Genomic DNA, 227,973 nt, shown 5'->3' on the forward strand with positions numbered 1-227,973 from the left:
GTGCTCGGTGCCGACGGCGTGATCCATGGTCAAAAGGTCAGCATTCTGGTCGACCACTCCACCACCGGTCCGAGCCTGGCCCGACGCCTGCAAGCGGCGTTGTCTGAACGCAACATCGCCGCCCTCGATGCACCGCTGGCCGGGGGTGCCGCGGGGGCGCAGAACGGCACGCTGTCGGTGATGGTTGGAGGTGATCGTGCCGCTTATGAGCGTTGCTCATCGGTATTCGCCGCCTTCGGCAAGAAGGTCGAACACATCGGCACCGAGCCAGGGCTAGGTCAAACCTTGAAGCTGGTCAACAACATGATCGTCGCCGCCACTCTGGTGGCCACCAGCGAAGCGATGTTATTCGGGGTCAAGGCCGGGCTCGACCCACGGCAGATGGTGGAGATGCTCAACGCCAGCACCGCGCGCAGTTTTACCAGCGAACAGATCCTGGCGGGCACCGTGATGCGCCGGGAATTCGACTTCGGCTTCCGCCTGGATTTGATGCGCAAGGACGTGCGGCTGTTTCTGGCCGAGGCGGAAAACACCGGAGTGCCGGCCTTCACCTCTTCGGTGGTCAAGCAGTTCTTCGATCAGGCCTTGAGCGAAGGTGACCCGGCGCGGGATATGACCCATGTGGTGCAGGTGCTGGAGCAGATGGCGGGCGTCGAACTCCAAGGCTGAGTTTAATTTCCACCGCAGATCCCCTGTAGGAGTGAGCCTGCTCGCGAAAGCGGTGTGTCAGTCGACATTGTTATCGCCTGACACACCGCTTTCGCGAGCAGGCTCACTCCTACAGTGTTGTATTCCAGGCTGACCGATGGCTTGATTTTTTCTCAACCAAACCGGGTTTTTATATCGTTTGTCGGGCCTTCTGCCCTGCCCGACCATGACCTCCAGAGCTTGTTCGCAAGCCCATAACAACAGGAGGTCATCATGAGTTTTTCCACGTCCATCTGGACGCCGTCCACGCCACCCGGCCTGCATGCCTCGCGCCATCACCACAACGGCGAAATATTCTTTCCGTCCGTGCCGGACGATTCGCCGCTGAGCAACCAGTTCGACGACACCGTGCTAGACGTCGAGGGCCAGGTCTACAGCTTCACCATCATGCACCCGAGCCCGAAAAGCGGCCTCGCCCCGTTCGTGCTCGCCTACGTCGACCTGCCCGGCCCGGTGCGTTTGTTCGGGCGCCTGATCGGTACCCCCGGCGTGCCGGCCATTGGCGAAAAATGCCGAGTGATTGCCGACGACACCTACGGCTACGTTTTCCAGTCCCAGGAGGCCCGTCCATGAGCCAGATGCATGTAATGGGCGGCGCCATGACCGTCTTCGGCCGTCACCCCGGTGTCATGGCCCCGGAACTGGCCCAGCGCGCAATTCTTGACGCTGTGGCCGATGCCGGCTTGCAGCTGGCCGACATTCAGGCCGTGTACTGCGCCAATGTGCTGGGCGGGATGATTCTCGGGCAGGTGATCGTGCGCGATCTGGGCCTGAAAGGGATTCCGGTCTACAACATCGAAAACGCCTGTGCCAGCGGCGCGACGGCGGTGCACCTGGCGCGCCACGCCTTGCTCGCCGGTCAATATGAACGCGTGCTGGTGTTTGGGATCGAGCAGTTGACCGCATTGGGTGGCGGCATGATCCCAATGCAGCGCAACGACCGCATGACCGACCTCTACGCCACGGCAGGCATGGTGTTGCCAGCGGTCTACGCGATGCGCGCCACCCGTTTCATCCACGAGCGTGACGCCAAGCCCGCCGATCTGGCCGCTGTAGCGGTGAAGAATCGTCGTCACGGTTCGCTCAACGAATACGCCCAGCAACGCAACGAAGTCAGCCTCGAAGAGGTGCTCGCCTCGCGCATGATCGCCGACCCGCTGACCCTGTTGCAGTGCTGCCCGTCGCAAGTGGACGGTGCCGCTGCGCTGGTGCTCGGCAACAAACCGGGACCCCACGCCAAAGACGTCAAGGTGCTGGGTTCGATCATTGTCTCGGGCCTTCGCGAGAGCGGTGACGAAGACATTCTCGATGCCGAAATCACCGCACGCGCCGCACGCCTGGCCTATGAACAGGCCGGTGTCGCCCCGGCCGATATCGGTGTGGTCGAGTTGCACGACGCCTTCACCATCGCCGAGCTGCTGTATTACGAAGCCCTCGGGCTGGCCGCACCGGGCGAAGCGGTCTCGCTGTTGCACTCGGGCGCCACCGCCCTCGGTGGTCGGGTGCCGGTCAATCCAAGTGGCGGTCTGTTGGCCAAGGGTCATCCACTGGGCGCCACCGGTGTCGCGCAAATGGTCGAGTTGCTCTGGCAGTTGCAAGGCCGCGCCGGCAGCCGCCAAAGCCGGCACTCCGCGCCTGGGCCTGGCGCAATGCACCGGTGGCGGTATCGCCGGGGTCGACCACGCGGCGTCAGCCGTGCACATCCTGGGAGTCTGAAGCCATGAACAACCAACACTTTGCGGCCGGCCAGGTCGCCGTCGTCACCGGCGCTGCTCGCGGGATCGGCCTGACCATTGCCCAACGACTGGCGCATCAAGGGGGTGTTTGTCTACCTGCTGGATCGCGACGAACAGGCGCTGAACAGCAGTGTCAGCGCGATGAACGCCGAAGACTTGAAGGTCGCCGGAATTGCGCTGGACCTGACCGAAGGCGAGTCGGTCAACGCCGCCTTCACGCAGATCCACGAAGCCCACGGTCGCCTGGATTTTCTGGTGAACAACGCCGGCGTGGTCCGCGACAAACGCTTCCTGAACATGACCGAACAGGACTGGGACCTGGTGGTGGACACCAATCTGCGGGCGCAATTTCTCTGCTGCAAAGCGGCCCTGCCACTGATGCTGGAGAAAGGCTTCGGACGCATCGTCAACATGTCGTCTCGGGCCTGGCTGGGCGGTTTCGGCCAGGCCAATTACTCGGCGGCCAAGGGCGGCGTGGTCAGTCTGACCCGTAGCCTGGCCATCGAGTTCGCGGCCAAAGGCATCACCGTCAACGCCATCGCCCCGGGCATCGTCGATACGCCGCTGTTCCAGAGTTTCACGCCTGAGGTGCAGGCAAAACTCAAGGACACGGTGCCGGTAAAACGCATCGGCACCCCGGACGACATTGCCAATGCCGTGGAGTTTTTCCTCGCCCCGGCCAGCAGCTACGTCACCGGGCAAACCCTGTATGTGTGCGGCGGACGCAGTCTGTCCTCGGCCAGCGTGTGAGGTGGACGCCATGTCAGTCACTTTGGAAGTCCACGGCCCTGTGGCCCTGATTACGATCGACCGCCCGCAAGCCCTGAATGCGCTGGACCTGGATTCCCTCCAGGCCTTGCGCGGCCATCTACGTGAAGTACGCGACCGCCGGGAACTGCGTGTGGCCGTGATCACCGGCAGCGGTGAACGGGCGTTTTGCGTCGGCGCCGACCTGAAAAGTACGCGGGCCTCCTCGGCCTCCTATGCCGAGGCGCTGTTCCTGGCCAACGAACCCGCCGCAGACGCCGGGCTTTACATCCGCCAGATGGACCTTGCCGACCTCGACCTGCACAAGCCGCTGATTGCCGCCATCAATGGCCATTGCCTGGGCGGCGGCCTGGAGCTGGCGTTGCAATGCGACCTGCGCATTGCCAGTGCCAGTGCGACGTTCGGTCTGCCGGAAGCCGCCGTCGGATCGATTCCGGCGGTCAGCGGCCTGCATCGTTTGATGCGCGCGGTGCCGCCCGCCCATGCGATGCAGATGGCGTTAACCGGGTCGCGCATCGATGCGTGGCAGGCCTGCGCTATTGGCTTGATCTCCGAGCGTCTGGACAGCCACGAGGCCCTGTTGCATCGGGCGATGATCCTGGCCGAGCAGATTGCCCGCCAGGCACCGCTGGCGATCCAGGCCTTGCAAACCCTGGCCCGCAGTACCGCGCACTTGAGCGACAGCGACGCCCAGCGTTTGACCGAATTGTATTGGGGCGTGTTGCGCGACACCGAGGATCGTCTCGAAGGCCGGCAGGCGTTTGCCGAAAAACGCGCACCGCATTACACGGGCCGCTGAAGCGCCCGAGGAGGCGAACATGTTACGCACCGCTCTGGACGGTCTGACCGTCCTCGATTTCACCCAGATCGCCGCCGGCCCCACGGCAACCATGCTGATGGCCGACATGGGCGCGCGGGTGATCAAGATCGAATCCCACGAAGGCGAACTGGGCCGTACCCTCGGCCCGGCGTGGGTTGGCGAGGATAGCGCGCTGTATCACGCGTTCAATCGCGGCAAGCTGGGTATGAGCCTGGACCTGAAACACCCGGACAGCGCCGCAGTGATCAAACGACTGGTGCTGCAAGCCGACGTACTGGTCGAAAGCATGCGCCCTGGCGTCATGGCTCGACTGGGACTGGGTTATGAGGACCTGGCTGCACTGAAACCGGACCTGATCTACTGCTCGATTTCCGCCTACGGGCAGGAAGGACCGTATGCCGACCGGGCGGGCGTCGACGGCATTCTGCAAGCCGATTCCGGCCTGATGAGCCTGATCGGCACGCCGAACTCGGCGCCCTCCAAGGTGCAAGCGCCGGTGGTGGATGTGGTCACCGGTTATATGGCATGCATGGCCGTGTTGGCCAAGCTGCATGCCCGAGAAAAGGACGGCCTGGGCGGCCACCTCGACGTCAGCCTGATGAACTCGGCCCTGGCACTGCAACAAGCGTCGCTGGCGAGCTTCCTCTGCGACGGCAAGCTGCCGACCCGCATCGGCAGCGCCGCGCCCTACTCTGCTCCGAACGAAGCCTTTGAGGCGGCGGATGGCTGGTTGATGGTCGCGGCGTACAACGGCAATCGCTGGCCGACCCTGAGCAGGGTGCTCGGGCACCCGGAGTGGATCGACGACCCGCGTTTCGCCAGCTCGGCGCAACGCGTGGTTAACCGTGAAGCCATGTGCGCGGCACTGACCGACGTGTTCCACACCCGGCCGGTGGCCCATTGGCTAGCGGTGCTGCGCGAGGCCGACATCCTTTGCTCCAGGGTCAGCGATTACAACGACGTGCTGGCCCATCCGCAGATCGCCAGCAATGGCATGCTCGTGGAACTGCACCACCCGCAGCATGGCGTGGTTCGGGTACCGGGGTTTCCGGTCAACAGCCTCGAAGCCGCGCAAACACCGTATGCGCCGGCGCCGGAGAATGGCCAGCACTCGCGGTCGGTGTTGCGTGAGTTCGACTTTTCTGAGGATGAGATTGCCGATTTGCTGGCGTCCAATGCGATGCATTGTCCAGAGGTGGAGTTGGCCTGACCGAGTCCCTGTGGCGAGGGAGCTTGCTCCCTCGCCACAGAGTGTTGTGTATGAACACATCCGGCCACTTATCGCGCTCGTCTGTTTAAGCGTGAAACGGTGTTTGTTTAAACACTCTCGAAGATACGTCCTGAAAGCTACAAATCCTTGCGCCGTTGCCTACGGCTGCGCCAGAATCCGCCGGCTTGTGCGCCGTGGGGCCGCTCGGTAACTTGATTCCCGTCACTGCTCATCAGTGATCGGGTTTAGTCGCCCGCGTTAACTCAGTTGTGCGTGCATCTGTCATGCAGGTCTTTCATTCCTGTATCTGATGGTGGCTGTACGCAGGGCGCTTTCGGGCGCGCCGGATTGCTGAGTTTCCCGGTCGACTAACCTGCGTGCAGCTGCCTCCCCTTACGTTTAGTCGCAAGAGGGGTGGCACCCAATTTGGAAACTCAGCATATGTTCAAAGTAACGCCCAACCCACCGGACACCGATCCGGTCTCCCCCTACGAACCCGATTCAAAAAAGCTCAACGAAGCCGCCGAGCGCGCCCTCGACTTCCACTTCCCATCGAACGCCGACATCAAAGCCACCCCACGCACACGCAGCACTCTGTTCTCCGTAGACCCCGAGGCCACGGCCGAAACCCTGGCGGTTTATCTGGTCGAAATACTCGCCTCGGTCGACGTGATGGTCCATCAGTTGGTGGATCACCTGGAGGGAGAGACGCGCTACGCCCTGCTGGGGATTTCCAACAGCATCATGATGGCGGAGATCACGGCGAACCGGGTGTTGGATAAGATCGATCTGCCCATATAAGTGCCGCTCTGCGGTGAGTGAATAACTGACGTTGAATTGTGCAGCGGTCCCATTTTCCTGGGGCCGCTTCGCGGCACAGCGGACAGATAAATAGATCTGTCCCCTTTTTAATGAATAAATACGTTTCCTTTTCTTCAGTTCGAGTTAATGTTTTGTTGTACTAACGCTCTGACTCACAACACGTTACTTGAGGCAATTTCCTAAGGCTGAGCTGGGCGGATCAAAAACGCGATTCCATATAAATAGTCATCGAAGACGGGGCCTGAAGAGTGCCACTGACCAGGCCTGCGATATGATAGAACGGCTGCTTCTTCTTCCCTCCCGAGATAGTTGCCTGCGATGAATGAATCTTCGATATTGCTCTCAAAACTATAGCTATATTTAATGTTGAGTATTGATCTGTGAATGACGTCACTTCTGATGTCGACTACTGGGAGTGCCCCCTGTGAAATTCGCCATGACTCATAGGCGGGTAAGTTTACGAGCGCCGGCGAGATGATGTAGCTCGCAACATTGGAACAGGTGACGAGTATTTCACTTGTTTGGCCTACGGCGTCCGACACGACGATGGTCGCCTTCCCATTCCCCTCACTTCGTATCATTCCGCTGTTGTCAACCGAGGCTATGAGGTGCTGGGTCGAAGTGTAGGTATAAGGAGGCACACCGCCGGTCGCGGAACGTCTCTCGCAAGTACCTATCGGGTCGGCCCCTGTGAGCGTCCATGGGATTGAAGTGCCGGTGATCGATACATTCGGAGCACTCAATCCGACAGGGTCAGTATTCACTATCAATGCTGGGTGTGTGGTAACCGTCAACGTCCTGGCCTCCGAAACCTGACCCGAACCGTACAGCGCCTTGGCGGTAAAACTGTGAGCTGCCACACTCAACCCGGTTACCAACAACGTCCAGATCCCCGTCACCGGATCCGCCGTCGGCTGACCTTTGGAGACCGTACCGTCGAGCACGTCGACTCTCTGTCCTTTTTTGGATCTGCCGGTCAGCGTGATGCTGGTATCAACCGTTCTCCCGCCTTCTGCGATCTCATCCCCATTGGAATCGGTCACACGGGTGATCGCAGGTTTCACATCCTCCACAGCCTTGACCGTGTAGGTACGCACCTGAAACAGCAGCGCATTGTTTTCATCCTGACTGCCACTCAACCCTGCCTTGAACTCAACTTTCAGTTCGCTCCCGTCCTTCAGGTTTTTCAATTCATTGAATGGAATCGGATGCGTGTAAAAGCCCTGGGTAATCCAAGTTTCGTTGGTTTGCGAGAGAGGCGGCTGCCAAAATGTCTGGGCGTAGGGACTGTCGTCATTGTTGGTGCCTTGCACCCGCAACCAGACGAACTGTTTCAGCGCAATGAACGGCCAGGCGTTAACCTGGATCACCGCGTTGGCGGTCAGCTGGCTGACGTCGAATTCGGCCCCTTCACCGTTGTCCGCGGCCTGGAGGATCAATGGTTTGTCGAGCACGTTTTCCGGCAGTGGCAGTACCGATAACGTCAGGGTGTCCGAGGGCATGGGGCTGCTGCCGCGAGTTACCTTGTAGTTCACCGTTATCGCTTTGCCGAGGCTGAAGGCGACCACCTTAGGCTCCAACGGTATCTCCTGCGGCCCGAGCGTGGTCACAGGCCACGGTGCGGTGGTGTGCGAACCCTCGGGCAGCGTGCCGTCGGCACCGGTCCACTTTACAGAGATCTGGTCGCCGACCAGCATGCCGTCGTAGTTGACGACGGCGGTCAGATGGGTCTGGGCATTCAACGGATCAAGGCGGGTGCCGCCGTCCGCTTCTTTCACGGCCGGGGGTAACAGTTGGCCAATCGCCTGGCCAACCCCAAATTCCAGCACATTCGAATAACTCGTCTCGCTCGTCGCCGCCCGCCAGATCCGGTAACTCACCGTCACCTTCTTGCCGCGGTTCGGCTCGATGTGTTCGGCGACAAACGTGGCGTTGAGGGTGAAATTCACATCCTTGTCTTTGGACAGCCCGTTGAGGGTGACGGAGTCTTCCGTGGTACCCGTGACTTCACCCGTCCAGGTGTAGGTCACGATGTCACCGGATTGGGTCGGTTTGACGGTCGGCCTTGGCGCGGTCAGTTTGCCGATGCCGCCGGGCAGGTCCCCGGGCTCCAGCGCTCCGTCCTGTTCACCGAGGACGATGGGTTTGACCAGTTCGAGTTGCGGCTCGCCCACCTGCAGCAGCGCCGCATGCAGCGATTCGCGGCGGATGACTTCACCGTTCGGGCCTTCGCGGAGCAGGTAGTACGACAGCTCCAGCGTGCCGCCTTCCAGGGTTTTCAGGTGCCTGCCGTCCACCGCGATGAAGAAATCTTGCTGGGCTTCGATCTCTTCCCAGGTTGGAAAATACCAATCCAGCTCAGGGGTGTAGCTGCCGGTATCCGGGCGGGTGCCGGCCCAGATGAGGTCGATGGCCATGCCCTGCTGCATGATCGGATCGAACGGAATCCGCACGCGAGGGTGAGGCAGGTCCGGATCAATCGCGCCGTTTTGTTCATCTTCGGCCTTGGGCGCGGCCAGGTGTTTCGGTTCGCCGATGAAGGTGACAAATTGCCCCTTGGACGGCAGGGGGTCGGTCACGCCCGGGCGCTCTACGCGATAGGAAAAGGTCACCTGGGTTTTGGCCAGTTGGCGCACGTCGGCGTTGGACAGGATGACTTTGTAAGTATGCGGCAGGTTGTCGACCGTCTGGGCCGGCGCGATGACTTCCACGGCCTCGTTGTCCACGGTGGTGCCGCGCATCTTCAGGATGATGCGGTCGTCCTGCTCGAACGCCGGCCCTTTGGCCCAGACCTCGCCCGTGATGTCATCTTCGCCCAGCGCATCGAGGTCGAGAACGTTGTTCACGGCCTCCTGGACGACCGGTGCGTCCAGAAAATCGACGCCGGTCATGACCACCAGCCGCGTGGCCTTGCACCAGTCTTGCGAATAATTGTGCACCACATCGCGCACGCGGAAGGTGACCGCCAGCCCGGAGATGTCGGTGTCGCCCGCGTCCAGGATGGTGGCTTCGTCGACGTGGATCACGATCGGGTGAGTGGCCGGGTCGCTGATCTGCTCGGCAGTCAGCGGCGCGGATTCCACGAGCACACCGCCCCAGCTCAGCACCATGACATCGCCCACCGCCGCATCCGGATAAGGCACGCCGGTCCCGGACTCGGCCCGAATGATGATGTCCACCCCGGCCGCGGCGATCTCCTTGTCGACGATGTTCTCGACGATGGCCGGATCGATGAACAGGTACAGGTTCGAGTGGCTGCCTGGGGTGTCGTCCGTGTCCTGGCCCGCAGGAATCTCCAGCTTGGCGTAGAGCTTGAGCGCCGGCGTAAACGTCTCGGCGCCCTGATTGAAACGGGTCACCCGGTACGCCAGCGTGTGCGCCCCGGTCAGCCAATGCCTGGGCTCGACCCACAAGGTCACCCGCTGACCGACTTCGGCGTCGTCGGTGATGATGTGCTGATTGACCACCTGGTCGTCGAACTGCAGCTCGACCTTGTCGCCTTTGCCCATGCTTGACCAGGCCGGGACGTAGACTTTGAGCCCGTTGATGGGGAAGTTGTCCAGGGCGGCGGCGCGGTTGATTGCCCAGACGTCAGTGGAAGAGTCCAGTAGACGGGCACCGGGGATTTCTGGTTCACGCAGCAGCATGGAAAAGGGGTGACGGACGGGTTGCACGAGCATGGGGGAGACTCCTGTCGAGGGGGGCTGGGCGACGGAGTTATTTAAGGTGTTAGAAAGGGCGGTTGGCTACTGTCAGAAATAACAGGTTGGGTATGTTTCCAGATGAATGGCAGTCATCCCCTTGGGCAGTATCTATCCGGATTACGCGGTGCCAAACAGACAAATGACTATACCCCCGCTCCTTACTGTCATCGAGGGTCACCGTCGCATCGCTCGGGTTTGATGCTTTACTGAAAAGACCCTGAACCCCAGCGAGAACGCCGCAATGAACCGCAACGACCTGCGCCGCGTGGACATGAACCTGCTGGTGATTTTCGAAACGTTGATGTTCGAGAAGAACCTGACCCGGGCCGGGGAGAAACTGTTCCTCGGTCAGCCCGCTGTCAGTGCTTCGCTGGCCAAGTTGCGCGATCTGTTCGACGACCCGCTGCTGGTGCGCAACGGTCGGGTGTTGGAGCCGACCCAACGGGCGTTGGCGATTCTCAAGGAGTTGCAGCCGGCGATGGACACCATTTCCGGCGCGGTCAGCCGGGCCAAGGATTTCGACCCGTCCACCAGCCGCGATGTGTTCCGCATCGGCTTGTCCGACGACGCCGAGTTCGGTCTGTTTCCGCCGCTGCTCAAGCAAATACGCGAAGAGGCGCAGAACGTCGTGGTGGTGGTGCGAAGGGTGAATTACTTGCTGATGTCACCGATGCTCGCCTCCGGGGAGATTTCCGTCGGGATCAGTTACACCACGGAGCTGCCGGCCAATGCCAAGCGCAAGAAATTGCGGGACCTGAGCGTGAAGATTCTGCGTGGCGATAACCGTCCCGGCCCCCTGACCCTGGATGAGTATTGCGAACGCCCTCATGCACTGGTGTCTTTTTCCGGAGACTTGACCGGTGCTATCGACAACGATCTGGCGCGCATCGGCCGCTCGCGGCGGGTGGTGCTGGCGGTGCCGCAATTCGCCGGGTTGCGTGCCCTGCTGGCCGGCACCGACCTGCTGGCCACGGTGCCGGATTACGCGGCGTGTGCGCTGATCGAAGGCAGCAACCAGCTGCGGGCCGACGACCCGCCGTTTGACATCGTGCTGTCCGAACTGTCCATGGTCTGGAACGGGGTCAACGATAACGACCCGGCAGAACGTTGGTTGCGTTCGCGAATTGCGCAACACATGTCGGCTGAGTTGCCGGTGCTTTGAGCGCGTTGAAAGCCGGGTCGGTCTCGCGCAGGAAGATCGGCAGGTCGGTCATCGGTGGCATCGCCGGGATGTCGAAATACATCTGGATCACCCAGCCGCGGTGGTAACTGGCGTGATTGACCACGTGCAGCAGCATCGCGCCGGCGCTCATGGTGCCGCTCTCGCCGGAGACGAACGTAAACTCGACCGGTTTATCCAGCGACCTCTCGGTCTGCCTTGCGCTCCAGTTGCAATACCAGTGATCGATGTCCTTTTGCGCCATGCGCAAATCAGCCAGGTCGGGATGGAGCAGATCGTGTGAGGTTTTGAAGCCGTGCCCTCGGCCTTCGAGGTGAGCCTGCCAGATGCAGTCCACGACATAGATGTGATTCAGGGTGCCGATCATGTTCTTGAACACCGACACCCGCTCTTTGTTGACCTCCCCCGGCGGCAGCGCGGCCAGGCTGTCAAAGAGGCGCTGGTCGGCCCATTGCTTGTAATCGGCAAGCATGCGGGCAGTGCGTATGTTGATCATCAGAGTTCTCCCATTACGATGGGCACACTGGCAAGCATAGACCGCTCGGCGGCTGGCAGCGCAGACGCTGATAACCGGCACCTCACCGCAACGCGACAGCTGCTACAGGGAATGCGGTGTCAGGCGTTGTACCACCCGATCAGCCAGCGCCAGGCAGCTGGTGAGGCCCGGTGATTCGATGCCGAACAGATTCACCAACCCCGGCACACCATGCTCGACCGGGCCGCTGATGAGGAAGTCGGCGGCCGGTTCGATCGGGCCGGAAATCTTCGGGCGGATGCCGCTGTAGGCGGGTTGCAGGCTGTTATCGGGTAACGTCGGCCAGTAGCGGCGGATGGCCTGATAGAACCCGTCGACCCGGCGCGGATCGACGCGGTAATCGACATGGTCGACCCATTCGACGTCCGGCCCGAACGCGCCTGCCCGCCAAGGTCGAGGGTCATGTGCACGCCCAGGCCGGCGCTCTCCGGTGCCGGATACACCAGATGCCGGAACGGCGCCCGGCCACTGAAACTGAAATAACTGCCCTTGCACAGGCGTGCCACGGGAACGTGCTGCGACGGCAAGCCTTCGATCCGGCTCGCCACCTCCGGCGCGGACAAACCGGCGCAATTGATCAACTCGCGACAGGTCAAGGTCATCGGCTGTGCGCCGCCCATGTGCAATTCGAAACCTTGTTCGGTGCAACGGGCGGACACCAACGGCGTGTGCAAGGCAATCGAGGTGCCCGAGGCTTCGGCGTCTGCCTGAAGCGCCAGCATCAGCGCATGGGAATCGACGATCCCGGTGGACGGCGACCAGAGCGCGGCGACGCAGGACAGCGCCGGTTCAAGCGACCGCGCCTGCCCGGCGTCCAGCCATTGCAAGTCATCGACGCCATTGCGCCGGCCCTGCTCCAGCAACCTCTGCAAGGCCGCGCACTGGCTGTCATCGGTGGCCACGATCAACTTGCCCAGGCGCTGGTAATCGACACCGCGCTCATCGCAAAAGGCGTACAGGCGATGCTTGCCCTCCACGCACAATTGCGCCTTCAGGCTGCCGCTCGGGTAATAGATGCCGGCGTGGATCACTTCTGAATTGCGCGAACTGATGCCCACACCAATCCCCTCGCCGGCTTCGATCAGGATCACTTCCCGCCCGCTGCGGGCCAGCGCCCTGGTCACCGCCAGGCCAACCACGCCGGCGCCGACCACCACGCATTCGATATCGACGCTCACCTGCCCTCCGCTCATGTCAAGCCAGCCCTCGTTCCCGATAATCGATCAGGCTGGAGAATATCGCCAGCAGCATGGCCATGACCACGAAGAAGATCAGCACCAGGAAATACGAGCCGGTGAACTGCACGATCAATCCGATCAGGATCGGCACGATAACCCCGGCCATGTTGCCGCAGAAGTTCATGGTGCCGGCCAGCACACCGGTTTTCGAGGTGCCGCCGAGGATCGACGGAATGCACCAGTACATGCCGCACCAGCGAATGAAAAACATCGCTACGCAGAGCAGACCGATGGCCTTGTCGGCTTCATTGGTATAGGCCACCGCCAGCATGCACAGGGCCGCGACCAGCGCCGAACCACTGAACATGCTGCGCATCACCAGGTTGGGCGAGGCGCCGCTGGTTTTCCATTTATCCCCCAGATAACCGCCGACCAGCTCGCCGACGAAACCGCACATGAAAATCAGGAAGGTCGCACCGCCCATGCTCGAAATGTTCAGGCCGTGGGTCTGGTGCAGGTAGCTCGGCATCCAGGTCAGCAAACCGTAGAACACGCTGAGAATGCAGCAGTAACCGGCGAACATCGCCAGCACCGAACGGTCCTTGAGCAGCTCTTTGAGGGGGATGCTGGTCACCGTGCCGGGTTGGCTGACTTTGCGATTGCCTTCGGTGATGTGCGCCAGTTCCGCCGCGTTGACACCGGGGTGTTCGCTGGGATGGTTGCGGATGTATTTCCACGCCAGTACACCGGCAAGCATGGTGCCGATGCCGGCGATCACGAAGGCGATGCGCCAGGAATCGAACCAGCCGATCAACCCGGCAATGATGATCGCGCCGAAAGCGCTGCCCAGCGGTGCGCCGCCATCGACCAGCACCGCGCCACGTCCGCGTTCGTTGGGGGTCAGCCAGGCGCCGTTGAGTTTGGCCCCGGCCGGCATGATCGGCGACTCGGCGATGCCCAGCCCCATGCGCGTAATCAACAGCGTGATCCAGTTATGCGCACCGGCAGCCAAGGCCTGGAAGGCGCCCCAGGCGACAGTCGCGATGACGATGACGCGGCGGGTCTGAAAACGGTCCAGCAGCATGCCGCCGGGAATCTGCATCAATGCGTACGACCAGAAAAACGCACTGAGCATCAAGCCTTCCAGCGCGGGAGGGATCTGGAACTCACTGGAAATCAGCGGCAAGGCCACCGACAGCGAAGCGCGGTCGATGTAGTTGATGGCGGTCAGCAGCAACATGATGAGGAAGATCCGCCAGCGCACGCTGGTCGGACGCTCGGTGGCAGACGCGGCGGTGAGCCGCAGGGTTTCGGCACTCGGATTGTTCATGAGGGGCGCTCTTGTTGTTGTGGGTGCAAGCGGCCCAATACCCGCCTATTAACGCAAAACCTGTAGGAGCGAGGCTTGCCCGCGAAGGCGGAGTGTCAGTGGACATCATTGTTAATGACACATCGCCTTCGCGGGCAAGCCTCGCTCCTACTGGGTTTACATCTTGGCTGACGGGTGTTGGGCAAGCACCCCAACTCTAATCACGCGTCCTCGGGCTGAATAATGAGGGGATCTGATTAGGGGATCACCAAACGTCATCCCCCGAAAAGATCAGAACGTCCCGGGGTAACTGCCGCCGTCCAGCAGCAGGTTTTGCCCGGTGAGGAAACCGGCATTGGCGCTGCAGATGAACGCGCAGTAGGCGCCGAACTCATCGGGTTGCCCGAAGCGCTGGGCCGGCACGTGCTTGCGCCGCTGTTCGCTGATGCTTTCGACGCTGGTGCCATTGGCCTCGGCGGCGGCGCTCAGGGTCTTGTGCAAACGCTCGGTCTCGAACGGTCCCGGCAGCAGATTGTTGATCGTCACGTTATGCCCGGCCAGCCGCGACTGGCGTGCAAGCCCGGCGATAAAACCGGTCAGGCCACTGCGTGCGCCGTTGGACAGTCCCAACACATCGATTGGCGCCTTCACCGCGCCGGAGGTGATGTTGACGATACGCCCGAAACCGCGCTCGGCCATGCCATCGACGCAGGCCTTGATCAGCTCGATGGGCGTGAGCATGTTGGCATCCAGCGCCTTCAGCCAGTCGTCGCGCTGCCAGTCACGGAAGTCTCCCGGAGGCGGTCCGCCGGCGTTGTTGATCAGGATGTCCACCTGCGGACATGCCGCCAACACCTGGTCGCGCACTGCGGGCGTGCTGATGTCCCCGGCCACCGTGCGCACGTCGATGCCCGGCGCCAGGCTGCGCAATCCTGTAGCGGCAGCTTGCAAGGTTTCGTCACCCCGGGCGTTGATCACCAGGTTGACGCCCTCCTTCGCCAAGGCCCGCGCACAGGCCAGACCCAGGCCCTTGCTGGCGGCGCAGACGATGGCCCAGCGACCTGAAATACCCAAATCCATGACGATGCTCCTGACGGTTGGAAAACCTCACGTTACCACCAGGACCCGCCTCGCCGTGGGATGACAAAGGGTGATCGGCGGATCAGACCTTTTCATTATCGGCCGCCTCCCACGCTTATTACTGTCTGCGGACCAATAAGAACCGGAGAAACCCATGAACCCGTTCCAGTTTTATTTCCCCACCACTTTGAAAAGCGGCAACGGCCTGGTGCGTCAGGCCGGTGCATTGCTCAAGCCCCATGTTCGGAAAAAACTGCTGGTGGTCACTGACGCAGGGCTGATGGCGTCGGGCGTGATGGAAGGTTTTTTCGCCTCCCTGGCCGAGAGTGACATCGGCTATGAAGTGTTTTCCGGCGTCGAACCGAACCCCACCACCGACGTGCTGGAACGAGCCGTGGCCTTCCTGAAAAACCACGACTGTGACTCGGTGATCGGTGTCGGTGGCGGCAGCAGCATCGACACCGCCAAGGGCGTGGCAGCCATGGCCACCAACCCCGGCAACATCCTCGACTACGAGGGCTACGACAAACTGCTGCACCCACCCCTGCCGATCTTCGCGATCCCGACCACCTCCGGCACTGGCAGCGAATGCACCGCCTCCACCGTGTTCACCAACACCAAGACCCTGTTCAAAACCGTGATCATCAGCCCGGCGCTGTTTCCGAAACTGGCGATTCTCGACGCCGAGCTGACGCTCAAACTTCCACCGTCGATCACCGCTGCGACGGGCATGGACGCCTTGACCCACGCCATCGAATCCTACGTGTCGAAGCAGGCCAACCCGGTCAGCCAGGCCCTGGCGCTGCAAGCGATCAAGATGATCTGCACGCACCTGCCCAAGGCATTTTTCAGCGGCTCCGACCTGCACGCCCGGGAACAGATGCTGCTTGGGTCGTTCCTCGCGGGCGTGGCCTTCGCCCAATCGAAACTGGGCAACGTGCATGCGATCTCCCATACCTTCGGCGGCGTCTTCAACATTCCCCACGGCATCGCCAACGCCACGCTGCTGCCCTACGTCATCGAATACAACCTGGCGGCCTGCCCGGAGCTGTTTCGCGAGATTGCCATCGCCATGGGCGAAGACATCGACGGCCTGAGCCTGGCCCGCGCCGGGCACAAAGTGGTGGACCACGTGGTGGCGCTGAACAAGGCCATCGGCATTCCCGACAACATCAAGGACCTGGGCGTGGACCTGGATTACATGCCGCAAATGGTCAGTGACTCGATGCGCAGCGGCAACGTGCTGGTCAACCCACGCCTGACCACCGCCGCCGACATTGAGCGAATCATCAGCAACGCCTGGCACGGCATTCATTCCTGAAGAGAACACGCCCATGTTTTACGAAATGCGCACCTACACGATTCAAATCGGAAAAATGCAGACCTACCTCAAGCACTTCGAGGAGGCCGGGCTACCCGTGATCTCCCGCTACACCACGCTGGTGGGTTGGTGGTACACCGAAATCGGCGAGCTGAATCAGGTGATCCACATCTGGGCCTACGAGAGCCTTGATGACCGGATCAAGAAACGGGCCGCGCTGTATCAGGACCCTGACTGGCTAGAGGGTTTCGTGCCGAAAGCGTTCCCGATGCTGGAAAAGATGGAATCGAAACTGCTGATCGCCGCCGATTTCTCCCCGATCAAATAAACCCCTGTGGGAGCGAACCTGCTCGCGATAGCGGTATGTCAGACGCATCAAGGTTAACTGGCACTCCCCATCGCGAGCAGGCTCGCTCCCACACGGGGATTTGTACTGGCCTGCCGAATCGGCTCAAACCAAGGACAACCTCATGTGCGACCACAATCCCAACAATACCGCCGCCGACCGATCTCCCGACATCAAGGCCTTGCTCGAAGGCCTGCCCACTAACTGGGGCAAATGGGGGCCGGACGATGAAGTCGGGGCCCTGAATTACCTGCAAAGCGCCGAGATCCTCCGGGGCATCGCCTCGGTGCGCCAAGGCAAGACCTTCACCCTGCAAGTGCAGATCGGCCATCCCAAGGGCGAGCCGTTGTGGCCCGGCCGACGCCCGTCGATGCGTGTCAACGTGCTGGACAAGGGCCACTTCCTGGCGGGCAAGACCCACTTTGACGGTCACGTGGAATACGCCGACGATGTGATCTTCATGCACCTGCAAGGCTCGACCCAATACGATGCGCTCGGCCACGTCTGGCACGACAACAAACTGTGGAACGGCTACGACGCCATGAGCACCATCGGCAGCATGGACAAGGCCAGCATCCTGCCGATTGCCGAACGCGGAATTGTCGGCCGCGCGGTGCTGATCGACATGGCGCGCCATCGCGGCAAAGCGGTGCTGGACAAGGGGGAAACCTTCAACCACCTGGACCTGTTGGCCGCAGCAAAAGCCCAGGGCATCGAGATCCAGAAGCGCGACATCCTGATCATCCGCACGGGTTGGATCGGCTCGTTCTATGAGCGCGAACCGGAAGAGTTCTATAAGGACTTCGCCGAGCCGGGCCTGACCTTCAGCCGCGAACTGGTGGAGTGGTTTCACCAGATGGAAATTCCCAACCTGGTGACCGACACCATGGCCAACGAAGTGGCGGTCGACCCCACCTCGGGCGTGCTGATCCCGCTGCACAATGCCTTAATGCGCAACCTCGGCGTGACCTTCACCGAAGTGGCGCTGCTCGACGACCTGGCCACAGATTGCGCCGAAGACGGCCAGTGGCAGTTCCTCTACACCGCCGCGCCGTTGAAGATTGTCGGCGGGACCGGTGCGCCAGTGAATCCGATTGTGATCAAGTAGTCAGGTCCTGCTTCAGCTCGTTGATCAGCAGGGTCGCTGCCGGAGACAGGTCGGCGCCGGCCCGGCTGATCACACCATAAGGCTCGATCAACGCGCGCATGGACACCGGCAATTTCACCAGCAAATCGTGTTGCTCGCAGAATTGCGCGACTTCCACCGGGATCACCGCCAGCAAGGTCGGGTCCTGCTGCACCAACAGAATGGTGGCGAAGGTCGATGAGGTTTCCAGCGGATAACGCGGAATCTCCAGCCCCGCCTCATTTAACTCACGCTCCAGGGCCTGGCGCATCGGCATGTCCTTGGGGTAGACCACCCAGCGGTAATCGCTCAGTTGCGACAACTGCAACGACTCGGCACGGGCCAACGGATGGTCTTTGCTGGCGACCACCGCCAAGGGCTCTTCGCTGAGTTCGATGCAGTCATAAGCGTCCGAGCGCTGGCCGACGCTGGTGCGACAGATCGCCAGGTCCAGCCGCCCTTGATCCAGCAAACCGAGCAAGGTGGCGCTGGTGTTTTCCACCAGTTCCACGGACAACTCCGGCTGCTTGAGCCTTAATTCGCTCAGGGCCCGGGTCAGCAACGGCACCGCGCCCATGATCACGCCTACCGACAACCGCCCGCCCTGGCCCTGCATGATGCTGAGCATTTCCTCGCGCAAATGTTCGACGTCGCTGTAGATCAGCCGTGCATACCGAATCATGCAACGGCCCATTTCATTAGCAACCAGGCCCTTGGGCTGACGTTCGAACAGCGGCATCCCAAGCAACGACTCGACTTCGTGCAAGGCCTTGGTGGCGCCGGACTGGGAAATCGAAATGTGCTCGGCGGCCTTGTGCAACGAGCCACGATCGTCCAGCGCGATCAGCAACCGCAGTTGTTTGAGTCGAAGCCGCGAAGCGATGCTGCCAAGTGAAGGAACCATATCGGTGTGTGCTCGATTCAATGGACAAATCCGTCAGGCCCACGCCGCCATTTGCCGACGTGGGCAAAGTGGTTAGCTCAGGGGCGCCCTGCTCCACTGGCCATCGACCAGTCGATTGAGGCTCAGCGGGTTAGCGTTTTGCAGCGCCTGGGGCAGGTACTCATCAGGATAGTTCTGGTAGCAGACCGGCCGCAGGAAGCGATCAATGGCCAAGGTGCCGACTGAGGTGCCGCGGGCATCCGAAGTGGCTGGATAGGGTCCGCCATGCACCATCGCATCACTGACCTCGACGCCGGTCGGGTAGCCGTTGAGCAGCAAGCGTCCGACCTTGTCTTCGAGTAGCGGCAACAGCTCGCCGAAGCGATCCAGGTCCGCCGGATCGGCAATCAGCGTGGCGGTCAGTTGACCGTGCAAACTGCCGAGCACGGCGCGCAGTTGGTGCCGGTCTGCGACCTCCACCACCACCGTGGCCGGGCCGAAGATCTCTTCCTGCAACAACGGATCGCCGTCGAGCAACAACTGTACGTCGGCCTTGAACAGCTGCGGTTGCGCCTTGGATTTGCCCTGCGGCTGACCGGCGAGGTGATCGACCCGTTCGTGGGCCACGATGTGTTGAAGACCTGCGCGATAGCTGTTCAGGGCGCCAGTGTTGAGCATGGTCTGGGCCGGTTGGCTGCCCATGTTTTGCGCGAATACGTCCAGGAACTCGCTGAACTGCGGCGAGTGCAGGCCGATGATCAGTCCGGGGCTGGTGCAGAACTGGCCGCAGCCCAGGTTGATCGACGCGGTCAGTTCCTCGGCGACTTGGCTGCCACGGGTGTTCAGCGCCTCAGGCAGCAGGATCACCGGGTTGATGCTCGACATCTCGGCGAACACCGGGATCGGTTGCGGGCGCGCGGCGGCCAGGTCGGACAAGGCTCGACCGCCCTTCAATGAACCGGTGAAACCGACGGCCTTGATGCCATCGGCCTTGACCAACCCCTGGCCGACACCCGCGCCGTAAATCATGTTGAACACGCCCGAAGGCATGCCGGTGCGCTGTGCCGCGCGCACGATGGCGCTGGCCACGCGGTCCGCGGTCGCCATGTGCCCGCTGTGGGCCTTGAACACCACCGGGCAACCGGCGGCCAGCGCAGAAGCGGTATCGCCACCGGCAGTGGAAAACGCCAGTGGGAAATTGCTCGCTCCAAACACGGCGACCGGGCCGACGCCGATGCGGTACTGACGGATGTCCTGGCGCGGCAACGGTGTGCGTTCGGGCTGAGCCTGATCGATCCGCGCACCGAGAAAATCACCCCGGAGCAACACCTGCGCAAACAAGCGTAACTGGCCCGTGGTGCGATTGCGCTCACCGCGAATCCGCCCTTCGGGCAAGGCGGTTTCCTGGCACACCAAGGCGATAAAATCGTCACCCAGCGCATCGATTTCATCAGCTATTGCGCCAAGAAACTCCGCACGTCGTAACGGCAACAGCTGACGAAACGGGGCAAAAGCTCGCGAGGCGGCCGTCACTGCCAGCGCGACTTCCTGATCATTGGCCTGATGAAAAACATAGGGCAGTGCTTGCCCGGTGCTGGCGTCGAAACTCTGCAACGTTTCGCCGCCCAGAGCGCTGCGCTGCCCGTCGATAAACTGCTGGCCCAAAATAGCGGACATCAAAAACTCCCTCGCCGGCGTTCGGCAGGCGATCATTCGAATTGAAGGGGTACGCCGAAGGCGCACGCTTCACTCTATTGGCCGGGCTGATGGGCAACAAATGACAACAACGGGCCAGGGGATGAGTATTCGTCATCCCCCGCCCGTCATCGGTGGCACCAGGTGTCAGTGAATCGCGACCGGGTTGATGTTGACCTGGGTCGAGCCCTTGTACAGCGGCTGTCCGAGGACGAACATGAACTCCCAGGCCTTGTCCTTCACCAGCGCGCGGCTGTCGATCAATTCAAGGTTGTAGATGCCGTTCTTCGCCAGCATGAACTGGTTGACCGGGAACTCCTTGCCGTCTTTCGCCGGGTAGATCTCCGAGGCCCAGGTGTCGCCGCCGAACGCGACGATCTGCTTGTCCGCCAACCATTTGGCCGCCGCCATGCCGATGCCCGGCTCCACGGCGAGGAATTTCTCGTTGTCCTTGCCCAGCAGTTCCAGCCAACCGGTGTTGAACAGCACCACGTCGCCCTTCTGGATGCTGATGCCTTGCAGGTCCAGTGCCTTCTGGATGTCGGCAACGCTGAACTCGGTTTTCTCCGGCACGATGGCGCTGCCGTACACGGCGGTCATGTCCAGCACCACGCCACGGGTGACGATGGGCGGGACTTTTTCGATGCCGAGTTTTTTCACGCCTTCGACGGTGACGAAGTCCGCCGCACGGTTGCCGTTGTAGTAGACATTGTCGATGCCGATATGGCCGATGCCGTTGAGTTGGGTGCCGACACCGGTCCAGCCGACCACCAGTTCATCGTTAAAGGTGAACTTGTTAGGCCCCATGGTGGTGCCACCCGCCTCGCCCGGCTGGATGTTGGTCAGGTGAAAACTGCGGTGACGGAAGGCTGGCAGAGTCTTGTCGATGGGCACGGCCAGCGGATAGGTTTTGCCGCTCTTGATCAATTTGGAGGCGTTGATCACCGACTCGGCGTTTAACAGATTCAGCGCGCCGATTTCATCGTTGGCGCCGTATTTCGAGGGATACCATTTTTCGCTATCCGCCGCATGGGCGGCATGGAAGGTGAACAACAGGGCAAACGGCAGTACCAATCGGGTCAGCATGAGCGGGTCCTTGTGAGGTTGCAGTGGACCCAAGGTACGCAGCCCGTCCTTGCCGAAACAGACAGGGATGGGCAATACAATTGTTCTGGATTATCACGAGTGCCATCGGTGGGATGTGAGCCTGCTCGCGACAGCGGCGGGTCAGCCAGCATCGACGTCGGCTGACAGACCGCTGTCGCGAGCAGGTTCACTCCTACAGGGAATGTTGTAAGCCGGAGGGCCATTAGGGGGCTGGCAGCCATTTCGTATGCAACTAACTGTCAATTAGCTGAACCAGTTCTAACTTCAATATCAAGTTTCGATGTTTTCCCCATTCATCTTGGTATTTGGCGGGTATTGGCAGTTGACTTCACCCACCTCCCTGAGTAAATTGCCCGGGCCTTCGACGAAGGCCTTTTTTCAACTCACAAAAGAATCCAATGGACACAGTATCTAGTCGCTGTCGGGTCACTGCGAATTCGCGGAGCCTGGCACATAACCCAGTAAATGACGGGACTCGATTTTTCGGTCGGGTGAGCTGCGCTAGAGCTTGATGCTCCACCGTAACTTGCCTCACCGGCGTCCGTCCGGTCCAGAGGCATGTTATGAACTTCAAAACCACCGTAATGCCGGGCGTGCGCGCCTTTGCATCGACCATGCGGGTCAAGCTGTGCCGTGAACGCCTGTTGACGACTTGGGTCAGCGCCCCGTTTTCCACCCCTTCTGCCCCTGCCAAGGCACACCCTCGTGCCAACTGGCGCGTCTGCCCGATGACGGGTCGGCTTCAGCAACGCTGGAGCTTCGACGACAGCCAGGAACCACCGAGTCGGCGCATCGCGCGGATGCTCGGCCTTACCCTCGAGCCCCGCGCATTCAGTTGACCTGAAGACACTTTAAAGTTCTTCCCCAGCGTTTTCCTTGATAGGGAATTCGGCAACTTCTTATTGCCTGTTAAAACACAAAGTTATCGGAGTTAATTATGGACGAAGCCAGTAGACGGTTCGCTGCGCATCAACTTTTCATTGATACGCAGCGAACGTTAAAACACAAGAAAACAACACTTTCGAAATTGATCGCCTGTTTGCGACTCGACCTACATTCGCTCGCCTATGAATAGTTGAGCGAGCCGTGTGTCGTGCCGCAAGACGGCGGCAGGAGCACACACAATGACGACTGTAAAAACGCCGAATACTCGCGCCAAAGGCGCCAGCAGCGATAACGCCAAACTGTCGATGCGCGCCGCCCGGGAAGCGCAAAACAACCTGACCGTGACCCTCGCCAATCTCAACGCCACCCCTGACGGTTTGACTGAACTCGAGGCCGAAGGCCGGCTAGCCCGCGCAGGCTATAACGAGGTCGCCCACGACAAGCCGCCTCACGCCATCGTCCAACTGCTCAAGGCCCTGAACAATCCCTTCATCTATGTCCTGCTGACCCTGGCAGGCATCAGTTTCTTCACCGATTACTGGCTGCCGATCAGCCAGGGCGAAGGCGACGAAGCGGACCTGACCAAAGTCATCATTATCATGACCATGGTTACCCTGAGCAGCCTGCTGCGGTTCTGGCAGGAATACCGCTCGGCCAAATCCGCCGAAGCCCTCAAAGCCATGGTGCGCACCACCGCAACCGTGCTGCGACGCGGACAAAACGGCAACACCCCGGTGCTGCGCGAAGTGCCGATGCGCGAACTGGTGGCCGGCGACATCGTTCAGCTCAGCGCCGGGGACATGATCCCGGCGGACATCCGCCTGATCGAATCCCGCGACCTGTTCATCAGCCAGGCGGTGCTGACCGGCGAAGCCTTGCCTGTCGAGAAGTACGACACCCTGGGCGACGTCGCACAGAAGTCGGCGACCCGCAGCGCTGCCGATCAATCCAACCTGCTGGACCTGCCGAACATTTGCTTCATGGGCACCAACGTGGTCAGCGGCACGGCCAAAGCGGTGGTGGTCGCAACCGGCCCGCGTACCTACTTCGGCTCGCTGGCCAAAGCGATTGTCGGTTCGCGGGTGCAAACGGCCTTCGACCGCGGGGTGAACAGCGTCAGTTGGTTGTTGATCCGCTTCATGCTGGTCATGGTGCCGATCGTGTTCCTGCTCAACGGCTTCTCCAAGGGCGACTGGAGTGACGCGTTCCTGTTTGCGCTGGCAGTCGCGGTCGGCCTGACCCCGGAAATGCTGCCGATGATTGTCAGCGCCAACCTGGCCAAAGGCGCGATGGCCATGGCCAAGCGCAAAGTGGTGGTCAAGCGCCTCAATGCGATCCAGAACTTCGGTTCGATGGACGTGCTGTGCACCGACAAGACCGGCACCCTGACCCAGGACAAGATCATCCTTGAGCACCACGTCGACAGCAACGGCCGGCGCGACGACACGCTCCTCGAACTGGCGTGGCTCAACAGCCATCACCAGAGCGGTCTGAAAAACCTGATGGACCAGGCGGTGGTGCAGTTCGCCAACGCCAATCCAAAATTCAGGGTGCCGTTTGCCTACAGCAAGGTCGATGAGTTGCCGTTCGACTTCGTCCGTCGGCGCCTGTCGATCATCGTCAAGGACAGCCGCGACGATCACCTGATGGTGTGCAAAGGCGCGGTCGAGGAAATGCTGAGCATCACCAGCCACATTCACGAAAACGGCACGGTCGTGGCACTCGATGCACAGCGCCGCAAAGACCTGCTGGCCCTGGCCAACGAGTACAACGAGGACGGTTTCCGGGTGCTGCTGGTCGCCACCCGCGAGATCCCGAAAGCGCAAAGCAAAAACCAGTACAACACCGCGGATGAGCGCGAGCTGGTGGTTCGCGGCTTCCTGACCTTTCTCGATCCACCGAAGGAAACCGCGGGCCCGGCGATTGCCGCGCTGCGCGACATGGGCGTGACCGTCAAGGTGCTGACCGGCGACAACGCGGTGGTGACTTGCAAGATCTGCCGGGAAGTCGGGCTGGAACCCGGTACGCCGCTGCTCGGGCCAGACATCGAGAACATGGACGACACCACCCTCAAGCTGCGGGTCGAAGAACGCACGGTGTTCGCCAAGCTGACGCCGCTGCAAAAGTCCCGGGTGCTCAAGGCGTTGCAGGCCAATGGTCACACCGTGGGCTTCCTCGGCGACGGCATCAACGACGCCCCTGCCCTGCGCGATGCCGATGTCGGCATTTCGGTGGACAGCGGCACCGACATCGCCAAGGAATCGGCCGACATCATTCTGCTGGAGAAGAGCCTGATGGTGCTGGAGGAAGGCGTGCTCAAGGGCCGCGAGACCTTCGGCAATATCATGAAGTACCTGAACATGACCGCCAGCTCCAACTTCGGCAACGTGTTCTCGGTGCTGGTGGCCAGTGCGTTCATTCCGTTCCTGCCGATGCTGTCGATCCATCTGCTGCTGCAAAACCTCATGTACGACATCTCTCAGTTGTCGCTGCCGTGGGACAAGATGGACAAGGATTTCCTGCGCAAACCACGCAAGTGGGACGCGAAAAACATTGGCCGTTTCATGCTGTGGATCGGGCCGACCTCATCGGTCTTCGACATCACCACTTTCGCCCTGATGTGGTACGTATTCGCCGCCAACAGCGTGGAAATGCAGGGCCTGTTCCAGTCCGGCTGGTTCATCGAGGGGCTGCTGTCGCAGACGCTGGTGGTGCATATGTTGCGCACGCAGAAGATTCCGTTCTTCCAGAGCACGGCGGCGTTGCCGGTGATCCTGATGACCGGGTTGGTGATGGCGCTGGGTATCTATATTCCGTTCTCGCCACTGGGCACTTTGGTCGGCCTGCAACCGCTGCCGTGGGCGTACTTCCCTTGGCTGGTGGGCACCCTGCTCAGCTACTGCGTGTTCGCGCAGATCATGAAGACGATCTACATCCGCCGCTTCAAGCAGTGGTTCTGATGGCCTGAGCCCCCGGAGTACGGGGGCAAACCCAAATCACCTGAACACCACACTCCCCTGTAGGAGCGAGCCTGCTTGCGAGGCAGTGGATCACTCAACATTGATGTTGGCTGACAGTCCGCTATCGCGAGCAGGCTCACGCCTACAGGGGAATGCGCTTAACCCTATCGAAAAGGGAGAGTCCTGATGTCGGGAACGACTCTACTGATCAACCTCGCAGGCTCCATCGCACTCTTGCTGTGGGGCACTCACATGATTTCTTCGGCGTTGTTGCGCGGCTTCGGCACGCCGCTGCGCCAGTGGCTGGGCCACAACTTGAACAACCGCTGGATGGCGCTGCTGTCGGGTATCGGCATCACCGGCATCCTGCAAAGCAGCACCGCCGTCAGCCTGATGGCGACGTCGTTTACGGCCGCCGGGACCCTGGGGCTGGCGCCGGCGCTGGCGGTAATGCTCGGCGCCAATATCGGTTCGACCCTGGTGGTGCAACTGCTCAGCGTCGACGTTTCAATTCTCACCCCCATCGTGTTGCTCGCGGGTTTGATGGTGTTCCGGCTGCGCGATGATTCACGCTACGAAAGCGTCGGCTGTGCGCTGATCGGCCTGGGGCTGATGTTGTTGGCCCTGCGCATGCTCGGCTCAACCCTGGCGGACGTCGAAGGCACGCCGGTCTTCCAGCTGATCATGCAGAGCCTGGACGGCGATCTGCTGATTGCGTTGCTGGTGGCGCTGATCCTCACCTGGCTGTGCCATTCCAGCGTGGCGGTGGTGTTGCTGATCGTCTCGCTGGCCGCCACCGGCCTGCTGTCGGGAACCACCCTCGTCGCGCTGGTGCTCGGGGTGAACATTGGCGGTGCGCTGCCTTCGGTGATCAATGCCGGTTCGAGCGTCGGCCGGCGCTTGCCGCTGGGTAATCTGCTGGTGCGTGCGGTCGGTGCCCTGGTGGTGTTGCCGTTTGCCGGGCTGCTGGCCGAGCTGAAGCTGGAGCCGTCGGTGTTGGTGGTGTCGCTGCACAGCGGTTTCAATCTGCTGCTGGCGCTGGTGTTCATCGGCCTGACCGATGTGCTCGCCAAAGGGCTGACCCATCTGCTGCCGGCCCCCGAGCGGGATGTCGACCCGGGCATGCCGCACTACCTCGACGAAGCGGGTCTGGAAGTGGCCAACATCGGCCTGTCCAACGCCGCCCGGGAAGCGTTGCGCATGGCCGACATGCTCTCGGCAATGCTCGGCCGCCTGGTGCAGCTGTTCCACACCTCGGTGCCCGCCTGCGCCGATGAAGTGCGACGCGTCGATCAGTCTCTGGACCTGCTGGGCGCGGCCATTCGGGCTTACCTGGCGGACATCGGCAAGGAAGGCATCAGTGACAGCGATGCCGATCGTTCCCAGGAAATCCTGCTGTTCGTGATCAACCTCGAACATGCCGCAGACATTCTTTCCAGCAGCCTGACGCAGTTGGCCATGCGCCGCTTGCGCCGTGGCGAACAGTTCTCGGCGTTCGAGCTGGGCAACATCGCGCCGCTGCACGACGCGCTGCTGGAAAGCCTGAGCCTGGCGATCACCGTGTTTCTGCGTGAAGACATTCCCACCGCGCACCACTTGATCCATCGCAAGGAGACGGTCAGAAGGCTCGAAGCGCACGCCAGCCGCGAGCACTTTCGCAAGTTGCAGGAAGACAAGAACACCTGGGCGGAGTCCGGCGACATCTTCCAGCGGGTCCTGCGCGATTACCGCCGCGTGCATCACCACATCGCCGCCCTGGGCTATCCGCTGCTGGAGCGTGCCGGCGAGCAACCGGTCGAGAGCACCGACCTGACCAAGGAGAATTCCTCATGCGCCTCTTGATCTGCGCGGGCCGCTATTACGCCGACAGCCGTCTGTGCCGACGGGTCCTCGACGCCTTCCAGCGCCTGCACCCCGTGCGTGTGCTGATCCATGGTGGCAATCAATACCTGGGCGGTGACATCGAAGAGTGGGCCCGGGAACACGGCGCCGACATCGTGCGCTACCCGCCCAACTGGCAGCGCCACGGCAAGTTGGCTGAACGACTGCGCAACCACTTCATGTTGCTCGACAGCCGACCTGACGTGGTGATCGCCCTGCCCGGCGGCGAAGACACCGAAGAGTTGGTCGCCCGGGCCCGGACGGCCGGCTTGCAAACCCTATCGGTAGAGGATCGGGGGCTGACCGCCGCCGCCATCAAATAACTTCGAGATAAACTTCATGCAAAACCCCACTCGTCTATTCGCGTCCTTCGTGCGCAGCCTGCCAGCCGCTCAAGGCCGGCGCCTGCGCCGCAATCTGTTGTTCGTCAGCCTCACTCTGAGCCTGATTGCGGTGCTCAGCATCATCTCCAAAGCCAACGCTGCCGGCGGTGCATATACGGTGGATGACGCCGGAATCAATGCGCCCGGCGAATGCAACATCGACGCCTGGTATCAAAACGGTCGGCACGGCTCATCCAGCGGCGTGGTGTCACAGGACTGCACGCTCAAAGGCCTGCCCAACGTGCAACTCGGTGCCGCCGTGCAGCACGACCGCGACGACGGGGACTCGGAAACCCGGTTGAGCCCGCAATTCAAGGCGCAAATTTTCTCCCGGGAAGACCTTGGCCTTGAATTGGCGCTGGCGGGGTCGACTCACTTTGCCTTCAATCGGGCCCACGCCTTCGATGGCGTCGACCTGAACCTGCCCTTCACCTACCAACCTTTCGAAACCCTGCGCCTGAACCTCAATGCCGGCTTGACCCATGCCTATGACGATGGCGAGCAAAACCATCGCTGGACCTGGGGCACCGGCGTCGAATACGACCTGGCCCGTTCCCTGACGCTGATTGCTGAACGCTACGGCCAGCAAGGCGGCGAACAGGCATGGCAGGCCGGGCCAAGGTTGCATGTCGGTGAGCGCATCGACGTCGATCTGGTGGTGGGCCGCAACCTGACGGGGGAACGGGATCAGTGGCTGACCACCGGAGCAACGCTGCGGTTTTGAACGATTAGGTGCGGATAACGCATCCACAGGGAACTCCTGACGTTCGCCAGGCATCCTAAATGATGAAGTACTCCTTTTTTTGCTTCACGCTTCAGAGGACATTGCTATGCGCCGTCTGATTATCATCTCCTCATTCATGTTGTGTTTGCCCTTCGGTTCGGCCTTCGCCAAAGTGGACGCCGGCGATGTCGCCACCTCTGCGGGGGTTTCCGCATCACTGTACTCGACGTTCAAGGACCACAAACTGGCGATTCCTGCCCGTGATGACGCCTCCAGCTTCGTTGCCAGTGGCGGTACGATTCGCGGTGTGTACCTGGAGTCGGTGTTGAATCAGATTCGCCAGGAAAATCCCGGACTCGAAGCCAGCGACGAAGAGCTGGCCAGAGCCATCCTCATCCACGAAGGCGTTGCTGCTGGCCAATGAAGGTTGAAAAGGTAACGGTGGGGCTCGCGACAGCCGGATAGTCTCCAGCCCTGCCCCTTTGCTTCACCCCGCGGACAAGCGCGCCCACCCGGCCACCAGCTGCGCGCTGATGCTGACGCCGCCACACACCACAATCACCACGTCATGGGCTTCGGCGATCGCCGGATGGTCCAGGTATGCCACCGCCAATGAAACGCCGCACGCCGGTTCGACCAACTGGCGCAGGTCGTTGGCGTAACGCACCACGCCCATGATTGCCTCGTCATCACTGAGCACCACGCATTCGTGAGGAAAGTCGAGGATGTGCTGCACCGGCCACGCGGCCACTTTCGCAGCGCCCAGCGATGTCGCGACGGTGTCGATACGCGGCAGCCTGACGGGATGTCCGGCCTCGACAGCGGCGGCAAAGGAGGCTGCTCCTTGGGTTTCGCAGGTGATGATCCGGCAGTCCATGCGATGGTGCCGGATCAAACCTGTCAGCAACCCCGCCAGTAATCCACCGCCCCCTACCGACGTCACCAGCGCATCGACTTGAGGGCAATCCTCGAGGACTTCATCAATCAGGGTGCTGTGCCCTTCCCACAGCACGGGATGATCGAAGGCGGGCACGTACTCGGTATCCGCATCCTGTGAAAGCGCTTTGGCCCGTTGGTTGGCCTCGTCCCAGACCTTGCCGTGAACGATGACCTCGGCGCCGGTTTTCCTGATCCTGGCACGGGTGGTTTCCGGGGTGGTGTGCGGCACAATAATGCAGGCTTTCAGCCCGAGGGCAGCGGCGGCCATGGCGGTGGCAAAACCGGCGTTGCCGCCGGAAGGACAGACGACTTTGCTTTTGCCTTGGTCCTTTGCCTGACTGCACAGAAGGCCCATGCCGCGTAATTTGAACGAGCCGCTGGGTTGCAGGTTTTCCAGCTTGAGCCAGATGCGCCGGGTCGGCGTTGACAAGCCAAGGTGCAGAATCAAAGGCGTTCTGATGTGAAGCATTGTGTGCTCCCTTGGCAGCACCGGCCTGTCGAGGTTTCGGCGAGCCGGTGATGAACGATCCTTCTCCAAGCTTAGTTCACCCTGCCCCAGGGCTATCGGTTTACCGGTAGCGCGGTGCCGACGATGAGTGGCCGAACGAGCCTGACAGCACTTGGCGCCGGGCTTCGTAAGCGTCCCATTTATCAGCCTCGTGCAGGCCCGGGATGGTCACCACTTCACCCTTCGCCAGGCCGACCAGCGCCGCATCGACCATGTCCTCGGCGGACATCACGATCTCTTGTGGCAGGTTTTCCACCGGGTTGCCGGCCTCGCTCCAGAAATCCGTGGCAGTTGCGCCGGGCAACACCGCCTGAACGCGTATGCCTTTGTCGGCCAGTTCGTGGTGCATCGATTGGCTCAAGCCCAGCACGAAAGCCTTGGTCCCGCCGTAAACGCCGTTGAGGATTTCTGGAGCGATTGCGACGATGGAGGAAATGTTGATCACGGTGCCGGTGCCCCGTGCGACGAAGCCGGGCACCACGGCATAGGACAGACGCATCAGCGCGGTGACATTGAGGCTGATCATGGCGTCCATGTCGTCCACCGGGCTGCCGAGCAACGGCATCACGCCACCAACACCGGCATTGTTGACCAGCAAGGTGATGCTCGCGTCGTTGCGCAGAATGCTTTCAACCCGCAGCAGACCGGCCTTGTCTTTGAGGTCGGCAGCAACCACTTCCACAGCACGGCCGGTTTCGTTGCTCAGATGATTGGCCAAAGCGTTGAGTTTGCCCTGGCTGCGGGCGACCAGAATCAGGTCGTAACCCTGCCGGGCGAGACGGTCGGCGTAGACCGCGCCAATGCCCGAAGAAGCGCCAGTGATCAGTGCAGTGCCTTTGGATGAAAGAGCCATGTTCAATTTCCTTCACAGTGAGGCGATAAGGTCGCCGGGTGTGAACTGTTATAAATTGACTCACGCTCGTCTCAAATGACGTTTAAAGTACGTTTTTCGGACATTGGCTTTTGAGGGCACCATCATGACTTCCGTGGCGTTCGTGGTTTTCGAGGGGTTCCAGTCCATGGCGTTGGCGGCGATGCCGGTGTTCGAATACGCCAACTTCAGCGCTGGCGAAGCGCTTTACGAGGTCAGCGTGATCTCTGAGGAGGGTCGCTCCCTGCGGGCTTCCGGCGGCTTGAGTGTCGGCACCCAGGCGTTTGATGAGCGGGTGTTCGACACGGTCATCGTGGTCGGCGGCGATTCGATTCTCGAGCAGGCGCCCGAGGGTGTGTTGGCGTACCTGCGCGACAGCGTGAAAACCGCCCGGCGCACGGCGTCGATCTGCTCGGGGGCATTCGTGCTGGCCCAGGCCGGCCTGCTCGACGGACGGCGGGCCACCACGCATTGGGCCTATGCGCGGGACCTGCAAGCGCGGTTTCCCTCGATCAAAGTGGAAGATGACCGTATTTACGTGGTCGACGGTTCCATCTGGACTTCCGCCGGCATGACCGCGGGCATCGACCTGGCGCTGGCGATGGTTGAAAAGGATCATGGCGCTGACGTGGCCCGTTCGGTGGCGCAGAAACTGGTGATGTACCAGCGCCGCGCGGGTGGTCAGTCGCAGCATTCGGCCTTGCTGGAACTGGAGCCCAAATCCGACCGCATTCAGACCGTCCTCGGCTACGCCCGGGAACACCTGACATCGGCGTTATCGGTGGAGCAACTGGCGGAAGTGGCACGTCTCAGCCCACGACAATTCAGCCGCACCTTCCGCGCCGAGACCGGGCAGTCCCCGGCCAAGGCCATCGAAAATCTGCGCCTGGAGGCGGCGCGGCAAATGCTCGAGCGCGGACGGCTGACCCTCGACCAGATCGCCGCCGAGGCCGGCTTCACCGACCGCCGCCGCATGCGCGAAGCCTTCCTCCGGGCGTTCGGCCAACCGCCGCAGGTCATTCGGCGTAATGCCAGGTTGCAGATGACGGCGTGAGCGTCAGCGTGCGGGAAGCGCCGCCCGCAGATCGACCGTTTTATACAGCAGCATTAATCGCAGGGCCACGCCATCGGCCTGGGCCATTGGCATTGATCGCTGCATGGCGACATTGAACGAATCCATCCAGGGGGGGCATGGGGTGTAACCCTTTTTCCAGCGGTTCGAAAAAATCATCCCAGTGAATCGGAATCACCAGCCCCTTCCAGGGTTTTCTCGCAGACCCGATTCAAACGGTCCATGCACCTCTGCTTTTGCCTGACCGAAACGTTTCCTGACGCCAGCCCAAACCGGCGAATCGGCATGAACATCTACACTGAAGACATCGGTGCAAAGCGGGAATGGGTGCCCATGAAAATCTCGGCCAGGCTGGCGTTTTTCGCCATCGTTTCCACCCTCGCCTACCTCGGTCTCGCGGTGTGGGGTTTGGGCGGGTTTGCGGCGTTCTTCACCCATGCGCCGCTGGTGGTCGTTGTTATCGCCACCTTGGTAATGGTCGTTGCCTCGTTGTTCACCGAGGTTAATCTGAGCCCAGGGGAACGTGAGGACCGGGCCAACCGCTGGGTGCTGCCGGCATTCGGCGTCATAGGACTGTTGAGCGGGTACCTGCCGGCCTACACCGACCGCATCGACTTCTGGACCTTCGGCGGTGAAGGCGTGCGCTGGGTGGGGGCATTACTGTTCATTCTCGGCGGCGCGCTACGGCTGTGGCCGGTGTTTGTGCTGGGCAAGCGGTTTAGCGGGTTGGTGGCGATTCAGCCGGGGCACAGTCTGGTGACCGAAGGGATTTACCGCCGCTTGCGCAACCCCAGTTACCTGGGGATGTTGGTCATCGCCGTGGGCTGGGCGCTGGCGTTTCGCTCGGGGGTCGGGCTGTTGCTTGCGGCACTGACGGTAATTCCGCTGATTGCGCGGATTCATTCGGAAGAGGCGTTATTGAAGGCGCAGTTCGGGAATGAATATGAGGCTTATTGCGCCCGGAGTTGGCGGTTGATCCCCGGGATTTATTGAACCTGCACAGTCCCAATGTGGGAGCGAGCCTGCTCGCGATAGCGTCGGCACATCCAGCATCTGTTTGACTGAAAGACCGCTATCGCGAGCAGGCTCACTCCCACATTAGAGTGGGTGCAGGCGGATATGGTTATCGGGAGCCACTTGCGCCGCAACGGAGTCATAGTCGGCCAATGTCGCATGCACCGTCTGAATCGGATGGTCATGAGTCGAGGTAATGATCACAAGATCCGCCCCTGCCGCCTCCGCCGCCAGAATGCCCACGGCGGCATCTTCAAAGATCAGACAGTCAGTCACCTCGACTTCCAGCCGTTGAGCCGCCAGTCGGTAGCCCGCAGGATCCGGTTTTCCGGCACTGACATCTTCGGCCGTGATCATGACACCAGGCTCAGGAATCCCGGCTGCCGCCATCCGCCGCAACGCCAGCGCCTTCGGTGCAGAGGTGACGATCGCCCATTGCCTGGCTGGCAAAGACCTGAGGAAGTTCGCCGCGCCGGACACCTCGACAATACCTTCCACGTCTTCGATTTCCGCTTGTGTAATCCAGTTGGCTTCTGCCTCGGCATCCACCCCAGGCAACGCCAGACGGTTGATGGTGTCGATGGCGCGGGCGCCGTGAATGGTCGGCAGGAAGGACTCGACATCCACGCCGTGGCGCAGGGCCCAGGTGGTCCAGATCCGCTCGGCGGCGGCGATGGAGTTGAGGACAGTACCGTCCATATCGAACAGGAACGCGCGATACGGCGTACTAAAAACGGATTCGTGTGCAGACAAGGATGAGCTTCCTTCGTGTGTCAGGCAGGTCCGTTAATGTACACGAGCGACACTTACTGTCGCGACTTGAAGGCCCCCGCGACACAATCCAGCAGTTGCCCCAACGCCCAGGGTTTCTTGATGAACGACACCGCATGCCGCACCCCGGAGGATTCGGGGGTTTCAAAACCGGACATGATCATGATCGGCTTTTCGGGCCAGCGATCGCCGAACTGATTGGCCAGGTCCGCACCGTTGAGCTTGCCGGGCATGGTGATGTCCGTGAGCAACAGACCGACCTCGTTGGCGTGTTGTTCCAGGTATTCCGATGCGGCATCCGCGCTGACCTGTGGGTGAACGACAAAGCCTTCGTCCTGAAGAATTTCACAGAGAAATTCCAGTATCAGCGGGTCATCCTCAACCACCAGAATCAACCCGCCAGGAAGTTGCTCGCCCGCCGTCGGTATTGGACACATGACTTTGCCACTCCCTGATCGCATAAATGATTTCGCGGGCTCAAATCCGCGGCCTACAGGTATGAGCAGCGGACTCGGCAGAAATTCATTTTTGATACAGGAAGGTGACGAAATCAGGCGTCCTGCAGAATCAGGTCGGCGCCTACAAAGAATGAGCGCATGTTAAATTTGCGCCTTCTTAATTGGCAGACTCGTTGTCCATGTCCGAAAAAATCGCTTCAAACATCTGGACCTGGTACGGCCAGGATGAGTACCGATGCATCATCCTTGTCGGTGAACTTTGCTCGGCACTGGAGTTTTTAGCCCTTGAGGCGGCGGCACAGGAGCGTGAGATCAGTTGCTGTCTCGAGTGCAGTTTTGACGATGATGTCACCCAGTATATCGACGCTTTTCTTCGGGATTACGCAGGGCCGCTGACGCCCGAATTACGTCAGGGACTGGAAGCCTTGCAAGCTCGCTACTATCACTTGAGTGATGCTGCGCTGCTGTACCGCGAAGGCGAACGGTTCACCCAGGAAGAATGGCAGGCAATGCGGGTTGGCGCGCGCCATGCTCTGGACATGATTGGCTGGGATGACATCAAGGAACACATGGGTTCATTGACCGATGACTGTCACGCTCAGCTTAAAAAATGGGGGTGACTGAAGATGCAAAACGACGACCACTTTAGACGCGGGCACTAAAAAATCCACTGAATCGTTTGCCGCCTCGAAACCCTCCATCAGCTCAATTGTGGTTAAAATGCCGCCCCCTCAAACTGCTGGCCCCTGCCCGATGAACGCTGACGCTCTCTCCACCCTTCACGACCATTTGCTGACCGCCCTGGCCGATGCCCCCGCGGAAACCCGCCGGCTGTTCCATGGTCGGGGCCGGTGCTGGCCCGGGCTGGAGCAATTGACCGTAGACTGGCTGCAAGGGGTGGTGCTGGTGTCGCTGTTCAAGGAGCCTGAAGCGGCGCAGCTGGAAGATTTGAAGCGGTTGCTGATGACGGTCACGGAATCGGCGCAGTGGCAACAATCAGGGGCGCACACCCTGTTGCTGCAACACCGCTACCTGCTGCAAAGCACCACCGAATGGCTGCTTGGGGAAGCGATCGAAGAATTGATCATCACCGAGGGTGGCCTGCGTTATCGGGTGGACCTGGGCCGCAAGCAGAACACCGGGTTGTTCCTCGACATGCGCTACGGCCGCGACTGGGTGCGGGCCAATGCCGCAGGCAAGCGCGTGTTGAATCTGTTCGCCTACACCTGCGGCTTTTCGGTCGCCGCCATCGAGGGAGGCGCCGAACACGTGGTCAACCTGGACATGTCGAGCCCGGCGCTGAACCGTGGTCGCGACAACCATCGGCTCAATGGCCATGACATGAGCAAGGTGAGTTTTCTCGGCCACGACTTGTTCAAGTCCTGGGGCAAGGTGATCGGCAAGGGCCCTTACGACCTGGTCATCATCGATCCACCGTCCTTTCAGAAAGGCAGTTTCCTGCTGACCAAGGATTACCAGCGCGTGCTGCGTCGGCTGCCGGAGTTACTCAGCCCCGAAGGGACGGTGCTGGCGTGCATGAACGATCCGGCGTTCGGCGCGGACTTCCTGATCGATGGCGTGATGCGTGAAGCGCCGGGCTTGCGGTTCGAGCGGCGGCTGGAGAATCCGCCGGAGTTTCCGGATGCTGATGTTGAATGCGGGTTGAAGGCGCTGGTGTTCGCACTGAAGGACTGAGTGCTGCTGACTGTGGGAGCGACGATTCGACTTGCTCGCGATGGCGGTGGGTCAGTCGATACCTGTGTTGAATAATAAATCGCCATCGCGAGCAGGCTCGCTCCCACAGGGGGGCTGGTGTGAGGCTACTGCTTGGGTCAACGCGGCTGCAACACCAGCGCAAACAGCTCGCCGTGACCGTTCACATTGAGTTTGTGATAGAGGTTGCGTCGATGCACTTTCACCGTCTCCGGCGAGATGCCCATTTGCTGGGCAATGGCTTTGCTGGAGAAGCCTTGGAGAATCAGTCGAGCCGTTTCGACTTCGCGTACTGACAATCGCGCATCGAAGCGATCCAGCAAGGTGGCCAGATCGCCGGCCACGGCCTCGGCAGTCGTACCTTGCGGCGGCATCAATTGCTGGTGCCGGCGCATGGCCGACAGCACCCAATCGCGCACGCACAGCAACCGCCCTTGCTCTTCAAGCGTGAACCGCGTCGAGCGACCCAGCGATAAGCCGAGCACGGCGCCGTCGATGTTGACCATGAACTGCAGCTCGTCACCGCCGACCACCGAGCGGAAGTAGCTCAGGTAATACTCGCTCTGCTGAAACTGGTCGGGAGCCACCGAGTCGAGGCTGTGCAGGCCATCGGCAATGCCCGCGCAAGCCGCTTGGTAAAACGGATCGAGCAGGTACATGCCGGCGCTGTAGTCCACCAGTTCTTCGTGTTCGGTGGCACCACCTTTTGAGTCGAAGTCGATCAGCAAACGGGGCACTCGCCCCTCCCGCATCACCGCCACCAGTGCGTTGTCCAGCGGCACCAGCAGCCGCAGCGTGTCGACCAGCGCGCGCCAGAAACCGTCCTGACCCAACGCGTCAAATACCCGCGCCAGCCCTTGGTGCACCGGCAACTCTTTCAACAACGCGTCCACGCACTACCCCTTTCGAGTAACCCATGATGGGAATGGGTGTGTACCCCGCCTGCCTATACGCTGCAAGCACCTGTTCATCACCGGCCTGCAGCAGGCCAGGAGTGCCGCATCATGAGTCGTCGCCGTCAACAGATCAATCTTGGACTGAGCGCCTGTATGTGCGTTTCGCTGTCGGCGGTCGCTGCCGAGGGGCCCACGGTTCATGTCTACAACTGGTATGACTACATCGGCCCCACCACCCTGCACGACTTCAAGCGCGACACCGGAATCGAGCCGGTTTACGACACCTTTGACAGTGCCGAAGTGCTGGAAGGCAAACTGCTCACCAGCCGCAGCGGGTACGACGTGGTGGTGGCGAGTAACTTCAGCCTGCCGACCCTGATCAAGGCCGGCGCCTTGGCACCACTGCCTCGCGCACAGATGCCGGATTTCAAGAACATGGACACCGAGCTGCTGGCGAAACTGGCCAACAACGATCCGGGCAACCAGTACGCCGTGCCGTACCTGTGGGGCACCAACGGCATCGGCTACAACATCGACAAGGTCCGTGCCGCACTGGGTGACAAGGCGCCGGTGGATTCCTGGGACCTGGTGTTCAACGAAGAGAACCTGGCCAAACTCGGCCAGTGCGGGGTGGCGATGCTCGACTCGCCGTCGGAGATGTTGCCGGTCGCCCTGCACTACCTGGGCTTGCCGCCGAACAGCACCAGCCCCGAGGACTACAAAAAGGCCGAAGCACTGCTGCTCAAGCTGCGTCCGCACATCGCCTACTTCAACTCGTCGAAGTTCATCAGCGACCTGGCCAACGGCAACATTTGTGTGGCGGTGGGCTGGTCCGGCGCGATGCTCGAAGCCAAGACCAACGCCGAGCAGGCCAAGAATGGCGTGAAGATCGCTTATAGCCTGCCGAAGGAAGGTGCGCCGGTCTGGTTCGACACGCTGGTGTTGCTCAAGGACGCACCGCATCCAGAGCAAGGCCTGGCCTTCATCGACTACCTCATGCGCCCCGAAGTCATCGCCCCGGTCAGCGATCACCTGTCCTACCCCAACGGCAACCGCAGCGCGACACCGCTGGTGGCTGAATCGACCCGCAACAACCCCGCTGTTTATCCGTCGGCCGAAGCACTGGCGACATTGTTCACCCTTCAACCATTGCCGCCGGCCATCGAGCGGGTGCGCACACGGATCTGGAGCAAGGTGAAGAACGGGCAGTAATTCAGGCTGCTACAGGGATCGCATCAGCCACGCATTTTTTGAATAAATTGAAGATGAGAGAACCGATGAAACCACGTGCCCGCGACTTGAACATCCAGTTCGGCCAACTGCAACCCGGCCCCCTCAACGCCATTACCGATGTGCCCGGCGTGCGCGTCGGCCACAGCGATGTCCGCGGACGGACCGCCAATGGCCGCGACATCTGCACCGGCGTGACCCTGATCGAACCGCGTGCCGGGTCCACCAATCAGCAACCGTGTTTTGCCGGCGTCCATGTGCTCAACGGCAACGGTGACGCCACGGGTCTTGAGTGGATTCGTGAAGCCGGCTTGCTGACCAGCCCGATCGCCTTCACCAACACCCACAGCCTGGGCGTGGTGCGCGATGCGCTGATTGCCCTGGATCGTCAGGCTCAGCCCGATGACGGACGACTTTACTGGAACATGCCGGTGGTGCTGGAGACCTTCGACGGCCTGCTCAGCGACATCAACGGTTTTCATGTGAAGCCTGAACATGTGGCCGAGGCCCAGCGCAATGCCGTCGGCGGACCGGTGACGGAAGGCGCGGTGGGCGGTGGCAGCGGGATGATCTGTCACGAATTCAAGGGGGGCATCGGCACGTCTTCGCGCCAATTGAGCAAGGCGCAGGGAGGCTGGACCGTCGGTGCGATCGTCCAGGCCAACCATGGCATTCGCAGTGAACTGCGCGTCGACGGTTACCCGGTCGGTCGCTATATGGAACAGGCTGACTCACCGTTCCTCAGGGCATCGCTGCCTTATCCGGGCATGGGCTCGATCGTCGTTTGCCTGGCGACCGATGCGCCGCTGCTGCCGCATCAATGCACGCGCCTCGCACAGCGCGCCAGCCTCGGGCTTGCCCGCACTGGCGGCGGCAACGAAGACCACAGCGGCGACATTTTCATCGCCTTCGCCACCGGCAACCAACACGTACCACCGGCCGCTTATGAAGGCAAAGGTGCACCCACCTGCAACAACCTGAGCATGGTCAACAACGACCACATCAGTGAGTTGTTTTTGGCCGCGACTGAAGCGGTGGAGGAAGCGATCATCAACGCCGTGCTGGCGGCTGAAACGACGGAAGGTAACGGCCACACCGTGCCGGGGCTGGACGCGAAAACACTGCTCAAGGCCTTGCGTCAGGCGGGTTGGCCGGGGGAAACAGTCGGGATCTGAATGCGCTTTAACGAAGACGCCCGATGCAGTGCATCGGGCGGCTATCGCTTATTTTTCCAGGATCAACAGCGGCGTGTCTTTTTTCACCAGGTACGTCGCCAGCTCCGAAGCTTTGCCGTCACCGACGTTCTTCGCGACATGCGCAGTGCCTGCGGGGATGTACAAGGAGTCACCGGCCTTGAGCGTGACGGGCGCCCGCCCTTCGAGTTGATACTCAAACGTGCCCGAGATGACGTAGGCGACCTCCACCCCAGGATGAGAATGCTTGGGGGAAGTGACGCCCGGGTCGAAATCGACACGCACCTGAATCACCTCACCCTTGGAAATATCGAGGTCCTGGCGCACCAGGTCCGTGCGGTGCAGGCCTGTCTGCCAGCTTTTTGCCGGAGTGGCTTGCGCCGGCGCTTTGGCTTCTTCAGCCGCGAAAGCGTTGAGTGATACGGCGGCAGCCAGGGCGATGCCGAGCAGGCCTGCGGTGTGACGGGAGTTGATACGGGACATCGCAATTCTCCAATGAATGCCGCGGTTGCGGTGGCTTCATTACGAGGTCGCGGTGTATCGCGCAAGTGTCGAGAACAGCATGGTTTTGTATGCCCAGGTAACTACCGGCGCCGGGGATACGTTCGGATACAACCGCAGATGCGCATCAGTGCGCAACGCCGAATCTGGTCACGATGTCTTCTGGCTTGAGCTGTCGCCCGTCCATTGAAACCAACTGCAATTTCTGGATTGGCTGACGATCCTGTGCGTCGACCATGACGGATCCCGCTTCGCCGGGTTCGTACAAAAACTCGTTGCCCCACTGCGACAAGGCAATCAGGACGGTTTGCAAGGCCCTGCCCTTTTCAGTCAGCACGTACTCCTTGTAGATGCTTCCATCAGCCGCCGGCTCCATCCGCATCACACCTTCTGCCACCAGGCCTTTGAGGCGGGTGCTCAGAATGTTTTTCGCGACATTCAGGCTTTTCTGAAAATCGCTGAAGCGTTTTGTGCCTGAGAGCGCATCACGAATGATCAGCAAGGACCACCAATCGCCAATGAGGTCCAGGGATCGAGCGACCGGACACGGACTGCCCTGCAAGCTTTTGCGCTTCACGTAAACGAACCTCCACCAAAAGGGTGCCAACGCTGACGATAATTTGGTCAGATGGCAGGTGGTTGCATAATACAACCCATGCTGGTAAAAATCACTTCCATTGGTTTCATAATGAAACCGACAACCCGATTTCGAGTGATTCCCTGTGCCAGACGCACAGTGATTTCGCCCTCAATGGTTGCATGATAAAACCGTAGGAGATTCCCAATGAAACTGGCTGGAAAAACTGCATTCATCACCGGCGGCAACAGCGGCCTGGGCCTGGCCACCGCCAGACTGTTTATCGCTGAAGGCGCAAAAGTGGCGATCACCGGTCGCAGTCAAAAAACCCTGGATGAAGCCCGGGAGGCGCTGGGGCCAAACCTGCTGGCGATCCAGGTGGACCTGACCGACGTGAAAGAGATCGAGCGCGCCGTATCAGAAGCCGTCGCAGCATTCGGCAAGCTGGACATCGTGTTCGCCAATGCCGGTATCGCCGGACAGACCCCGGTTGGCGGCACTTCGCTGGAAACCTTCCAGACCATTATCCAGACCAACCTCACCGGCACGTTTTTCACCGTGCAGGCAGCCGAACCGCACCTCAATCCGGGTGCTTCGATCATTTTGAACGGGTCGGTGCACGCGGTGATGGGATGGCCGGGTTACAGCGCCTACGCAGCAAGCAAGGGCGCCGTTCGTTCCATGACACGGGTGATGGCCGCAGAATTTGCGCCGCGCGGCATTCGCGTCAACCAGATTACCCCCGGAGCTGCACGCACACCGGTCTGGAACCCCCACACGGTGAAAGTGGGAATGGATGCGCTGGAGGAAAAACTGAACACCACGATCCCGCTCGGTCGCATTGGCGAAGCGGAAGAAGTGGCCACCGTCGCCTTGTTCCTCGCCTCCAGCGACTCTTCGAATGTCGTCGGTGCGGAGATTGTTGTCGACGGCGGTGCAACCAGTTCGCCATTGGGCGCACCGGCTCACCGAAAAAACTGGCAGGCGTAACGGGTTTGTATCGGCGTGTATGTTCGCTGACGATCTTACACAGCGATACACAACCAGCGGATCAGGACACATAGGCACTACATAAAGGTGGAAAAGTGGGGCTTCTCCCGTTCGTCCGTACGCGGCGACATAAACGGTGAGGCCCCCAACCCTTTAGCAGGAACCCGTCATGATCAATGAAATCGACACCGTGCTGTATACCGGAAAGACCCACACCACTGGCGGCCGCGACGGCGAATCGAAGAGTTCGGATGGACGTCTGGACATCAAGCTTTCCCCGCCAGGCTCTTCAGGGGCTGGGACCAATCCCGAACAGCTATTGGCTGCAGGCTGGTCGGCCTGTTTCATCGGCGCGATCGGTAAAGCGGCTGCCGCGCTGAAGGTGACCTTGCCGAGCGGTGTCGCCGTTGATGCCGAAGTGGATCTGGGCAAGACCGACAACGCCTTTTTCCTCCAGGCACGCCTCAATGTCAGCCTTCCTGGTCTCGATCCTGTTGTCGCACGGGCGTTAGTCGATGCCGCCCATCAAACCTGCCCGTACTCCAAAGCGACCCGTGGCAACATCGACGTCACGCTTAATCTGGTTTAAACCGGGCCCATAATGCGGCCTGCCATCCCGGCAGGCTGTACCGAGTTTTTCCCCATAGCATTTATCCATCCTGCCGCCGTTGATCAAGGACGAAATCGGTCTAAAAAGTCCGGTTTGCGTTTCGCAGCCTTTGCTATTCTAAAACCTGTAGGTGAAGACGCAGACTGATGCGCAAGAGGATAGCGAGGAAGCGTGGGGCGCGCTCCTAAGGGTACACGGTTAGAAAGATTCTCCGAGTTGAGATCCAGCCCTTATGCCGTGTGAAGCAGGACAGCACAAAACTGTTCTGTCAGAAGCCTGATAAACCTTGTAAGCCAGAGACCAGCGCTGGCCACCTACTCTATTTCGAAGCCCGCCTTGTGCGGGCTTTTTCGTTGTGTGCAGGACCGGCAGCCAATGCCACCCCCCACTCAATCCAACCGTTCGTCGCCAAGCAGGCCTTTCCCCTATTGACTTCAATTGGCGACTGCGCGAGTATTATTTGCATCGCATACGATACAAACGTATACGCCATACAAACAAACCTAGTACACCTTTGAGGATTCATCCCATGAGCAAGATCGAAAAAGTCCTGGCCTCCGGCAAAACCCACACCACCATGAGCAGCACCGGTACCACTTCGCGCGGCCATAACGGCAGCCTCGACATCGTGCTTTCGTCACCTGGCAGCGACAAGCCCGTTCATGAATTCAAAGGCACTCAGCCACACCCGAAAGCCGAGCAACTGTTTGCCGGTGCCTGGTCGGCCTGCTACATCGCCGCCGTCGGTCTGGCTGCCAAACAGCGCAACGTTGAGCTTCCCTCCGATGTGTCCGTCGATATCGAAGTCGACCTTGGCCAGACCGGCGACGCTTACTTCCTCCAGGCACGCCTGACGCTGCGCGCTCCAGGTCTGGATCAGGCCGTCGCGACAGAAATCGCCCACGCCGCAGACCAGATCTGCCCGTACTCCAAAGCAACACGCGGCAACATTGACGTGGCCCTGAACGTAGTCACGGCCTGATACACAGCGACGCTTTGACATCATTTGGCTTTCAAGAAATCTCACATATATCGCATGCGATCAAAGCGCACACGAAAACAAACTCATTAAAACATTCAGGTAATCATCCATGAGCAAGATCGAAAAAGTACTGGCCACCGGCAAAACCCACACCACCGCCAGCAGCACCGGTAACACCTCACGCGGCCACAACGGCAGCCTCGACATCGCCCTCTCGTCGCCCGGCAACACCCAGCCTGCGCACGTGTTCGCCGCCACCCAGCCGCACCCGGCCGCCGAGCAATTGTTCGCCGGCGCATGGTCGGCCTGCTACACCGCCGCTGTCGGGCTGGTGGCCAATGACCTGAACGTTGTGCTGCCGGCGGACATGTCTGTCGACATCGAAGTCGACGTCGGCCAGACCGGTGCGGATTACTTCCTTCAAGCTCGATTGACCCTGCGCGTGCCCGGCCTGGCGGACGACGTTGCAAAGACCCTGGCACACACCGCCGACCAGATCTGCCCGTACTCGAAGGCGACCCGTGGCAACATCGACGTGGACTTGAAAGTCCTCACGGCGTGATGCACCGCACGGCGGGTTCGACGTTACCCTGCACGTCGACCCGCCGGAAGGCAGCAACGAAGTTCTCGGACGCGACCTGTCTGATGCAGAATGAGTTCACGCCACTGCAGACCTCGATCGAGCGCCTGCGCAACAACCTGATCACATCAATGAACACTGAGGAGTAAGCGATGACCACGCACACTGAAACCGCAATCCTGGCCGGCGGCTGCTTCTGGGGCATGCAGGATCTGATAAGGAAACAGAAAGGCGTGCTGTCGACTCGAGTCGGCTACTCCGGCGGCGACGTGCCCAATGCAACGTATCGCAACCACGGCACCCATGCCGAAGCAATCGAGATCGAGTTTGACCCGGCCATTACCAGCTACCGCCAGATCCTTGAGTTTTTCTTCCAGATTCACGATCCGTCGACCGCCAATCGTCAGGGTAACGACATCGGTCTCAGCTACCGTTCGGCGATTTTCTATTTGAATGAAGAACAGAAGGCAGTGGCCGAGGACACCGTGGCCGATGTGAATGCATCTGGTCTCTGGCCCGGCAAGGCGGTCACCGAAATCGCCCCCGCCGGCCCGTTCTGGGAGGCAGAGCCGGAGCATCAGGACTACCTCGAACGGCTGCCGACCGGTTACACCTGCCATTTCATTCGGCCGAACTGGAAACTGCCCAAGCGCGCATGACGCGGTACACCCTGGGTTCCGGCAGCGGCGTCCAGGCACCGTGGCATCAGGTATTGGCCTCGCAGGGCAGGCTAAACAGCACGCCGACCGACGTCAGTCTCAATACCCTTGTGGGAGCGAGCTTGCTCCCGCAGGGTTTGCGTTTAAAGGATTCAGGCGTCTTGCTGCACCACGCCGCGTTCTTCCAGCAAGCGCACAAACATGGTCAGGCTTTGCGACACCGTCCCTCTGCGCCACACCAGCCAGGTGCGCAAAAACCGGAAGGCTGGCGACAACGGCCAGACACTCACCGTGGTGCAGCCCGGCATGCTTTCGAGCATGCTGCGCGGCATCAGCGCCAGGCCGGCTCCGGCGCTGACGCAGGCCAGCATGCCGTGATAGGACTCCATTTCGAAGATTTTCCCGGGCACTGCCGAGTCCTTGGCGAACCAGCTTTCGAAGTGGTGACGGTAGGAGCAATTGGAGCGAAACGCATAGATGTTTTCGCCGTTGACCTCCCGCGCGCGGTGGATCGGGGCATGGTTGAGCGGCGCGATCAGCACCATTTCTTCCTCGAATGCCGGCACGCCTTCCAGTGCCGGGTGCAGCACCGGGCCGTCGACAAACGCAGCGGCCAGTCGGCCCGACAGCACACCGTCGATCATGGTCCCGGACGGTCCGGTGGACAGATCGAGCTCGACCTTGGCGTGCTTCTGGTTATACGCGGCCAACAGCTCGGGGATGCGCACCGCCGCCGTGCTTTCCAGCGAACCTAGCGCAAAGGTGCCTTGGGGTTCTTCACCGGCCACCGTCGCCCGGGCCTCCTGCACCAAGTCGAGAATGCGCCGGGCGTAATCGAGAAAACTCCAGCCGGCGGGCGACAGGCGCAGACGGCTTTTCTCGCGGATAAACAGGTCCACGCCCAAGTCCTGCTCCAGTTGCTTGATCCGTGTCGTCAGGTTCGACGGCACTCGATGGATGTGTTGGGCAGCCACGCTGATGCTGCCGTGCTCGGCCACTGCTTTGAAAATTTCCAGCTGAACCAGATCCACAGTCATTCTCCAAACGTGAACGATATGCTCAGCATTATTCAGTTTCCAGAAAACTAACGCCACCGTAACCTGAGCGTATTCCCACCTAGCAGGACGGTGCCATGACCAACGTTTCCAGCCTCACCCACGCCATTTCGATCAACCCCGCCACCGGCGAGCAGATCGGCCACTACCCATTTGAATCCGCTTCGGCGCTGCAAGCCGCACTGTCCCGAGCCGCTGACGGATTCCGTGTCTGGCGCAGCACAGCGGTGGCGCAACGCTCACAGCTTTTGATCGCCCTGGCGCAAGCGTTACGCGGTAACGCCGCAGCGATGGCGAACATGATTACTCTGGAGATGGGCAAGCCGATTACCCAGGCCCGCGGTGAAATCGAAAAATGTGCCCAGCTCTGCGAGTGGTACGCCGAACACGGCCCGGCCATGCTGACCGCCGAGCCGACCCTGGTTGAAGGCGGCAAAGCACGCATCGAATATCGCCCGCTCGGCCCGATTCTCGCGGTGATGCCGTGGAATTTCCCGATCTGGCAGGTCCTGCGTGGCGCCGTACCCGCGCTGATCGCCGGCAACACCTACGTGCTCAAACATGCGCCAAACGTGATGGGCAGCGCTTACCTGCTGCAGGAAGCCTTCAAGCAAGCCGACTTCCCTGAAGGTGTGTTCGAGGTCATCAACGTCACGCCAGAGGGCGTCTCCACGGCGATCGCTGATCCTCGCATCGCAGCGGTGACCCTCACCGGCAGCGTGCGCGCCGGCATGGCCATCGGTGCGCAGGCCGGTGCAGCGTTGAAGAAATGCGTACTGGAACTGGGCGGTTCCGATCCTTTCATCGTGCTCGACGACGCCGACCTCGACGAAGCCGTCAAAGCCGCGGTGATTGGCCGTTATCAGAACACCGGGCAAGTCTGCGCGGCAGCCAAACGCTTGATCGTCGAACAAGGCATCGTCGAGGAATTCACGCGCAAGTTCGTCGAGGCCACGGGCAAACTGGTGGTCGGCGATCCACTGGCCGCCGACTCTTACATCGGCCCGATGGCTCGCTTCGATCTGCGTGATGAACTGGATCAACAGGTGCGCGACACCCTGGAAGAAGGCGCGACATTGTTGCTGGGCGGCAAAAAGGCTGAAGGCCCGGGCAACTTCTACGAGCCTACGGTCTTCAAGGATGTCACCGACCAAATGACTTCGTTCAAGCAGGAACTGTTCGGCCCGGTCGCCTCGATCATCACCGCACGCGATGCCACCCATGCGCTGGAGCTCGCCAATGACAGCGAATTCGGACTCGCCGCGACGATCTACACCGGCAACGTCGAACGTGCCCAGCAGATGGCCGGCGAACTGGAAACCGGTGGCGTGTTCATCAATGGCTACTGCGCAAGCGACCCGCGCGTCACCTTCGGCGGCGTGAAGAAAAGCGGTTTTGGCCGCGAGCTGTCGCACTTCGGCGTGCGCGAGTTTTGCAATGCGCAGACGGTTTGGCTGGATCGCCGCTGATCGTCTCCAGTGGCCCGGGAGTCTTTTCACGCCCGGGCCTCTGCGCTTTATTCGTTCAGAAAATAGACCTTGTCGTTAACCGACGATATCGATCAACTGCTCGCGCTGCGCACCGGTCAGCATCGGCCCGAAACCGGCGCCGGCGTTGTCCGCCATGTAGCGCGGGTTGCCGGTACCGGGAATCACGCAGGTCACCGCCGGATGCGACAGCAAGAACTTCAGCGCCATCTGCGGCCAACTGTTGACCCTCACGTCCGCCGCCCAGCGCGGCAAGGGTTTGTCCTTCAAGCGGCTGAGCAGGTTGCCGCCGCCGAACGGCCGATTGCAGATCACCGCCACGCCACGTTCGCGGCACAGCGGCAGGATGCGTTTCTCGACGCCGCGGTCATCCAGCGCATAGTTGATCTGCAAGAAATCCAACGGCTCGGCCTTGAGTACCGCTTCCACCTCGTCATACGCCGACGCCGTGTAATGGGTGATGCCGATGTAGCGGATGCGCCCTTCTTCCTTCCATTTGCGCAAGGTCGGCAAATGGGTTTGCCAGTCCAGCAGGTTATGGATCTGCATCAGATCGATGCGATCGGTTTGCAGCAGTTTGAAGGACTGCTCCATCTGCGCGATGCCTTCTTCGCGGCCACGGGTCCAGACCTTGGTGGCCAGGAAAGCGGGCGAACGTGGCTCATGAATCGACAGCAACTCACCGGTCGTCTCTTCCGCCCGGCCGTACATCGGCGAGCTGTCGATTACCTTTCCGCCCTTCTCGAACAATGCGCGCAGAACGGCGGGCAACTGCTTGTAGGCGGGGCTCGAAGGCCCGACATCAAACCCGCGATAGGTGCCCAACCCGACAAGGGGCAATGGCTCGGAGCTGGAAGGAATGGCGCGGGTCAGCATGTTCTTGCCTCCTGTGTCCTTCGACGGCGTGGTTGCAGCGAAGGCCGGGCCGAAGGTGAAAACCGCCGAAGCACCGGCAGCCAGCGTGAGTATTTGGCGACGTGTGTATTCATCAGTGTGGCTCATGGAATGACCCTTCCACCTTTTTGCTTTCAACCTGTTTTTCCTGATGCCTGGCCAGCCACAGGCATAACCAGCCCCACAGCCCGGCAAACGGCACGATCACCAGCGCCACCAGACCAAAACCGGCGCCCAATGCCGTCAGACCGACCGACAACCAGCCACTGGCGGCGTCTCCGCCGCGATACACCAGGGTTTCGATCACATTCTTGGCCTTGTACTTTTCCTCGCGGCTGACCACGGTCCACAACACTTCACGCGCCGGTCGCACGATGGCGAACTCGACCGCACGACGCAGCCCCTGCGCCAGGGCGACGGTAGCGGGCACGGGCGCCAGCGCCATGGCGCTAAACGCCACGATGGTCGCCAGCGGCAATGCCACCAGCGCCCCGCCGACACCGACCAGCCGAATCAACGGCGCCGTCAGAAGCAGTTGAAAGATCAAGGTCAGCGCCGACACGATCAAATCGACCACGGCGAAGAATTGCGTCCGGCTGGCCACATCAGCATAGCTACCCGCCACAATCCGTCCCTGCTCGAAATACAACAAGGTTGCGGCGCTGGTGTGCAGCAACATGAACAACACCAGTCCCAGCAGATAAGGCGAACGCGTAATCAACGTGATCCCGGCCAGCATGCTGCCGCCCATGCGCCGATCCTCCATCAAGCGGCTGCCGGACTGCGATTGGGTGCGCGAGAGCAGCGCCCGATAGCAGCGCACCGCGACTTCCAGCAGCAACGCCGCCGCGACGGTCAACGCCACCGGGCCCAAGCGCGTGGCCATGGTCGCGGCCAGCAACGGCCCGATGAACGTGCCCAGGGTGCCCCCCGCGGCGATGAATCCGAACAGCCGCCGCCCTTGTTCACTGGAAAACCGGTCGACCAGCACGCTCCAGAAAATGCTGACGATGAACAGGTTGTAGATGCTGATCCAGACGAAAAACACCCGCCCGACGGCCACCGGCGCAATGCGATTGGCGATCAACACACCAAACACCAGCATCGACGCGGCGATCACGCGATAGATCAACGGCACGAACCGCGTGGCCGGCAGCCGCGACGCCAGCGCTCCGAACACCGGCACCATCAGCAACATCACCACGAACGTCGCCGTGAACAGCCACTGCAATTTGTCGGCACCGCCCTCAAGGCCCAGGGCATCGCGCAACGGTCGCACCAGGTAATAACTGGCCAGCACGCAAAAATGGAACGCGAACCCCAGCATCAGGGCGGTTCTTTCGCCGGGCTGCACGTCGAGCCATTTTGCCGCGATGGGCATGGGCGCCCTCCTCTGTAGCCGGGCTTGGTGTGCCCCGCTACCGATGAACTAAACTCTGGCTCCGATTCAGTGGATTGGGTTTCTCAGCCCAGAGCCGTCAATGTCGCCCACTAAAGTTAGCCGAATGCCACGAACCCTGGTGTTAATCGTCGTCATCCTTGCCGCCTTGTACCTGGCGCTCTGTGCAGCGCTGTTCGTGTTTCAGCGCGCGCTCATCTACTTCCCGCAGCCCAGCGCCATCGAGACGCCCGAAACGCTGCTCAAACTGACGGTGGACGATGCGGACGTGGCGGTGTCGATCAGGCCCCACGACGGGCCGAAGGCGTTGATCTATTTCGGCGGCAATGCCGAGGATGTTTCTCGCAACCTGCCAGGGTTCGCCCAGGCATTCCCGGACCATGCGATCTATTTGCTGCACTATCGAGGTTTCGGGGAAAGCTCCGGCTCGCCTTCGGAGGAGTCAATTCAGCGCGATGCCATGACCTTGTTTGACAAGGTCTACGATACTCATCCGCACATCGCCGTGGTCGGACGCAGCCTCGGTTCGGGGGTCGCCGTGCGCCTCGCCAGCCAGCGGCCGGCCTCGAGCCTGATCCTGATTACGCCCTACAACAGCCTGGAAGACCTCGCCGTGCGCCAGTTCCCGTGGTTTCCGGTGAAGTGGTTGCTGCAGGAGCGCTTTGAATCTTGGAAGTACGCGGCGCACATCAAGATACCGACGCTGCTGATCGCGGCGGAGCACGATGAAGTCATACCGCGCTCAAGCACCGAGCTGCTCTACACGCATTTCGCCAAAGGCGTGGCCACGCTGCGAGTCGTACCGGGGGCGGGCCACAATTCCATTTCCGAAAGTCCCGAATACCTGAAATTACTTGGCGATGCGCTGTGAACAACGCCTGTCTACGACCTGTAGCAGCTGCCCTGCTGGCTTCTCGAACCGGTGGATTTCGTATCGGATTGAAGCGTCAGACTCAGACCTGGTAGAAGTCGCGATACCACGTCACAAACTGCTTCACGCCTGCATCAACCTCAACCTGGGGCGAGAAACCGACCCAGTCTGCCAGCGCCGACACATCGGCCCATGTCTTGACGACATCGCCCGGCTGCATCGGCAAATAATTGCGCTGCGCTGTTATGCCCAGCGCCGCTTCCAGGCATTCGACAAAATCGAGCAACGCGACCGGTTTTCCACGCCCGATGTTGAAAATCCGGTTGACGCCATTTGCCTCCTTGTCCGGGACCGGCGGCTTCGCAAGCAACCGGGCGATGCTTTCGACAATATCGTCGACATAGGTGAAATCACGCGCCATCTGGCCATGGTTGTAGATATCAATCGGCCGGCCCTTGAGCATCGCTTCGGTGAACGTGAACAGCGCCATGTCTGGACGTCCCCAAGGACCGTACACGGTAAAAAAACGCAGGCCGCTGGCACCAATCCCATAGAGATGGCAGTAGCTGTGGGCAAGCAATTCATTGGCGCGCTTGCTGGCAGCGTACAGCGACACCGGTTGATCGACCGGGTCGTCGACGCTGAACGGGAGTTTGCTGTTGGCGCCATACACCGAACTGCTCGACGCATAGATCAAGTGCACAGGCCGGTAGTGCCGGCAGGCTTCGAGCACGTTCAGAAATCCCACCAGATTCGATTGCGCATACACATCCGGGTTATCCAGCGAATAACGAACCCCCGCTTGCGCCGCCAGATGCACGACCTCGGTGAACTTATTGTCTTCGAATAACGCCATCAAGGACGGCTTATCGACAATGTCCATTCTCTGAAAACGGAAACCTTGCAATTCGCTCAGTTGCTTGAGCCGGGCGTGTTTCAATTCCACGCTGTAATACGCGTTGAGGTTGTCGATACCAACAACATCACGCCCTTCCAGGCACAATCGTTTGACCGTGTGATACCCGATGAAACCTGCCGCGCCAGTCACGAGAATAGTCATAATACCGCCCCGCTTGCCTAATCACAGGCAGTTAGTTATAGCGTTGCAATGACCGTGATTCCAAGTTTTATAACTGGCCCCATCAGGGTGGCATCCTTCCGGTTTGCCCGCCCCCCACGACGACTATTTATAGCTAAAAAAGTTTAATCCGTTCGACGGAAACTAAATCAGCTTTAAAAACAATAACTTGAACATTGCCGAATGCACTTTTGGATGAAAGGCATGTTTTTTGACAAGGAACGTTTGACAGCTTGTCGTGAGTGGTCAATAACTACACGGGTCTGATGAAACAGAATTCGAGTGCAGTTTGTTCGTTTATCGCTGCTTCTCAGACAACTTCTGAAGTCTTTGTTTTTTGCGGCCCCTTTGTATGGACCGTGCGGTAGCTTTGTCTCCGAATAATGACTCAAGCTATATATCCAACAGGCTGTCAGATATAGCGGACATTCATTATCACGCTGTTACGCTTATGTAACACCACCTGATTCATTATTGACACACGTCTTCGCCCCCTCACATAAAAACAACAACTCTGCCTGGCTTAATTACTTCTCGGGCCTCTATAGAGCCACTGCCTGCCTAAACTTTCGATATATACGGAGTTTACCAGCATGCCAGCAATCCGTTCCGAACGCTCTAACTGGTACCTTCTGCAGTGCAAGCCTCACCAGGATGAACGAGCCCACCTAAACCTGCTTCAACAAAACTATGTCGTATTTCACCCCCAACTGTTGAGTGAACGCCTGATTCGCGGCAAATATCAGAGGGTGCGCGAGTCCCTTTTTCCCGGGTATCTGTTTATCCATCTTGGCGGTAATGACAACTGGGCGCCCATACGCTCCACTCGGGGCGTCAGTCGTTTCGTCGAATTCAATCATGGTCCTGCGACGGTGGCTGAGAACGTCATCGAGCACCTGCGTGCGCGCTGTTTCGAATCATCGGTATCCCAAGATGCCCCGCCCCTTACGCCCGGCGACCACCTGCAAATTATCCGTGGACCACTGTCGACACTCGAGGGGATTTTCATCACCTCACATGGGGCTGAGCGCGTCATGATCCTGATGCAGTTTCTGAATCGGGACCAGGCGATCTGCATGCCCTTGAGTGACCTCGAACTTCAGCACCCCTCGTTTCAATCCAATATCTGACTGATCGCTTATTCCAGGAGCCAGGACATGGCCTTGAATTCACGCTGCCCTTTTGCACTGATCATGGCCTCCCTCTACCCTGGAATGGCCTGGAGTATTGATCCGGCACCTATTGATGTTTACGGGTTCGATTTCACACCTACCTTTCTGTTTTCAGAAAGCTATGACGATAACTTTCGAGAACTGGAGAACAACAAACAGTCCTCGATGGTCACGAAGCTGGCGCCCTCTTTCGAACTCAAGGCCGAAGATCGCAACAGCGCTACCCGACTGACCTGGCAGCCCATCCGCTACATTTATCACGACGAGTCGGATGCCTCGAACACCGCACAACGGGTGCGGGCGGACAGCATCATGGAGTTCACTGACCGGCACCGTCTGAAGCTCGACGCCGAATACCGCAAGTGGGAGCGCACCGAGGACACGGCGGTCGACGGCATCAACGACAAGCTCAATAACAAAAGAGTCGGTGGCCTCTATACCTATGGCGCCAGGAGCGCTGACAACCAGATCGATTTTGGCGCCAGTTACGCGGAACTTCGCTACGACAACGCCGACGGCATCAATGACGACAAAGAGCGCAATACCGCCGCCCTGACCAGTACCTGGTATCACCGCATCGGTAGCAATACCCGTGGCCTGCTCGAGTACGACCACACCAATTTTGACTACCAGGAACCCAACAGCCCGCGCAGCAGCAAATCCAACGCGGTACTCGCCGGTGCCGTCTGGGACATTACCGCAAAGACCACCGGTAAAGTCCGTGTCGGTTATGAGAAAAAGGACTTCGACAGCAGCGAATCCAAAGACCTCGACAACCCCACCTGGCAAGTGGACCTGCAATGGAAACCACGCACTTATTCGACATTCACCCTTGTGGCCCGCCAGGCTCTCGCCGAGGGCGACGACGGTGCCGATGCCGTCAAGTCCACCTTCACCCAGGTCGGTTGGCGCCATGGCTGGACCGAACGGATCACCACGATTGCACAGGCCGGGTACGGTCGTTATGTCTACGAAGGCGAAAGCCGAACCGACAACTATCAGGACTACAACCTGGCCGTGGTGTATGCGATGCGCCGCTGGCTGGACATCGAGCTCGGCTATCGATTCCGCGACAACGACTCTGATGCCGACGACCAAAGCTACACCCGCAACGTTGTTCAGATCAGCTTCAACGTCAGCCTTTAAGAGGGTTTCGACATGAACTCACGCACCCTGGGCTTATTGCTCGCACTGCTTGTGCTACCCGATACCTACGCCGCAGACCCTGATACCCAGTACAAACTGGCCGCTGGCGATGTCTTGCGCATCATCGTGTTCGGCGAGCCGGAGCTGAGCATTAAAAAAATCCGCCTCAGCGATGCCGGCACATTTTCCTATCCGTTCCTGGGTGAGATTTCCGCCAAGGGACTCACACCCGGCCAGGTCGAAAAGATCATCGTCGACGGACTCAAACAAGGCTATCTGAACGACCCGAAAGTCAGCTTGAGCCAGATCGAATACCGCTCGTTCTACATCAACGGCGAAGTGAAAAAACCCGGCAGCTATCCCTTCATACCCGGACTGACCCTGGAAAAAGCCATCGCTCTGGGCGGTGGGCTGACCGAGCGAGCTTCCATCAAACGCGTGACCATCTTGCGCGGTGATGGCGGCCCGACCCTCACCGATGAGGTCACGCGAAACACCACGATTGCCCCCGGCGACACCATTTCCATTGCACAAGGCTTTTTCTAATCATGGACAACAGCCCTAGCACCTACGTCGAACGTCCTCTGCAAACGCATCTGCATCAGCAGTACAGCGACGACAAGGACACCATTGATCTTCTCAAACTCTGGAGGGTGATCTGGCGCGCCAAATGGAGCATCGGATGGTTTGTCCTGCTGTGCGGTTTGCTGGCGGTCGTTGTGGTCTCGAACATCACCCCGCAATACGTCGGCAGCACCACCTTGCTGTTCAACGATAAAACCCCGCCGCTGATGTCCTTCCAGCAAGTCAAGGACTCAGGCAGCAACGCCACTGATTACTTGCAGACACAACAGGCGCTCCTGCAATCACGGGACCTTGCCGAACGAGCGGTAAAAAAACTCGAGCTGACGACCAACCCGGTCACCGATCCGCGCCAGCAATCGAAGCCATGGTTCACGCCACGCCAATGGCTGGCCGACCTGAACCTTGATCAATGGATCCCGGGGCTGGGCGGCCTGTTGAAGCCGATGAAAGCTGAGCCAAGTGAAGATGATGTCTTCAATCAGGTCACGCAGAACCTCATGCTGCACACCAGCGTCAAGTTCGTAGGAAAGAGCCAACTGCTCGAAATCGAGGTCGAGCTGCCAGACCCTGTCCTGGCGGCAGCGGCGGCCAACGCGTTGGCCCATGGCTTTACCGACAGTCAGCTCGACACCAGCGAAAAGTCCTCGCAGACCACCACCGCGTGGATGAACACACGATTGGTCAAACTGCGCGACAACCTGCGTGTTGCCGAGAAAAAGCTTCAGGGCTACCGGGAGGAACAAGGCCTGGTCGATGTCGGCGGGGTTGCCACCATCAGCGCCAACGAACTGGAAATGACCGGCAATCGCATGGTCGACGCCCGCCGCAACCGCGCTGAAGCCGAGAGTGAATACCGCCAGGCGAAAGCCCTGAGCAACGGCGACCTGAGCCGACTCTCCAGCGTGCCGGCAGTCTTGAGTAACCCGTTGGTCCAGCAATTCCAGGCGGACCGAGCCAAGGCGCAAGCCAAGGTCGACGAGCTGTCAGGACGCTATGGCCCGAAACACCCGAGCCTGATTTCCGCACAATCGGAATTGCGCGCCGCCACCACCAGCCTGCAATTGCAGGTGCAGCAAGTGGTCGCCGGGATCGAACGGCAATACCAGCTGGCCTCAGCCAGTGAAGCTTCGCTGCGCCAATCCTTCAACAGCAACAAGGCGCAGATCCAGGACATCGCCCGCAAGGAATTTCAGTTGCGCGAATTCCAGCGGGAAGTCGACAGCACCCGTGCACTGTATGAAACCTTCGTCACCCGCTTGAAAGAAACCGCGGCCACTGCCGATATGGACTCCACCAAAGTGCGCATCGTCGACCCGGCGATTGTGCCAGTGGAAGCGAGCAAGCCACGTAAAACATTGATTGTCGGGATCGTCGGGTTGGTGGCTGCAGTGATCGGCGTCGCGTTGGCGCTGCTCTTCGACAGCCTGAGTAACACCTTTAAAACCGACGAGACGATTGAAAGCACGCTTAACATTCCTCTGCTCAGCGTGGTGCCGCTGGTGATGAAGAAAAGTCGCCGCCAATTGGCGCGCTTGTTCGAAGACAACGACAACCCGCGCTTTTCCGAGACCATCCGCAATCTGCGCACCTGGCTGATGTTGCAAAGCAGTGAAATGCCGTCGCAGGTGGTACTCGTGACGTCGACCGTTGCCGGTGAGGGTAAAAGTACCATTGCCACCAACCTGGCCAGTTCCCTCACTTCGCTGGAGCGAGTGTTGCTGATCGATGCCGACATGCGCCAACCGACCCTTTCACTGAACTTCGATTTTCCGCCTGACAGCCCGGGACTGGCCAATGTCATTGCGGGCACCGCCAGGCTTGAAGACTGCATCGTTTCGGTGGGCAATCTGGACATGCTGCCGGCTGGCATGGTCATGCCGCCTTCGCGTGATCTGTTCACCGCGCCGCGCCTGCCTTCCCCCGCCGAATCGCTAAACCCGTCACGCCAGCCTCCACCGCAGGATCTGCTCAGTTCGCCGCGCATGGCGCGCATGCTTGAGGCGCTGAAGTCGCGTTACCGCCACATCATTATCGACTCACCGCCTGCGGAAATGATCAGCGATGCACTGTTGCTGGCCAAGCATTCGGATGCGGTGATCTATGTGGTCAAGGCCGACAGCACGCCGATCAGTCAGGTGCAGAAGGGCATTGCCATGTTGCAGCAAAGCCATGTGCCGGTATTTGGCACCGTGCTCAACCAGGTAGACCTGCGCAAGGCGCGCAAGTACGGCTACCACCATTCCAAGACGTTTTATAACTACGACTTCGCCCCCCGCTGACACCATAAAATCTGCGGCGAGGCCGAACGGGGCAAGCCCCCTCACCACAGTCTTTCTGCCATCACCACACATTGCTTCACCTCTGCCGAGCTACGGAAAAGCCTGCGGGAGCCACGCCGTGCGCGCCCATCAGCGCTGATGCATTAATTCTGCCTTGAGGTTAAGCCCATGACTCCTCTCTATACCGCTCACATGACACACCGCCGAGGCCTGACGTTCTGGGGGCAGTGGTTGTGTGCACTGACGCTGGCGACTTCGCTGCTGATGCTGCTCGTGTATTGGCGCGTTGGCAGCCTCACCAGCGAATACCGCATCCTGATAGTTCTGACGGTGCTCGGATCGGTGCCGATCTACAGCGTGATGCAGGTTTACCACAAGCGTCACGGCCTGGTGGTCGGGCTCGGCCGGTTGCTGGCCGGCTGGCTGATCCTGCTGGCCGTGCTGGCGGCCATTGCCTTCATCACCCAGACCAGCGCGATTTACTCGCGCCAGGTCATCATGGTCTGGGCGGTGCTGGGCTTTGTCGCCCAGGCTGCGATGTTTCTGCCCCTGCATTACTTCGCCCGGTTGCACTCGCGGATGGTCTGCAACGAGCGTCGTGCGGTGATCATCGGCACCTGCCCGACCGCCCATGAACTGGCGAAAAAACTCTCCAGACCAAACCGTGCGCTGGTCATGGGTTTCATCGCCGCAACCGACAATAGCGGCCCGGCCCCCAGCATCCTGCCGTTGCTCGGCCACGTCGATTCGATCCGCGAAATCATCACGCGCCTGGATGTGCGCCGCGTTTACATTGTCCTGCCGATGACGCATGCCGCCACCATCGAAGCGCTGTACATCGACCTGCTGGACATGAATGTCGACGTGGTCTGGATCCCGGATTTCGGCAGCATGGTATTGCTCAACCATTCGATCTCGGAAATCGAGCGGATGCCCGCCATTTACCTCAACGAAAGCCTGATCAGCTCCCATCCGGCCAGCCTGTTTTGCAAAGACCTGTTCGAACGCAGCCTGGCCGCCGTGGCCATTATTGTCCTCAGTCCGATGCTCTTGACGGTGGCGATCGCCGTCAAGCTGACTTCCGCCGGTCCCGTGCTGTTCAAGCAAAATCGCCATGGCTGCAACGGCGAAGTGATCAAGGTCTGGAAATTTCGTTCGATGCGCCTCCACGACGATAGCGAAGTGCACCAGGCCACCCGTGACGATGAACGCGTCACGCTGATCGGACGCTTTCTGCGCCGCAGTTCCATTGACGAGTTACCGCAGCTGTTCAACGTGTTGTTCGGGCAAATGGCCCTGGTCGGTCCTCGCCCGCATGCGGTCACCCACAACATTTACTACACCGGCAAAGTGCGCGCCTACATGGCCCGTCACCGCCTCAAACCGGGGATTACCGGATTGGCCCAGATCACCGGGCATCGAGGCGAAACCGAGACGGTGGAAAAGATGCAGCTGCGCGTCGCCCAGGACCTCAACTACATCAACCAATGGTCGCTGTGGCTGGACATCAAGATCCTCATCAAGACCCCCTTCACGCTGTTCTCGAAAAACATCTACTGACCCCCTGCCCCCTCGTTGATCACTGTCACGCCGACCTGAGGTTTGATCATGAATGTGAGCGTATTTGGTATTGGTTACGTGGGCCTTGTCCAAGGCGCCGCGCTGGCGGAAGTGGGCCATAACGTCCTCTGTGTGGATGTCGACGCCGACAAGGTACAGGCGCTGAAGGACGGCACGCTGCCGCTCTACGAGCCGGGGCTGAAAAGCCTGGTCCACAGCAATTACCAAAGTGGCCGGCTGCAGTTCGGCACTGATCTCGCCAGCGCTGTCCACCATGGTGATGTGCTGTTGATTGCCGTGGGGACACCGCCGGATGAAGACGGGTCGGCAGACCTCAAACATGTATTGAGCGTTGCGCAAACCATCGCGCTGAACATGGACCGGCATCACATCATCGTCGATAAATCCACCGTCCCCGTCGGGACCGGTGACCGGGTTCGCGCGCACATCGAGCAGGTGCTGGCCGACACCGGTCGCTGCAATCTGACCTTCGACGTGGTCTCCAACCCCGAGTTTCTCAAGGAAGGCTGCGCGGTCGAGGATTGCATGCGCCCGGACCGGATCATCATCGGCACCGACAGCCAACACGCCGAAGAGGTCATGCGCGAACTGTACGAACCGTTCAATCGCAACCGCGAAAAGATCATCGTCATGGACCTGCGTAGCGCCGAACTGACCAAGTACGCCGCCAACAGCATGTTGGCAACCAAGATCAGTTTCATGAACGAAATGGCCTGCCTCGCCGAAAAACTGGGTGCCGATATCGAGATGGTCAGACACGGCATCGGCTCTGATCCGCGCATCGGTTATCAATTCATCTATCCGGGTGTGGGCTACGGCGGGTCGTGCTTTCCCAAGGACGTGAAGGCGCTGATACAGGCCGCCGCCAGCGTCGACATCGATGCTCGGGTACTCAAGGCCGTCGAGTCGCGCAACCACGAACAGAAGGCCAGCCTGTACACGAAGATTTTCAATCACTTCGACGGCGCCCTTCGCGGCAAGACCTTTGCCCTGTGGGGGTTGAGTTTCAAACCCAACACCGACGACATGCGCGAGGCCCCCAGCCGGGTACTGATGGAAGCCTTGTGGCACGCCGGCGCCAGCGTCCAGGCGTTCGACCCCAAAGCCATGGAGGAGGCCCAGCGCATTTACGGATCGCGCGACGACCTGACCCTGGCCGGCACCAAGGAGGCTGCCCTGAAAAATGCCGACGCCTTGATCATCGTCACCGAGTGGCAATCGTTTCGAGCCCCGGACTTCGACTTGCTCGGCCGGCAGCTCAAGCACCCGCTGATTTTTGACGGACGCAATCTGTTCGATCCGCAGCGGTTGAGCAAACGGGGTTTTACCTACGTCTCCGTGGGCCGACAGACCCGCTCAGTCATCTGAAAGGAGCGGCGCCATGATCAGGCTGGAATTAGTCGGGCAATACTCAACGAAGTTACTGGAGGCCAACCAGGCCTATTCCTTCATCAACTTCGCGTCCATTGGCAGTGTTTTCGAGCAGCACCCGAACACCGTCACCTATTTTTGCGACGGCATGCTGATGTCGACTTTCATGTCGCGTGTGACCGGCAGGAGGATCGGACGGGTCAGCTTTGACTTCACGTCCATCGCCGACCTTGTGCTGCGCAGCGCCGAGCAACAGGGCAAGCGCGTGTATTTCGTCGGGGCCCGGCAAGCGGAACTGGAACTGTTCGTCAGCAAGATCAAGGCCCTTTATCCACGGCTGACCCTCGCCGGTTACCACAACGGTTACTTCAATGCGTCCCAGGCCGAGGGCATTCAGGCCGACATCTGCCGCAGCGAAGCGCACATCCTGATCGTGGGCCTGGGTGCCGGACTGCAAGAGCAGTTCGAGCAGGACGCGTTGCGCGCGGGGTTTCGCGGGGTCGCCTTCACCTGTGGCGGGTTCATTCGTCAGGAAGCCCTGGCCACGCGCAACTATTACCCGGCGCTGATCAATCGCCTGCATATGCGCGCGTTTTATCGCATGTATCGCGAGCCCCATACGATCAAGCGCTACCTCATCGACTACCCGAACAACTTTGTGCACCTGTTGGCGCTCATCGCGTCACGCAAAGTCGCCATCAGCGTTGAGGAATGACCATGCACATCCTGTTTATTCTCAAGGATTTCAAGGTGGGCGGCGGCGTCGAGCGCGTCCAGCAACGGCTGTCCGAGCAGTTTCTCAAGGATGGCCAGCGCGTGAGTTTTTTCGTCATGAACGGCGACACGCCGGACACGGAAGGTGTTCAAACGCTCGGCAGCGCCAGCGGTGGCGGCATCGTCGGCCTGCTCAAGTCCATTGTGCAGTTGCGCCGGCTCATTCGCCGTGAGGGCGTCACCCACGTGATTTCCGCCAAGGAGCAAGCCAACCTCTGCGCCTGGTTCGCCACCTTGGGCACTCCTTGCAAAGTCATTTACAGCCGCCACGCGGCACTGGATTGCACTGAACAGAAAACCGGCCCTTCAAGCCTGCGCCTGCTCTATACGTTGTACCTCTGCGGTAGCGGCAAAGTGGTCACGGTCTCCACCGCCTTGCGCCAGTCCCTGATCGACGTGATGCCCTGGGGTCGGCAACGGATCCGCTATTGCCCCAACGCTGTCGTCACCGAACAACTGCTTCAAGCCGCACAAGCGCCGTTACCCGCTGATTTGCCCCGCGACTATTGGTTGAGCCTGGGCCGCCTGGTGGAACCTAAAGGGTTTCATCTGTTGCTGGATGCCTACGCCCTGGCGTTGCGCAGCGAAACACTGCCGGACCTGGTGATTGTCGGTGACGGTCCGTTGCTCGATGCACTGACCACTCAGGCAGCCCGACTGGGCATCACGCACCGGGTGCATTTCACCGGATTCCTGAGCAACCCCTATCCGCTACTGAGGCACGCACGGCTGTTCATTCTGAGCTCCGTGCAGGAAGGCATGCCGACCGTCCTGATCGAGGCGCTGGCACTGGGCACGCCCGTGCTGGCATGCGACTGCGAGACCGGCCCGAGGGAACTGCTGGACAACGGTCGACTGGGTCAACTGGTCGCCGTCAACGACGTACCGGCGCTGGCGCGGGGAATGCTTCAAAGCCTGACCGCACAAAGCGGCGTTGCACCTAGCGCAAAAATGCTCAGTGACGCCATCCATCCGTACACCAGCCAGCACGCCGCGCAAGCGTACTACCAGGTATGGAGCCAATGAAAAAGCTGCTGATTATCCTGCATGACCTCGGCGCAGGCGGGGCTGAAAAAATGATGGCGCGCCTCGCCGGCGCCCTGGTGGACGCTGGCAATGACGTGACCTTGCTGTTGCTCACCGGCGGCGGCCTCCATGCGGCGAACCTCGACCCGCGTGTCAAGAAAGTTGAACTGCAAAGCCAACGCACCGCACGCGCGGTGCCGGCACTCGCACGATTTCTGCGCGCCAATCGCTTTGACGCGCAACTGGCGGCCCTCACGCACGTCAACGTGGTGGCGATCGCCGCAGCCGTGCTGTCCGGCACGCTGGCACGCCTGCACGTCAGCGAACGCAATGCGTTTTCCCATGACAAACACGTCAACCCCGACTTCATGGTGCGGGTCGCGTATCTGGTGGCGCCACTGCTGTATCGGCTCATTCCCAACCCGGTGATCTGCGTCTCGCGCGGTGTCGCCCAGGACCTGGTCGATACCACCCTTGCGCGTCGCCAGGACGTGACCATTGCCGACAACCCGGTGCTCGATAACGACTTCCGCGACAAGTCGCCTGGGCCGCCAAGCCACCGCTGGCTGCTGGAAAAAACCGGTTCGGTGATTGTCGCCGTGGGTCGCCTGGTGCCGCAAAAAGGCTTCGACACCTTGATTACAGCGTTCGCCGCGTTGCCGGATTCCGACGCCCGCTTGATCATTTTTGGCGAAGGCCCGCTCAGGGCGCAGTTGCTTGACCAGGCCCGGACGCTGGGCGTGGCGGATCGCTTCGACCTGCCGGGTTACACCTGTGAGCCTCTGGCAGAAGTGGCCGCGGCGGATTGCTTTGTGTTGTCGTCACGCTTCGAGGGCAGTCCCAATGCGCTGGTAGAGGCCTTGTCCACGGGTACACCGGTGGTGGCGACTCGCTGCCCCCATGGTCCTCAGGACATCCTCATCGGCGGCCTCGTCGCACCGCTCGTCCCCGTCGACGACCCGATCGCGCTGTCGCAGGCGGTTGCCCTGCAACTCTCCACACCACGGGACCTGCAACGTCATTCCCGCCTGAATGCGGCCACCCGGTTCATGAATGCCAGCGCGGTGCAGACCTACCTCGCCGCGTTGCTCGGGAGTCCGTCATCATGAGCACACTGCAGATCAGGTATTCGACGTTGCGCGATGGCTTCACCTTGTTTGGCGTGCTGTTCTACATCCAGGTGATCACGTTTGCCCTCAGTCTGGGGGGCGCCTCCAGCTTCGGCGACATCGATAAAGACCTCGAAGGCAACGTCGCCAACCAGATCTGCGGCCTGATCACACTGTTGGTGCCCTTGTTCTTCTTCATCCGCAACAAGGTGTTCCTCAGCAAAACCTTTTACCGCAGCAACTTCTTTCTGCTGGTGTTCATGCTCTGCGTCATCGCATCGATCGGCTGGTCCCACGACCCGATGCTGAGCCTCAAGCGGTTCATCGCGATGCTCAGCGTGGTGTTTTTTGCCGGTTTCATAGCCTACAACTACCCCCTTGAAAAAATCACCTTCATGCTCGGCTGTGCCATCGGCGTGGCGGCGTTGATCGGATTGATACTCGCCGTGGTCATGCCGGGCGTCGCGTTCTTGTCCGGTGGTATTCGCGACGGCGCATTCAAGGGTATTTTTGCCGAAAAGAACGCCGGCGCCCGGCTCAACGCGATTGCCATCCTGCTGTTGCTGCCGATGATCCGCCAACGCAACCGCTGGGCCCTCTTCTGCTCGTTTTTTTCGCTGATTGCCATCCTGCTTGCCCAGTCGGCGACCGGCGTGGCATTGATTCTTTCCGGCACGTTGAGCTACTGGTATTTCCTCACCCTGATCCGCCTGCGTATCAACCGCTCGCAGTGGCTGTTCTTCGGTTGCACGCTGGCGTTCCTGCTGGTTTGCCTGCTGCTGTACAACCACCTTGCGTGGCTGCTGGAGATCGCCGGCCGCGATCCGTCACTCACGGACCGCACGCTGATCTGGGAGTTGCTCGCGCCCTTTGTCGACCAACAATGGCTCAAGGGTTACGGCTTTGGCGCCTTCTGGGCCAGTCCCGACGCCAATGCGTTCATCCTTCGCTGGGGCTACATCGGCAACGCCCACAGCGGCTACATGGAGACCCTGCTCAACGGCGGCGTCATCCAGTTGACTGCACTGGCGTTGCTGCTGGGCGAAGCGCTGTTCAAACAATACCGCGCCGTGACGGCGAACCAGGCGGCGCAGTTTCGCGCCAGTGCCCTGGTGATCATCGGCTTGTTCATCGTCACCAATTATGTGGCGTACGTGATTCCCAACTACCGCTCCGCCGAGTTCCTGGTGTTCTGCACCCTGGCCCTGTCCTTTCGGCGTCACCACGCGACCTACCCCGAATTATCACCGACACCCCTGCGCCAGCGTCCGTCTGGCGGGGGATTCCCGCGCGATTCAGCCCAGGCGTAATCAAAGGAGAAACACCCGTGTCAGACCAAACCTCCCCTCTAGCGCATTCAGTGTGCGTCGTAATCCCGATGTACAACGGCGCCGGCAGCATCGAGCAAACGCTGACGTCCCTGGTCGAGCAAACCCGGCTGCCCGATCACGTGATCGTCGTCGACGATGGCTCCACCGATGACGGCCCCCAACGGGTCAAAGACTTCGTGGCGCCGTTTCGCCTGACGCTGTTGCAGCAAGCCAACGAAGGCCAGGCCAGCGCCCGCAACCACGGATTGCGGCACTCGGAAGAGACGTTTGTGGCGATGCTCGATGCCGATGACCAATTTCGTCCACAAAAGCTGGAGCTGCAACTGGCCCTGTATGACGAACTCACTCATCAGGGACGGTCGGTGGGGCTGATCGACTGCTACACGCAGGTCAATTACAGCGACGGCCGGCGGCAACTGGACAACCGGCGCAAGAACGGCCGGCATTTCTACGATTTCATCCACGCCAACGTCGTCAATGGCGTCTCCACTGCGCTGGTCAAGCGCGAGGTGATCATGCAACTCGGCGGCTTCGATGCCAGCCTGCGTTACTCCGAAGACCGCTACATGTGGACCCGGATTGCCGAACACTGGGAGATCCACACGGTGCCGCAGGTGCTGCTGGAGCGCACGGTCAACGGCGGCAACATGACCGCGCAGCCGAAGAAGTATTACCAGAACAAGATCCGGTTCATCGAGGTGTACCTGGCCCGCTATGGCGCGCAGCTCAGCAAGCAGCAACGGATCGATTTCGTGCTGGGCAACCACACAGATTTTCTCAATGCCTTTTCCCGACGCGACGAGCATGCCGAGGTGCTCGACGTGTACCGGCGAATGCTTGAGTGCTCCTGGCAAGCACTGATCTTCGCCAACGGCAAACCGACCTTGCGCTACCTCTATGCCCGCGCCAGAACCTTGCGCAAGGCAACGGCGTCAACCACCGCTCATTGAACCGGTCCCACACCCATGGCCAATCATCGCCTCATTACCCTAGGGTGGATCTTCACCGAGAAATTCGGCCTGATCTTCCTGTCCATGATTACGTTTGTCGTGTATGCCAGGCTGCTGTCGCCGGCGGAACTGGGTGTGGGCACGGTCATCATTGCCATCGTCGAGTTGATCGGCCTGGTGTACTCATCGGTTCTGGAAGACCCGCTGGTACGACTTGAACGACTGGAGGACAAACACATCACCACGGCCTTCTGGGCGGCGGTGCTCGTCAGCCTGGTGTCCATCGTCGTCATCTCGGGCGCAGTGATGCTGTACACGCCCGACCCGGTGCTGCAATGGATGACGGCGGTGGCCTCGGTGAAAATCCTGTTCACCATGATGGCGCGCGTCTACGTGGCGCAGATGCGCCGCAACGGCAACTTCAAGATGCTGGCGTCACGCACGTTACTGGGCAAGGTGTTTGGCGGTGTTGCCGGCATTGCTGTCGCACTCTGGGGGCTGGGGGCATGGGCGGTAATTGCCCAAGCGGTGATCATGGAACTGGTATCCATCATCGTGTTGATGCTCGGAGACCGGCGCCGCATTGCCTTCCATATCGATGGTCCGGTCTTGCGCGAACTGTTGAAGTCCGGCGCACCGGTTGCCATCAACGCACTGAGTTCACAAACACTTCAGCGCGGGGTCAACGTGGTGCTCGGGATGACGGCCGGCGTCAACGCGGTCGGAATGTTCAACATGGCCATGCGCATCATCGAGCTGCCGCGCACTGCGATTTACAACGGCCTGTTGAGCTATGCGCTGCCGGCATTCGCCCGGCGTAGCGCGGAGCCGTCGCGGCTCCTGGGGATCATTGGCGATTCAACCGCCGTCAGCGGCTTTCTGTTGACGCCCCTGTTCATTGGCATCGCGCTCACGGCAAACGACCTCATCCCGTTGATATTCGGCGCCAAGTGGACCGACGCCATTCCCCTGCTGCAAGTGCTGGCCTGCACGGCGGCCATTGGCAACACCGCCATGTACGCCACGACGGCACTGGTGGCAGTCAACCGCAGCCACCTCACGATCAAGGCTGAAGTGGCAACCACCGTTCTCGCGCTGGCGCTGGTCTACACCCTCGGCAACCTGTATGGCGGCATGGCCGCTGCCCTTGCTCTGCTGGCGCGGATGCTGATCATCACGCCGCTGCAAATCCGTGGGCTCATCGCGGCCATCGGTTACGGCTGGCAGCGGTTCTTCGACTCCAATTACCGCAGCGTGATTGCTTCGGTCGTCATGGCCGCAACCGTCCTGTCTGTTTCACCGCAGCTGGGTTTGCACGGCTATCTGCATCTGTTCTGCAACATCGTGGTTGGCGCGCTGAGCTATGCCGTGGCGTATAGCGTCATGCACCCGCGCTGGCCGCAAGAATTCAAATCGGTTTTCACCGCCCGCTGAATTCAATCCCTGAGACAGGAAGACCTCACCATGCGCAAAACTACGTTGATTACTGGCGGGGCCGGCTACATCGGTTCCCATACCGCGCTGGCGCTCATCAACGCCGGGCACAATGTGCTGGTGCTCGACAACCTGTGTAACAGCTGTCGAGAGTGCATCGGGCGTCTTGAGTTGCTGACCCACACCCGTGTCGATTTCGTCAATGGCGATATTCGCGACCCCATCCTGCTCGACGATATCTTCAGCCGCTACGACATTGATGCCGTGGTGCACTTTGCCAGCCTCAAATCCGTAGAAGAAAGCGTGCGCAAACCACTGGACTACTACGCCAACAATGTCGCCGGCACGCTCAACCTGTGCCGGGCGATGGCGCGCAATAACGTGTTCCAGCTGGTGTTCAGCTCATCGGCCACGGTGTACGGCGAGCCCACACGCACGCCGATTGCCGAAGATTTCGGCACCGGCAAGCCGGTCAATCCCTATGGACGCACCAAGCTCATGATCGAGGAGTTGCTCACCGATCTGTGCCACTCCGATCCGCGCTGGAGCATCGGGTTATTGCGCTACTTCAACCCGATTGGCGCGCACGAAAGCGGGATGATCGGCGAAGATCCCAGAGGCCGACCCAACAATCTGTTGCCCTGCCTGACGCAGGTAGCGATCGGACGAATGCCCGAACTCACGGTGTACGGGTGCGACTACCCAACCGTGGACGGGACGTGCGTGCGCGACTACATCCACGTGGTCGACCTTGCCATCGGCCACCTCAAGGCGCTTGAGGTGTTGCACAGCCACAGCGGCATCAATTTCTGGAACCTGGGCACTGGCATTGGCTACAGCGTGCTGCAGATCATCCAGAGTTTCGAGGACATCACCGGCATCACCATTCCCTACCGTTTCGCACCGCGACGCGAAGGTGACATCGCCAAATGCTGGGCCGATCCCAGCAAGGCCGGGCGGGAACTGGGCTGGGCCGCGCAGCGCGATCTTCAACAGATGATTATCGATACCTGGCGGTGGCAGTCGTGTAATCCGCAGGGGTATCAGTCTTCATTCGAAACGCCAGTGCTGAGTGCCGTGAAGTGAAGCCGATGTTTAATGCCTCTGTGCTGGCCCTGCTGCTGTCGGTGTCGATGGTTTGCAACGCCGCACAAGCGCCCCCCGGTGTACCCACCACCGGGCTCGTGCTGTGGCTGGATGCGGCCGATGCATCTTCAATGACCCTGGATGCGCAGAATCGTGTCCAGCACTGGAGCGACAAATCCGGCGAGTCCCATCACGCCACAGTGGACGATGCCGCCTCGCAGCCACAGCGGATGGCAAACGCCCTGAACGGTCATTCGGTCGTGCGCTTCAGTGGCGTGTCGGCGTTTGTGGGTAAAACCATTCGCAGCGCCAAAGGCCCTGTGACGGTATTGATTGTGTCCCGTCGATTGCCCGAGCAAGCCGAGGCCGATCCCTGGCAACGGTTGTTCAGCTCACGCCCACAAACCGCCCACAACGATAACGTGTTGCCGAACTTCGCCATCAGCCTGCAACAGACCACCGCGTATGTGCCGACCGTCTCCGTCCTGGAGCTTTACGATGTGCCGATTGGTCCGTATGCCGTCGGGCGCAATGTGGTCGGCAATGCCGACAACTTTCGCGGCGACATCGCGGAAGTGTTGGTGTACGACCGTGCGTTTGCCTCCCTCGCAGAACGCCAGCGCGCATTTCAGTACCTGGCGGATAAATGGTCAGTTGCCATTCCCAAACAGGCCGATACCTGGACCCGTGTCGGACCGCTGGGCCGATTGCCGGCCCAGACCAACGCCAACCTGCCGCTGTCCGATCAGGTCAATGCCGGCCAGTGGGTGCTCGACACGAAACTGTCCGACGACTTCAATGGCACCACCCTCGATCTCGAACGCTGGCACGTCAACAACGCCATAGGGAACGAGTCGCTCGGACGCAAACCGGCACTTTTCACCCCGGCCAATGCCAGCGTCCACAATGGCAACCTGAACATTGTTTTTCGCAAGGAAACCCTGCCGCAGAAATACGTACAACTCGGTTTCAAGGACTACACCTCAGCGATGGTCCGGACCAACGAGCGCGGGTTCTACGGGTATTACGAGGCACGCGCCAAACCCATGAACTCGGCCGGTTCCAGCGCCTTCTGGCTCGCTTGGACGGGCATGACGGACAACGCCACCGAGATCGACATCTTCGAAATCGGCGGCAAGACGAAAAACGCAGCGTTAGACCGTTCGTACAACATGAACGCCCACCTGTGGGCCACGCCGCATAGCACCGAGCATATCGCCGACGGCAGCGTCTGGATCAGTCCCTGGCGCCTGGCGGATACCTTCCATGTCTACGGCTTCGACTGGCAGCCCGACACCCTGCGTTGGTACGTCGATGGCGTGCTGGTCAGGGAATCGAAAAACAACCATTTCTTCTTCCCGATGCAGGTTGTGTTTGACAGTGAGGCCATGTGGCAGTGGTTCGGCGTGGTCGACGATGCTGACCTGCCCTCTACCTTCCGCGTCGACTACGTCAAGGTGTGGCAACGGCGTCGATAGCCATTCAACCGTCGCCTGGCTGACGTCGCCTCAAGTGATAGATACGACCTGTTTATCCTGACAGCGCCACCCCCCCTGAACTTTCTTTCGACCGCAGGGGTCGACCGCGTTCCAGCCTCCTCCGTGCCACCGACGATTCCCGTACCGGGCGTCTCAACCGGCTCACGGCGACGGTTAAATAACAAAAATGGATGATCACGATGAATTGCCTTATCTGTGTTGGCGTGGCGGAACGCATTCAGTGTCAGGGCCCGTGGGAGGAAAGGGATTGCCCGGATTGCGGGCGCTATCGGGTGTCCGATGAGCTCCTTTTGAACTTGATGGATCAGGGCCAGATCTTCGATATAGACAAAACCAGACGTTGGCTCGACAGCCGACGCAAAGAAGAAGGCATGACACCTTCAATAGAACTCCACGAAGCGCTACTGCTGCTATAGCGTTCAGCCCGGGTCAAATTTCAATCGGCAACGTGGTCAGTTTCCATTCAGCGCTAACACGTCTGGAGCGCATAGACATGATCAAAGGCCGGCTGAAAGAACTGGACTTGCTGCGCTTCCTCGCGGCAATCGCAGTCGTGTTTTTTCACTATGCTTTTCGGGGGTATGCAAAAGGCGACATGTCAGTAATGCCCTACCCGTTGTTGGCCGAGCCTGCCAAATACGGTTATCTGGGCGTCGAACTGTTTTTCATGATCAGCGGATTCGTCATTCTGATGACCGCTTCGGGCAATAACCTCAGGGCATTTTTTATATCCCGTGTCGTTCGTCTCTGCCCTGCTTTCTGGGTGTGCTGCACCCTGACTTTCCTGATCACGCTTGCCATCGGCCGGCCAAGATTCACGGCTGATATTTACCAATACATGATTAACATGACATTCCTTGGCGACTTGATGGGTGTGCCACCGATTGACGGGGTCTACTGGTCGCTGTTTGTCGAAATAAAGTTCTACCTGATGATCTCCATTCTGTTGGGCTTCAAGAAAATAGAAAAAATAGAGACCTTCCTCGTACTGTGGCTGTTGGTCTCCGCCACCGCAGAAGTCCTGGCTTTTGAAAAGCTGCGCTCGATATTAATTACCGATTACGCGGCCTATTTCATCGCGGGCTCGACGTTCTACATTATCTGGGCCAAGGGATTCACAACGACACGGGTGCTCCTGTTGGCAGGGTCATTGGCATTGGCCAACTACACCGCCATTGCCTGGGCCCAACTGCTCGAATCAAAATATTTAACCGAATTCGATCTTCTGATCGTATGCGGCATGGTTACCCTGTTCTTCATGACCTTTCTTTTGATCGCAACGAATAAAACGGCAGCTATCGGTGCATTGAACTGGACGGCATTAGGCGCGCTCACGTATCCCCTTTACCTGCTCCATCAAATGATCGGCTTTATGATCTTTAACCTTGCCTATCCGGCGATGAACCCGCACGTACTACTGTGGGGCACCATCGCCTTGATGATCAGTGCGTCTTACATCATCCACAAAAAGATAGAAACGCCCATGGCCAGGCAGATCAAGAAAATCCTTTCATTGTCCTTCAAGCGTGTCGAAGCTGATTAGCGCCCACCTGGGCGCCAACCGACGCCCTCAAATCATCGGCGAAGTGCTCACGACGCGCAGTGCCAACCCTTCGTAGGCATCCAGCGTAATGGTGAAATCACCCTCAGGCGTGAGATCACCTTCGACTCGCTCGTTGATGATGTCGACCACCGGGCCCGGCGCAATATTGGGCAGGTGCAAGGTTTCGGTGATCGGCGTCGAGCCGAAGTTCAGCGCAGTGATTTGCGTGCCTTTACCGGCCGGCAATTCGTGGACCATGACCAGCAGGCCCGGGTGCTGGACATCGGGAATCAGGATCTGCCGACTGGCGGCGATATCGTAAGCGCGGCGCGCGGCGAGGATCCTCTTGAGTTGCGAGACGAACGAATCCGAGTCCTTCAACTGGCTGGGCAGGCTGCCGTACAAAGTTTTCGGCCGTGGCATTTGCCCTGCGGACAGCGGTGCGTCCGGATTGAGGTCCACCAGGTCGTAGGCGCCACGATGAATCCAGCGCGTGTCGCCGTCACCCATCAAATGCTCAACCTGTTCCGCTGGCAACGGCAACGCGCCGACCAGGTCCCAGCCGGACAGCGCAAACACGCCCGGTTGCATCGCGTTGTACATCACCAACAGCAAATGCACCTGGCGAATCTGTTGGATGTCCGCCTCGGTGATCGCGTCGAGATCACGAATCCCCAGCGCTGCCGTGATGATACTGGCGGTGGTGCAAGACACGCCGTTGGTGACAAATTTCAGGTTGTAGGGCGCGTGCTCGCCCGCCAGACGTTCGTACATCTGCTCGCGAATGTGTTCACGCAGGATGTTGCCCGGGAAGGTCTGGCCTTGGTAGAGGTAGGTGTCATGGGCGTGCAGCGTCCAGAAATGCACCAGCTCCAGGGTCAGTTCGTCGTGGTTTTGCAAGGCATGGATCAGCGATCCCGGGTCGATGCCGAGGGTGTGCATCTGCCGCAGCATCAAGCGCAGGAACTCGGTGTCGCCCATCAGCAACGCGTGCTGGTAGGCCGGTCGGGTGATGAAGTCATAGGAAAGGTCGGCGCCGCCGTGGGACATGTTGGCGATGTCATCGACGGTCAGGTTGAGCTCCTGGAAACTGAAACCGCCGGCCTTGCGGATCGCCCCGGCCAGCAGCTGGTTACCGGTGATCGATAACGGATGGCTTTCAGACCAGGCTGTGCCGTCGAGCTTGCGCTCCACGCCGAGGAATCCGTTGGCGTCCAGGCGCAGGATTTTCGCGCCCATGACGTCAATGGCGTGCAGCGCATCGCCGATGATCATCTGCTGCGCGGCGAAGGTCGGGTCCAGCCAGTTCAACGACGGCTGCCCTTCCTTGAAGTAATGCAGATAGACCCAGCGTCGCGGCTTGCCATCGACGCCGATCACGATTGGCGTCGCGCTCCAGTCGGTCTCCTTGACCCCGGGTTCGAAGAAAATCACCCGTTGCAACTGGCCGACGATGTAGTGCTTGTCCCGGAGCACGTCGACCTGTAGCGGACTGAGATTTTGCGCATCACGGCCATCGGCGATGTCCGGCAGCAACGGCCAGTCCTCTTCGCGGATTTCGACCATGTGGTAGAGGCCCGGATAGTCTTCATAGGCCATCTCGGCCAGGCGGAAGTCTGCGCCTTTGCCGGTGTGCGAAGGGATCACGTCATCGATGATCACCGCATTGTGCGCGGCGGCCATGCGCACCAGCGCCTGGAGCTGCGCCTCGGTGCCCAGTTCCGGGTCGATCTCGAAACTGACGCGGTCAAAATTGCCGTCAATGGTCGGCGTGCGTTGGGTGCCTGTCAGGCCGCCCGACATTTTCAGCGGCCCGTTGTGAATACCCTGGATGCCGATTTTCGACAGGGCATGCCATAAGGTTTCATCGCCCAGGGCTTCCAGCACGCTGCCGTCTTCGCGGGTGACGATGGACGCCGGGTAGGCGGTGAACCACACCGAGGCCAAGGCGGAAGCATCACGGGGCCGGGTATGGGCGTAAGGCTGTTGCCACAGTCGACCTTGCCCCGAATAGAGCTTGGCCCGCTGCCTGGCGGCATGCAGCATCGATTGTTCAACCAGCCAGGTCACATGGTTTTTGTCAGCCGCGGTCATAAAAGCAATCACCTGTTGTCGGGGAAAAAGTGCGCGTGGCCATCCCATGCGTACCTGCACCGATGGACCCGTCCTTTTCATATGAGGCCCTGGGTCGGCATTCGTTGCATCACGCGGTGACGATTCAGAATCCGCTTGCTGTTGCAAGTCATACCTGTGGGTGAATCCTTAACACCTATATATCCCTTCGAAGCAACCTAGGCATAAGTGACGTAATTTCGCCTCTGTTTAAGATACAGACGTCAAATGCCAAGGCTTGACCGGACCCAAAAACGTCCAGGCTCAAGTCAATTCGACGCTGACGTCGGATCGCCGGACTCATGCAAAGCCTCTTGGCGTTTGAACCTCCCCTGATCAAATAGGAAAACAGGATGAAAACGCCAAACGTTGTATTGGGCATCGCCCTCCTTGCCACCACCGGCTTGATATCGGCGATGACCCACGCCGCCGAACCACACGCTGGCGGTGCCGGCGGCAGCCGGGCAGGCGGAGATCGGGATGCAACGGCCCCTTTGGTCCAACACGCCGCTGATAAACCCGCTGACCAACACCTTGCCGAGGGCGGTGCTGACCGCTTGAAAGAACGGCAACTGGCATCCGACGGTTCCGACCACCTCAAGCAGAACAGCCTTGCCGAAGGCGGCGCTGATCGCTTGAGAGAACGGCAGCTGGCGTCCGACGGCTCTGACCACCTCAAGCAGAACAGCCTTGCCGAAGGTGGCGCTGATCGCTTGAGAGAACGGCAACTGGCATCCGACGGCTCCGACCACCTCAAGCAGAACAGCCTTGCCGAAGGTGGCGCTGATCGCTTGAGAGAACGGCAACTGGCATCCGACGGCTCCGACCACCTCAAGCAGAACAGCCTTGCCGAAGGTGGCGCTGATCGCTTGAGAGAACGGCAGCTGGCATCCGACGGCTCCGACCACCTCAAGCAGAATAGCCTTGCCGAAGGCGGCGCTGATCGCTTGAGAGAACGGCAACTGGCATCGGATGGCTCCGATCATCTGAAGCAGAACAGCCTTGCCTACGGTGCCAACAGCAATATGCGCGGTACGCGTGTAGCGGAAGGCGGGTCTGATCGTTTGATGCAGAACCGTGTTGCCGACGGTGGCTTTGACTTCGGTTCCGACACGAACTCGGACTTCTGCTACGCCTGCCGCTGATCGAGCACCCATTCAATGCTCGACAACAAAGCCCCTCACCACAAAAGCTCCACGCTCAGGTGAACAGCAAGACGTCTACAAGGGGCTTTTTCAGTTCCTGAATAACGCTTCCCAAACGCCCGCCAACCCGTTTTTTTGGCGGGCGTTTTTTTCTTCTGCGTTACGCCACCACGGGTTCTCTTTTCAGCGCGGGCAACGCAATGGCGAACGCCAGGCCAATCAGCCCCGCCGCGACCGCAAAGGTGATCGCCATGCCGTGGGCGACCGCTTCCGGGGCTGCATGGGTGATGTCGGGCGTCGAGGACGCCAGCGCAAACACCGCGCCCATGACCGAGGCGCCGGTGATGAGGCCGAGATTGCGTGACAGGCTCAACAGTCCGGCAATGACGCCGCGCTGATCCTGGCTCACATCGGTCATGATCAACGTGTTGTTGGCCGCCTGGAACAGCGCATAACTGGCAGTCATCACTGCAATCGGCGCGAGGTAGCCGATGATGCCGACACGCGCCGGGATCAGCGACAACACGCACGCGCCGAGCGCCATCGCGACGAGCCCCGCCACCGTCATGCGCCGGGCGCCTAAACGATCCACCAGACGACCTGCAGGGACGCCAGCCAATGCAGCCACCAGCGGACCGACGGACAACGCGAGCCCGACCAACGCAGCATTCAAACCGAGTGCGCCCGAGAGATAAAACGGCCCGACCACCAGCGTCGCCATCATCACCGTCGAGACGAGCATGCTCATGGCCAGGCTCGCGCTCAATCCCCGATCACGCAACAGCGCCAGTTTGATCAGCGGCGATGCAACTGTCGCCTCGACGAACAGGAAAACGCCTGCCCCGGCAACAGCGATGAGCAATAACGCAAGGTTCAGCGAACCCCACTCGCCTTCGCCCCATGTCATGGCCAGCGCATACGCACCGAGCGTCAGGGCCAGCACCAGCGTGCCCGCAAAATCAAAACCGCCGCGACGAGCCTTTGGCATTTGGCGATCCGCAGGCAAGTAGCGATACGCCAGCACACCGTTCAAAAGGCCCAGCGGCAGGTTAATCAGAAAAATCGCCTGCCAGCCGAAGCCGGAAATCAACACGCCGCCGAGCGACGGCCCCAGCGTGGTGCCGATCGCCGACACCGTGCCGAGCAGTCCCATGGCGCTGCCGGTCTGCGCCTTGGGCACCGTCTCACCGACCAACGCCACGGTGAGCGCCAACATGATCGCGGCGCCCAGACCTTGCACGGCCCGGGCGGCGACCAGCCACCCCAGCGACGGCGCCAGGCCGCACGCCAGCGAAGCCAACGTAAAAATGGCGATGCCGGCCAGCATCAAGCGGCGACGACCGACGATGTCGCCCAAACGTCCAACACTGACGATCAAGGTGGTTATCGCGAGCAGATAGGCCAAGACGATCCACTGCACTTGCTGGAATGAAGCGTCCAGTGCCTGGGACAAGGTGGGCAAGCCTGCATTGGCGATGCTGGTGTCGAGCGAAGGCATCAGCATCGACAGCGAGAGACTGGCCAACGCCCAGCGGACCGAACCGGAGGATGCGATAAGTTTCATGGTAGGGCTCACTTGTGAACTGTTGACCTTCAGCGTATGCCGGCGCCTGACTAGGCGGAAGACGCACCGTTTGCACTTGATACCTGCATACAACGCCATGTCACCATCCGGCCGTGCTAACGTTAAAGCATGACGACTCCCGACCTGAACCTGCTGATTACCCTCGACGCGCTGCTCACAGAAGGCAGTGTGGCGCGTGCCGCCCAACGACTGCGGCTGAGCCCGTCGGCCATGAGCCGGGCGCTGGCGCGACTGCGTGAAACCACCGGCGATCCCCTGCTGGTCCGCGCCGGTCGCGGCCTGGTGCCGACACCCCGGGCACTGGAACTGCGCGAACACGTCAGCCAACTGGTGCAGCACGCCGAAGCGGTACTGCGCCCCGCCGAGCAGCTGGACCTCAAGCACTTGGTACGAACCTTCACCCTGCGCACCAGCGACGGCTTTGTAGAAAACTTCGGGCCGGCGTTGATTGCTCGCCTCAGCGAAGAAGCACCGGGGGTACGGCTGCACTTTTTGCAGAAACTGAACCAGGACAGCACCCTGCTGCGGGACGGCACGGTCGATCTGGAAACCGGCGTTGTGGCGGACACCACCAGCCCGGAAGTGCGTACCCGCGCGTTGTACCAGGACCGTTTCATCGGCGTGGTACGGCCGGGGCATCCACTGAGCAAGGGCAAGATCACGCCCGCCCGGTATGCGGCCGGCCGGCATGTCCTGGTCTCGCGGCGCGGACGGGACCAAGGGCCAATGGATGATGCGTTGGACACGCTTGGACTGACCCGTGAGATCGTCACCATCGTCGGCGGTTTTTCCGCGGCCCTGGCGTTGGCCCGGGCCTCGGACCTGATCGCGACGGTGCCCGAACGCCACACCCACACGCTGCGCGCCGGCCTCCACAGTTTTCCCCTTCCGGTCGCCACGCCAGTGATCACCGTTTCAATGCTCTGGCACCCGCGAATGGACGCCGATGCCGCGCACCAGTGGTTGCGCGGATGTCTTCGGGCGGTGTGTGCGGGATCGCTGGATTAGCAAACTGATTTTTGTCGCCGCCGGGTCTAGACTCTATGCGTTGCTTCGGGCCACACCGGTCGGGCCAGCGATCTGGATAGAAGGGAACGTCATGAGCGACAAAGACAATTTGCGTAAGTACTCCTCTCAAGTGGTCGACGGCGTGGAGCGCGCGCCCGGCCGTTCCATGCTGCGGGCCGTGGGCTTCACGGATGAAGACTTCAAGAAACCGCAGATCGGCATCGCCTCGACGTGGGCGATGGTCACGCCGTGCAACATGCACATCGACAAGCTGGCCATCGAGGCCGAAAAAGGCGCGAATGCCGCGGGCGCCAAGGGCGTCATTTTCAACACCATCACCATTTCCGACGGCATCGCCAACGGCACCGAAGGCATGAAGTATTCGCTGGTGTCGCGGGAAGTGATCGCCGATTCCATCGAGGTGGTGGCCGGTTGCGAAGGCTTCGACGGGTTGGTGACCGTGGGCGGTTGCGACAAGAACATGCCGGGGTGCCTGATCGGGATGGCGCGGCTGAATCGCCCGTCGATCTTCGTCTATGGTGGCACCATCCGCCCGGGCGCTGGCCACACCGACATCATTTCCGTGTTCGAGGCCGTGGGTCAGCACGCCCGGGGTGACATCAACGAGATTCAGGTCAAGCAGATCGAGGAAGTGGCGATCCCCGGCCCCGGCTCCTGCGGCGGCATGTACACGGCCAACACCATGGCCTCGGCCATTGAGGCTTTGGGCATGAGCCTGCCCGGTTCCAGCTCCCAGGACGCCGTCGGCAGCGATAAAGCCTCGGACAGTTTCCGCGCCGGCCAGCAGGTCATGGAGCTGCTCAAGCTGGACCTCAAGCCGCGCGATATCATGACCCGCAAGGCATTCGAGAACGCCATCCGCGTGGTGATCGCCCTCGCCGGCTCGACCAATGCCGTGCTGCACCTTTTAGCCATGGCGCATGCCGTGGATGTCGAACTGACGCTGGATGATTTTGTCGAGCTGGGCAAGATCTCCCCGGTCGTGGCCGACCTGCGTCCCAGCGGCAAATACATGATGAGCGAGCTGGTGGCCATCGGCGGCATCCAGCCGCTGATGAAACGCATGCTCGCAGCCGGCATGCTGCACGGCGATGTGTTGACGGTGACCGGCAAGACCCTGGCCGAGAACCTGGAAAACGTGCCCGACTACCCCGAAGGCCAGGACGTGATTCTGCCGTTCGATCAGCCGGTCAAAAAGGACTCTCATCTGGTGGTGCTGCGCGGCAACCTCTCGCCGACGGGCGCGGTGGCCAAGATCACTGGCAAGGAAGGTTTGCGCTTTGAAGGCACGGCGCGTGTGTATCACGGTGAAGAAGGCGCGTTGACCGGGATTCTCAATGGCGAAGTCCGGGCCGGCGACGTCATCGTCATTCGCTACGAAGGCCCCAAGGGCGGGCCGGGCATGCGCGAAATGCTCTCGCCGACGTCGGCAGTCATGGGCAAAGGGCTGGGCAAGGATGTCGCGCTGATCACCGACGGCCGCTTCTCCGGTGGTTCCCATGGTTTTGTGGTGGGGCATATCACGCCGGAAGCCTTTGACGGCGGGCCGATTGCGCTGATTGAAGATGGCGACAGGATCACCATCGATGCTGAGACCCGGCAGATTACGGTGGATGTTTCAGACGCGGAATTGGCCGAGCGCAAGACCCGTTGGGTGCGGCCGGAATCCAAATACAAACGCGGGGTGTTGGCCAAGTATGCGAAGACTGTGTCCAGTGCTTCGGAGGGTGCGGTGACGGATAAATATCTTTAAGGGATAGGTTCTGCGCTGTCTGATCTGGCGCATTCGCGAGCAGGCTCGCTCCTGCATGAGATCTTCATTGAACACAGGATCTGTGTTCGAAGCAGACCCCATGCAAGAGCGGGCCTGTTCGCGAAGAGGCCTTCAATAACACCAAGAATCAATGGATCAGTGCACAAGCCTCAAAGCCGAAACCGATCCACCGACTGCGACAGCTTGCCCGCCAAGGTCGACAGCTCATCAGTCGTCGAAGCCGTCTGACCAATAATCTTGCTGTTACCCTCCGACATCCCGGCAATCATGTCCACCTGTTGGGCAATTTCGTTACTGGCCAGGCTCTGCTCGCCGATTGTGCGAGTGATGTCATTCACCAGCTCAGTGGTATTGAGCGTGGCTTCAAGAATTTCACGGATCGCGCGCTCGACGTCGGCGGTCACGGCCATGCCTTTGTCGACCTGCGCAACGCCCGCCTCCATGCTGGTCACCGCCTCGCGGGTGCTTTGCTGGATGCGCGCGACCATGCTGGCAATTTCCTGCGTGGAGGCACTGGTGCGTCCTGCGAGACTGCGGACTTCGTCGGCCACCACGGCAAAACCACGGCCCTGTTCACCGGCGCGAGCAGCTTCGATGGCGGCGTTGAGGGCCAGCAGGTTGGTTTGATCGGCGATGCCCTTGATCACCTGAATGATGCTGAAAATCCCCTCGGACTCCTTGTCCAGCGTGCGGATCACCTGGGCTGACTGCTGCGCCGAACGCGCAATGCCGTCCATGTCATTGACCACCTGATGAATCACCCGACCACCGTCCTTGGCCAATGCTTCGGCCTGGTTGGCCATGTTCAGCGCGCGTTCGGCGTGACGGGTGACTTCCTCGATGCTGGCGGTCATTTCACTGGCGGCAGCGGCCATGGTGCTGGCGGCGACGCTTTGCTGCTGGCTGCTGTCGGCGACCTGATGGCAGCCACTGCTTAACTGCACGCTCATGCCGCTGACGCCATGCGCATTGCTGCGAACCACCTCGATCATGCCGCGCAAGTCACGCTGCATGGTCGCCAGGCTGCGGATCAAGGCGCTCGCTTCGTCATTGTGGGTCGGTTCGACAATCGGCTCGCTGAGGTTGCCATGGGCGATGCTTTGGGCAATGCGGCTGGCGGTCTGCAACGGCCCCATGATGCTCGAAATTACCCAGCGTCCCTGGATCAGCAGTAACAACAGGCTGGCGATCAGCACGATACCCAGCGTGAAGTTGGCGCTGCTGATGGCCTGCTCGGTGTTTTTACTGGTCTGTTGGGTGCTGGTTTCGATCACCTCGCTGAGGGCTGCCATCTGGTCTTCCAGTTGGCTGAACGCGGTATTGAACGTGCCGAGTTCCTTTTGCGCGGAATCCGGATTTTCCAGCGCCAGACCGACAATGCGCTCGGCGGCGCTGATGTAGGTGTCGAGGCTCGGCTTGACCTTGTTCAAGCCCGCCTTGATGGTGTCGTTGACCGGCAACTTGAGGTTTTCACCCAGCACTTCACGAAAATGCGCCGCATGCTCCTCGATGGAACTGTGCACCTCGGCTTTGCTGCTGGTGCTTTTGCCCAGTCCGACCACCATCGCGGACAGCACATCGGCGCGCAGTGCGTCGTGCATCATGTCGGCTTCGAGGTGATTGCGCAGCGCGGTCAAGCTGACCTCGTTGTCCTTCACCGCTTCGGCCATCCGGGTGTTTCCCACGTAACTGACCAGGCTCACGATCAGCGCGGTGAGCAAGCTCGTACCAATCAGCAGCAACAAACGTAATTTTATAGACATGGGGTAGCCCTCTCGGTACGTCGCTTTTATGAACACGTTATCGGCGGCGCCCGCCACTCTTTGATGCCTGACGCCGGACTTTCAGTGTTTTGCGACATGCGGTAGTCACCGCCGGTGTCTCCCGCGCAAATTTCCCCTCCTCGCGCCTGAACCTAGTGCCTGAACGCAAGTCTTAGCCGAGCCGTGAATTCCCATTGCCGCTGTCGTCTCATCAGAGCTGCCGTCCCATGCGCCAACCTCGCCTTGCCTTGCGTTTTGTCTCGCTCTGTTTCATGCCTTTGCTTGCTCTGTTTGCCAGTCCTGCTTATGCCAGTGGTGAACGGCAACTGGTGGAAGCCATCAACGACTACCGCGCTCACCCGCAACGTTGCGACAGGCGCCCGGCCCAACGTTTGGCCCCGCTGTCATTGAAGTCGAACCTGGCGTTGCCGATTGGCTATGGCGGCGGTTTGCGCGATCGATTGAAGGCTTCAGGCTATGCAGCGGTGACGGTGCGCACCCTGCGTGTGGTAGGCGCGCAGGACGCCGACGAAGCGTTTGACCTGTTTCAGGACGAATACTGCGGGGCGCTGCTGGATAACCAGTACGCAGACATTGGCGTCAGTCGAGCCCGAAGCGAGTGGCAGATCGTGCTGGCGCAACCCGTTCTCGATAGCCGTGTGGGTGATTCGCGTGCGGCGAGCAAGGGGCTGTTGGCGCAGGTCAATGCCGCCCGGGCCAAATCACGAATGTGCGGTCGTCAGCGCTACCCCGCCGCACGACCGCTGAGCTGGAACCCCGCCCTCGGCGCGGCAGCGCAAGGGCACAGCAAGGCCATGGCCTATGGCAATTACTTTGCACACCGTGACCCCGACGGTGATGGCCCGGCGGATCGAGCAAGGGCCGCCGGTTACCGAGGCCGGCAGATCGGCGAAAACATCGCCGCCGGGCAGAGCTCACCGGGCAAGGCAATAGCAGGCTGGCTGGCCAGCCCCGGGCATTGCGCCAACTTGATGAACCCGATGTTTACCCAGGTGGGCGCGGCGTATGCAGCAGACGCGCGCAGTGATGAAGGGGTTTACTGGACGATGATGTTTGGTGCGCCGTAATCCTGATTCTGCGCTGTCGCTTCCGATTCGCTACAGGGCTAGCGCTTGCGCGCCAGGCGTTGCTGCCAATTGCCGCCATTGGCGCGCTGGCATTGTTCTTCAGAATCAAACTGCACATGGGCCGCGACCGATCTGAGGTGTACATCCGCTTCGCTTAATGCTGTAGCCGTCAGTTCGACCATGCGTTCGCCCTGCCCGCTCGCCAGCGCCTGATCCTTGTTGGCCTGGGTGTCGAAAACCCAGACAATCCTCAGGCTGGAAGGAAACTCCTCGTAATCGACTTCGTGGGTCAGCCATTCAAAGCCGACGATGTGCGCTTTGGCCGTTTCACACGCCTCAGTCAGGGTGGCAATCAGGCGACGCTCGATGTGTGCCTGATCGCGTTTGCTTAAACCCATGGGGAATCCTTTGATGGTCGAAATATTAAACCGCTGTCAATCGTTCACGTCTTCGGGCAATCGATGCTCCCTGCCAATCAAACCGATTTCGCCGGACTCCAGGGGTTCCTGAGTCAGCCCACAAAAGGCCCCGCCAACCACTGTCTGATGGAAGCGACAAGATCGGCAAAACCCGAAACCCGGTACATCTTCCCCTTGTTGAACAGTCCTCAACAGCTCCAGCCGCAACCCTTCCAGATCCTCTGATCGAGCGCCCATGCGCTTGGCGGTAGCGACCAGGACATCCGGAGGCATCCCGTCGTCCAACAGGGCCCAGATCGTTAGCGCTGATGGTTTTGTTCATGCTATCGAACCCCGACTCACTCGAACGGGATAACCGAAGTGTTCATCATCTAGCCCCGCTCGCCGTTGAGCATGGCCTGATGAAACGTCGGCAATTCTTTCAAAGCATACAACGACGCCTGCTGAAGCACGGACTCCCGACTGCCAGAAAATCGCTGCTTGCGGCTGAATACCGCCATTTCCTGCCCGGCCATGAAGGCCCATGCAAAGCAAACCGTGCCGGCCGGAATACCATCAACATCCTCCGGCCCCAGCAGCCCTGTCGTGGACACCGCCACGTTGGCCGGGCTGTCACGCAGCGCGCCGATGGCCATTTCCCGAGCCACTTCGCAGCTGGTGAGATTAAAGGTCTCGATAGTGATTGCACTGACTGCGAGCAAGCGTTGCTTGGCCTCGGGTGAGTAAACCACGTAGCCGCTTTCAATCAGCTCACCGCTGCCGGGCACCTGGGCCAGCAGCGTGATGATACTGCCCGCCGTGCAGGATTCTGCGGTGCTCAGCCGCAACGACTGTTGACGCAGATAATCGACGACTGTTTCAACGATCGACATCGCACTTAACCCGTTTTCCGTGTTTAACACCGAATCAAACTTCAGCCTCAGCTGTGCACCGGCGAAGCTCATCAACCGCCCCTCTTCCTTAGTGCTCGGTGATAATCCTCGCCCGCGATGGCGCGCAGGTACGCTTGATCGGCCTCAACCCTGAGGTCGCGCCATTCCTGCCAGCTCACGATTCCCAGACGATCCATCTCGTCAGACTGACGAATCAGTTCCTCGTGATACGCATCGGGGCACTCCATGCGCAGCTTCAAGTCCTCAAGGACAAGATGCCAGGTGTTGAGCGCACGCAGCTTTTGCTCTTGCGCCGGAGTCAGCAGATTGGCAAACGAGTGCATGGCAGCGCCCCCCGAGAGTTCTTTCAGAATGGATCAATCCATCGTGAAAGCGGTTCAGGTGCACCGACCAAAGGCAGTTTTTCAAGGCTGCGCCCCAATGGTGAGACGCAGTCCATTGCCATAGCTTATTCCCCCTTAAGAAACTCGACCGTTTGCGCCGTACTCCACAACGCATTGGCGATGTAGCGATAGTTGATCAGCGCTGCCAGGTAGCCATCGCCCTCGGGAGTCGTCGGGCCGGCGGTGGCGTCCCGAACCACGGCCACTTCGAAGCCAAGCTCCAGCAGTTCACGCAAGTGCGACTCGACACAGAGGTTCGCCGCCATGCCCGCCAAAATGATTTGCGACACGCCGTGCTTGCGCAGCTGCAACGCCAGGTCATTGGTTTCCGGGCCGTACACCTTGTGCGGTGACGCGATGATGGTTTTGCCGTCGAGAATGTAGGGCTTGTACTCGGGCATGAAGTCGGCACCGGAGTTCTCGAAACCGTCGAGGGTCAGCGGCCCCTTGCGATCAAACATGCAGATACTGTGCATGACCTTCTCAAGCGGTCCGCCGAAATGCCAGTCGTGGTCACATGGATAGTAGTAGTGCGGCGAAACGGCGACCGTGATGCCCGCGCCCTTGGCGGCCGCAAACAGCTGGCCGATGTGCTTGACGGTATCGTGCTCGACGATGCTTTTTCCAAACACGCCCCAGCTCACGCCTTCGGGGCTGAGGAAGTCGATTTGCGGATCGATCACCACCAGCGCGGCCCGCGAGAGATCAAGCTTCATGCCGGGATCTGGCAGCGCAGGCTCTGCCGGGTCTGCATACTGGGGGGCGATGCGGTTCGAATCGTTGCTCATGACAGTGGACTCCGGTCGATAACAGGAAAATCGCTCTGCGCCATGGCGCCCGGGTGGGGCGTTGTCTACCATCGGCGAGAACTTCATCCTATTGCCCTGCCCTGCGCGGCTTTTGCCTGGACGTGCAGAGTCTTTACCCGGTCGTCTCTATCATGGATATCCTGTCCGAATTCTTCGAACGCACCAACCTTCAGGGCAGGCTGTTCTTCTCTGGCAGGGTCGATGGCACGCTGGTGCTCGACAAGCCTCCTGGCATGGCGTTCATCCATGTCATCAGTGAAGGCGGGATCGACATGGTGCAACCCGGCCTGCCGAAGATTTCCATCACCGAACCCAGCGTGTTGTTTTGCCCGAGCAGCTGCCGCTACCAGTTGCGCGCCAGTTCGGCACACGGCGCCGAGCTAATCTGCGCCTCGTTCCAGTTCGGGCGCAACGCCCTGCAACCCTTCCCTCTGGGCCTCAAGGAAACACTGGTTTTCCCGTTCAGTGAACTGCAGAACATCACGCCCGTGATCGGCTCACTGCTTGCCGAATTCAAGGATCAGGCCCCCGGCAGAACCAAAGCGCTCAACCTGTTGCTTGAGTACATTTTCGTGGTGTTGGTGCGCCGTTCGGTCGTCGAGCAAAAGATTTCCAGCGGCCTGCTTTATGCGCTTCAGGATGGGCGACTTGGGGCGGTTTTCCAACGTGTTCACCAGGAGCCGGAGGCGCTGTGGACTGTCGAGAAACTTGCTGGCCTGGCGAACATGTCCCGGTCGAAATTCTCTGCGTACTTCACGCAGATCATGGGTGCATCACCAATGGGCTACGTGACGGCCTGGCGGATGAAAGTGGCCCAGGACCTGCTACGCGACGGGGTTCAGATCAAAGTGGTTGCCGCATCGGTTGGATACAGCTCGCAAGCTTCTTTCTCCCGTACTTTTCTCAACGTGATTGGCTGTCCACCGGCTGAATGGTTGAAACGTGATGCCGCTGGGGAGGTGCCGCGGGTGACCGCGCGCGTGCAGCGGGTTCGGTCGGATGACGCGGCAAATGAAACTGCGTGAGCTCGCGCTTTTGTGTCTTCTAGCGCCTTGAGTTTTATACTTCTGTCCCGGTGGCCAATACACCGGGGTGCGGTATCACCACCTCCCATGGAAGACGTCCGCGCACGACAAATCAATCGAATGGAATCCATCACAATGAGTTTCACTGCTATACAAAAAGTCTCCACTAAAGCCTGGTTCGCGCTTGCGGCCCTGGTGACAGTTCTAAGCGGCATTGCAACGATTTACGCCACGTTTCACGAAACCAACCCCAACAATCCCCGCTTCATAGGTCGCTGGACGACCGATTACACCTACCCGATCACCAACGGCACGTTCGAATTCAAGGGAATGACGGAGTACTTCCGCAACGGACGGTACAACGTCAATGGCGTTGTCTTTGTGGACGGAACCGTTGAAGCCAAACCTTACCGGCTTGAGTACAGCGTAAACGGAGCCGGCAGCTGGACGGCCGATTCCAGCCTGCTTTCGTTCACATTGGCTGACATGAAATCAATTCCCAAGTCTTACGTAATCAACGGCACAGCCATTTCCCCCTTGCTGGTTGCCAAGTTTGCCGGGCCCTCCTTGCCAAACTTTAGCGACGGCTTAGCGTCCGGCGCTTCCGACGAACTCAAAATCCTGATGATCAAGGACAATGAGATAACGCTTGAGGGTAAAGACCCGGCAGGGAATGCCTTCACCCTACAGACGTACAGACAGCACTAGGTTTCAGCAGAAAAAGCGTTTGTGCCTGTGCTGCTGTCTTCGCGGGCAAACCACGCTTCCACAGAGATAGGGGTCGATCACGTCTTGTGTGAACGACGCAGGTCAACCGTAGGAGCGTGGCTTGCCCGCGAAGAGGCCGGAACAAACAGCACATATTCCGAAGACGTCCCTGTTACCGCCCCAGCCTTTGCGACCAACGGCGTAATTCACCTCAAGCCCGCCACAATCCCTCTGGCCCGACAGTCTCCGGCGCTCAATCAAACTGAACGCGACGACATGGCTGGCCGCTACAAATACCTGCTTACAATTTAGCCAGTCATAAAACCCGATCGTGTACTAACGAGTGTTAGTTTGGCCGCCTTATCGGTCCATGAGATGCCAACGTAGTCATGCGCATCAAACTTCCCAGTTTTCCTGCCTTCTGTGCTTACCTTCTACTGTCCTGCCTGTTTGCGACCGCGTGGATCACCAATCCTGCCAATACGCACTCTTCCTTTGCCCTGATCAGCCCCGTGATGGCAGTGGCCGGCAAAGTGGCCAAGCCCATCTATACCAGCCGTTTCGCCTCCTCCGGGTTGGTGGATTTCGTGCATTCCTCGGCGGTCACCGCACTGCCCGACGGCAGTCTGATGACGGTCTGGTTTGCTGGCTCCCGCGAAGGCGCAGCCGATGTACAGGTGCGCTCCGCCCGGTTCGACTCGAAAACCGGCGAATGGGGTGCTGAACAGGTATTGGCCACTCGGGACTCGACCCAACAGGGCACTCGAAAATACATCCGCAAGCTGGGCAACCCGGTGGTGGCGCTCGCGCCGGATAATCGGGTGTGGTTGTTCTACGTGTCCGTGTCCATGGGTGGCTGGGCCGGTAGCGCGGTCAACGTGATGGTGTCCGATGACTTCGGTGAACATTGGTCCGCTCCGCGCCAACTGATCACCTCGCCCTTTCTGAACATCAGCACCCTGGTCCGGTCGGCACCGGTGTTTCATGCCGACGGTTCCATCGGCCTGCCGGTCTATCATGAGTTCCTGGGCAAGTTTGCCGAGTACCTCTACCTGAGCGCAGACGGCGATGTAATCGACAAATTCCGCATCAGCCACGGCATGAATTCATTGCAACCCGCGGTGGTGCCGCTGGATGGCCAGCGCGGCATCGCCTTGCTGCGTTATGCCGGCAACACCCACCACCGTGTCCTGGCGACCCGCACTGAAGACGCCGGGCAAACCTGGAGCGAACCTTATCCGCTCGACCCCTCGAATCCGAATTCCTCGTTGGCTGCCGTCGCAACACCCGAACATGGGTTGCTGGTGGCGCTCAACGACCTGCAGGAGGGGCGCTTCAAGCTGAGCCTGTATGGGACCGACGCCAAAATGGACGATTGGCGCTCATTACGCGACCTGGACAAATCCCCGGATCCACTGGGCGCGCCATTTTCTCCCGAAGCCTACAAGGAGATCATCGGCAGAGAATTCCGCGGTTCCAGCGGCGCACGCCGCCATTCACTGGAAGCGGAGTTCCTGGATAACCTCGACAAACGTGTCTGTAAAAACCAGGGGTGTGAATTCGAATACGAATACCCGTATTTCATCCGCAGTCCTGACGGTATGTATCACTTGGTTTATTCCTGGAACAACACCTTCATCAAGCACGTCACCTTTAACGATGCATGGCTTAGCGAGCGCCTCAAATGATCAGCCTGTGGCAAGCCCATCTCAGCTTCGCAATGATCATCTTCCTGCTGCTGCCGTCGTTCGGCTTGTCCAGGAACTGGCGGATCGCACTGCTGGCCGCCTTGCTGGCCGTCAGCTTCTTCTCGCCGGACGGCTTGTCGTTGGCCGCGTATTTGCGCAGCTACATTGATGACCTTGCGATCACCACCCTGGTGTTCATGGCGTGGGGCTGCTTGCGTCGACTGGACATGCTGCCACCGGCACGCGGCAAAACCGGCGTATTGATCCTCTTCGCCGCGATGGCCCTGGTGTTGTACCCGGCCACTCTGGGCATGAGTGATGTGGACCCCTATCGGTTAGGCTACAGCCCGCGCCCCATGTTGATTTTCTTCGCAGTGCTGACGCTGGGCCTGTTTTACCTGCGTAACGGCCTGGCCGTCTTGATGCTGGCCAGCGCAACCCTGGCCTTCATCGCCGGGATCAAACCTTCGCAAAACTATTGGGATTACCTGGTTGATCCGCTGCTGGGTCTGTATTGCTGCGGGGCACTGCTGACGCTTGCCCTGCGCTGGACCTATCGCCGCTCAAGCAAGCGGCGCGGTGCAGTGAGCGACGAACTCAAATCCGTTTGAGATTTAACGACTTTTTAACAGGGGAACAAGGATGGGTTGGCTGCACTCGAGACGTTTACATTATTGGCTAGGCGCTACAGCGATTGCGTTTGTGCTGTTTGCACTGCTGAGGATGGCGTTCTTCTTCGGCTTTTCCGGGTTCGAACCCAAAGCCCTGATCGACACAAAGGGCGTCTGGGAAACCCTGAGCATCGGCTTCAGTTTCGATTTGCGCCTGGCCATCCTGACCATGTTGCCGTTGGCGTTGCTGGCCTGGATGCCTCGCTGGAACCTGCTCCGCAGCCGCCTGCTGCGCCGTATCGCACGCGTCTATCTGGTCGCCGCCCTGAGCGTTTTGCTGCTGATCTACATCATCGACTTTGGCCACTACGCCTACCTGGGCGTGAGGATCAACGCCACCGTGCTGCGCTTCATCGAGGATGCGCAGATCTCCCGCGACATGGTTTGGCAGACTTACCCGGTAATCTGGATTTCACTGGGCTGGCTGGTAACGATCGCGCTGGTGACACTGGCCCTGGTGCGTCTGGAACGCGTCACGCTGGACCGCCCTAGCAAAGCCATTCGCAAGCTCTCCGCGACGTGGGGCGGTGCGTTGATGGTCGTCCTGGTGCTGCTGGGCATTTTGGGTCGTGTCGAAAACATGAACCTTGAAAACCCCGTTCCGTTGCGCTGGAGCGATGCGTTCTTCTCGGGTAATAACCAGATCGCCGCACTCGGCCTGAACCCGGTGCTGTTTCTCTACGATACGGGCAAAGTCGGCCAATCGCGTTATGACGAGGCGCAAGTGCGCGAACATTACGCGGTCATGGCCAACTACCTGGGCGTCGACAAACCCGACCCGCAGACCCTTGATTTCGTGCGGCACCAGGGCCCCCAACCGTACAAAATCCCGGGCTCGCGTCCCCCGAACGTGATGTTCATCATGCTTGAATCGCTGGGCACCAGTGCCGTCGGGGCCTACGGCAACCCGATCAATCCGACGCCCAACCTCGATCGATTGGCGACTCAGAGCTGGTTCTTCGAGCACTTCTACGTACCCGTAACGGGGACCGCGAAAACCGTCTGGGCCAGCATCAGCGGGGTGCCTGATGTCACGCGACAGGAAACCGCGACGCGTAATCCGCTGATCACCCAGCAAAACACGCTGATCAATGCGTTTACCGGTTACGAGAAGATCTACACCATCGGCGGCAACTCCGGCTGGGCCAACATGAATGCCCTGATCCGGCAGAGCATCGACGGCGTGCGTCTGTTCGAAGAGCGGGACTGGAAATCGCCGGTGGTGGACGTCTGGGGTATTTCCGATCTGGACCTGTTCAAGGAAACCGACCAGATCCTGCAAGCACTGCCCAAGGACAAACCTTTCTTTGCCTATGTGCAGACGGCCGGCAACCACCGTCCGTTCACGATCCCAAAAAGCAATGACGGCTTCGAGGTCAAGCACCCTACCCTGGCCGAAGTGCAGGCCGCCGGATCGCGCAGTGTCGAGCAGTACAACGCCGTGCGCCTGCTGGACTTCAACCTCGGCCGCTTGATGGAAATCGCCAAGGCCGGTGGCTGGTACGAAAACACCATCTTCGTGATGTTTGGCGACCACAACACCCGTATCGCGCAGATCCCGTTCCTGGCACCGGCCTACGAGCAACTGGGCCTGGAGAGCAACGCGGTGCCGATGATCATCCACGCACCAGGCTTGATCGGGACGCGCCAGGTCAAGGAAGCGGTCGGCCTGGTGGACCTGCTGCCCACCGTGGCGGGGATGGCCGGCCTTGAGTTTCGCAACAGCGGCATGGGCCGTGATATCCAGCAGCCCGCGCGCGAGGGTGAACGCGTGGTGCCTCTGGTATTGCGTGAGGGCACGTTCCCGCTGATTGCCGGCGTGACTCAACACTACATGGTGCAGATGGAGCACGACGGCAGCTCGCCGACCCTTCACGACCTGGCTTCGATGACGCCACGGGACAACGTTGCCGAGAAAAACCCTGAAGAGTTCAAACGCCTGTCGGCGCTGACCCGCGCCATGCATGAAACCTCACGGTTGATGCTGTACCAGAACGTTCGAAAGTAACCGTTCAAGCCCCGCAAACCCGCGTCTATGCTCCAGATAGACGCGGGCCCTCCCCGCGACACCCGTAAAAGACTCTGTCTATTACTCCCCAATACTCCACCTATTAGCTGACTTCCCAAGTGGGGTCTAACCTGTATCCAGCGCTGGCGGAACAAGCTGGCCGGTTTAGTGCTGATAAGGAGACAGGAATGAGTCCGAAGCTTGACTAGGCCACCCGTGGGCCACCGCGCAGGCAACTCGATTGCCGCAGTTCAGAATTCCCGTGTGGTCCAGACAATCAGTTGATCCAACTCTGGGTCCTGCAGCCTATGTCATTGAATTCGCTCGTTGCTATCTAACGCCCACCCCGGGCCGATAGCCGGATGAAACACGACCAAAGGTAGCTCACACATGGCAAATGAATCGAAATGCCCGTTCAATCACGCCGCTGGCGGTGGCACGACGAACCGCGATTGGTGGCCGAACCAACTGAATCTGAAGATCCTGCACCAGCACTCGTCCCTGTCCGACCCCATGGACGAGGGCTTCAACTACGCCGAAGAATTCAAGACCCTGGACTTTGAGGCGGTCAAGCGCGACTTGACGGCGCTGATGACCGATTCCCAAGACTGGTGGCCGGCGGACTTCGGTCACTATGGACCGCTGTTCGTTCGCATGGCCTGGCACGCCGCAGGCACGTACCGCACAGGCGACGGTCGGGGCGGCGCCGGCTCGGGCCAACAGCGTTTTGCACCGCTCAACAGCTGGCCGGACAACGTCAGCCTCGACAAGGCACGCAGGCTGCTCTGGCCGATCAAGCAAAAGTACGGTCGCAAAATTTCCTGGGCCGACCTGATCGTCCTTACCGGCAACGTCGCGCTGGAGTCCATGGGCTTCAAGACCTTTGGTTTTTCCGGTGGTCGTGCGGACGTCTGGGAACCCGATGAAGACGTCTACTGGGGCTCGGAAAACAAATGGCTGGGCGGCGACACCCGCTACGGCAAAGACGACAATGCTCCCGTGGAAGCACCCGGTGACGGTCCACTCGTGGCCGAACCCGGCAAAAACGAGGAGAGCCGTACCGAACACGGTCGCAATCTCGAAAACCCGCTGGCCGCCGTGCAAATGGGCCTGATTTACGTCAACCCCGAAGGCCCGGAAGGCGAGCCAGACCCGGTCAGATCCGCCATAGACATCCGCGAAACCTTCGGCCGCATGGCAATGAATGACGAAGAAACCGTGGCGCTGATTGCCGGCGGCCACGCCTTCGGCAAAACCCACGGCGCCGGCCCCGCCGACAACGTAGGCGCCGAACCTGAGGCGGCGGGCCTCGAAGCACAAGGCCTTGGCTGGAAGAACAGCTTCGGCACCGGCAAAGGCCCGGACACCATCACCAGCGGCCTGGAAGTGACTTGGACCACCACACCCACCCGCTGGAGCAACAACTACCTGGAAAACCTGTTCGGCTTCGACTGGGAACTGAGCAAAAGCCCGGCCGGTGCGCACCAGTGGGTTGCGAAAAACAACGCGGGCGCCGGCACCATCCCGGATGCTTTCGACCCGTCCAAACGGCGTAATCCCACCATGCTGACCTCAGACCTGGCCCTGCGATTCGACCCGATCTACGAACCGATCTCGCGGCGCTTCCTGGCCAATCCGGATCAGTTGGCCGACGCCTTCGCCCGTGCCTGGTTCAAACTGATCCACCGTGACATGGGCCCCCTCTCCCGCTACCTCGGCCCGGAAATGCCCGGCGAAGAACTGCTGTGGCAAGACCCGATCCCGGAAGTCGACCATGCTTTGGTCAACGACAGCGACGTCGCAGCGCTCAAGAGCAAAGTGCTTGCCTCGGGCCTGAGCGTCTCGCAATTGGTATCAACAGCTTGGGCAGCGGCTTCCACCTTCCGTGGCTCCGATAAACGTGGCGGCGCCAACGGCGGTCGTCTGCGTCTGGCGCCGCAGAAATCCTGGCAAGCCAACCAGCCTGAGCAACTGGCGAACGTGCTGGCGAAACTGGAGAGCATCCAGAGCGAGTTCAACAACAGCGGCAAGAAAATCTCGCTGGCGGATTTGATCGTTCTGGCGGGTAATGCAGGTGTCGAACAGGCCGCAAAAAATGCCGGCCACAGCGTCACCGTGCCGTTCACACCCGGGCGGATGGACGCCTCGCAAGAGCAGACGGATGTCGAGTCTTTCGGCTTCCTCGAACCCATCGCCGATGGCTTTCGCAACTACCTCAAATCCCGTTACAGCGTGTCGGCCGAGCATCTGTTGATCGACAAGGCGCAACAGCTGACGCTCACCGCGCCAGAAATGACCGCGCTCGTGGGTGGTCTTCGCGTGTTGAACACCAACGTCGGGCAAACAAAACACGGCGTGTTCACCCAGCAGCCAGAGGCATTGACCAATGACTTCTTCAAGAACCTGCTGGACATGGGCGTGGAATGGAAACCGACCTCAGAGGCCAACGAGGAGTTTGAAGCACGCGATCGCAAAACCGGCGAATTGAAGTGGACCGGCACGCGGGTTGATCTGGTCTTCGGCTCTCATGCGCAATTGAGGGCGCTGGCTGAGGTGTACGCGAGCAGTGATGCGAAAGAGAAGTTTGTGAAGGACTTCGTAGCGGCGTGGACCAAGGTGATGAACCTGGATCGCTTTGATGTGAAGTGATGCCGTTGTTGAATCTGTGAGCCTGAAAGGGGCCACCTCGATCCAGTGATACGGAGAGGCGTGGCCCTTTTGTCATTTGCGGGTGCCTGTCACCCCGCACCGGTCGCAATCATCACAGTATTCAGTAACCCACCCCACGAACACCACCCGATGCCCGAATGGATTCGCCGGTGACCCAATGCGAGTCGTCGGATGCCAGGAAAACGGCCAGCGGCGCAATGTCTTCGGGCTCACCGAAACGGCCGAGCGGCGTACCGGCGATCAGCTGTTCACCAAACGCTCCGGCGAAGTTGCCCTCCGTCGCCGGCGTATTGGTGTGACCGGGCAAGATCGAGTTGACCCTGATCCCTCGCGGCCCGAGCTCTCTGGCCAAGGCAAACGTCAATGTATCAACCGCGCCCTTGGTGGCCGAATAAACGCTGGAAGCCAAATAGGGATCGGTGCTGAGAATCGAGCTGATGTTGATGATGCTGCCCGAGGGGCCAAACAGCTTGACGGCTTCTCGGACCGCCAGGAGATACCCGAGCACATTCAGATTGAATTGCTGGTGGAACGCGTCCTCGGTGAGGTCTTCGATCATTTGAAATACCGCGACGCCCGCATTGTTCACCAGAATATCCAGCGCCCCGAAGTCCGCCTTGACCGTGTCGAACAGGCGGACCACATCGGCTGATTGGCTGATATCCGCCTGAATGGCAACGGCTTTACCGCCCTGCCCCTGAATCTGCGCGACCACCGCATCGGCGTCGGCTTTGCTCGACGCGTAGTTCACAACGACCGTTGCTCCTGCCGCGCCCAATGCTTTGGCAATACCTGCGCCGATGCCTTTCGATGCGCCCGTGACAACAGCAATTTTTCCTTCAAGTTTCATGAGGCTGACCTTTACCTGAGTTGATTGATCCATCGCAGGTCTGCCTGCCATCAGGTTTTGAAGGCCTGAACGCAACCTGCCGCTTGCCACCAGTATCCGGGCAGGCGAAGGACAAACGGTTGCCAGTTGTTATCGAATGCTTGCCTATTCTTCTCGCATGGCTTGCCCTGCTCGCGGCGATGGCTCATGTTCAGCGCATGAATACTGCGATCGAAGAACTGCGCCGCCTCGTGATGCGCGCGGAAAACAAGTGGACGGACACCGGGCTGCCGCGTGTGACGATGGTCCAGGCGGAGGCGTGTGCGAGCCAGGTGTATCAACCGATGCTGCACCTGGTGCTCCAGGGTGCAAAAACCTTGTCTATCGGCGATCAGGTTTATCAGTATCTGCCGATGACCTACTTCCTCGTGCCGGTGGACGTGCCCGCCACCGGTGAGATACACCCCGGCGGACCAGGCTTGCCCTATCTTGCGATCAGCCTGACCCTGGACCCGAACGTCATCGCGACGCTGCTGGCAACCGACATCAAGACGACCGCGCCGCCACCCGCAAGCCGCTTTGCGGCGGTGCCGGCACAGGCTGAAATGATCGACGCCTGGTTGCGCATGATGCGGCTGATGGACCGCCCAAACGAAGCCGCGGTACTGGCGCCGATGCTTGAGCGGGAGATTCTGTTTCGAGCCTTGCAAGGACCGCTAGGGCCGATGTTGCGTGAAATCGCTCGCCCGGATGGTCGTCTGGCGCAGATACGCCGCGCCACCCAATGGATCCGTGAGCACTACACCGAACCCTTTCGCGTCGAGCCACTGGCGACCATGACCGACATGAGCGTTGCGGCGTTTTATCGGCATTTCAAATCCATCACAGGCATGACGCCCATTCAATATCAAAAACGCCTGCGCCTGCTCAGGGCTCGCTGGTTATTGCTGTTCGACCCTCGCGATGCCGCTTCAATTGCCTTCACCGTGGGGTATGAAAGCGCATCACAATTCAGCCGTGAATATGCACGCCTGTTCGGGATGCCTCCGGCGCGTGATGCTGCAAGGTTCAGGGCGCCCGTTGTCCCGGGTGATACTGACATGACAACGCTTGATTTGCGGCCTGGGCTTAGTCCTGCCTGACAATATCGACCGAGGGGTTGGTCGAACCCTATCTTCAATCGAACCCCTCCACGCCTGAAAGGTCTGCTCCTGTAGTACTTCTCTGGAATGAGCTCTCATGTCTGCGCACCAAAGCCTTGTTGTACTCGCTCGGGGAGGCTATGCCGCTCGCGGCGTTCTTTACCTGATCATTGGCATCTTCGCGCTGCTGGCGGCTCAAGATTCGACAAAACCCAAAGACAGTCACAGGAGCCTGGAGGCCGTGTTAAGCCAGCCTTTCGGTTACGTTTTAGTCGGATTGGTGGTGGCAGGCCTGCTCGCCTTCGCCTGTTGGCGAGTGCTGCAAGCCCTGCGCGACGTTGATCATCACGGTCACGAAATGAAGGGGTTGGTCATCCGGGCAGGACTGTTGGCAGGAGGTTTGGTCAACGGCGCGCTGGCGTTTTTTGCGTTGGGCTTGCTCATCAGCGGCATCAGCAGCTCGGGCGATTCCGGCGGTGGACAGACCAAGGATCTACTGGCGCGCCTGTTGTCCTGGGAACACTCGAATGTCGTGGTCTACCTCGTCGCGATCATCCCTCTGGGTGTAGGCGTTGCTCACATCATCAAGGGCTGGAAGTCGTCGTTCGAGAAATATTTCGAAGCGGACGAAGACGTCATGCGCTACGTCCGTCCGGTGTCTCGATTCGGTCTGATCGCCCGTGGCGTCGTGTTCATCGAGATCGCCCTGTTGCTGATCATCAGTGGCTCCCGCTATAAAGCCATGGACCCGCCCGGCATGAAGGAGGCCCTCGATGCGCTGCAGAACCTGCCGGCCGGCGGCGTCATCTTGATGGTGATGGCCCTGGGATTGATCGCCTTTTCGGTGTACAGCTTGTCCGAAGCCGCCTGGCGCAAGATCAACATGGATGTGCCTGGCGTACCGGGCGCCTAGCGGCATGAATGGCCGACCGGTTTTTGCAACCCCCACACAGCTGACTTCAACGAAGGACTGATGATGACCTTTCTGATTTTTCTTTTAGCCTGCGGCGCGGCGGCCAGTACTGGCCTTCTTTTCAAACCGGGCCAGTGGTACGAATCACTCGTCAAACCGAGCTTCACGCCACCCAACTGGCTGTTTCCCGTCGCCTGGTCGATTATCTATCTGTTGCTCGCCTGGGCCGGTTACCGGTTGTCCCTGATACCTGGAAGTCAGGTGGTGCTGGCGTTATGGGCGGCGCAGATTGCCTTGAATACGCTGTGGACACCGGTGTTTTTCGGCGCGCACCGCATTTTCGCCGCGATGGTGATCCTGACGCTGCTTTGGCTGGTGGTCGCCGCGATGGTGGTGATGGCGATGCGGCTAGATGTGATCACAGGCTTGATCCTGTTCCCCTACCTTGTGTGGCTTTGTGTGGCGGCTGCGTTGAATTTTTCCATCCTGCGCAATAACCGCGGATAGCGAACTTCGAGCAGCTAACTCGACTGCTGTTGTTTCACGACTCGCCGTCGACAAGTCTCACCCTGTGGCAGTCAGAAGGCCCCAGTTTTTGCCCGCTTGATGAACGAACATCCATCGGCATCAGAGCCTGTCCGGTCGCGTTGTCCAACAGCACAGAACGCGTTTCCTGCGGCTGGAACAGGAAACGTTCGCCCCACTGCCTCATGCTGACCACCACCGGAAAGATCTCACGTCCTTTGTCCGTCAGGACGTACTCCTTGTAGGCGCTTCCATCTGACGCCGGTCGAACGTCGAAGACCCCGACCTCAACCAATGCCTTCAGTCGCGAGGCCAGAATATTTTTGGCCACCCCCAGGCTCTTCTGAAATTCGCTGAATCGGCGAATATCGTCAAAGGCGTCGCGAAGGATCATGAGCGACCAGCGATCCCCAATCACCTCCAGTGTTCTTGCTACCGGGCATTCGCTGCTTTGCGGTGAAGTGCCTTCGACCATCGTATTTACCTTTTGGATAACGGTTGCCAAGTCTGCCGACCAAGCTGGTTGCAATTTGAAACTTGATTCAGCAATAATCGAATCCGGTTTTTAATTGCAACCAGCTTAACGCCATGGAGGCGCTTATGACAGCAGATGCCGACGCAATAGCCAAACGTAGCACCGGGCAGCCTGTGGGATTGCCGCCTGCGGAAACCGGAGAATGCAGTAGGACTGGCCAATCCTCGGGGCTTTCTCCGTCACTCACGTTATTGTTTTCTGTCACCTGCGCGCTGGCCGTCGCCAATGTTTACTTCGCCCAACCCTTGCTCGCCTCGATGGCTGAAAGCCTGGGGGTCACTTCAGGAGTGATCGGGTTCGTGGTGACGGCCACTCAGGCCGGATACGCGCTGGGGTTGTTGTTCATCGTACCGCTGGGCGACAGGGTCAACCGTAAACGGATGATTTTGACTCAAGTGATGCTGTCTGCCCTCGCGCTGGCGGCCGTCGGCGCTTCACAGCAGTGGCTGGCTCTCTTGGGCGCCATGATTGTGATGGGATTACTCGCAGTGGTGGTTCAGGTGCTTGTAGCCTATGCCGCCGCGCTCGCAACGCCCTCACAACGCGGGCAGGCCGTGGGGACCCTAACAAGCGGGGTTGTCCTGGGCATTCTTCTGGCGCGGTTTATCTCTGGGCTGATCGCCGATCTGGCGGGCTGGCGCGCCGTCTATTTCGTGTCCTCAGGATTGATGCTGACCCTCGCGGCGGTCCTGTGGAAAGTGGTGCCCGCCACGGCGTTGCCACGCAATCATGACACCTACCCCGCGCTGATCCGGTCGCTCTTCAAGCTGTTCATGACCGAACCGGTTTTGTGGGCCAGGGGCCTGTTGGCCTTGCTGATCTTTGCCGCTTTTTCAGTGCTGTGGACCTCTATGGTGCTGCCGTTAAGCGCTCCGCCGCTGTCGCTTTCACACACGGCCATCGGCCTGTTTGGCCTGGCGGGCGTTGCCGGTGCCCTGGCTGCCAGAAGAGCCGGCCAGTGGGCCGATAGAGGTTGGGGTCAACGCGTGACCGGCCTTTCGCTGGGGCTCCTGACGCTTTCCTGGTTGCCCATCAGTTTTGCCCAGACGTCCCTGATCGCGCTGGTTTTCGGCGTGGTCGTGCTCGACTTCGCGGTGCAAGCCGTGCACGTCACCAATCAGAGCTTCATTTTTGCGGCACGACCCGACGCGCAAAGTCGGATGGTCGGCGCCTACATGTGCTTCTACTCGGTCGGCAGTGCGCTGGGGGCGGTCGCCGCAACCCAGGTTTATGCGCGCTGGGGCTGGATGGCAACAAGCGTGCTTGGCGCCTTGATCAGCGCTGCGGCTTTGGCGCTTTGGGTTTTTACGAGTCATCTATCACCGACCAATCAAGGAAGATCAGCATGAAAGCCAGGCACCTGCTACTCGCCATCTCGATTACGGCCATCTGGGGTGTGAATTTTTCAGTGATCAAAATGGGCCTCACCACCGTTGACCCGCTGATTCTTGCCGGCATTCGCTTTACGCTTTGCGCACTTCCAGCGATCTTTTTCATTCCGAAACCCGATGTACAGTGGCGCTACATCATGGGTTACGGTCTGGTCTTCGGCATAGGACTCTGGGGCGTCGTCAACCTTGGTATCAAGTCGGGCCTCTCCGCTGGCATCGCTTCGCTGGTGCTTCAGTTCAGCGCTTTTTTCACGATTCTGCTGGGCTCATGGGTATTCAAGGAGACCATTTCCCGCTACCAACTGGCGGGCATGGGCATCGCCTTCTGTGGCTTGTTGAGCATCATCTCGATTGTTGACGGGACAGTGACGACGGCAGGGCTGATGCTGGTGCTGCTGGGCGCGGTGGCCTGGAGTGCGGCCAACGTAATCAACAAAAAAGCCAGAACAACTCAGGTCTTCGCTTTCCTGGTGTGGTCCAGTGCGTTTTCGCCCATCCCTCTTTTCGCGCTTGATTACGCCGTTAACGGCTCAACGGGTTACAACGCGTTGATGAATCAACTCGACTACCGTGCCGTCCTGTCGATTCTCTTCCAGGTCTACCCCAACACCCTGTTCGGCTACTGGGTGTGGAATTCACTTCTGAAACGATACCCGGTGTCTACCGTCGCGCCGTTATCGTTATTGGTGCCGGTATTCGGACTGCTGGGTTCAGTCATGATTTTCAATGAGCCCCTGTCATTCAACAAAATCGTTGCTGTCGTTCTCATCGTATCGGGGCTTGGCGTCGGTTTATACGGACAGCGTTTGCTCAGTGCCGTGCTCAGGCGAGCAGACCGACGCCATAGTGCAGCAGAAGCAAGTGCATCGCTGCCTCATGGACGGGCAACCAAGGCCACACGAAAATTCTTCTAATGCCGAGGCGGCGGTCGTTACCATGGACACGGGTTCAACCGGAGGAATGCAATGGAGCTGAAGTTCAGTCACGTCGATGTGCTGGTCAAGAACCTCGAAGAAGCCTGTGCTTACTACGCACAGATACTGCAAGCCAGGATCTCTAAAACGCTTGTCTGGGAACGCGGTGGTCTGCACGTGCGCTACGCGATTGCGTTGATCGGTGCGGAGCGATTCATGCTGGTACAACCGCTGGCGGGGAACCTGAAGGCGCTCCTGGATTGCGCGGGCGAAGGCATGATTTACCGCCACTGCTACTCCACACCGGACATCGAGAAGGCCTATGACGAATTGATCGCCGCGGGTGTTCAGCCAGAAGACGAGAACGGAAAACCACTCGCCCGCGCGAACCTGCAATCTCCGTCCGGGACCCGCATCATCTGGCTGCCCAAGCGCTTCGGGCACTTCTCCATCGAGATATTGGAAGACAAGGCGTTGGAGGCCTTTATCGAGGATGCGTTTGCTGAATGGGGCTGCGGTGAATGCCCGCTTTCGCCGGTTGGCGATCGATTGTCCCATCCGAGTTGACAGTCAAACCGTTTTCACCCTCTTTTTCCCTTTCCTGTAGATCATTAATCTGAGCCCATGTTGAACGAAGCCACTTACCCCTACAGAGAAAGGATTTCATCATGAGCAACGCCACATACAACCGCCTGAACAAAGACGACGCCGTAGTCCTGATGATCGACCACCAGACCGGTCTGATCTCCCTGGTGCAGGACTTCTCGCCGAACGAGTTCAAGAACAATGTGCTGGCTCTGGCTGACGTGGCCAAGTTCTTCGAACTGCCGACCATCCTGACCACCAGTTTCGAACAAGGCCCAAATGGTCCGCTGGTCCCGGAGCTCAAGGAAATGTTTCCGGACGCGCCCTACATTGCCCGTCCTGGCCAGATCAACGCCTGGGACAACGAAGACTTCGTCAAGGCGATCAAGGCGACCGGCCGCAAACAACTGATCATTGCCGGTGTCGTGACCGATGTGTGCGTGACCTTCCCGACGCTGTCGGCCCTGGCTGAAGGGTTTGAAGTGTTCGTGGTCACGGATTCTTCCGGCACCTTCAATACCACCGTGCAACAGGCAGCGTGGAACCGCATGACGCAAGCCGGTGCGCAAATGATGAACTGGTTCTCGGTCGCCTGCGAGTTGCAGGGCGACTGGCGCAACGACATCGAAGGCCTGGGCAACTTGCTGTCCCAGCGCATTCCGAACTACCGCAACCTGATGAACAGCTACTCGGCCATGGCAGCGCGCCAGGCATAAAGAAAACGGGCGATGATGACCTCATCGCCCGTTATCTTGTCAGCTTCATGGGACAGTCAGACACGCTGCCTTCTATGAATTGGCAGGAGTGGAGCATGACCGTTGTCGAGATCGAAGAGCGGCATTGACGAGGCTGCGGTTGTGTAAGCAGTGAGAATGAAAACAAGGCCGCCTTCGCGGCCTTGTGTGTTTTCAGGTGTTCAAGGCTGTCGCGTGCTGACTCGCTGCCCGCCTTGCTCGAACATCGCTTCGAAACGCGGTTTGTTGGCCGCGTAATAAGCGGCCACGGCCTGGTCAGAGGAGGTTTGGCGTGCCTGCATCATCAGCGCTTCCAGGTCCGCCTGGGGGATCGTGTAATGAGCGAAGAAATACGCCACTTCCGGGTACTGCTGGCTAAAACCCTTGCGCGCCATGGCGTGAATCTGCTCGGCGCCACCGAAGATATGCTTGGGATCATCCAGGTAACGCAATGACCACTTGGAGAACATCCAGTGTGGGCTCCAGGCATTGACCAGGGACCATTTGTCACGCTTGAGGTTGCGGTCCAGCTCATTGAGCATGCCGGTTTCCGAGGAGGCCACCAGCTTGTACCCGTCGAGCTTGTATTCTTCCATGGCCTTGACCGTGAGCTTGTATTGGCCATTGCCGACTTCAGAGGTGAGGATCTTGCCGTCAAGTTTTTCCCGGACCTGCGGTTTGTTCAGATCCTCGACGCTCGCCACTTCACTGATGGGCACCGAGGTGGGCACGGCCATGCCGATCCGCCCTTCATACAGCACGCCGAGGTCTTCCAGCCGGTCCTTGTACTTGTCGTAAAACGCCTTGTGGGTACTCGGTAGCCACACCATCGGGATCAGGTCGATATTACCGTTGGCCAGCGCCTGGAATTGAATGCCAATGTCGGCCATCACCAGTTTGACCGGTTGCTTGAGATGTTCCTGCAACGCGGTGCTGGCCAGTTTGACGGTGATTTCGGTGTCGGACCAATTGACCCAGCCAATGCGCACGGGCTCGGGTTCAGCAGCCTGTGCCAGTGCTGCACTTGCTCCAAGCGCAAAGCCGAAAAGGCAGGCACAGGCTTTTTTTCGATACGGCGAACGAGCGTTCATCAGGCGTCTTCCTATTGATGTGGGATAGGCAGGTTGTCTTCATTTGAACGGCCTTACGGTCGTGAACAGTGCAGTCTTCGCTGCTTTAAGCCCGGGCAGCGCAGCCCTCTTCTTCTGCCCCTCGCAATCCCATGCATGTCATCCATCCAGAACACTGACGACGGGGTCTCTGCACCCTTTCGAGCTTGATCTTATCGACGAGTTTTGCGGCGCGCAAGAAAAATGTACACCTGTGTCAACGATGATTGACACAGGTGTACAGTTATCCTAATTTCAACTCGCCAAGCCCGATGAAGCCCCACTACGGAGCGCACCACGATGTCCAGCGATCCCTTGCTGCAACCCTACAAGATCAAGCACCTGACCCTGAAAAACCGGATCATGACCACCGCGCACGAACCGGCCTACCCGGTCGATGGCATGCCGCAGGCGTTGTATCGCGCTTACCATGTCGAACGCGCCAAAGCCGGCGTGGCCCTGACCATGACCGCCGGCTCCGCAGCCGTGTCCCGAGACAGCCCTCCGGTGTTCAACAACGTGCTCGCCTACAAGGACGAAGTGGTCAAATGGATGAAGGACCTGACCGACGAATGCCATGAACACGGCGCGGCCGTGATGATCCAGCTGACACACCTGGGCCGCCGTACCCGCTGGGACAAAGCCGACTGGTTGCCCGTGGTATCGCCCTCGCACCGACGCGAGGCTTCGCACCGGTCCTTCCCGAAGAAGATGGAAGACTGGGACATCGAGCGGATCATCAAGGACTACGTGGATGCCGCCGAGCGCATGAAGGCCGCCGGGCTTGATGGCCTGGAATTACAGGCTTACGGGCACCTGATGGATCAGTTCTGGTCACCGCTGACCAATGACCTCGAAGGCCCTTACGGCGGCTCGCTGGAAAACCGCATGCGCTTTACGTTCGACATCCTCAGGGGCATCCGCCAGCGGGTCGGCGAAGATTTCCTGCTGGGTGTGCGCTATACGGGTGACGAACAACTGCCGGGCGGCTTCAATGCCAGCGAGGGCATGCAGGTCTCACACATGCTCAAGGACAGCGGGCTGGTGGACTTCCTGAACGTCGTGCGCGGCCACATCGACACCGACGCGGGCCTGACCGACGTCATCCCGATCCAGGGCATGCGCAATTCCCCGCACCTGGACTTCGCCGGCGAGATTCGCTCCGCCACGGGTTTTCCGACCTTCCACGCCGCGAAGATTCCCGACGTTGCCACCGCGCGTTACGCCATTGCGTCAGGCAAGGTGGACATGGTCGGCATGACCCGCGCGCACATGACCGACCCGCACATCGTGCGCAAAATCATCGAGAAGCGTGAAGAGGATATCCGCCCGTGCGTGGGTGCGAATTACTGCCTGGACCGGATCTATCAGGGTGGCGCCGCCTATTGCATCCACAACCCGGCGACCGGCCGGGAAACCACGATGCCCCATGACATTCCCAAAGCAGCGGTGAAGCGCAAGGTCCTGGTCATCGGTAGCGGCCCCGCAGGTCTGGAGGCGGCGCGCGTGGCCGGCGAGCGCGGCCACGATGTCACCGTGCTGGAAGCGGCCGACCGCCCTGGCGGCCAAATCCGGCTGACGGCACTGAGCGAGCGCCGACGCGAAATGATCGGCATCATCGATTGGCGAATGAGCCAGTGCGAGCGCCTGGGCGTCAAATTCCACTTCAACACCTGGGCCGAGGCCGACACGGTATTGGCCCATGAACCGGACGTGGTAATCGTTGCCACCGGCGGCCTGCCCCATACCGAGGTGCTGTCGCAGGGCAATGACCTGGTGGTCTCGACCTGGGACATCATCTCCGGCGATGTAAAGCCTGGCCGCAATGTCCTGATCTTCGATGATGCCGGCGACCACGCCGCCCTGCAGGCGGCCGAAGTCATCGCGCAAAGCGGTGCGACCGTCGAGATCGTCACCCCGGACCGTTCCTTCGCACCCGAAGTCATGGCGATGAACCTGGTGCCCTATATGCGCAGCCTGCAGGACCTGGCCGTCACCTTCACCGTCACCTATCGGGTCGAGTCAGTCGAGAAGCGCGATGGCAGGCTCATTGCGACGTTCGGCAGCGATTACGGAAAGGTCCACAAGCAACGCGTGGTCGATCAGGTCGTCGTCAACCACGGCACGATTCCCCTGGATGACCTGTATTTCGACCTTCGTCCTCATTCGAGCAATGAAGGCGCAGTCGAACAGCACGACCTCATCGCGGGCAACGCACAGCACATCGTCACCAACCCGCAAGGGCGTTTCCAGTTGTTCAGGATTGGTGATGCGGTGTCCGCTCGAAATACCCACGCGGCGATCTATGACGCGTTGCGACTGGTGAAAGATATTTGACTCGACAGCCTCCTTCCCTGAGCGGAAGGAGGCGCCTCGGGCGCAAAGTGTGTGCCCGGACCGATCGACTACATGCCTCGCCGGGCCACTTGCGCGCCCTCCTGCACGGCACGCCCCACCATGGCTTCGATGCCCTGATCAGCCATCGACTGCAGCACGGCCGCCGTCACCCCGCGATAAGCCATCAAGTTTTCAATCATTTGCCGGGGATCATGGCTGGCGAGTAATTGACCGCCGCCCACCACCACACCCTGTGCGGCTCGTTGTGCGATGGCGGCCGGGATGCCCGCCGCCACCGCCTGACTCATCAACGCCTGGTGCAACATCGCCGCCAAGGCAGGCCCGGTGCCGGACAGCGCGCTGAGGTAATCGATACAGTCCTCATCCGGCACTTCATCCGCCGTGCCCACGCATTCGAACAACCGTTGCACCAGCGCTCGGTTCTGCTCGCACAGGCTGGCAGGACAGCACCAAGGCGTGAACGATTGCCTGATTTCCACCGCCGCATTCGGCATCGCCCGTACCACCACTTCGGCGCCCGTTGCCGCGCGAATAGCCGCCGCCGGAACCCCGGCCATCAGGGAAATCACGAGCTTGCCCTGGGCGTTTATCTGGAGTTGGCGAAATTGTTCTGGCCGGATCGACAGCACAACGATATCGCTGAGATCCACCAGCTGCTGGTTGTCAGCCAGCAGCCGCACCGGTGGTTCGAACGTGTGGGTGCCGGACCGGTTCGAGACCAGCAAACGATCAGGACAGATGAAGCCGGTATCGAGCAGCGCCTGCGCAATCGCGCGGCCCAGCCAGCCGGTGCCACCGATGATGCCCAGGGTTCTATTCTGCATCGGGGGTGGCCTCCTCAAAGCTGTCGACCCGTGACACGAAAACCCCCGGCTCTTTTTCTGCGTAGCCGAATTTCCCATAAAACCGGTCGAGCTCGCGCCGCTTCGGTGCTTTGCCGGTAAATACGGTGACGTACTCAGGGATTCGCCGGAAACGCACGACGATATCCTCAGTGGTTTTCATGGAAATGTAGCCGATCTGGGTGAGATAGATCGTTCTGGCCCGAGCGTCGGCGGCCGCAACCTCATAACCGAACCGTCGGAACATCGCGGCCAGGGCATTGATTCGCGCTTCATCAGCCAGCGCGATTTCGGCGGACACCTCAGCCGATTGCAGCGCCCAGCTGCGCACGGCAAATTCAAACTGCGAGTCAAACAAATCAGGGTTTAACCAGCATTCGAAAACGTTGAGGATCGCTTCGGAAATACTTTCTGAATAACTCTCGCACTGGCCAATCAGGCCGCCGGTGTTCTTGTCCCGCCACCGCGCCAGCAGCGCCGCGAGCAACTGCTCCCGGTCTTCATAAAACCAGTAGAAACTGGTGCGCGACAAATTCAGCCGCTTGGCCAACGGCATCACCCGCACGGCGTCCACACCGGATTCCTTCAGCGCATCGTAAGCCGCGTCCAGCCAGCCATTGACGGAGCCACGCCAACCCGCTTCCTGCGCCTTGATTCGCGTCTTTCCTGCCTGCGGCATTTTGGCTTCCTCTTTGATATCTGATGTCCCGGCAACTGTACGCGGCTGCGTGCAAGGCGTACATAAAATGTACATCAACGTACATTTTTTAGACGGCGGTGGACACTGGAATTATTTTCAAGAGGCGGCATCGGCCTGACTCCACTGCTCACCAGGACTTCACCCTGACAATCGTCGAATCTTGACGTCCGAATTTCACGTAGGAAACCGCCCCCTGTGGCGAGGGAGCTTGCTCCCGCTGGGCGGCGAAGCAGCCCCAAAATCCGACAACATTTTAAACATGCCCACATCCCGTAGCCGCCGGCGAAGCCTGCGTTCGGCTGCACAGCAGCCGCAAATCCGGCACGCACGGTTCAGCTGGCATTAAACACGTTCTGATTTTCCGACTGTTATTCAGCTGAATGCAGGATCCGCCATCAGCCACAAAGTAACGATTTTGGTCCTACACACCCGTTTGCAGGCACCAAAATCGCCGCCTATATTCGACCCGTCGCTGACCAAAGTTAGCGATTGGGTTTCGCGGCCCTACAGAATAGAATCAGCCGGCACCGTCATAAGACACCCAGGCGAGCTTCGCCTGTGTCGCAGTTTATGGCGGCTGTGCGTGGGAGACTTTCGAGTCTGCCGGGTTTGATTCTTCCTGGTCTGCGAACCCGCGCACAGTTGCCACCCATTTTGTTTCGCAGCAAAAAAGGTGGCGGTTCATTCCTTTAATAAAGAATCTTATCCAATGCCAACAAACAATCCGCCTCGCCGCTTCACCCCCATGTCCCAACTCGCCACCGACTACCCCGTCCTGCTCATCGACTACGACGCCCCGCTGCGCGAACTCCATAACTGCCTCAGCGAACGCCTCAACGCCGTCCTCAAATACCTCAACCTCATGGCCTGCACCAGCCTCCCCGACTATGCCGAACACGACATCAACACCGTCACCAACATCGCCCGGATCATGGTCCAGGATGTGCGCGATGTGTTTCGGGTGATTGAGCAGCGTGGGTTTGATGCACCCAAGAGTCAGTGATCAAAGTTGAGTCGTAAAAAAACCCGCACTGAGTTGCGGGTTTTTTGTGTTGTTCAGGCCTGTCGAGTTGGCGAGTGAATTGTCTTCTCTATCAGCGCCGCGACATCCTTCGCACCAAAACACCGGAATTTAACGCTGCCAGCGCCGGTATCCAGACGGATGATCTTCGTCATGAACCCGCCTTCAATAGTGACCTTTCGGATGAATGCCAGTGGGAGCTCAATATCCAGCGTCCCGTCCTGAACAAGACGGTTCATGGCATTGGCACTCAAACGAACCATTTTTTGCGTCAGCTCCATCTTCCCGCCAACCCAAAGTCCTCCGTATGCTTCCTTGAAGGCCTCCAGCACATCGCCCAACGCGTCCACATTGCCAGCCTCAGCCACGGAATATAAATCGTCCACGTTGTCGTAATTCACCTCGGCATCGGCCACCAGAAAATTGACCAACTTCGACTTCAAAACCTGTCCAGTCAACTTTGTCTCTCCATAATTTGAGTCGCAGCCCTGAAATCCAGATGCCTTAGTCGGTACAAGCGACGTCCTATTGGGCGGCCAGTGCTCATGTTAATATGCCATCACTCTTTCAATGAAGTACACCCGCATGGATGCCACGTCCCGCCCTTCCAGCTTTTTTTCACTGCTGACCGTTGCCCTGATCCTCTCTGGATGCCAAGCAACAAAACCCGCTCAAGTTACAACACCTGAGGCCCAGCCGGGTTTTGCGGTTTTCAACAGTGTGCTGTTCGAAACACCCGAGCCGAACTCGATCGTGCGCGAGGGTGATCGGATCACCTATCTAGTGACTTCGTCCCCAAGTCCGGAACTCCATTATCTGGCCCGTTTCGACGCCCACTGCAGCCAGCCCGATGCGCAGATGGCTTACCGCAGCAAAGCGGGAATGTCGCTATTCGCCGCGAACCCGCGAGGGCGTTCGGAAGACTCCCGACAATTGCCTGCTGAACAAAAAAGCCGGTACCTGCAAAGTGCGCAGTTGAAGCAGGTGTGTGCCCAGACAGCACCTCCTCAATGGCGCGTGTTCTCCGCACCCGAGCATCAGGATTGGCAGATGATCGACCGCAGCAGCCTGAAAGTAACAGGTGATGAGGTGACTTTCTGGACGGCCCGCGTACTGCCCGGCGAGATGTTGATGCCCGGCAAAAACGCCTTGTATGGGCAGGTACGCCAGCGGTGGACGGCCAACTGCGCCCTGCAACAACTGACCGCGTTAAGCCATTTCTACCTTGATACTCACAGTCGTGTACTCGCTGGAAGCATGCAGACAGATCTTAAAGCCATCGGCTCGCAAAGCCTCAGCGCCGATGAGCGTCAGCTGGTTCAAGTGGCCTGCGGCAAACCGCAATTGCTAGACCAATACACTCAATTTGAAGGGCGTGAGCAGTCGCCTTTCGAATTACCGGCCCCCGTCGTTGCCGCCCCGGTGTTGAAAGCCATCGAGGCATTGAATATGCCCAAACCGGAGAAAAGCATTCAGCACCTACGCCGGGTGTTCAAGGATAACTCCCAGCCAAGGCAGTATTCAGATGAAGGCGTGCGGCTCAACGGGCGTGACTCGACATACCTTTCAGGCAAGACGGGTAATCAACTGACGGAGCGTTATGAAGACCGACGCGGTCAGTGGGCCAAAGCCACGTTCCGAGGCCTGATTGTCCTGGCTGAAAGTCAATTCAGCAGTCGTGCAGGTGAGATAACGATTGAGGATAAGGCGCTGACGAACCTCAACTTCGAGGGCGATTGGGCGCACATGCCGGTCGGCGCACTCCTGCGATACACGGCGCAAGAAATGCGGCTTCAATACACCAACGGCGGGAAAGGTCCCAGAGCCCTGGTGCCCGTCGACGACAGATACAGCTGTGAGGTGCAGTCGCAGAAACCTGCGAGCACGTATCACCCGAGTTTGACCGGGACTGCCAAGGTACTCAGCTGCATAAAAGATACTTACCAATACAGCACCGACATTTACGTCTACCTCGAGGCGTATGGAATGTTTGTGCCGTTCCAATACGTCACGAAGAACGTGCAGGCCGAGTGGACGATTGATGTGGTGGAATTTTGAGTTGGCTGGCCATTCGGAAAACTGTGGCAGATCTAATTATTTAAATGGATATGTCACCTTTTTCGGTCACCTTTTTCGAGAACTAAAAAGTCCCGTTCATTTCTGGCGGGGCCTCGGATAACTACGTCAAATCCTAAGGGCGAAAATAAATGCGTTCCCTTTTTATTCAACAAATAGCATTAGAGTGCCCATCTCCAACCGCTAAGGACAGAAATGCCCATGAAACCGTTGTACTCAGGCTCGCTCCTGCTTCTGATTACCGCTTGCTCGCCGATACCGCAATACGAAACCCCTGCCAATGCTCCCCAAGCGCAGATTCGCAGTGAGATGGACGCACTCTTCAACCGCCGCAACTACCTGACCCTGAGCGCAGCGCCGACCATCGCCTGCAAGTACGGCAGGTCGGTCCCCGTGGCACCTGCTCGGCAATTATTCTCGGTCAGAGGCGGGTACCCCTCGGAACCCGAAGGTTTTCGAGCCATTGAATCGGGCAAACCGATCCATCTGGTGTTGGAAGGCGGAGCCAGCGGCAACCGACGATGCACGGTCGATTTTGTCAGTGAGTTCATGCCGGGAGCCCGCTATGTGATCAAGGGCGGCATCACCGATGGCCCCAATGTCATGAGCGGCTGCCAGGTCAGCATCGTTGATCTGGATTCCGGCGTTCGACTTTTTCAGGCTAAGCCGTCAGCAGCCAACGGTTGTGCCCTGGATCGATTAACGCCGCCGACGCCTTGAGCGCATTGGAATAAGGGAACGGATTTATTTTCAGAAAATAAATCCATCCCCTTTGATGTTATCGGTGCACATAACCTCCTTTTTTGCCCTGGAACTTTTCTACAAACTGACGTCGATATGATGGCACCCCCACGACATCAAATGGGTGGAGTAACCAGCGTCAGGCTGATCCCTGAAAAATCAAGGAAGTGTGCAATGAGACTAATACTCGCAGTGATGCTGATGTTCAGCAGCTACGTTTACGCCAGTTGCGAAAACATCAGCAACGATGACCAGCGTAACTATTGCAAGGCGCGTGAGGGCCGAGGCGGTTGTCAGAATATTAAGAACGACGACCAGCGCAACGCCTGCAAAGCGGAAACGGAGGGTACGAGTGATTGTGGAAACATTCGCGACAATGACCAGCGCAACTATTGCAAAGCCAAGCAGGGTTCGGGAGGTTGCCAAAACATCAAGAACGACGACATGCGCAATGCCTGCAAAGCGCAAACAGAAGGTACGAGTGACTGTGGAAACATTCGCGATGATGACCAGCGCAATTACTGCAAGGCCCAGCAAGGCTCCGGAGGTTGCCAGAACATCAAGGACGACGGTCTGCGCAATCAGTGCAAATCCATCGCGCCTTAGCTGAACGGCACAGCGACAGCCGCGTGATAAAGGTGACAGGTCTTTTATTTAAATAGATCTGTCACCTTTTCCATATACGTCCCCTTTTACCTAGAAACCACCTTCCGTGGCGAGGGAGCTTGCTCCCGCTGGACGGCGAAGCCGTCCCGGCCTCCCCTCATCAAGAATCTGTACTATTTTTAAGACTCTCTGGATTGACCTGTTCCCGATCAGAACAGGTCGACGGTCATCAATGATCCGTAACAGGAGATTGCATCATGAAGCGCTTGCTTGGGGCTCTTGGATTCTCAACGTTACTGGTGGCATCGACGGTGTTCGCTCATCACGGCTGGAGTGAGTATGACTCGAGCAAACCCTTGCAGTTGAACGGAACGATCGAGGAGTCCGGTTATTCCCACCCGCACGGGTTCATTCGCCTGAAGACCGACGACAAGACCTGGAGTGTCGTGCTTGCGCCGCCATCGCGCATGGAAAACCGGGGGCTTTCCAGGGAAATGCTGAGTGTCGGAAAACGGGCTACGGTGGTGGGCTATCAGAATCGCAACAACCCCGATGAACTGCGCGCAGAACGCATCACGGTCGACAACAAAACCACTGAGTTACGTTGATGCAGACAACTGGCACCCGCGGTGGATCGGGTCTGGACGGCTGGCTGGACGATGTGGGTGACTCGCCACTCGGGTTGGCCATGCGAAGCGAGTTATGGCTGTATCCGATCGTCGAGGTGGTTCACATCATTGGCTTCGTGGTGCTTGTCGGCTCGGTCGTCATGTTCGATCTGCGGGTTCTCGGGCTGTCGAGAGATCTTCCGGTGACGGCACTGGCCCGCCACCTGCTGAGGTGGGGAGTCGCGGCCCTGCTGTTGATCGTCCCGGCGGGGCTGATGATGTTTTCAGCCCATCCGCACGACTTCGCATCTAACAGCGTTTTTATTCTGAAGCTGTGCTTGATCGGTATTGCGGGCCTCAACGCGGCTCTTTTTCATGTGGGTGTCTTTCGGTCAGTAGCCCGATGGAACACCGACGCCGCGGCGCCAGGAATAGCAAAAATCCAGGCGATATTTTCGATTATGTTATGGATCAGCGTGGTGCTCTGCGGACGATTGCTGGCTTACACCTGACTTGGAGACATTAAAAAAAGTACCAGATCTATGCATCAAATAGATCCGATTTCCGCGTTTACTGGATTGGTCATCGCGATGCTGACCAAAGCTTCGGCAGTCAATGTCATTTTCGCTCCTTGAAAGGTGATCGCATCCTTGGCGATCAATACGTTAAACAGCGCTATTGCTAATGACCGAGCATCAGTCCAGCAGTACGACTTTATTCAGCAACTCGTATAGCCCAGCAGGCACCAACGGCGTTTCGCCAGTAATACTGTCGAGCGCCAACCACTTCGCTACAAAGGCAGCGCCATCGCTTTCTTGAGCATCCAAGTGGAGCAGTTCATAGACGCTGGCATCCACGAATTTCGCATCGTAGACCTGCACGATTTCGTGCCCGGGCGTGCCGGCATAGGTGAAGATGTTTTCGAGTGTGCCCAACAGGCGAACATCGGTAATGGATAAGCCAAGTTCTTCATCGACTTCACGTAGTACGGCTTGGGCGCTGGTTTCGCCGAACTCTATTCCGCCACCGATTGGGCGCATGAAGGGCTTTCCAGTAACGGGGTCGAGTGCTTCGTTGACCAGTATCCTGCCATCGTGATGGAAGATGCAGAGTGCGAGGGCTCGGATGCGGGGCGTGGTCATGAGATGAAGTCCATTTGCTTTGATCAAACCCTGTAGCAGGTGCGTCTATTGGGCATGGCTGTTGGCCGCGGACGCAGCCTTCGGCAGCTGCTAAAGGATGGCGTCCGTTTTGATATCAGAAGTTGGCCGGGGTGTTAGCGCTGATGATTTCCGCTTCATCCTGGCCAATATTGCGAAACTTGTGAGGCAACGTCGTCGGGAAGTAATAGCCGTCGCCAGCGTTGAGCACGCTGATCTGACCATCAACCGTCAACTCAACCGTCCCCCGCGTAACCAGCCCGCACTCCTCGCCTTCCGAATGCACAATCGGCTCTTCCCCCGAACTCGCGCCCGGCGCGTATTGCTCGCGCAAAAGGCGCATCTGCCGGCTCGGCACCGAAGCGCCAATCAACAGCAGCCGCAACCCATGACGCCCAAGATCCGGCTGTTCATTGGCGCGGAATACGTATTGATGCTCACGCGGCGGTTGGTCGAAGGTAAAGAAATCCGCCAAGGACATGGGAATGCCTTCGAGCAGTTTTTTCAGGGAGCTGACGGAGGGACTGACGCGATTCTGTTCGATCAGGGAGATGGTGGCATTGGTGACGCCGCTACGCCGGGCCAGCTCGCGCTGGGACAGTTTGTAGCTTTCGCGTACTAATTTGAGTCGTGAGCCCGTGTCCATGACAGCCTTATGCGAGAAATACTTAAGGGTTATGGGGGTGGATGGCGGGCGACTTTTGGCCGCGAAAGTACCGCTTCCCTGTCCCGGAAATGTGAAAGGCGGGTATTAAATCACGTTTGGTGGTGTTGCTCAGCAGGTTCGATAACTGGTTAGTGAAAAAGCTGAGGGTGCTCATGTCAGACCGTTTGGCGATGTGGGTTCGGGGGGTGTCAGGTGGCGGTGATGGTGGCTGATCTGGCGCCATCGCGAGCAGGCTCACTCCTACAGTTTGGGCCGGGGCGTACACACATTCTGTGCACGCCATAGATCTCCTGTAGGAGTGAGCCTGCTCGCGATGGCGGGGTGTCAGGCGACATTGATGGTGGCTGATCTGGCGCCATCGCGAGCAGGCTCACTCCTACAGTTTGGGCCGGGCGTACACACATTTTGTGCACGCCACAGATCTCCTGTAGGAGTGAGCCTGCTCGCGATGGCGGTGTGTCTGGCGACGTCGATGTTGACTGTGCCGCCGTCTTCGCCAGCAGGCTTGGCCCCTACAGGGATTGCGTTGGGCTTAGATCCCGAACCGATCGCGCAACGCGTAATACGCGGCGCCCATGGCAGTGAGTGGCGCCTGGAAGGTGCGGCCGCCGAGCATCGGCATATGCGGGAGCGAGGCGAACGCGTCGAAGCGTTCGGCGTCGCCGCGGATCATTTCCGAGATCAGTTTGCCGGCCAGGTGCGAGCAGGTGACGCCGTGGCCGCTGTAACCTTGCATGTAGTAGGCGTTTTTCTCGATGCGGCCGAATTGCGGCATGCGGGACATGGTCAGCAGGAAGTTGCCGGTCCAGCGGTAGTCGATCTTCACGTCCTTCAGCTGTGGGAAGGTCTTGAGGATTTTCGGCTTGATCAGTTGCTCGATGTCGTCCGGTTCGCGGGCACCGTAGACCACGCCGCCACCGTACAGCAGGCGGTTGTCGGCGGTGAGGCGGTAGTAGTCCAGCAAGTAATTGCAGTCTTCGACGCAGTAGTTGTTTTTGATCAGGCTGCGCGCAACCTTTTCCGACAACGGTTCAGTGACGACGATTTGCGAACCGCACGGCATGCTTTTGCGCGTGACGCGGTTGTCGAGGTCTTGCGGCAGGTAGGCGTTACCGGCGATCAGCAGGTACTTGGCGCGCACGACGCCTTTGGCGGTGCGCACGGTGATCGGTTCGCCGTAGGTGATTTCCACCGCTGCCGATTGCTCGTAGATTTTGCCGCCCAGGCCGATGATGGCCGAGGCTTCGCCGAGGGCCAGGTTCAGCGGGTGGATGTGGCCGCCCTGCATGTCGAGCAAGCCGCCGACGTAGTTGTCGCAACCGACTTCGCGCTTGATGTCGGTCGCGTCGAGCATGGTCAGGTTTTTGTTGCCGTAACGCTCCCAGCTGCTTTTCTGCTCGGCCAGGCCTTTGAGCTGCTTTTTGTTCAGCGCAGCGAAGATGCCGCCCGGCTTGTAGTCGCACTGGATGTCGTAGTGCTGTATGCGCTGACGAATGATGTCGGCGCCTTCGAAGATCATGCTGCCGAGGACTTCGGCGGTTTTGTCGCCGTAGCGTTCTTCGATGACATCAACGTCGCGGCTGTAGGAGTTGACCAGTTGGCCGCCATTGCGACCGCTGGCGCCGAAACCGACTTTGGCGGCTTCGAGCACGGTCACGCTGTAGCCCGCTTCGCAGAGGAACAGGGCCGAGGACAGACCGGTGTAGCCGGCGCCAATGATGCAGACGTCGCAGTCCACAGCTTGTTCCAGGACGGGGAAGTCGCCGGTGAAGTTGCGGGTTGCGGCGTAGTAGCTATTTACATGAGTCTGTTTCATAGGTTTCTCCGATGGTCGCCGACACAAGCCGGCGGCCGCCGTTGTAGAAGTATTAGAGCTTGATCCAGGTCGCTTTGAGTTCGGTGTATTTGTCGAACGCGTGCAGCGATTTGTCCCGACCGTTACCCGACTGCTTGTACCCGCCGAACGGCGCGGTCATGTCGCCGCCGTCGTACTGGTTGACCCAGACACTGCCGGCGCGCAAGCCACGGGCGAAGGTGTGGGCCTTGCTGAGGTTGCTGGTCCATACGCCGGCGGCCAGGCCGAAGATGCTGTCGTTGGCGATGGCCAGGGCTTCTTCCGCGGTGTCGAAGGTGATCAGCGACAGCACCGGGCCGAAGATTTCTTCCCGGGCGATGGTCATGGCGTTGGTCACACCGTCGAAAATCGCCGGCTCCACGTACAGGCCACCGGTGGCTTCGAGGGTGCGACGGCCGCCCGCGATCAGTTGCGCGCCCTGGTCTTTGCCGACCTGGATGTAGCGCAACACGTTGTCCAGTTGACGCTGATCGACAACCGCACCGACGGTGGTTTCCGGATCGAGTGCGTGCCCCGGTTTCCAGGCTTGCAGCGCTTCCACCAGCAGCGGAATGAACTGCTCGCGAATCGAACGTTCCACCAGCAAGCGCGAGCCGGCGGTGCAGACTTCGCCCTGGTTGAAGGCAATCGCACCGGCCGCCGCTTGTGCTGCCGCGCGCAAATCCGGCGCGTCGGCGAACACCACGTTCGGGCTCTTCCCCCCTGCTTCGAGCCAGACGCGTTTCATGTTGCTTTGCCCGGAATAGATCAGCAGTTGCTTGGCAATCGCGGTCGAGCCGGTGAAGGCCAGCACGTCGACGTCCATGTGCAACGCCAGCGCCTTGCCGACGGTATGACCGTAACCCGGCAGGACGTTGAACACGCCTTTGGGGATGCCAGCGTCCAGTGCCAACTGGGCGATGCGGATGGCGGTCAGTGGCGACTTTTCCGAAGGCTTGAGGATGAACGAGTTGCCGGCCGCGAGCGCCGGGGCGAACTTCCAGCTGGCCATGATCAACGGGAAGTTCCACGGCACGATGGCGGCGACCACGCCCGCTGGCTCGCGGGTGATGAGGCCCAGTTGATCATGCGGCGTGGCGGCGACTTCGTCGTAGATTTTGTCGATGGCTTCGGCGCTCCAGCGGATCGCGTTGGCGGTCGCCGGGATGTCGATGTTCATGGAATCGTTGATCGGCTTGCCCATGTCGAGGGTTTCGAGCAGGGCGAGTTCTTCCTGGTTGGCCAGGATCAGATCGGCGAAGCGGATCAGGATGCGCTTGCGCTCGGCCGGGGCGAGGTTGGCCCAGATACCGGATTCGAAGGTGCGACGCGCGACGGCCACGGCTTCGTTGGCATCGGCTTCGTCGGTGCTGGCGACGTTGGTGAGGAAGCGACCGTCGACCGGGCTCATGCATTCAAAGGTGTCGCCGCTGAGTGCCGGGCGGTATTGGCCGTCGATGAATGCGCGGCCTTCGATAGTGAGGGACTGGAAGCGTTGTTCCCAGTCGCTGCGAGTGTTTGTCATGGTTGTGACTCGACGCAGAGGAATAAGAAGTCGTTGGAAGGTGGTGTATCAGGCGAATTGCATCGCTGACTGCGCGGCCGTCTTCGCGGGCAAGCCTCGCTCCTACAGGTATTGCAGCGTGCACGGCTTCTGCGCCAGGCACTTCTCCCTGTAGGAGCGAGGCTTGCCCGCGAAGAGGCCCTCACATTCAATATCGAAAGTAATTGCCCCACCGCTCAACCCATCAGACGGTATGCAGATACCAGTTGTACTCAAGGTCGGAGATGGAGTTCTCGAACTCGGCCAGCTCGCTTTCCTTGCACGCCACGAACACGTCGATGTACAGCGGGTCGATGTAACGGGCCATGACTTCGCTGTCGTCCAGCTCACGCAATGCATCGCGCAGGTTGTTCGGCAGGCTCTGCTCGTTTTGCTCGTAGCTGTTGCCTTCCACCGGGGCGCCCGGCTCGATCTGGTTGGTCAGGCCGTGGTGAATACCGGCCAGCACCGACGCCATCAACAGATACGGGTTGGCATCGGCACCCGCCACGCGGTGTTCGATGCGCACCGAATCGGCGGAACCGGTCGGCACACGCACGGCAACGGTACGGTTGTCGATGCCCCAGCTCGGCGAATTCGGTACGTAGAACTGCGCGCCGAAACGACGGTATGAGTTGACGTTCGGGCACAGGAAGGCCATCTGCGCCGGCAGGGTCTCGAGCACACCGCCGATCGCGTGTCGCAGCGCGGCGTTCTGCTCGGGATCCTCGCTGGCAAAGATGTTGTTGCCTTCTTTGTCGAGAATCGAAATGTGCACGTGCAAACCGTTGCCCGCCTGGCCCGGATACGGCTTGGCCATAAACGTGGTGTCCATCTCGTGGTCGTAGGCGATGTTCTTCACCAGACGCTTGAGCAACACCGCGTAGTCGCAGGCCTTTATAGGGTCGTTGACGTGATGCAGGTTCACTTCGAACTGCGCCGGGGCGCTTTCCTTGACGATGGCGTCGGCAGGAATGCCCTGCTCTTTCGCGCCTTCAAGGATGTCTTGCAGGCAGTCGACGTATTCATCCAGGTCGTCGATCAAATACACCTGGGTCGACACCGGACGCTTGCCCGAGACCGGCGAACGTGGCGATTGCGGACGACCGTTCACGTTGTCCTGGTCGATCAGGTAGAACTCAAGTTCGAACGCCGCGCAGATGGTCAGGCCCATGTCGTCGAACTTGCGCACCACATTGGCCAGCACTTCACGCGGGTCAGCGAAGAACGCCTCGCCTTCCAGTTCGTGCATGGTCATCAGCAACTGCGCGGTTGGACGCTTCTGCCACGGCTCGATGCTCAGAGTGCCAGGGATGGGATAGCAGATTCGATCCGAGTCGCCGATGTCCAGACCCAGGCCGGTGCTTTCCACCGTAGAACCATTGATGTCCAGAGCAAACAGAGACGCCGGCAGGTTAATGCCTTTTTCGTAAACCTTATGAAGACTGGTGCGTTCGATGCGCTTGCCGCGCACCACACCGTTCATATCCGCAATCAGAAGGTCGACGTACAAAACCTCAGGATATTTCTTAAGGAATGCGTTTGCTTCGTTGAGTTGAACGGTACGCAGAGGGACCGACATGATGCACCTATTAGCTGTTAATTATTATGTTCACTACCTTGTTGCGAGCCCAGTCAACCCGAACGGCAAAGTGAAGTCAATAGCGAACACTTGGCCTCTCCACCTTTATTTTCGGGCCTTTTTGGGGGACGAGAGTGCCATAACGGTCTTGAGCACCGCTTAAACCCTGAGGATCGGACGATCGGCGTTTAGAATTTTTTACATGAGAGTTGTTAATTAAAATCAACAAGGCTAAGCTCCGGAAAAGCTCGTTCAAGTGTGAAACTTCGAGGTGATAAAAATGGCATTCAAGCCATTGATCGGCGTTACAGCGTGCGTCAAACAGATTGGCCTGCACCCCTACCACATCAGCGGCGACAAGTACTTGCGTGCTGTCAGCGTTGCGGCTTTGGGGCTGCCCGTCGTTATTCCTTCCCTAGGCGAATTGACCGATATCGACGATCTGCTCGCGCAGCTCGACGGTCTGCTGCTGACCGGCTCGCCCTCGAATGTGGAACCCTTCCACTATCAAGGCCCGGACAGTGCCCCCGGCACGGATCACGATCCGGCGCGGGACGCCACCACCCTTCCTTTATTGCGTGCAGCCATTGCGGCGGGCGTGCCGGTGCTCGGCATCTGCCGCGGCTTTCAGGAAATGAACGTGGCGTTCGGCGGCAGCCTGCACCAGAAGGTGCATGAACTGCCCGGCATGCTCGATCACCGGGAAGCGGACAGTCCCGAGCTGGCGGTGCAATACGCCCCGGCGCATACCGTGACGGTGCAACCGGGTGGCGTGTTCGAAGCGATGGAGTTGCCCGCCGAGTTCAGGGTCAATTCGATTCACAGTCAGGGTATTGATCGATTGGCGCCAGGCCTGCGCGCCGAAGCGGTTGCGCCGGACGGTTTGATCGAAGCCATTTCGGTGGAACACAGCCAGGCGTTTGCCGTCGGCGTGCAATGGCACCCGGAATGGCAGGTCCTGTCGAACCCGCCCTACTTGAGCATTTTCCAGGCGTTCGGTGATGCGTGCCGGCGACGGGCCGCGTTGCGTAAAACCCGCTGACTTAAAACACCCCTTTACTGCCCCCGCGAGTCAGGCGGGCGTGTCTTTGCGCGTCCGTGACTTGCGACAACAACACACTGCGATAACAACAAGTACTACCAGGCAGCCAGGACGGCGGCGCCGAACAAGCCCGATCGATGCGGATCAGGCGAGCGCAACCTCTTGTAGGAGCGAGGCTTGCCCGCGAAGGCGGAGTGTCAGTCGACATCATCGATACCTGATACACCGCCTTCGCGGGCAAGCCTCGCTCCTACAGGGTTCGTGCTCCGACTGAACCTGTCCGGGCTAGCAATCCACTCTTAAGTCAGGCCGCGTTGGCCCGACGACTGAAACCTGTTGGGAGTTTCACATGGCAAACGCCTCCAGCATCTACAGGAAGGCTCTTGAGGGTCACCAGGCACCGAAAAAGGTGCTGGTGAAAGTCGACCGCGTCACCAAGAAATTCGACGAAACCACCGCGGTGGATGATGTCTCGCTTGAGATCCATCAAGGCGAAATCTTCGCCCTGCTCGGTGGTTCCGGCTCCGGCAAATCGACCCTGCTGCGCATGCTCGCAGGCTTCGAGCGCCCGACCGAGGGACGGATTCTGCTCGACGGTGTCGACATCACCGACATGCCGCCGTATGAACGGCCGATCAACATGATGTTCCAGTCATACGCCTTGTTCCCGCACATGACAGTGGCGCAGAACATTGCCTTCGGCCTCAAGCAGGACCGTTTGCCCGCCAGCGAAATCGACGCCCGCGTTGAAGAGATGCTGCGCCTGGTGCACATGACCCAGTACGCCAAACGCAAACCCCATCAATTGTCCGGCGGTCAGCGTCAGCGCGTGGCCCTCGCCCGCTCCCTGGCCAAGCGTCCGAAGCTGTTGCTGCTCGACGAACCGATGGGCGCCCTGGACAAGAAGCTGCGTTCGCAGATGCAACTGGAGTTGGTGGAAATCATCGAGCGGGTCGGCGTGACCTGCGTGATGGTGACTCATGACCAGGAAGAGGCCATGACCATGGCTGAGCGCATCGCGATCATGCACCTGGGCTGGATCGCGCAGATCGGCAGCCCGGTCGACATTTATGAAGCACCGGTCAGCCGCATGGTCTGCGAGTTCATCGGCAACGTGAACGCCTTCGAAGGCACGGTGGTGGAAGACCTTGAAGGTCACGCGATCATTCACAGCCCGGACCTGGAACAGAAGATTTACGTCGGTCACGGCGTCAGCACCTCGGTGCAGGACAAGTCGATCACCTACGCGATCCGCCCGGAAAAAATGTTGGTCAGTACCCTCAAGCCGGACTCTCGCTACAACTGGTCCGAAGGCAAGGTGCATGACATCGCCTACCTCGGCGGTCACTCGGTGTTTTACGTGGAATTGCCTGGCGGCAAAGTCGTGCAATCGTTCATGGCCAACGCCGAACGCCGTGGCGCGCGACCGACCTGGGACGACAAAGTCTACGTGTGGTGGGAAGACGACAGCGGCGTGGTACTGCGCTCATGAAAACACTCAATCAGCGGTTCATGCGGCTGATGCCGAGTGGTCGAAAGCTCGTCATCGGGATTCCTTTCCTGTGGCTGTGCCTGTTTTTCCTGTTGCCGTTCTTCCTGGTGATGAAGATCAGCTTCTCGGAAGCGGCCCTGGCCATTCCTCCTTACTCCGAGATCTACACCTTCGCCGAGCAGAAATTCCAGCTGCTGCTGAACCTCGGCAACTACTCGCTGCTGACTCAGGATGAGCTGTACATCTCGGCCTACTTCGGCTCGTTGAAGGTCGCGTTTTTAAGCACATTGATGTGCCTGGTGATCGGTTTTCCGATGGCCTACGCGATCACCAAGGCCAACAAGGAAACGCAAAACGTTTTGCTGCTGCTGATCATGATGCCGACCTGGACCGCGATCCTGATCCGCGTGTATGCGTGGATGGGCATCCTGAGCAACAACGGTTTGCTCAACGGTTTTTTGATGTGGACCGGGCTGACCGATCACCCGATCGAGATCCTCAACACCAACACGGCCGTGTATATCGGTGTGGTTTACGCCTACTTGCCGTTCATGGTGCTGCCGCTGTACGCCAACCTGGTCAAGCACGATCAAAGCTTGCTGGAAGCGGCGTCGGATCTGGGTTCGAGCAACTTCAACAACTTCTGGAAAATCACCGTGCCGCTGGCCAAGAACGGGATCATTGCCGGTTGCATGCTGGTGTTCATTCCGGTGGTCGGTGAGTTCGTGATTCCGGAGCTGCTGGGCGGCCCTGAGACGCTGATGATCGGTCGCGTGCTGTGGCAAGAGTTCTTCAATAACCGCGACTGGCCGGTGGCGTCTGCCCTGGCGGTGGTGATGCTGTTAATCCTGATTGTGCCGATTCTGCTGTTCAACCGCAGCCAGGCCAAAGAGATGGAGGCACGGGGATGAAACGCTTCGGATTTTCAAAGTTCATGCTGATTTTCGGCCTGTCGTTTATCTACTTGCCGATGCTGATTCTGGTGATCTACTCGTTCAACGCTTCCAAACTGGTGACGGTCTGGGGCGGCTGGTCGTTCAAGTGGTACGCCGGTCTGCTCGACAACACGCAACTGATGGGCTCGGTGGTGCGCTCGCTGGAAATCGCCTGCTACACGGCGATTGCGGCGGTGGCGCTGGGGACGTTGGCGGCATTCGTGCTGACTCGCGTGACGCGCTTCAAGGGTCGCACCTTGTTTGGCGGTTTGGTGACCGCGCCGCTGGTGATGCCGGAAGTCATCACCGGCCTGTCGCTGTTGCTGCTGTTCGTGGCGATGGCGCAGTTGATCGGCTGGCCGATGGAGCGTGGCATCGTCACCATCTGGATCGCCCACACCACGTTCTGTGCGGCGTACGTCGCGGTGGTGGTCTCGGCGCGTTTGCGTGAGCTGGATTTGTCCATCGAAGAAGCGGCGATGGACCTTGGGGCGAAGCCGTTCAAGGTGTTTTTCCTGATCACCATTCCGATGATCGCGCCGTCACTGGCGGCCGGCGGCATGATGTCGTTTGCCCTGTCGCTGGATGACTTGGTGTTGGCGAGTTTCGTCTCGGGGCCGGGTTCGACGACCTTGCCGATGGAAGTGTTCTCGGCGGTGCGTCTGGGAGTGAAGCCTGAGATCAACGCCGTGGCCAGCCTGATTCTGTTGGCCGTTTCGATCGTGACCTTCATGGTCTGGTACTTCAGCCGCCGTGCCGAAGCCACCCGCAAACGTGCGATCCAGGAAGCGATGGACCAGACCGCGAGCGAATCGTGGCAGCAACCTGAAAAGCGAATGGTGGAAGCGACGGTTTAGGTTGTTGAGTTAACTGTGGCGAGGGAGCTTGCTCCCGCTTGAGTGCGCAGCACTCAACCAATTGGCAGGGTCGCCAGAATTCTTGGGGCCGCTTCGCAGCCCAGCGGGAGCAAGCTCCCTCGCCACAGGTTGTGTATTGCCCCACAGGTTTTGTGTTTACCGCATTTTTGCTTTGTGTCACTGAATAAAAAGAATGGAGTTGTACCGATGAAAATGTTTGGCAGGACTCTGCTGACACTGTCCTTAGTGGGCGCGATTGCCACCGTTGCCCAGGCCAATGACAAGGTTCTGCGCGTCTACAACTGGTCGGATTACATCGCCCCGGACACCGTCAAGAAGTTCGAAGACGAGACCGGCATCCGCGTGACCTACGATGTGTTCGACAGCAATGAAACCCTTGAAGCCCGCCTGCTCGCCGGTAAGTCCGGCTACGACATCGTGGTGCCGTCCAACAGTTTCCTGGCCAAGCAGATCAAGGCCGGGGTCTATCAGGAACTCGACAAGTCGAAGCTGTCGAACTGGAAAAACCTCAACCCGGTGCTACTGAAAAACGCGTCCGCCAGTGACCCGGATAACGGCCACGCTTTCCCGTACATGTGGGGTTCGATCGGCATTGGCTTCAACCCGGCCAAGGTCAAGGAAGTGCTCGGCGCCAATGCACCGACCAACTCCTGGGACTTGCTGTTCAAACCGGAAAACGCGGAAAAACTGAAAGCGTGCGGCATCAGCTTCCTCGACTCGCCTACCGAGATGCTCCCGGCGGCCCTGCACTACCTGGGTTATCCGGTGAACTCCCAGGACAAGGCTCAGATCGCCGAAGCCGAAGCGCTGTTCATGAAAATTCGGCCGTCGGTGGCCTATTTCCATTCGTCGAAATACATCTCCGACCTGGCCAACGGCAACATCTGCGTCGCGGTCGGTTACTCCGGGGACGTGCTGCAAGCCAAGGCGCGCGCCCAGGAAGCGGGCGACAAAGTGAAGATCGATTACAGCATTCCGAAAGAAGGGGCCGGCAGCTTCTACGACATGGTCGCGATCCCCAAGGACGCGGCGAACGTGGAGAACGCCTACCTGTTCATGAACTTCCTGATGCGCCCGGACATCATCGCCGAGATCACCAACAACATCGGCTACAGCAATGCCAATGCGGCGGCCACACCGTTGGTGGACGAGGCCATCCGGGATGATCCGGGGTCGTATCCGCCGCAAGCGGTCATGGCGACGCTGTATGCGATTCCGGATATGCCGATCGGCGTTCAGCGCGTGATGACTCGGGGCTGGACGCGGGTGAAACTCGGGAAATAGTCGCTCAATGATCGTTCCCACGCGTGGGAACGATCACTGTCAAAGTTTCCGTTCACGCAGCGCCTTACCACCGCTGCATCCTCTCTGACGAACGGCCTCACCTGGCTTCCTCGGTTAAGGTGAACTTAGGCGCCCTCCTCGGGCGCCTTTTTTTATGCAAGGGCCAGCGGCCATTCCGCCAGCGCCCGATACCGCCCCTTATGGGATTCAAACAAGACAAAGCGATCAGCCCGCAGGAAAAATTCGGGCGGCGTCGCGGACTCAGGCACCGGCATTCGATAATCACGCATCAACGTCAGGTGCGGCCGAAACGCCTTCGGCGTCTCTTCAACGCCAAACGGCAACATCGCCTGTTCCAGCGCATACACCAGACGCAACAACTCCGGCGGTGCCTGCTCCGGCGCCAGGACCAACACCCCTGCCCGGCGCCAGACCTCCATTCGATCCAGCGCCAACCTCAGCGGTATACCCGGTATGTGGACCTTCCCGGCCGCCGTACAGATCTCGCCAATCTGCGCCACGCCGACAGCCCCCAAAAACAACAATGTCAGGTGAAAGTTTTCCGCCGGCACCGGACGCCCGCTGCGCAGCTCAAGGGCGCTGCGCCATTGAGCAATGGCCTTGCGCTGCTCCGGCGGGCAATTGAGTGCGAAAAACAGCCGCTTGAACGGTTCACGGGATTCGTCAGTCATGCCTGGCAGCTCCTGACATGCACGTTATAGTTGAACCAACCGAATCAACGGGAGGGGGCCATGCGACAGATCATCAGCAAAGAGCCATGGTGGGCAATGCCGCCGAAACCGGGGCAGGATGAGTCCGAGCTGGAATGGGGCTGGCTGGTTCACTATAGCGAAGGTGAGCCGCGCTTCGAATTCGTCAGGGAGCGGCCGACGGACAGCGAGATCCGCAACCGCAAAAGTTGCAGGATCACCCCGTCGCCGGAGTGATCCTTTCGACGGGATCAGGCCTTCACGATCATTTCAAAACCACCAAAGACCAGGCGCTGGCCATCGAAGGGCATCGGATTGACGTCCGGCTGCATCCGCGGATCGTTCATCATTTTGTCCATGCCCGCGTTACGGGTGGCCTTGTCCGGCCAGATGATCCAGCTGAACACCACGGTTTCGTCCTCCTTGAGTTTCACCGCCATGGGAAACGAGGTTACTTTGCCGTCCGGCACGTCGTCGCCCCAGCATTCAGCGACGCTGAGCGCGCCACATTCCTTGAAAATGACCGCAGCGGTCTCAGCGTGTTTCTTGAATTTCTCGCGGTTGGCGGTGGGCACGGCAGCGAGGAAGCCATCAACGTAGGACATGGTGTTTCTCCTTCGGTTATGGAACGGTCTGCTGGGTAGTCGATTCTGTCGGGCTCCAATCGACAGCGCCGCCGCCCGAACTGACCGACGGTACGTCGGCGCTCTCCGCCAGGTTGCCCTCGATCTGCGCCGCCATGTACAGCGTCCCCGCCATGACGCCGGAGGTCGGGTTCTGCACCAGTTTCATCCAGGCCTTGTCGAACGTATTGCCCAGGCTGGCGCGAATCAGCGCTTCGCTGTCCGGCCGGTCATTGGCCTGAATAATCGCCCGAATGCCGGCTACCCCCACCGAAATCAGGGCGCCGGCCAGTTTCCCGGCTGCTGCGGCCACCGCACTGGCCGCGCCTCGCGGGGCCATTTCGGCCTCCATCCGTTGACTGGCGCGCTTGGCCACCGGCGCCATGGCGGTGTCGGTCGAATCAACGCCTTTGTCGCCCCCCGCCTTGTGGATCTTCTCGATCAACGCCGCGTAAGCCGGCAACGAATTCAGCGGTTGGGTGTGCACGACTTGATACAGCGACGCATCACGCGCGGGCGGTGGCCCGAGTGCTATCGCGGGGATTTTCTGGATTCGGCCGTTGAGCTGGGCCATCGGCACGCCGTGGCGCTGGGAGATTCGCTGCAGTTCCTCCTGAAGAATGTCCACGTAGAAGGCCGTCGCCAAGCCGAGAATCGCGTCGGGATCGATCTCTACCGCGACCGGCGCCAGCACGCGTTTCTGGTATTGCTCCAGCAGGTAGGCCGCCAGGCGCTTGGCCGAGGCATCCTGCTCACCCTTGGCACTGAGGCTGTACCAGCTGACCTTCACCGATAGCCATTCCTGGGTCCAGTAACTGCTGAACCAGGGAATGAAGTTCTCTTCGGTCAGTTGGTAGACCCGCGTGCGCCAGTAATCCATGGCGCCCCGGGCATAGATTTTGGTCTGCTCGGTCGCGGACTGCGACGCGGCGACAATCTCCTGGTCCACCTGCCGCCAGGTGCTTTGCGACACCACCACGACCGGCGCCACCACCGGGGCACGCACAGGCGTGGCGCATCCCGCCAACACCACCATCACGGGGACGATCAGCGAACGCAGGTTCAAGATCGCGGTTCCTACAGTGTTCCCCGGACGGTATGTCCGGTGTTCAAAGGACTGTTTATTTGAGTATAGGTGGCGGGGTTTGTTCGCTTGGAGCTGGTGGTGTTTTCCAGGGCCTCATCGCGAGCAGGCTCGCTCCCACAGTGGTCTGTGGTGAAACACAGGCTTGCGAACGACGCCAATCCCTGCGGGAGCGCGCCTGCTCGCGATGGGGCCCTGAAGATCACCATCAACGGCGTCGATACTCACCATCGCGACGATTGCCTTCCGCTAAAAAACCGCCAGGCGCAGGATCAACCCATCCCAAGGCAAAAGCCCACACCGGAGGGGAAAATCATGTTGATCCATCTGCTGACCTGCCTGGCCCTGACGGCCATTACGCTGACTGTCTTTTCCTACATCGTCCTCGCCAAGGAGCGCAGATCATGATCCACGCCATTACCCTTTGCGTAAGCTTCCCGGTGTTCGGCAACAACTTCTATTCGCAGCCATTCGTCTCTCGCAAAGAGCTGTCACTGGTGTTCGACAAAAACTTCGAGGCATTGCTGATACCGGCAGCCGCGAACCACTTCAACAATGAAGTGGTCGGGCTCAACGATCAATTCCGGTTCCTCAATGACGTGTTGGTTGAACACCTGCTGGAGATCGAATTGGCCCAGAGCGCACCTCGGTCTTCGCGTCAGTTCACGTTTTAGGATCAGGCGGGCCGACGAACGGCCCTCACCTTGCCACTATTGCCTCCGCCGCAAAAAAATCGGTCCGCACCGTCGGACTCAAGCCCTGACACGCCGACGCCGGTTGGTAGCGTGAGGCTTTCCAGCACCTCGCCGGTGTTCGGGTCTACTCGCCGCAATTCACCTTCCTCACCTTCCCAAGTGCCGTGCCACAGCGCGCCTTCCACCCAGGTCACTCCGGTGACGAAACGGTTGGACTCGATCGTGCGAAGAATCTTGCCGGTGTCGGGGTCGATTTGATGGATCTTGCGTTCGCGATACTGGCCCACCCAAAGCGTGCCTTCAGCCCAGGCGAGCCCTGAGTCACCCCCACCGCCGGGCGCCTGAATGGTGCCGAGTACACGACCATTCGAAGGATCGATCTTCTGAATGCGATCCTCGGCGATCTGGTACAGGTGCCGGCCGTCAAAGGCTGTTCCGGCATGCGCGGCGACATCGATGGAACGAGGCGTCTTACCACTTACAGGGTCGAGGGCGTTGAGTTTTTCTCCGGAGGCGAACCAGACGTGCTCGCCGTCATAAGAAACGCCATGCACGGCGTCGACGCCCGGAAAGGGTCCGTATTCGTGGATGATCTCGGCAGATGATTGCTTCATGGTTGCATCCTCTTCGTTGGGTGGTGGGATGGATCCTAGTCACCCGGCACCCAAGCTGTGAGTAACAAAGTCGTCGCGAATCCAGACAGCGGCGGCGTCATCCAGCGCCGGGCGCGCCCGCGACCAAATGACTGCACTTTGCCGGCGGTTGCCAGCGAATCGAGGGCCCGTTGCACCGTGCGTTGACTGGCCTTCAGCGCCAGGGCCAGCGCCGAACTCGACCACGATTCGCCGTCGGCCAGGAAGGCCAGCAGCGCCGACTGGGGCTCTTCGACGGGCCACGCCAGTACGACAACGTCATCAGCACTCTCTGGTTGCAGCGCAAACCCGCGTTTCGTCGCACTGATACCGGCCAGGGGTTTCAGTGCTTTGCGAAGCCGACCGATTTCGACGCGCAGTCTGGCGCGATGGGATTCATCGGTGAGCTTCTGGCGAAAGGCCTGGGTGATCAGTGTTTCCCGCGCCACATCCTCGGGCCAGGCTTCGGCCAACGCCCGCACGAGGGTGAACAACACCGGTCGTTTGGCCAGGGACACCGACATCCCCGCGCCGCGCACGCCGTATCGGCACGCGTCGACGACCAGAGACGGTGAACTCAGCAATGCTTCCACCTCATCCAGCCGCAGGGGGCGTTCTTCGCCCCGGGCAATCAGTCGCGCAGCGGGCGTGTCGAGGACTTGAGCGGCGTGTTCAACCTCGGCGGTGAGCGCGGGAATACCGGCGTCTGAGGCCGCACGTTCGGCCCTTTCGAGCGCAGACCGCGCCCTTCTTGTTTCGAGTCGCCGCACGGCGATTCCGGCCACCACTAATTCATGAACGACGCGCAATGCCGGCGGCAGCGGTGCGGGGTCGAGCTCGGCGAGCAAACGGTCGACCTCATCCAGACGCCCGATCAACAACAAACGCCGAACCTGCAAATACCGCGCATGGGCCGCATTCGCGCCATCGCCATGCGCCTGCAAGGTCACTCGCGCCGCTTCGAGCGCCTTCACCGGCCAGCCGAGATCCCGTGAAGCCAGGGCGATTTCGGCCTCGGCGACCACACACCGCGCCCGGGCCACAGGCGCTTTCGGACCGAAGGCGCGTGCGGCGCTGCGCACCAACGCCTTGGCCCGGACCAGATCGCCCAATTGCGCCATGGCGATGCCGCGAAGCGCCAGCGCAGGGGCATCGTCGCGCAAGGCAACCCGGTTCAGCGCACCGAGGGGATCGCCCGCCGCGAGTGCGTGCGCTGCGGCGGTGATCAGTGAGTCCATTTGAATTGCGCCACAGGTGTCACTCCCACGGTTCGGTGCCCGTAGATGAGTCTATCTCACGCCCACCCAACCTGTGGGAGCGAGCCTGCTCGCGAAAGCGGTGGGTCAGGCGCTATCGATGTTGGATGTGCCGACCTCTTCGCGAGCAGGCTCGCTCCTACAGGGAACGTGCTTGACCAACGGGGGTGGTCACCGCGGGCGTTTGGCGTCTTGCAACCACTCGCGCGGGCTGGCACCGGTTTTACGACGAAACGCCCGGGCCAGCGCCGAGGGGCTTTCGTAGCCGACTTCATCGGCGATCAGCGCGATGGACTTGCCCTCACGCAAGCGTTTCTGCGCCAGGCTGATCCGCCAGCTCACCAGATAGTCGACCGGCGTCTGCCCCACCACCGAGCGAAAGTAGTCGGCGAAACTGGCCCGGGACATATTGGCTGCCGCCGACAGTTCGGCCACGGTCCAGGCCTTGCCGGGCGCGTCGTGCATCAGGCTCAAGGGGCGCGCCAGGCGTGGGTCGGCGAGACCGGCCATCATCCCGGGCGTCTGGTCACGGCTGGTCAGGATGTGCCGCAACAACTGAATCACCAGCAGTTCGAACAGCCGATCCATCATCGCTTCGCGACCACAAATGCCGCCGAACGCCTCGCTGAACAGCCAGTCCAGCGTGCCGGCCAGGGTCGGGATGCTGTCGAGTTTGAGCACCAGGTATTCAGGCAGCGCGGCCGCCAGGGCGTTGCCCGCCCCACCGTCGAACTCCAGAGAGGCGCACACCAATTGAGTGCCCGACGCTTCGCTGGCGAACAAGCGGTGACGATAAGGTCGCGGGAAAAAAATCAGCGTCGGTTCATTGAGCTGCAGGACTCGCTCATCAGCCAGTTTGAGCGTCAGTTCGCCAGCCTGAAGCAAATGCAGGTGTCCGGTGGCCTGGTCGCCATCGAAGGACGTGACGCCGCAAAAATCGCCACTGTGGAAAGTGCCGGCACTGACACCGAAATGCGTGAGCAAGGTGGACAAGCGATCCATGGAACGACTCCCCGGGGAACATATCTGGACGATCTGTCGCATATCCTCGACGATTTGCACCCTCAACGCCAGCGCAGATCCATAGCATGGACCCCGTACCCAGCGCATACCGCGCTTGAATCGACGGAGTCTCAACATGAGCCGCATCGCCCCCCTGAACCTTGAACACGCCACCGACACCACTCGCCCGCTGCTGGAAGGCGTGCAGAAAAAAATCGGCTTCTTGCCCAACGTCTTCAAGACGCTGGCCCATGCCCCCGCCGTCCTGTCGGCCTATCTGCAACAGTCGGTGGCCCTGGGCAAAACATCCCTGAGCGCCCCTGAAAAAGAAGCGATCTTCCTGGCCACTTCGCAGGTCAACGGTTGCGACTACTGCCTGGCGGCGCACACCGTATTTGCCGGCAAGGCCGGGCTGTCCGCGCAAGACATCGTCAGTGCTCGACACGGCCAACTCAACGCATTTGCCACGCTGGCCCGGCAAATCACCGAAAGTCGCGGCCACCTGAGTAACGAGCAGATTGAAGCGGCGCGTGCAGCCGGCATCACCGATGCCAAGATCATCGAGGTGGTCGCCCACATTGCCTCGCAGACGCTGACCAACTACCTCAACAACCTGGCCCTGACCGACATCGACTTCCCTGCCATCGATGCTTGAGGCGGATGTCTGACCCGAGGAGTACACCCCATGAGCACTGTGACGCTTTACACCACCGACACCTGCCCTTATTGCCGCAATGCCAAGGCGCTGCTGGCCAGCAAAGGCATCGCCAGCCAGGAGATCAATGTTCAATCGGACCCCGGAAAATTCCAGGAAATGCTCACCCGCAGCGGTCGTCGCAGCGTGCCGCAGATATTCATCGGTGACACCCATGTCGGAGGCTTCGACGACCTGGCCAAACTGGACCGTCAAGGTGCCCTGCTATCGATGCTGGCCTGAAGCTGCAATCCAAACCCCCTCCCTTTAACCGGCAAGACTTCTATCAGCCCATAGAAGTCTTGCCACGTCGTATTGCCACTATTCATTAAATTTCTGCTAAGTTGTACGATGACCGATGAGTCATCCATAACAACAAGGAACTACCCATGAAAAAAGTGAAAGTGCTGATTGGTTTTCTGTGCCTCTTCAGTGGCTACGTGGTGGCAGCCCCTGCTCCGGGCGAGAAGGATGTGGCGCAGGCGGTGGACCATCTGACGCAAGCCATGCTCAACAAGAACATCCCCGAACTGAAAGCGCTTACTGCTGAGAACCTGACCTACGGCCACTCGAGCGGCAAGGTCCAGGACAAGAAAGACTTCATCGCCGATATCGAAACGGGCAAGAGCGCTTTCAAAACCCTGGAAATGCAGAACCAGACCATCACCGTCTCGGGTGATGTAGCGCTGGTTCGTCATCATTTTTCGGCACAGGCGATCAAGGGCACCGAGGTGGTCCCGACTGAAATCGAAAACTTCCAGATCTGGCAAAAGAAGTCCGGCAAATGGTTGCTGGTAGGCCGGCAAGCCTTCCGCATCTGAATAAAAAAATCCCGCCCAAGGTGACTTGAGCGGGATTTTTCATACAGGCAGCCTTATCGAGACAGCTGCTTATCAGGCCACAACCGGAATCATCGGATCCGCAGCCGCCAGCGCAGTTGCGCGGTCAGCGGCCGGCGGATAGATCCACACCGTATTGATCTGGGTCTTCAGCGATTTGCCTTCCTCCTTGACCAGTTTGACCTGGCGATCCCAACCCTCGGTGTACACCGCGCCCCACGCACCCAGATCCAGACAGGTAACGTACTTGGGCTGGCTGTACGCCTTCGGCGCCACGCCCAGGATTTGCGCAGCGACGTTGTTGCCGGCATGACGGCCCAGCGAGATCGCGTGCTGGCAGGTCATCATGGCGTAGTTGCCGATGTCATCCGCGGCGGCATAAGCCACATCACCGGTGGCAAAGATGTCGTCCTGACCGATGACTTTCAGGTGGGCGTCAACGTGCAGGCGACCGAGGTGGTCGCGTTCGGCCGGAATCTGCTCGGTCAGCGAGCTTGCCCGCACCCCGGTGGTCCAGACCACAGTTTTGGCGTCGATGCGTTGGCCATCGGCCAGGTTCACACCGTTTTCATCGACAGCAACGACCGACGACTTCAAGCGCCATTTCACGCCCAGCTCAGTGCTGGCTTCGGCGATCGACTGGCTGATTTCGCTGCCCATGGACGCCCCGACTTTTTCACCGCGATCGACGATGATCACTTCAATGTCAGCGTCCTCGCCGAGGATGGCCCGCAGACGCGCCGGCATTTCAGTCGCCGTTTCAATCCCGGTAAAGCCGCCACCGGCCACAACCACGGTGTTTCGAGCTGTGCTTTGCGGCAGGTTGGCCAGGGATTTCAGATGGTTTTCCAGGCGTATCGCCTGTTCAATCTGGTCCACGTCAAAGGCGTGTTGGGCCACGCCCGGAGTGTTGGGTAACGCGAGACCGCTGCCGGTGGCCAGAACGAGTTTGTCGTAGCTGCACACCTGTTCGGCACCCGATGCATCGGTGTAGCCGACTTGTTTTTGCTGCACGTCGATGGATTGCGCTGCGCCCTTGATGAACTTCACACCGACGGCATCGAACAGGTCGCCAAGGGGTGCCGCCAGTTGATGAGCATTCGGCTCGTAGAAGCGTGGACGCACCCGCAGCTCGGCCTGAGGCGCCAGTACCGTGACGTCTACGTGGTTGTGATCATGGATGTCCAACAGGCGCGTGGCGCTCAATGCCGTCCACATGCCACCGAAACCTGCGCCGATGACCAGAATGTGCTGTTTCATTGTTTTAACTCCGAAGAAGACCAAAGACTGAACTCGTCGCCGAGCTGACAACGGCGACTATAGTGATCCGAGTTACAAGACGCAACGACCTTCTATCGATGGTTATCATCACACATTCAGATACCTCGACAATCCAGACGCAAGCTTCTATCCATATGCAGCACGGGACAGACAGGCGATCAAGGGCATGCCGATGCTTCGTTGCACCCCTGACAATCGGCTGGTAACATTGGCGACTCTTTCAGTCGGAGATAACCATGTCTCTCTACAGTGCGGGCGTTGAGTACGGCATTCACTGCCTGCTTTTTCTGGTAGGCGATTACGGCGACAGCCGTGAGGCGAGCGTGCGCGACCTCGCTGAGCTGCAAGGCGTGCCGCTGGACTACCTGGCGAAAATCTTCACCAAACTGGCCAAGGCCAAACTGGTGGTCGCGACCGAGGGCGTGCGCGGCGGGTTCAAACTGGCGCGGCCGGCGGACGAAATCAGCGTGCTGGACATCGTTAACGCCATTGATGGCCAGAAGCTCATCTTCGATTGCCGTGATATCCGTGGGCGTTGCGCGTTGTTTGAAGGCTCCCCGCCGACGTGGGCAGTGGAAGGTCATTGCTCGGTTCACGCCGTCATGATGACCGCGCAGAAACGCATGGAAGACGCCCTCGCCCAGCAGACCATTCTCGACCTTGCCCGCAGGGTCGGACGTAAAGCCCCGGCCGAGTTCGGCGCCCAGGTGGACAACTGGATCAATGATCGTCGGGAAAGGAAAACGGTGACCGGCACTCAGCCCGACGGCGAACAGATCATCCCGGTGACCGATATTTCCGACTGACGATTCGTCTGGGGCGCTCTATGATTAAGGCCCATGACGACCTCTGCTCCGATCCGCTCACCCTGCCCGCCCGGCGCCTGCATCTGCGGGCGAGACCCGTTGCTGGAAACACCGGGCGCGGACGTGCGCATCCTGTTTCTGACCCGACAGGAAGAAAAGCGTCTGCTCGATCGTCTGGAAAACCTGGAAAGCCTGGCTGACCTCGAACGCTTGCAAAACCGCATGTACGCACAACTGGGCATCCGCGTGGACATCGTCCCCAGCTTCAATGAAGTGCGTACCATGCGCGGCATCGGCATCACCCTCGGCGAGTTGCCGGGCTTGTGCCGCAAGACCCGCCAGTCGATCCCCGCCGCGATTCGCCGCAGCCTGGAGAAACGCCCGGAGATCGCCTTCGAGATCCTCAACGCCAATGACCTGCTGCGCGACGCGTGAGGTCCGTACCGATGAACCCTCTTCTCGAATTCCCCGTGACCGACGAAATACTGACGTCCTACGCCCTGGCGATCGGTGCCGATTTGTTGGGTTATCGCAATCACATTTACCGGGTGCTGAACTTCTACCGCGCGATCAGCGGCATTGAAGGCCTGCCCTCCGAAGCCGTGCAGATCGCCGGGGCGTTTCACGACCTGGGCATCTGGACCGATCAAACCATTGATTACCTGGAACCCTCGGTGCGCCTGGCCACCGACTACCTCGCCAATCGGCAACTGTCGCACTTGAGCGGCGAAGTGACGGCACTGATCCTGGAACACCACAAAGTGCGGTCCTATGCTGCCGACCATGCGCTCAGCGTCGAGCCCTTCCGACGCGCCGATATCATTGACGTGTCGCTCGGCCTGCTGACGTTCGGCCTGCCGCGGGCCTACATCAAAACGGTGAAGTCGGTACTGCCCAATCATGGTTTTCACGGGATGCTGCTCCGGCAAACCGCACGGCAATTCCTGCGCTCCCCGCTCAAACCGCTGCCAATGTTTCGCTGGTGATGGGGTCGACGGGCAGGGATTGGTGCGAAAAGATCAGTTGAATCCGGCCATCGCCGACCATGCTGTAACGCTCATGAGACAGCTGCCGATCACTGTCAATTACTACTGGATATTTCCCAGTTCATACCTACGCTCTTTCGGGGGATACCCCATTTAAAAAAGGTCGGGGGGCCTGACTTCGGTACTTATCAGTACGCAGGAGCTGCTCATGAACCAGACAAAATTAACCCGGTTGTTTGCTGTTTCAATGTTGTTGTCTGCAATGGTTCTACCCGGCATCACCCAAGCGGCCGACAAACCCGCCCCCAACATCGTGGTCATCATGGGCGACGATATTGGCTGGTCCAATATCGGCGTCTACAACCAGGGCATGATGGCCGGCCGGACCCCCAACCTCGACCAGCTCGCTGCAGAAGGCATGCGCTTTACCGACTACTACGCCGAAGCCAGTTGCACCGCCGGGCGTGCCAATTTCATTACCGGTGAACTGCCGATCCGTACCGGCATGACCACGGTCGGCCAGGCCGGCTCACCTGTCGGTATTCCCGCTGAAGCGGTCACCATTGCCACCGCGCTCAAGGCCATGGGTTACTCCACTGGCCAGTTTGGCAAAAACCATCTGGGCGACTTGAACGAATTTCTGCCCACCGCGCACGGGTTCGACGAGTTCTTCGGTTACCTCTATCACCTCGACGCCATGGAAGACCCGGCACACCCCAATTATCCGCAAGAACTTCTGGCCACCGTTGGCCCGCGCAACATGGTCCACAGCTGGGCGACCACCACCGACGATACGACGGTGATGCCGCGCTGGGGCAAGGTCGGCAAACAGAAAATCGAAGACGCCGGTACGCTCTATCCCGAGCGGATGAAAACCGTCGACGACGAAATCCGCGACAAGGCTTTCACCTTCATCGACAAGGCCAAGACCGATAACAAACCGTTCTTCCTGTGGCTGAACCCGACCCGCATGCACATCGTCACGCACCTGTCCGACAAGTACGAAGCGATGCGCAATTCGCAGAATGGCTGGTCGGAGCAGGAAGCCGGCATGGCGCAGCTCGATGACATCGTCGGCGACGTCATGGCCAAGCTGAAAAAAGACGGCATGGATGACAACACCATCGTGATTTTCACCACCGACAACGGCGCGGAAAACTTCACCTGGCCGGATGGCGGCACCACACCGTTTGCCATGGGCAAAGGCACCGTGATGGAGGGTGGCTTCAGGGTTCCGGCGATCGTCCGCTGGCCTGGCAACGTACCGGCCAACACCGTGGCCAACGGCATCATGTCCGGCCTGGACTGGTTCCCGACCCTCGTTGCCGCCGCCGGCAACCCGAACATCGCCACCGAGCTGCTCAAGGGCAAGCAATTGGGCGACAGAACGTACAAGGTCCACCTCGATGGCTATGACCAGACACCGATGATCACCGGTAAAGGTCCGTCGAACCGGCATGAAGTTTTCTACTTCGGCGAAAGTACGCTGGGTGCGATCCGTATCGATGACTTCAAGTACCGCTTCATCGATCAGCCCGGTGGCTGGCTGGGGGCTAAGGTCACGCTGGACATGCCGGTCCTGACCAACCTGCGGCTCGACCCGTTCGAACGCGCCGGGTGGCCGGAAAACATGGCAGCCAGTGGCTCACTGGAGTACTTCGAGTGGTTCAAGTTCCAGTTCTGGCGCTTTGTGTTTGTACAGCAGCAAGTGGTCAAACTGGCTGAAACGGCGGTTGAGTTCCCACCCATGCAAAAAGGCGCGAGCTTCAACCTGGAAGCGGTCAAAGCCAGGATCGAAGCGGCCCGGGCGGCCATGGCCAAGTAGACAGGCGAATACACGGGTGGCGGCTGCCAGCCACCCGCGTTCATGACGGACATCCGCTGAGGTGATCCATGCAATTAAAAACAGCCGTCCTACCCGCCTTCACCCTGTTTGCGCTGTGCTGCCAGCAGGCCCAGGCCGGCGGCATCATGCTCTATGAAATCGGCACCGATAACGTGGGGCTTGCCAACGCCGGTGCCGCCGCCCGTGCACAAGGCCCTTCCACCATCGCCAGCAATCCGGCGGGCATGAGTTATCTGCCAGGTACGCAAATTACCGGCGGATTGCAGGTGCTCTATGGCGACCTGAGCTTTGATCGCGACTCAAACACCAACGGCACGGGCAGCGGCAGTGGCAATGCCTTCGACCCGATTCCCGGCGGCAGCTTTTTCATCAGCCATCAATTCGACGACCACTGGAGCGTCGGTTTCGGCAATTACGGCGACTTCGGGTTGGCGGCCAACTACGACAACGACTGGTCCGGGCGCTATTTTGCGCAGAACGTCAGCCTCGCCGGTTTGTCGTTTGTGCCCAGCGTGGCGTATCGCTTCGATGATCAATGGTCGGTAGGCGTCGGTGTGAAAGCCATGTACGGCATGCTGCAAGCGCAAACCGCGATCGATCGTTCACCCTTTGGCTTCACCGACCGCAGCGACGGCCAATTCAAGTACAAAGACAACGATTGGGGCTTTGGGGCGAATGTGGGGGTGATCTACGCCCCGCAACCCGGCACCCGTATTGGCCTGGCCTACACCAGCAAGGTCGATCTGGACTTCGAAGATCGGCTGGATGTGAAAGGCGACGGCCGTTTGCTGGAGCGCGTCAACAACACCAATACCCAACTCGACATGACCGTGCCGCAAACCGCGACCCTGAGCCTGTTCCAGCAACTCGACCCGCGATGGGCCTTGCTCGCCTCCGTCAACTGGCAGGACTGGTCCGAGTTCGGCGATATCGCGGTGCAAGTCGACACCACCGCAGTCGGTTCACAATCGACCACCGTCGACGCCCATTTCAAAGACACCTGGCAACTGGCCCTGGGCGCGCAGTACCAGGCCACCCCGCAGCTGTTGTGGAATTTCGGCGTGGCTTACGACAGCAGCGCCGTTTCCGACGGCAACCGCACATTTACCGTGCCCATGGACGAATCCTGGCGCGTTGCGGCTGGGGCCACCTATGCTCTGAACAAGGTCACCGACATTAACGTCAGCTGGGCCATGGTCTGGCTTGGCGACATGCCGGTGGACCAGACCAAGTCCACGTCGGGCACTCGAACTTCCGGTCAATTCGACAAGGCCTGGATTCAAGCGGTGACCGGAAACATGACCTGGCGTTTTTGATGCCTGCAATCGAAAAAAAAAGACAACCCCCATGGAGCACACACCACAATGAACCTGTCCCGGAAATTATTCATCGGCGTCGCATTGACCAGTCTGCTACTCGGGGGCTGCACCTCGAAAGTCACCGAAAAAGACCAGTACTCGGGCTTCCTTACCGACTACAACAACTTGCAGCAAGTCACCACCACCAGTGGCGAAACCGCGATGCGCTGGGTGAGCCCGTCCTGGAATCCAAACGCCTACGACACCGTGGTCTTCAACAAACTGGAGCTCTATCCGGCGCCCAAGCCGACCGAGCGGGTCAATCGGCAAACCCTGGATGAACTGCAGAACTACATGACCAGCAAGGTCAAAGGTGTGTTGGGGCAGAAATACCGCGTGGTATCGAGCGAACAATCAGCGCCCGGCGGTTCAAAAAAACTGATCATGCGCGCGGCGATCACCGGGGTGAATGCCGAAAACGAAGGTATGAGATGGTATGAAGTGGTGCCTGTCGCGGCCGTTGTCGGTGGTGTTTCCGCTGCCAGCGGGCATCGGGATCAGGACTCCACGTTGTTCATCGAGGCCGAGTTTAAAGACGCCAGCACCAACCAGACCGTGGCCAAAGTCGTGCGCAAAGTCTTCGGCAGCACGCTGTCCAATGCCAGCCAGGAAATCACCGCCAAAGACTTCAAGGTGGCGATCGACAAACTGGCCAGCGATTTGCAGGCGTTTGTCCGGTAGCGGCAGCTGCAAAGAGCGCGACTAACCAAGACGCTATTTTTTCATTCCGACCCGCCGACGCATGTCGGCGGTGATGGTTTGCCGGGTTTTCTTCAAGTCTGCCCAAGGTTCATCACCCACTTCAGCCAGTCGTTCCTGCACGTTGTGGATATTCCACTGATTACCGCCCTTGAGCTCTGCCACCTCTTCCCGAAAAATCGGCACTGACACCGGCAACCCTTCGCGGGTGCGGGCGGCATAGGCGCAGATGGTAGTGGCACCCAGTCCATTGCGCAGGTAATCGATGAAGATCCGTCCGACGCGATTCTTCGGCCCTGACACCGCCGAAAAGCGCTCCGGCAGCAACTTCGCCATGTGGCTGACAATTGCGTGGCTGAAGTCCTTCACCTCGTCCCAACCGTGCTTGCGGGTCAGCGGCACCACCAGGTGAATCCCCTTGCCGCCGCTGGTCTTGAGGAAGGCCTTGAGCCCCAGCTCATCCAGCACCGACAGCGTCAGCTGAGTCGCCTCGACCATGCTTTTCCACGGCAGCGCCGGGTCCGGGTCGAGGTCGAGAACGAAGCGGTCAGGTTTGTCGAGATTCTCCGTGGTAGCGTTCCAGGTGTGCAGTTCCACCGTGCTCATCTGCACGGCGCCAATCAGCGCTTCGGCGTTGTTGATGATCATCACCGGTTGGCCGGTGACGTCCTTGTCCAGCGTGGTGATGCCCGGAATGGCCAGGCGCTCGGCGTTTTTCTGGAAGAACAGCTCGCCCGCGATGCCATCCGGGGCGCGCACCAGCGCCACCGGCCGATCCTTGAGCTCGGGCAGAATCCATTCGGCGACGCTGGCGTAATATTCCGCCAGCTGCACTTTGGTGGTGCCGCTGCTTGCATCGATCACCCGATCCGGGTGGGTGATGCGCACCTTGCCGTCGCCGAGGCCGACTTGTGAGGGCGCGGGCGCTGCCTTGGCCGTTTTCTTTTTCGTCGCGGTGGCCGGTTTGTCAGCGGCGGATTTCCTGCTGGTCTGGGCTTTCACGGCTTTCGCACGCTCCTCGGTGATGTCTTCGGCGGGCTTGTCATCGCGCAAGCCATGGAATACGGCATGGCGCACCGATCCGTCCTTGGTCATCTCGGCGAACGCGACTTCGGCGAGCAACACCGGTTTGAGCCAATGCACACCCTTGGCGTCGAAACCGGTCGGCGGATTGACCACCGCCGGTTTTTTTACCTGCAACGGTTTGAGCTGTTCATAAATGTGCTTGAGCGTGGTCTCGTTGAAACCGGTGCCGACCTTGCCAGCGTAGCGCAACTCGCCACTGTCCCGGTCATGCAATCCCAACAGCAGCGCGCCGAAGGCATTGCGCGCACCTTTGGGATCGGTGAACCCGACCACGACGAATTCCTGCCGATGTTTGCACTTGAGCTTGATCCAGTCACTGCTGCGCCGTGACACATAAGGCGACCCCAGGCGCTTGCCGATCAGCCCTTCCATCTGCATTTGGCAGGCACTGTTGAGCAAGGCTTCCGGCTCCTCGCCGAACGCGTCGGAGAAGCGCAGCAAAGGATCTTTATTGGGTTTGAGCACCGTTGCCAGCGCGACCCGCCGCTCCTCGACCGGCACCTCGCGCAGGTCCACGCCATTGAGGTAAGGCATGTCGAACAGGTAATAAAGGATGTTGCCGCTGCGATTGGATTCAAAGGCATTTTGCAGCGCCTGAAAGTCCGGCACACCCTGCTCGTTAGCCACCACCATCTCACCGTCGAGCCAGGCGGACTCCAGGCCCAGAGCGGCCAGCGCCTCGGCCTGTTTCGGCAATTTGTGGGTCCAGTCGTGGCCGTTGCGGGTGAAGAGTTTCACCTCGTCGTGGTCGATGCGCGCCATGATCCGGTAGCCGTCGAACTTGATCTCATAGCTCCACTCGCCCGGCGGGGCTTTTTCCACCAGCGTCGCCAATTCCGGTTTGAGCTGGTCGGGCAGCTTGGCCTTGTGAGCCCCGGTGAGTTGCGCCGACCGCTGTTTAGCCGCGACCTTGCGCGCCGGCTTCTTCACCGGTTTGGGCTTGGCGGCGGTCTTGGCCTTTTTGGGGACAATGGTGCGGTCACTGAGCACGCTGTCGGGTTCGGCGGCGACCACGTCGTAATCACTCTCGGGTTTCGCCGCGCTGTCCTGATGCTTGATCAGAAACCACTGCTCCTGCTTGCCCGGCATGTGCGTGCGAACCAGGTTCCACAAGCCGCCGAGTTTCTCGCCTTGCAGCTCGAACTTGAGCTTGCCTTTGGCATAGGCCTTGGCCGGATCTTCCTGGGGGATCCACACGCCCCGGTCCCAGACAATCACATCGCCGGCACCGTAATGCCCTTCCGGAATGCTGCCCTCGAACGTGGCGTAATCGATCGGATGGTCTTCAACGTGGACCGCCAGGCGCTTGACCTTGGGGTCTAGCGAGGGGCCTTTCGGCACGGCCCAGCTTTTCAGTGCGCCATCGAGTTCCAGGCGAAAGTCATAGTGCAACCGCGAGGCATCGTGCTTCTGGATACAGAACTGCAAGGCATGGTCTTTCGCAGTTTTCTTGCCTGAACGTTTCGCGGCGGGCTCAGAGGTCGCCGAAAAATCGCGCATGCGGTTGTAATCATCCAGATTCTTGTTCATGGCGCACCTGTTGGCTCGACGCGTCCCCCAATGCCGGGGCCGATGCGCGTGACGATCAAGGCCACGACCGCAATCCGCTCCACCCGTTGATAGCCGGGCGTCAGCAACTCTTCACCGAACACATCGGGATCGAGTTCGCGATAGGTCCAGCCGAACATCGGCGATTCAAGGCGCGGGGTCAGTGCCTCAAGAAACGGATCCTGGCCATCGATCATTGCCACCCCGGTGTACAGCACCAAAGAGCCACCGGGCGCCAGTCGAAGCAACGCCTGCTCGACAATGCGCAACGATAACTGCGCACCGAGAGCGCCGCCACCATGCCGGTAAGCGCGCTCGGTGGGGTCGGCCATGTAGGGCGGATTGGCGACGATCAGGTCGAACTGGCCGTCGACGTCCTGCAGCACATCGCTGGCCTCGACCGTGACGTTAGCGACTTCCGCCAGGGCCGCGTTGACCGCCGTCAAACGCAGAGCCGCGGGATTGATATCGACGGCCAGCACCTCGGCTTCACGGCGTGCGCGGGCAATCACAATCGCCCCGACACCCGCGCCGCAACCAATGTCGACGGCGCGCCGGATCGGCGCGAAGGATTGTTGAAGATGAGCGTGGATCAGCTGCGCGAACCGGTAGCTGTCCGGTCCGAAAAACACCGCGTCCGCCGCGTCGGTGGGAAACCCCGAGTGCACGAACAGCAAATCATCGAGGCTGGACCAGCGCACGCGGCTTTTCAGTCGGCCGTTGCTTTCTTGCAGCACGCCCGCCTCCTGCAACTGCCGCTGTTCATCGGTCGACAGCAGGCCCGGTTCGAATGCGCGCGACCAGCCGAACACGTCGCGCAAGGTCCGGGCGTTTTGCCCAAAGTCACGGTCGTTGACCCGCTGGTGCGTGAGCGGCGTCGGGGTGATAAACCGGTAACCATCGGCCTGCAAACGGCGCCCCAGCTGCACCAGCGCCAGATCGGCAGCGCCCAGTTGTTCTTCCTGATTCATGCCGTGCTCCTATCGCAGGCTGGATTTGAGTTCGATGAACCGTCGCGTAGCCATCAGGCCGGCTGGATGGGAATGCCGATGGGCCGACAACCACGGGATCAGCACGGGCATCTGCTCTTGTGCGGCAAGCCCCTCCAGCGAGGTTTGCAGGCTCTGGATATCCGGGTCGTTGTCGGGCACTGGCGGTTCTGTCGCGACACTCGTGCCTCGGCGGACCGCTGTGGCTGAGCGCTCAGGCGTCCAGTTGCCGGCAATCCAGTCATGCAGCAGCTGTTTTTCATAGGGGCTGAATACGCCGAACATGGCGGCACCATCCCCCTCGATCAACTGCCAGAAGCGACTGGCCTGAGGATCCTGTCCGCGCTTGATCCAGCCCTTTTTTTCCATGGCGGCAAGGAACCCTGGCAACTGCTCCGGCGCGGACAGCCACTGGTTGACGGTCTTGCCTTCAAAACGGCAGTAGTCGGAATGCATGTGCTGGCCGAACGGACGCTTGCGCTCAAGCATGTTGAGCAGCTCGGCGTCGAGGTCGAACGACTCGATGATCGCGCGACTGCCCTGCCCCAGATCATTGAGTCGATAACCCAGCGCGACCCGACGCAGAAAGTCTTCGCGATCGCCTTCCACCGGCAGCAGTTGCAGCACCGACTGCACGGCTTTTTGCGCGTGGCCGGTGCTGGCGTTGTCGATGGTCACGTGCAGGGTGAAGTAATACGGATCGATGCCCAATTCGCTGAGTTCATAGGCGCTGATCAGCAGGTGCAACGGCAGCTGTTCGTAGCCCAGGTTGTAGCCGATCACCTCCGGCAAAAACTCGTCGGCGGATTCGCCCAGCGCCAGTTGTATCGCGCCCTGCAGGTAATGCTCGTCGGCGATCACCCCTGGGTCTTGCAGACCATGTTCGGCGAGCAGCTTGCGGTAGATCACCACATGATTCTGCGCCGGGTTGCCGTCGCCGAGCTCTTCCAGATAGGTGCAGATCAGCCCTTCGAAACGCGGGTCGCGCCACTGACGCAACAGGCCGTACAACCAGGCGCCGTCGACCAGTTTGGTCGGGGCCACGGCTTGCAGGAAAAACAGCGCGTGGGCCTTGTTAGTGAAAAACTGCCGGGGCCCGCCTTCTTTGCGTTGTTGCAGGTAGTCGGCGTATTGGCGGGCAACGTCGACGCTGTGGTGTTCGACGAACGATTGCAGGGCCGACAGGTCCGTTGGCATTTCTTGAGGCAAGTGGGTGGCGTGTTCCAGCTGCACTTCGAGAAAGCTTCGCGCCAGAGCACGCCGTTGCTCGGGGTCGACGCCCAGCAGCAGGTGTTCATAGGCTTGTTTGAGGCTCCCGGCGGCCGGGATCGGGTGTTCGTGGGCGGGCCGCGATTCAAGTCGTGTCAGGGCAGTCATGGGCGCATCTCTCGGTCTAAGGCCAGTGGCAGGACGTTGAATCAACACGTCTCTACATCAGCAGAGCGATTTGCCCGGAGAAAAATTCAATCGACGTTGAAATCGCCCTGACGGACGGACCTGTGCAGCACCGCCCGCCCGGTGCACCCGGCCTATAATCAGCGGGTGCGGGGTCATCTTCGGAGAGCAATCATGCGAACGGTGCACGTCATCGAGCAATCGCCGGCACCCGTAAATGTCGTGGGCGAGGCGATCACCATCCTCGCGGGCGGCGACCTCAGCAAGCCCTTTGAGATGCATATTCAGGAAGGCGTGCAAGGTGGAGGGCCGCCGCTGCACTTTCATCCGTGGGACGAGGCGTTCTATGTGGTCGACGGCCAGGTCGAAGTGACCGTGGCGGGCAAGTCCACCACCGTCTCGGCCGGGGGGTATGTGCATATCCCCGGGGGTTCGATCCATGCCTACAAGAACATCAGCCCTACCGCGAAGATGATTGGCGTGGTGTCGGATCCGCGGGGCGGGCAGTTTTTTGCGGCGGTGGATCAATTAAGGGTGCCGGAGGATTTACCGCGGATACTGGAGATTGCCGAAGCGTACGGGGTTATTTTCCTGGTGCCCAAACCGGCAGTTTGACCGCGTTATCGTTCTTCGCTAGCAGGCTAGCGCCCACAGCGACCTTGCGCACACCGCAAATCCACTGTGGGAGCTGGCCTGCTAACGAAGGCGGCCTGAAAGACAACCCGGTTTAACGGACCCCTAAACCGCACCACCCTTGGCCTGCTGCTCCAGATGCACTTGCAGCTCAGGGTCAATTTTCAGCGCCGCCGCCAGCTCATCCAGATAGTTGCGCTCGGCATCCTGCTGATCGTCCACCAGCATCACGCTGGCCAGGTACATCTCTGACGCCATGCCAGGATCCGTCGCCGACTGCGCCACATCGGCGGCATCCAGCGGCCGGGCCACTTCGTCATCCAGCCATTGCTGCAATTGCGGGTCGTCGGTGTGACGGCCCAGTTCGGTACTGATCATCTGTTTCTCGGCGTCGTCGATCCGGCCATCGGCCTTCGCTGCAGCAATCAACGCCCGCAGCACAGCATGGCTGTGCTCCTCGACTTCCGGGCCGGACAAAAGGTCTACGGTGCGCGGTGCCTGTTGCGGCGCAGCCGCCTGACTGCGTTGCCATGCCTGATACGCCTGGAAGGCCATCATCCCGAGCGACGCCAGGGCCGCATAGTTGGTGCCGCCACTTGAGCGGGTCCGGGTCGAGCCGCCCAGCGGTGAGCCGCCGCCGAGCAGGCCACCGAGCAAACCACCCAATCCGCCCCCGCCCATGGCTGAACCACCGCCACCGCCCAACAAGCCGCCGAGCAATCCGCCCAGACCGCCGTCGATGCCGCCCTGGGCAGATGCGCCACCCTGTCGCTCCCTGGAGCCCTGGCCGGCCCGCAGGAGTTGTTCGAGCAAATCGCTGGTGTTCATGACGACGTCCTCATCGATGGGAGTGACCCGGTCAGGCAACAATAGTCCTCGCCGGCAAATGCGCCATTACCGTTTGGCCTGTGGCGAGGGAGCTTGCTCCCGCTTGAGTGCGTAGCACTCACAAAAACCGGCATTGCTGCCACATTTTTTGGGGCCGCTACGCAGCTCGGCGGGAGCAAGCTCCCTCGCCACAAAAACGGGTAAGCCTGTGTGCCAGTGTTCAGTGAACAGCACTGCAGATTAATCCAAAGTATTTTTTGCCGGCCCAGCTAAGATTTACTGGCGGTGAACCTTATTCCCGGATTTCCGGTCGATACCTGCAACCGAACCGGTTTGCCGCCGCCCTTGATAATGAGGGTGATGACTGGCTTGCTTCATCTATCTGGAGAACGCCCCCCGTGATATCCACCCTACACATCGCCAGACTCAAAGCATGGGGCGCCCATGGTTTTACCGCCACCGGCGTGGTCACTGCCTTCCTCGCCACCCTCGCCTTGCTGGAAAACCAGGCCACCAACTGCCTGCTGTGGCTGGGCGTGGCCCTGATCGTCGATGGGCTGGACGGTGCCCTGGCACGCAAGGTCAATGTGCAGTCGGTGTTGCCGAGTTTCGATGGATCGATTCTCGATCTGGTGATCGACTACCTGACGTATGTGTTCATCCCCGCGCTGTTCATCTATCGCTACATCCCCTTGCCGGACTACACGCTGCTGCTGACCGTGTCGCTGATTCTGGTTTCGTCGCTGTTTTGCTTCTGCAACGTCAACATGAAAAGCAAAGACAATTACTTCCAGGGCTTCCCCGCCGCCTGGAACGTCGTGGCCCTGTGCCTGTACATCATTGCCCCGTCGCCGTGGATTACCTTCCTGACGATCATTGGCCTGGCCTTGCTGACCGTGACCCGCATGAAGTTCCTGCACCCGTTTCGCGTGCGCAAGTTCATGCCGATCAACATTGCCGTGACCGCCATCTGGCTGCTGTGCAGCTTGTCGCTGGTGGTCAATCACCCCGTCATCAACCCGATGGTCATGGGGCTTTGGCTGCTGATGTCGGCTTACTTCCTGGGGATCTGCATCTGGCGCACCGCCATGGAGTGGTTCGACGGATCGCGCCAAAAGTAACGCAGCATGGCCATCCATATCGTTCGACTCGGCTCGCCGCGCCTGCCTGATGAAGGGCTGCGGATCGGCACGGTACGCCGCCCCCCTCGTGGTGTACCGAAGACCGAGTTCGCCCGTCGGGACTTTTATGATGTGTGGCAGCCACTGCTGTCGCCGAGTGCGGAACTGGTGGCCGAAGCCAAAGCGGCCACCGATGACAAAGCCTGGGAGGCCTTTCGGCGCAAGTTCAAGGCGGAAATGAACCACCCGGCGCCCAGTCAACTGCTGGATCTGCTGGCCGCCCTCTCCCATCAAACCGCGCTGGCGGTTGGGTGTTATTGCGAGGATGAAGCGCATTGCCATCGTTCTGTGTTGCGGGAGTTGCTGGCAGCACGCGGCGCACAGATTGCCTAGATCCCTGTGGGAGCTAGCCTGCTAGCGATGACTGCTTTCCAGCCGATGTAGATGTCGACTGACACTCAGCCATCGCGAGCAGGCTCGCCCCCACAGGGGAATTGGATGTTCAAAGGACTGAGGTAGCACCATGAAACCGCAAATACGGCCCGCCACCGCAGCTGACGCGTCCGCCATCAGCCAGGTCATCATCCAGTCGCTGCGCCAGTCCAATGCCCTGGACTACCCACCCGACATCATCGAGCAGGTGGAAAAGAGCTTTTCCACCGAGTCCATTCGCACGCTGCTGACCCAACGCCAGGTCTTCGTCGCAATGATCGACAGTCATATCGTGGCCACGGCCAGCCTTGATCGCGATGTGGTGCGCAGCGTCTTTGTCGACCCGACTCAACAAGGACGCGGCCTCGGGAGGCAATTGATGGCCACGATCGAGTGCATCGCCGCCGAAGCCAAAATCGAGGTCTTGCGCGTCCCCTCCTCCATCACCGCAGAAGCCTTCTACTTCAAGCTGGGCTTTCGAAAAGTCCGCGACGAATTCCACGGAGCCGAGCGTACGATCATCATGGAACGGCGACTGACCTCCCTCTGACTGCCACGCCCACCCAACCTGCGCCGGTCTGACGGACGGGAGGTCGATCATGGTCAATACTTAGGGGATTGAACGACGCGGGAGGTTCGACATGTCTGGTCAATCACGCTTCATGCTGGTCGCCTCGCCACTGATGGAACACAGCCCCGCCTTCGACAGAGCCGCGGCGCTGGCCAAGGCTGAAGATGCGGCGTTGCACATCGTGGCGTTCGATTACCTGGAAGGCCTGGCCACCGCCAGCCTGGTCAACGAAAAGGCCTTGGAACAAATGCGTCTGGGCTACGTTGATCGACACCGCCAGTGGCTCGAAGAACAGGCCCGTCCCCTGCGCAAGATCGGCGTCCACGTCACCACTGAGGTGGCGTGGGTCGAACGCCCGCTGGAAGAAATCCTGATTCACCTCAAAGAGCAGCCGATGGACGTGCTGATCAAGGCGCTGGAGCACGAATCACTGCTGTCGCGGTTGTTGTTTACCCCGCTCGACGTGCATTTGCTGCGTGAATGCCCGGTGCCGCTGCATTTTGTCAGCCATGCCGTTCACGCCCTGCCACGCAAGGTTGTCGCGGCGGTCGATCCTTTTCATCGCGATGATCACTACAAAACGTTCAATGACCGGATCCTGCACGAAGCGTCGAAGCTGGCGAGTGCCTGTAACGCCGAGCTGGACGTGGTCTACGCCTATGACCTTTCCTCGATCAGCGCAGACGAGTTCGGCTTTGACAACGGCTCGGCGTTTTTCAATTCCGGCAAGGCCAAGACCCTGTTCGACTACCAGGAGGACGCCTTCAACGAATTGGCCGAGCGCAACGGCATCGCGCCCGAGCAGCGGCACATGATCATGGGTAACCCGGCCAAGGTCCTGACCCGCTATGTCGACGCCTACGACGTCGACGTGATCGTCATGGGCCGGGTCGGCCATCGCGGTCTGGGCCGGTTGATCGGCAGCACAGTGGAACACCTGCTGTACAAAATGCCCTGCAGCGTGTGGGTGGTGTACACCGAGCGGGTGGATGAGTGAGCCTCTTCCAGACACCGCATCCCCCTGTAGGAGCGAGGCTTGCCCGCGAAGACGGAGTATCAGTCGACCACGATGTTGCCTGACGCTCCGTCTTCGCGGGCAAGCCTCGCTCCTACAGGGTTTTGTGTCGTCTGGTTAACGTCGGGTGATGACGACCTCCAGGTATTCACTTGGCACCACCACCGATTTCTCTCCCGCTCTGTTCATCCGGTTGATCAGCTCAGTCAGGTCGCTTTCAAAGGCTTGGGCTCCCTCGGGAGACAGCGCCGCGAAGGCCTTGTGGACCGGGCCGTACCAGGTGCGAAACGTGTCGATGAAGTGCGCCGCCGAGCGATAACGGAAGTTGAAGGTGCGGCGCGTCACCTGGACCTGAAAGTCACGCTCATCGAAGTGCGAGTGCAACCAGGCTTCGGTTCCCCAGTTTGAAGGCGGTTGTGCGCCTGGCGGTGGCGGCAGGTGTTTGCCCAGGGTCTTGAACATCTGGCCGACAAAACCTTCAGGCGTCCAGTTGGCCAGGCCGATCCGGCCGCCAGGACGGCAGACCCGCGCCAGTTCTGAAGCCGCTTTGGCCTGATCCGGCGTGAACATCACGCCGAAGGTCGAGAGCACCGCATCGAAGCTGGCGTCTTCGAACGGCAGCGCCTCGGCGTCGGCGACCTGGAAGGTCACCTCCAGGCGCTCGGCCCGGGCCCGGTCTTCGCCGCGCTCCAGCAGCGCCGCCACGTAGTCGGTCGAGGTGACGTTGCAACCTCGGCGTGCAGCGGCGAGCGTCGCATTACCGTTGCCGGCGGCCACGTCCAGCACGCGTTCGTCGCAGAGCAAGTCACAGGCTTCAGCCAGTTGCTCGCCGACAATTTGCAGGGTGGTGCCGATCACGGCGTAATCGCCGCTGGCCCAGGAGACCATCTGGCGGTTTTTCAGGGCAGTGAGATCAAGGGGGGTGCTCATTAAATCTGCTCCGTAAGGATTGGAACGCAAGCCCGGCTTACTCCGCCGTGGTCGGATCGATGATGTTCATCACCTGGGAAATGCGGTTGGCCGGGAAACCGCTCTGCCTGGCGTGCTCCTGGATCAGCGCTTCGCTCGGCGAGATGTACACGCAGTACAACTTGTCACCCGTGACATAACTCTGAAGCCACTGCACCTGCGGCAAGTCGCGCAATGCCCGGCAGGACTTTTGCGAAGCGGCTTTCAAATCCCTTTCTGACAGTGTTCCAGCACCTGGAATCTCGCGTTCTATGACGAACTTTGGCATGGCAACCTCTCAGTCTTGTTATTGATGACAGGGTCGGCAGTGGCCCTGTAGGCAAACTATCGCTCCGGCGCGGGCCGGCGTCCTGCCCGATCGTCGGGCAACACTGCCCGATCGTCCGGAGAATTCACGTTACCCGGCAACGCGCTCACAATCAGAAAGCCCTTAGTCGCATGGGAAGTCACCATGGACGCCCTGTCCCAAACCCTGCGCGTCGTCCGCCTGGTCGGCGCGATTTTCATCAATGCCAGGTTCACGGCACCCTGGTGCTACCAGTCGCCCAGTGCCGACACGGCGGCCCCCTTTCTGGAGCCCGGTGCCGAGCGGGTGGTGATATTCCACCTGATCACCGAAGGCGAGTGCTATGTCGAGATGGGAAACGCTGCGCCGCTGCGCCTGACCGCCGGCGATGTGGTGGTGTTCCCTCAGGGCGATGCCCATCGCATGAGCTCGCAACCGGGGCTGACGCCGGTCACCGGCAAGCGGCTGGACGTGGTGCTGGCGCGCCGTCCCCGGCAACTGAGTTACGGCGGAGGCGGCGCGGTCACGCGGCTGGTGTGCGGTTATCTGGCCTGCGATACGCGGTTGGCGGGCATGTTGCTGACGGGATTGCCGGCGGTGGTCCGGGTCAATGTGCGCGGCTCCAATGCCGGAATCTGGCTGGAATCATCGGTGCGTTATGCGTTGGCCGAAGCACGCTCGCCCAGGCCCGGGGGCGAAGGTGTGTTGGCGAAACTGGCCGAGGTGTTGTTCATCGAGGTGTTGCGCCTGTACATGAACGAACGCGGTGAAGGCCGGACCGGCTGGCTGGCCGGTGTGGGTGACCGGATCGTCGGTGCCGCCCTGAATGCGCTGCACAAAAAACCCTGTCACGCCTGGACCCTGGATGAACTGGCGCGAACCGCCGGCACCTCAAGGTCGGTGTTGGCGGAACGCTTTGCGCAGTTGGTGGGGAGTTCGCCGATGCAGTACCTGACGCAGTGGCGGATGTTGCTGGCGGCGAACCTGTTACGCAGCAGTAACAGTTCGTTGATGCGGATTGCCGAAGAGGTGGGCTACCAGACCGACACGGCCTTCAGCCGTGCCTTTCGTCGAGAGTACGGTGCGCCACCCGCGGCGTGGCGGCGCAATCAGGAGAAAAAACCAATGGCCCGCGGCACGCAGCCTGTGAGCCATTGATGGCGAGGGTTACGCCGAAGGTGCCTTGGCCTCTTCCAGCAGTTGCTGAATCATCTTTTCCTGGGTTTCGTAGGCGCCTTCACCGAAGTGGGTGTAACGCACCTGACCCTTGGCGTCGATCAGGTAGTGAGCGGGCCAGTACTGGTTGTCGAAGGCGCGCCAGATCGCGTAGTTGTTGTCGATGGCCACCGGGTAGGTGATGCCGAGCTTTTTCACCTGGTCCTTGACGTTGTCGATGATGCGCTCGTAACCGTATTCAGGGGTGTGGACGCCGACAACCACCAGGCCATCCTTCTCGTATTTTTTCGCCCAGTCCTTCACATACGGCAGGGTGTGCTGGCAGTTGATGCAGTCGTAGGTCCAGAAGTCCACCAGCACCACTTTGCCTTTGAGCGAATCATTGCTCAGCGCTGGCGAGTTCAGCCACTGGACGGCACCGGACAGCGACGGCATGGAACCCTGGGCGTTGTCCATGGAGTCGGCCCTGACCTTGCTGACGAAGTAGTCGACGACTTTCGGCACGCTTTCCATCACGCCTTTTTCGAGGCTGCTGACGCCTTCGGACGAGGTGCCGGCCAACAGTGTCCGGTCGGCACCGGTGGAAATCACCGCCACGGTCGCCAGCACGGCAACACCGGCACCACGACGCAACCAACCAGTGACAGGGATCGACACTTTCAAGCGATTGACCAAACCGCGACCGGCGAAGATCAAGGTCCCCAGGGACAGTGCGCTGCCCAGGCCGTAGGCCAGCAGCAACAGGCTGGTCTGTGCGTTCGCACCCTGGAGCATGGCGCCGGTGAGAATCACCCCGAGGATCGGGCCGGCACACGGCGCCCAGAGCAACCCTGTGGCCACACCGATCATGACCGAACCCAGCGGGCCTGACATTTTGCGGGTGTCGGGATCAAGGCGATTGCCCAGCGCCACGAACGGGCGGGCCATCCAGTCACCGACACGGGCGGAAATCAGCGACAGAGCAAACAATCCCATCACGAAGAGCGCGACGTGACGACCGGTGTTGTTGGCTTGCACCACCCATTCGCTGCTGACCACGGCCAGGCTGGCGATCAGGGCAAAGGTCAGGACCATGCCGCCGAGGGTCAGCAGAATGGATGAACGGGTGCGTTTGACACCGGCGAACAGGAACGGCACCACCGGGAGGATACAGGGGCTGAGGACGGTCAATATACCGCCCAGAAAAGCGATGAGAAACATGGTAATCACCTTGAAATAGAGAAGAACGACACACCACCTACCCCCTGTAGGAGTGAGCCTGCTCGCGATGGCGGTGTGTCAGATAACACTGATGTCGATTGACACTCCGCCATCGCGAGCAGGCTCACTCCTACACTGGAATTGTGGTGTTCACAAAACCGGGTTCGGGCATCAGGCCTTCTGGTTTTCCTGTAGCTGACCTTGCGGCGTGCGGCTCGAGCCGTCCTGTGCGAGGAAGGCATGAGCGCCCTGCTCGGCCACCGGCGTCAGCTGGAAGCAGGTCGCACTGCCACAGCTTTTCTGTTCAACAGCGGCATTGGCATGGGCAGCCGCGCCGGCTGCGGAGAAAGCAACAGCGGTCAAAAAGCGGGTGACGTTGTTCATGGTGTTCTTCCTGTTTCAAAGGGGGTTGGCAATCGCTCAGCGAAGGACTCAGTTGTCCGCGTTGCAGCCGTCAGCAAATTTGCGGTAATCCAGCACCTGGGTTTTGTGCTGGGAATCGAGGTAGGTCAGCTGGGCATTCACAACCCCGCAGGAAGGCGCGGCGTCTTCTTTCAACGACAGCACTTTCTTGATGTCCAGGTGGGTGCCGTAGGTGTAGGTTTTGGCGGTAACATCGGCGGCTTCGGCGCGGGCCGACAAGGTGCAGATGTTCAGGGCGGCAAACAGGCAAGCGGCGTAGATGGCTTTGGTGTTCATGGCGGTTTCCTCAAGGCTTCAATGGGTAGGTCGTTCGATTGAGCAGAGGCGGTGTGGGTTGCCTCGATGGAACCCATTAGAAGCTCGCGAGGTATCTCGTCTGTGTCGAAAACAGCCGCGTGTAAATCGGTACGTATCAAAGCCGGCCCCTGATACAGAGCGATACAAAACCCCTGGAAAACCGCATTTTTGCCTTTGCATGTATCCGTCGCTACGCCAGATACACTGCAATACAAAGGGCTGCGGGCGAGCGGGCCAAGGCCCGATAGACTGCGCAACATCCCCCATTGATAGAGGCTTGGCCCCATGGAACACGTCGATCACATTCTCATCGTGGACGATGACCGCGAGATCCGGGAACTGGTAGGCAACTACCTCAAGAAGAACGGCCTGCGCACCACGGTCGTCGCCGATGGACGCCAGATGCGCAGCTTCCTTGAGTCCACGCCGGTGGACCTGATCGTGCTCGACATCATGATGCCGGGCGACGACGGCCTGATGCTCTGCCGCGAGTTGCGCGCCGGCAAACACAAGGCCACGCCGGTGCTGATGCTCACTGCCCGCAACGACGAAACCGACCGCATCATCGGCCTGGAAATGGGCGCCGACGATTACCTGGTCAAGCCGTTCGCCGCCCGTGAACTGCTCGCGCGAATCAACGCCGTACTGCGCCGCACGCGGATGCTGCCGCCAAACCTGGTGGTCACCGAAAGCGGTCGCCTGCTGGCGTTCGGGCGCTGGCGCCTGGACACGTCGGCCCGGCACCTGCTGGACGAAGACGGCACCATGGTCGCGCTCAGCGGTGCGGAATACCGATTGCTGCGGGTGTTCCTCGATCACCCGCAGCGGGTGCTCAATCGCGACCAGTTGCTCAATCTGACCCAGGGCCGCGACGCCGATCTGTTTGACCGTTCCATCGATTTGCTGGTCAGCCGCTTGCGCCAGCGCTTGCTGGACGATGCCCGCGAACCGGCCTACATCAAAACCGTGCGCAGTGAGGGCTATGTGTTTTCGCTGCCGGTGGAAGTGCTCGGTGCGCCGTCATGAACCTCACCCTTCGTTGGCCCCGCACCCTGGCCTCGCGCCTCTCGCTGATCTTTCTGATTGGCCTGATCCTGGCGCAGGCGCTGTCCTTTGGCGCGCAGTATTACGAGCGTTACGAAAGCGCAAAAAACACCATGCTTGGCAATCTGGAAACCGACGTCTCGACCTCCATCGCCATTCTTGACCGCTTGCCAGCCGAAGAACGCATGGGTTGGCTGCAACAACTGAACCGCCGCAACTACCGTTATTTGCTCGACGAGGGTTCGCCGGGCGTGGCCATGAGCGACACGCCCATCGCGATGACATCGATCAAGGACGCCATCGGCAAGGATTACCCGATGACCGTGACGGACATTCCCGGCGAACAGAAACACTTTCAGGTGCACCTGAAACTCGCGGACGGCAGCCCGGTGACCATCGACGTCAGGCCATCAATGGTGCCGTTGTCGCCGTGGTTGCCCATCGTTCTGCTGGGCCAGTTGGCGCTGATGATCCTCTGCACCTGGCTGGCGGTGAGAATCGCCATCCGCCCCCTCACCCGCCTTGCCGAGGCCGTGGACAACCTTGATCCCAACACCCACGCGGTGCACCTGGACGAAAAAGGCCCGACCGAAGTCGCCCATGCCGCCATCGCCTTCAATTCGATGCAGGCACGCATCGCCGCGTACTTGAAAGAGCGCATGCAACTGCTGGCGGCGATTTCCCACGACCTGCAAACCCCGATCACCCGCATGAAACTGCGCGCCGAATTCATGGACGACTGCAGCGAAAAAGACAAACTGTGGAGCGATCTCAGTGAGATGGAACACCTGGTGCGCGAAGGCGTGGCCTATGCCCGCAGCGTTCACGGCGCCACCGAAGAAAGCCGCCGCACCGACCTGGATTCGTTCCTCGACAGCCTGGTGTTCGACTACCAGGACGTGGGCAAGGACGTGCAGCTCAGTGGCAAAAGTGGCGCGGTGATCGACACCCGGCCCCATGCCTTGCGGCGGGTACTGGTAAACCTGACGGATAACGCTCTGAAGTTCGCCGGCGCCGCCGAGCTGTGGGTGGAAGCAAAAAACGGCGGCCTCTCGGTGAAGATCATGGATCGCGGACCGGGCATTGCCGAAGAGGAACTGACCCACGTGATGGAACCGTTTTACCGGGTTGAGAATTCGCGCAATCGCAGCACCGGCGGCACCGGTCTGGGGCTGGCGATTGCACAGCAGTTGGCGTTGGCGCTCGGGGGATCGTTGACGTTGAGCAATCGTGAGGGCGGCGGGTTGTGTGCGGAGTTGAAGTTACCGCTTCGACCTGGCAGTCAGTAAACAGACACAAAGGCCAAGGAAAGCCTTTATATTGTCGGACACCGTCGTGCAGCAGCCGACGGCGATGCCCTGATAGCAACCGACACCTATATGGATATTGGCAAAATGGATGACAACCGAAGGCCCATCAAGACGCGCTCTGCGGGCTGGGCGAAATACATCACCGACCTTCTGGTGAAACGAGACATCTCCCCCAATCAGATCTCCGTCGCCAGCATCGCCTTCGCGCTCGCCGGGGCGGTGGCATTGAATATTGATAACGGGCTCATCGGCTCGATCCTCTGCGCCGTCGGCATTCAATTGCGCCTGCTGTGCAACCTCTTCGACGGCATGGTGGCGATCGAGGGCGGCAAGAAATCCGACATCGGCAGCCTCTACAACGAATTCCCCGACCGCATTGCCGACAGCCTGCTGATCGTCGCGCTGGGGTATGCCATCGGCTACGCCGATCTCGGCTGGTTTGCGGCGCTGGCTGCGGCACTGACGGCGTATGTCAGGGTGTTTGGCGGCTCGATTGGCCTGAAGCAGAGTTTCATCGGCCCGATGGCCAAGCAGCATCGAATGGCCGTGATGACTGTGGCCCTTCTGTTGAATGCCGTCGAAGCCAGCGTTTATGGCACTCACTACGTGCTGTTGATCGCGCTGGTCGTCATCGCTGTCGGTTCAGCCGCGACCTGCGTCACGCGCACGCTGGCCATCTCGCGCCAGCTCAAGGGGAATGCTCATGTGGATCAGTAACGCGCTGATTTCTGTTCTTCGCTTCCTGATCGGCGTCACCGCCCGATGGGAAAGCCCGCCGGACCTGACACGCCAGCGCATCTATTTCGCCAATCACTCCAGCCACATGGACACCCTGGCAATCATCGCGGCGCTGCCCCCGGAAGCCCGGGTGAACGTGAAACCGGTCGCCGCTGCGGATTACTGGGGAAAGAACAAATTTCTGTCGTACATCTCGCAAAAAGGCCTGAACGCAGTGCTGATCGAGCGAAATCCGGCGCCCGGCGTTAACGTGCTGGAGCCGATTTTCGACGTGGTGCGGGCCGGCCATTCGATCATCATCTTTCCGGAAGGCACCCGAGGCAGCGAGGCGTTGCCCGGTCCTTTCAAATCAGGGCTGTACCGTTTGGCCGAGACATTCCCCGAGGTGGATCTGGTGCCCATCTACCTGGAAAACCTGCATCGCTCCATGCCGAAAGGCAAACACGTCCCGCTGCCCATCATCTGCACGATCCGTATTGGCGACCCGCTGCCACGGATCAGTGGCGAGGAAAAACAGGTGTTTCTGGATCGGGCGCGTGAAGCGATTGTGAGGTTGTCGGAATGAATCTTGACGAAAAGTTCTTGTGGTTCTTCGGCGCCATTGCCGTCCTGCTGGCAATCGCTTCGGTCATCGGCCGGATTCTGGCGAAGCGCGCCAAAACAGAAAGCTCGATGTCGACCATCGAGAACCTCAACCAGCGGGTGAATGCCTGGTGGGGCATGGTCATCATCTTCTTCGTGTCCTACCTGCTGGGCGGGAACGCGACGGTTATTCTGTTCGGCTTCATTTCGCTGTTCGCGCTCCGGGAGTTCATTACCCTGACGCCGACCCGGCTGGGCGACCATAACGCGCTGTTTTCGGCGTTCTTCATTCTGATCCCGCTGCAATACGTGCTGATCGGCACGCACTGGTATTCGCTGTTCACCCTGTTGATTCCGGTGTACGCGTTCCTGCTGTTGCCGGCGATTGCGGTGCTGAGCCAGGACACCGACGCTTTTCTGGAACGGGCGGCCAAGATTCAGTGGGGGGTGATGATTTGCGTCTACTGCATCAGCCACGCGCCGGCCCTGTTGCTGCTGGACCTGGAAGGTTTCAAGGGGCAGAACGCGCTGCTGCTGTTCTATCTCGTGTTCGTCGTGCAACTGAGTGACGTGTTGCAGTACGTGTTCGGCAAACTATTCGGCAAGCACAAAGTTGCGCCGCTGGTGAGTCCGTCGAAAACGGTGGAAGGCTTGGTCGGTGGCGGTCTGTCGGCCACGTTGATTGGCGGGTGCATGTTCTGGATGACCCCGTTCAGTTTCTGGCAGTCGCTGCTGATGTCGCTGGTGATCGTGGTGATGGGTTTTCTGGGTGGGCTGGTCATGTCCGCCATCAAGCGCAGCCTGAGCGCGAAGGATTGGGGAACCATGATCAAAGGGCATGGCGGCATGCTGGATCGGATGGATTCGATCTGCTTCGCGGCGCCGATTTTCTTTCACCTGACGCGGTATTTCTTTTCCGCCCCATAAAATAGACACCACCCCCTGTCAGTGATCGTTCCCACGCTCTGCGTGGGAATGCAGCCCGGGACGCCCCGCGTCCCTGAAGCGGACGCGGAGCGACCGGTGAGGCATTCCCACGCAGAGCATGGGAACGATCATGCAAACCCAATCACCCCTTCCCCATGCATCTGCCGCAACAATGCCGTGCCACTCGCCATAAACTCCGGCGATCCAACGGCCCCCGCCTCCACTGCCAGCCCTTCCAACTGCGCCTGCCCGTCCAGCTCGGGAAATGCCTCGATCCGCTGCAACAACCGCCACGCCAGGGGGCTCAGCTCGGAAAATTTCACACTCCAGTCCTCGGCTCGACGCACCAGCAGCAAAGTCGGTTGAGCCGGTGGCGCTTCCGGTTGATGATCCGGCCCCACCAACTGCACCGGCCAGGCATAAGCCAACGGCCACGCCAACGGTGACACCAGCAACGGTCGCGCCAGAATCAACGCCACATCACTCGGCGGCAACGGCTCCGCTTCGGACTGTTGCAACGCCATTTCGACCCACTCGTAATGCGCCAGCTCCACCATGAACGGAGGCCACTCGCGCTCACCTAACGCCTGCGGTCCGGAGGCCAGGAACTCGACAAACTCCTGGGCGATTTCGCCGAATTTCGGGGTACGCGCACGACAGTCCCGCAGGAAGATCCGTACCAGCGAACGCCAGCGCTCATCACCGAGAATCTTGATCAGCACCGGAAAGGTCCCGCTAAGCAATAACGACAGGTTGGAAAAAATCAGGTCGCGGTAAACCTGTGCCCGCGCCACATCCATCCCGGCTGGCGGCGCGCAATGGTCCGGGTCACGCAGGTACAGACCCAATGTGTTTTGCTGGTCAAACAGGCCTGGCTTATCCACGGTTCACCCCCTCGGCCTGCAAGCGACGAATAGTCTGCAATTCAGTCACCAGTTCAGTGAATGCGGGGAAGTTGAAATCCCGCTCCAGCAATGTCGGTTGCGCGCCAAACCGGGCGTAGGCCTGGGCCAGCAACGACCAGACCACCGGTTTCACCGACGCGCCATGGGTGTCGATTTTCAACGTGTCGGACTCATCGAAGTGCCCGGCCACGTGCATCGCCACCACCCGGCCCGAATCGATGCCGGCCAGAAAGGTCTGCGGATCGAAGCCATGGTTGATCGAGTTGACGTAGACATTGTTGACGTCCAGCAACAGGTCGCAATCGGCTTCACGCAACACCGCGTTGGTGAACGTCACTTCGTCCATATCCTGCTGCGGCGCGGCGTAGTAGGAGACGTTTTCCACCGCCAGGCGCCGGCCGAGAATGTCCTGGGCCTGGCGAATTCGCGCGGACACGTGGTGCACCGCTTCTTCGGTAAACGGCAACGGCAACAGGTCGTAAAGGTGACCGTCATCGCTGCAATAACTCAAGTGCTCGCTGTACAGCGGCACGTTGTAGTGATCGAGGAACACCCGCACTTCCTGCAAAAACCCGACGTCCAGCGGTGCCGGCCCACCCAGCGACAGCGACAAGCCGTGGCAAGACAACGGAAAACGCTCGGCCAGGGCCCGCAGCGCATGGCCATGGGCGCCGCCGATGCCGATCCAGTTTTCCGGCGCAACTTCCAGGAAATCGAAATCGCCGGTACGGGCGGCCTGGAGGTCCTTCATTAATCCGCGACGCAAGCCAAGCCCGACGGTCGCTTTCGCTGAGGTGATGGGGGTCTGCATGGTGTCGATCTCAAGGGTTGCCAGTACGGAGTCACAGTTAACCGAAGCGATGTATCGGGGCTGTGTTCCGGTCCGGCAGAACATCGTGGCGGTTGTATCGCCGACGGGCCTGTACACACTCCGGTACAGACCCTTCGGCAGGCGTTACGCCAGGTCGTATTTCTCGCGTACCAGATGGCCGATGCCGATGCGATCGAGCACGTTCATCGGGCACAGGAAGGTCACGCGCACGGTGCCCGGCAGGCGGCTGATATCGATCGAGCCGGTGATGGTCGCGCGGTTGAGCACTTCGTCATACGGCAAACCGGTGACCGAAGCGGCACGTTTCAAGCCGTTCTCGACGGCGACGTTGAGGTTCTCGCCGCTGCCGATAAAGGTGATCGGCCCGCTCTGCTCGATTTCATGCTGACCCCAGCGCTCGCCCAGTTCGCGGACGTTCTGCCGTTGTTGGCCATTCATGGGCCGGGCCATCGGCGGCAGATCGTCGAGGTTTTGCAGGAGGATCGGCCCGTCCAGGGTCAGGTTCTTCACCACTTGCACCACCACCTCGGTTTCCCCGGAGCAGTCGGTGGCGTGCCCTGCGATCTCGCCGTTGCCTTGCTGGGCATGCATGTCGCCCATGTACACACCGGCCCCCGGCACTTTCACCGGACAGATCAACACGCAGCCTTCGCGGATCGAGTTGGTGTCCATGTGGCCGTCGGTCTTGGCCGCGTGCAGCTCTTCGCGGGTCATGCCGAAACGGTGTGGGGCGTTGATCAGGTATTGGCCGAAATCGGCGCAGTTGTGCGAATCGGGCAAGTCACGGGACGGCGTGGTGCCGATGTTTCCGAGGAACGGGCGCATGTGCGCGGCAACCCCGGGGATGTCGGCACGGGCCAGAGACAGGATCGAATGCTGGGCGGCGAATTCCGGCAGCGCCGACATTTCAGAGGCATTGCCGGCCAGTCGGTTGGCGACGTCCTGGTTGACGGTCAGGCTGACCTGATTCTGTGCATCGAACACAATCACGTAGCCATGGCTGAAGCGAAACGCACTGACCTCGGCGCCGCAGTTGTTACAGCGAATCGACTCCTCGCCAATGCCTTCGACATGACTGGCCGGGTGGTCGGTGCCGCACTTGGAGCAAAATTTGGCGACAAACGGGTCGCCGTTGTAGCGCCCCTCAACAAAGCTCATGACCCCGGACGACGTCGCCAGCGAGGTGACGCGCATGCTCTTGATCTTGATCGCCACGGCGTCGCCGATTTCCGCGCCAGCGATGGCCACCGGTTGCGTCACTTCGTGGCCGCCCTCGAAGGCGGGCGTGATCATCGGGCCCCAGCAACCCGGCGGTGTGCCGGTGATCAGGGTGCCGCCGTCGGCGAGCGGGCCGAGCATCGGCTGGCTGGGGCCAATGAGACCGTTGGTGTACTGATCGACGCGCAGATGGTTGACGGGAGCGGATTTCAGGTCGGTTTCAGGCACGAGCGTGGTCATTATTGTTCCCTTCACGGAGTCACGAGCAAAGACGGCCGCCTGTTGCGACGACCCTGAAAAGTGCCTCGACAGCCCCGGATTTCGGGCGCTGGTTAGCCTTTACAGTTCATCGCAGGTTTGTATCTGGTCTGTGTTCGGTGGGAGCCGCGAATGAAGTGGAATGTATCGGGACGGCGGCTGGATACAGTGCGATACACATCGCCAATCCTTGTAGGAGCGAGGCTTGCCCGCGAAGACGGAGTGTCAGGCAATACTTTTGTCGACTGACACGGCGACTTCGCGGGCAAGCCTCGCTCCTACAGGGGATTTGTGTCGGCCAGGGGAATGGCGCTTTCGTCGCTTCAGGCCGCCGCGCACCCGGCTCGGACTAAACTTATTGCACGCGGGACGTGCACAGCGTCCTGTTCATTTCCACGACCACCGCCCAGAGGTGTACGCCTCGATAAACAAGGCCTCTGGACCGTGATCCTGCTGAAGGAGCACATGTGATGGACGAGGCCAGACTCAATGACTTCATGGGCAAACTGGTGAACGACATGGGCGGCGCGGCGATGCTTGCCAACGTCATCCTCGGCGAAGAGCTCGGCCTGTACCGGGCCATGGCCGACAGTCAGCCGATCACCCCTGAAGCACTCGCCGACAAGACCGGCTGCAACCCCCGCCTGCTGCGCGAATGGCTCAGCGCCCACGCCGCGTCCGGTTACATGGAACACGAGGGCGGCCAGTTCCGCCTGCCCGAAGAGCAAGCCCTGGCGCTGGCGATCGAAGATTCGCCGGTCTATATCGCCGGCGGTATCGGGGTGGTCGCGTCGTTTTTCCATGACAAGGACAAACTGGTCAACGCCATGCGCGGCAACGGCGCCCTGGCCTGGGGCGATCACCATCCGTGCATGTTCAGCGGCACGGAGCGGTTCTTCCGCCCAGGGTACAAAGCGCACCTGATCGCCGAGTGGCTGCCGGCCCTGGAAGGCGTGGTCGCCAAATTACAGGCGGGCGCCAAAGTCGCCGACATCGGCTGCGGACACGGCGCCTCCACGGTGATCATGGCCCAGGCGTTCCCGGACTCGCGGTTCGTCGGCTTCGACTACCACGCACCGTCCGTCACCGTCGCGACCCAGCGCGCCGAAGAAGGCGGCGTGTCCGGGCGTGCGCGGTTCTTTCAGGGCACGGCGAAAAGCTTCCCCGGCGACGACTATGACCTGATCTGCTATTTCGACTGCCTGCACGACATGGGCGACCCGGTGGGCGCGGCGAAACACGCCTATGACGCTCTGAAACCGGACGGCACGGTGCTGCTGGTGGAACCGTTCGCCAACGATTCGCTCGACGACAACGTCACCCCGGTTGGCCGGCTGTTCTACGCCGCCTCGACCTTCATTTGCACGCCGAACTCGCTGTCCCAGGAAGTCGGCCTTGGGCTCGGCGCTCAGGCGGGTGAAGCGCGGTTGCGCAAGGTCTTCACCGAAGCGGGGTTCAAGACTTTCCGGCGGGCCACGGAAACGCCGTTCAACCTGATTCTGGAGGCGCGAAAATAACCACGCCGCTCACGGGCTCGCATTCGGCAGGTTGGCAAGTGCTACGCTGCAAACACTCAAGAGACCCGGAGTGTTGAACATGCTTGACCGCCGCATCCGCGAACAACTCGACCGGCTCCAGCAGCTGATGGCCGAGCAGCCGTTCATGGTCCTGACCGGCGCCGGCATCAGCACCCCGTCGGGCATTCCAGACTACCGCGACAACGAGGGCGTTCGGCGTGGCCGGCAACCGATGATGTATCAGGAGTTCCTGTCGGCCCCGGAATCACGGCGCCGCTATTGGGCGCGGGCGATGCTCGGCTGGCCGCGCGTGCGCCAGGCTCAACCGAACGTGGCCCACGAAGCCCTGGCCAGTCTGCAAAGCAGCCGGCAGATCAGCGGGCTGATCACTCAGAACGTCGACACCTTGCACGATCAGGCCGGCAGCCATGATGTGATCGAACTTCACGGCAGCTTGCACCGGGTGCTGTGCCTGGACTGCGGACAACGCAGCGAGCGGGATTCGATCCAGCACCTGATGGAGGCGCAGAATCCCTATCTGACCGGGGTCGATGCGGTGCAGGCGCCGGATGGCGACACGTTGCTGGATCCGGCGTTCGAGGCGCGGTTCCAGGTGCCGCATTGCCCGCATTGCGCGGGTGAGCGGATGAAGCCGGACGTGGTGTTTTTTGGCGAGAACGTCGCGCAGGTGACGGCGGCCAAGGCCATGGCGGCGGTGGAACAGGCGGCGGGATTGTTGGTGGTGGGCTCTTCGTTGATGGCGTATTCGGCGTTTCGCTTGTGCCGGGTGGTGGCGGATCAGGGCAAGCCGTTGATGGCGATCAATCTGGGCAAGACCCGGGCAGATGACCTCCTGGATATGAAGATTGAGGCCTCGTGTGAACAGCTGTTGCCCTTGCTGGCACAGCACCTCTCCCCCTCATCACCCTAAACCCCTGTAGGAGCGAAGCTTGCTCGCGAAGGCGTCGTGTCAGTCGACTTCAATGTTGAAGGTGCCGGCCTTTTCGCGGGCAAGCCTCGCGCCTACAGGGGATTGTGATCAGGGCATGGACACTCGCTCGCCCAGATTCTCGGCTTTGAGGATATCGAACAACGCCTGCGCCGCCGCCGACAGTTCCACTCCTGGCTTGGTCAGCACCCCGATCGCCCGCTCCACCACCGGGTCGCGCAAGGTAATGCACCGTGCGCCCAACTCGCGCATCTGCCCGGCGCACAGGGCTGGCACGGCGCTGACGCCCAATCCGCTGGCCACCATCCTTCCGACTGTCGCCAACTGATGGCTTTCAAACTCCACCGGCAATTTCATCCCCCGGGCCTGCAAGTGTTCTTCCAGCATCACCCGTACCGTCGACGGACGCTGCAAGGTAATGAACGGTTCCTGGAGCAACGTCTGCCAATCAATGTCGTGCCGTTGCGCCAAGGGAGAGTCGTCCGGTACCACGGCAACGAAACGGTCCATATACAACGGCGTGAATGCCAGCGATGAACTCTGCGACGGCTCAAACGCCACCCCCAGCTCCACCTGCCGGTCGCGCACCATTTCCAGCACTTGCTCGTTGATCACGTCGTTCACCGTGACGTTGACCTTGGGATAACGGGCGCGAAAAGTCTTGAGGATCGGCGGCAGCAGATTGCCGGCAAACGACGGCATTGCCGCCAGGGTCACGCGCCCGCGCTGGAGGGTGAAACGCTGGCGCAGTTCATCCTCGGCGTTGTCCCAGTCCGCAATCAGCCGGCGAGCCAGGGGCACCAGGGATTCGCCTTCCGCCGTCAACGCCACATTACGTGTGTTGCGGGTGAATAGCCGGCCGCCCAGCCCCTCCTCCAGCGCTTTGATGGTCAGGCTCAAGGCCGATTGCGACAGGTGCAACCGCTCGCAGGCCACGGCGAAACTCAGGCTCTGGGCCACGGCCAGGAATGCGCGGATCTGCTTGACTGTCATGGGCGCGGGCTCCAACGTATTAAAGATAAGTGATTGGTGAGTTTTATCTATCAATCAACCTTAAAAATCAACTTAACAAATAAATCATCCAGCGAGACACTCCTACCCCATACGGCTAGCCAGCCGCCCACAAAGAATAAAAGAGGTGCATATGGCAGGTTTCGACAAGCGCGTGAGTTCCTATGAGGAAGCTCTGGCAGGTCTTGAAGACGGCATGACTGTGATCGCCGGCGGCTTCGGCCTGTGCGGAATCCCGGAAAACCTGATCGCCGAGATCAAGCGCAAGGGCACCCGTGACCTCACCGTGGTTTCCAACAATTGCGGCGTCGATGGTTTCGGCCTCGGCGTGTTGCTGGAAGACCGGCAGATTCGAAAAGTGGTGGCCTCCTACGTCGGTGAGAACAAACTGTTCGAAGACCAACTGCTCAAAGGCGAAATCGAAGTCGTCCTGACCCCGCAAGGCACCCTCGCCGAAAAAATGCGCGCTGGCGGTGCCGGCATCCCCGCTTTCTTCACCGCCACCGGCGTTGGCACTCCGGTTGCCGATGGCAAGGAAGTGCGCGAATTCCATGGCCGCAAGTACCTGATGGAAGAATCCATCACCGGTGACTTCGCCATCGTCAAAGGCTGGAAAGCCGACCACTTCGGCAACGTGATCTATCGCCACACCGCCCAGAACTTCAACCCGCTGGCCGCCACTGCCGGCAAGATCACCGTGGTCGAAGTCGAAGAAATCGTCGAACCCGGCGAGCTGGAACCGTCGCAGATCCACACCCCAGGCATCTACGTCGACCGAGTCATTTGCGGCACGTTCGAGAAGCGCATCGAACAGCGCACCGTGCGTAAGTGATCCCCCAGCCCCCGGACCTGAAGGAAAAATAACAATGGCACTTTCCCGCGAACAAATGGCTCAACGCGTCGCCCGCGAAATGCAGGACGGCTTTTACGTGAACCTGGGCATCGGCATTCCGACCCTCGTTGCCAACTACATCCCTGAAGGCATGGAAGTCATGCTCCAGTCGGAAAACGGCCTGCTCGGCATGGGCCCCTTTCCTACTGAAGAAACCATCGATGCCGACATGATCAACGCCGGCAAACAAACGGTGACCGCGCGTATCGGCGCGTCGATCTTCTCATCGGCCGAGTCCTTCGCGATGATTCGCGGGGGTCATGTCGACCTGACCGTGCTGGGCGCCTTTGAAGTCGACGTGCAAGGCAACATCGCCTCGTGGATGATCCCCGGCAAACTGGTCAAGGGCATGGGCGGCGCCATGGACCTGGTGGCCGGCGCGGACAACATCATCGTCATCATGACCCACGCGTCCAAGGACGGTGAGTCCAAGCTTCTGTCCAAATGCAGCCTGCCGCTGACCGGCGCCGGGTGCATCAAGCGTGTGCTGACCGACCTGGCTTACCTTGAAATCGAAAATGGCGCGTTCATTCTCAAAGAACGTGCGCCGGGCGTCAGCGTCGAAGAGATTGTCGCCAAGACCGCCGGTAAACTGATCGTGCCGGATCACGTTCCGGAAATGCAGTTCGCTGCCCAGTGAGGAATTCTTCCATGCAAGACGTCGTTATTGTTGCCGCCACCCGAACCGCCATCGGCAGTTTCCAGGGCTCGCTGGCCAATGTGTCCGCCGTTGACCTCGGTGCCGCGGTGATCCGTCAGCTGCTGGCGCAAACCGGCCTGGACGTTGCTGAAGTCGATGAAGTGATCATGGGCCAGGTGTTGACCGCCGGTGCCGGGCAGAACCCGGCGCGCCAGTCCGCGATCAAGGCCGGCCTGCCGTTTACCGTGCCGGCGATGACCCTGAACAAGGTCTGCGGCTCGGGTTTGAAAGCCTTGCACCTGGCCACTCAGGCGATCCGCTGCGGCGACGCCGAGGTGATCATTGCCGGCGGCCAGGAAAACATGAGCCTGTCCAACTACGTCATGCCCGGAGCCCGCACTGGCCTGCGCATGGGTCACACTCAAATCGTCGACACCATGATCAGCGACGGCCTGTGGGATGCGTTCAACGATTACCACATGGGCATCACCGCCGAGAACCTGGCGGACAAGTACAACCTGACCCGCGAGCAACAGGACGCCTTCGCCGCGGCCTCGCAGCAGAAAGCCACGGCTGCCATCGAAGCCGGGCGTTTTGTCGATGAGATCACACCGATCCTGATCCCGCAGCGCAAGGGCGATCCGCTGTCCTTTGCCACCGATGAGCAACCGCGTGCCGGCACCACCGCTGAAGCGCTGGGTAAACTGAAACCGGCCTTCAAGAAGGACGGTTCGGTGACCGCCGGTAACGCCTCGTCCCTGAACGACGGTGCTGCCGCCGTGATCCTGATGAGCGCCGACAAAGCCAAGGCCTTGGGTCTTCCAGTGCTGGCGAAAATTGCCGCTTACGCCAACGCGGGCGTCGACCCGGCAATCATGGGCATCGGCCCGGTCTCGGCCACGCGCCGTTGCCTGAGCAAGGCTGGCTGGTCCATCGACCAATTGGACCTGGTCGAGGCCAACGAAGCCTTCGCCGCGCAATCCCTGGCGGTGGCCAAGGACCTGGAATGGGACTTGAACAAGGTCAACGTCAACGGCGGCGCCATCGCCCTCGGTCACCCGATCGGTGCGTCGGGCTGCCGGGTGCTGGTGACCCTGCTGCACGAAATGATCAAGCGCGACGCCAAGAAAGGCCTCGCCACCTTGTGCATTGGTGGTGGTCAGGGCGTGGCTTTGGCGATCGAACGGGCGTAAAGCGTTCAACAGACTGCGCGGGGACCCACGAAGAACCGCGCGGTCTGGTAACACCCCCGGTGTTCCTGCGTTGCAGGCTTTTGTGGCGAGGGAGTTTTGCTCCCGCTGGGTTGCGAAACAGCCCCTAAATCCCGGCAATTGTCGAAGATTTTGCGAGCGCTTCGCGCTCGAGCGGGAGCAAGCTACCTCGCCACAGTCAGTATCTGTATGGGCTGACAGTCATCAGAAGCACCGGGTTCTTTTTTGCCCCAGCCTTCAGGCAAATCTCACCAGATTCAGCGTGGGCAACGGGCCGCCCGGAAAACCGCGTTATCGTTCATCGCGAGCAGGCTCGCTCCCACAGGGTTTTGTGTTCACCGCAGATCCACTGTGGGAGCGAGCCTGCTCGCGATGAGGCCGGCCCAGTCACCCCAAAAATTGCAAGATCAACCAGCTATTCGCCCCACTGATCACCCCAAACAACCCCCACGCCAACACCCGCGTCGGCCAGCGATTCACAAACGGTCCCATCAATTTGTGATCGTTGGTCATGCGAATCAGCGGGTACAACGCAAACGGCAACTGCAGACTCAACACCACCTGACTCAACACCAGCAACTTGCCGATCGCATTGTCACCCATCAGCCAGACGCCGATGAACGCCGGGATCAACGCCAGCCCCCGGGTAATCAGCCGTCGTTGCCAGCAGGGAATCCGCAGGTTCAGATAGCCTTCCATGATCACCTGACCCGCGATGGTCCCGGTAAACGTCGAGCTCTGCCCGGACGCCAGCAAGGCCACGCCAAACAACACACTGGCCAAGGCGCCGCCCACCAGCGGGTCGAGCAAGTGATAGGCGTCCTGGATGTCCACCACATCGGTATGCCCGCTCTGATGAAAGGCCGCCGCGGCGAGGATCAGGATCGCCGCATTGACCAGCAGCGCCAACGCCAGAGAGCCAATGGTGTCGATCCGCGCCAGTTTGACCGCGTCCTGCTTGCTGGCCAGGTCCTTGCCGATCATTCGGGTCTGTACGATCGAGGTGTGCAGGTACAAGTTATGCGGCATCACCGTGGCCCCGAGGATGCCAATGGCCAGGTACAGCGGCGCGGCATCGCCAATGGCAGACAGGGACGGGGTAAACCCACGGGCGACGTCCGGCCAGTACGGCTTGATCAGCAGCAACTCGACGAAGAAGCACACGCCGATGGTGCTCACCAGCACCAGCATGATCGCTTCCAGGCGGCGGAAACCACGGTTTTGCAGGGCCAGTACCAGCAGCGTGTCAAACGCGGTCAGCGCGATGCCGACAGTCAGCGAACAGCCCAGCAGCAAGTGAAAGGCCAGTGCGCAACCGAGCACTTCCGCCAGATCGGTGGCGATGATCGAGATTTCCGCCAGCACCCATTGAGTCCGCGCGGTCCGTGTGCTGTAGCGCTCCCGGGACAGCTGCGCCAGATCGCGGCCGGTGGCGATGCCCAGGCGCGAACACAGACACTGCACCACCATCCCCGCCAGACTCGCCAGCAGCACCACGAACAACAGGCTGTAACCAAAACGCGAACCGGCCTCGATGGCGGTCGCCCAGTTGCCCGGATCCATGTAGCCGATGGACACCAGCAAGCCAGGACCGGCAAAGCGCAGCATGCGTTTGAAAAATGAAGCGTTGGGATCAACTGCAACGCTGCCCGCCACTTCCGGCGGGCAAAATGGCGCAGTGCCAACCTTGGGCAAACTGAATTTCACGGACACATCCGTCGACAGTTGGAAAAGCGCAGCTTAGACGTTTCAGCCCCTGCGCCCAAGGGGCAAATGCCCGGGTATCAGGCGCCGTGGCGGCGGAAGAACAAGGTCACCTGGCCCAATTCAACACCAAACTTGGTCATGGCGGAGCGATTGGCCATGGTGTTTTCGTCCAGCAAGTACATCCAGTCGTCGAAATGCACCTGGTAGACCTTGTCGTCCACCGGCAGGCTCAGTTCATAGCGCCAGTGCAGCGCGTTGCCGGCGACCTCACCGCGAGACTCGCCGACCACATCGCCGGCCGTACCGCGCCAACGGCCAGGGCCGTCCGGGTACAACGTCCAGACACGGGTCTGCTTCGTGCCGTCGCTGTAGGTAAAGGCTTCATGCATGATCAGGTTCTGACCGTCCATTCGGCTGTTGATCAGCACATGAAAGCGTTTGACCACCTCGCCCGAGCGCTTCTGGAACATTCCCCAGCCATCCACTCGGCCGACGAAGAACCCGGGTAGATCGAGCTTGGGGTTTTGCTCGCTGTAATGCTGCACATCGACGCTGCAACCCGCCAGGCAGACGCACAACACCAGCAGCAGATTTTTCAACATGTCATGCACCTCAAGGCTTGGCGCTGCCCAGCAACTGCTGGCGCAACTCCGGATTACGTGTACGTGGGTCGAGCCAGATATCGAAAAAGGCCCGGGCGAATTGCGGGTCTTTCACTTCGTGTTGCGGCTGCTGGCCGACAAAGAACCGCGCGCCCTGCCCCGGCAAATAAACGCCGGTAATGCGCATGCCGGCTTTTACGTCGACGAACGACTGTTGCATCTGCACCTTCCAGCGCTCGAGTTGCTCGGTGCTGACCGAGGCGCCGGACAACCGCTTGATTTCATCGACACTGGCCTGCACCAAATCATCGCGGGAAATGCTGCGCTGATAGATCAGCTCCAAGGCAAACGGCTGATCTGGTGCCAAAGGCCGGGCCGCACTCCAGAGCCGAGCGTTGTAGACATCGAATCCGAACACCCGAAACTCGCCGGCACCGATGATCTGCGCGCCGGGCAATGCCTCCTGCCAATTGGCCAAGGCCTGGGTGCATGACAATCCCAGCAACAACACACCGTGATACAGGCGCAACCGGAGTCTGTTCATCGCGTTTTTTCTCACCATGGGCATCTGTTAAAAACTTATACGCAAAGCTACGTTTTGTACAATTATTTGAGTTGCAAGTTTTGTATACAAAACCCCCTCATTCCTAGAGAAATCCTGCGTCCGCAGTGCTAACGTTGGCGCCTCACTCAGGTCGGAGACGTGTGCGTGCTGATGCTCAAGCTGCTGGTGATTCCAGGCTTCCTCTTGTTGATTTCCCTGGCTGGCAAACGCTGGGGCCCCAGCGTGGCCGGTTGGCTGTCGGGATTGCCGGTGGTGGTCGGGCCGATTCTGTTCTTCCTTGCCATCGAACAAGGCCAGGTGTTCGCCGCTCAATCAGCGACGGCGGCGTTGTCGGCGATGTCCGCGATGATTGCCTTCTGCGTGACCTACGCCCAAGTCGCTCAACGGGCAGGATGGCCATGGGCGTTGACCATTTCACTGCTGGTCTGGTCCGCCGTGGCCGTGGTGCTCTCGCTGATACCCCCCTCGCTGATGTTCTCGGTGATCGCGGCCGCCACCGCGCTGCTGGCGGCGCCGTACCTGTTTCCCAGTGTGCAACCCATCGTTACAGGCCCGGCGCCGAAGTCCGACAGACTGCTGCTGCGCATGATGGCCGGCGCCCTGCTCACCCTCGCCGTGACCTTACTCGCCAGCACCGTCGGCGAAGGCTGGAGCGGTTTGCTCGCGGTGTTCCCGGTACTCGGCAGCGTGATGGCGGTGTTTTCCCAGCAAACCCGCGGCCCGGCGTTTACGGCAGCATTGCTGCGGGCGACGGCGACCGGCATGTATTCGTTCGCGGCGTTTTGCCTGGTGTTGGCGCTGGCGTTGCCCGACATGGGCATGAGCGCCTTTGCCCTCGGTGTTGCGGTGTCCGTGGGGATGTTGGGCATAACCAGGCGCTTGCTGGCGCGACCGATCAACTCGACGACCGAGACTGGACGATCAGCGATCAAACGCTAAGCTCCTTCACATCCAGAGGGTCAGGATGTCGCCCGCTACGTGCTGAAGGAACAGACATGAGTCTCGCATCGTCCCTCGTCCGTCCCCCCCACTCAGCCACCGCCGTTGGCGTGATCGCGATAGTTCTCTGGTCCTGCCTCGCGCTGTTGACCACCCTCACCGAAGGCATTCCGCCCTTTGAACTGCTGACACTGAGCTTCGGCATAGCGTTTGTGGCGAGCCTGGTGATTCTGGGTCGGCGCGGGCTCGCCGGCTTCAGTAGCTGGCGACAGCCCTGGGCGGTATGGGTGACCGGGTTCGTGGGCATTTTCGTTTATCACGCGCTGTATTTTTTCGCGCTCAAAGTAGCCCCGGCGGCCGAAGCCAGTCTGATCAACTACCTGTGGCCGCTGTTGCTGGTGCTGCTCTCGGCGTTCTCGGCCGGAGAAAAGCTGCACAAACGGCAAATGCTCGGCGCACTGCTGGGGCTGGCCGGCACCGCGTTCATCATGCAACAACACGGCCCGGAGGCTGGCGCCTCGATGCCCATCGCCGGTTATCTCGCGGCCTTCGGCTGTGCGGTGATCTGGGCCGGTTACTCGGTGATCAACCGACGGTTCAACAACGTGCCCAGCAGCATCATCGGCGGGATCTGCGGTATGTCGGCCGTGTCCGGTCTGATTTGCCATCTGGCCTTCGAAACCACGGTACTGCCTGATCCCGGCCAATGGACCGCGATTGTGGTGCTTGGCCTCGGGCCGGTCGGGTTGGCATTTCTTGCCTGGGACCACGCCACCAAACACGGCAGTCTGGCGACGCTGGGGGCGCTTTCCTATCTGGCACCGTTGATATCGACGTTATTGCTGCTTGCCGTGGGACGCAGCCAGGCCGGTCCGATCCTGATCATCCCTGCCGTGTTGATCATCGCGGGGGCGGTGATCGCCACGTCGAGCGCAAGCGATAGAGTGCCCGCAACACGTTCAATTGTTCCGAACGAGTAAAGCTGCCGAACCCGATGAACGTTGCCCTGCTACTTGAAGCGTCTGGCTACGCGCATTACATCCTCGGCGAGAACGGCCTGGCGGCCGACCCGAACGTCAAGCGTCTGTCCGATGAAATCAGCGCCCGCCCGGGCGCCCAGCGTGCGCAGGATCTGAAGGAGAAATGGGTGTTCAAGGCCGAGTTCAACGAAGAAACCCGTCATAACTGTTTGCGCAAAATCAGGCCTGAGACTGTGGCGAGGATGGTTTTCGGCAGCTGCTACAAATCGTGTTCCATGGGATGATTGCGGCGAATGCGCGATCATCCCTGGAGTTTCCGAATGTCATTGTTGAGTAAAAAAGCCGTTGTCCTGTTACTGACGGCGGCCGCCAGCCTGGGGGCGTTGAATGCCTCTGCCGCCAAGGCCACCGCCAGCGATAAAGCGCCCGCGCAAGTGGTCTCGATGCTCGGCGGCAAGTTCAAGTTCACCCTGCCCAAGGGCTTCATCGCCAACCCGCTCCCGGCCGGCGACGCGGCTACCGGTACAGCCGGGGCAACGGGCACCATGTACACCAACCAGACCACCAAAACCGTCGTAATCGCCGCTGAAAACACCATCCCCGGTGGCGCCAACGTCAAGGATAACGACGGTCCGTTCCTCGACTCCGCAGCGGCCGACTTCGCCTCAGAACAAGCCAAGGCGCTGCCGGACTTCACCAAACTCAGCGAAAAAAGCCTGACGCAGAAAGGCACCGGTCTGGGCTTGCGGCAGATCGACAGCACCGCCACCCAGGGCGGCGGCAAAACCCTCGACACCACAGTGATGGCCGCGTCCAACACGCGCATGGCGATCGTTCAGGTGATTTCCCGCCTCAGCGACAACGGCGGCCACGAGACGCTGGTCAAGCAGATCGTCAGCGGCAAATAAGCTTCAAGGGTTGAGGCGCTGCAACCAGGCGCTCAAATCCTGCATTTCGGTGGCACTGATGCTGTGACCGACACCGGGGTAGGCATGAAATTCAGGCTTGAGAGACAGGCTCTGTAACAGGCTGTTGGCCTCGGTGCCGTCGATGTACGGCAAGCGTTTGTCTGCCGTGCCATGACCGATGAAGATCGCCAGCTTCTGGCGTTTTTCATCCGGTTTGAGTTCGGATTTCAGCACCGGCAGAATCCGCCCGCTCAGCGCCGCAATCCCGCCAACGGCTTCGGGATGACGCAGCGCCACCTCGTAGGACATGATCGCGCCCTGGCTGAAACCCACCAGGAAGACCTTGTCGGGTTCGGTGTGATACTTCTTCGCCGCCTGTGCAATGAAGTCCAGCAGCACCTGGCCGCTGGCCTTCAGATCATCGGTCTCACCGTTGTAGGCAGCGTTGCCCTTCTCGCGAAACCACTTGTAACTGCCCTCCTCCATCACCATCGGTGCCCGCACTGACAGGAAGGTGTATTGCGCAGGCAATTGATCCTTGATATCGAACAGGTCCTGCTCGTTACTGCCGTAACCGTGGAGGAAAATCACCAGGGGCTGGTGGCGGGACTCGGGATGGGCCTGCTCAAGGTATTTGAGCGGCAGATCAGTGTGCAGCGGGGGTTCAGCGTGGACGGTGGCCGAGGCCAGCAGCGTCAGCAGAGCGAGAAACTTCAACATAAACCTTCCTTCACAAGTGCAGGATTCGGGGGGAGCCTAACACTGTGCGCACAGCAAGGGGATTTGTGGCGCTGTTGATGCCGTCTTCGCGAGCAGGCTCGCTCCCACAGTGGACGTGTGTCGCACATCAAACCTGTGGGAGCGAGCCTGCTCGCGAAGAGGCCTTTGGCAATGGCGACAACCCTCAGTCGTTAACCAGTTTCCCCACCCGAATCACCTCACGCCCCGCCACCTTCGCCTGCCACGTCCCCGGCTGCGTATACCGCCCGCGATCAATCGCAAACAACACACCGCTGGTCCCGGCGCGCACGGTTGTCACGCGGTCGCTCAGCGGATCAACCACCTCAAACAGCGCATCGCCCTTCTCCACCCACTCACCCGAATCACGCAGAAAACTGACGACACCGTGATGCGGTGCAAACAGGTATTCGGTGCCCTCGAACGGCATGCCTTCACAGCACTCGCTGGGTGCCGCAGGCCAGGTGCCCGTGATGAAGCCCTGCTCGGCGAGGAACCCCAGGATCGCCTCGCAATTGGCCTGGGCCTGATCGACTCGCGTATCGCCCATGCTGCCCAGTTCCAGCGTCGTCGCCAGATTGGCCGGGGGAATCGCCGCCTCGGGGAAGGCCCGCGCCAGGCGCAGCCACGGCGACGAGCAGGACTCATCGAATGAACTGCCGCCGGAGTCTTCACAGAGCAACGCCACCCCGGCCTTCAGACGCGCGGCCAGGGATTGCCACCGCGGCCAGTGTTGTGGCAACGCATACAAATGAATGGCCGCGTCGAAATCGCAATGCAGGTCCAGCGTGATGTCAGCCTCGCAGGCGTGCCGCAGCAGCAGGCGGTGCATGGCTTCCAGCTGCGAAGCCGGTGCCGGCAAGTCGTCGAGGACTTGGCCCATGGTCTGGCGAATCAGCGCGATGTTGGCCTGCGCATCTTGACCCAACTGGTCGCCAATCAATGCGGCCACCGGGGTGCTGAGTTCAACGAAGGCGCGGTTGAAGTTCTTGCCGCTGCCCAGCTCGAAGCGCCCCATATGGCTGCCTTGCAGGTGCTGGTCAAGACCGATCGGATTGGCCACCGGCACCAGCTCGATCACGCCCTGCAACTGGCCCTGGGTTTCGAGTTCGGCCAGGCGTTTCTTCAGCTCCCAGGCTGTGCGCATACCGGGCAACTCGTCAGCGTGCAGGCTGGCCTGGATGTAAACCTTGCGAGGACCCGCGCCGTAACGAAACACGCTGAGGGTGCGTTCGGTGCCCAGGTGGCTCCAGGGCAGAGGATGGTCGATGCGTTGCATGGTCACTCCTGAATGGCTGAACGGCGAAAATCACCTGTGGGAGCGAGCCTGCTCGCGAAAACGGTGGGTCAGTCAACATAAATGCAGCTGAACGACCGATTTCGCGAGCAGGCTCGCTCCCACAAGGGATTTCATTTCAACACAGAGAGGGCATAAAAAATGGCAACCGCGTCAACGGTTGCCACTTTTTTGAACGGCGTGATTACTGGCCGTAAACGTCAAAGTCGAAGTACTTGTCTTGCACTTGCTTGTACTTGCCGTTGGCGCGGATTTCGGTGATGGCGGTGTTGAATTTGTCGGCCAGCGCAGTATCGCCCTTGCGCACAGCGATACCGGCGCCGCCGCCGAAGTACTTGGCGTCTTCGTAGGTCGGGCCGACGAAAGCGAAGCCTTTACCGGCGTCGGTTTTCAGGAAACCGTCGTCCAGGTTGACCGAGTCGGCCAGCAGCGCGTCTACGCGACCGGACACCATGTCCAGGTTGGCTTCCTGCTGGGAGCCGTAGCGAACCAGGTTGATACCGGCCGGAACCAGCACTTCGGTGGCGAAGCGGTCGTGGGTACTGGCGCGCAGCACACCGACTTTCTTGCCCTTGAGTTCGGTCAGTGGGTCCTTGATGTCGGTGCCTGCCTTCATCACGAAACGGGCCGGGGTGTGGTAGTACTTGATGGTGAAATCGACGTTCTTCTTACGATCGTCAGTGATGGTCATGGACGACAGGATCGCGTCGATTTTCTTCACTTTCAGTGCCGGGATCAGGCCATCGAATTCTTGCTCGACCCAGGTGCACTTCACTTTCATCTGCTCGCACAGCGCGTCGCCGATATCGACGTCGAAACCGGTGAGTTTACCGTCAGGGGTTTTCATCGAGAATGGCGGGTAACCGGCTTCGATACCAATGCGGATCGGCTTGGCGTCATCGGCCACGGCGGTCAGGGACAACATCGACAGTGCCAAGGCACCAAACATCACTAGCTTCTTCATTTATAACTCCTGTGTGCGGAGGCTTTTATTGGCAGCTTTCGAATGACTTTCGGTCGGTGAAGATCGAAGTGGCCGGCAGTCTAGAATGGCTTCTAATGGGCAAATTGTTTTTAAGCGACAAATACTTATAGAAACGTGGCTGCTCCATTCAAAGCCCTTGAAGCGTGCGCCAAGGCGGTGCAAGGACTGTAGGACAAGCCCTTTTTTCAGACAAAACCTACACGCAAAAACTACAGAGAGTACCGATGCCCACCTTGAATCTGATCCAGCACCACCCCGCCGAAGGTCCAGGCGCCATTGCCAATTGGGCAGCGTCCAGAGGGGTGACGCTGAACATCTTTCGCGCCGACCTCGGCCAGTTACCGCCGGTTAGCGCGGCGCCCGTGATCGTGCTGGGCGGACCTTATGAATCCAACGCCGGGCCGGCGTGGCTGGAAGCAGAACGGCAGTGGCTGGCGGCCAGCCTGGATCAGGGCGCGGCGGTGTTTGCGATTTGTCTGGGGGCGCAGTTGCTGGCGCTGAGCCTGGGTGGAAACGTGCGGCGGATGGATCGGTCCGAAACCGGCTGGACCACCGTGACGTTCGTCGATGGCCGGACGCTGAAGGTGCTGGAGTGGCACGAAGACGCAATCGACTTGCCGCCTGATGCGCAAGTGCTGGCCAGCAGCGATCAATGTGAACAGCAGATGTATCGCGTGGGGCCGACGCGGGTGGGCTTGCAGTTTCATCCAGAGTGGAATGCGGAGTCGGTGGCCATGCTCAATGCGCACTTTGGAGAGGAGTCGCCGTTGCCTCGGGGGCAACAGGACAGCGCCGCCCATGCAGCCGTGTTCGAATGGTTGCAGGCAACGCTGGATGGGTGGTGGGCAGCGTGCTCAAGCAGTCGCTGAACTAAGGATTGACGGGCTCCTGTGGCCAGTGAGCCTTTGTGGCAACGGAGCTTTTGTGGCGAGGGAGCTTGCTCCCGCTGGAGTGCGAAGCGCTCCCAAAAAATCTTCGACAATTGGCAAGATTGCGGGGCTGCTGCGCAACCCAGCGGGAGCAAGCTCCCTCGCCACGATGGTTCAGCGCTGTCTGAATGTCAGCATTCGCAGCCGATGACGGTGGTGGCAGGCTGTCGCACTGCAACACTCAACTCAAGCCCCTCATCCAGCCACCCGGTCACGCCGCCGATCATCTCCTTGACCGGGTAACCCAGCGCCGCCAGCTTCACCGCCGCCTTGTGCACACCGTTACAGTGCGGCCCGGCGCAATAGACCACAAACAAGGTGGACGTCGGGTAACCCGCCAGGCTCTCGGCGGTGAGCAGGCGTCCGGGAATGTTGATCGCGCCGGGCACATGCCCGCGTTCGAACGCTAACGGTCCGCGAACGTCCACCAGGACAAAATCCACATCGCCGGCCTGTTGGCTGCTGTACACGTCGGAACAATCGGTTTCAAAGGTCAGACGGTTGCTGAAGTGCATCAGGGCAATGGCCGAAGGGGCTGCGGGAATGGCGCGGACCTGGCTGGTCATGGGCTGTACTCCAAAGTCTTGAGTGGGTATGAGAAGACTTTATCCGCCCGACGCTTGCGGCTACAGTGGCGCACAAGACACTTACCGGGAACTTTCCGCCAAATGCAACCGAACCCTGGATTGGTCGCGATTCTGGTCTACGACGGCCTCTGTACGTTCGAATTCGGCATCGCCGTGGAGATCTTCGGCCTGGCGCGGCCGGAGTTCGACTTCCCTTGGTACGAGCATCGTATCGTCGCCGTGGATCAGGGCCCGATGCGCGCCATGGGCGGGATTCAGGTGCTGGCCGATGGCGGCATGGAACTGCTCGAAGAGGCCCGCACGATCATCATTCCCGGCTGGCGTGATCGCAACGCGCCGGTACCGGAACACGTGCTCGCCGCCCTGCGCCAGGCGCATGCGCGGGGAGCGCGGTTGCTGTCGATCTGCTCCGGTGTGTTTGTGCTGGCGGCGACCGGCCTGCTGGACGGTCATGGCGCCACCACCCATTGGCGCTATGCCGCTGAGTTGGCCGAACGTTTTCCGAACATTCGGGTGGACCCGGATGTGCTCTATGTCGATTCCGGTCAATTGATCACCTCGGCGGGCAGCGCGGCGGGGATCGATGCGTGCCTGCACCTGGTGACGCGGGACTTAGGCACGCAGGTTGCCAACTCAGTGGCGCGGCGCCTGGTGATGTCGCCGCAACGCACCGGCGGTCAGGCGCAGTTTATTCCTACGCCCGTCAGCCCGACGCCGCGCAGCGATTTGTCCCGTGTCATGCAGTGGGCACGGGAACGCTTGCACGAACCGCTGGAGGTTCGCGAACTGGCGAGCGAGGCGGCCATGAGTGAACGCACGTTCCTGCGTCGGTTTACCGAGGCCACCGGCATGCCGCCCAAGGCGTGGTTGCAGCATGAGCGGCTGGCGCGGGCGAAGGAGTTGCTGGAGAGCACCGGGCAAAACACCGACCAGATTGCCGCGCAGTGTGGGTATCGCTCGGTGGAAAGCTTTCGCGTGGCGTTTCGTGGGGTGGTGGGCGTGCCGCCGTCAGTCTATCGGGAGCGGTTTGGGCGTGGGGTCAAAGCCATTATTTGAGGTGCGGTTGAGGGCCTCTTCGCGGGCAAGCCTCGCTCCTACAAAGGCGACGCAATACCTGTAGGAGAGAGGCTTGCCCGCGAAGACATCAGCTCAGGCACCGTTTACCTCAAGGCTTGCGCAACAGGTAAGTATCCATAATCCACCCATTCGCCACCCGCGCCGCCTTGCGCACCCGCTCAATCTCCGGCGCCACGTCCTTGAGCTTGCCGCTGATCAGGATTTCATCCGGCGTCCCCAGATACGCGCCCCAGTAAATCTCCGTCTCCTGATCCGCCACTTGATGGTAGGAATCCTCGGCATCAAGCATCACCACGAGGCTGTCGGCATCGCTCACTTGCCCCGCTGCCAGCCGTCGGCCGGTGGTGATTTCAATTGAGCGGCCGATGCGATTCAGCGGTACCTTGTGCTGCGCCGCCAGCGCCTGAACGCTGGTGATACCGGGGATCACGTCATACTCGAACGCACAACGGCCCGAGGCCAGGATTGCCTGCAAAATCCGCAGGGTGCTGTCGTACAACGCCGGATCGCCCCACACCAGAAAACCGCCGCACTGGCCGTCGGACAGTTCCTCATTGATCAGCCGCTCGAAGGTCTGCTGCTTGGCGAGGTTCAGATCGTCGACACTGGTCTTGTAGTCCACCTCCCCGCGCTCGCGTTCCGGGCTATGGGCTTGGACGAAGCGGTAGTCGTGACCGGTGATGAAGCGCTCGCAGATCTCACGGCGCAGGTCGATCAATTTGTCCTTGCTCTGGCCCTTGTCCATCAGGAAAAACACGTCGACGAGGTTCAGCGCCTTCACGGCCTGCATTGTGATGTAGTCAGGGTTGCCGGCGCCGATGCCGATGACCAGCAGCTTCTTCATCAAATTTCTCCTTCAAGCAAGCGCAGGCGCCAGCGGCCGGTGAACCGCAACTCGACGGCCGACAACGGTTCGACGTCGATCAGGTTGAATGCCTTGGCCTGCAACACCTGCGTCAGTGCTGCGCGAATGACAAAGGGATGGGTGATGGCAAGGACATGCCCCGGTGTTGCCACAAGGGCCTGGAGCCACTGCGCCACGCGTTCACAGAGTTGCGCGACCGACTCACCGCCATGGGGCGCCGAGGTCGGATCATCTAGCCAGGTTTGCAGTGCCTCGGGTTCGGACTTTTGCAGGTCATTGATCCGCACCCCGCTCCACCGTCCGAAGTCACAATCCCTCAGTGCCGAAACGATTTCAACGTCATTGCCAAACAACTCGGCGGTCTGCTGCGTGCGCAACTCCGGCCCACAGAGCACCCGTGGCGCCCCCTCGAACTGACCGCTGCGCGAACCCTTTGCCAATTGGCCATAAAATTCCAACGGCTCATTCGTAGGAAAACTCGCCAATTTTTGTGCGACTGTTCGCGCGTGGCACATCAGGGTCAAACGGGTTGCCTGCACGGTTTATCACCCTGTCGATGAAATGGAAAACGACTCGATGCCGCCGATAATCACGCAATTGTGCCGCAAGACGCTTGATCCAGGGCGTTTCGTTTGCATCAGTACCGACGCGACGCGAGCTTGTTTAACCCATTAAGTTAGGCAATCTCTGACACCCGTGTGGGCGATGGACTACAAAGCCAGTCGACTTCCGTGTAGCCCTCAGCGCACGGGCTTTTCGCCCCATTTTGGGGCCTTAAAAAACCACGGAAAAATTCGCTAGACATGTAGCATGCGCTACATAAATACTGTTTTAGCGATTTATGAAACAAAACCGACATACCCATCCAGCAGGAGCCCGGATGCCCTCTCTCAGAGACCTGATCACCGATCCCGCCCTGGACCTTACGCCGGCGGAACGCAAAGTCATCCGTGCCTTGCTGGACCAATACCCGCGTAACGGGCTGGGACCGATGTCACGCTTGGCCGAACATGCCGGTGTCAGCGACCCCACCATTGTACGGCTGGTGAAAAAACTGGGTTTCAGCGGTTACGCCGATTTCCAGGATGCCTTGCTCAGTGACATGGACCACCGCCTCCGGTCCCCCAGCGCCCTGTTGCAGCTTCGTTCTCATGTTCAGAAAGACGACGCCTGGAGCCATTACCTGGCGGAGACCCATCGGGCGCTGGTGGATACCCATGCGCTGACCCAACCCGAAGATGTGCGGATTCTGGTGCAGTGGCTGCTCGATACCCGTCATCAGGTTCACTGCTTTGGCGGGCGCTTCAGCAGTTTCCTCGCCAATTATTTGCTCAACCATTTGCGCCTGCTGCGCCCGGGCTGTTTCGCCCTGGAAGACAACGCACAACTGCCGGACCGGCTGTTCGACGTGCAGCGTCAGGACGTGGTGCTGGTGTTCGACTATCGCCGCTACCAGTCACAGGCCTTGCGCGTAGCCAATGCGGCGAAAAGCCGATACGCCCGGGTGGTGTTGTTCACGGACATCTATGCTTCACCGCTGCGGGAAATGGCCGACCTGATTATCAGTGCGCCGGTGGAATCGGTGTCGGCCTTCGACACCATGGTCCCGGCGCTGGCCCAGATCGAGGCGCTGATTGCCTGCCTGACCCTGCGCAGCCCGGAGCTGGCCGATCGCCTGGAAGGCATCGATGCCCTGCGAACCGATTTCGCCACCCACCTGCTGGAGGATAAATAAGGATGTTCACGCTCCCCCACCACTCGCCCCGGGACTTGCCGTTCACTGCCGATCACACCGCGCTGTTGCTGGTGGACATGCAGCGTGCCTGGCTCGAACCGCAGTTCGACCCGCACCTCAACGGACCGGATGGCGAATACTTCCTGACCCGCACCCACATGCAGGTGGTGCCCAATCAACGCCGATTGCTCAGTGCCTTTCGCAGCGCGCAGCAAAATGTGCTGCACACGATCATCGAAAGCCTGACCGCCGACGGCCGCGACCGCTCGCTGGACCACAAGCTCTCGGACATGCACTTGCCCAAGGGCAGCCCCCCGGCGCGGATCATCGACGACCTGACGCCGACAGAAAACGAAATCGTCTTGCCCAAGACTTCTTCCGGGGTCTTCAACTCCACCAACATCGACTACGTGTTGCGCAACCTTGAAACGCGGCACCTGATCATCGCCGGCATCGTCACCGACCAGTGCGTGGACATGGCGGTGCGTGACGCCGCCGACCGTGGTTACCTGGTGACGCTAGTGGAGGATGCCTGCGCGACCTACACGCCGGAGCGTCATCAATCCTGCCTGAACGCGATCAAGGGTTACTGCTGGATCACCGACACCCAGACCGTGCTCGGCCGGTTGCAGGAGATGCAAGCATGAGCGAACGCCTGTCGCCGCTGCCCATGACCACCCTCGTCACCACCGACCTGATCGGCGTGACCCGTGGCCGTTCGTTCCCGACGGACGAACTTGAACATTACCTGGCGACGGGCTGCGGCTGGGTGCCGGCCAACAGCGCCTTGACTCCGCAAGACATCATCGCCTCCACCAACCCGTGGGGCGCTTATGGCGATTTACGCCTGATTCCCGACCTGAGCAGCCGGGTGACAGTCAGTAACGGCCCGGATGCCGCGGCCCCGGCGCTGGACTTCATCCACAGCGACATTCACGAAACCGATGGCCGCCCGTGGGGCGCCTGCCCACGCACGTTGTTGCGCAATGAAGTGCAGCGGTATCGCGCCGAATTGGGCTTGCAGGTCAACGCCGCGTTCGAACATGAATTCAACCTGAGCAGCGGCGCGGCCGATCAACTGGCGTTCTCCCTTGAGGCCCAGCGTCAGGGCGCCGAGTTCGGTGGCTGGCTGCTCAGCGCCCTGCGCGCCGGTGGCGTCGAACCGGAAATGTTCCTGCCCGAATACGGCAAGCATCAATACGAAATCACCTGCCGCCCCGCCCTCGGCGTGGCCGCTGCGGACCGTGCGGTGAACGTGCGCGAGATCACCCGCGAGATCGCCCGGCAGATGGCCCTGGACGTGAGCTTCGCGCCGAAGACGTCCGAACATGCCGTGTGCAACGGCGTCCATCTGCATGTCAGCCTGTTGGATCTGGACGGCCAACCGCTGATGTACGACGCCGGCACGATCAATGGCCTGTCGACCCTCGGCCAGCACTGGGCCGCCGGCATCCTTCATTACTTGCCAGCGTTGTGCGCGTTTACCGCACCGACACCGGTGTCCTACGAGCGCTTGCAGCCGCATCACTGGAGCGCCTCCTACGCCTGCCTCGGCCAGCGCAACCGCGAAGCGGCGCTGCGGATCTGCCCGACCGTGAGCCTGGGCGGCAAATCGGTGGCGGCGCAATACAACCTGGAATTTCGCGCCATGGACGCCACGGCGTCGCCGCACCTGGCGATGGCCGCGCTGCTGATCGCCGGTCGCCTGGGCATCGAGCAACGCCTGGCCTTGAACGCGATCACCGATGAAATCCCCGATTCCCTGAACGAAGAACAACGCCAGGCCCACGGCATCGTCGCCCTGCCCGCCTCCCTTGCCGAGGCGCTCGAGTGCCTGCGCAATAGCGAGGCGCTGATCGAAGCCCTGCCGAGCGCGTTGATGGACACCTGGTTCGCCCTTAAAACCGAGGAACTGACGCTGACGGAACAGCTGTCCCCCGCCGAACGCTGTGAGCACTATGCACGCCTGTACTGAATCCGCCGAACTTGGCCTGTACACCGAGCCCGCGTACACCCTGAGCCGCGAAGACTCGGCGCACCCGTTGATTCTGGTGTGTGAACACGCCAGCCGTTTTATTCCACCCGGGTTGAATGACCTGGGCCTGAGTCACGACGCGGCCCGCGAGCATATCGCCTGGGACATTGGTGCGCTGGCGCTTGCTGAAGGTTTGTCCCAGGCACTGGGGGCGACGTTGCTGGCGGCCAATTACTCACGGCTCTTGATTGACCTCAACCGCCCGCGCCATGCCCCGGACAGCATCCCGCTGCAGAGCGAGATTTATCCGATACCGGGTAATCGGGATCTGGACGAAGTCACGCGCGAGTACCGCCGCGAATGCCTGTTCAAGCCGTTTCATGCCCGGCTGCAAACCTTGATCGACCAACGAATCGCCCAAGGGCAGCCGGTCCGGGTGGTCGGCATTCACAGTTTCACCCCGGTTTTCCACGGCCAACCGCGCGCGCTGGAAGTCGGCGTGCTGTTTGGCGAAGCCAGGGACTACGCCCAACGATTGATTGACGGGTTGAGCCAGCACCCCTTGAAGGTTGCCAGTAATGAGCCGTACAAAATCAACCCGCTGGGCGACATGACCGTGCCGGTCCACGGCGATGCACGGGGACTGGAATCGGTGTTGATCGAGGTGCGCAACGATCTGCTGCGCACCGCTGAAAACGTCAGTCGCTGGGCAGGTTATCTGGCTCCGCTGTTGTAAGAAATCGCGTCAAACCCGCAGCATGCAGCTGCTTTCATCCCAAGGAGTAGGGCTTCATGGAATTAGAAGAATTCGGCTACAAGCAAGAGTTGCAACGTAGCCTGTCGCTGACTGACCTGGTGGTGTACGGGATGATCTTCATGATCCCCATCGCCCCATTCGGTGTGTACGGTTACGTCAACGCCGAAGCACCCGGCATGGTGCCGCTGGCCTACATCATCGGCATGGTGGCGATGCTGTTCACCGCCCTGAGTTACGGCAGCATGGCGCGGGCCTTTCCGATTGCCGGCTCGGTGTATTCCTACGCGCAACGCGGCCTCAACCCGCACGTCGGGTTTATCGCCGGCTGGCTGATGCTGCTCGATTACCTGCTGATTCCACCGCTGCTCTACGTGTACGCGGCCATGGCGCTGAATCACCTTTACCCTGACATCCCCAAGGTCGGTTTCATTCTGGCGTTTCTGGTCAGCGCGACGTTCGTCAACCTGCGGGGGATTACATTCACTGCCCGCATGAACATTGTCTTTCTGCTGGCGCAACTGGTGGTGCTGGGGATCTTCCTGTTCTACGCCTGGAATGCGCTGCACAGCGGCGGCGGTAACGGTCAACTGACCCTGGCGCCGCTGTACAACCCGGACACCTTCAATTTCGCCCTGCTGATGCAAGCCGTGTCGATTGCGGTCCTGTCCTTCCTCGGTTTCGATGCGATCTCCACCCTCGCCGAAGAAATCAAGGGCGACCCTGGCCGCAGCGTCGGCAAGGCAGCGCTGATTACGCTGCTGGTGATGGGCGTGATCTTCGTCGTGCAAACCTGGATTGCCACAGACCTGGCGGCCGGCATGGGCTTCACCTCCGCCGACACCGCGTTCTATGAAATCGCCGAAATCGCTGCCGGCAGCTGGCTGGCAACCCTGACTGGCGTGGCCACCGCCCTGGCCTGGGGCGTGGCAGTTGCCATCACCTCGCAAGCGGCGGTATCGCGTCTGCTGTTCGGCATGGCCCGGGACGGCAAGCTACCGAAAGTGCTGGCCAAGGTTCACCCGAAACACAACACCCCCTACCTGAGCATTTACCTCGTAGCGGTGCTGTCGCTGGTGATCTGCTACCTGTTCATCAACTCGGTGGACACCCTCACTTCGCTGGTGAACTTCGGCGCGCTGAGCGGTTTCATGTTGCTGCACCTGACCGTGATCAATTACTACTGGCGTCGGCAGAAGTCCGGCCAGGTGATCCGTCACCTGGTCTGCCCGGTGGTTGGCTTCATCATCGTCGCGGCCATCATGTACAACATGGGGGTCGATGCACAAAAACTCGGACTGATCTGGATTGCCCTGGGCCTGGTGTATCTGTTTTTCCTCAACAAACTAGGCGCCAGCACAGCGTTGCCCGACCCGAGCAACGGCTGACAAGAAAAAGAGCGGCGTCTGACAAGAAATCAGGCGACCGCCGATTTAATGCGTGGAAACCGACAGTGATAGTCAGGTTCGGCACACAGCGCCGAACCCTTTGATACAGGAGTACATCCATGCTGGTCTTACGCCCAGTCGAGTTAGCCGACCTGCCCCAGTTACAGCAACTGGCGCGCGACAGCCTGGTCGGAGTCACGTCCTTGCCGGATGACACTGAACGCCTGCGCCTGAGGATTCTCGACTCCTGCGCATCGTTCGACAAAGACGTGGAAGGTCATGGCCCGGAGAACTATTTCTTCGTGCTGGAGGATCTCGCGGCCCGGCGTCTGGTGGGGTGCTCGGAGATCCTTGCCACCGCCGGCTTCAACGAACCGTTCTACAGTTTGCGCAACCGTCACTTCAACAGCGCCTCCCGGGAGCTGAACATCGAGCACGGCGTACCGGCGTTGTCGTTGTGTCAGGACCTCAGCGGCCACACCTTGCTACGGGGCTTTCACATCGAAACAGCGCTGGTGCGCACAGCGTTTTCGGAGTTGCTGTCCCGGGCGCGCCTGTTGTTCATTGCCGCCCATTCGCAGCGTTTTGCGCAAGCGGTGATCACCGAGATCGTCGGCTTCAGCACCGAGGAGGCGCAATCACCGTTCTGGGATGCGCTGGGCAAGCATTTCTTCGACCTGCCCTACGCCGAAGCCGAGCGGCTCTGCGGTCTGGAGAGCCGGACCTTCCTCGCCGAACTGATGCCGCAATACCCGATCTACGTGCCGATGCTGCCCCAGGCTGCGCAGGATTGCATCGGCCGGATCCACCCCGATGGCCAGGAGGCCTTCGATATTCTTGAGCGTGAGGGATTTGAAACCAACAGCTACATCGACCTGTTTGACGGTGGGCCGACGCTGTACGCGCGCACCTCGAACATTCTCTCCATCGCCCAAAGCCAGACCGGCACGGCGCAACGGACTTCGCTGATCGATGCGTGCGGCCGTTACCTGGTGAGCAATGACGCGCTGAAGGACTATCGCGCGATCGTCGCCGAGTTGAATGTCCAGGCCGGGCAACCGGTGGGGTTGAGCGCCGAGATGTGTGCCGCCCTGAACGTCACCGATGGCAGCCCGATCCGGCTGATTGCCCTGTGAGCAGCACCCGGCCCCATGCCCAACGACAGCGCCCGAACTGGCGCGAAGAAGGAGCTGCATCATGATTGTCCGCCCGGTTCGCATCACCGACCTGCCCGCCTTGATGGATCTGGTGCAACAGGCCGGCCCCGGGTTTACCACCCTGCCGGCCAACGAAGAACGCCTGGTGCACCGGGTGCGCTGGGCCCAGCGGACCTTCGCCGAGCAGGTCGAGCGTGCCGATGCCGATTACCTGTTCGTGCTGGAAGATGACGATCAGCAAGTGGTCGGCATCAGTGCGCTGGCCGGTGCCGTTGGCCTGCGCGAACCCTGGTACAACTATCGGGTCGGGCTGACCGTCAGTTCGTCGCCGGACCTGGGTATTCAACGGCAGATTCCGACGCTGTTCCTGAATAATGAAATGACCGGGCAATCGGAAATCTGCTCACTGTTCCTGCGCCCTGATCAACGCCACGGCAGCAACGGTCGGTTGCTGTCCCTGGGGCGCTTGCTGTTCGTGGCCGAGTTCCCCCACCTGTTCGGCGACAAACTCATCGCCGAACTGCGCGGCAGCGCCGACGAACACGGCTGTTCACCGTTCTGGGACAGCCTGGGCCGGCACTTCTTCAAGATGGATTTCAGCCACGCCGATCACTTGTCGGGGCTGGGCAGCAAATCGTTCATCGCCGAACTGATGCCGCGCCAGCCGCTTTACACGTGCCTGCTCACCGAACAGGCCCAGGCCGTCATCGGCCAGGCCCACCCAAACACCGAACCGGCACTGAAAATCCTCAAGGCCGAAGGTTTTGTGCATCAGGGTTACATCGACATCTTCGACGCAGGCCCAGTGATCGAAGCCCCGGTCGCGAAAATCCGCACCGTGCGCGACAGCCAACCGCTGGTTTTGGCTATCGGCACGCCCGACGAGCAGGCCCCGGTGTGGCTGATCCACAATCGCCGCCTGGAAAACTGCCGCATCACCACCGCCCAGGCCAGGCTGGTGGGCAACAGCCTGGTCGTCGACCGACTCACGGCCAAACGCCTGCAACTGCAACCGGGTAACTCGGTACGGGCCGTGCCGTTACCCAATCGGCAACAGCAGGCGGTGGCAGCGTGATCAGATCCTGAGTCCTCCGCCACCCTTGTGGTGAGTGGGGTTCACCTGTGGCGAGGGAGCTTGCTCCCGTTGGGCTGCGAAGCGGCCCCAAAACTGCCACCCTAATCTATTTTTCCAGACACACCGCCCCCATCGTTTTACGACTGCTGCGCAGCCGAACGGGAGCAAGCTCCCTCGCCACAGGTAAACCCGCTCGGCACAGAGGTCCGCGTCTATCTGAGCCCCCCAGCAAAATTCGTCATCATCTTCCCCTCCTTCGCGTGATAGCCTTTTGTTCCTTCGGCGTTGACACCTTTGCTCAAGCCTTTCCATTCCTTTGTATTGGTGGAACTCATATGTCCAGGCTTTCTCATCAAGATTTGCGCCGTAACTTCCGCGAGCTGTTTGCTTCCAACACCTGCTATCACACGGCGTCGGTCTTCGACCCGATGTCGGCCCGCATTGCCGCTGACCTGGGGTTTGAAGTGGGCATCCTCGGCGGTTCTGTTGCCTCGTTGCAGGTGCTGGGCGCTCCCGACTTTGCCTTGATCACTCTCAGCGAGTTCGCCGAACAGGCCACGCGCATCGGTCGAGTGGCCCAATTGCCGGTCATCGCCGACGCCGACCACGGCTACGGCAACGCGCTCAACGTGATGCGCACCATCGTCGAACTGGAACGCGCCGGCATCGCCGCCCTGACCATCGAAGACACCCTGTTGCCGGCGCAATTCGGCCGCAAATCCACCGACCTGATCGGCGTGGCGGAAGGCGTCGGCAAGATTCGCGCGGCACTGGAAGCCCGGGTCGACTCGGAAATGGCGATCATCGCGCGTACCAACGCCGGGATCCTGCCGGTTCAGGAAGTCATCAGCCGCACCTGTCATTACCAGCAGGCCGGTGCGGACGGGATTTGCATGGTGGGCGTGCGGGACTTCGATCACCTCGAACAGATTGCCGAACACCTGAGCGTGCCACTGATGCTGGTCACCTACGGCAACCCGCTGCTGCGCGATGACAAACGCCTGGCCGAACTGGGCGTGCGGGTGACCATTGATGGTCATGGCGCGTACTTCGCGGCGATCAAGGCAACGTATGACAGCCTGCGCGAACAACGGCAGATCTTTACCCAGGCGTCGGATTTGAGCGCTACCGAGCTGACTCATACGTATACGCAGCCTGAGGAATATATCCGTTGGGCGGAAGAGTTCATGAGTGTGAAGGAATAGCGCTGCTGCTTGTTGCGCTGTAGGACATCGATTTTACTAACACCAAAAATCCCTGTGGCGAGGGAGCTTGCTCCCTCGCCACAGGGAACAATTTTCAGCGCTTCGCCAACTCCATGATCATCCGCGACAGCAGATAAATCCGCGGCGCTACGCTCTCCACCTCCGCGTATTCTTCAGGCGTATGAATATTGCCGCCGACAATCCCGAACCCATCCAGTGTCGGCGTACCCACCCCGGCCGAGAGGCTGGCGTCTGCCGCCCCGCCGCTGCCTTCTTCCGTCAACTTGCGCCCGATCTCGCCGTAAATCCCCTGAGCCATGGCCATCAGCCGATCCGATTCCGCCGTTTGCGGCATCGGTGGCAAACCGCGTTGTAGCGTGGTGGTGACTTCGGTATCAGGAATCAGCTTGTCCTTGGACACCCGCGCCAGGTCCTTCTCGATCCGGTCGAACTCTTCGGGTACCGCCGCCCGCACGTCGGCCTTGGCCGTGGCCTGGTCCGGAATCACGTTGGTGCGGTCGCCCGACTTGATCACGGTGAAGTTGATGGTGGTTTTCTTCTCGGCGTCGCCCAGTTTGCCGAGCTGCAGAATCTGGTGCGCCGCCTCCATCGCCGCGTTACGCCCCAGCTCCGGCGCAACACCGGCATGTGCGGCTTTGCCTTTGACTTCCACCACCGCCGTCGCGCTGCCTTTGCGCCACACCACCAGACCATCCGCCGGGCGGCCCGGTTCGAGGTTGAGGGTCACGTCGTGGGCCTTGGCGGTTTTCTTGATCAGGTCGGTGGCGATGTCCGAGCCGGTCTCTTCGCTGGCATCGAGCAGGAAGGTAATTTGAGCGTAGTCCTTGAAGTCGAGGTTTTTCAGGACTTTCAGTGCGTAGATCCCGGCGACGATGCCGCCCTTGTCGTCCATCACGCCCGGCCCGTAGGCGCGGCCGTCCTTGATATGAAAAGGGCGCTCGGCGGCCGAGCCTTCCTTGAACACGGTGTCCATGTGCGCCATCAGCAGGATTTTCGCCTTGCCGGTGCCTTTGAGGGTCGCGATCACGTGGCTGCTTTTGTCCGGTGTGTTGGGTACCAGTTCGATGGTGGCGCCGAGTTTTTTCAACTCGTCGATGGCGATGTCGCGCACTTGCGTCAGGCCGGGTTCATAGCCGGAACCGGAGTCGATGTTTACCAGACGCTCCAACAGTTTCAGGGCTTCACCCTTGTACTGTTCGGCGTCAGCGAGGACTTGTTTGTGGGGTTCGGCGAAGGCTGCAGGGGCGAATGCGCCGAGGGCGAGGGTCAGGCCAAGGCTGGTGGCCAGCAGGGAACGAGGGAGATTGAGCGTCATGAATCGATCCTTGTTTCGTGTCGGGGGTCAAAAACACCCTACCTGACTACGGCGCAAGGCTCTAGACCGAATGCGACGCACACGAACCTGAGGCCGATCCCGCAGGGGGATGTGTGCAGGCCCTCAGACCGGGTCGAGCAGCTCGTGATGGGGTTTGCCGTCTATGCGGTAGATCACGCGGTTGCGGCCGGTGGTCTTGGCTTGGTAGAGCGCCTGGTCGGCATCATTGAGCCACAACGTGGCGTCGGTGTGTGACGGGTCGAATGCCGCCAGGCCAATGCTCAAGCTGACTTTCAGCGCCGGGTTCTGCTCGTAGCCCAGGGTCGCGAAGCGATCACGCAAGGCGTCCATGGCAGCCGCTGCGCTGTCGAGGGGCAAATCCGGGAGGAGCACGCAGAATTCGTCGCCACCATAGCGCCCCGCCACATCGGTCGCCCGCAGGTTCTGCTTGAGCATCTTGCTCAGTTGCCGCAGCACGATGTCCCCGGCGACATGGCCGTAGGTGTCATTGATGGTCTTGAAATGGTCGATGTCGATCAACGCAATCGCCCCGCCCTGCTGCTGGCGTTGGCAACGCTGGAATTCAACTTCCAGCTGGTCTTTCCAGGCGCCATGGTTCAGCAGGCCGGTGAGGCTGTCGGTACGGCTCAGGGCCAGCAATTCGCGTTTTTGGCGGCCCAGGGTGGTGGCCTGTTGAAAACAGATCCAGCCCAGCGCCAGCGGATACAGGCTCAGCAAGGGCAGACAGGCGTAGAGCTGCAACGGGCTGGTTTGCGCAACGAAGGCCGGTGTGAACACCAGCAGGCCGACACCCACCCCGAGAATCTGCGCAACCGTGCCCACCAGCAGGAACCGCAAACCGCCGATCGCCACGTTGTTCATGGCCATCATGGACAGCGTCGCCGCGCTCGGCAGTGGATTGAACTGCATGGCGGCGACCCAGAATCCACCGAGAAAGGCGTCGACGAGAATGTTGCGATGTTCGGCGTGAAACGGCACCTTCGCCCGACGCGCCCATTGATAGGCAACATGCGGCCAGAGCACGCCATTGACCACCATCAGCACCCAGACCCATGGCGCCGGGTTGAGTGGATACATCGCCGCGCCTACGCACAACAGGCCCAAGACCAGGCCCAGGGTTCGCGACGTATAGAGCCTTCTGGCCAGTGAAAGCCCTTTTCCTCCCGTTTTTCCCATAAGGGCCTCTGCGTCACACAACGGAACCCGACAAAACACGGGGTGCGGGTGTGGTGGGAGTCTATCAGGGCAACGTTAAATAGCCATCACCGGCGGGCAGCCTGAATCCTGCGCAGTCTTTGTCGGCCATGTTTGGGCTATACATGAAGGAAGAGTTGGATAAACAACGATAAAGGAGACCCATGCAGACTTTTCAGGTGTTGATCATCGGCAGCGGTTTTGGCGGTCAGTGCGCGGCGATCAATCTGCTCAAGGCAGGCATCGACGATTTTCGCCTGCTGGAACGACGGGACTTTTTTGGCGGCACCTGGTGCCAGAACACCTACCCCGGCGCGGCCGTCGATGTGCCCTCGCCGCTCTATTCGCTGTCCTTCGCCCCTTACCGCTGGACGCAAATGTTCGCCGATCAGGCTGAACTGCATCACTACACCCAGTACGTGGTCGAGCACTTCGGCCTGCGGGACAAGGTCGAACTGCAAGCCAATGTCGAGCGCATCGAATGGGACGCCGACGGCCAGCGCTGGGCGGTGCACACCGGCGCCAAAGGCACGTTTTACGCGCAGTTCCTGATCAACGCGACGGGGCCGCTGAGTCAACCGGTGGTGCCTCATTTCGAAGGCCAGGAACGCTTCCAGGGCAAGACGTTTCACACCAACAACTGGGATCACACCTTCGATTACCGGCACAAACGTGTCGCCATCGTCGGCAGCGGCGCCAGTGCGGCCCAGGTCATTCCGACCATTGCACCAGACGTCGAGCACCTGCATGTGTTCCAGCGTACGCCGCACTGGGTGTTGCCCCGCGCCGACCGTGCCTTCGGGCCTTTCCAGCGTTGGCTGCTGGGCCTCAAACCGGCGTACAAACTGCTGCGCTGGATGCTCTACTGGCAGTTCGAAACCCGGGTGATTGCCTTCAAATACTCGAAACCGGCGATCCGCATGGTCCAGCAACACGCCCTGCGCTTCCTCAAGCGCCAGGTGCCTGACCCCGAATTGCGCCGCAAACTGACACCGGACTTCACCATCGGCTGCAAGCGAGTGATCGTCTCTAGCACCCTCTACCCGGCACTCGGGCGCAGCAACGTGACGCTGCACAGCCGCGAACAAGGCATCGCGTCCATCGACGAAACCGGCATCGTCACTCAGGACGGTCAGCACATCGACCTGGACCTGATCGTCTGGTCCACCGGGTACGACGCCACCGACGGGGTGATTTCCTACCCGGTCACCGGTAAAAACGGCACCCGGCTCAAAGACGTCTGGGCCCAGTACCCGCGGGCTTATCTGGGCACCAGCCTGCCGGACTTTCCCAACTTGTTTATCGTCACCGGGCCCAATACCGGCATCGGCCACACCTCGGCGCTGTTCATCATCGAGTCACAGATGAATTACATCCTCGATTGCATACGCACGCTGAAAGAAAAGGGTTTGCGCAGCATCGAAGTACGCCCCGAGGCAGAACGTACCTACACTGAGATGATCCACCGTGAAATGGAGCGCACCGTCTGGAAGTCCGGGGGCTGCCACAGTTGGTATCAAAGCAAGAGCGGTCATGTGATCGCCATGTTCCCGGGGTTCAGTTTCAGCTATCACCGGTTGACCCGGGCACTGAAACCCGCCGACCACATTTTGTCCTGAACACGTAAAAGGAAGATGCCTGATGCTTGTGTTGGTTGTCCTTATCGCGGTTTTTGTGGCCTGGAGCTGGCTGAGTTACCCGGCCATCGGCTATTGGCTCTATGACCTGAATATGGCCCTGGAAGCCAAGCTGTATCGGCTGCACAAAATCGTCGTACCCATCACGGAAATGACCGTCTCGACCTGGCAAGGCGGGCCCTATGAAGCGTCCAGCAGTGTGCTGATGCTGCACGGTTACAGCGCCGACAAGAACATCTGGCTGCGCTTCGCCCGGCATTTTGTCGGCAACTATCGAGTGATCATCCCGGACATCGCCGGTCACGGCGAAACCGGCTTCAAGGCCGGTGGCGGCTATGACATCCCGCTGCAGGCCAAGCGGATGATCCAGCTGCTGGACGTTTGCGGGGTCGAGAAAGTCCATGTGATCGGCAATTCGATGGGCGGCTACATCGCCGCGTGGCTGGCGGCGACGTACCCGGACCGGATTGCCTCCGTCGCCCTGATCGACCCGGCTGGCGTCACCGCCCCCGAGGCCAGCGACCTGGAGCGACATCTGGCCAAGGGGCACAACCCGTTTCTGATCAACTCGCGGGAAGAATTCCAGCGCTTCTACGCCATGACCATGGCCGAGCCACCGTGGGTGCCGGGCGTGGTGCTGGACGCCATCGCCCAGCGTTATGAACAGAGTCGTGATGAGCTGGAAGAAATCTTCAACGACTTCCGCGCCAGCCCGCCGATGGAGCCCAAACTCCCAGACATCAAGTGCCCGGCGCTGCTGCTGTGGGGGCGCAAGGACCGTCTGATCGATGTCAGCAGCGTGGCGGTCTGGAGTAAAGGCATTGCTGATTTGCGCGTGGACATCTGGGACCACATTGGCCATATGCCGATGGTCGAACAACCGGCCAATACGGCACGGTTGTATCGGGAGTTCCTCGGATCGCTGCGTTCGGAGAGCCGTTCGCACCTATAGTCGCCAATCAATCCTGCAGGACCGCCGCCCGCTCGCTCCTACAGGGTTTGTGGGCAGCCAATAGTGCGAAGCAGTCCTTGGCAGAATGAAGTCCGTAAGATTCTTCGTTTGTCGGCGTTGCAGAAGGCTGCGATCTTTTCCCCCATCCTTCACGTCACCGCGCCAGGAATTTTTTTCATGAGCCACCCAAGCTTCGTCAGCCCTGACCTGATCCGCCAACGCTTCTCCAAAGCGATGTCCGACATGTACCGCGAAGAAGTGCCGCTGTACGGCGCGCTGATGAAGCTGGTGGAGCAGACCAACCGTCACGTGCTCGACAGCGATCCGCAGGTGGCCCGCCAGCTGAACAGCACCGGCGAAATCGAGCGGCTGGACCTGGAGCGTCACGGCGCAATCCGCGTCGGCACCGCTGGCGAACTGGCCACCCTCGCCCGATTGTTCGCGGTCATGGGCATGCAACCCGTGGGCTATTACGACCTGACCCCGGCCGGCGTGCCGGTGCACTCCACCGCGTTCCGCGCCGTGCATGAAACCGCCCTGCAAGTCAGCCCGTTCCGGGTGTTCACCTCACTGTTGCGCCTGGAACTGATCGAAGACCTGGAGCTGCGAGCCTTCGCTCAATCGGTGCTGGATAAACGCCAGATCTTCACCCCGACAGCCCTTGCCCTGATCGACCGCGCCGAAACCGCAGGCGGTCTGAACGAACAAGAGGCGCAGGACTTCGTCGAACAGGCGCTTGAAACCTTCCGCTGGCACCACAGCGCCACGGTCACCGCCGAGCAGTACCAGAAACTCAGCGCACAGCATCGCCTGATTGCCGATGTGGTCGCGTTCAAAGGCCCGCACATCAATCACCTGACGCCGCGTACCCTGGACATCGACATCGTCCAGGCGCAAATGCCCGCCCACGGCATCACGCCCAAAGCCGTGATCGAAGGCCCGCCCCGCCGTCAGTGCCCGATCCTGTTGCGCCAGACCAGTTTCAAGGCGCTCGACGAGCCGATTGCCTTCACCGATCAAGCCGGGACACGTGGCAGCCACAGCGCACGCTTCGGTGAAATCGAACAGCGCGGCGCGGCGCTCACCCCGAAAGGCCGGGCACTTTACGACCGCCTGCTCAACGCAGCCCGTGATGAGTTGCAGGACTTCCCCAACGAGGCCAATGCCGCACGCTACAACGCGCTGATGACGCAGCACTTTGCAGAATTCCCTGACACGTATGAAGGCATGCGCCAACAGGAACTGGCGTACTTTCGTTATTTCGTCACGGAAAAAGGCCTGGAGGCGGATGAGCTGAAATCGTTGTCGCTAGACGATTTGCTCAGCGGCGGGTACTTGCGGGTCGAACCGTTGGTGTATGAAGATTTTCTGCCGGTCAGTGCGGCGGGGATTTTCCAGTCGAACCTGGGGGATGCGGCGCAGGTGAATTATGGCGTGCATTCGAACCAGCAGGCCTTTGAACAGGCGCTGGGGCGGCCGACCATTGATGAATTGGGCTTGTATGCCGAGACGCAGCGGCGTTCGATCGAGCAGTGTTTTGAGACTTCGAGATTGTCGCGTCTGATTTGACTCCACGAACTGCCAGCCGATTGCAATGTGTGGCGAGGGAGCTTGCTCCCGCTTGAGTGCGCAGCACTCACAAAATCTCCGTCATACGGAGAATTTTTGGGGCCGCTTCGCAGCCCAGCGCGAGCAAGCTCGCTCGCCACATAGAATCTTCAATCCGCTGAGATTCCGTGTTTAGCGGAGTTTTGCCAACAGCGCCTCAGCGGCAGCCTCGGACGACGCCGGGTTTTGCCCAGTGATCAGCAGGCCATCGGTGAGCACATAACTTGCCCAATCCGCGCCCTTGGAATACTCACCGCCCTTCTCTTTCAGCATGTCCTCCACCAGAAACGGCACGACCTTCGTCAGTTGCACCGCCTCTTCCTCAGTGTTGGTGAACCCCGTCACCCGCTTGCCTTTGACCAACGGCTGGCCATCCGCACCCTTGACGTGACGCAGCACACCCGGTGCGTGGCAAACGGCCGCGACCGGTTTATCCGCCTTGATAAACGCTTCGATCAGCGCGATCGAGTTCTTGTCTTCGGTCAGGTCCCACAACGGCCCATGACCGCCCGGGTAGAAAACCGCATCGTAATCTTGAGCTCTCGCGCTGCTCAGAAGCGCGGTAGACGCCAATGCAGATTGGGCTGCGGAGTCTTTGCGAAAGCGATCAGTGGCAGCAGTTTGTGCATCTGGCTCGTCGCTTTTCGGGTCCAACGGCGGCTGGCCACCCTTGGGCGAAACCAGGGTCAGCTGTGCACCGGCATCCTTGAAGGCGAAGTACGGCGCGGCGAATTCCTCCAGCCAGAAGCCGGTTTTCTTACCCGTGTTGCCCAATTGATCGTGGGACGTTAAAACCATCAGGATTTTCATGTCGTTCTCACTCCACTTCCAGGTTGTTCGGACGCTCGACGGCGCTGTTTTTATGGACCACTCAGCCCATCGATTCGTTGCACCGAGTTCCAGACACCTTCACGTGATGGCGCAAAGCCTTGCTGTGCAAGAAGTTGCGCACTGCTCGCACCAAACACGCTTGCAGGATCGCTGATCGCCCGGCCTGCCAGGCTCTCCGGCCAAGTGCGCAAGTTCTTGCGCAGTGCTGCGCAAGAACTTGCGCACATTCATGCGGCGCTCCTTGCAAAAACCTTCCAGGCACTTTAAAAAAAGCCTCAACACCTTGATTTGTATAGCCTTAACCGTTTCTGGCACGGACCTTGATAACAGTCAGGCACCCACCGGGCGATACCGCCTCCCGGGCACCCTCACTATATTCAGCAAGGAGCACATCCATGGCTACTCCAGCGTACATGTCCGTCACTGGCGAAAAACAAGGTCTGATCACCGCCGGCGCATTCACCGCCGACTCGGTTGGCAACACTTATCAAGAAGGTCACGAAGACCAGGTCATGGTTCAGGCTTTCAGCCACGACGTGATCATCCCGCGTGACCCACAGTCCGGCCAGCCAACCGGTCAGCGCGTTCACAAGCCAGTCGTGATCACCAAGGTCTACGACAAGGCTTCGCCACTGCTGCAAGCTGCTCTGACCTCCGGCGAGCGCATGAGCGAAATCGTTATCCAGTGGTACCGCACTTCGGCTCAAGGTACCCAAGAGCACTATTACACCACCAAACTGGAAGACGCGATCATCGTCGCCATCAACAACAAAATGCACAACTGCCAGGATCCGTCGAACTCGCACTTCACTCACCTGGAAGAAGTGCAATTCACCTACCGCAAAATCACCTGGACCCACGAAGTATCCGGTACTTCGGGTTCCGATGACTGGCGTATGCCGGTCGCCTAAGTCAGGCTGACCGTCACAAGCATCGGCCAGCTCTGCTGGTCGATGTTGTTTCCGCCCTTCCAGAATTTCGCGTCCGTTGACCCGGTTTCCGGGTGTCAGCGCATGCCGCAGCACTGCACGAGGAACAAGGGATGTTCGCGCCGGCCAATCAAACTCACTTTGCCCTGACCATCGAAGGTCTTTCCAGCGACTTCCAGGTCTTTTCCCTGCAAGGTCGGGAAGCCATCAGCCAGCCTTTTGTGTTTGAGGTGGAGCTGGTCAGTGAACAGCCGTCCCTGGACCTCGAGACCCTGCTGCACAAACCGGCCTTTTTGCAGCTCTCGCCTGACGGCAGCGGCATCCATGGCCTGATCTATCGCGCCGCCCAGGGTGATTCCGGCAAACGCCTGACCCGCTACGCGGTGACCCTGCGCCCGCAACTGTCCTACCTCGCGCACCGCATCAACCAACGCATCTTCCAGAACCTCAGCGTGCCGAAAATCATCGGCATGGTCCTTGAAGAACACGGCATCCAAAGCAACGCCTATGAATTCAAGGTCGGGGCAATTTATCCCGAGCGCATTTACTGCGTTCAGTACGATGAATCGGACCTGCAGTTCATCCAGCGCCTGTGCGAGGAAGAAGGTATCCACTACCACTTCCAGCACAGCGCCACAGCCCACAAACTGGTGTTCGGCGATGACCAGACGGTGTTCCCGAAACTCGCACCCGTGGCCTACCAGCAAGACTCCGGCATGGTCGCCAACAACCCGGTAATCAAGCGCTTCGACCTGCGCCTGGAAACCCGCACCAGCCGCACCACCCGCCGCGACTACGACTTTGAAAAGCCGCGCCTCACCCTCGAAAGCGAAAACCGCGGCGACGCCCTGCCCGACCTCGAAGACTACGACTACCCCGGTCGCTTCATCGACCGCGATCGCGGCAAACACCTGGCCAAGCGCAACCTGGAACGCCACCGCAGCGACTTCCAACTTGCCGAAGGCAAAAGCGATCAGCCGTTGCTGGTCAGCGGCCATTTCCTGGCCCTGACCCAACACCCGAAAGCCAAATGGAACGACCTTTGGCTGCTGACCGAAGTCCTGCACGAAGGCAAACAGCCGCAAGTGCTGGAAGAGTCGGTGACCAGCGACACCACCCGCCTCAAGGGCGATTTCCACCAGGGTTACCGCAACCGCTTCCAGGCCACCCCGTGGGACGTGCCGAACCGCCCGCCGCTGACACAAAAGAAACCGCGCATCCTCGGCAGCCAAAGCGCCGTGGTCACCGGGCCCAAGGGTGAAGAGATCCACTGCGACCAGTATGGCCGCGTCAAAGTGCAATTCCACTGGGACCGCGAAGGCCAGGCCGACGACAAGACCAGCTGCTGGCTGCGCGTCTCCTCCGCCTGGGCCGGCGCCCACTACGGCGGCATCGCCATCCCGCGGATCGGCATGGAAGTGCTCGTCACCTTCCTCGAAGGCGACCCCGACCAACCGCTGATCAGCGGCTGCCTGTACCACAAGGAAAACGTCGTCCCCTACCCGCTGCCGGCGAACAAAACCCGCAGCACTTTCAAAACCCTGAGCTCCAAGGGCGGTGGCGGCTTCAACGAACTGCGCATCGAAGACAAAAAAGGCCAGGAACAAATCTTCCTCCACGCCCAGCGCGACTGGGACGAAAACGTCGAACACGACCAGAAAATCCGCGTCGGCAACGAACGCCACGACACCGTCGAGCAAAACAGCTACAGCGAATTCAAGGCCGAAGAACACCACACCGTCTACGCCGACCGCAAAGTCGAAGCCCGGGCGAACGACCACCTGACCGTGGGCGTGAACCAGCACATCAAGATTGGTACCGGGCAATTCATCGACGCGGGCCAGGAGATTCACCTGAGCAGCGGCATGAAAGTCGTGTTGGAAGCGGGCAGTGAGTTGACGCTGATCGGGGGTGGCAGCTTTATCAAGATCGATGCTGGCGGCGTGACCATTAGCGGGCCGGTGATCAACATGAACTCCGGGGGTGGGCCGGGAAGCGGGACGGGGGCTGCGCCGTTGTTGCCGGGGGTGTTGAAGCAGGCGGATGCGGATAAGGCTGGGGCGGTTTTGACACCGGCGCAGATCAATACGTTGAAGCGGAATGCGCCGTTTTGTGAAGAGTGCGAGAAGTGTAAGGCAGGTGCTTGTGCGATCTGATCTGTTGACGCCACAAGCGTGGCTTGCTGAAAAACCGTTGCAAGCAGACGAACGCCTGTACCTGATCGTCAGCGCCGCCAACGATGCTGAAGCGCTCAAGACGCTTTATCAAAATGAACCCATGACCCAAGCGACCCCGATCTGGGGCGGAACGCCCTACGCGGGCTGGCAACAGGTCATGCCCTACCTCGTCGAGTTGAAACCCACCTCCGGTTTTCTGCAGTGGATTGCCGAAACGGATGCGCGGGACTGGGGTTGGCTGGCGGTTTCATCCAGCACGCCTGAGGTGGTGTTCGAACACCTTCGCAGTTTGACCCAGGTGCGTATGCCCGATGGGACCGAGGTGTTTTTCCGGTTTTGGGATGGGCGGCATATCTTGCCGATTCTTGAAGGATTGGGTGATGCGGCGGGTGAAGTGCTGCCGGTGTTTGATCGGTATTTGATTAATGGGAAGCGTCTGGAGGTTGGGCCGCGGGTTGTGCCGCCAGCGAAGGATTGGCCGTGGTGGGAAGTGCCCAAGACGTTGCTCGATGGCTTGGCCAAGAAAAACCCGTCAACCCTGATTGGCAACTTGATGCAATGGCTGGAAGAGGAACGTCCAGACATCTACGCCGCTTACCCTGAGAGCAACCTGAAGCTGAAAATCGCACGTTTCGTGGGTCGCCCGGATGCTCCGCAAAACCTGAATGAAGTACTGTTAAACCACCTGATTCTGGAGCAAGGCTGATGGATCGCGTTGCCTACGTTGACAACCAACTGAGTACGTTCAAGGACAGTCTGAAGCTGTATCAGGAACAAACCAAAACCTGGTACGCGAAGGTCGCCGATAAAGGCAGCCGCGCAACAGACCTACCCTCCCTGCTCGGCATGGAACGAGTGATAAAGGTTGCCGGCACCAGTAAATCGGTCAGCATGACCGACGGTGACTTCTCCTCTAACGTGGCTCAGTGTCCCCTCAAAGGCCCGCTGCTGATCGAAAGCAAATTCGAATCGGTCTATGACATTCCGCTGGGCGATATCGAAGTCGAAATCGTCGCGGTAGAAGGCGGCGCGATCAGCAAGGTCAAACTGGATGCTCAAGGCAAAGCGGCCTGGACAGGTGGTGTGCCCGGCAAGTTCTACAAGATCCGCGTTCACAATGAAGTGACATCGGCGCAGATTGATACGTTGTTCAGCTCCTATGGCGGTCTCACCGCGGACCTGGAAGGCTTCCTGCGCAAGGAGTGGGCCGGTTTCAAACCGCAATGGTCCAACGTATCCGCCTCAGGCACCGCCATGGCCGTCGGCAATGGCATTCTTGAGGGTGGTTGGGAAGCGATCAAAGGCGTCTGGGACGGCATCAGTCTGGTGCTCGACATCCTGCAAGACCCGAGCAAGTTTGCGAAGGATCTCGGGGCTGGCACCCAGAAACTTATCGATCTGGCCAAACAAGCGCCCGACGTCATGAAAAAGGCCATGTTGCTGGCCAGCGACGAGGCCGCCCTGTTCCTGATGGTACGTAGCGCCGTTATCTGGCTCGCGGGCCTGCCACCGATGAAGATGGCCGGCGACGTCGCGAAAATGACCACGGCGGCGGTTGTCGGCATCGCCATCGATATCGTCATTTCGATTGTACTGACCATTGCGGCTGAAGGTACTGGCGTCATCTACCTTGCTGCACGGTTGAAGAAGTACGGCGAAATCATCATCAAGGCGGTCACCGGTTTTGTGGAGTCGGTGTTCAAGATCATCAAAGGCTTCATGGAATACGTCACGAAGTACACGGCTGTTGCGGCGCGTGGTGTGACGGCGCAGATGAAGAAGGGTTTGGCGCAGTTGCGTTTTGACGGGAAGAAAAACGCCAAACTGGGCAAAGGGAAGACCGGCGATGACGTTTCCAGACAGGCGACGACACCTGCCGACAAAAGTGCTGAGCCCGCCGCTAAAACCTGTACAGACAAGTGCCCCGTTTCGATGGTCACCGGCGAAGAGCTGTTGACGCTGAGTGATGGCCAGCTCGACGGTTTGTTGCCCTTTGAGTGGACGCGCCTGTACCGAACCAGTGCCGTGGAAATCGATTGTGGTCTGGGTTACGGCTGGAGCCATGCGCTGGCCCACCGTATCGAAATCAACGGTGACGAGGTCATCTGGACTGACCACGAAAACCGGGCCACGCCATTTCCGTTGCCGAGCCAGCAACGCCCCGCCATCACCAACAGCCTGTCCCGGGCTGCGATTTTTATCGGTGACGACCCATCGGAACTGGTACTGGCGCAGGCGGGCAACCGTCCTTCGTTCTACCACTTCCGCTTCAACAGCAAAGGCGCAACCCTGATCGCCATCAGCGACAGCTATGGCAACCGCTTGCATATCACCCGTGACATTCACGGCCGGATCAAACGCCTCGATAACGGTGCCGGTCGCGCCCTGCTCTTGCGTTATGACCGTAAGCACATCGTTGCCGTCGACTATCAGCAGTTCCTTCCGGCAGACAATCTGGAAGACGCCTGGAACACCGTCCAGACGTTGGTTACGTACAGCTATGACGCCCAGCATCGCCTGATCGAAGCGAAGAACGCTGCCGGCGAAGCCGAGCACTATCGCTACGACGATCAACACGTGATTCTTGAGCGGGAACTGGCAGGCGGCGCCAGTTTCTTCTGGGAATGGGAGAGCGAAGGCAAGTTGGCTCGCTGCATCCATCACTGGGCGAGTTTCTCGCAGATGGAAGCGCATTACGCCTGGGACGATAAAGGTAGCGTGACCGTTACCAACGCCGATGGCAGCGAAGAGGTCTACACCCACGACGATAAAGCGCGATTGATCAGCAAGGTTGACCCCGACGGAGCTGAACACCTCAAGGCCTATGACGAAAAAGGCCAATTGATCGCGGAAAAAGACCCACTGGGTGCCGTGACCGAATACCGGTATGACGAAGACGGCCTGATGACGGCTGTCATTCCCCCAGAAGATGAACCTGTTACTTACGAATACAGCAATGGATTCGTTAGCGATGTTCATCGCGGCAAAGCCACGTGGAAGTATCAACGCAACAACCAGGGCGACATCACTCAACAGATTGACCCGGATGGCAACGCCACCCTCTATAGCTACGATCGCCAGGGCCGTCTGCTGGAAATCCGCCACCCCGATGGCAGCCGCCATCAACTGGGTTGGAATAACCTCGGTCAACTGCTGGAAGAAAGCCTGCCCGACGGCGGCCAGCGCAAATACCGCTACGACGCCTTGGGCCGGCAGATCACCCGTCAGGAAGAAACCGGTGCGATCACCCACTACCAATGGGACGCCGCCAATCGCCTCGCACAGATCACCCTGCCCGGTGGCGCAACCCGGGCGTTTGCCTACAACGCCTACGGCAAAGTCACCGCCGAGCGTGACGAACTGGGTCGCATCACCCGCTACGAATACGCCGATGGCCTGCACCTGGTCAGCCGCCGCCTCAACCCGGATGGCAGCCAGCTGCGCTACCGCTACGACAACTCGCGCCTGTTGCTGACCGAGATCGAAAACGAGCGTGGCGAGCATTACCACCTCGACTACTACCCTAACGGCCTGATCCAGCAGGAAACCGGTTTCGACGGTCGCCGCACCACCTACGAGTACGACCTCAACGGCCAGTTGCTGAAGAAAACCGAATTCGGTGACGACGGCAGCGAACTGATTACCGAGTACCAGCGCGATGCCGCCGGCCGCTTGCTGGTAAAAACCCTGGCCGATGGCGAAGAAATTCACTACAGCTACGACGCGTTCGGGCGCCTCGTAAACGTCGACGACGGCCACTGGCCGCTCGCCTACGAATACGACCTGCAAGATCGTCTGATCACCGAGCACCAAGGCTGGGGCACGCTGCGCTACGAGTACGACAAACTCGGTCAACTCAGCCACTGCCGCCTCCCCGATGGCAGCAAACTAGATTATCGCCACCAATCCGGCGGCCGACTGAACAGCATCGACCTCAACGGCTCGCGCCTGACCACGCATCAATTCAGCGCCGGTCGCGAACTACAGCGCCAACAAGGCCTGTTGCTGAGCCAATACCAGTACGACGAACAAGGCCGGTTACAGGCCCACACCGTCAGCCAGCAGGAACGCAACCTGTTCCGCCGCCGCTACGCCTATGACGCCAATGGCAACCTCGCCGGCATCGACGACAGCCGTAAAGGCAATCGCAGCTACCACTACGATCCGCTCGATCGGCTGATCAACGTTCGCGGCAGCACCCCGGAAAGCTTCGCCCACGACCCGGCCGGTAACTTGCTGGGCCAAGGCGACCAAATCAGTGCGAACCTGGCCAACGTCAAAGGCAACCGTCTGCTGATGCAGGGCGACCGTCACTACGACTACGACGCCTACGGCAACCTCACCCGCGAACGTCGCGGCACCGGGCAAAAACTCGTCACCGAATACAACTACGACTGCCAGCACCGCTTGATCGGCGCCAGCCTGCCGGGTGGCAGCGTCGCAACCTACAAATACGACGCCTTCGGCCGCCGTATCGAAAAAACCGTCGATGGCAGCACCACCGAATTCCTGTGGCAAGGCGAACGCCTGATCGCGGAAAGTGCCAATGACCGATATCGCACTTACATCTATGAGCCGGGCAGCTTCCGGCCGCTGGCAATGCTCGACGGTGAAGGCCCGCTGAAGGCCACACCGTATTACTACCAACTCGACCACCTCGGTACACCGCAGGAACTGACCGACTACAGCGGTGAGATCATGTGGTCTGCCAAGTACCGCGCTTACGGGAACCTCGCAGCCCTCGACGTGGCTGAAATCGACAACCCGTTGCGCTTTCAGGGGCAGTACTTCGATGCGGAGACAGGCTTACATTACAACCGGCATCGCTACTACAATCCGGGGACCGGGCGGTATCTGACGCCGGATCCGATCAAGCTTGCGGGTGGGTTGAATAACTACCAGTACGTGCCTAACCCTACGGGGTGGGTGGATCCGTTGGGGTTGGTAACTACAAAACCTCAATGCCCTGGAAATACCAAGACAAAAGTACCGATTAACCATAAACCAAATGGGGATTTGGACTGGAATGGAGTCGATAAAAAAGGACTAACTCGAGCAGACCACGTACGTCGACATGGCGCGGACGACCCCACCAGACCGGTACCTCATGGTGTCTTTACAGAGGAACCAATAAAAGCGACGGAAAATGCGTGGGCGATAGCCAAGCGCGATGGTATAACCCCATACGTCGAACAACCTGGTAACGGAAACTGGATCTACGATGTCCCATACCCAAATGCAGGATTTAAAGGTGGACTCCCAGGCGCAGCGGACGGTCATCCGGTATTGAACTCAATTAGAATTGTAGTTAAACCAAACACAAATAACGTTGTTACCGCATTCCCGATGTGAGGATCATATGGAAAAAATATTCTATGCTGCAGATGCATATGTGAGCACATACGGTCAAGGCGCAGACTTGATAATTATAAAATCGCCAGAAGGCACTATATACGGAGCCGCCTGCGAGTTTGATATATGCACAAAAGACATAACTAAAGTCTCTATTCAACAAGGTGAGACTTTTGATGCTAGTGATAAAAAATTTGAAGAAGCTGAATGGCTTGAATATACAGATGACATAGGAACCACTCCCGCCGGATGGGAAGACATCGTAAACGCAGGTCTATCGGATTTTGTATCCGGATACCAACTAGAAAGTGAAGTTGTAATTCACAGATTCAAAAAATAAAAAAAATTGACAAAAAGGGGACAGATTTATTTCCACTAGAGAAAATAAATCTGTCCCCTTTTTCAACAGGGTCTGTTGCTCAGCCAATACCAATACGATGAACAAGGCCGCCTGCAAGCTCATAGCGTCAACCAGCAGGATCGCAACCTGTTCCAGCGTCGCTACGCTTACGATGCCAACGGTAACCTCGCCGGCATCGATGACAGCCGAAAAGGCAATCGTAGCTATCATTACGACCCGCTCGACCGGCTGATCAACGTTCGTGGCACCACGCCGGAAAGTTTCGCCCATGACCCGGCAGGCAACCTGCTCGGCCAAGGTGATCAGCAGGCTGCAAGCCTGGCCAACGTCAAAGGTAACCGCCTGCTGATGCAGGGTGATCGACATTACGACTACGACGCCTATGGCAATTTGAGCCGTGAGCGCCGCGGCACCGGGCAAAAGCTCGTCACCGAATACCGCTACGACTGCCAACACCGCCTCATCGGTGTCAGCCTCCCCAGCGGCAGCATCGCAAGCTACAAGTACGACGCCTTCGGCCGCCGTATCGCCAAAACCGTCGACAGCCAAACCACAGAGTTCCTGTGGCAAGGCGAACGCCTCATCGCCGAAAGCGCCAACAACCGCTATCGCAGCTACATCTACGAGCCGGGCTCCTTCCGGCCCTTGGCGATGCTCGATGGCGAAGGCCCGCTCAAAGCCGAGCCGTTCTACTACCAACTCGACCACCTCGGTACCCCACAAGAACTCACCGACTACAGCGGCGAGATCATGTGGTCGGCGAAATACCGCGCCTACGGCAACCTCGCCACCCTTGATGTGGCGGAAATTGATAACCCGCTGCGCTTCCAAGGCCAGTACTTCGATGCTGAGACGGGCTTACATTACAACCGGCATCGCTACTACAATCCTGGCACCGGGCGGTATCTGACGCCAGATCCAATCAAGCTAGCGGGTGGATTGAACAACTACAGATATGTACCCAATCCAACAGGTTGGGTCGATCCTTTAGGTTTGGAAACAATACCAGTAGTCTGTCCCGGCGGCCCAAACTGTACTCCTAAAACAAAGTCCTTAGAGGAATTGGTTCCCGGCGGTAGCATTCCAAGTGTCAAAGATGGCGCATTTAATAAGTGGTTCAATGAGTTGACTCCAGACGAATTTGATACGGTTTGGTCCAACAAAACCTATCAGGACTTCATTAAAGCCAGGTTGAGGTACCCAAGTGGAATTCACGAATGGCACATGGTTTCGAGAGCGGATACATTCAAGCGCTGGGGAGTGAATGCAGAACAAATTTATGAGCTACGGTCCGCAATTTCAGATGTGAAATTTGTCAATCCTGCTGGGCACCATGGCGGTAAAGGCTCGACGAAAGCGCATAATGAAATCCTAGACATTATCGACAACTCCAAAGATCACAGTGAATTCCGAAAAGGCCTAAATGAGTGGGCTGGACGGCGATTGGAAGGCGGTGCCGATGCTCTACCTTCAGGACTAAAAAATTGAGGAAACAAAAAATTGGCTCGAAAAAAATCGTTTCTATTTGGACGGCAAACACCGATTGGGAACCGTCTACTCTTCGAGATGTGATGAGCTCAGAGTATTCTGACGACGGAGACTTTCTTGGCTCTGAGTTCAGTAAGGCTTTCTCACTTGGTTTTGTTGACGATGACACTGTCGAAGCAGATAAAATCGAGCCAACCAATTCTCTAATTAATGCAATTGACGGATGCTCATACGACCTTGACATCGCGTCTGACATGAAAAATAAAAACACTCCTCTGACCGATGCGCCTATAGACACCATAGTTGCAATCTACGACTACTCCTTCTCGGGCACTCCCCAAAACACTAAAATCAGAAATAATCTATTTACATACCGAGGAAGCTTTGAATACCAAGACTAAACTCTCAGAGACTAGAGAGTAAGGGATAAATATATTTCTGCATTCTAAAATAAATCTATCCCTGGGAAATCCTTGATGTTAATCCGGAGACTTCGACTCGTATACCAGGAAACCGATGAAAGTGAAAATTGACAAGAGCCTCTAACTAGAGGTAATAGATCTTATTGTCGCACTGGTTATTGGTGATCTTGATAAAATTTCCGGCAAAAACTAGTATGGAATACTCAACGAACCGGATATTAATGCAAGAATCTCCGAGTACGGCAATACATTGGCATTACCTCCAGCGTCTTTCGTAGAAAAGATAGATAATTATGAGTACAAGGATGGCTCTGGCTTAGCCCTCGATACACCTCTGTGGACAAAGGAGGAAGGAATGAGCGACCTGACTCTTTCCCTTGTGTTGATATACAGCAAAAAGGGGACCAGCAAAAAGGGGACAGATTTATTTTCACTAGAGAAAATAAATCTGTCCCCTTTTTCACCATATACTTCATGGACAAGATCACCTGATATCGCCAGGCAATTTGCGAAAGAGGATGGACTTATTCTGAGAGTTAAAATTGGCGCCCCCAAAGAAGGGGACAAGTGGTCATGGCAGTATTCGAAAGATCGTTGGGGGGGGGGGGGGGGGGGAGCAAGAAGTTCTCTTGAAAGTACCCCGTAGCGGGGATATCGAGATATTTAAACCATGAATATATTAGATTTGTTACAGCAAAACTTTCATCTCGCAGACGACGGGATAAAATCGGCTCAACTATTAAAAAAAACAACTAACGAAAGTTTCATTTTTAAAAACGATTACATTATAAAAAAAACTAGCGATGCGTATAAAAAATAACTCACCACTCAAAAAGAAATTGCAAACACAACTTCATCGGTAATGCCAGGACTTGAAGAGCTTTTAAATGCGCTTTCAAGTATGGCGCCTGACGCAATACTATCAATGCGCTTCATTGACAGTATCAGTTGGGACGGTCGCATTTTTTATGATGAAAAAATACATTTATTGGCGCAATAATTGGAAAAAAGAAAAATATAAATTGGGAGACGCCCCCGAACTGGGACGGTTCAGAGGAAATGCTACGAACCTACAACGCCCAAAAAGACAACTAAAACCCTAAAGAAACGGGACACCCATTAGCCGGTCTCCAGTCAAGGCTAAAGGGTTTCTTCCTTCGTTTAAAGGCATGTCGAATTTGGATAGAGCGAAAGAAGGCGGTGCACCTTACATCATGAAGGATGGGGTTCCTCAACAGTTTTAGTTGCACCACTCAAGGCAACATGAAAAGGGGCCGCTTTTTGAGCTAAGTGTAGGACTCACCTTACAACCTTAAAAGGCAAGGGTCGAGAAGCAGTACATCCTTACGGACATAACCAACACCTAGATGCGCCTGTAGATAGGGAACTTTTAAAAAAGTTCCTCAATATTGGAAAGACCGAGCAGCAGCAAAATGGGGACAGATTTATTTTCACTAGAGAAAATAAATCTGTCCCCATTTTCCGTCGGAGATTTCCTGCAAGCTACGGCGTATATTCGAACTTGCGCTCAGCTTCCCATGCCGATAACCTTCGACAGTCGCTGCATATCAGTGACCGGTTTTGACAGACCGAACGTTATCAAGGCATGCAAGTGCCGTCATGTGAACAGTTGGCACTTTTTTTATGCCCGCCGTTCCGTATTATGGCGGCTGTGCGTGGGGCACCTTCGGGTGCGCCGGGTTCCTTGATCCTCGGTCTGTCAACCCGCGCACAGCTGCCACCCTTGTTTGACAGCGAGTAGTGGTAGCTCCATTTGATCAAGGAGATTCACCATGAAAAAGATCACCCCAAATCCCCCTGGACTCTCGGATTCGGCTGCCCCTCTAGACACGATAGAACTAAGCAAAGCCACCCAACGCGCCGTCAGCGCCCGCCTCCGCGACCCAAAAAAACCTGACCCCGTCAGCCACGTCTTCACCATCCTCCCCAACATCGACACCGAAACCCTGCTAAGTCATGCCTGCGAAACCCTCGCTTCACTCAACGTTCTCACCACTGACCTGGCCTGTGAACTCGAGGGTTCACACCGCAGCCTCGCGCTGTCGATTCAGCAATTGGCCGTCCTGGGCGAGCTGCTGGTAAACCGAGCGCTGGATAACCTCGATCCACCCGGCGAGGCGTCCGACGTTCCGTCGGGCACTGAGTCTTGAGAGAAAGGAGAATCAGACATGGCTCGATACATGCCAATCACCGGCATCGACTGCATGATCCCTTCCCTGCTGATTGATGCTGAGGCTCCCCTCGACGTATTACATGACACGGCGGCACATCGAATCCGCAGCGTGACCCAATTGCTGGAAACAATGGCACTGAACGAATCGCTCACCGGCGACGCCACGCTATTGCGGGACTTCGCTCAGGTAATAGCAACTCAACTACGCGACGGCTGCGATTTGCTGGATGTCATCGGTCGACGATTACAGGCACGAACTTAAACAAACAAAAAACGGGCGATCTTAAGATCACCCGTTTTTCATCCATTCACCACCAACAAACTCTCCCCAACCTCATACTTAACAACCACCCAATTCCTATAAAGCCGCTCATTCCCCAACACCTCACTCCCCTGCCCTTTACTCCGCACCTCCCGCCAAATCTCATTCCCCCGAAACACCCGCCCACCCTCGCGCAAAAACCGATGCCCAACCTGATAAATGTGATACCAACCTCCACGCACCCGATCACACAACAATTCCCCTTCCAACTGCTGCTCGCCCACGTTCAACTTCAACTTCAACTGAAAATGCCGATCCGTCGGGTTATGCAATACCAGATCAACGTAGTTATAAAAAATCACCGCCCCTGAACCGAATGGCAGTACCCGACCTTCATCAGGAAACCGATCGAAGCTGTGGTTTGACCGCTCCACCACTAAAGGCGGCGACTGAATGGCTACCAAATGACAGGTCCATACCTTCGACGCCGCGTTTGCGGGTCAGTCGACCGACCGGGCGGCAGAGGGAAAAGTATTCACCCGACGCGATGACTATGCCGTAATTGATGACACGGCCTGTTTGAGGTTGATGACTTTGTTGTGTTGCAGCGCAAAATATCGGAGTTGCCGAGTTTACGGGTCAGCTTGGAGGTGTGTTTGAGGTAGCGAAACGGCAAGCGGGATTCGGCGTTGACGTATTGCTGCAGGTGCGTATCGCACCCGGGAGGTGTTCGCCCAGTGTAATGGCCTCGGCAATCCATGCACTGGTAAAGAGCCTTGCCACTGGGCGAACGGGAAGTATTTTAATGGAAGTTGGCGAAGTTGTCCGCATACATAATCATGAAATTTATCGATACAACATTAATTAAATGTCATCTTAAATATTAATTGTACGACAACAAAAAACTCACCAGTTCGACCATTAAAACTGATTGTTCTTATACAAAAAAACTGTACGAGAACAATCAATATATAGAGCTAATACTCAACTTCAGTGTTTGCTGGTCACTGTGAGGATATCGGTGTAGGTCACGACGACACTCTGTCCAACTTTCAGGTCTTTCAATTTTGCTTGAACTTCGGGCCGGACAACGTCGATGGTCTTGGACTGGCCAGCAGGATTTTCAAAGGTCAGCTGGTTTTTCTTCAAGTCGATTTTGGTGATTTTCAGCTGAACCTGCACCTGACGGTAGGCTTCGCCGCCCGGGTTGTCGCTGCCGGGGGCGGCACGGACTTCGCCTGTGCGCTCGACAGTGCCTGGCAAGCCTTTGTCGACATCGGTGTCGAGGTGGGCGGCGACGGAACTGGTGACCTTGATGTCGACTTGATCGCCGACTTTCAGATTACCGAGGTTTTTCGCCTTATCGGTCAGCTGTACATGGACCTGACGACCTTCCGGCCCTTCCAGGACAACCCGGTGATTAGCCGCGTCGACCGAGACGACTTTGGTGGTGACTTGATCCGCTTCCACAACGGCAGACAGCGGAATATCCGCAGCCATGGCGCCAAGGCTGGTGGCAGACAGCAAGGTAGCGAGGGTGATGGCTTTCGTCAGTGCGTGGAGTTTCATAAGCATACTTTCCCTGTGATTGGGTGGCAGCAGACGGCTCTGGCCCGAGGGTCATCGCCGACTGTGCAACTCAGCATAGACGCAGTTCAGGGATTTTTTGCAGTTTCTTGCGCGGTGGATTCACCGCTTTGCGTGCCCTTGCCGCTTTCCTTGCGCCGGGTCGGATCGGTGGGGCGCAGGGCATCGTTGTCGCGTTCGACTTCGCCGGGTGGTCGCGGTTCGTCAGGGTGTTCGGCGGTGTCGGGGGATTGGGGTTTCATGGTGGTTCTCCTCAGGCTTCGGGATCATCGACTTCTTGTGCAACGTTCACCGCGGGCGAGTCTTTGTGGGATTGCTCGGCCTTGGCCTTGAAGGTCTGCCACTGTTCCAGGTCAATGGCGCCCTGCCCCAGCAAGTCGTCGGCCACCCGCAGCAGTTCGCTGTAGTGGGCGTCGGGGGATTGCTGCCAGTAGGCCTTGTCTTCGAACAGGCGCTGCCAGGCATCGAGGTCAGGTGGCTTGAGGTCTTCGCTCATGACGGGCTCCATTGAATGGGCTTGTTAACTTAGGAGGCCGTCGCCGAACCGAGAGTTCCGACTCAATACCCGGTCATTTCCAGATAACCCGTGCCGCCGTTGAATTGCACGGGGCCTTCCCAGTAAGGAATGCGCAAATCCATCCAGGCGTTGGGATTGAGGGCGGTGATGGAGATGTCGAGATGTTTGGCCGGGATTTTGATCGCCCAGCGCACCGGCATTTCACGCCCGGCGACTTTGGCGGTGTCTTGCGGTGTGAGGCTGATGTCGGAGGCGTGCAATGACTGAGCCTGGCCTTGAGCATCGATCCACGTGCCTGTGAGGTAAGGCGCGCCGTCCTTTTGCCGCATGCGATAAAGCATGACCTGTTCGCCGCTGTCCAGGTGCAGCGAAAACCAGTCCCATCCTGTCTGGTTCGCAGTCAGTGGCTGACTGCTCCACTCGCGATCGAGCCAGGCCGGACCGCTGACCGGATACGTCTTGCCGTCGATTTCCAGCGCGCCGCTGGCCTGGAAAAACGGTTGGCTGTAGTAATACGACGCCTGCCCTTGTTCGGATTTCTGACTGAAACCCTTGTCACCCTGAAGCACCAGCGGGCGGGTGGACGTTAGCCGCAGTTGGTAGCTGAAGCCCTTGTCCCGGGCGCTGAGTTGCAGGTCCGCCAAGGCATCGGCCCCCTGACTGCTGAAGCGCCAATCGTCGATCCAGGCATTGAACGGTGCGAGACTCACCCCCGCCTGACCCACGCCACCACGGGCGTAACGTTCGGCCGCGTGATGGGCCGTTGCCGACGTCACGGCTGCGTGCCCCAGCCAAATGGTCTGATTGCCCCAACCCGACTGCTCCGGGACAGCTTTCAACGCGCTGCGAAACAACGTCCATTGCACGCCGAACTCGCGGCCCTGATCGTCCTTGAGATTGGCAGTGACGTACCACCATTCGATGCGAAAGCTATCGTGAGGACCGTGATCTGCCGGGAAGCTGAATTCTCGCCCGGGCACTACCGGTGTGAATACGGAGGCGTCACCACCCAGACCTGCGAAGCCTTTCTCGTCAGGCGCGGGGTTGTCGCAGCCGCTCAACAAAACCAATAGCAACACGCCGACCTTAATCCTCATGCGCAAACGTCCTCAGCAGGTCCGCCGGTTGCGTGCGGTACAGCGAATACAGCGGCCACGCCGACGCCAGTAACGTTGCGAGCAACGCCAGCCCCATCAATTGCAGCAGCTGCAACGGAAACACCCGCAACGGCAATCGCCAGCCAAACGCTTGCACGTTGATCACCGTGTCCAGGCACCACGCCAACGCGATCCCCAACGGCAATGCCAGCACCAGCGTCAGCGTCGCCAGCAGCCAGGTTTGTCCGAGGTTGAGCAGCATCAGTTGCCGGCGCGTCACGCCCAGCGCCCACAGCGGCGCGAGTTGGCCGAGGCGGCTCTGGCTTTGGGTCAGCAGGCTGATGAACAACGCCACACCGGCGACGGCCAGGGTCAGGCTGTTGAGCGCGGCGGTGGCGGCGAAGGTGCGTTCGAACACTTGCGTGGACCAGCCCTTGAGGCGCGCCTGATCGACGATACGGCTGTCGTCCAGGGTAAAACGGCTTTGCAGCGTTTTGAGGAATGGCGCAATCAACGCGGGCTCGATGCGCAGGTTGAAACGATTGGGCGTGAGCTGCGGCCACCCGCGCAGCAAATGGTTGGCGTTCACCAGAAGGTGCCCCTTGGGATTGCCGTAGTCGGCGTAAATCCCGACGATCCGAGGTGACCACGGGCCGCCCGGTGTGGGGATGGTCAAATGATCGCCGAGCCGCACCTTCAACCGGCGGGCCAGTTGTTCGCTGAGCATCAGCGCATCGTCCTTGGCCAAGCGGTCCCAAGGATTGTCGCCCAAGGCTTCCAGCAGTGGCCAATGCTGGCGATAGGTCGGGTGATCGATCACGCCGAAGATATCCGCCGGCCAGCCTTGCAGCTGGATCGATACCTGCCAGTTGGGCAGCACGGCAGTCAATGAAGGTTGCTGTTTGAGCCAGCTGTGCAGCTCTCGGGACTGGGCCGGGTTTTGCGGATTGACGTAAAGCTCGGCGGTCAGGCGTTGTTCGAGCCAGTCGTTGAAGGTCTGGCGAAAACCGGCGGTCATGCTGCCGGCACCGATGTTCGCCGCCAGCGCCAACAGCAGCGCCATCAGCGCCAGGCTCAGCGCCGGCAGTTGCTGACGGCAGTCGGCGAGAAACCATTGGCCGAGCACCGAATGACTGCGGCTCAGTGCCAGGTTCAAGACCAGATTCAGCACCACCGGCAAGGCCAGTGCGGCCCCGATCAGCAGAGCTGCCATCAGCACAAAACCACTGGCCAGGCTGTCCCCCCGGAACAAGGCGATAAGCGCGATGACAGCGGCCAGTGCCGCGACCCAACCCTGACGCCGTAACCAGCGCGCGTGAGCCTGATGCCAGGCTTGCGGATCGGCCAGGGCCAGCAACGGCAGGCGCGCCGCCCGCAGCAGACTGTTGGCCCCGGCCAGCAGCGCACCCAGCAGGCTCAAGCCCACCCCGCTGAACCACCACCACGGACTGAGGCTCAACTGCCCCGCCACTTCGGCGCCGTACAAACCGCGCAGGCTGGCGGCCACGTCCGGCAACAATACGCTGGCCAGCAGGTAGCCGCTGGCGACGCCGGCAATACCGCCGATCATCGCCAGTGCTCCGAGTTCAACCACCAGACACGTGATCAGCATTTGTGCGCTGACCCCACAGGCGCGCAGGGTTCTGAGCAAGCCTCGACGTTGCTCCAGCGCCAGCCCGATCGCGGCGTGAACGATGAACAGGCCGACCACGAAGGACAGAAAACCCAAGGCATCGAGGTTCAAATGAAAGCTTTCCGTCAGCCGCGAGAGATTGTTTTCTTCACCGCTGGTTTTGAACTGCAACTGGCCTTTGTATTGATCGGGCAGTGCGGCGCTGAAATCCTTGGGCAACAACAGGCGCGACAGTTGCTCCGGCAGGCCGAGAATCTGCTGGGCGAAGCCGATGTCCACCAGCAACATGCCGGGGGCCATATCGGTTTGGACGTGCAGCGGTGGCAGAATCTCGCCATTAGAGTTCACTGGCCGTTCACCTTCGTGCAGACCCAACGCCTGCAAGGTCTGCGGCGAGATCCAGGTGCGGCCCGGCGGGGTGAAAAATTCGACAATCTGCTCGATCGCCAGCGACCGCCCCGCCACCGCCGAGCCGGCCGGCAGCGACACCGGTTCGATGCCCATCAGCTGCAGACGTTGCTCTTCATGGCCCTTGAGCGTCACCCGCCCTTGCAGCACGGGCGAGACCGGCCAGCCCGCGCGACGCAGGTCGACAAACACTTGCTGGGAAAAGGTCGCGCCACTGGGCGCACTGAGGCTGGCCTGCGGTTCACCGCCGATCAACTGACTGGCTCGCGCATAACTTTCACGCGCCTGGCTGTTCAGCGCCTCTACACCGGTCAGCAGGCTGGTGGCGAGCCAGAGCCCGGTCAGCACACTGAAAAATTGCACCGGGTGCTGCCACCAATGGCTGAGCAACGCCCGCAGCGTTTCGCGAAAGACGCGCACCTCAGTGTTCGCCCGCGCCAGCCAGACGGCCGCGATGCAGCACCACTTTCTCCGCCAGCCGTGCGGCAACGCGATGACTATGCGTGACCATCAACAAGGTGGTCGGACTGTCGTCGAGCAATTCCAGCAACAACTTCAGCACTTCATCGCTGGTGGCTTCATCGAGGCTGCCGGTGGGCTCGTCGGCCAGCAACAATTTAGGCTTCGACGCCAGGGCGCGGCCCAAAGCGACTCGCTGCTGTTGCCCACCGGAAAGCTGCTCCGGGTAACGCCGCAGCAAATCACTCAAGCCCAGCCGCTGCACCAGGTGCGCCTGCCAGCGCGGATCATGCCGCCCGGCCAGGCGTGCCTGAAAAGCCAGATTATCCTCGACCCGCAGGCTGCCGATCAGGTTGAACTGCTGGAACACCAAGCCGATTTCAGTCCGTCGCCAGTTCGCCAGTTGCCCTTCGTTCATCTGGTCCAGCCGATGCTCGCCGCTTTGAATGCTGCCGCGATCGACCTTGTCGAGGCCGGCGATCAAGTGCAGCAAGGTGCTCTTGCCACTGCCCGACTCACCCATCAGCGCCAGGCTGCTGCCGGGTTTCAATGTCAGGTCGACACCTTGCAGCACCGGCAAAGGACCTTGCGGAGTGGCGTAGCTTTTAAAGACGCCTTGGACCTGAAGCATGAAGGGAGGCTCGCTGAAGTCAGAGCGCCTAGGATAGCCGAGAGTACATCCGAAAACTTCTCTCTGATCTGGCTGACGCCATCGCGAGCAGGCTCACTCCCACAGGGGACTTTTGAACGACAGACACCCCTGCAGGAGCGAGCTGCTCGCGATGAGGCCGGATCAGTCAACCAAAAACCTCACTGCCCCACCGCAACATTTGTAGGCGCCTGCGAAGGCGTCACAATGCTGTTCAGATCAATATACTTCCACTCAGGCTTCGCCCCCAGCCGCGCATTGAACCGATAGTTGAACGTAAAGTCGTCCGCCGTCGGCACACTCAACGGCTTGCCATAAACCGCCTCGATCCCCGCCAGGTCATAGCCCATCAACTGCAACAATGTCGGGAAGATGTTGTAGTGACTCGACCGATCCTTGTTCGCGGCCAGCGCTTTCTGCCAATCCAGCGTGCGCAACTGATCCCCTTGAATCACCACCAGCGGCACCAAGCCCTCCTCCGCCACCGGATCACCGCCGCAGTGCAAATTCAACCCGGGATTGCCCCGTTCATGCAGGTCCTGCCCATGGTCCGAGGTGTAGATCAGCAGCGCATTGCTCATGTCTGCCTGGGCAAACACCCGTGAGAAAAACTCCCCGACGTTCCACAGCAAGGTGTTCTTGTAGGCGTTGCGGTAGAGCACCCAATCATCCGGCTGTCCGTTGAAACCATCGCGCTTGGCGGTGTCCGCAACCTCGACAAACTGGCCCCGAGGCAATGTCGGGCGATAGGCCATGAACGCATCCGGGTACTTGTCATGCACCGGAAAATGCGCGCCCACCTTGTTGATCACCACCAGCTCGGGCTTGCCGTCGTTGAGCAGGTCGATCAGTTTCGCCGCGGCCGCCATGTCGCGATCACGCACGCTGGCCTGGTCGAATTGCACAAACTCGTCGATGTCCTTTTTCTCGGCGTCGTTCATCAGGTTCTGCAAGTTGCCCCCGGTGCGCTGGGCATCGATGTAGACGGTGCGCAGGCCGGCCTTCTTCGCGTACTGCCAGATCGACGGCATCGTGCTGTTGATGCGCATGTAGTCGGCGCGGGTGCCGCCGTACCGAAGGGTGATGTTGGTGTCGGCACTGCAATTGGCAATGGACGCGGCGTAACCGTAATTGAAGATCGCGACGCCCGGGCGCGGTTCCTTGAGGTTGCTGTGCACACCGAACGGGGCGTTGATGTCCAGGTAGTTGCCGGAAATGCTTTCGTCGATGATCAGAACGATGTCGTGCCCCGGCGGCGCGTCGTTGCGCGCCAGGCTCACAGGCTCGCGTGGGCCGACGGTGTTGTGCAGGGCTTCATAGGTGAACAGGTTCAAGTAGGCCAACGGCGTGTACATGATCGGCAGGCCACGGGCGCCTTCGCCGGCTCGCACGAACAACACCGCACTGAGCAGCAGCACTCCGAGCACCGGCGCCGCCACCAGCAACGCACCGGGCAGCGGCATTCGCCGACGCGGTTTGAGCCCGATACCGAACAACAGCAGCAAGCCGCCGACCACCCCGCTGATGATCGCGTCGCGGTACTGGTATGCCGCCTCCTGAATGAACCCGCCGGAATACACCAGCGACACGAAGCTGCTGTAGGTCAGGTAGTCGGCCGTGACGCGGGTATAGACATCGAAAAACACGGCAGACACAAACATCATCAGAGCAAATAGATGACGGATCAGCGTCTGGCGAATGTACGCGGTCATGAACAGCGCCACGGTCAGCCCGATAAACATCCCGCCAAACAGCAGCACCGGCAAACCCATTCCCAACGCGCTCAAGCGCTCCAGGTAATAGTCGTAATTTTTGAATAAGTAGAGAACTAAGAGCAGTTCTTTGAGATATCGAATCATAGTATTTCCGATGCTCGCGGCCGTCCGTTGGCCAATAGATTGTCAGCCATTTTTTGACACTAGCACCGGGCCATCAAAGCGCAAGAAATGTCGGGTTTTTACACAAAGCGTCAAAAAAACGTTGACTCAAATCTGACACACCTGATCGGCTACAACCCTTGTGTTTCAAGCCCTACGACCGTTTATCGTTTTCTTCGAATTGTGAAAAACCCGTCAAAACCGCGGCAAATCCAGCAGTGGCAAGCACTTGATGGCAAAACGCCCCAAAAATGGGGCTGTTATAGCTGCGCAACATGTCATTTTGCTGACACGTTTTCCCAACGCTGGGCTATACCCCTTTTGACAGTCTTATTTCAGTTCTTTCAACCGTCTTACGAGGCACGCCAATATGGACGTGAGCGTATTTGGTACGGGCTACGTCGGCCTGATACAAGCAGCGGCACTGGCCGATGTCGGACATCGTGTCTTATGTGTCGACATCGATCCAAACAAGATCAAGCAACTGCAACAGGCCGTGCCGCCGATCAGCGAACCGGGGTTATCCGGCACGCTGGAAGAGAACATCAAGGCCGGCCGTTTGCTGTTCACGACCCAGGCCAGCGATGCGGTCGAACACGCCGAGCTGATTTTCATCGCCGTGGGCACGCCCGCCGATGAAGACGGGTCGGCCGACCTCAGTCACGTACTGAATGTGGCCCGCCAGATCGCCAGTTACATGGAGGCTGATCGCACCCTGATCATCAAGTCCACCGTGCCGGTCGGCACCGCGGACCAGGTGGCCGCCACCGCCCACGAAGAACTGCTTCGTCGCGGCAAGAGCACCCTCAATGTGCGGGTGGTCTCCAACCCCGAGTTTCTCAAGGAAGGCAGCGCCCTCGCCGATTGCATGCGCCCGGACCGGATCATCGTCGGCACCGACGACGAGGAAGCCCGCGGCCAGCTCAGCGAGCTCTACGCGCCGTTCTGCCGCAACCATGAAAAGCTCATGTTCATGGACAACCGCAGCGCCGAGCTGACCAAATACGCAGCCAACGCGATGCTCGCCACGCGCATCAGCTTCATGAACGAACTGGCGAACCTCACCGAGCTGCTGGGGGCCGATATCGAAGCGGTTCGCAAAGGCATCGGTTCGGACCCGCGCATCGGTTACCACTTCATCTACCCAGGTTGCGGTTTCGGTGGCTCGTGCTTCCCCAAGGATCTGCGCGCCCTGCTGCATACCGCCGAACACAACGGCATGCCGCTGCGCTTGCTGCGTAGCGTCACCGACGTCAACGACAGCCAACGCCACATTCTCTTTAGCAAACTCAAAGCACAATTCCCCGATGGGCTGGCCGGCAAATCCATCGCGATCTGGGGCCTGGCGTTCAAGCCCAACACCGATGACATGCGCGAAGCCCCCAGCCGTTACCTGATGGATGCGTTATGGGCTGAAGGCGCGAGCGTGCAGGCCTATGACCCGGAAGCCATGTCCGAATGCCGACGCATCTACGGCTACCGCAATGACCTGCACCTGTGCGCCACCCGCGACGACACGCTGGAGGACGCCGACGCCTTGGTGATCTGCACCGAGTGGAAAAACTTCCGCGTGGTCGACTTTGAATTGCTGGCAAGCAAACTGCGTTCGCGGGTGATCGTCGACGGTCGCAACCTCTACAACCCGGAACAGGTAGCGGCCGCCGGTTTGCACTACAGCGGCATCGGCCTGCGGCACATCGTTCCCGAGGCGCCGCGGCCATGAAGATTCTCGTCACCGGAGCGGCCGGTTTCATTGGTGCCCATTGCGTGTTGCGGTTGATCCGTGACGGGCACCAGGTGTTCGGCCTCGACAATTTCAATGATTACTACGACCCGCAACTCAAACACGACCGCGTGAATTGGGTGCAGGAGCAGGTTGGCGCTTTCCAGCTCGCGACGGTTGACCTGGCCGACGGTCCCGCCATCGAGGCCCTGTTTGTCCGTGAAAAGCCCGAGGTGGTGATTCACCTCGCGGCCCAGGCCGGGGTGCGTTACTCCCTGGAGAACCCACGGGCTTACCTCGACAGCAATTTGAGCGGGTTCCTCAACATTCTCGAAAGCTGCCGCAACCACCCGGTCAAGCACCTGGTCTACGCCTCGTCCAGTTCGGTGTATGGCGCGAACCAGCACACGCCTTACTCGGTGAAGGACGGCGTCAACCATCCGCTGTCGCTATACGCCGCGACCAAGAAAGCCAACGAGCTGATGGCCCACAGCTACAGCCACCTGTTCGGCATTCCCTGCACCGGCCTGCGTTTTTTCACCGTGTACGGGCCCTGGGGTCGGCCGGACATGTCGCCGATCCAGTTCGCCCGGGCGATTGCCGAAGGGCAGCCACTGAAGTTGTTCAACTACGGCGAACACCAGCGCGATTTCACCTACATCGACGACATCATCGAGAGCATCGCACGCCTGATCGACCGTCCACCGCAAGCCAACGCCGAATGGAACCGTGAACAACCGGACCCGGCCAGCAGCATGGCGCCGTGGCGGATCTTCAACATCGGCGGCCAGCACCCGGTGGAACTCAAGGATTACCTGGCGCTGCTGGAAAAACACCTTGGACAAAAAGCCCTCGTCGAGTTGCTGCCACTGCAGCCGGGCGACGTGCTCAACACCTGCGCCGATGCCAGCGACCTGGCTCGGGCAACCGGATTTCAGCCTTGTATCGAGCTGGATGAAGGACTCGGGCGCTTCATCGCCTGGTTCCGCGATTACTACCTACTGCCTATCGCCCACGCGCCGCTAGCGGCTGAACTTCAGCGGAGGATTCTATGACTGGACATGAAAAAACGGTGCCGATGCAACAGATGCGCCGAGACAAGCGCCTGGACCCGGAGCACCGAATGCGCCTCGACACCGCGATCCATATGCAGGGTCGTGGCTGGATGACCGGCCGTGACGGCGGTCGCCCCTGGACGCTGTCGCGCACCAATCGCGTGGTCGCCTGCCTCGGTGCGTTGGTGATTCTGCTGCTGATCTCGCCCATCTTGTTGGGCCTGGCACTGGCGATCAAATTCAGCAGCCCGGGACCGGTGATGTTCGTGCAGAAACGCACGGGCTACCGCGGTCGCATGTTCGGCATGTACAAGTTTCGCACCATGGTGGCCAACGCCGAGGAGCTTAAAGAATCCCTGCGTCACCTGAACAAGCACGGAGCCGACGCGATCGATTTCAAGATCGACAAGGACCCGCGCATCACCGGCATCGGTGGTTTCCTGCGGCGCAGCAGCCTGGATGAGCTGCCGAACCTGATCAATGTGGTGATGGGCGACATGCGCCTGGTGGGCCCGCGGCCAACCTCGTTCAACGCCTACCGCTACAAGGACAATCACCTTGCACGCCTGAGCATCTACCCCGGCATGACCGGCCTGTGGCAGATCTCCGGGCGCAGCAACATCGACTTCGACCAGCGCGTTGAGTTGGACCTCAGCTATATCGCCGAGCAGAGCCTGTTGCTTGATCTGAAGATCCTGTTGAAAACCCCCTTCAAAGTATTCAGCGGCCACGGAGCGAGTTAAATGGACGGTTCATCAGCCAAAAGCCTAAGCATTGCCAACCCGAGCGAGTCCAACCTGACCTCGACCGTGCTCGATCAAGATCTGCGGATCCTATTTCTGACCGCCGCCAACCCCGGCGCCGGCACCACCACCAGTGCCCTGGCGCTGGCCAGTCAGCTGGCGAAAATGAGCAGCGGCGAAGTGTTGCTGGTCGATGCCAGTCAGTCATCGACCAACCTCACGCAACAGATGGGGCTGACCAAGGAGCGCGGTTTTCGCGACCTGCTGTTCAACACCCAGAGCCCGCCCCTGCTGCAGGACTGCGTGGTGAACGTCTCCAGTCTGCCCTTCCACATCCTGCCCAACGGCCGGTATGTGCGTGGCACCGAGCACCTGACCCCTGAACGCCTGGGCCCGTTGCTCGATCAGCTCGGCAGTCAGTATCGCTTTGTGGTGATCGACGGCGACGCGGTGTATTCCGCCGCCGACACCATGATCATCAGTACCCAGGTGGACGGCGTGATCATGGTCGTGCGCTCCGAAGACACGCGCTGGGAAGTAGCCCAGGCGGCGGTTCAGCGCTTGACCCAGGCCGGCGCGAAACTGGTCGGCAGCGTCTTCAACCGGCGCAAGTACTACATGCCGAAATGGCTCTACAAAAACCTGTGAGCAATCAGAAAAGGATGACGACATGAACGCCAAAATGCTTGTCCTGCTGTTGCTGCCGCTTGCAGGTTGCTCCAGCACTTCCGAAACCCAGAACATGCCGGTGAATATCCTCACGGCCTCACCGGCCAACGCCCAGGCCACTGACATGCCCAAGGTCGAACAGACCTTGCGGCCACAGGATGTGCTGGACGTGATCTTTCACATCAGCACCAGCGGCTCGGACGCCTACCGCATCCAGTCCGGCGACCAGATCGGCCTGAACTTCACCGCTGCCAGCCAGCTCAACGGCAATCAACTGGTGCTGCCCGATGGCACCATTGAACTGCCGGGCGCCAACACCTCGGTGAAAATCGCCGGGCTGACGTCCGAACAGGCGCGTGAGGAAATCCAGCGCGCCTACCAGCGCAAACAGCTGTTCCAGCCGAACCGCAACCAGTTGTCCGTGCAGGTCATTAGCCCGCTGAGCAACGAGTCGAACCTCAAAAGTGCCCTGAACCACCCCGCTACCGGCATGAGCCGGGAGATCACCGTGGGCACCGACGGCTACGCCAGCTTCCCGGAAATCGGCGCCGTGCCGCTGCAAGGCATGACCGTCAATCAACTGGAAACCTTCCTCAACCAACGCTACGCGAAGCTGCCGGGGCGGATGACCGTCGACGTGCTGCTGAAGTCCACCGCGGGTAACGAAATCTATGTGCTGGGCGAAGTTGGCCAACCGGGGTCCTACCCGATCCGCCGGCCGGTCTCGGTGCTTGAAGCGCTGACCCTGGCCCGTGGCAGCAACACCAAGGCGCGGCTCGACTCGGTGATGATCATGCGCCGCAATGGCAACCAGGTGCAGGCCGTGCGCTACGACGTCGAAAAGGCTTTGGCCGGCGATGCGTCGCAGATTGCGTACCTGCAACCGGACGACATGCTCTATGTGCCGAAGACCAAACTGGCGAGCGCCGGTGAGCTCGCGCGGCAACTGGCAGACGTGGTGTTGTTCCAGGGCGTGGGCTTCAGCTTCGGCTACCGCGTCGACAACAAAGACAGTGACAGCAACTAACTCTCAGGTGACCGACCATGAATCCAAAGGAAAACTACCTGCACGAGTTCTTCAGGATCTTTTTCGCCAACAAGCAGTTGGTGAAACGAGTCTTCCTGGTCTTTGCAGTGATCGCGCTGGTCCTGCCGCTGATGCTCAAACAGAGCTTCGATATCACCGCCCAGGTGATCGTGCAGTCCAAAAAACTCTCACAGGGAGACGCCACAACCTCCCTCAACCAAGAGAACGCCTCGTTCATTCCACCGTCCCTGGCGGACATGGAAACCGAGAGCAATATCCTGCGCTCGCCGGCGTTGATCCGGCAGACCATCAGCGAGTTGCGCGACAAGGGTGAGTACACGCCTACCCCTGGCGTTTTCAACAAACTGGTGACCCAGCCATTCAAACAGTACGTGACCACGCCGCTGCGTGAATACGTGATCAACCCGATGAAAGCCACCCTGGGCCTGGAAACCGACCCGGTACGCGACACGGCGCTGGATGCCCTGACCCAACAGGCGATCGACAGTCTGAAAATCGAGACCCTGCCAGGCTCCAACGTGATCTCCATCATCTACAGCTTCGACAATCCAACCCAAGGCACCAATTTCGTTGCAGCCTTGCTGCAGAACTACCTGACGAGCCGTCAGGCACTGCAATCGATCGATTTGCCGCAGTCGTTCTACGAAACCAAGAAGAAGCAATACCAGGTGCGGCTCGATGGCCTGGAAGGCACTCGGCTGGGCTTGCTTGAAGCGGTCGGCTCGTCCGATCCGAAGGAAGAAATCACCTTCCGCCTCAATGCCATCAACACCGAGGAGCAGGCGCTCAACCTGTACCGCGATCGCCTGCTGCAAAGCCAACGCTGGCTCGACTACCTGAAAACCAGCCTGGCCGCAGCGAGCAACTCGAAACTCAACGACTACACCTTCCCCTACACCTTCACCACCACCGTGGACAATGTGGCGTTCGAGGATCGTGAGATCAAACAGATGGGTGAGGCCCTGACCACGCAGGTCAGCCGCTACATGAACGACCTGGCGATCTTCCAGCCAAGCAGCGAACCGATGTTGCTGACCCGCGAGCAAATCGCCCGCACCCGTCAGCAGTTTCTGAAAGTGGTCAGCAACCGGATTCAGGAACGCAACACTGATCTGGCGATTGTCAGCTCGGTGATCGACCAGAAAACCAAGCGCATTGCCGAGTTCAAGGAGCGCATCCACCAGTTGCAGGAAACCCAGAGCAAGCTGCGGCAGATGGACACCGAGATCAACGCGTTGCACGCGGCGTTCTCGACCTATGCCCAACGCTTCGCCGAAAGCAGCAGCGCACGTTCGCTGGACAACGACCTGTCCAACGCACGGGTGCTCAGCCCGCCGTATGAGCCCACCGAAGCGGCGTTCCCGAAACCGATGCTGATCATTCCGTTCGGCTTGTTCACCGGTCTCTTGCTGGCGATTGCCCTGGTCTACGTGCGTGAGTTCTTCGATCACCGTTTCAAACACCCAGCGCAAATCACCCACGAACTGGGCTTGCCGGTGCTGTTGGTGATCAACGATCAGAACGTGGAACCCACCAATCCGCACAGCAACTGGTCCTTACCGCGCCTCGTGCATTGGGTGCGCAATTGAACGCGCCGCTCATCCCTTCCCTGCCGATCATTCATTTGCTCAGCAGCGGCGGCTTCTACGGGGCTGAGCGGATGCTGCTGGACCATTGCCTGGCGACGCCGGGGCAGCACCAAGTGCTGTTTCTCGATGCGCCGCCAGACTTGATCGCGCGGTTTCGTCAGGCGGGGGTCGACTGCCGGGGTTGCGCGGGGTTGGGGGAATTACTGGCGCATTTGCGCCAGCGCAGGGCGGAACGGCCGTTGATCAATACGCACAACTTCAAGGGCCTGTTGTTTGGCTGGGTGGGCGCAACGTTATTGCGCCTGCCGCTGGTGATTACCCAGCACGGTTTCACACCGCGCAGCCGCAAGCAGAAGTTCTACACCTGGCTGAGCCTGCAACTGTGCCGCACCGCGTCGGTGAATCGCGTGGTCTGCGTTGCCGAAAGCATCGCCGTGCTGTGCCGTCAGGCCAGCGTCCGGGCGGAAAAGCTGCAGGTGATTCCCAATGGTCTGCCGGCGACTGACGGACTGTTGCCGCGTCACGCGAAACGCCAGCGTTGGCTGGCCGGTTACGTCGGGCGGCTGAGCAGTGAAAAGGGCCCGGACTTTTTTCTCGATGCGCTGATTCCACTCTGCCGGCAACACCCGCAACTGGACGCCGTGATGCTCGGCGACGGCCCGGAACGGGAGACGCTGCTGGCGCGTATCAACGAAGCGGGTTTACAGGACCGCATCACCCTGCCGGGTTACCAGACCGACATGAGTGTGTGGTGGCGACAACTCGATGCGCTGGTGATCAGCTCGCGCACCGAAGGCACGCCGATGATTCTGCTCGAAGCGATGCAAGCCGGTGTGCCGGTGGTGGCGTTCGGCGTCGGCGGGATCCCCGATGTGCTGCAAGACCGGCACAACGGCCTGCTGGCGACACCCGCCGACAGCGCCGCCCTCGCCCGCCAGATCGGCTCGTTGCTGACTGAACCGGCCATGGCCCGCAACCTGATCGACAACGCAAAACGTACGCAATTGGACCGTTACGACCTCAAGGCCCTGGCCGAACGCTGGTCGCAACTTTATCTCCGTACTGCACGGGAGGCACGCGCGTGATCTTTCCGCTCTCGATCGTCAGTTTGTTTGGCCTGGTCTGCCTCGCTTTGCTGGCCAGCCCTTATCCGTATCTGGCGCCGGGAGCGGTGCTGGGCCTGGTCGGTGTCGCGCTGCTTTACCGAAAACCCACCTGGGGTTTGCTCGGGATCGCGGCGCTGGTGCCGTTCGAAGGTTTCTTCAAGGATAATTCGCTGTCGGGCACCAAGTTCCTCGGCGCGTCACTGGCCGTGATCCTGATGCTGCAACTGGCCATCCACCAGATACCCTCCGAACGCCTGCGCAGCAACATCTGGCGCTACCTGATCTGGTTCATGGTCTTGTACCTGCTGAGCGTGATCAACACCGACAACATGGGCATGTCCATGGGGCACCTGCGAGAACTGAGTGTCGGCCTGGTGCTGTTTGTGATCACCCTGCTGATCGGCCGCGAGCTGAACATGGACCTGTTCGCCAAGATGGTCACCCTCAGTGTCACGGCGACCTGCGTGTTGGCGATGTTCTCCAGCAAATACCAAGACCAGGGGCGCGCCGCCGGCCTGCTGGAAGACCCGAACGCCTTTGCCATGCTGATCGCCTTCGCCGTGCCGCTTGCCTTGCTGCTGGTGGTGCGCAGCCCGCACTTTCTGCATCGAATTTTCTGGGTCGCTTGCTGCATTTTGCTGCTGGGCGGCATGACCAAGACTGAATCCCGTTCGGGGCTGGTGGTGCTGTTCCTCAGCCTGATGATCGGCGTCTGGCATTACCGCGCCGAGCTTAAACGCATCCGTCCTCGGCACCTGGGGTTTGCCATGCTGGGCCTGGTGATCGTGATTCCGCTGGCCATTTATGCGATGCCCAAGGGTTACATCGAGCGCATTCAGTCCTTGAGCATCTTGAGCGCCGGCGCCAAGAGCCAGGACCAATCCCTCGGCCGTCGCGCCTCGTACATTGTGGTCGGCAGCGAGATGATCCGCGAGAACCCGTTGCTGGGCACCGGCCCCGGGACGTTCCCGCTGCACTACGCCACCACCGGTTATGCCAAGGCGTTTTCGGCCAACCGCAAAATCGGCGACCTCTACCGTCGCGCCCACAACACCTACCTGGAAATCTTCAGTGAGCTGGGGATTCCCGCCGGCCTGTTGTTCGTCGGCATGCTCGGCCTCGGTTTGTACAACCTGGTCCGCGCCCGTCGTGCATGGATGCAGCGACGCAACCGCGAACAGGCAGATTTGCTGACGCACCTGAGCATGAGTTTCCTGTCGTTGACGCTGTTTTTGATGTTCCTCAGCGCACCCAATCAGAAGTACGTGTGGATCATGCTCGCCCTGACTAGCGTGCTGCGTTTGAAAGCCGAAGAAAGCCCACTCGCGGAGGCCAAGGCATGAGCCGCATCAGTATTGTTATTCCGATGTACAACGAATCTCGCCACATCGCTCGGACCTTGCTGGCTGCGCAACGCGCTGCCATCGCCGCCGGTCTGGAATGCGAGCTGATCGTGGTCGATAACGGTTCCGACGATCAGGGCCCGCAGATAGCCCGGCAATTCGGCGCTCAGGTGCTGGTGCTGCCGGGCGTGCTCATCGGCGCCTTGCGCAATCGCGGTGCGGCCATCGCCACCGGCGATTGGCTGGCTTTCATCGATGCCGACGTCGAGATGCCCGAGGACTGGCTCACGCTGTTGTTGAAAATCGAGCCCGCGGTTCAGGTCGACGTCCTCGGGCTGGACCTGCACACCCCGGCCGAAGCCCCTTGGTATGCCAATGCCTGGCAACGTCGCACCTTGCGTCCGAACAACGAGACGGTGCAGACGGTGCGCTGGCTGCCCAGTTCCAACCTGTTGATGCGCCGCCCCTGGTTCGACAAGGTCGGCGGCTTCGATGAAACCCTGCGCACCGGCGAGGACAAGGATTTCACCATGCGCCTTTCCCACGCTGGCGCGCGCCTGCTGTCAGTCAACCAGACCGTCGCCCTGCATTGGGGGTATGAGTGCAGTTGGCGTGAATGGATGGGCAAGGAATTCTGGCGTCAGGGCAGTCATCTGCAGTTACTGCGCAGTCACGGGATGAGCATGCGTCTGCTGCGCTTCCCGCTGATGTCGCTCGCCGCCTGGATGTTGGATTTCCTGGCAATCTCCGCCCTGCTCGATGGCTTCCCCCACCATGCGGCGCTCATGTTGTTCCTGACCAGCCTACCGGCGCTGGCCTTGAGCATGCGCCAGACCTTCAAACACCGTGATCTGCTATTGACCCTGCAACTCTGGGGCCTGCATTGGTTGCGTCTGCACCTGGCCGGTGCCGCGTTTGTTCTCAGTTTTTGTCATTGGAAAGCCAGGAGGCCTGCCCGTGGCTGAATTCATTTTCTGGTTGTGCCTGTTGTTGCCGGTCTACGCCTACCTCGGTTATCCGCTGCTGCTGACGTTATTGGCGCCGTTGTTTGCGGCGCGCAGCCATGCGCCACCGGAACCGATGAACATCAGCATCGTGATTGCCGCGCACAATGAAGCGCGGCACATCGAACACAAGTTGCGCACGTTGCTCGCTCAGGATTATGAGCCGGCCTCGCTGCAGATCATTCTGGCCAGCGACGGTTCGACCGATGACACCGTGGCCTGTGCGCGCAAGGTCATCGACCCGCGCATCACCATCCTCGACCTGCCTCGCCAGGGCAAGGCCGCGACCCTGAATGCCGGCGTGGCGTTGAGCACCGGGGATATTCTGGTGTTCACCGATGCCGACAACCAATGGTCCCGCGACACCCTCGGTCACCTGCTGGCGCCGCTGTGCGATCCCCAGGTTGGCGCGTGCGCCGGGCACATGGTGATCCCGGTCACCGGCGGTGGCCTGAGTATCGGCGACAGTCTCTATCGGCATTACGAAGGCTGGCTGCGCAGGGTGGAAAACCGCACCGGCTGCATGGTCTCCGCCGACGGCGCCCTGCTTGCCCTGCGCCGCGAGTTGTTCCAGGAGGTGCCGGCCGAGGTCAACGATGACTTCTTCATCAGCACCTGCGCGCCGGTGGCGTTCAAGCGCATTGTCTATGTGCCCGAAGCGCAAGTAATTGACCAAGGCGTCGATGAAGCAGACAAACAATTCCGCCGCCGTCAGCGGGTTACCGTCGGGGGCTTGCAAAGCCTGGCCCAACGTAGCGAGCTGCTCAATCCGCTGAAACATGGCCTGTATTCGATTGCCTTGATCAGCCACAAGTTGATCCGCCGTCTGGCGCCGATTCTGTTGTTGCCGCTGTTGCTGAGCAATTTCTGGCTGTGGGAAGAACACGGTTTCTATCGCCTGAGCCTGGTCGCGCAACTGCTCGGTTACGCCGTGGCCATCGCCGGTCTGCTGGATTCGCAACACCGTCTGCCCAAACCTTTCCGCCTCGCCGCGTTCCTGCTAGTGACCCTGGCCGGGATGAGTATCGGTCTGTGGCAGTTCCTGCGGGGGCAGCGGTACGCCCAGTGGAACCCTGAGCAAAACCGTTGAAAGGACTGAGCCATGGCGATCAAACAACTATTAAAACGTACCAGTGGCTGGCTTTATCTCAACTCGCCGGTGGGCCGCAATCAACTGCAAGGTGCCGGTGTGATCCTGATGCTGCACCGGGTGCTGGCCAGCGACCACGCCGCCGAACTGCCCCATCGCAATGAGCTCTGTGTCGGGCCAAAAGCCTTCGAACACTTGCTGGTGTGGCTGAAAAAACACTTCGATTGCGTGTCGTTGATGGACATCTTGCAACCCGGCACGGTGAGATCGGATCGCCCGAAAATCACCCTGACCTTCGACGACGGCTGGCGCGACAATGCGCTGAATGCCTTCCCGCTGTTGCAAAAATACCAGGTGCCGGCGAGCATTTTTCTCTCCACCGATTTCATCGGCAGCCGCCAGCGGTTCTGGTGGGAGAGCATCGGCGAAACCCTCTGGGGCAGCCACGGTGAACGGGCGCGGATGCAATTGATCGATTGCCTGCGACAAGTCGGTCGGCCGTTGCCGGTAGCCTTCGATGAACTGGATGTGGAACGTCGCAGCCTGGCCTTGCTGCATTTTCTGCACAGCCTGAAAACCCTCAGCCCTGCTGACTTGAATCGCCTGACCGACGAGTGCCCGGACGAGTCATTGCCCCAGGCGCTGGACTGGCAGCAGGTGCGCATGCTGGAAGGCTCGGGGCTGGTGCGGTTCGGTCCCCACGGCGCCAGCCATGCGATTCTCACCGGCCTCGATGATCAGCGTTTGCATGAAGAACTCAGCCGCAGCCGCGACGCCTTGCACAATGGCTGCAACCGTCCGCTGCCGGTCTACTGCTACCCCAACGGCGACAACGATGCGCGGGTACGCGAACACGTTGCCGATCACGATTACCCGTTCGCCCTGGGCACCGGCACCGGGATCTATCGGGGCACCGATGACCCCTTGAACCTGCCCCGTTTCGGCGTCAGCCAACGGGTGGCGCGCAATCCGCAGCTGCTGTCCTGGCGCCTGTTCCGTGGGGCCCGCACATGAGCCGCAGCCATTACCTCAAGCATCTGGCCCTGAGCATGGGCACCAAACTGGCGATGATCGGTTTGCGGCTGATGCGCAACGTGTTGCTCGCAAGGATCCTCGGGCCGAGCGAACGGGGTTTGTTTGCCCTGCTCAGCACCTTGCCCGACCTGATCAGCGCCGCCACCAGCGGCGGGCTGAATTCGGCGGTGGGTTTTCAGGCGGCCAAGCAACGCCCCATGGGGTTGCTGCTGAGTCAGGTGCTGGTGTTCGGTTGCTTGCTGGCGGGTCTTTTGACTTTGCTGGTGGTCGCCCTGGTGCGTGAGTTCGGCAGTGAACTCGACATCACCACGCAACTGGGCCTGCTCGCCTGGCTGTTGTTGCTGGCGGTGCCGCTGACCGTACTCAAGAGCGGACTGCTGACCTTGCACAACGCCTCTGGCGGCGTGGTGGCCTTCAACGCGTTGCGCCTGGTGGAATCCCTGGCGCCGCTGCTGTTGTTCCTCGCCTTGTTCTGGATGTGGAAAGACGCCGCGCTGGAAGCAGCCCTGATCAGTTGGCTGGCAGGCATCAGCCTGGTGGTACTGGCGGGCTGGTTCTGGCTCAAACGCGCTCAGCCCCTGAAATTGCAATGGGACCGCGCCAGCCAGAACGAGCTGCTGCGCTACAGCGCTCGCAGCCATCCCGACCTGCTGTTCCAGCAAGTGATCCTGCGCTCCGATTACCTGTTCATCGGCGCCCTGCTCGGCAGCACCGCGCTCGGTCATTACGCCATGGCCAGCGCCGCCGCCGAGTTGCTGCTGATTGTCCCGGAAGCCGTGACCACGCCGTTGATGAAACGCCTGCTGCAACAGGAAGAAGGCATCGACAAAGTGACGCCGCTGGCCCTGCGCCTGACCGCCACGGTGATGCTCGGCGCCTGCGTGACCATGGCGGTGATCGGCGAATGGCTCATCGTGACGCTGTTCGGCGCGGCCTATCAGCCGGCGTATCCGGCCTTGCTGGCGCTGCTGCCGGGCCTGTTGGGCCTGTGCTACGCGAGCATCCTGCGCCTGGACTTGCTGGGCAAAAACCGTCCCGGCACGATTTCGCTGTTGATGGGGCTGGGCGCCTTGCTGAACCTGGCGCTGAACCTGGTGTTGATTCCGGCCTACGGGATCGTCGGCGCGGCGGCGGCCTCGTCCATCGCCTACCTCGCGGTCACCCTCGCGCTGCTGGTGATGTAC

General features: G+C 59.9%; 213 protein-coding genes and 6 pseudogenes (2 of these 219 only partly in view). 139 read left to right on the plus strand and 80 right to left on the minus strand.

Annotated features, from left to right (window positions below):
- The 7 genes from JIO00_RS17215 to JIO00_RS17245 all read left to right on the plus strand — a co-directional run.
- Window positions 1–669, plus strand: partial view of an NAD(P)-dependent oxidoreductase gene (locus JIO00_RS17215; protein WP_010455238.1) — the 3' portion only. 237 nt of this gene lie to the left of the window's left edge; only the last 669 of its 906 coding nucleotides appear in the window; its start codon lies beyond the left edge, outside the window; its stop codon occupies window positions 667–669.
- Window positions 670–921: 252 nt separating this feature from the next.
- Complete coding sequence (locus tag JIO00_RS17220; protein ID WP_010455240.1) at window positions 922–1,281, plus strand: Zn-ribbon domain-containing OB-fold protein; 360 nt, start codon at window positions 922–924, stop codon at window positions 1,279–1,281.
- Window positions 1,278–2,432, plus strand: a complete 1,155-nt coding sequence (locus tag JIO00_RS17225; protein ID WP_234452894.1) for a thiolase family protein — start codon at window positions 1,278–1,280, stop codon at window positions 2,430–2,432. The genes JIO00_RS17220 and JIO00_RS17225 overlap by 4 nt, the downstream gene beginning before the upstream one ends.
- 69 nt (window positions 2,433–2,501) lie before the next feature.
- On the plus strand, window positions 2,502–3,194 hold the full coding sequence (locus JIO00_RS17230) for an SDR family NAD(P)-dependent oxidoreductase (protein WP_234452895.1): 693 nt from the start codon (window positions 2,502–2,504) through the stop codon (window positions 3,192–3,194).
- A 10-nt stretch (window positions 3,195–3,204) separates the two neighbouring features.
- Window positions 3,205–4,011, plus strand: coding sequence for an enoyl-CoA hydratase/isomerase family protein (locus tag JIO00_RS17235; RefSeq protein ID WP_102595070.1), 807 nt, complete (start codon window positions 3,205–3,207; stop codon window positions 4,009–4,011).
- Window positions 4,012–4,030: 19 nt separating this feature from the next.
- Window positions 4,031–5,242: a CaiB/BaiF CoA transferase family protein gene (locus JIO00_RS17240; protein WP_102595069.1), complete on the plus strand. Its 1,212-nt coding sequence runs from the start codon at window positions 4,031–4,033 to the stop codon at window positions 5,240–5,242.
- A 441-nt stretch (window positions 5,243–5,683) separates the two neighbouring features.
- Entirely contained in the window at window positions 5,684–6,043 is a 360-nt protein-coding gene (locus JIO00_RS17245) for a DUF6124 family protein (RefSeq protein ID WP_083376491.1), read from the plus strand.
- Window positions 6,044–6,243: 200 nt separating this feature from the next.
- On the opposite strand, the gene JIO00_RS17250 is transcribed toward JIO00_RS17245, so the two are convergent.
- Window positions 6,244–9,744, minus strand: a complete 3,501-nt coding sequence (locus JIO00_RS17250; RefSeq protein WP_200666386.1) for a hypothetical protein — start codon at window positions 9,742–9,744, stop codon at window positions 6,244–6,246.
- Between the two features lie 265 nt (window positions 9,745–10,009).
- On the opposite strand from JIO00_RS17250, the gene JIO00_RS17255 reads away from it, so the two are divergent.
- Window positions 10,010–10,930 (plus strand): LysR substrate-binding domain-containing protein, encoded by a 921-nt coding sequence (locus tag JIO00_RS17255; RefSeq protein WP_010455251.1) that lies wholly within the window; start codon window positions 10,010–10,012, stop codon window positions 10,928–10,930.
- Here JIO00_RS17255 and JIO00_RS17260 read toward each other — a convergent pair.
- From JIO00_RS17260 to JIO00_RS17275, 4 genes and pseudogenes are all read right to left on the minus strand, one after another.
- Window positions 10,851–11,444 carry a DinB family protein gene (locus JIO00_RS17260; RefSeq protein WP_200666387.1) on the minus strand — a complete coding sequence of 198 codons (594 nt, stop codon included), beginning with the start codon at window positions 11,442–11,444 and terminating at the stop codon, window positions 10,851–10,853. The two genes, JIO00_RS17255 and JIO00_RS17260, sit on opposite strands and share 80 nt — an antisense overlap.
- 102 nt (window positions 11,445–11,546) lie before the next feature.
- Window positions 11,547–12,661 (minus strand): annotated as a pseudogene (locus JIO00_RS17265) (NAD(P)/FAD-dependent oxidoreductase).
- Window positions 12,662–12,677: 16 nt separating this feature from the next.
- The gene (locus JIO00_RS17270; protein WP_200666389.1) at window positions 12,678–13,991 is read right to left on the minus strand and encodes an MFS transporter; all 1,314 of its coding nucleotides are present in this window, start codon (window positions 13,989–13,991) and stop codon (window positions 12,678–12,680) included.
- Between the two features lie 270 nt (window positions 13,992–14,261).
- Window positions 14,262–15,050 carry an SDR family oxidoreductase gene (locus tag JIO00_RS17275; protein WP_200666391.1) on the minus strand — a complete coding sequence of 263 codons (789 nt, stop codon included), beginning with the start codon at window positions 15,048–15,050 and terminating at the stop codon, window positions 14,262–14,264.
- A gap of 154 nt (window positions 15,051–15,204) precedes the next feature.
- Between JIO00_RS17275 and JIO00_RS17280 the strand changes: the two genes are divergently transcribed.
- From JIO00_RS17280 to JIO00_RS17290, 3 genes are all read left to right on the plus strand, one after another.
- Window positions 15,205–16,371 (plus strand): iron-containing alcohol dehydrogenase, encoded by a 1,167-nt coding sequence (locus tag JIO00_RS17280; protein ID WP_083376489.1) that lies wholly within the window; start codon window positions 15,205–15,207, stop codon window positions 16,369–16,371.
- Window positions 16,372–16,384: 13 nt separating this feature from the next.
- Complete coding sequence (locus tag JIO00_RS17285; RefSeq protein ID WP_077749436.1) at window positions 16,385–16,699, plus strand: NIPSNAP family protein; 315 nt, start codon at window positions 16,385–16,387, stop codon at window positions 16,697–16,699.
- Window positions 16,700–16,841: 142 nt separating this feature from the next.
- Complete coding sequence (locus JIO00_RS17290; protein ID WP_200666393.1) at window positions 16,842–17,825, plus strand: cyclase family protein; 984 nt, start codon at window positions 16,842–16,844, stop codon at window positions 17,823–17,825.
- Here JIO00_RS17290 and JIO00_RS17295 read toward each other — a convergent pair.
- From JIO00_RS17295 to JIO00_RS17305, 3 genes are all read right to left on the minus strand, one after another.
- Window positions 17,818–18,747, minus strand: a complete 930-nt coding sequence (locus tag JIO00_RS17295) for a LysR family transcriptional regulator (protein WP_010455268.1) — start codon at window positions 18,745–18,747, stop codon at window positions 17,818–17,820. The genes JIO00_RS17290 and JIO00_RS17295 overlap by 8 nt on opposite strands.
- A 72-nt stretch (window positions 18,748–18,819) precedes the next feature.
- Window positions 18,820–20,403 (minus strand): aldehyde dehydrogenase (NADP(+)), encoded by a 1,584-nt coding sequence (locus tag JIO00_RS17300; protein ID WP_200666395.1) that lies wholly within the window; start codon window positions 20,401–20,403, stop codon window positions 18,820–18,822.
- A gap of 165 nt (window positions 20,404–20,568) precedes the next feature.
- Window positions 20,569–21,507, minus strand: coding sequence for a cyclase family protein (locus tag JIO00_RS17305; protein ID WP_200666397.1), 939 nt, complete (start codon window positions 21,505–21,507; stop codon window positions 20,569–20,571).
- 584 nt (window positions 21,508–22,091) lie between these two features.
- Here JIO00_RS17305 and JIO00_RS17310 point away from each other — a divergent pair.
- From JIO00_RS17310 to JIO00_RS17335, 6 genes are all read left to right on the plus strand, one after another.
- Window positions 22,092–22,367, plus strand: coding sequence for a hypothetical protein (locus JIO00_RS17310; protein ID WP_200666399.1), 276 nt, complete (start codon window positions 22,092–22,094; stop codon window positions 22,365–22,367).
- A 285-nt stretch (window positions 22,368–22,652) separates the two neighbouring features.
- Window positions 22,653–25,373 carry a magnesium-translocating P-type ATPase gene (gene mgtA / locus JIO00_RS17315; RefSeq protein WP_200666401.1) on the plus strand — a complete coding sequence of 907 codons (2,721 nt, stop codon included), beginning with the start codon at window positions 22,653–22,655 and terminating at the stop codon, window positions 25,371–25,373.
- Window positions 25,374–25,559: 186 nt separating this feature from the next.
- Complete coding sequence (locus JIO00_RS17320) at window positions 25,560–27,215, plus strand: Na/Pi cotransporter family protein (protein WP_102595061.1); 1,656 nt, start codon at window positions 25,560–25,562, stop codon at window positions 27,213–27,215.
- Entirely contained in the window at window positions 27,203–27,577 is a 375-nt protein-coding gene (locus tag JIO00_RS17325; protein WP_010455279.1) for an SLOG family protein, read from the plus strand. The genes JIO00_RS17320 and JIO00_RS17325 overlap by 13 nt, the downstream gene beginning before the upstream one ends.
- A 16-nt stretch (window positions 27,578–27,593) precedes the next feature.
- Window positions 27,594–28,361 carry a hypothetical protein gene (locus JIO00_RS17330; protein ID WP_200666403.1) on the plus strand — a complete coding sequence of 256 codons (768 nt, stop codon included), beginning with the start codon at window positions 27,594–27,596 and terminating at the stop codon, window positions 28,359–28,361.
- A 106-nt stretch (window positions 28,362–28,467) separates the two neighbouring features.
- On the plus strand, window positions 28,468–28,785 hold the full coding sequence (locus JIO00_RS17335; RefSeq protein ID WP_083376481.1) for a DUF2388 domain-containing protein: 318 nt from the start codon (window positions 28,468–28,470) through the stop codon (window positions 28,783–28,785).
- Between the two features lie 63 nt (window positions 28,786–28,848).
- Here JIO00_RS17335 and JIO00_RS17340 read toward each other — a convergent pair whose 3' ends face one another.
- Entirely contained in the window at window positions 28,849–29,769 is a 921-nt protein-coding gene (locus tag JIO00_RS17340; protein WP_200666405.1) for a pyridoxal-phosphate dependent enzyme, read from the minus strand.
- Window positions 29,770–29,869: 100 nt separating this feature from the next.
- Window positions 29,870–30,661, minus strand: a complete 792-nt coding sequence (locus JIO00_RS17345) for an SDR family NAD(P)-dependent oxidoreductase (protein ID WP_200666407.1) — start codon at window positions 30,659–30,661, stop codon at window positions 29,870–29,872.
- 124 nt (window positions 30,662–30,785) lie between these two features.
- Between JIO00_RS17345 and JIO00_RS17350 the strand changes: the two genes are divergently transcribed.
- Window positions 30,786–31,733, plus strand: a complete 948-nt coding sequence (locus JIO00_RS17350; protein ID WP_200666409.1) for a GlxA family transcriptional regulator — start codon at window positions 30,786–30,788, stop codon at window positions 31,731–31,733.
- A 3-nt stretch (window positions 31,734–31,736) separates the two neighbouring features.
- Here the strand turns inward: JIO00_RS17350 and JIO00_RS29965 are convergent, their stop codons facing one another.
- On the minus strand, window positions 31,737–31,859 hold the full coding sequence (locus JIO00_RS29965; RefSeq protein WP_267912093.1) for a hypothetical protein: 123 nt from the start codon (window positions 31,857–31,859) through the stop codon (window positions 31,737–31,739).
- 225 nt (window positions 31,860–32,084) lie between these two features.
- Between JIO00_RS29965 and JIO00_RS17355 the strand changes: the two genes are divergently transcribed.
- Window positions 32,085–32,744, plus strand: coding sequence for a methyltransferase family protein (locus JIO00_RS17355; protein WP_109636092.1), 660 nt, complete (start codon window positions 32,085–32,087; stop codon window positions 32,742–32,744).
- A gap of 105 nt (window positions 32,745–32,849) precedes the next feature.
- On the opposite strand, the gene JIO00_RS17360 is transcribed toward JIO00_RS17355, so the two are convergent.
- Entirely contained in the window at window positions 32,850–33,518 is a 669-nt protein-coding gene (locus tag JIO00_RS17360) for an HAD-IA family hydrolase (RefSeq protein WP_200666410.1), read from the minus strand.
- A 53-nt stretch (window positions 33,519–33,571) separates the two neighbouring features.
- The gene (locus tag JIO00_RS17365) at window positions 33,572–33,973 is read right to left on the minus strand and encodes a response regulator (RefSeq protein WP_200666412.1); all 402 of its coding nucleotides are present in this window, start codon (window positions 33,971–33,973) and stop codon (window positions 33,572–33,574) included.
- A 200-nt stretch (window positions 33,974–34,173) separates the two neighbouring features.
- Between JIO00_RS17365 and JIO00_RS17370 the strand changes: the two genes are divergently transcribed.
- Together JIO00_RS17370 and JIO00_RS17375 are read left to right on the plus strand one after the other, a co-directional pair.
- A complete protein-coding gene (locus JIO00_RS17370) occupies window positions 34,174–34,614 on the plus strand; it encodes a hypothetical protein (protein ID WP_200666414.1) in 441 nt (146 codons plus the stop codon).
- A 133-nt stretch (window positions 34,615–34,747) separates the two neighbouring features.
- Window positions 34,748–35,689 (plus strand): class I SAM-dependent methyltransferase, encoded by a 942-nt coding sequence (locus JIO00_RS17375; protein ID WP_200666416.1) that lies wholly within the window; start codon window positions 34,748–34,750, stop codon window positions 35,687–35,689.
- Between the two features lie 137 nt (window positions 35,690–35,826).
- On the opposite strand, the gene JIO00_RS17380 is transcribed toward JIO00_RS17375, so the two are convergent.
- Window positions 35,827–36,600 (minus strand): helix-turn-helix transcriptional regulator, encoded by a 774-nt coding sequence (locus JIO00_RS17380; RefSeq protein WP_200666417.1) that lies wholly within the window; start codon window positions 36,598–36,600, stop codon window positions 35,827–35,829.
- A gap of 111 nt (window positions 36,601–36,711) precedes the next feature.
- Here JIO00_RS17380 and JIO00_RS17385 point away from each other — a divergent pair, with 111 nt between their 5' ends.
- The gene (locus JIO00_RS17385) at window positions 36,712–37,815 is read left to right on the plus strand and encodes an extracellular solute-binding protein (protein WP_200666419.1); all 1,104 of its coding nucleotides are present in this window, start codon (window positions 36,712–36,714) and stop codon (window positions 37,813–37,815) included.
- A gap of 65 nt (window positions 37,816–37,880) precedes the next feature.
- Window positions 37,881–39,008: a DmpA family aminopeptidase gene (locus JIO00_RS17390; protein WP_200666421.1), complete on the plus strand. Its 1,128-nt coding sequence runs from the start codon at window positions 37,881–37,883 to the stop codon at window positions 39,006–39,008.
- 48 nt (window positions 39,009–39,056) lie between these two features.
- On the opposite strand, the gene JIO00_RS17395 is transcribed toward JIO00_RS17390, so the two are convergent.
- Together JIO00_RS17395 and JIO00_RS17400 are read right to left on the minus strand one after the other, a co-directional pair.
- Complete coding sequence (locus JIO00_RS17395) at window positions 39,057–39,509, minus strand: cupin domain-containing protein (RefSeq protein WP_010455330.1); 453 nt, start codon at window positions 39,507–39,509, stop codon at window positions 39,057–39,059.
- Window positions 39,510–39,654: 145 nt separating this feature from the next.
- Window positions 39,655–40,104 (minus strand): winged helix-turn-helix transcriptional regulator, encoded by a 450-nt coding sequence (locus JIO00_RS17400; RefSeq protein ID WP_010455332.1) that lies wholly within the window; start codon window positions 40,102–40,104, stop codon window positions 39,655–39,657.
- A 207-nt stretch (window positions 40,105–40,311) separates the two neighbouring features.
- Between JIO00_RS17400 and JIO00_RS17405 the strand changes: the two genes are divergently transcribed.
- From JIO00_RS17405 to msrA, 5 genes are all read left to right on the plus strand, one after another.
- Window positions 40,312–41,094: an SDR family NAD(P)-dependent oxidoreductase gene (locus tag JIO00_RS17405; protein WP_200666423.1), complete on the plus strand. Its 783-nt coding sequence runs from the start codon at window positions 40,312–40,314 to the stop codon at window positions 41,092–41,094.
- A gap of 169 nt (window positions 41,095–41,263) precedes the next feature.
- A complete protein-coding gene (locus JIO00_RS17410) occupies window positions 41,264–41,683 on the plus strand; it encodes an organic hydroperoxide resistance protein (protein WP_010455335.1) in 420 nt (139 codons plus the stop codon).
- Window positions 41,684–42,233: 550 nt separating this feature from the next.
- A complete protein-coding gene (locus tag JIO00_RS17415; protein ID WP_077749454.1) occupies window positions 42,234–42,686 on the plus strand; it encodes an Ohr family peroxiredoxin in 453 nt (150 codons plus the stop codon).
- 109 nt (window positions 42,687–42,795) lie between these two features.
- Window positions 42,796–43,248 carry an Ohr family peroxiredoxin gene (locus JIO00_RS17420; RefSeq protein ID WP_083376469.1) on the plus strand — a complete coding sequence of 151 codons (453 nt, stop codon included), beginning with the start codon at window positions 42,796–42,798 and terminating at the stop codon, window positions 43,246–43,248.
- 170 nt (window positions 43,249–43,418) lie between these two features.
- Window positions 43,419–43,925, plus strand: coding sequence for a peptide-methionine (S)-S-oxide reductase MsrA (gene msrA / locus JIO00_RS17425; protein ID WP_010455339.1), 507 nt, complete (start codon window positions 43,419–43,421; stop codon window positions 43,923–43,925).
- Between the two features lie 152 nt (window positions 43,926–44,077).
- On the opposite strand, the gene ptrR is transcribed toward msrA, so the two are convergent.
- Window positions 44,078–44,956 carry a putrescine utilization regulator PtrR gene (gene ptrR, locus JIO00_RS17430; RefSeq protein ID WP_010455340.1) on the minus strand — a complete coding sequence of 293 codons (879 nt, stop codon included), beginning with the start codon at window positions 44,954–44,956 and terminating at the stop codon, window positions 44,078–44,080.
- 101 nt (window positions 44,957–45,057) lie between these two features.
- Between ptrR and JIO00_RS17435 the strand changes: the two genes are divergently transcribed.
- Window positions 45,058–46,449 (plus strand): aldehyde dehydrogenase family protein, encoded by a 1,392-nt coding sequence (locus JIO00_RS17435; protein ID WP_200666425.1) that lies wholly within the window; start codon window positions 45,058–45,060, stop codon window positions 46,447–46,449.
- Between the two features lie 75 nt (window positions 46,450–46,524).
- Here the strand turns inward: JIO00_RS17435 and JIO00_RS17440 are convergent, their stop codons facing one another.
- Complete coding sequence (locus JIO00_RS17440; protein WP_083376467.1) at window positions 46,525–47,469, minus strand: aldo/keto reductase; 945 nt, start codon at window positions 47,467–47,469, stop codon at window positions 46,525–46,527.
- Entirely contained in the window at window positions 47,456–48,742 is a 1,287-nt protein-coding gene (locus JIO00_RS17445) for an NTP/NDP exchange transporter (protein ID WP_200666427.1), read from the minus strand. Before JIO00_RS17445 ends, JIO00_RS17440 begins: the two co-directional genes overlap by 14 nt.
- A 124-nt stretch (window positions 48,743–48,866) precedes the next feature.
- On the opposite strand from JIO00_RS17445, the gene JIO00_RS17450 reads away from it, so the two are divergent.
- Complete coding sequence (locus JIO00_RS17450; protein ID WP_234452896.1) at window positions 48,867–49,631, plus strand: alpha/beta hydrolase; 765 nt, start codon at window positions 48,867–48,869, stop codon at window positions 49,629–49,631.
- A gap of 82 nt (window positions 49,632–49,713) precedes the next feature.
- Here JIO00_RS17450 and JIO00_RS17455 read toward each other — a convergent pair whose 3' ends face one another.
- Complete coding sequence (locus JIO00_RS17455; RefSeq protein WP_172791207.1) at window positions 49,714–50,691, minus strand: NAD-dependent epimerase; 978 nt, start codon at window positions 50,689–50,691, stop codon at window positions 49,714–49,716.
- 611 nt (window positions 50,692–51,302) lie between these two features.
- Here JIO00_RS17455 and rfaH point away from each other — a divergent pair.
- The 15 genes from rfaH to JIO00_RS17530 all read left to right on the plus strand — a co-directional run bounded on the left by rfaH (window position 51,303) and on the right by JIO00_RS17530 (window position 69,595).
- Window positions 51,303–51,839 carry a transcription/translation regulatory transformer protein RfaH gene (rfaH, locus tag JIO00_RS17460; RefSeq protein ID WP_200666431.1) on the plus strand — a complete coding sequence of 179 codons (537 nt, stop codon included), beginning with the start codon at window positions 51,303–51,305 and terminating at the stop codon, window positions 51,837–51,839.
- A 27-nt stretch (window positions 51,840–51,866) separates the two neighbouring features.
- Window positions 51,867–53,027, plus strand: coding sequence for an outer membrane beta-barrel protein (locus tag JIO00_RS17465; RefSeq protein ID WP_077749462.1), 1,161 nt, complete (start codon window positions 51,867–51,869; stop codon window positions 53,025–53,027).
- A gap of 12 nt (window positions 53,028–53,039) precedes the next feature.
- Entirely contained in the window at window positions 53,040–53,573 is a 534-nt protein-coding gene (locus tag JIO00_RS17470; protein WP_077749463.1) for a polysaccharide biosynthesis/export family protein, read from the plus strand.
- Between the two features lie 2 nt (window positions 53,574–53,575).
- Window positions 53,576–55,891, plus strand: coding sequence for a GumC family protein (locus JIO00_RS17475; RefSeq protein WP_077749464.1), 2,316 nt, complete (start codon window positions 53,576–53,578; stop codon window positions 55,889–55,891).
- A gap of 168 nt (window positions 55,892–56,059) precedes the next feature.
- Window positions 56,060–57,451: an undecaprenyl-phosphate glucose phosphotransferase gene (locus JIO00_RS17480; protein WP_234452897.1), complete on the plus strand. Its 1,392-nt coding sequence runs from the start codon at window positions 56,060–56,062 to the stop codon at window positions 57,449–57,451.
- Between the two features lie 48 nt (window positions 57,452–57,499).
- The gene (locus JIO00_RS17485; RefSeq protein WP_077749466.1) at window positions 57,500–58,840 is read left to right on the plus strand and encodes a UDP-glucose dehydrogenase family protein; all 1,341 of its coding nucleotides are present in this window, start codon (window positions 57,500–57,502) and stop codon (window positions 58,838–58,840) included.
- A gap of 13 nt (window positions 58,841–58,853) precedes the next feature.
- Window positions 58,854–59,558: a WecB/TagA/CpsF family glycosyltransferase gene (locus JIO00_RS17490; RefSeq protein WP_200666433.1), complete on the plus strand. Its 705-nt coding sequence runs from the start codon at window positions 58,854–58,856 to the stop codon at window positions 59,556–59,558.
- Between the two features lie 2 nt (window positions 59,559–59,560).
- Entirely contained in the window at window positions 59,561–60,643 is a 1,083-nt protein-coding gene (locus JIO00_RS17495) for a glycosyltransferase (protein ID WP_200666435.1), read from the plus strand.
- Window positions 60,640–61,752: a glycosyltransferase gene (locus tag JIO00_RS17500; protein ID WP_200666437.1), complete on the plus strand. Its 1,113-nt coding sequence runs from the start codon at window positions 60,640–60,642 to the stop codon at window positions 61,750–61,752. The genes JIO00_RS17495 and JIO00_RS17500 overlap by 4 nt, the downstream gene beginning before the upstream one ends.
- The gene (locus JIO00_RS17505; protein ID WP_200666439.1) at window positions 61,749–63,062 is read left to right on the plus strand and encodes an O-antigen ligase family protein; all 1,314 of its coding nucleotides are present in this window, start codon (window positions 61,749–61,751) and stop codon (window positions 63,060–63,062) included. The genes JIO00_RS17500 and JIO00_RS17505 overlap by 4 nt, the downstream gene beginning before the upstream one ends.
- 17 nt (window positions 63,063–63,079) lie before the next feature.
- Window positions 63,080–64,033, plus strand: a complete 954-nt coding sequence (locus JIO00_RS17510; RefSeq protein ID WP_234452898.1) for a glycosyltransferase family 2 protein — start codon at window positions 63,080–63,082, stop codon at window positions 64,031–64,033.
- A gap of 15 nt (window positions 64,034–64,048) precedes the next feature.
- Complete coding sequence (locus JIO00_RS17515; RefSeq protein ID WP_077749472.1) at window positions 64,049–65,467, plus strand: oligosaccharide flippase family protein; 1,419 nt, start codon at window positions 64,049–64,051, stop codon at window positions 65,465–65,467.
- A 30-nt stretch (window positions 65,468–65,497) separates the two neighbouring features.
- The gene (galE, locus tag JIO00_RS17520; RefSeq protein ID WP_200666440.1) at window positions 65,498–66,553 is read left to right on the plus strand and encodes a UDP-glucose 4-epimerase GalE; all 1,056 of its coding nucleotides are present in this window, start codon (window positions 65,498–65,500) and stop codon (window positions 66,551–66,553) included.
- A gap of 5 nt (window positions 66,554–66,558) precedes the next feature.
- Complete coding sequence (locus JIO00_RS17525) at window positions 66,559–68,031, plus strand: family 16 glycosylhydrolase (protein WP_200666442.1); 1,473 nt, start codon at window positions 66,559–66,561, stop codon at window positions 68,029–68,031.
- Window positions 68,032–68,545: 514 nt separating this feature from the next.
- Window positions 68,546–69,595 (plus strand): acyltransferase family protein, encoded by a 1,050-nt coding sequence (locus JIO00_RS17530; RefSeq protein WP_172791216.1) that lies wholly within the window; start codon window positions 68,546–68,548, stop codon window positions 69,593–69,595.
- 27 nt (window positions 69,596–69,622) lie between these two features.
- Here JIO00_RS17530 and treS read toward each other — a convergent pair whose 3' ends face one another.
- From treS to JIO00_RS17545, 3 genes are all read right to left on the minus strand, one after another.
- Window positions 69,623–71,689 (minus strand): maltose alpha-D-glucosyltransferase, encoded by a 2,067-nt coding sequence (treS, locus tag JIO00_RS17535; RefSeq protein ID WP_200666444.1) that lies wholly within the window; start codon window positions 71,687–71,689, stop codon window positions 69,623–69,625.
- 287 nt (window positions 71,690–71,976) lie between these two features.
- Entirely contained in the window at window positions 71,977–72,864 is an 888-nt protein-coding gene (locus JIO00_RS17540) for a hypothetical protein (RefSeq protein ID WP_200666446.1), read from the minus strand.
- Window positions 72,865–73,012: 148 nt separating this feature from the next.
- On the minus strand, window positions 73,013–74,416 hold the full coding sequence (locus JIO00_RS17545; protein WP_169858065.1) for an MFS transporter: 1,404 nt from the start codon (window positions 74,414–74,416) through the stop codon (window positions 73,013–73,015).
- A 129-nt stretch (window positions 74,417–74,545) separates the two neighbouring features.
- Here JIO00_RS17545 and JIO00_RS17550 point away from each other — a divergent pair, with 129 nt between their 5' ends.
- On the plus strand, window positions 74,546–75,445 hold the full coding sequence (locus JIO00_RS17550; RefSeq protein ID WP_010455351.1) for a LysR family transcriptional regulator: 900 nt from the start codon (window positions 74,546–74,548) through the stop codon (window positions 75,443–75,445).
- A 91-nt stretch (window positions 75,446–75,536) separates the two neighbouring features.
- Entirely contained in the window at window positions 75,537–77,219 is a 1,683-nt protein-coding gene (gene ilvD, locus JIO00_RS17555) for a dihydroxy-acid dehydratase (RefSeq protein WP_010455353.1), read from the plus strand.
- Window positions 77,220–77,389: 170 nt separating this feature from the next.
- Here ilvD and JIO00_RS30190 read toward each other — a convergent pair whose 3' ends face one another.
- Entirely contained in the window at window positions 77,390–78,253 is an 864-nt protein-coding gene (locus tag JIO00_RS30190; protein WP_404940322.1) for a methyl-accepting chemotaxis protein, read from the minus strand.
- A gap of 42 nt (window positions 78,254–78,295) precedes the next feature.
- Window positions 78,296–79,003, minus strand: a pseudogene (locus JIO00_RS30195) (MCP four helix bundle domain-containing protein); the annotation flags it as partial.
- 227 nt (window positions 79,004–79,230) lie between these two features.
- On the opposite strand from JIO00_RS30195, the gene JIO00_RS17565 reads away from it, so the two are divergent.
- Window positions 79,231–80,091 carry a CAP domain-containing protein gene (locus JIO00_RS17565; protein WP_200666450.1) on the plus strand — a complete coding sequence of 287 codons (861 nt, stop codon included), beginning with the start codon at window positions 79,231–79,233 and terminating at the stop codon, window positions 80,089–80,091.
- 38 nt (window positions 80,092–80,129) lie between these two features.
- Here JIO00_RS17565 and JIO00_RS17570 read toward each other — a convergent pair whose 3' ends face one another.
- The 4 genes from JIO00_RS17570 to JIO00_RS17585 form a co-directional block, all read right to left on the minus strand.
- On the minus strand, window positions 80,130–80,489 hold the full coding sequence (locus tag JIO00_RS17570; protein ID WP_200666452.1) for a hypothetical protein: 360 nt from the start codon (window positions 80,487–80,489) through the stop codon (window positions 80,130–80,132).
- A 392-nt stretch (window positions 80,490–80,881) separates the two neighbouring features.
- Window positions 80,882–81,382 carry a CinA family protein gene (locus JIO00_RS17575; protein WP_200668653.1) on the minus strand — a complete coding sequence of 167 codons (501 nt, stop codon included), beginning with the start codon at window positions 81,380–81,382 and terminating at the stop codon, window positions 80,882–80,884.
- A 71-nt stretch (window positions 81,383–81,453) separates the two neighbouring features.
- Window positions 81,454–81,726, minus strand: a complete 273-nt coding sequence (locus JIO00_RS17580) for a hypothetical protein (protein ID WP_010455365.1) — start codon at window positions 81,724–81,726, stop codon at window positions 81,454–81,456.
- Between the two features lie 125 nt (window positions 81,727–81,851).
- A complete protein-coding gene (locus tag JIO00_RS17585; protein ID WP_102594469.1) occupies window positions 81,852–82,574 on the minus strand; it encodes a cysteine hydrolase in 723 nt (240 codons plus the stop codon).
- A 152-nt stretch (window positions 82,575–82,726) separates the two neighbouring features.
- On the opposite strand from JIO00_RS17585, the gene JIO00_RS17590 reads away from it, so the two are divergent.
- From JIO00_RS17590 to katG, 6 genes are all read left to right on the plus strand, one after another.
- Entirely contained in the window at window positions 82,727–83,620 is an 894-nt protein-coding gene (locus tag JIO00_RS17590) for an AraC family transcriptional regulator (RefSeq protein WP_083376451.1), read from the plus strand.
- Between the two features lie 135 nt (window positions 83,621–83,755).
- Window positions 83,756–84,328 (plus strand): hypothetical protein, encoded by a 573-nt coding sequence (locus JIO00_RS17595; protein WP_102616858.1) that lies wholly within the window; start codon window positions 83,756–83,758, stop codon window positions 84,326–84,328.
- A 389-nt stretch (window positions 84,329–84,717) separates the two neighbouring features.
- Window positions 84,718–86,016, plus strand: a complete 1,299-nt coding sequence (locus JIO00_RS17600) for a sialidase family protein (RefSeq protein WP_200666454.1) — start codon at window positions 84,718–84,720, stop codon at window positions 86,014–86,016.
- On the plus strand, window positions 86,013–86,627 hold the full coding sequence (locus JIO00_RS17605) for a hypothetical protein (RefSeq protein WP_010455373.1): 615 nt from the start codon (window positions 86,013–86,015) through the stop codon (window positions 86,625–86,627). Before JIO00_RS17600 ends, JIO00_RS17605 begins: the two co-directional genes overlap by 4 nt.
- A gap of 31 nt (window positions 86,628–86,658) precedes the next feature.
- Window positions 86,659–88,695, plus strand: a complete 2,037-nt coding sequence (locus JIO00_RS17610) for an LTA synthase family protein (RefSeq protein WP_200666456.1) — start codon at window positions 86,659–86,661, stop codon at window positions 88,693–88,695.
- 390 nt (window positions 88,696–89,085) lie between these two features.
- A complete protein-coding gene (gene katG, locus JIO00_RS17615; RefSeq protein WP_077749490.1) occupies window positions 89,086–91,344 on the plus strand; it encodes a catalase/peroxidase HPI in 2,259 nt (752 codons plus the stop codon).
- 121 nt (window positions 91,345–91,465) lie between these two features.
- Here katG and JIO00_RS17620 read toward each other — a convergent pair whose 3' ends face one another.
- Window positions 91,466–92,215: a glucose 1-dehydrogenase gene (locus JIO00_RS17620; RefSeq protein WP_200666457.1), complete on the minus strand. Its 750-nt coding sequence runs from the start codon at window positions 92,213–92,215 to the stop codon at window positions 91,466–91,468.
- Between the two features lie 197 nt (window positions 92,216–92,412).
- On the opposite strand from JIO00_RS17620, the gene JIO00_RS17625 reads away from it, so the two are divergent.
- The 3 genes from JIO00_RS17625 (at window position 92,413) to tspO (ending at window position 94,756) form a co-directional block, all read left to right on the plus strand.
- Window positions 92,413–93,336: an AraC family transcriptional regulator gene (locus JIO00_RS17625; RefSeq protein ID WP_200668654.1), complete on the plus strand. Its 924-nt coding sequence runs from the start codon at window positions 92,413–92,415 to the stop codon at window positions 93,334–93,336.
- A 97-nt stretch (window positions 93,337–93,433) separates the two neighbouring features.
- Complete coding sequence (locus tag JIO00_RS17630) at window positions 93,434–94,249, plus strand: DUF1206 domain-containing protein (protein ID WP_200666459.1); 816 nt, start codon at window positions 93,434–93,436, stop codon at window positions 94,247–94,249.
- Window positions 94,250–94,312: 63 nt separating this feature from the next.
- The gene (gene tspO / locus JIO00_RS17635) at window positions 94,313–94,756 is read left to right on the plus strand and encodes a tryptophan-rich sensory protein TspO (RefSeq protein WP_083377295.1); all 444 of its coding nucleotides are present in this window, start codon (window positions 94,313–94,315) and stop codon (window positions 94,754–94,756) included.
- 34 nt (window positions 94,757–94,790) lie between these two features.
- Here tspO and JIO00_RS17640 read toward each other — a convergent pair whose 3' ends face one another.
- Entirely contained in the window at window positions 94,791–95,249 is a 459-nt protein-coding gene (locus JIO00_RS17640) for a winged helix-turn-helix transcriptional regulator (RefSeq protein WP_083376446.1), read from the minus strand.
- Window positions 95,250–95,374: 125 nt separating this feature from the next.
- Here JIO00_RS17640 and JIO00_RS17645 point away from each other — a divergent pair, with 125 nt between their 5' ends.
- The 4 genes and pseudogenes from JIO00_RS17645 to ycaC all read left to right on the plus strand — a co-directional run bounded on the left by JIO00_RS17645 (window position 95,375) and on the right by ycaC (window position 98,915).
- The gene (locus tag JIO00_RS17645) at window positions 95,375–96,658 is read left to right on the plus strand and encodes an MFS transporter (protein WP_200666461.1); all 1,284 of its coding nucleotides are present in this window, start codon (window positions 95,375–95,377) and stop codon (window positions 96,656–96,658) included.
- The gene (locus tag JIO00_RS17650; RefSeq protein ID WP_200666463.1) at window positions 96,655–97,614 is read left to right on the plus strand and encodes an EamA family transporter; all 960 of its coding nucleotides are present in this window, start codon (window positions 96,655–96,657) and stop codon (window positions 97,612–97,614) included. Before JIO00_RS17645 ends, JIO00_RS17650 begins: the two co-directional genes overlap by 4 nt.
- A 51-nt stretch (window positions 97,615–97,665) precedes the next feature.
- A pseudogene (locus JIO00_RS17655) lies at window positions 97,666–98,118 on the plus strand (VOC family protein); the annotation flags it as partial.
- A 164-nt stretch (window positions 98,119–98,282) separates the two neighbouring features.
- Window positions 98,283–98,915 carry an isochorismate family cysteine hydrolase YcaC gene (gene ycaC, locus JIO00_RS17660; RefSeq protein ID WP_077749496.1) on the plus strand — a complete coding sequence of 211 codons (633 nt, stop codon included), beginning with the start codon at window positions 98,283–98,285 and terminating at the stop codon, window positions 98,913–98,915.
- A gap of 200 nt (window positions 98,916–99,115) precedes the next feature.
- Here ycaC and JIO00_RS17665 read toward each other — a convergent pair whose 3' ends face one another.
- A complete protein-coding gene (locus tag JIO00_RS17665; RefSeq protein ID WP_200666467.1) occupies window positions 99,116–100,024 on the minus strand; it encodes a glycine betaine ABC transporter substrate-binding protein in 909 nt (302 codons plus the stop codon).
- Between the two features lie 318 nt (window positions 100,025–100,342).
- Here JIO00_RS17665 and JIO00_RS17670 point away from each other — a divergent pair, with 318 nt between their 5' ends.
- Window positions 100,343–102,379: an NADH:flavin oxidoreductase gene (locus JIO00_RS17670; RefSeq protein WP_145308318.1), complete on the plus strand. Its 2,037-nt coding sequence runs from the start codon at window positions 100,343–100,345 to the stop codon at window positions 102,377–102,379.
- 68 nt (window positions 102,380–102,447) lie between these two features.
- Here the strand turns inward: JIO00_RS17670 and JIO00_RS17675 are convergent, their stop codons facing one another.
- Window positions 102,448–103,224, minus strand: a complete 777-nt coding sequence (locus tag JIO00_RS17675) for a pyrroline-5-carboxylate reductase family protein (RefSeq protein WP_200666469.1) — start codon at window positions 103,222–103,224, stop codon at window positions 102,448–102,450.
- Entirely contained in the window at window positions 103,214–103,921 is a 708-nt protein-coding gene (locus JIO00_RS17680) for a TetR/AcrR family transcriptional regulator (RefSeq protein WP_010455399.1), read from the minus strand. Before JIO00_RS17680 ends, JIO00_RS17675 begins: the two co-directional genes overlap by 11 nt.
- A 730-nt stretch (window positions 103,922–104,651) precedes the next feature.
- Between JIO00_RS17680 and JIO00_RS17685 the strand changes: the two genes are divergently transcribed.
- Window positions 104,652–104,945 carry a fructose-bisphosphate aldolase gene (locus JIO00_RS17685; RefSeq protein ID WP_200666471.1) on the plus strand — a complete coding sequence of 98 codons (294 nt, stop codon included), beginning with the start codon at window positions 104,652–104,654 and terminating at the stop codon, window positions 104,943–104,945.
- A gap of 53 nt (window positions 104,946–104,998) precedes the next feature.
- Here the strand turns inward: JIO00_RS17685 and JIO00_RS17690 are convergent, their stop codons facing one another.
- Entirely contained in the window at window positions 104,999–105,421 is a 423-nt protein-coding gene (locus tag JIO00_RS17690) for a hypothetical protein (protein WP_145308309.1), read from the minus strand.
- 127 nt (window positions 105,422–105,548) lie between these two features.
- On the opposite strand from JIO00_RS17690, the gene JIO00_RS17695 reads away from it, so the two are divergent.
- From JIO00_RS17695 to JIO00_RS17715, 5 genes are all read left to right on the plus strand, one after another.
- Entirely contained in the window at window positions 105,549–107,021 is a 1,473-nt protein-coding gene (locus JIO00_RS17695) for a hypothetical protein (protein WP_200666473.1), read from the plus strand.
- A gap of 213 nt (window positions 107,022–107,234) precedes the next feature.
- Window positions 107,235–107,759, plus strand: a complete 525-nt coding sequence (locus JIO00_RS17700; protein WP_234452899.1) for a hypothetical protein — start codon at window positions 107,235–107,237, stop codon at window positions 107,757–107,759.
- Between the two features lie 195 nt (window positions 107,760–107,954).
- Entirely contained in the window at window positions 107,955–108,386 is a 432-nt protein-coding gene (locus tag JIO00_RS17705) for a hypothetical protein (RefSeq protein ID WP_172791254.1), read from the plus strand.
- Window positions 108,387–108,643: 257 nt separating this feature from the next.
- Complete coding sequence (locus JIO00_RS17710) at window positions 108,644–108,994, plus strand: DUF6152 family protein (protein WP_077749504.1); 351 nt, start codon at window positions 108,644–108,646, stop codon at window positions 108,992–108,994.
- Window positions 108,994–109,506: a DUF6644 family protein gene (locus JIO00_RS17715; RefSeq protein WP_083376439.1), complete on the plus strand. Its 513-nt coding sequence runs from the start codon at window positions 108,994–108,996 to the stop codon at window positions 109,504–109,506. The genes JIO00_RS17710 and JIO00_RS17715 overlap by 1 nt, the downstream gene beginning before the upstream one ends.
- A 183-nt stretch (window positions 109,507–109,689) precedes the next feature.
- Here the strand turns inward: JIO00_RS17715 and JIO00_RS17720 are convergent, their stop codons facing one another.
- The 5 genes from JIO00_RS17720 to JIO00_RS17740 form a co-directional block, all read right to left on the minus strand.
- Window positions 109,690–110,136 carry an NUDIX hydrolase gene (locus JIO00_RS17720; RefSeq protein ID WP_200666475.1) on the minus strand — a complete coding sequence of 149 codons (447 nt, stop codon included), beginning with the start codon at window positions 110,134–110,136 and terminating at the stop codon, window positions 109,690–109,692.
- A gap of 115 nt (window positions 110,137–110,251) precedes the next feature.
- Window positions 110,252–110,800, minus strand: a complete 549-nt coding sequence (locus JIO00_RS17725; protein ID WP_007946335.1) for a cupin domain-containing protein — start codon at window positions 110,798–110,800, stop codon at window positions 110,252–110,254.
- 553 nt (window positions 110,801–111,353) lie between these two features.
- A complete protein-coding gene (locus JIO00_RS17730) occupies window positions 111,354–112,637 on the minus strand; it encodes an NAD(P)/FAD-dependent oxidoreductase (RefSeq protein WP_010455430.1) in 1,284 nt (427 codons plus the stop codon).
- A 52-nt stretch (window positions 112,638–112,689) separates the two neighbouring features.
- Window positions 112,690–114,180: an aldehyde dehydrogenase gene (locus JIO00_RS17735; protein WP_083376437.1), complete on the minus strand. Its 1,491-nt coding sequence runs from the start codon at window positions 114,178–114,180 to the stop codon at window positions 112,690–112,692.
- A gap of 223 nt (window positions 114,181–114,403) precedes the next feature.
- A complete protein-coding gene (locus JIO00_RS17740) occupies window positions 114,404–115,780 on the minus strand; it encodes a glutamine synthetase family protein (protein ID WP_010455434.1) in 1,377 nt (458 codons plus the stop codon).
- 280 nt (window positions 115,781–116,060) lie between these two features.
- Between JIO00_RS17740 and JIO00_RS17745 the strand changes: the two genes are divergently transcribed.
- The 5 genes from JIO00_RS17745 to JIO00_RS17765 all read left to right on the plus strand — a co-directional run bounded on the left by JIO00_RS17745 (window position 116,061) and on the right by JIO00_RS17765 (window position 121,411).
- The gene (locus JIO00_RS17745; protein WP_077749123.1) at window positions 116,061–116,822 is read left to right on the plus strand and encodes a gamma-glutamyl-gamma-aminobutyrate hydrolase family protein; all 762 of its coding nucleotides are present in this window, start codon (window positions 116,061–116,063) and stop codon (window positions 116,820–116,822) included.
- 349 nt (window positions 116,823–117,171) lie between these two features.
- Window positions 117,172–118,314 (plus strand): ABC transporter ATP-binding protein, encoded by a 1,143-nt coding sequence (locus tag JIO00_RS17750; RefSeq protein ID WP_010455438.1) that lies wholly within the window; start codon window positions 117,172–117,174, stop codon window positions 118,312–118,314.
- 29 nt (window positions 118,315–118,343) lie between these two features.
- Window positions 118,344–119,225 (plus strand): ABC transporter permease subunit, encoded by an 882-nt coding sequence (locus tag JIO00_RS17755; protein WP_167362304.1) that lies wholly within the window; start codon window positions 118,344–118,346, stop codon window positions 119,223–119,225.
- Entirely contained in the window at window positions 119,222–120,106 is an 885-nt protein-coding gene (locus JIO00_RS17760; RefSeq protein ID WP_010455442.1) for an ABC transporter permease subunit, read from the plus strand. The genes JIO00_RS17755 and JIO00_RS17760 overlap by 4 nt, the downstream gene beginning before the upstream one ends.
- Before the next feature lie 207 nt (window positions 120,107–120,313).
- Entirely contained in the window at window positions 120,314–121,411 is a 1,098-nt protein-coding gene (locus JIO00_RS17765; RefSeq protein WP_154913584.1) for a polyamine ABC transporter substrate-binding protein, read from the plus strand.
- Window positions 121,412–121,563: 152 nt separating this feature from the next.
- On the opposite strand, the gene thpR is transcribed toward JIO00_RS17765, so the two are convergent.
- Window positions 121,564–122,103: an RNA 2',3'-cyclic phosphodiesterase gene (gene thpR / locus JIO00_RS17770; protein ID WP_200666477.1), complete on the minus strand. Its 540-nt coding sequence runs from the start codon at window positions 122,101–122,103 to the stop codon at window positions 121,564–121,566.
- Between the two features lie 60 nt (window positions 122,104–122,163).
- Here thpR and JIO00_RS17775 point away from each other — a divergent pair, with 60 nt between their 5' ends.
- Entirely contained in the window at window positions 122,164–122,358 is a 195-nt protein-coding gene (locus JIO00_RS17775) for a hypothetical protein (RefSeq protein WP_010455448.1), read from the plus strand.
- Window positions 122,359–122,372: 14 nt separating this feature from the next.
- On the opposite strand, the gene JIO00_RS17780 is transcribed toward JIO00_RS17775, so the two are convergent.
- Complete coding sequence (locus tag JIO00_RS17780; protein ID WP_010455450.1) at window positions 122,373–122,726, minus strand: DUF1428 domain-containing protein; 354 nt, start codon at window positions 122,724–122,726, stop codon at window positions 122,373–122,375.
- Window positions 122,727–122,742: 16 nt separating this feature from the next.
- Window positions 122,743–123,810: a hypothetical protein gene (locus JIO00_RS17785; RefSeq protein WP_010455451.1), complete on the minus strand. Its 1,068-nt coding sequence runs from the start codon at window positions 123,808–123,810 to the stop codon at window positions 122,743–122,745.
- Window positions 123,811–124,232: 422 nt separating this feature from the next.
- Between JIO00_RS17785 and JIO00_RS17790 the strand changes: the two genes are divergently transcribed.
- Complete coding sequence (locus tag JIO00_RS17790; RefSeq protein ID WP_010455456.1) at window positions 124,233–124,502, plus strand: hypothetical protein; 270 nt, start codon at window positions 124,233–124,235, stop codon at window positions 124,500–124,502.
- 2 nt (window positions 124,503–124,504) lie between these two features.
- Here JIO00_RS17790 and JIO00_RS17795 read toward each other — a convergent pair whose 3' ends face one another.
- The 3 genes from JIO00_RS17795 to JIO00_RS17805 all read right to left on the minus strand — a co-directional run bounded on the left by JIO00_RS17795 (window position 124,505) and on the right by JIO00_RS17805 (window position 127,413).
- A complete protein-coding gene (locus JIO00_RS17795) occupies window positions 124,505–125,137 on the minus strand; it encodes a Vgb family protein (protein ID WP_200666479.1) in 633 nt (210 codons plus the stop codon).
- A 35-nt stretch (window positions 125,138–125,172) separates the two neighbouring features.
- Window positions 125,173–126,393 (minus strand): helix-turn-helix domain-containing protein, encoded by a 1,221-nt coding sequence (locus JIO00_RS17800; RefSeq protein WP_200666481.1) that lies wholly within the window; start codon window positions 126,391–126,393, stop codon window positions 125,173–125,175.
- A gap of 189 nt (window positions 126,394–126,582) precedes the next feature.
- Complete coding sequence (locus JIO00_RS17805; protein ID WP_010455461.1) at window positions 126,583–127,413, minus strand: AraC family transcriptional regulator; 831 nt, start codon at window positions 127,411–127,413, stop codon at window positions 126,583–126,585.
- A gap of 136 nt (window positions 127,414–127,549) precedes the next feature.
- Between JIO00_RS17805 and JIO00_RS17810 the strand changes: the two genes are divergently transcribed.
- The 3 genes from JIO00_RS17810 to JIO00_RS17820 all read left to right on the plus strand — a co-directional run bounded on the left by JIO00_RS17810 (window position 127,550) and on the right by JIO00_RS17820 (window position 128,928).
- Window positions 127,550–128,068 carry a carboxymuconolactone decarboxylase family protein gene (locus tag JIO00_RS17810; protein ID WP_077749112.1) on the plus strand — a complete coding sequence of 173 codons (519 nt, stop codon included), beginning with the start codon at window positions 127,550–127,552 and terminating at the stop codon, window positions 128,066–128,068.
- Window positions 128,069–128,098: 30 nt separating this feature from the next.
- Window positions 128,099–128,350 (plus strand): glutaredoxin 3, encoded by a 252-nt coding sequence (gene grxC / locus JIO00_RS17815; protein ID WP_010455465.1) that lies wholly within the window; start codon window positions 128,099–128,101, stop codon window positions 128,348–128,350.
- A gap of 146 nt (window positions 128,351–128,496) precedes the next feature.
- A complete protein-coding gene (locus JIO00_RS17820; RefSeq protein WP_010455466.1) occupies window positions 128,497–128,928 on the plus strand; it encodes a nuclear transport factor 2 family protein in 432 nt (143 codons plus the stop codon).
- Window positions 128,929–129,000: 72 nt separating this feature from the next.
- Here the strand turns inward: JIO00_RS17820 and JIO00_RS17825 are convergent, their stop codons facing one another.
- Window positions 129,001–130,206 (minus strand): NAD(P)/FAD-dependent oxidoreductase, encoded by a 1,206-nt coding sequence (locus tag JIO00_RS17825; protein WP_200666483.1) that lies wholly within the window; start codon window positions 130,204–130,206, stop codon window positions 129,001–129,003.
- Window positions 130,207–130,463: 257 nt separating this feature from the next.
- On the opposite strand from JIO00_RS17825, the gene JIO00_RS17830 reads away from it, so the two are divergent.
- From JIO00_RS17830 to JIO00_RS17855, 6 genes are all read left to right on the plus strand, one after another.
- Window positions 130,464–131,033 carry an RrF2 family transcriptional regulator gene (locus JIO00_RS17830; RefSeq protein ID WP_102595026.1) on the plus strand — a complete coding sequence of 190 codons (570 nt, stop codon included), beginning with the start codon at window positions 130,464–130,466 and terminating at the stop codon, window positions 131,031–131,033.
- A gap of 33 nt (window positions 131,034–131,066) precedes the next feature.
- Window positions 131,067–131,468 (plus strand): hypothetical protein, encoded by a 402-nt coding sequence (locus tag JIO00_RS17835; protein WP_010455472.1) that lies wholly within the window; start codon window positions 131,067–131,069, stop codon window positions 131,466–131,468.
- Window positions 131,469–131,479: 11 nt separating this feature from the next.
- Window positions 131,480–132,019 (plus strand): HD domain-containing protein, encoded by a 540-nt coding sequence (locus tag JIO00_RS17840; protein ID WP_077749107.1) that lies wholly within the window; start codon window positions 131,480–131,482, stop codon window positions 132,017–132,019.
- A gap of 208 nt (window positions 132,020–132,227) precedes the next feature.
- Window positions 132,228–133,844 carry an arylsulfatase gene (locus JIO00_RS17845; protein ID WP_083376425.1) on the plus strand — a complete coding sequence of 539 codons (1,617 nt, stop codon included), beginning with the start codon at window positions 132,228–132,230 and terminating at the stop codon, window positions 133,842–133,844.
- Between the two features lie 68 nt (window positions 133,845–133,912).
- Window positions 133,913–135,181: an OmpP1/FadL family transporter gene (locus JIO00_RS17850; protein WP_154501176.1), complete on the plus strand. Its 1,269-nt coding sequence runs from the start codon at window positions 133,913–133,915 to the stop codon at window positions 135,179–135,181.
- Window positions 135,182–135,229: 48 nt separating this feature from the next.
- Window positions 135,230–135,904 carry a DUF3313 domain-containing protein gene (locus JIO00_RS17855; RefSeq protein WP_010455479.1) on the plus strand — a complete coding sequence of 225 codons (675 nt, stop codon included), beginning with the start codon at window positions 135,230–135,232 and terminating at the stop codon, window positions 135,902–135,904.
- 33 nt (window positions 135,905–135,937) lie between these two features.
- Here the strand turns inward: JIO00_RS17855 and ligD are convergent, their stop codons facing one another.
- The 3 genes from ligD to JIO00_RS17870 are packed head-to-tail and all read right to left on the minus strand — an operon-like array spanning window position 135,938 to window position 140,922.
- A complete protein-coding gene (gene ligD, locus JIO00_RS17860) occupies window positions 135,938–138,538 on the minus strand; it encodes a DNA ligase D (RefSeq protein WP_083376423.1) in 2,601 nt (866 codons plus the stop codon).
- A complete protein-coding gene (locus JIO00_RS17865) occupies window positions 138,535–139,527 on the minus strand; it encodes a methyltransferase (protein WP_200666485.1) in 993 nt (330 codons plus the stop codon). Before JIO00_RS17865 ends, ligD begins: the two co-directional genes overlap by 4 nt.
- A gap of 9 nt (window positions 139,528–139,536) precedes the next feature.
- Entirely contained in the window at window positions 139,537–140,922 is a 1,386-nt protein-coding gene (locus JIO00_RS17870) for an iron-containing redox enzyme family protein (RefSeq protein WP_200666487.1), read from the minus strand.
- 192 nt (window positions 140,923–141,114) lie between these two features.
- On the opposite strand from JIO00_RS17870, the gene JIO00_RS17875 reads away from it, so the two are divergent.
- Window positions 141,115–141,555 (plus strand): cupin domain-containing protein, encoded by a 441-nt coding sequence (locus tag JIO00_RS17875; protein WP_077749101.1) that lies wholly within the window; start codon window positions 141,115–141,117, stop codon window positions 141,553–141,555.
- Window positions 141,556–141,678: 123 nt separating this feature from the next.
- Here the strand turns inward: JIO00_RS17875 and JIO00_RS17880 are convergent, their stop codons facing one another.
- Window positions 141,679–142,401: a tellurite resistance TerB family protein gene (locus JIO00_RS17880; RefSeq protein WP_077749100.1), complete on the minus strand. Its 723-nt coding sequence runs from the start codon at window positions 142,399–142,401 to the stop codon at window positions 141,679–141,681.
- Window positions 142,402–142,799: 398 nt separating this feature from the next.
- On the opposite strand from JIO00_RS17880, the gene pcsA reads away from it, so the two are divergent.
- From pcsA to JIO00_RS17900, 4 genes are all read left to right on the plus strand, one after another.
- On the plus strand, window positions 142,800–143,522 hold the full coding sequence (gene pcsA, locus JIO00_RS17885; protein WP_010455490.1) for a phosphatidylcholine synthase: 723 nt from the start codon (window positions 142,800–142,802) through the stop codon (window positions 143,520–143,522).
- A 6-nt stretch (window positions 143,523–143,528) separates the two neighbouring features.
- Entirely contained in the window at window positions 143,529–143,915 is a 387-nt protein-coding gene (locus tag JIO00_RS17890) for a DUF488 domain-containing protein (RefSeq protein WP_200666489.1), read from the plus strand.
- A gap of 130 nt (window positions 143,916–144,045) precedes the next feature.
- Window positions 144,046–144,504, plus strand: a complete 459-nt coding sequence (locus tag JIO00_RS17895; RefSeq protein WP_200666491.1) for a GNAT family N-acetyltransferase — start codon at window positions 144,046–144,048, stop codon at window positions 144,502–144,504.
- A gap of 91 nt (window positions 144,505–144,595) precedes the next feature.
- Window positions 144,596–145,522 (plus strand): universal stress protein, encoded by a 927-nt coding sequence (locus JIO00_RS17900; protein ID WP_010455496.1) that lies wholly within the window; start codon window positions 144,596–144,598, stop codon window positions 145,520–145,522.
- A 135-nt stretch (window positions 145,523–145,657) separates the two neighbouring features.
- On the opposite strand, the gene JIO00_RS17905 is transcribed toward JIO00_RS17900, so the two are convergent.
- Both JIO00_RS17905 and JIO00_RS17910 read right to left on the minus strand, forming a co-directional pair.
- Window positions 145,658–146,470 carry a class I SAM-dependent methyltransferase gene (locus JIO00_RS17905; RefSeq protein WP_010455498.1) on the minus strand — a complete coding sequence of 271 codons (813 nt, stop codon included), beginning with the start codon at window positions 146,468–146,470 and terminating at the stop codon, window positions 145,658–145,660.
- 37 nt (window positions 146,471–146,507) lie between these two features.
- Entirely contained in the window at window positions 146,508–146,777 is a 270-nt protein-coding gene (locus JIO00_RS17910; RefSeq protein ID WP_010455500.1) for a DUF4242 domain-containing protein, read from the minus strand.
- A 183-nt stretch (window positions 146,778–146,960) separates the two neighbouring features.
- Here JIO00_RS17910 and JIO00_RS17915 point away from each other — a divergent pair, with 183 nt between their 5' ends.
- Window positions 146,961–147,953 carry an AraC family transcriptional regulator gene (locus JIO00_RS17915; RefSeq protein WP_010455501.1) on the plus strand — a complete coding sequence of 331 codons (993 nt, stop codon included), beginning with the start codon at window positions 146,961–146,963 and terminating at the stop codon, window positions 147,951–147,953.
- Between the two features lie 9 nt (window positions 147,954–147,962).
- Here JIO00_RS17915 and JIO00_RS17920 read toward each other — a convergent pair whose 3' ends face one another.
- The 3 genes from JIO00_RS17920 to JIO00_RS17930 all read right to left on the minus strand — a co-directional run bounded on the left by JIO00_RS17920 (window position 147,963) and on the right by JIO00_RS17930 (window position 149,870).
- Complete coding sequence (locus tag JIO00_RS17920) at window positions 147,963–149,171, minus strand: cytochrome c biogenesis protein DipZ (RefSeq protein ID WP_200666493.1); 1,209 nt, start codon at window positions 149,169–149,171, stop codon at window positions 147,963–147,965.
- A 171-nt stretch (window positions 149,172–149,342) separates the two neighbouring features.
- On the minus strand, window positions 149,343–149,555 hold the full coding sequence (locus tag JIO00_RS17925) for a hypothetical protein (RefSeq protein WP_010455503.1): 213 nt from the start codon (window positions 149,553–149,555) through the stop codon (window positions 149,343–149,345).
- A gap of 48 nt (window positions 149,556–149,603) precedes the next feature.
- Window positions 149,604–149,870, minus strand: a complete 267-nt coding sequence (locus JIO00_RS17930) for a DUF2790 domain-containing protein (protein ID WP_200666495.1) — start codon at window positions 149,868–149,870, stop codon at window positions 149,604–149,606.
- 306 nt (window positions 149,871–150,176) lie between these two features.
- Between JIO00_RS17930 and JIO00_RS17935 the strand changes: the two genes are divergently transcribed.
- The 5 genes from JIO00_RS17935 (at window position 150,177) to JIO00_RS17955 (ending at window position 154,492) form a co-directional block, all read left to right on the plus strand.
- The gene (locus JIO00_RS17935; protein ID WP_010455506.1) at window positions 150,177–150,917 is read left to right on the plus strand and encodes a response regulator; all 741 of its coding nucleotides are present in this window, start codon (window positions 150,177–150,179) and stop codon (window positions 150,915–150,917) included.
- Window positions 150,914–152,224: a sensor histidine kinase gene (locus JIO00_RS17940; protein WP_200666498.1), complete on the plus strand. Its 1,311-nt coding sequence runs from the start codon at window positions 150,914–150,916 to the stop codon at window positions 152,222–152,224. The genes JIO00_RS17935 and JIO00_RS17940 overlap by 4 nt, the downstream gene beginning before the upstream one ends.
- Before the next feature lie 105 nt (window positions 152,225–152,329).
- Window positions 152,330–152,962, plus strand: coding sequence for a CDP-alcohol phosphatidyltransferase family protein (locus tag JIO00_RS17945; protein ID WP_077749093.1), 633 nt, complete (start codon window positions 152,330–152,332; stop codon window positions 152,960–152,962).
- On the plus strand, window positions 152,949–153,548 hold the full coding sequence (locus JIO00_RS17950; RefSeq protein WP_077749092.1) for a lysophospholipid acyltransferase family protein: 600 nt from the start codon (window positions 152,949–152,951) through the stop codon (window positions 153,546–153,548). The genes JIO00_RS17945 and JIO00_RS17950 overlap by 14 nt, the downstream gene beginning before the upstream one ends.
- Entirely contained in the window at window positions 153,545–154,492 is a 948-nt protein-coding gene (locus tag JIO00_RS17955; RefSeq protein WP_200666500.1) for a phosphatidate cytidylyltransferase, read from the plus strand. Before JIO00_RS17950 ends, JIO00_RS17955 begins: the two co-directional genes overlap by 4 nt.
- 128 nt (window positions 154,493–154,620) lie before the next feature.
- On the opposite strand, the gene JIO00_RS17960 is transcribed toward JIO00_RS17955, so the two are convergent.
- From JIO00_RS17960 to JIO00_RS17970, 3 genes are all read right to left on the minus strand, one after another.
- Entirely contained in the window at window positions 154,621–155,376 is a 756-nt protein-coding gene (locus JIO00_RS17960) for an HvfC family RiPP maturation protein (protein ID WP_200666502.1), read from the minus strand.
- Window positions 155,369–156,208, minus strand: a complete 840-nt coding sequence (locus JIO00_RS17965) for an HvfB family MNIO-type RiPP peptide maturase (RefSeq protein ID WP_200666503.1) — start codon at window positions 156,206–156,208, stop codon at window positions 155,369–155,371. Before JIO00_RS17965 ends, JIO00_RS17960 begins: the two co-directional genes overlap by 8 nt.
- A 144-nt stretch (window positions 156,209–156,352) precedes the next feature.
- Window positions 156,353–157,687: an acetamidase/formamidase family protein gene (locus tag JIO00_RS17970; protein WP_200666505.1), complete on the minus strand. Its 1,335-nt coding sequence runs from the start codon at window positions 157,685–157,687 to the stop codon at window positions 156,353–156,355.
- Between the two features lie 488 nt (window positions 157,688–158,175).
- Between JIO00_RS17970 and JIO00_RS17975 the strand changes: the two genes are divergently transcribed.
- Window positions 158,176–159,222, plus strand: a complete 1,047-nt coding sequence (locus JIO00_RS17975) for a class I SAM-dependent methyltransferase (RefSeq protein WP_010455519.1) — start codon at window positions 158,176–158,178, stop codon at window positions 159,220–159,222.
- A gap of 79 nt (window positions 159,223–159,301) precedes the next feature.
- On the plus strand, window positions 159,302–160,153 hold the full coding sequence (locus tag JIO00_RS17980) for an NAD-dependent protein deacetylase (RefSeq protein WP_200666507.1): 852 nt from the start codon (window positions 159,302–159,304) through the stop codon (window positions 160,151–160,153).
- Window positions 160,154–160,261: 108 nt separating this feature from the next.
- On the opposite strand, the gene JIO00_RS17985 is transcribed toward JIO00_RS17980, so the two are convergent.
- Window positions 160,262–161,164 (minus strand): LysR family transcriptional regulator, encoded by a 903-nt coding sequence (locus tag JIO00_RS17985; RefSeq protein WP_102595014.1) that lies wholly within the window; start codon window positions 161,162–161,164, stop codon window positions 160,262–160,264.
- A 151-nt stretch (window positions 161,165–161,315) separates the two neighbouring features.
- Here JIO00_RS17985 and JIO00_RS17990 point away from each other — a divergent pair, with 151 nt between their 5' ends.
- From JIO00_RS17990 to JIO00_RS18000, 3 genes are read left to right on the plus strand one after another with little or no spacing between them, the layout of a single operon-like run.
- Window positions 161,316–162,014 (plus strand): CoA transferase subunit A, encoded by a 699-nt coding sequence (locus tag JIO00_RS17990; RefSeq protein WP_010455522.1) that lies wholly within the window; start codon window positions 161,316–161,318, stop codon window positions 162,012–162,014.
- 34 nt (window positions 162,015–162,048) lie between these two features.
- Entirely contained in the window at window positions 162,049–162,714 is a 666-nt protein-coding gene (locus JIO00_RS17995) for a CoA transferase subunit B (protein ID WP_010455523.1), read from the plus strand.
- A gap of 11 nt (window positions 162,715–162,725) precedes the next feature.
- Complete coding sequence (locus JIO00_RS18000) at window positions 162,726–163,907, plus strand: acetyl-CoA C-acetyltransferase (protein WP_200666509.1); 1,182 nt, start codon at window positions 162,726–162,728, stop codon at window positions 163,905–163,907.
- Window positions 163,908–164,312: 405 nt separating this feature from the next.
- On the opposite strand, the gene JIO00_RS18005 is transcribed toward JIO00_RS18000, so the two are convergent.
- The 3 genes from JIO00_RS18005 to JIO00_RS18015 form a co-directional block, all read right to left on the minus strand.
- Entirely contained in the window at window positions 164,313–165,632 is a 1,320-nt protein-coding gene (locus JIO00_RS18005) for an Nramp family divalent metal transporter (RefSeq protein WP_010455525.1), read from the minus strand.
- Between the two features lie 77 nt (window positions 165,633–165,709).
- A complete protein-coding gene (locus tag JIO00_RS18010; RefSeq protein WP_010455527.1) occupies window positions 165,710–166,234 on the minus strand; it encodes a DUF3833 domain-containing protein in 525 nt (174 codons plus the stop codon).
- 10 nt (window positions 166,235–166,244) lie between these two features.
- Window positions 166,245–166,778, minus strand: a complete 534-nt coding sequence (locus JIO00_RS18015; protein WP_010455529.1) for a chalcone isomerase family protein — start codon at window positions 166,776–166,778, stop codon at window positions 166,245–166,247.
- Between the two features lie 165 nt (window positions 166,779–166,943).
- On the opposite strand from JIO00_RS18015, the gene JIO00_RS18020 reads away from it, so the two are divergent.
- From JIO00_RS18020 to JIO00_RS18035, 4 genes and pseudogenes are all read left to right on the plus strand, one after another.
- Complete coding sequence (locus JIO00_RS18020; RefSeq protein ID WP_145308255.1) at window positions 166,944–167,738, plus strand: hypothetical protein; 795 nt, start codon at window positions 166,944–166,946, stop codon at window positions 167,736–167,738.
- 56 nt (window positions 167,739–167,794) lie between these two features.
- Window positions 167,795–168,718: an aromatic amino acid exporter YddG gene (gene yddG / locus JIO00_RS18025; RefSeq protein WP_200666511.1), complete on the plus strand. Its 924-nt coding sequence runs from the start codon at window positions 167,795–167,797 to the stop codon at window positions 168,716–168,718.
- A gap of 41 nt (window positions 168,719–168,759) precedes the next feature.
- Window positions 168,760–168,947, plus strand: a pseudogene (locus tag JIO00_RS29860) (glutathione S-transferase family protein); the annotation flags it as partial.
- Between the two features lie 91 nt (window positions 168,948–169,038).
- On the plus strand, window positions 169,039–169,626 hold the full coding sequence (locus tag JIO00_RS18035; RefSeq protein ID WP_010455538.1) for a hypothetical protein: 588 nt from the start codon (window positions 169,039–169,041) through the stop codon (window positions 169,624–169,626).
- Between the two features lie 3 nt (window positions 169,627–169,629).
- On the opposite strand, the gene JIO00_RS18040 is transcribed toward JIO00_RS18035, so the two are convergent.
- The 3 genes from JIO00_RS18040 to JIO00_RS18050 form a co-directional block, all read right to left on the minus strand.
- Window positions 169,630–170,346, minus strand: coding sequence for an alpha/beta hydrolase (locus JIO00_RS18040; protein WP_145308252.1), 717 nt, complete (start codon window positions 170,344–170,346; stop codon window positions 169,630–169,632).
- 184 nt (window positions 170,347–170,530) lie between these two features.
- Window positions 170,531–171,643: a succinylglutamate desuccinylase/aspartoacylase family protein gene (locus tag JIO00_RS18045; RefSeq protein WP_102595347.1), complete on the minus strand. Its 1,113-nt coding sequence runs from the start codon at window positions 171,641–171,643 to the stop codon at window positions 170,531–170,533.
- Window positions 171,644–171,845: 202 nt separating this feature from the next.
- Entirely contained in the window at window positions 171,846–172,625 is a 780-nt protein-coding gene (locus JIO00_RS18050) for an ABC transporter substrate-binding protein (RefSeq protein WP_077749081.1), read from the minus strand.
- 245 nt (window positions 172,626–172,870) lie between these two features.
- On the opposite strand from JIO00_RS18050, the gene JIO00_RS18055 reads away from it, so the two are divergent.
- Window positions 172,871–173,515 (plus strand): type 1 glutamine amidotransferase, encoded by a 645-nt coding sequence (locus JIO00_RS18055; protein WP_077749080.1) that lies wholly within the window; start codon window positions 172,871–172,873, stop codon window positions 173,513–173,515.
- 191 nt (window positions 173,516–173,706) lie between these two features.
- Here the strand turns inward: JIO00_RS18055 and JIO00_RS18060 are convergent, their stop codons facing one another.
- On the minus strand, window positions 173,707–174,141 hold the full coding sequence (locus tag JIO00_RS18060) for a rhodanese-like domain-containing protein (protein ID WP_200666512.1): 435 nt from the start codon (window positions 174,139–174,141) through the stop codon (window positions 173,707–173,709).
- A 102-nt stretch (window positions 174,142–174,243) separates the two neighbouring features.
- Here JIO00_RS18060 and ftrA point away from each other — a divergent pair, with 102 nt between their 5' ends.
- The gene (gene ftrA / locus JIO00_RS18065; protein ID WP_010455550.1) at window positions 174,244–175,218 is read left to right on the plus strand and encodes a transcriptional regulator FtrA; all 975 of its coding nucleotides are present in this window, start codon (window positions 174,244–174,246) and stop codon (window positions 175,216–175,218) included.
- A 109-nt stretch (window positions 175,219–175,327) separates the two neighbouring features.
- Here ftrA and cobF read toward each other — a convergent pair whose 3' ends face one another.
- The gene (gene cobF / locus JIO00_RS18070) at window positions 175,328–176,083 is read right to left on the minus strand and encodes a precorrin-6A synthase (deacetylating) (protein WP_145308246.1); all 756 of its coding nucleotides are present in this window, start codon (window positions 176,081–176,083) and stop codon (window positions 175,328–175,330) included.
- Window positions 176,083–176,643: a histidine phosphatase family protein gene (locus tag JIO00_RS18075; protein ID WP_169858090.1), complete on the minus strand. Its 561-nt coding sequence runs from the start codon at window positions 176,641–176,643 to the stop codon at window positions 176,083–176,085. Before JIO00_RS18075 ends, cobF begins: the two co-directional genes overlap by 1 nt.
- A 341-nt stretch (window positions 176,644–176,984) precedes the next feature.
- Here JIO00_RS18075 and JIO00_RS18080 point away from each other — a divergent pair, with 341 nt between their 5' ends.
- The 8 genes from JIO00_RS18080 (at window position 176,985) to JIO00_RS18115 (ending at window position 185,393) form a co-directional block, all read left to right on the plus strand.
- Entirely contained in the window at window positions 176,985–177,839 is an 855-nt protein-coding gene (locus JIO00_RS18080; RefSeq protein ID WP_077749076.1) for a MurR/RpiR family transcriptional regulator, read from the plus strand.
- A gap of 2 nt (window positions 177,840–177,841) precedes the next feature.
- Window positions 177,842–178,486 carry an isochorismatase family cysteine hydrolase gene (locus tag JIO00_RS18085; RefSeq protein ID WP_200666514.1) on the plus strand — a complete coding sequence of 215 codons (645 nt, stop codon included), beginning with the start codon at window positions 177,842–177,844 and terminating at the stop codon, window positions 178,484–178,486.
- Window positions 178,483–179,814, plus strand: a complete 1,332-nt coding sequence (locus tag JIO00_RS18090; RefSeq protein WP_077749074.1) for a glutamine synthetase family protein — start codon at window positions 178,483–178,485, stop codon at window positions 179,812–179,814. The genes JIO00_RS18085 and JIO00_RS18090 overlap by 4 nt, the downstream gene beginning before the upstream one ends.
- A complete protein-coding gene (locus JIO00_RS18095) occupies window positions 179,798–180,550 on the plus strand; it encodes an N-formylglutamate amidohydrolase (protein ID WP_077749073.1) in 753 nt (250 codons plus the stop codon). The genes JIO00_RS18090 and JIO00_RS18095 overlap by 17 nt, the downstream gene beginning before the upstream one ends.
- 56 nt (window positions 180,551–180,606) lie before the next feature.
- Window positions 180,607–181,956 (plus strand): APC family permease, encoded by a 1,350-nt coding sequence (locus JIO00_RS18100; protein ID WP_077749072.1) that lies wholly within the window; start codon window positions 180,607–180,609, stop codon window positions 181,954–181,956.
- A gap of 119 nt (window positions 181,957–182,075) precedes the next feature.
- Entirely contained in the window at window positions 182,076–183,092 is a 1,017-nt protein-coding gene (locus JIO00_RS18105; protein ID WP_200666516.1) for an arginine N-succinyltransferase, read from the plus strand.
- 61 nt (window positions 183,093–183,153) lie between these two features.
- A complete protein-coding gene (gene astA, locus JIO00_RS18110) occupies window positions 183,154–184,188 on the plus strand; it encodes an arginine N-succinyltransferase (protein ID WP_010455566.1) in 1,035 nt (344 codons plus the stop codon).
- Window positions 184,189–184,523: 335 nt separating this feature from the next.
- Complete coding sequence (locus JIO00_RS18115; RefSeq protein ID WP_010455567.1) at window positions 184,524–185,393, plus strand: isocitrate lyase/PEP mutase family protein; 870 nt, start codon at window positions 184,524–184,526, stop codon at window positions 185,391–185,393.
- Window positions 185,394–185,487: 94 nt separating this feature from the next.
- Here the strand turns inward: JIO00_RS18115 and JIO00_RS18120 are convergent, their stop codons facing one another.
- Both JIO00_RS18120 and JIO00_RS18125 read right to left on the minus strand, forming a co-directional pair.
- Complete coding sequence (locus JIO00_RS18120) at window positions 185,488–186,729, minus strand: M20/M25/M40 family metallo-hydrolase (protein ID WP_172791276.1); 1,242 nt, start codon at window positions 186,727–186,729, stop codon at window positions 185,488–185,490.
- A gap of 123 nt (window positions 186,730–186,852) precedes the next feature.
- Entirely contained in the window at window positions 186,853–187,926 is a 1,074-nt protein-coding gene (locus tag JIO00_RS18125) for a diguanylate cyclase (protein WP_200666518.1), read from the minus strand.
- A 182-nt stretch (window positions 187,927–188,108) separates the two neighbouring features.
- Here JIO00_RS18125 and JIO00_RS18130 point away from each other — a divergent pair, with 182 nt between their 5' ends.
- The 3 genes from JIO00_RS18130 (at window position 188,109) to hglS (ending at window position 192,102) form a co-directional block, all read left to right on the plus strand.
- Window positions 188,109–189,563: a flavin-containing monooxygenase gene (locus tag JIO00_RS18130; protein WP_200666520.1), complete on the plus strand. Its 1,455-nt coding sequence runs from the start codon at window positions 188,109–188,111 to the stop codon at window positions 189,561–189,563.
- A gap of 22 nt (window positions 189,564–189,585) precedes the next feature.
- Window positions 189,586–190,533 (plus strand): alpha/beta fold hydrolase, encoded by a 948-nt coding sequence (locus JIO00_RS18135; RefSeq protein ID WP_010455571.1) that lies wholly within the window; start codon window positions 189,586–189,588, stop codon window positions 190,531–190,533.
- 177 nt (window positions 190,534–190,710) lie between these two features.
- A complete protein-coding gene (gene hglS, locus JIO00_RS18140; RefSeq protein ID WP_145308224.1) occupies window positions 190,711–192,102 on the plus strand; it encodes a 2-oxoadipate dioxygenase/decarboxylase HglS in 1,392 nt (463 codons plus the stop codon).
- A gap of 171 nt (window positions 192,103–192,273) precedes the next feature.
- On the opposite strand, the gene JIO00_RS18145 is transcribed toward hglS, so the two are convergent.
- A complete protein-coding gene (locus JIO00_RS18145; RefSeq protein ID WP_145308222.1) occupies window positions 192,274–192,951 on the minus strand; it encodes a type 1 glutamine amidotransferase domain-containing protein in 678 nt (225 codons plus the stop codon).
- 416 nt (window positions 192,952–193,367) lie between these two features.
- On the opposite strand from JIO00_RS18145, the gene JIO00_RS18150 reads away from it, so the two are divergent.
- The 10 genes and pseudogenes from JIO00_RS18150 to JIO00_RS18195 all read left to right on the plus strand — a co-directional run bounded on the left by JIO00_RS18150 (window position 193,368) and on the right by JIO00_RS18195 (window position 206,157).
- Window positions 193,368–193,883, plus strand: coding sequence for an Hcp family type VI secretion system effector (locus JIO00_RS18150; RefSeq protein ID WP_010455578.1), 516 nt, complete (start codon window positions 193,368–193,370; stop codon window positions 193,881–193,883).
- 131 nt (window positions 193,884–194,014) lie between these two features.
- Complete coding sequence (gene tssI, locus JIO00_RS18155; RefSeq protein WP_200666522.1) at window positions 194,015–196,057, plus strand: type VI secretion system Vgr family protein; 2,043 nt, start codon at window positions 194,015–194,017, stop codon at window positions 196,055–196,057.
- Window positions 196,047–196,784 carry a DUF4123 domain-containing protein gene (locus tag JIO00_RS18160; protein ID WP_200666524.1) on the plus strand — a complete coding sequence of 246 codons (738 nt, stop codon included), beginning with the start codon at window positions 196,047–196,049 and terminating at the stop codon, window positions 196,782–196,784. The genes tssI and JIO00_RS18160 overlap by 11 nt, the downstream gene beginning before the upstream one ends.
- Window positions 196,784–201,430, plus strand: coding sequence for an RHS repeat-associated core domain-containing protein (locus JIO00_RS18165; protein ID WP_010455583.1), 4,647 nt, complete (start codon window positions 196,784–196,786; stop codon window positions 201,428–201,430). The genes JIO00_RS18160 and JIO00_RS18165 overlap by 1 nt, the downstream gene beginning before the upstream one ends.
- Before the next feature lie 7 nt (window positions 201,431–201,437).
- A complete protein-coding gene (locus JIO00_RS18170; RefSeq protein WP_010455584.1) occupies window positions 201,438–201,770 on the plus strand; it encodes a hypothetical protein in 333 nt (110 codons plus the stop codon).
- A 63-nt stretch (window positions 201,771–201,833) separates the two neighbouring features.
- A pseudogene (locus tag JIO00_RS18175) lies at window positions 201,834–202,811 on the plus strand (RHS repeat domain-containing protein); the annotation flags it as partial.
- A gap of 464 nt (window positions 202,812–203,275) precedes the next feature.
- Window positions 203,276–203,680, plus strand: a complete 405-nt coding sequence (locus JIO00_RS18180) for an immunity 22 family protein (RefSeq protein WP_234452902.1) — start codon at window positions 203,276–203,278, stop codon at window positions 203,678–203,680.
- A gap of 238 nt (window positions 203,681–203,918) precedes the next feature.
- Window positions 203,919–204,347 carry a DUF7668 domain-containing protein gene (locus JIO00_RS18185; RefSeq protein WP_442793953.1) on the plus strand — a complete coding sequence of 143 codons (429 nt, stop codon included), beginning with the start codon at window positions 203,919–203,921 and terminating at the stop codon, window positions 204,345–204,347.
- 1,147 nt (window positions 204,348–205,494) lie between these two features.
- The gene (locus JIO00_RS18190; RefSeq protein WP_010455595.1) at window positions 205,495–205,872 is read left to right on the plus strand and encodes a DUF6124 family protein; all 378 of its coding nucleotides are present in this window, start codon (window positions 205,495–205,497) and stop codon (window positions 205,870–205,872) included.
- A gap of 18 nt (window positions 205,873–205,890) precedes the next feature.
- Entirely contained in the window at window positions 205,891–206,157 is a 267-nt protein-coding gene (locus tag JIO00_RS18195; RefSeq protein WP_010455597.1) for a hypothetical protein, read from the plus strand.
- A 38-nt stretch (window positions 206,158–206,195) separates the two neighbouring features.
- On the opposite strand, the pseudogene JIO00_RS29865 reads toward JIO00_RS18195, so the two are convergent.
- The 8 genes and pseudogenes from JIO00_RS29865 to JIO00_RS18235 all read right to left on the minus strand — a co-directional run.
- Window positions 206,196–206,842, minus strand: a pseudogene (locus JIO00_RS29865) (VanW family protein); the annotation flags it as partial.
- Between the two features lie 305 nt (window positions 206,843–207,147).
- Entirely contained in the window at window positions 207,148–207,726 is a 579-nt protein-coding gene (locus tag JIO00_RS18205) for a hypothetical protein (RefSeq protein WP_010455601.1), read from the minus strand.
- An 86-nt stretch (window positions 207,727–207,812) separates the two neighbouring features.
- Window positions 207,813–207,986 (minus strand): hypothetical protein, encoded by a 174-nt coding sequence (locus tag JIO00_RS18210; protein WP_010455603.1) that lies wholly within the window; start codon window positions 207,984–207,986, stop codon window positions 207,813–207,815.
- Between the two features lie 11 nt (window positions 207,987–207,997).
- On the minus strand, window positions 207,998–208,240 hold the full coding sequence (locus JIO00_RS18215) for a hypothetical protein (RefSeq protein WP_102594866.1): 243 nt from the start codon (window positions 208,238–208,240) through the stop codon (window positions 207,998–208,000).
- 62 nt (window positions 208,241–208,302) lie between these two features.
- Window positions 208,303–209,358, minus strand: coding sequence for a lipocalin-like domain-containing protein (locus tag JIO00_RS18220; RefSeq protein ID WP_200666528.1), 1,056 nt, complete (start codon window positions 209,356–209,358; stop codon window positions 208,303–208,305).
- Window positions 209,348–211,819, minus strand: a complete 2,472-nt coding sequence (locus tag JIO00_RS18225; protein WP_200666530.1) for an FtsX-like permease family protein — start codon at window positions 211,817–211,819, stop codon at window positions 209,348–209,350. The genes JIO00_RS18220 and JIO00_RS18225 overlap by 11 nt, the downstream gene beginning before the upstream one ends.
- A gap of 1 nt (window position 211,820) precedes the next feature.
- Window positions 211,821–212,489 (minus strand): ABC transporter ATP-binding protein, encoded by a 669-nt coding sequence (locus JIO00_RS18230; RefSeq protein ID WP_077749058.1) that lies wholly within the window; start codon window positions 212,487–212,489, stop codon window positions 211,821–211,823.
- 179 nt (window positions 212,490–212,668) lie between these two features.
- Window positions 212,669–214,366 carry a sulfatase-like hydrolase/transferase gene (locus JIO00_RS18235; protein WP_200666532.1) on the minus strand — a complete coding sequence of 566 codons (1,698 nt, stop codon included), beginning with the start codon at window positions 214,364–214,366 and terminating at the stop codon, window positions 212,669–212,671.
- 388 nt (window positions 214,367–214,754) lie between these two features.
- On the opposite strand from JIO00_RS18235, the gene JIO00_RS18240 reads away from it, so the two are divergent.
- The 12 genes in view from JIO00_RS18240 to JIO00_RS18295 are tightly spaced (at most 22 nt apart) and all read left to right on the plus strand, a layout consistent with a single transcriptional unit that may run on beyond the window.
- Window positions 214,755–216,107 (plus strand): UDP-glucose dehydrogenase family protein, encoded by a 1,353-nt coding sequence (locus tag JIO00_RS18240; protein ID WP_010455615.1) that lies wholly within the window; start codon window positions 214,755–214,757, stop codon window positions 216,105–216,107.
- Window positions 216,104–217,162, plus strand: coding sequence for an NAD-dependent epimerase (locus JIO00_RS18245; protein WP_200666534.1), 1,059 nt, complete (start codon window positions 216,104–216,106; stop codon window positions 217,160–217,162). Before JIO00_RS18240 ends, JIO00_RS18245 begins: the two co-directional genes overlap by 4 nt.
- The gene (locus JIO00_RS18250; protein ID WP_010455619.1) at window positions 217,159–217,905 is read left to right on the plus strand and encodes a sugar transferase; all 747 of its coding nucleotides are present in this window, start codon (window positions 217,159–217,161) and stop codon (window positions 217,903–217,905) included. The genes JIO00_RS18245 and JIO00_RS18250 overlap by 4 nt, the downstream gene beginning before the upstream one ends.
- The gene (locus JIO00_RS18255) at window positions 217,906–218,553 is read left to right on the plus strand and encodes a CpsD/CapB family tyrosine-protein kinase (RefSeq protein WP_010455621.1); all 648 of its coding nucleotides are present in this window, start codon (window positions 217,906–217,908) and stop codon (window positions 218,551–218,553) included. It abuts the gene before it with no gap.
- A 22-nt stretch (window positions 218,554–218,575) separates the two neighbouring features.
- Window positions 218,576–219,601 carry a polysaccharide biosynthesis/export family protein gene (locus JIO00_RS18260; RefSeq protein WP_010455623.1) on the plus strand — a complete coding sequence of 342 codons (1,026 nt, stop codon included), beginning with the start codon at window positions 218,576–218,578 and terminating at the stop codon, window positions 219,599–219,601.
- 17 nt (window positions 219,602–219,618) lie between these two features.
- Complete coding sequence (locus tag JIO00_RS18265) at window positions 219,619–221,211, plus strand: GumC family protein (protein WP_010455625.1); 1,593 nt, start codon at window positions 219,619–219,621, stop codon at window positions 221,209–221,211.
- Entirely contained in the window at window positions 221,208–222,296 is a 1,089-nt protein-coding gene (locus JIO00_RS18270) for a glycosyltransferase family 4 protein (protein ID WP_010455627.1), read from the plus strand. Before JIO00_RS18265 ends, JIO00_RS18270 begins: the two co-directional genes overlap by 4 nt.
- Complete coding sequence (locus JIO00_RS18275) at window positions 222,293–223,660, plus strand: O-antigen ligase family protein (RefSeq protein WP_077749054.1); 1,368 nt, start codon at window positions 222,293–222,295, stop codon at window positions 223,658–223,660. Before JIO00_RS18270 ends, JIO00_RS18275 begins: the two co-directional genes overlap by 4 nt.
- Complete coding sequence (locus JIO00_RS18280; RefSeq protein ID WP_154912663.1) at window positions 223,657–224,625, plus strand: glycosyltransferase family 2 protein; 969 nt, start codon at window positions 223,657–223,659, stop codon at window positions 224,623–224,625. The genes JIO00_RS18275 and JIO00_RS18280 overlap by 4 nt, the downstream gene beginning before the upstream one ends.
- Entirely contained in the window at window positions 224,618–225,754 is a 1,137-nt protein-coding gene (locus JIO00_RS18285; protein ID WP_200666536.1) for a glycosyltransferase, read from the plus strand. The genes JIO00_RS18280 and JIO00_RS18285 overlap by 8 nt, the downstream gene beginning before the upstream one ends.
- Before the next feature lie 12 nt (window positions 225,755–225,766).
- Window positions 225,767–226,768: a polysaccharide deacetylase family protein gene (locus tag JIO00_RS18290; protein WP_083376384.1), complete on the plus strand. Its 1,002-nt coding sequence runs from the start codon at window positions 225,767–225,769 to the stop codon at window positions 226,766–226,768.
- On the plus strand, window positions 226,765–227,973 hold the 5' portion of the coding sequence (locus JIO00_RS18295) for a lipopolysaccharide biosynthesis protein (protein WP_077749050.1). The gene runs 96 nt beyond the window's last position; only the first 1,209 of its 1,305 coding nucleotides appear in the window; the start codon lies at window positions 226,765–226,767; the stop codon falls past the right edge of the window. Before JIO00_RS18290 ends, JIO00_RS18295 begins: the two co-directional genes overlap by 4 nt.

The organism is Pseudomonas sp. SW-3 (assembly GCF_016615645.1).
Lineage (GTDB): Bacteria > Pseudomonadota > Gammaproteobacteria > Pseudomonadales > Pseudomonadaceae > Aquipseudomonas > Aquipseudomonas mandelii.

What these genes read in the sequence shown, in the direction of transcription:
- JIO00_RS18245 (WP_200666534.1), top strand. Translation starts at nt 216,104, where the DNA reads ATGAAGATTCTCGTCACCGGAGCGGCCGGTTTCATTGGTGCCCATTGC.
- JIO00_RS18195 (WP_010455597.1), top strand. Translation starts at nt 205,891, where the DNA reads ATGGCTCGATACATGCCAATCACCGGCATCGACTGCATGATCCCTTCC.
- JIO00_RS18000 (WP_200666509.1), top strand. Translation starts at nt 162,726, where the DNA reads ATGCAAGACGTCGTTATTGTTGCCGCCACCCGAACCGCCATCGGCAGT.
- JIO00_RS17895 (WP_200666491.1), top strand. Translation starts at nt 144,046, where the DNA reads ATGAAACCGCAAATACGGCCCGCCACCGCAGCTGACGCGTCCGCCATC.
- JIO00_RS18085 (WP_200666514.1), top strand. Translation starts at nt 177,842, where the DNA reads ATGTTCACGCTCCCCCACCACTCGCCCCGGGACTTGCCGTTCACTGCC.
- JIO00_RS17250 (WP_200666386.1), bottom strand. Translation starts at nt 9,744, where the DNA reads ATGCTCGTGCAACCCGTCCGTCACCCCTTTTCCATGCTGCTGCGTGAA.
- JIO00_RS18060 (WP_200666512.1), bottom strand. Translation starts at nt 174,141, where the DNA reads ATGACCAGCCAGGTCCGCGCCATTCCCGCAGCCCCTTCGGCCATTGCC.
- JIO00_RS17540 (WP_200666446.1), bottom strand. Translation starts at nt 72,864, where the DNA reads ATGGGTGCTCGATCAGCGGCAGGCGTAGCAGAAGTCCGAGTTCGTGTC.
- JIO00_RS17335 (WP_083376481.1), top strand. Translation starts at nt 28,468, where the DNA reads ATGCGCCGTCTGATTATCATCTCCTCATTCATGTTGTGTTTGCCCTTC.
- JIO00_RS18230 (WP_077749058.1), bottom strand. Translation starts at nt 212,489, where the DNA reads ATGCTTCAGGTCCAAGGCGTCTTTAAAAGCTACGCCACTCCGCAAGGT.
- JIO00_RS17965 (WP_200666503.1), bottom strand. Translation starts at nt 156,208, where the DNA reads ATGCAGACCCCCATCACCTCAGCGAAAGCGACCGTCGGGCTTGGCTTG.
- JIO00_RS17600 (WP_200666454.1), top strand. Translation starts at nt 84,718, where the DNA reads ATGCGCATCAAACTTCCCAGTTTTCCTGCCTTCTGTGCTTACCTTCTA.
- JIO00_RS18170 (WP_010455584.1), top strand. Translation starts at nt 201,438, where the DNA reads ATGGAAAAAATATTCTATGCTGCAGATGCATATGTGAGCACATACGGT.
- JIO00_RS17235 (WP_102595070.1), top strand. Translation starts at nt 3,205, where the DNA reads ATGTCAGTCACTTTGGAAGTCCACGGCCCTGTGGCCCTGATTACGATC.
- JIO00_RS18220 (WP_200666528.1), bottom strand. Translation starts at nt 209,358, where the DNA reads ATGAGGATTAAGGTCGGCGTGTTGCTATTGGTTTTGTTGAGCGGCTGC.
- JIO00_RS17920 (WP_200666493.1), bottom strand. Translation starts at nt 149,171, where the DNA reads ATGTTTCTCATCGCTTTTCTGGGCGGTATATTGACCGTCCTCAGCCCC.
- JIO00_RS17450 (WP_234452896.1), top strand. Translation starts at nt 48,867, where the DNA reads ATGCCACGAACCCTGGTGTTAATCGTCGTCATCCTTGCCGCCTTGTAC.
- JIO00_RS17650 (WP_200666463.1), top strand. Translation starts at nt 96,655, where the DNA reads ATGAAAGCCAGGCACCTGCTACTCGCCATCTCGATTACGGCCATCTGG.
- JIO00_RS17475 (WP_077749464.1), top strand. Translation starts at nt 53,576, where the DNA reads ATGGACAACAGCCCTAGCACCTACGTCGAACGTCCTCTGCAAACGCAT.
- JIO00_RS18165 (WP_010455583.1), top strand. Translation starts at nt 196,784, where the DNA reads ATGGATCGCGTTGCCTACGTTGACAACCAACTGAGTACGTTCAAGGAC.
- JIO00_RS18105 (WP_200666516.1), top strand. Translation starts at nt 182,076, where the DNA reads ATGCTGGTCTTACGCCCAGTCGAGTTAGCCGACCTGCCCCAGTTACAG.
- JIO00_RS17795 (WP_200666479.1), bottom strand. Translation starts at nt 125,137, where the DNA reads ATGAAGCAATCATCTGCCGAGATCATCCACGAATACGGACCCTTTCCG.
- JIO00_RS17485 (WP_077749466.1), top strand. Translation starts at nt 57,500, where the DNA reads ATGAATGTGAGCGTATTTGGTATTGGTTACGTGGGCCTTGTCCAAGGC.
- JIO00_RS17445 (WP_200666427.1), bottom strand. Translation starts at nt 48,742, where the DNA reads ATGCCCATCGCGGCAAAATGGCTCGACGTGCAGCCCGGCGAAAGAACC.
- JIO00_RS17355 (WP_109636092.1), top strand. Translation starts at nt 32,085, where the DNA reads ATGAAAATCTCGGCCAGGCTGGCGTTTTTCGCCATCGTTTCCACCCTC.
- JIO00_RS18090 (WP_077749074.1), top strand. Translation starts at nt 178,483, where the DNA reads ATGAGCGAACGCCTGTCGCCGCTGCCCATGACCACCCTCGTCACCACC.
- JIO00_RS17285 (WP_077749436.1), top strand. Translation starts at nt 16,385, where the DNA reads ATGTTTTACGAAATGCGCACCTACACGATTCAAATCGGAAAAATGCAG.
- JIO00_RS17340 (WP_200666405.1), bottom strand. Translation starts at nt 29,769, where the DNA reads ATGCTTCACATCAGAACGCCTTTGATTCTGCACCTTGGCTTGTCAACG.
- JIO00_RS17270 (WP_200666389.1), bottom strand. Translation starts at nt 13,991, where the DNA reads ATGAACAATCCGAGTGCCGAAACCCTGCGGCTCACCGCCGCGTCTGCC.
- JIO00_RS18215 (WP_102594866.1), bottom strand. Translation starts at nt 208,240, where the DNA reads ATGAGCGAAGACCTCAAGCCACCTGACCTCGATGCCTGGCAGCGCCTG.
- treS (WP_200666444.1), bottom strand. Translation starts at nt 71,689, where the DNA reads ATGACCGCGGCTGACAAAAACCATGTGACCTGGCTGGTTGAACAATCG.
- ftrA (WP_010455550.1), top strand. Translation starts at nt 174,244, where the DNA reads ATGCAACCGAACCCTGGATTGGTCGCGATTCTGGTCTACGACGGCCTC.
- JIO00_RS17395 (WP_010455330.1), bottom strand. Translation starts at nt 39,509, where the DNA reads ATGTCCCGTATCAACTCCCGTCACACCGCAGGCCTGCTCGGCATCGCC.
- JIO00_RS17585 (WP_102594469.1), bottom strand. Translation starts at nt 82,574, where the DNA reads ATGAGCAACGATTCGAACCGCATCGCCCCCCAGTATGCAGACCCGGCA.
- JIO00_RS17245 (WP_083376491.1), top strand. Translation starts at nt 5,684, where the DNA reads ATGTTCAAAGTAACGCCCAACCCACCGGACACCGATCCGGTCTCCCCC.
- JIO00_RS17530 (WP_172791216.1), top strand. Translation starts at nt 68,546, where the DNA reads ATGATCAAAGGCCGGCTGAAAGAACTGGACTTGCTGCGCTTCCTCGCG.
- JIO00_RS18015 (WP_010455529.1), bottom strand. Translation starts at nt 166,778, where the DNA reads ATGAACAGACTCCGGTTGCGCCTGTATCACGGTGTGTTGTTGCTGGGA.
- thpR (WP_200666477.1), bottom strand. Translation starts at nt 122,103, where the DNA reads ATGACTGACGAATCCCGTGAACCGTTCAAGCGGCTGTTTTTCGCACTC.
- JIO00_RS29965 (WP_267912093.1), bottom strand. Translation starts at nt 31,859, where the DNA reads ATGGATTCGTTCAATGTCGCCATGCAGCGATCAATGCCAATGGCCCAG.
- JIO00_RS17630 (WP_200666459.1), top strand. Translation starts at nt 93,434, where the DNA reads ATGTCTGCGCACCAAAGCCTTGTTGTACTCGCTCGGGGAGGCTATGCC.
- JIO00_RS17850 (WP_154501176.1), top strand. Translation starts at nt 133,913, where the DNA reads ATGCAATTAAAAACAGCCGTCCTACCCGCCTTCACCCTGTTTGCGCTG.
- JIO00_RS17800 (WP_200666481.1), bottom strand. Translation starts at nt 126,393, where the DNA reads ATGGACTCACTGATCACCGCCGCAGCGCACGCACTCGCGGCGGGCGAT.
- JIO00_RS17410 (WP_010455335.1), top strand. Translation starts at nt 41,264, where the DNA reads ATGATCAATGAAATCGACACCGTGCTGTATACCGGAAAGACCCACACC.
- JIO00_RS18055 (WP_077749080.1), top strand. Translation starts at nt 172,871, where the DNA reads ATGCCCACCTTGAATCTGATCCAGCACCACCCCGCCGAAGGTCCAGGC.
- JIO00_RS17695 (WP_200666473.1), top strand. Translation starts at nt 105,549, where the DNA reads ATGGATGCCACGTCCCGCCCTTCCAGCTTTTTTTCACTGCTGACCGTT.
- JIO00_RS17780 (WP_010455450.1), bottom strand. Translation starts at nt 122,726, where the DNA reads ATGTCCTACGTTGATGGCTTCCTCGCTGCCGTGCCCACCGCCAACCGC.
- JIO00_RS17290 (WP_200666393.1), top strand. Translation starts at nt 16,842, where the DNA reads ATGTGCGACCACAATCCCAACAATACCGCCGCCGACCGATCTCCCGAC.
- JIO00_RS17750 (WP_010455438.1), top strand. Translation starts at nt 117,172, where the DNA reads ATGGCAAACGCCTCCAGCATCTACAGGAAGGCTCTTGAGGGTCACCAG.
- JIO00_RS17930 (WP_200666495.1), bottom strand. Translation starts at nt 149,870, where the DNA reads ATGAACACCAAAGCCATCTACGCCGCTTGCCTGTTTGCCGCCCTGAAC.
- JIO00_RS17925 (WP_010455503.1), bottom strand. Translation starts at nt 149,555, where the DNA reads ATGAACAACGTCACCCGCTTTTTGACCGCTGTTGCTTTCTCCGCAGCC.
- JIO00_RS17500 (WP_200666437.1), top strand. Translation starts at nt 60,640, where the DNA reads ATGAAAAAGCTGCTGATTATCCTGCATGACCTCGGCGCAGGCGGGGCT.
- JIO00_RS17990 (WP_010455522.1), top strand. Translation starts at nt 161,316, where the DNA reads ATGGCAGGTTTCGACAAGCGCGTGAGTTCCTATGAGGAAGCTCTGGCA.
- JIO00_RS17910 (WP_010455500.1), bottom strand. Translation starts at nt 146,777, where the DNA reads ATGCCAAAGTTCGTCATAGAACGCGAGATTCCAGGTGCTGGAACACTG.
- JIO00_RS17350 (WP_200666409.1), top strand. Translation starts at nt 30,786, where the DNA reads ATGACTTCCGTGGCGTTCGTGGTTTTCGAGGGGTTCCAGTCCATGGCG.
- JIO00_RS17580 (WP_010455365.1), bottom strand. Translation starts at nt 81,726, where the DNA reads ATGCACTCGTTTGCCAATCTGCTGACTCCGGCGCAAGAGCAAAAGCTG.
- cobF (WP_145308246.1), bottom strand. Translation starts at nt 176,083, where the DNA reads ATGAAGAAGCTGCTGGTCATCGGCATCGGCGCCGGCAACCCTGACTAC.
- hglS (WP_145308224.1), top strand. Translation starts at nt 190,711, where the DNA reads ATGAGCCACCCAAGCTTCGTCAGCCCTGACCTGATCCGCCAACGCTTC.
- JIO00_RS18045 (WP_102595347.1), bottom strand. Translation starts at nt 171,643, where the DNA reads ATGCAACGCATCGACCATCCTCTGCCCTGGAGCCACCTGGGCACCGAA.
- ligD (WP_083376423.1), bottom strand. Translation starts at nt 138,538, where the DNA reads ATGAACAAGAATCTGGATGATTACAACCGCATGCGCGATTTTTCGGCG.
- JIO00_RS17625 (WP_200668654.1), top strand. Translation starts at nt 92,413, where the DNA reads ATGAATACTGCGATCGAAGAACTGCGCCGCCTCGTGATGCGCGCGGAA.
- JIO00_RS17605 (WP_010455373.1), top strand. Translation starts at nt 86,013, where the DNA reads ATGATCAGCCTGTGGCAAGCCCATCTCAGCTTCGCAATGATCATCTTC.
- JIO00_RS17870 (WP_200666487.1), bottom strand. Translation starts at nt 140,922, where the DNA reads ATGACTGCCCTGACACGACTTGAATCGCGGCCCGCCCACGAACACCCG.
- JIO00_RS18130 (WP_200666520.1), top strand. Translation starts at nt 188,109, where the DNA reads ATGCAGACTTTTCAGGTGTTGATCATCGGCAGCGGTTTTGGCGGTCAG.
- JIO00_RS17370 (WP_200666414.1), top strand. Translation starts at nt 34,174, where the DNA reads ATGTCCGAAAAAATCGCTTCAAACATCTGGACCTGGTACGGCCAGGAT.
- JIO00_RS17405 (WP_200666423.1), top strand. Translation starts at nt 40,312, where the DNA reads ATGAAACTGGCTGGAAAAACTGCATTCATCACCGGCGGCAACAGCGGC.
- JIO00_RS17830 (WP_102595026.1), top strand. Translation starts at nt 130,464, where the DNA reads ATGTCTCTCTACAGTGCGGGCGTTGAGTACGGCATTCACTGCCTGCTT.
- JIO00_RS17805 (WP_010455461.1), bottom strand. Translation starts at nt 127,413, where the DNA reads ATGGATCGCTTGTCCACCTTGCTCACGCATTTCGGTGTCAGTGCCGGC.
- JIO00_RS18145 (WP_145308222.1), bottom strand. Translation starts at nt 192,951, where the DNA reads ATGAAAATCCTGATGGTTTTAACGTCCCACGATCAATTGGGCAACACG.
- JIO00_RS17515 (WP_077749472.1), top strand. Translation starts at nt 64,049, where the DNA reads ATGGCCAATCATCGCCTCATTACCCTAGGGTGGATCTTCACCGAGAAA.
- JIO00_RS17570 (WP_200666452.1), bottom strand. Translation starts at nt 80,489, where the DNA reads ATGGGTTTAAGCAAACGCGATCAGGCACACATCGAGCGTCGCCTGATT.
- JIO00_RS17745 (WP_077749123.1), top strand. Translation starts at nt 116,061, where the DNA reads ATGGCATTCAAGCCATTGATCGGCGTTACAGCGTGCGTCAAACAGATT.
- JIO00_RS30190 (WP_404940322.1), bottom strand. Translation starts at nt 78,253, where the DNA reads ATGCAGCGTGACTTGCGCGGCATGATCGAGGTGGTTCGCAGCAATGCG.
- JIO00_RS18050 (WP_077749081.1), bottom strand. Translation starts at nt 172,625, where the DNA reads ATGAAGAAGCTAGTGATGTTTGGTGCCTTGGCACTGTCGATGTTGTCC.
- JIO00_RS17680 (WP_010455399.1), bottom strand. Translation starts at nt 103,921, where the DNA reads ATGCCGCAGGCAGGAAAGACGCGAATCAAGGCGCAGGAAGCGGGTTGG.
- JIO00_RS17440 (WP_083376467.1), bottom strand. Translation starts at nt 47,469, where the DNA reads ATGAGCCACACTGATGAATACACACGTCGCCAAATACTCACGCTGGCT.
- JIO00_RS17345 (WP_200666407.1), bottom strand. Translation starts at nt 30,661, where the DNA reads ATGGCTCTTTCATCCAAAGGCACTGCACTGATCACTGGCGCTTCTTCG.
- JIO00_RS17505 (WP_200666439.1), top strand. Translation starts at nt 61,749, where the DNA reads ATGAGCACACTGCAGATCAGGTATTCGACGTTGCGCGATGGCTTCACC.
- JIO00_RS17565 (WP_200666450.1), top strand. Translation starts at nt 79,231, where the DNA reads ATGCGCCAACCTCGCCTTGCCTTGCGTTTTGTCTCGCTCTGTTTCATG.
- JIO00_RS17390 (WP_200666421.1), top strand. Translation starts at nt 37,881, where the DNA reads ATGAAACCACGTGCCCGCGACTTGAACATCCAGTTCGGCCAACTGCAA.
- JIO00_RS17550 (WP_010455351.1), top strand. Translation starts at nt 74,546, where the DNA reads ATGACGACTCCCGACCTGAACCTGCTGATTACCCTCGACGCGCTGCTC.
- JIO00_RS17665 (WP_200666467.1), bottom strand. Translation starts at nt 100,024, where the DNA reads ATGAACGCTCGTTCGCCGTATCGAAAAAAAGCCTGTGCCTGCCTTTTC.
- rfaH (WP_200666431.1), top strand. Translation starts at nt 51,303, where the DNA reads ATGCCAGCAATCCGTTCCGAACGCTCTAACTGGTACCTTCTGCAGTGC.
- JIO00_RS17300 (WP_200666395.1), bottom strand. Translation starts at nt 20,403, where the DNA reads ATGTCCGCTATTTTGGGCCAGCAGTTTATCGACGGGCAGCGCAGCGCT.
- JIO00_RS17330 (WP_200666403.1), top strand. Translation starts at nt 27,594, where the DNA reads ATGCAAAACCCCACTCGTCTATTCGCGTCCTTCGTGCGCAGCCTGCCA.
- yddG (WP_200666511.1), top strand. Translation starts at nt 167,795, where the DNA reads ATGAGTCTCGCATCGTCCCTCGTCCGTCCCCCCCACTCAGCCACCGCC.
- JIO00_RS17855 (WP_010455479.1), top strand. Translation starts at nt 135,230, where the DNA reads ATGAACCTGTCCCGGAAATTATTCATCGGCGTCGCATTGACCAGTCTG.
- JIO00_RS17905 (WP_010455498.1), bottom strand. Translation starts at nt 146,470, where the DNA reads ATGAGCACCCCCCTTGATCTCACTGCCCTGAAAAACCGCCAGATGGTC.
- JIO00_RS17970 (WP_200666505.1), bottom strand. Translation starts at nt 157,687, where the DNA reads ATGACCACGCTCGTGCCTGAAACCGACCTGAAATCCGCTCCCGTCAAC.
- JIO00_RS17670 (WP_145308318.1), top strand. Translation starts at nt 100,343, where the DNA reads ATGTCCAGCGATCCCTTGCTGCAACCCTACAAGATCAAGCACCTGACC.
- JIO00_RS17420 (WP_083376469.1), top strand. Translation starts at nt 42,796, where the DNA reads ATGAGCAAGATCGAAAAAGTACTGGCCACCGGCAAAACCCACACCACC.
- JIO00_RS17875 (WP_077749101.1), top strand. Translation starts at nt 141,115, where the DNA reads ATGCGAACGGTGCACGTCATCGAGCAATCGCCGGCACCCGTAAATGTC.
- JIO00_RS17435 (WP_200666425.1), top strand. Translation starts at nt 45,058, where the DNA reads ATGACCAACGTTTCCAGCCTCACCCACGCCATTTCGATCAACCCCGCC.
- JIO00_RS18080 (WP_077749076.1), top strand. Translation starts at nt 176,985, where the DNA reads ATGCCCTCTCTCAGAGACCTGATCACCGATCCCGCCCTGGACCTTACG.
- JIO00_RS17775 (WP_010455448.1), top strand. Translation starts at nt 122,164, where the DNA reads ATGCGACAGATCATCAGCAAAGAGCCATGGTGGGCAATGCCGCCGAAA.
- JIO00_RS17980 (WP_200666507.1), top strand. Translation starts at nt 159,302, where the DNA reads ATGCTTGACCGCCGCATCCGCGAACAACTCGACCGGCTCCAGCAGCTG.
- JIO00_RS17225 (WP_234452894.1), top strand. Translation starts at nt 1,278, where the DNA reads ATGAGCCAGATGCATGTAATGGGCGGCGCCATGACCGTCTTCGGCCGT.
- JIO00_RS17620 (WP_200666457.1), bottom strand. Translation starts at nt 92,215, where the DNA reads ATGAAACTTGAAGGAAAAATTGCTGTTGTCACGGGCGCATCGAAAGGC.
- JIO00_RS17995 (WP_010455523.1), top strand. Translation starts at nt 162,049, where the DNA reads ATGGCACTTTCCCGCGAACAAATGGCTCAACGCGTCGCCCGCGAAATG.
- JIO00_RS17765 (WP_154913584.1), top strand. Translation starts at nt 120,314, where the DNA reads ATGAAAATGTTTGGCAGGACTCTGCTGACACTGTCCTTAGTGGGCGCG.
- JIO00_RS17755 (WP_167362304.1), top strand. Translation starts at nt 118,344, where the DNA reads ATGCCGAGTGGTCGAAAGCTCGTCATCGGGATTCCTTTCCTGTGGCTG.
- katG (WP_077749490.1), top strand. Translation starts at nt 89,086, where the DNA reads ATGGCAAATGAATCGAAATGCCCGTTCAATCACGCCGCTGGCGGTGGC.
- JIO00_RS17320 (WP_102595061.1), top strand. Translation starts at nt 25,560, where the DNA reads ATGTCGGGAACGACTCTACTGATCAACCTCGCAGGCTCCATCGCACTC.
- JIO00_RS17705 (WP_172791254.1), top strand. Translation starts at nt 107,955, where the DNA reads ATGAGACTAATACTCGCAGTGATGCTGATGTTCAGCAGCTACGTTTAC.
- JIO00_RS17700 (WP_234452899.1), top strand. Translation starts at nt 107,235, where the DNA reads ATGCCCATGAAACCGTTGTACTCAGGCTCGCTCCTGCTTCTGATTACC.
- JIO00_RS17260 (WP_200666387.1), bottom strand. Translation starts at nt 11,444, where the DNA reads ATGATCAACATACGCACTGCCCGCATGCTTGCCGATTACAAGCAATGG.
- JIO00_RS17975 (WP_010455519.1), top strand. Translation starts at nt 158,176, where the DNA reads ATGGACGAGGCCAGACTCAATGACTTCATGGGCAAACTGGTGAACGAC.
- msrA (WP_010455339.1), top strand. Translation starts at nt 43,419, where the DNA reads ATGACCACGCACACTGAAACCGCAATCCTGGCCGGCGGCTGCTTCTGG.
- JIO00_RS17935 (WP_010455506.1), top strand. Translation starts at nt 150,177, where the DNA reads ATGGAACACGTCGATCACATTCTCATCGTGGACGATGACCGCGAGATC.
- JIO00_RS17495 (WP_200666435.1), top strand. Translation starts at nt 59,561, where the DNA reads ATGCACATCCTGTTTATTCTCAAGGATTTCAAGGTGGGCGGCGGCGTC.
- JIO00_RS17820 (WP_010455466.1), top strand. Translation starts at nt 128,497, where the DNA reads ATGAAAAAAGTGAAAGTGCTGATTGGTTTTCTGTGCCTCTTCAGTGGC.
- JIO00_RS17725 (WP_007946335.1), bottom strand. Translation starts at nt 110,800, where the DNA reads ATGGACACGGGCTCACGACTCAAATTAGTACGCGAAAGCTACAAACTG.
- JIO00_RS17470 (WP_077749463.1), top strand. Translation starts at nt 53,040, where the DNA reads ATGAACTCACGCACCCTGGGCTTATTGCTCGCACTGCTTGTGCTACCC.
- JIO00_RS17840 (WP_077749107.1), top strand. Translation starts at nt 131,480, where the DNA reads ATGAACCCTCTTCTCGAATTCCCCGTGACCGACGAAATACTGACGTCC.
- JIO00_RS17955 (WP_200666500.1), top strand. Translation starts at nt 153,545, where the DNA reads ATGAATCTTGACGAAAAGTTCTTGTGGTTCTTCGGCGCCATTGCCGTC.
- JIO00_RS17325 (WP_010455279.1), top strand. Translation starts at nt 27,203, where the DNA reads ATGCGCCTCTTGATCTGCGCGGGCCGCTATTACGCCGACAGCCGTCTG.
- JIO00_RS17465 (WP_077749462.1), top strand. Translation starts at nt 51,867, where the DNA reads ATGGCCTTGAATTCACGCTGCCCTTTTGCACTGATCATGGCCTCCCTC.
- JIO00_RS18115 (WP_010455567.1), top strand. Translation starts at nt 184,524, where the DNA reads ATGTCCAGGCTTTCTCATCAAGATTTGCGCCGTAACTTCCGCGAGCTG.
- ilvD (WP_010455353.1), top strand. Translation starts at nt 75,537, where the DNA reads ATGAGCGACAAAGACAATTTGCGTAAGTACTCCTCTCAAGTGGTCGAC.
- JIO00_RS17280 (WP_083376489.1), top strand. Translation starts at nt 15,205, where the DNA reads ATGAACCCGTTCCAGTTTTATTTCCCCACCACTTTGAAAAGCGGCAAC.
- JIO00_RS18035 (WP_010455538.1), top strand. Translation starts at nt 169,039, where the DNA reads ATGTCATTGTTGAGTAAAAAAGCCGTTGTCCTGTTACTGACGGCGGCC.
- JIO00_RS17880 (WP_077749100.1), bottom strand. Translation starts at nt 142,401, where the DNA reads ATGAACACCAGCGATTTGCTCGAACAACTCCTGCGGGCCGGCCAGGGC.
- JIO00_RS17810 (WP_077749112.1), top strand. Translation starts at nt 127,550, where the DNA reads ATGAGCCGCATCGCCCCCCTGAACCTTGAACACGCCACCGACACCACT.
- JIO00_RS17310 (WP_200666399.1), top strand. Translation starts at nt 22,092, where the DNA reads ATGAACTTCAAAACCACCGTAATGCCGGGCGTGCGCGCCTTTGCATCG.
- JIO00_RS17365 (WP_200666412.1), bottom strand. Translation starts at nt 33,973, where the DNA reads ATGTGTCCAATACCGACGGCGGGCGAGCAACTTCCTGGCGGGTTGATT.
- JIO00_RS17915 (WP_010455501.1), top strand. Translation starts at nt 146,961, where the DNA reads ATGGACGCCCTGTCCCAAACCCTGCGCGTCGTCCGCCTGGTCGGCGCG.
- JIO00_RS17255 (WP_010455251.1), top strand. Translation starts at nt 10,010, where the DNA reads ATGAACCGCAACGACCTGCGCCGCGTGGACATGAACCTGCTGGTGATT.
- JIO00_RS17675 (WP_200666469.1), bottom strand. Translation starts at nt 103,224, where the DNA reads ATGCAGAATAGAACCCTGGGCATCATCGGTGGCACCGGCTGGCTGGGC.
- JIO00_RS18205 (WP_010455601.1), bottom strand. Translation starts at nt 207,726, where the DNA reads ATGAAACTCCACGCACTGACGAAAGCCATCACCCTCGCTACCTTGCTG.
- JIO00_RS18210 (WP_010455603.1), bottom strand. Translation starts at nt 207,986, where the DNA reads ATGAAACCCCAATCCCCCGACACCGCCGAACACCCTGACGAACCGCGA.
- JIO00_RS17890 (WP_200666489.1), top strand. Translation starts at nt 143,529, where the DNA reads ATGGCCATCCATATCGTTCGACTCGGCTCGCCGCGCCTGCCTGATGAA.
- JIO00_RS17455 (WP_172791207.1), bottom strand. Translation starts at nt 50,691, where the DNA reads ATGACTATTCTCGTGACTGGCGCGGCAGGTTTCATCGGGTATCACACG.
- JIO00_RS17945 (WP_077749093.1), top strand. Translation starts at nt 152,330, where the DNA reads ATGGATGACAACCGAAGGCCCATCAAGACGCGCTCTGCGGGCTGGGCG.
- JIO00_RS18010 (WP_010455527.1), bottom strand. Translation starts at nt 166,234, where the DNA reads ATGTTGAAAAATCTGCTGCTGGTGTTGTGCGTCTGCCTGGCGGGTTGC.
- JIO00_RS17865 (WP_200666485.1), bottom strand. Translation starts at nt 139,527, where the DNA reads ATGAATCAGGAAGAACAACTGGGCGCTGCCGATCTGGCGCTGGTGCAG.
- JIO00_RS17220 (WP_010455240.1), top strand. Translation starts at nt 922, where the DNA reads ATGAGTTTTTCCACGTCCATCTGGACGCCGTCCACGCCACCCGGCCTG.
- JIO00_RS17545 (WP_169858065.1), bottom strand. Translation starts at nt 74,416, where the DNA reads ATGAAACTTATCGCATCCTCCGGTTCGGTCCGCTGGGCGTTGGCCAGT.
- JIO00_RS18120 (WP_172791276.1), bottom strand. Translation starts at nt 186,729, where the DNA reads ATGACGCTCAATCTCCCTCGTTCCCTGCTGGCCACCAGCCTTGGCCTG.
- JIO00_RS17590 (WP_083376451.1), top strand. Translation starts at nt 82,727, where the DNA reads ATGGATATCCTGTCCGAATTCTTCGAACGCACCAACCTTCAGGGCAGG.
- ycaC (WP_077749496.1), top strand. Translation starts at nt 98,283, where the DNA reads ATGAGCAACGCCACATACAACCGCCTGAACAAAGACGACGCCGTAGTC.
- JIO00_RS18240 (WP_010455615.1), top strand. Translation starts at nt 214,755, where the DNA reads ATGGACGTGAGCGTATTTGGTACGGGCTACGTCGGCCTGATACAAGCA.
- JIO00_RS17685 (WP_200666471.1), top strand. Translation starts at nt 104,652, where the DNA reads ATGCCAACAAACAATCCGCCTCGCCGCTTCACCCCCATGTCCCAACTC.
- JIO00_RS17835 (WP_010455472.1), top strand. Translation starts at nt 131,067, where the DNA reads ATGACGACCTCTGCTCCGATCCGCTCACCCTGCCCGCCCGGCGCCTGC.
- JIO00_RS17735 (WP_083376437.1), bottom strand. Translation starts at nt 114,180, where the DNA reads ATGACAAACACTCGCAGCGACTGGGAACAACGCTTCCAGTCCCTCACT.
- JIO00_RS18150 (WP_010455578.1), top strand. Translation starts at nt 193,368, where the DNA reads ATGGCTACTCCAGCGTACATGTCCGTCACTGGCGAAAAACAAGGTCTG.
- JIO00_RS18260 (WP_010455623.1), top strand. Translation starts at nt 218,576, where the DNA reads ATGAACGCCAAAATGCTTGTCCTGCTGTTGCTGCCGCTTGCAGGTTGC.
- JIO00_RS17240 (WP_102595069.1), top strand. Translation starts at nt 4,031, where the DNA reads ATGTTACGCACCGCTCTGGACGGTCTGACCGTCCTCGATTTCACCCAG.
- JIO00_RS17375 (WP_200666416.1), top strand. Translation starts at nt 34,748, where the DNA reads ATGAACGCTGACGCTCTCTCCACCCTTCACGACCATTTGCTGACCGCC.
- JIO00_RS17760 (WP_010455442.1), top strand. Translation starts at nt 119,222, where the DNA reads ATGAAACGCTTCGGATTTTCAAAGTTCATGCTGATTTTCGGCCTGTCG.
- JIO00_RS17845 (WP_083376425.1), top strand. Translation starts at nt 132,228, where the DNA reads ATGAACCAGACAAAATTAACCCGGTTGTTTGCTGTTTCAATGTTGTTG.
- JIO00_RS17900 (WP_010455496.1), top strand. Translation starts at nt 144,596, where the DNA reads ATGTCTGGTCAATCACGCTTCATGCTGGTCGCCTCGCCACTGATGGAA.
- JIO00_RS17950 (WP_077749092.1), top strand. Translation starts at nt 152,949, where the DNA reads ATGTGGATCAGTAACGCGCTGATTTCTGTTCTTCGCTTCCTGATCGGC.
- JIO00_RS17415 (WP_077749454.1), top strand. Translation starts at nt 42,234, where the DNA reads ATGAGCAAGATCGAAAAAGTCCTGGCCTCCGGCAAAACCCACACCACC.
- JIO00_RS17595 (WP_102616858.1), top strand. Translation starts at nt 83,756, where the DNA reads ATGAGTTTCACTGCTATACAAAAAGTCTCCACTAAAGCCTGGTTCGCG.
- tssI (WP_200666522.1), top strand. Translation starts at nt 194,015, where the DNA reads ATGTTCGCGCCGGCCAATCAAACTCACTTTGCCCTGACCATCGAAGGT.
- JIO00_RS17825 (WP_200666483.1), bottom strand. Translation starts at nt 130,206, where the DNA reads ATGAAACAGCACATTCTGGTCATCGGCGCAGGTTTCGGTGGCATGTGG.
- JIO00_RS17275 (WP_200666391.1), bottom strand. Translation starts at nt 15,050, where the DNA reads ATGGATTTGGGTATTTCAGGTCGCTGGGCCATCGTCTGCGCCGCCAGC.
- astA (WP_010455566.1), top strand. Translation starts at nt 183,154, where the DNA reads ATGATTGTCCGCCCGGTTCGCATCACCGACCTGCCCGCCTTGATGGAT.
- JIO00_RS18280 (WP_154912663.1), top strand. Translation starts at nt 223,657, where the DNA reads ATGAGCCGCATCAGTATTGTTATTCCGATGTACAACGAATCTCGCCAC.
- JIO00_RS17645 (WP_200666461.1), top strand. Translation starts at nt 95,375, where the DNA reads ATGACAGCAGATGCCGACGCAATAGCCAAACGTAGCACCGGGCAGCCT.
- JIO00_RS18135 (WP_010455571.1), top strand. Translation starts at nt 189,586, where the DNA reads ATGCTTGTGTTGGTTGTCCTTATCGCGGTTTTTGTGGCCTGGAGCTGG.
- JIO00_RS17610 (WP_200666456.1), top strand. Translation starts at nt 86,659, where the DNA reads ATGGGTTGGCTGCACTCGAGACGTTTACATTATTGGCTAGGCGCTACA.
- JIO00_RS18125 (WP_200666518.1), bottom strand. Translation starts at nt 187,926, where the DNA reads ATGGGAAAAACGGGAGGAAAAGGGCTTTCACTGGCCAGAAGGCTCTAT.
- JIO00_RS17940 (WP_200666498.1), top strand. Translation starts at nt 150,914, where the DNA reads ATGAACCTCACCCTTCGTTGGCCCCGCACCCTGGCCTCGCGCCTCTCG.
- JIO00_RS17640 (WP_083376446.1), bottom strand. Translation starts at nt 95,249, where the DNA reads ATGGTCGAAGGCACTTCACCGCAAAGCAGCGAATGCCCGGTAGCAAGA.
- JIO00_RS17305 (WP_200666397.1), bottom strand. Translation starts at nt 21,507, where the DNA reads ATGCTGACCCGATTGGTACTGCCGTTTGCCCTGTTGTTCACCTTCCAT.
- JIO00_RS17295 (WP_010455268.1), bottom strand. Translation starts at nt 18,747, where the DNA reads ATGGTTCCTTCACTTGGCAGCATCGCTTCGCGGCTTCGACTCAAACAA.
- JIO00_RS17985 (WP_102595014.1), bottom strand. Translation starts at nt 161,164, where the DNA reads ATGACAGTCAAGCAGATCCGCGCATTCCTGGCCGTGGCCCAGAGCCTG.
- galE (WP_200666440.1), top strand. Translation starts at nt 65,498, where the DNA reads ATGCGCAAAACTACGTTGATTACTGGCGGGGCCGGCTACATCGGTTCC.
- JIO00_RS18040 (WP_145308252.1), bottom strand. Translation starts at nt 170,346, where the DNA reads ATGTTGAAGTTTCTCGCTCTGCTGACGCTGCTGGCCTCGGCCACCGTC.
- JIO00_RS18100 (WP_077749072.1), top strand. Translation starts at nt 180,607, where the DNA reads ATGGAATTAGAAGAATTCGGCTACAAGCAAGAGTTGCAACGTAGCCTG.
- JIO00_RS18095 (WP_077749073.1), top strand. Translation starts at nt 179,798, where the DNA reads ATGCACGCCTGTACTGAATCCGCCGAACTTGGCCTGTACACCGAGCCC.
- JIO00_RS17575 (WP_200668653.1), bottom strand. Translation starts at nt 81,382, where the DNA reads ATGTCGATCGTTGAAACAGTCGTCGATTATCTGCGTCAACAGTCGTTG.
- JIO00_RS18290 (WP_083376384.1), top strand. Translation starts at nt 225,767, where the DNA reads ATGGCGATCAAACAACTATTAAAACGTACCAGTGGCTGGCTTTATCTC.
- JIO00_RS17490 (WP_200666433.1), top strand. Translation starts at nt 58,854, where the DNA reads ATGATCAGGCTGGAATTAGTCGGGCAATACTCAACGAAGTTACTGGAG.
- JIO00_RS17740 (WP_010455434.1), bottom strand. Translation starts at nt 115,780, where the DNA reads ATGTCGGTCCCTCTGCGTACCGTTCAACTCAACGAAGCAAACGCATTC.
- JIO00_RS17480 (WP_234452897.1), top strand. Translation starts at nt 56,060, where the DNA reads ATGACTCCTCTCTATACCGCTCACATGACACACCGCCGAGGCCTGACG.
- JIO00_RS18190 (WP_010455595.1), top strand. Translation starts at nt 205,495, where the DNA reads ATGAAAAAGATCACCCCAAATCCCCCTGGACTCTCGGATTCGGCTGCC.
- JIO00_RS17715 (WP_083376439.1), top strand. Translation starts at nt 108,994, where the DNA reads ATGCAGACAACTGGCACCCGCGGTGGATCGGGTCTGGACGGCTGGCTG.
- JIO00_RS17385 (WP_200666419.1), top strand. Translation starts at nt 36,712, where the DNA reads ATGAGTCGTCGCCGTCAACAGATCAATCTTGGACTGAGCGCCTGTATG.
- JIO00_RS18255 (WP_010455621.1), top strand. Translation starts at nt 217,906, where the DNA reads ATGGACGGTTCATCAGCCAAAAGCCTAAGCATTGCCAACCCGAGCGAG.
- JIO00_RS17730 (WP_010455430.1), bottom strand. Translation starts at nt 112,637, where the DNA reads ATGAAACAGACTCATGTAAATAGCTACTACGCCGCAACCCGCAACTTC.
- tspO (WP_083377295.1), top strand. Translation starts at nt 94,313, where the DNA reads ATGACCTTTCTGATTTTTCTTTTAGCCTGCGGCGCGGCGGCCAGTACT.
- JIO00_RS17790 (WP_010455456.1), top strand. Translation starts at nt 124,233, where the DNA reads ATGATCCACGCCATTACCCTTTGCGTAAGCTTCCCGGTGTTCGGCAAC.
- JIO00_RS17710 (WP_077749504.1), top strand. Translation starts at nt 108,644, where the DNA reads ATGAAGCGCTTGCTTGGGGCTCTTGGATTCTCAACGTTACTGGTGGCA.
- JIO00_RS18250 (WP_010455619.1), top strand. Translation starts at nt 217,159, where the DNA reads ATGACTGGACATGAAAAAACGGTGCCGATGCAACAGATGCGCCGAGAC.
- JIO00_RS17720 (WP_200666475.1), bottom strand. Translation starts at nt 110,136, where the DNA reads ATGACCACGCCCCGCATCCGAGCCCTCGCACTCTGCATCTTCCATCAC.
- JIO00_RS18235 (WP_200666532.1), bottom strand. Translation starts at nt 214,366, where the DNA reads ATGATTCGATATCTCAAAGAACTGCTCTTAGTTCTCTACTTATTCAAA.
- JIO00_RS18265 (WP_010455625.1), top strand. Translation starts at nt 219,619, where the DNA reads ATGAATCCAAAGGAAAACTACCTGCACGAGTTCTTCAGGATCTTTTTC.
- grxC (WP_010455465.1), top strand. Translation starts at nt 128,099, where the DNA reads ATGAGCACTGTGACGCTTTACACCACCGACACCTGCCCTTATTGCCGC.
- mgtA (WP_200666401.1), top strand. Translation starts at nt 22,653, where the DNA reads ATGACGACTGTAAAAACGCCGAATACTCGCGCCAAAGGCGCCAGCAGC.
- JIO00_RS17525 (WP_200666442.1), top strand. Translation starts at nt 66,559, where the DNA reads ATGTTTAATGCCTCTGTGCTGGCCCTGCTGCTGTCGGTGTCGATGGTT.